This is a genomic window from Enterococcus sp. DIV0800, assembly GCF_050559735.1.
Lineage (GTDB): Bacteria > Bacillota > Bacilli > Lactobacillales > Enterococcaceae > Enterococcus_A > Enterococcus_A devriesei.
Window position 1 is genome coordinate 57,672 of sequence record NZ_CP187899.1, and the last position, 230,686, is coordinate 288,357.

204 protein-coding genes, 4 pseudogenes, 2 riboswitches and 2 other annotated features (2 of these 212 only partly in view) are annotated in these 230,686 nt (G+C 40.7%); of the genes and pseudogenes, 111 read left to right on the forward strand and 97 right to left on the reverse strand.

All coding sequences use genetic code 11. From position 1 onward, the window contains the following. The 7 genes from IGI54_RS12250 to IGI54_RS12280 form a co-directional block, all read left to right on the forward strand. Positions 1 to 1,208, forward strand: the 3' portion of a protein-coding gene (locus IGI54_RS12250) for an MFS transporter (protein WP_430621780.1). Its footprint begins 175 nt before the window's first position; only the last 1,208 of its 1,383 coding nucleotides appear in the window; its start codon lies off the left edge, out of view; its stop codon occupies positions 1,206 to 1,208. 131 nt (positions 1,209 to 1,339) lie between these two features. Further along, positions 1,340 to 2,419 carry a GntR family transcriptional regulator gene (locus IGI54_RS12255; protein WP_430621781.1) on the forward strand — a complete coding sequence of 360 codons (1,080 nt, stop codon included), beginning with the start codon at positions 1,340 to 1,342 and terminating at the stop codon, positions 2,417 to 2,419. A 273-nt stretch (positions 2,420 to 2,692) separates the two neighbouring features. Further along, positions 2,693 to 4,285, forward strand: coding sequence for a xylulokinase (locus IGI54_RS12260; protein WP_430621984.1), 1,593 nt, complete (start codon positions 2,693 to 2,695; stop codon positions 4,283 to 4,285). 15 nt (positions 4,286 to 4,300) lie between these two features. After that, positions 4,301 to 4,999, forward strand: coding sequence for an L-ribulose-5-phosphate 4-epimerase (locus IGI54_RS12265; RefSeq protein WP_430621782.1), 699 nt, complete (start codon positions 4,301 to 4,303; stop codon positions 4,997 to 4,999). A gap of 40 nt (positions 5,000 to 5,039) precedes the next feature. Continuing rightward, the gene (gene araA / locus IGI54_RS12270) at positions 5,040 to 6,464 is read left to right on the forward strand and encodes an L-arabinose isomerase (RefSeq protein ID WP_430621783.1); all 1,425 of its coding nucleotides are present in this window, start codon (positions 5,040 to 5,042) and stop codon (positions 6,462 to 6,464) included. Between the two features lie 109 nt (positions 6,465 to 6,573). Further along, positions 6,574 to 8,958: a phosphoketolase family protein gene (locus IGI54_RS12275; RefSeq protein WP_430621784.1), complete on the forward strand. Its 2,385-nt coding sequence runs from the start codon at positions 6,574 to 6,576 to the stop codon at positions 8,956 to 8,958. A 24-nt stretch (positions 8,959 to 8,982) separates the two neighbouring features. Beyond that, entirely contained in the window at positions 8,983 to 10,029 is a 1,047-nt protein-coding gene (locus IGI54_RS12280; protein ID WP_430621785.1) for an aldose epimerase family protein, read from the forward strand. Positions 10,030 to 10,083: 54 nt separating this feature from the next. On the opposite strand, the gene IGI54_RS12285 is transcribed toward IGI54_RS12280, so the two are convergent. Both IGI54_RS12285 and IGI54_RS12290 read right to left on the reverse strand, forming a co-directional pair. Further along, complete coding sequence (locus IGI54_RS12285; RefSeq protein ID WP_430621786.1) at positions 10,084 to 11,445, reverse strand: glycoside-pentoside-hexuronide (GPH):cation symporter; 1,362 nt, start codon at positions 11,443 to 11,445, stop codon at positions 10,084 to 10,086. 363 nt (positions 11,446 to 11,808) lie between these two features. Continuing rightward, positions 11,809 to 12,765 carry a helix-turn-helix domain-containing protein gene (locus IGI54_RS12290; RefSeq protein ID WP_430621787.1) on the reverse strand — a complete coding sequence of 319 codons (957 nt, stop codon included), beginning with the start codon at positions 12,763 to 12,765 and terminating at the stop codon, positions 11,809 to 11,811. Between the two features lie 227 nt (positions 12,766 to 12,992). Between IGI54_RS12290 and IGI54_RS12295 the strand changes: the two genes are divergently transcribed. Then, positions 12,993 to 14,957, forward strand: a complete 1,965-nt coding sequence (locus tag IGI54_RS12295) for a glycoside hydrolase family 127 protein (RefSeq protein ID WP_430621788.1) — start codon at positions 12,993 to 12,995, stop codon at positions 14,955 to 14,957. A 74-nt stretch (positions 14,958 to 15,031) separates the two neighbouring features. Here IGI54_RS12295 and IGI54_RS12300 read toward each other — a convergent pair whose 3' ends face one another. From IGI54_RS12300 to IGI54_RS12310, 3 genes are read right to left on the reverse strand one after another with little or no spacing between them, the layout of a single operon-like run. Beyond that, the gene (locus IGI54_RS12300) at positions 15,032 to 16,567 is read right to left on the reverse strand and encodes a response regulator (protein WP_430621789.1); all 1,536 of its coding nucleotides are present in this window, start codon (positions 16,565 to 16,567) and stop codon (positions 15,032 to 15,034) included. Next, on the reverse strand, positions 16,560 to 18,005 hold the full coding sequence (locus tag IGI54_RS12305) for a sensor histidine kinase (protein ID WP_430621790.1): 1,446 nt from the start codon (positions 18,003 to 18,005) through the stop codon (positions 16,560 to 16,562). Before IGI54_RS12305 ends, IGI54_RS12300 begins: the two co-directional genes overlap by 8 nt. 9 nt (positions 18,006 to 18,014) lie before the next feature. Further along, complete coding sequence (locus tag IGI54_RS12310; protein ID WP_430621791.1) at positions 18,015 to 18,980, reverse strand: ABC transporter substrate-binding protein; 966 nt, start codon at positions 18,978 to 18,980, stop codon at positions 18,015 to 18,017. A gap of 221 nt (positions 18,981 to 19,201) precedes the next feature. Between IGI54_RS12310 and chvE the strand changes: the two genes are divergently transcribed. The 4 genes from chvE (at position 19,202) to IGI54_RS12330 (ending at position 23,447) form a co-directional block, all read left to right on the forward strand. Further along, entirely contained in the window at positions 19,202 to 20,290 is a 1,089-nt protein-coding gene (gene chvE / locus IGI54_RS12315; protein ID WP_216430243.1) for a multiple monosaccharide ABC transporter substrate-binding protein, read from the forward strand. A gap of 73 nt (positions 20,291 to 20,363) precedes the next feature. Continuing rightward, complete coding sequence (gene mmsA / locus IGI54_RS12320) at positions 20,364 to 21,896, forward strand: multiple monosaccharide ABC transporter ATP-binding protein (RefSeq protein WP_216430241.1); 1,533 nt, start codon at positions 20,364 to 20,366, stop codon at positions 21,894 to 21,896. Then, positions 21,896 to 23,101, forward strand: coding sequence for a multiple monosaccharide ABC transporter permease (gene mmsB / locus IGI54_RS12325; RefSeq protein ID WP_216430239.1), 1,206 nt, complete (start codon positions 21,896 to 21,898; stop codon positions 23,099 to 23,101). The genes mmsA and mmsB overlap by 1 nt, the downstream gene beginning before the upstream one ends. Before the next feature lie 16 nt (positions 23,102 to 23,117). Further along, positions 23,118 to 23,447, forward strand: coding sequence for a PTS sugar transporter subunit IIB (locus tag IGI54_RS12330; protein WP_430621792.1), 330 nt, complete (start codon positions 23,118 to 23,120; stop codon positions 23,445 to 23,447). Between the two features lie 312 nt (positions 23,448 to 23,759). Here the strand turns inward: IGI54_RS12330 and IGI54_RS12335 are convergent, their stop codons facing one another. Both IGI54_RS12335 and IGI54_RS12340 read right to left on the reverse strand, forming a co-directional pair. Further along, positions 23,760 to 24,731 carry a glycoside hydrolase family 43 protein gene (locus IGI54_RS12335; protein ID WP_430621793.1) on the reverse strand — a complete coding sequence of 324 codons (972 nt, stop codon included), beginning with the start codon at positions 24,729 to 24,731 and terminating at the stop codon, positions 23,760 to 23,762. A 32-nt stretch (positions 24,732 to 24,763) separates the two neighbouring features. Next, positions 24,764 to 26,023: pseudogene (locus IGI54_RS12340) on the reverse strand (oligosaccharide MFS transporter). Between the two features lie 255 nt (positions 26,024 to 26,278). On the opposite strand from IGI54_RS12340, the gene IGI54_RS12345 reads away from it, so the two are divergent. Then, the gene (locus tag IGI54_RS12345; RefSeq protein ID WP_430621794.1) at positions 26,279 to 27,172 is read left to right on the forward strand and encodes an ArsR/SmtB family transcription factor; all 894 of its coding nucleotides are present in this window, start codon (positions 26,279 to 26,281) and stop codon (positions 27,170 to 27,172) included. Positions 27,173 to 27,356: 184 nt separating this feature from the next. Here the strand turns inward: IGI54_RS12345 and IGI54_RS12350 are convergent, their stop codons facing one another. Next, positions 27,357 to 28,349: a helix-turn-helix transcriptional regulator gene (locus IGI54_RS12350; protein WP_430621795.1), complete on the reverse strand. Its 993-nt coding sequence runs from the start codon at positions 28,347 to 28,349 to the stop codon at positions 27,357 to 27,359. A 171-nt stretch (positions 28,350 to 28,520) separates the two neighbouring features. Here IGI54_RS12350 and IGI54_RS12355 point away from each other — a divergent pair, with 171 nt between their 5' ends. The 42 genes from IGI54_RS12355 to IGI54_RS12560 all read left to right on the forward strand — a co-directional run bounded on the left by IGI54_RS12355 (position 28,521) and on the right by IGI54_RS12560 (position 75,487). After that, a complete protein-coding gene (locus tag IGI54_RS12355) occupies positions 28,521 to 29,741 on the forward strand; it encodes a glycoside hydrolase family 28 protein (protein ID WP_430621796.1) in 1,221 nt (406 codons plus the stop codon). Between the two features lie 151 nt (positions 29,742 to 29,892). Further along, on the forward strand, positions 29,893 to 32,019 hold the full coding sequence (locus IGI54_RS12360) for a glycoside hydrolase family 36 protein (protein ID WP_430621797.1): 2,127 nt from the start codon (positions 29,893 to 29,895) through the stop codon (positions 32,017 to 32,019). A gap of 17 nt (positions 32,020 to 32,036) precedes the next feature. Continuing rightward, the gene (gene kduI / locus IGI54_RS12365) at positions 32,037 to 32,879 is read left to right on the forward strand and encodes a 5-dehydro-4-deoxy-D-glucuronate isomerase (protein ID WP_430621798.1); all 843 of its coding nucleotides are present in this window, start codon (positions 32,037 to 32,039) and stop codon (positions 32,877 to 32,879) included. A gap of 19 nt (positions 32,880 to 32,898) precedes the next feature. Then, positions 32,899 to 33,705, forward strand: a complete 807-nt coding sequence (locus tag IGI54_RS12370; RefSeq protein WP_430621799.1) for a gluconate 5-dehydrogenase — start codon at positions 32,899 to 32,901, stop codon at positions 33,703 to 33,705. Between the two features lie 153 nt (positions 33,706 to 33,858). After that, on the forward strand, positions 33,859 to 36,600 hold the full coding sequence (locus IGI54_RS12375) for a sigma 54-interacting transcriptional regulator (protein ID WP_430621800.1): 2,742 nt from the start codon (positions 33,859 to 33,861) through the stop codon (positions 36,598 to 36,600). A gap of 21 nt (positions 36,601 to 36,621) precedes the next feature. Then, a complete protein-coding gene (locus IGI54_RS12380; protein ID WP_430621801.1) occupies positions 36,622 to 37,428 on the forward strand; it encodes a Cof-type HAD-IIB family hydrolase in 807 nt (268 codons plus the stop codon). Positions 37,429 to 37,664: 236 nt separating this feature from the next. After that, entirely contained in the window at positions 37,665 to 38,153 is a 489-nt protein-coding gene (locus IGI54_RS12385; RefSeq protein ID WP_216430220.1) for a PTS system mannose/fructose/N-acetylgalactosamine-transporter subunit IIB, read from the forward strand. A 3-nt stretch (positions 38,154 to 38,156) separates the two neighbouring features. Beyond that, positions 38,157 to 39,017, forward strand: coding sequence for a PTS mannose/fructose/sorbose/N-acetylgalactosamine transporter subunit IIC (locus tag IGI54_RS12390; protein WP_216430218.1), 861 nt, complete (start codon positions 38,157 to 38,159; stop codon positions 39,015 to 39,017). Beyond that, on the forward strand, positions 39,010 to 39,852 hold the full coding sequence (locus IGI54_RS12395) for a PTS system mannose/fructose/sorbose family transporter subunit IID (protein ID WP_216430216.1): 843 nt from the start codon (positions 39,010 to 39,012) through the stop codon (positions 39,850 to 39,852). The genes IGI54_RS12390 and IGI54_RS12395 overlap by 8 nt, the downstream gene beginning before the upstream one ends. A 133-nt stretch (positions 39,853 to 39,985) precedes the next feature. Continuing rightward, entirely contained in the window at positions 39,986 to 40,396 is a 411-nt protein-coding gene (locus tag IGI54_RS12400; protein ID WP_430621802.1) for a PTS sugar transporter subunit IIA, read from the forward strand. 1 nt (position 40,397) lies between these two features. Then, positions 40,398 to 42,173, forward strand: a complete 1,776-nt coding sequence (locus IGI54_RS12405; protein WP_430621803.1) for a DUF2264 domain-containing protein — start codon at positions 40,398 to 40,400, stop codon at positions 42,171 to 42,173. Further along, positions 42,170 to 43,303, forward strand: a complete 1,134-nt coding sequence (locus IGI54_RS12410) for a glycoside hydrolase family 88 protein (protein WP_430621804.1) — start codon at positions 42,170 to 42,172, stop codon at positions 43,301 to 43,303. The genes IGI54_RS12405 and IGI54_RS12410 overlap by 4 nt, the downstream gene beginning before the upstream one ends. Before the next feature lie 301 nt (positions 43,304 to 43,604). Continuing rightward, a complete protein-coding gene (locus tag IGI54_RS12415) occupies positions 43,605 to 45,785 on the forward strand; it encodes an alpha-galactosidase (RefSeq protein ID WP_430621805.1) in 2,181 nt (726 codons plus the stop codon). After that, a complete protein-coding gene (locus IGI54_RS12420) occupies positions 45,779 to 46,576 on the forward strand; it encodes a hypothetical protein (protein ID WP_430621806.1) in 798 nt (265 codons plus the stop codon). The genes IGI54_RS12415 and IGI54_RS12420 overlap by 7 nt, the downstream gene beginning before the upstream one ends. After that, the gene (locus IGI54_RS12425) at positions 46,554 to 47,519 is read left to right on the forward strand and encodes a glycoside hydrolase family 43 protein (protein ID WP_430621807.1); all 966 of its coding nucleotides are present in this window, start codon (positions 46,554 to 46,556) and stop codon (positions 47,517 to 47,519) included. The genes IGI54_RS12420 and IGI54_RS12425 overlap by 23 nt, the downstream gene beginning before the upstream one ends. After that, on the forward strand, positions 47,512 to 49,113 hold the full coding sequence (locus IGI54_RS12430; RefSeq protein WP_430621808.1) for a glycoside hydrolase family 43 protein: 1,602 nt from the start codon (positions 47,512 to 47,514) through the stop codon (positions 49,111 to 49,113). Before IGI54_RS12425 ends, IGI54_RS12430 begins: the two co-directional genes overlap by 8 nt. Position 49,114: 1 nt before the next feature. Next, positions 49,115 to 49,762 (forward strand): bifunctional 2-keto-4-hydroxyglutarate aldolase/2-keto-3-deoxy-6-phosphogluconate aldolase, encoded by a 648-nt coding sequence (locus tag IGI54_RS12435; protein WP_216430207.1) that lies wholly within the window; start codon positions 49,115 to 49,117, stop codon positions 49,760 to 49,762. Between the two features lie 3 nt (positions 49,763 to 49,765). Then, complete coding sequence (locus IGI54_RS12440) at positions 49,766 to 50,761, forward strand: PfkB family carbohydrate kinase (RefSeq protein ID WP_430621809.1); 996 nt, start codon at positions 49,766 to 49,768, stop codon at positions 50,759 to 50,761. A 33-nt stretch (positions 50,762 to 50,794) separates the two neighbouring features. Beyond that, positions 50,795 to 53,335 (forward strand): sigma 54-interacting transcriptional regulator, encoded by a 2,541-nt coding sequence (locus IGI54_RS12445; RefSeq protein WP_430621810.1) that lies wholly within the window; start codon positions 50,795 to 50,797, stop codon positions 53,333 to 53,335. Between the two features lie 145 nt (positions 53,336 to 53,480). After that, a complete protein-coding gene (locus tag IGI54_RS12450) occupies positions 53,481 to 53,963 on the forward strand; it encodes a PTS system mannose/fructose/N-acetylgalactosamine-transporter subunit IIB (protein WP_430621811.1) in 483 nt (160 codons plus the stop codon). Positions 53,964 to 53,979: 16 nt separating this feature from the next. Beyond that, entirely contained in the window at positions 53,980 to 54,795 is an 816-nt protein-coding gene (locus IGI54_RS12455; RefSeq protein ID WP_311900835.1) for a PTS mannose/fructose/sorbose/N-acetylgalactosamine transporter subunit IIC, read from the forward strand. Further along, positions 54,792 to 55,619, forward strand: a complete 828-nt coding sequence (locus tag IGI54_RS12460; protein ID WP_430621812.1) for a PTS system mannose/fructose/sorbose family transporter subunit IID — start codon at positions 54,792 to 54,794, stop codon at positions 55,617 to 55,619. Before IGI54_RS12455 ends, IGI54_RS12460 begins: the two co-directional genes overlap by 4 nt. Positions 55,620 to 55,669: 50 nt before the next feature. Then, the gene (locus IGI54_RS12465; RefSeq protein ID WP_430621813.1) at positions 55,670 to 56,389 is read left to right on the forward strand and encodes an alpha/beta hydrolase; all 720 of its coding nucleotides are present in this window, start codon (positions 55,670 to 55,672) and stop codon (positions 56,387 to 56,389) included. A gap of 274 nt (positions 56,390 to 56,663) precedes the next feature. Then, entirely contained in the window at positions 56,664 to 57,332 is a 669-nt protein-coding gene (locus tag IGI54_RS12470; protein WP_430621814.1) for an Asp23/Gls24 family envelope stress response protein, read from the forward strand. Between the two features lie 137 nt (positions 57,333 to 57,469). Then, complete coding sequence (locus IGI54_RS12475) at positions 57,470 to 57,748, forward strand: transposase (protein ID WP_430621815.1); 279 nt, start codon at positions 57,470 to 57,472, stop codon at positions 57,746 to 57,748. Next, positions 57,745 to 58,590, forward strand: a complete 846-nt coding sequence (locus IGI54_RS12480; RefSeq protein WP_430621985.1) for an IS3 family transposase — start codon at positions 57,745 to 57,747, stop codon at positions 58,588 to 58,590. Before IGI54_RS12475 ends, IGI54_RS12480 begins: the two co-directional genes overlap by 4 nt. Before the next feature lie 494 nt (positions 58,591 to 59,084). Continuing rightward, entirely contained in the window at positions 59,085 to 59,447 is a 363-nt protein-coding gene (locus tag IGI54_RS12485) for an iron-sulfur cluster biosynthesis family protein (RefSeq protein WP_430621816.1), read from the forward strand. Positions 59,448 to 59,559: 112 nt separating this feature from the next. Further along, the gene (locus IGI54_RS12490) at positions 59,560 to 60,081 is read left to right on the forward strand and encodes a TetR/AcrR family transcriptional regulator (RefSeq protein WP_430621817.1); all 522 of its coding nucleotides are present in this window, start codon (positions 59,560 to 59,562) and stop codon (positions 60,079 to 60,081) included. 87 nt (positions 60,082 to 60,168) lie between these two features. Further along, positions 60,169 to 61,068: a deoxyribonuclease IV gene (locus tag IGI54_RS12495; protein WP_430621818.1), complete on the forward strand. Its 900-nt coding sequence runs from the start codon at positions 60,169 to 60,171 to the stop codon at positions 61,066 to 61,068. Between the two features lie 195 nt (positions 61,069 to 61,263). Beyond that, positions 61,264 to 63,306, forward strand: coding sequence for a BglG family transcription antiterminator (locus tag IGI54_RS12500; RefSeq protein WP_430621819.1), 2,043 nt, complete (start codon positions 61,264 to 61,266; stop codon positions 63,304 to 63,306). Between the two features lie 17 nt (positions 63,307 to 63,323). Next, positions 63,324 to 63,956 carry a bifunctional 4-hydroxy-2-oxoglutarate aldolase/2-dehydro-3-deoxy-phosphogluconate aldolase gene (locus IGI54_RS12505; RefSeq protein ID WP_071861923.1) on the forward strand — a complete coding sequence of 211 codons (633 nt, stop codon included), beginning with the start codon at positions 63,324 to 63,326 and terminating at the stop codon, positions 63,954 to 63,956. Continuing rightward, positions 63,956 to 64,414, forward strand: a complete 459-nt coding sequence (locus IGI54_RS12510; RefSeq protein WP_071861922.1) for a PTS sugar transporter subunit IIA — start codon at positions 63,956 to 63,958, stop codon at positions 64,412 to 64,414. The genes IGI54_RS12505 and IGI54_RS12510 overlap by 1 nt, the downstream gene beginning before the upstream one ends. Positions 64,415 to 64,430: 16 nt before the next feature. Continuing rightward, the gene (locus IGI54_RS12515) at positions 64,431 to 64,709 is read left to right on the forward strand and encodes a PTS sugar transporter subunit IIB (protein WP_430621820.1); all 279 of its coding nucleotides are present in this window, start codon (positions 64,431 to 64,433) and stop codon (positions 64,707 to 64,709) included. Positions 64,710 to 64,733: 24 nt separating this feature from the next. After that, the gene (locus IGI54_RS12520; RefSeq protein ID WP_216430178.1) at positions 64,734 to 66,101 is read left to right on the forward strand and encodes a PTS galactitol transporter subunit IIC; all 1,368 of its coding nucleotides are present in this window, start codon (positions 64,734 to 64,736) and stop codon (positions 66,099 to 66,101) included. A 12-nt stretch (positions 66,102 to 66,113) separates the two neighbouring features. Continuing rightward, entirely contained in the window at positions 66,114 to 67,259 is a 1,146-nt protein-coding gene (gene dgoD / locus IGI54_RS12525; RefSeq protein ID WP_216430176.1) for a galactonate dehydratase, read from the forward strand. 16 nt (positions 67,260 to 67,275) lie between these two features. Then, complete coding sequence (locus tag IGI54_RS12530; RefSeq protein ID WP_430621821.1) at positions 67,276 to 67,731, forward strand: hypothetical protein; 456 nt, start codon at positions 67,276 to 67,278, stop codon at positions 67,729 to 67,731. A 283-nt stretch (positions 67,732 to 68,014) separates the two neighbouring features. Next, a complete protein-coding gene (locus tag IGI54_RS12535) occupies positions 68,015 to 68,734 on the forward strand; it encodes an alpha/beta hydrolase (RefSeq protein WP_430621986.1) in 720 nt (239 codons plus the stop codon). Between the two features lie 878 nt (positions 68,735 to 69,612). Further along, entirely contained in the window at positions 69,613 to 70,473 is an 861-nt protein-coding gene (locus IGI54_RS12540) for a CPBP family intramembrane glutamic endopeptidase (RefSeq protein WP_430621822.1), read from the forward strand. A gap of 232 nt (positions 70,474 to 70,705) precedes the next feature. Further along, positions 70,706 to 71,896 (forward strand): phosphoenolpyruvate hydrolase family protein, encoded by a 1,191-nt coding sequence (locus IGI54_RS12545; RefSeq protein WP_430621823.1) that lies wholly within the window; start codon positions 70,706 to 70,708, stop codon positions 71,894 to 71,896. Positions 71,897 to 71,969: 73 nt separating this feature from the next. After that, on the forward strand, positions 71,970 to 73,199 hold the full coding sequence (locus tag IGI54_RS12550; protein WP_430621824.1) for a Tm-1-like ATP-binding domain-containing protein: 1,230 nt from the start codon (positions 71,970 to 71,972) through the stop codon (positions 73,197 to 73,199). Further along, positions 73,183 to 74,013 carry a phosphoenolpyruvate hydrolase family protein gene (locus IGI54_RS12555; RefSeq protein WP_430621825.1) on the forward strand — a complete coding sequence of 277 codons (831 nt, stop codon included), beginning with the start codon at positions 73,183 to 73,185 and terminating at the stop codon, positions 74,011 to 74,013. The genes IGI54_RS12550 and IGI54_RS12555 overlap by 17 nt, the downstream gene beginning before the upstream one ends. A 478-nt stretch (positions 74,014 to 74,491) precedes the next feature. Continuing rightward, a complete protein-coding gene (locus tag IGI54_RS12560) occupies positions 74,492 to 75,487 on the forward strand; it encodes an aldo/keto reductase (protein WP_276516262.1) in 996 nt (331 codons plus the stop codon). Between the two features lie 55 nt (positions 75,488 to 75,542). On the opposite strand, the gene IGI54_RS12565 is transcribed toward IGI54_RS12560, so the two are convergent. From IGI54_RS12565 to IGI54_RS12590, 6 genes are all read right to left on the reverse strand, one after another. Next, positions 75,543 to 76,103 (reverse strand): hypothetical protein, encoded by a 561-nt coding sequence (locus IGI54_RS12565; RefSeq protein WP_430621826.1) that lies wholly within the window; start codon positions 76,101 to 76,103, stop codon positions 75,543 to 75,545. Between the two features lie 90 nt (positions 76,104 to 76,193). Next, positions 76,194 to 77,099 (reverse strand): LysR family transcriptional regulator, encoded by a 906-nt coding sequence (locus IGI54_RS12570; RefSeq protein WP_430621827.1) that lies wholly within the window; start codon positions 77,097 to 77,099, stop codon positions 76,194 to 76,196. 68 nt (positions 77,100 to 77,167) lie between these two features. After that, a complete protein-coding gene (locus IGI54_RS12575) occupies positions 77,168 to 78,925 on the reverse strand; it encodes a CocE/NonD family hydrolase (RefSeq protein ID WP_430621828.1) in 1,758 nt (585 codons plus the stop codon). 136 nt (positions 78,926 to 79,061) lie between these two features. Beyond that, a complete protein-coding gene (locus IGI54_RS12580; protein ID WP_430621829.1) occupies positions 79,062 to 79,991 on the reverse strand; it encodes a DUF2922 domain-containing protein in 930 nt (309 codons plus the stop codon). Between the two features lie 1,625 nt (positions 79,992 to 81,616). After that, positions 81,617 to 82,600 (reverse strand): LacI family DNA-binding transcriptional regulator, encoded by a 984-nt coding sequence (locus IGI54_RS12585; RefSeq protein ID WP_430621830.1) that lies wholly within the window; start codon positions 82,598 to 82,600, stop codon positions 81,617 to 81,619. An 11-nt stretch (positions 82,601 to 82,611) separates the two neighbouring features. Further along, a complete protein-coding gene (locus IGI54_RS12590) occupies positions 82,612 to 84,099 on the reverse strand; it encodes a sucrose-6-phosphate hydrolase (protein ID WP_430621831.1) in 1,488 nt (495 codons plus the stop codon). 215 nt (positions 84,100 to 84,314) lie between these two features. Between IGI54_RS12590 and IGI54_RS12595 the strand changes: the two genes are divergently transcribed. Continuing rightward, positions 84,315 to 86,273 carry a sucrose-specific PTS transporter subunit IIBC gene (locus tag IGI54_RS12595; protein ID WP_430621987.1) on the forward strand — a complete coding sequence of 653 codons (1,959 nt, stop codon included), beginning with the start codon at positions 84,315 to 84,317 and terminating at the stop codon, positions 86,271 to 86,273. Continuing rightward, the gene (locus IGI54_RS12600) at positions 86,263 to 87,879 is read left to right on the forward strand and encodes a glycoside hydrolase family 13 protein (RefSeq protein WP_430621832.1); all 1,617 of its coding nucleotides are present in this window, start codon (positions 86,263 to 86,265) and stop codon (positions 87,877 to 87,879) included. The genes IGI54_RS12595 and IGI54_RS12600 overlap by 11 nt, the downstream gene beginning before the upstream one ends. A 56-nt stretch (positions 87,880 to 87,935) precedes the next feature. On the opposite strand, the gene IGI54_RS12605 is transcribed toward IGI54_RS12600, so the two are convergent. Then, a complete protein-coding gene (locus IGI54_RS12605; protein ID WP_430621833.1) occupies positions 87,936 to 90,107 on the reverse strand; it encodes an alpha-galactosidase in 2,172 nt (723 codons plus the stop codon). A gap of 89 nt (positions 90,108 to 90,196) precedes the next feature. On the opposite strand from IGI54_RS12605, the gene IGI54_RS12610 reads away from it, so the two are divergent. The 7 genes and pseudogenes from IGI54_RS12610 (at position 90,197) to IGI54_RS12640 (ending at position 94,780) form a co-directional block, all read left to right on the forward strand. Next, positions 90,197 to 90,988: a helix-turn-helix domain-containing protein gene (locus IGI54_RS12610; RefSeq protein ID WP_430621834.1), complete on the forward strand. Its 792-nt coding sequence runs from the start codon at positions 90,197 to 90,199 to the stop codon at positions 90,986 to 90,988. Between the two features lie 247 nt (positions 90,989 to 91,235). Then, positions 91,236 to 92,215 (forward strand): annotated as a pseudogene (locus IGI54_RS12615) (aldo/keto reductase). A gap of 150 nt (positions 92,216 to 92,365) precedes the next feature. After that, on the forward strand, positions 92,366 to 92,773 hold the full coding sequence (locus IGI54_RS12620) for a MerR family transcriptional regulator (protein ID WP_430621835.1): 408 nt from the start codon (positions 92,366 to 92,368) through the stop codon (positions 92,771 to 92,773). A 17-nt stretch (positions 92,774 to 92,790) separates the two neighbouring features. Next, positions 92,791 to 92,901 (forward strand): annotated as a pseudogene (locus tag IGI54_RS12625) (MurR/RpiR family transcriptional regulator); the annotation flags it as partial. Next, a pseudogene (locus tag IGI54_RS12630) lies at positions 92,901 to 93,120 on the forward strand (family 1 glycosylhydrolase); the annotation flags it as partial. The pseudogenes IGI54_RS12625 and IGI54_RS12630, both read left to right, overlap by 1 nt. Before the next feature lie 118 nt (positions 93,121 to 93,238). Next, on the forward strand, positions 93,239 to 93,850 hold the full coding sequence (locus IGI54_RS12635) for a histidine phosphatase family protein (protein WP_430621836.1): 612 nt from the start codon (positions 93,239 to 93,241) through the stop codon (positions 93,848 to 93,850). Between the two features lie 51 nt (positions 93,851 to 93,901). Then, the gene (locus IGI54_RS12640) at positions 93,902 to 94,780 is read left to right on the forward strand and encodes a LysR family transcriptional regulator (RefSeq protein ID WP_216430115.1); all 879 of its coding nucleotides are present in this window, start codon (positions 93,902 to 93,904) and stop codon (positions 94,778 to 94,780) included. 306 nt (positions 94,781 to 95,086) lie between these two features. Here IGI54_RS12640 and IGI54_RS12645 read toward each other — a convergent pair whose 3' ends face one another. Next, on the reverse strand, positions 95,087 to 95,851 hold the full coding sequence (locus tag IGI54_RS12645; RefSeq protein WP_430621837.1) for a TraX family protein: 765 nt from the start codon (positions 95,849 to 95,851) through the stop codon (positions 95,087 to 95,089). Positions 95,852 to 96,056: 205 nt separating this feature from the next. Between IGI54_RS12645 and IGI54_RS12650 the strand changes: the two genes are divergently transcribed. The 4 genes from IGI54_RS12650 to IGI54_RS12665 all read left to right on the forward strand — a co-directional run bounded on the left by IGI54_RS12650 (position 96,057) and on the right by IGI54_RS12665 (position 100,435). Next, entirely contained in the window at positions 96,057 to 96,749 is a 693-nt protein-coding gene (locus IGI54_RS12650) for a response regulator transcription factor (protein ID WP_216430111.1), read from the forward strand. After that, positions 96,746 to 97,729: a sensor histidine kinase gene (locus IGI54_RS12655; RefSeq protein WP_430621838.1), complete on the forward strand. Its 984-nt coding sequence runs from the start codon at positions 96,746 to 96,748 to the stop codon at positions 97,727 to 97,729. The genes IGI54_RS12650 and IGI54_RS12655 overlap by 4 nt, the downstream gene beginning before the upstream one ends. 101 nt (positions 97,730 to 97,830) lie before the next feature. Beyond that, the gene (locus IGI54_RS12660; protein WP_430621839.1) at positions 97,831 to 98,595 is read left to right on the forward strand and encodes an ABC transporter ATP-binding protein; all 765 of its coding nucleotides are present in this window, start codon (positions 97,831 to 97,833) and stop codon (positions 98,593 to 98,595) included. Continuing rightward, positions 98,585 to 100,435, forward strand: a complete 1,851-nt coding sequence (locus tag IGI54_RS12665; RefSeq protein ID WP_430621840.1) for an ABC transporter permease — start codon at positions 98,585 to 98,587, stop codon at positions 100,433 to 100,435. Before IGI54_RS12660 ends, IGI54_RS12665 begins: the two co-directional genes overlap by 11 nt. Before the next feature lie 105 nt (positions 100,436 to 100,540). Here IGI54_RS12665 and IGI54_RS12670 read toward each other — a convergent pair whose 3' ends face one another. Then, a complete protein-coding gene (locus tag IGI54_RS12670; protein WP_430621841.1) occupies positions 100,541 to 101,557 on the reverse strand; it encodes a YdcF family protein in 1,017 nt (338 codons plus the stop codon). A 303-nt stretch (positions 101,558 to 101,860) separates the two neighbouring features. Between IGI54_RS12670 and IGI54_RS12675 the strand changes: the two genes are divergently transcribed. The 3 genes from IGI54_RS12675 to IGI54_RS12685 all read left to right on the forward strand — a co-directional run bounded on the left by IGI54_RS12675 (position 101,861) and on the right by IGI54_RS12685 (position 103,138). Next, positions 101,861 to 102,382, forward strand: a complete 522-nt coding sequence (locus IGI54_RS12675) for a flavodoxin (protein WP_430621842.1) — start codon at positions 101,861 to 101,863, stop codon at positions 102,380 to 102,382. A gap of 17 nt (positions 102,383 to 102,399) precedes the next feature. Continuing rightward, positions 102,400 to 102,813: a cupin domain-containing protein gene (locus IGI54_RS12680; protein WP_430621843.1), complete on the forward strand. Its 414-nt coding sequence runs from the start codon at positions 102,400 to 102,402 to the stop codon at positions 102,811 to 102,813. Positions 102,814 to 102,886: 73 nt separating this feature from the next. Then, the gene (locus IGI54_RS12685; protein WP_430621844.1) at positions 102,887 to 103,138 is read left to right on the forward strand and encodes a carboxymuconolactone decarboxylase family protein; all 252 of its coding nucleotides are present in this window, start codon (positions 102,887 to 102,889) and stop codon (positions 103,136 to 103,138) included. 67 nt (positions 103,139 to 103,205) lie between these two features. Here the strand turns inward: IGI54_RS12685 and xerS (IGI54_RS12690) are convergent, their stop codons facing one another. Then, positions 103,206 to 104,309: a tyrosine recombinase XerS gene (xerS, locus tag IGI54_RS12690; protein ID WP_430621845.1), complete on the reverse strand. Its 1,104-nt coding sequence runs from the start codon at positions 104,307 to 104,309 to the stop codon at positions 103,206 to 103,208. Positions 104,310 to 104,421: 112 nt separating this feature from the next. Here xerS (IGI54_RS12690) and IGI54_RS12695 point away from each other — a divergent pair, with 112 nt between their 5' ends. Next, on the forward strand, positions 104,422 to 105,486 hold the full coding sequence (locus IGI54_RS12695) for a bifunctional transcriptional activator/DNA repair enzyme AdaA (protein WP_430621846.1): 1,065 nt from the start codon (positions 104,422 to 104,424) through the stop codon (positions 105,484 to 105,486). A 29-nt stretch (positions 105,487 to 105,515) separates the two neighbouring features. Here the strand turns inward: IGI54_RS12695 and IGI54_RS12700 are convergent, their stop codons facing one another. From IGI54_RS12700 to IGI54_RS12710, 3 genes are all read right to left on the reverse strand, one after another. Then, positions 105,516 to 105,842 carry a hypothetical protein gene (locus tag IGI54_RS12700; protein ID WP_430621847.1) on the reverse strand — a complete coding sequence of 109 codons (327 nt, stop codon included), beginning with the start codon at positions 105,840 to 105,842 and terminating at the stop codon, positions 105,516 to 105,518. Between the two features lie 11 nt (positions 105,843 to 105,853). After that, positions 105,854 to 106,252 carry a helix-turn-helix domain-containing protein gene (locus IGI54_RS12705; RefSeq protein ID WP_071861896.1) on the reverse strand — a complete coding sequence of 133 codons (399 nt, stop codon included), beginning with the start codon at positions 106,250 to 106,252 and terminating at the stop codon, positions 105,854 to 105,856. 255 nt (positions 106,253 to 106,507) lie between these two features. Continuing rightward, entirely contained in the window at positions 106,508 to 106,708 is a 201-nt protein-coding gene (locus IGI54_RS12710; protein ID WP_313631201.1) for a DUF4177 domain-containing protein, read from the reverse strand. Between the two features lie 166 nt (positions 106,709 to 106,874). Between IGI54_RS12710 and IGI54_RS12715 the strand changes: the two genes are divergently transcribed. From IGI54_RS12715 to IGI54_RS12760, 10 genes are all read left to right on the forward strand, one after another. After that, positions 106,875 to 107,894, forward strand: coding sequence for a LacI family DNA-binding transcriptional regulator (locus IGI54_RS12715; RefSeq protein WP_430621848.1), 1,020 nt, complete (start codon positions 106,875 to 106,877; stop codon positions 107,892 to 107,894). Between the two features lie 101 nt (positions 107,895 to 107,995). Further along, entirely contained in the window at positions 107,996 to 110,200 is a 2,205-nt protein-coding gene (locus tag IGI54_RS12720) for an alpha-galactosidase (protein ID WP_430621849.1), read from the forward strand. Positions 110,201 to 110,212: 12 nt separating this feature from the next. Then, positions 110,213 to 111,409 carry an MFS transporter gene (locus IGI54_RS12725; RefSeq protein ID WP_430621850.1) on the forward strand — a complete coding sequence of 399 codons (1,197 nt, stop codon included), beginning with the start codon at positions 110,213 to 110,215 and terminating at the stop codon, positions 111,407 to 111,409. A 7-nt stretch (positions 111,410 to 111,416) separates the two neighbouring features. Next, positions 111,417 to 111,962 carry a sugar O-acetyltransferase gene (locus IGI54_RS12730; RefSeq protein WP_430621988.1) on the forward strand — a complete coding sequence of 182 codons (546 nt, stop codon included), beginning with the start codon at positions 111,417 to 111,419 and terminating at the stop codon, positions 111,960 to 111,962. A gap of 170 nt (positions 111,963 to 112,132) precedes the next feature. After that, complete coding sequence (locus IGI54_RS12735; RefSeq protein WP_430621851.1) at positions 112,133 to 112,780, forward strand: response regulator transcription factor; 648 nt, start codon at positions 112,133 to 112,135, stop codon at positions 112,778 to 112,780. Then, on the forward strand, positions 112,761 to 114,110 hold the full coding sequence (locus IGI54_RS12740; RefSeq protein WP_430621852.1) for an ATP-binding protein: 1,350 nt from the start codon (positions 112,761 to 112,763) through the stop codon (positions 114,108 to 114,110). The genes IGI54_RS12735 and IGI54_RS12740 overlap by 20 nt, the downstream gene beginning before the upstream one ends. A gap of 155 nt (positions 114,111 to 114,265) precedes the next feature. Next, complete coding sequence (locus IGI54_RS12745; RefSeq protein ID WP_169818932.1) at positions 114,266 to 114,418, forward strand: hypothetical protein; 153 nt, start codon at positions 114,266 to 114,268, stop codon at positions 114,416 to 114,418. Beyond that, on the forward strand, positions 114,415 to 115,224 hold the full coding sequence (locus tag IGI54_RS12750) for a metallophosphoesterase (RefSeq protein ID WP_430621853.1): 810 nt from the start codon (positions 114,415 to 114,417) through the stop codon (positions 115,222 to 115,224). Before IGI54_RS12745 ends, IGI54_RS12750 begins: the two co-directional genes overlap by 4 nt. A 56-nt stretch (positions 115,225 to 115,280) precedes the next feature. Continuing rightward, a riboswitch (Fluoride riboswitch) is annotated at positions 115,281 to 115,355 on the forward strand. A gap of 50 nt (positions 115,356 to 115,405) precedes the next feature. Continuing rightward, positions 115,406 to 116,701: a chloride channel protein gene (locus IGI54_RS12755; protein ID WP_430621854.1), complete on the forward strand. Its 1,296-nt coding sequence runs from the start codon at positions 115,406 to 115,408 to the stop codon at positions 116,699 to 116,701. Next, entirely contained in the window at positions 116,691 to 117,029 is a 339-nt protein-coding gene (locus IGI54_RS12760; RefSeq protein WP_430621855.1) for a hypothetical protein, read from the forward strand. Before IGI54_RS12755 ends, IGI54_RS12760 begins: the two co-directional genes overlap by 11 nt. 283 nt (positions 117,030 to 117,312) lie before the next feature. On the opposite strand, the gene IGI54_RS12765 is transcribed toward IGI54_RS12760, so the two are convergent. From IGI54_RS12765 to IGI54_RS12775, 3 genes are all read right to left on the reverse strand, one after another. Continuing rightward, positions 117,313 to 117,579, reverse strand: coding sequence for a hypothetical protein (locus IGI54_RS12765; protein ID WP_430621856.1), 267 nt, complete (start codon positions 117,577 to 117,579; stop codon positions 117,313 to 117,315). A 226-nt stretch (positions 117,580 to 117,805) separates the two neighbouring features. Beyond that, positions 117,806 to 118,906, reverse strand: a complete 1,101-nt coding sequence (locus IGI54_RS12770) for a glycerol dehydrogenase (protein ID WP_430621857.1) — start codon at positions 118,904 to 118,906, stop codon at positions 117,806 to 117,808. Between the two features lie 273 nt (positions 118,907 to 119,179). Then, positions 119,180 to 120,532 (reverse strand): MFS transporter, encoded by a 1,353-nt coding sequence (locus IGI54_RS12775; RefSeq protein WP_430621858.1) that lies wholly within the window; start codon positions 120,530 to 120,532, stop codon positions 119,180 to 119,182. Between the two features lie 115 nt (positions 120,533 to 120,647). Here IGI54_RS12775 and IGI54_RS12780 point away from each other — a divergent pair, with 115 nt between their 5' ends. The 5 genes from IGI54_RS12780 (at position 120,648) to IGI54_RS12800 (ending at position 123,999) form a co-directional block, all read left to right on the forward strand. Further along, positions 120,648 to 121,067, forward strand: a complete 420-nt coding sequence (locus IGI54_RS12780) for a MarR family winged helix-turn-helix transcriptional regulator (RefSeq protein WP_071862150.1) — start codon at positions 120,648 to 120,650, stop codon at positions 121,065 to 121,067. 16 nt (positions 121,068 to 121,083) lie between these two features. After that, positions 121,084 to 121,653 carry a hypothetical protein gene (locus IGI54_RS12785; protein ID WP_430621859.1) on the forward strand — a complete coding sequence of 190 codons (570 nt, stop codon included), beginning with the start codon at positions 121,084 to 121,086 and terminating at the stop codon, positions 121,651 to 121,653. Between the two features lie 18 nt (positions 121,654 to 121,671). Beyond that, a complete protein-coding gene (locus tag IGI54_RS12790) occupies positions 121,672 to 121,881 on the forward strand; it encodes a hypothetical protein (RefSeq protein WP_430621860.1) in 210 nt (69 codons plus the stop codon). Beyond that, positions 121,862 to 122,467 (forward strand): hypothetical protein, encoded by a 606-nt coding sequence (locus IGI54_RS12795; RefSeq protein ID WP_430621861.1) that lies wholly within the window; start codon positions 121,862 to 121,864, stop codon positions 122,465 to 122,467. Before IGI54_RS12790 ends, IGI54_RS12795 begins: the two co-directional genes overlap by 20 nt. A gap of 173 nt (positions 122,468 to 122,640) precedes the next feature. After that, a complete protein-coding gene (locus tag IGI54_RS12800; RefSeq protein ID WP_430621862.1) occupies positions 122,641 to 123,999 on the forward strand; it encodes an FAD-dependent oxidoreductase in 1,359 nt (452 codons plus the stop codon). 86 nt (positions 124,000 to 124,085) lie between these two features. Here the strand turns inward: IGI54_RS12800 and xerS (IGI54_RS12805) are convergent, their stop codons facing one another. The 3 genes from xerS (IGI54_RS12805) to IGI54_RS12815 all read right to left on the reverse strand — a co-directional run bounded on the left by xerS (IGI54_RS12805) (position 124,086) and on the right by IGI54_RS12815 (position 127,524). Further along, a complete protein-coding gene (xerS, locus tag IGI54_RS12805) occupies positions 124,086 to 125,228 on the reverse strand; it encodes a tyrosine recombinase XerS (protein ID WP_430621863.1) in 1,143 nt (380 codons plus the stop codon). A gap of 987 nt (positions 125,229 to 126,215) precedes the next feature. Further along, on the reverse strand, positions 126,216 to 126,632 hold the full coding sequence (locus IGI54_RS12810) for a DUF3788 family protein (RefSeq protein WP_430621864.1): 417 nt from the start codon (positions 126,630 to 126,632) through the stop codon (positions 126,216 to 126,218). A gap of 55 nt (positions 126,633 to 126,687) precedes the next feature. Beyond that, the gene (locus IGI54_RS12815; protein WP_430621865.1) at positions 126,688 to 127,524 is read right to left on the reverse strand and encodes a Rossmann-like and DUF2520 domain-containing protein; all 837 of its coding nucleotides are present in this window, start codon (positions 127,522 to 127,524) and stop codon (positions 126,688 to 126,690) included. A gap of 301 nt (positions 127,525 to 127,825) precedes the next feature. Here IGI54_RS12815 and IGI54_RS12820 point away from each other — a divergent pair, with 301 nt between their 5' ends. Beyond that, positions 127,826 to 129,379 carry a helix-turn-helix domain-containing protein gene (locus tag IGI54_RS12820; protein ID WP_071861881.1) on the forward strand — a complete coding sequence of 518 codons (1,554 nt, stop codon included), beginning with the start codon at positions 127,826 to 127,828 and terminating at the stop codon, positions 129,377 to 129,379. An 81-nt stretch (positions 129,380 to 129,460) separates the two neighbouring features. Here the strand turns inward: IGI54_RS12820 and IGI54_RS12825 are convergent, their stop codons facing one another. From IGI54_RS12825 to trpE, 20 genes are all read right to left on the reverse strand, one after another. Continuing rightward, the gene (locus tag IGI54_RS12825) at positions 129,461 to 130,324 is read right to left on the reverse strand and encodes a sortase domain-containing protein (protein WP_430621866.1); all 864 of its coding nucleotides are present in this window, start codon (positions 130,322 to 130,324) and stop codon (positions 129,461 to 129,463) included. A gap of 232 nt (positions 130,325 to 130,556) precedes the next feature. Then, complete coding sequence (locus IGI54_RS12830; RefSeq protein ID WP_430621867.1) at positions 130,557 to 131,744, reverse strand: DUF6179 domain-containing protein; 1,188 nt, start codon at positions 131,742 to 131,744, stop codon at positions 130,557 to 130,559. Further along, positions 131,741 to 132,193 (reverse strand): DUF6323 family protein, encoded by a 453-nt coding sequence (locus IGI54_RS12835; protein WP_430621868.1) that lies wholly within the window; start codon positions 132,191 to 132,193, stop codon positions 131,741 to 131,743. The genes IGI54_RS12830 and IGI54_RS12835 overlap by 4 nt, the downstream gene beginning before the upstream one ends. Before the next feature lie 172 nt (positions 132,194 to 132,365). After that, positions 132,366 to 133,013, reverse strand: a complete 648-nt coding sequence (locus IGI54_RS12840; RefSeq protein WP_430621869.1) for a peptidylprolyl isomerase — start codon at positions 133,011 to 133,013, stop codon at positions 132,366 to 132,368. Positions 133,014 to 133,090: 77 nt separating this feature from the next. After that, a complete protein-coding gene (locus tag IGI54_RS12845) occupies positions 133,091 to 133,354 on the reverse strand; it encodes a hypothetical protein (protein ID WP_430621870.1) in 264 nt (87 codons plus the stop codon). A gap of 197 nt (positions 133,355 to 133,551) precedes the next feature. After that, positions 133,552 to 135,300: a thiol reductant ABC exporter subunit CydC gene (cydC, locus tag IGI54_RS12850; RefSeq protein ID WP_430621871.1), complete on the reverse strand. Its 1,749-nt coding sequence runs from the start codon at positions 135,298 to 135,300 to the stop codon at positions 133,552 to 133,554. Continuing rightward, positions 135,297 to 137,009 (reverse strand): thiol reductant ABC exporter subunit CydD, encoded by a 1,713-nt coding sequence (gene cydD / locus IGI54_RS12855; RefSeq protein WP_430621872.1) that lies wholly within the window; start codon positions 137,007 to 137,009, stop codon positions 135,297 to 135,299. The genes cydC and cydD overlap by 4 nt, the downstream gene beginning before the upstream one ends. After that, positions 137,006 to 138,022: a cytochrome d ubiquinol oxidase subunit II gene (gene cydB, locus IGI54_RS12860; protein WP_071861874.1), complete on the reverse strand. Its 1,017-nt coding sequence runs from the start codon at positions 138,020 to 138,022 to the stop codon at positions 137,006 to 137,008. The genes cydD and cydB overlap by 4 nt, the downstream gene beginning before the upstream one ends. Next, the gene (locus tag IGI54_RS12865) at positions 138,015 to 139,433 is read right to left on the reverse strand and encodes a cytochrome ubiquinol oxidase subunit I (protein WP_071861873.1); all 1,419 of its coding nucleotides are present in this window, start codon (positions 139,431 to 139,433) and stop codon (positions 138,015 to 138,017) included. The genes cydB and IGI54_RS12865 overlap by 8 nt, the downstream gene beginning before the upstream one ends. A gap of 343 nt (positions 139,434 to 139,776) precedes the next feature. Continuing rightward, positions 139,777 to 140,673 (reverse strand): diacylglycerol/lipid kinase family protein, encoded by an 897-nt coding sequence (locus tag IGI54_RS12870; RefSeq protein ID WP_313631230.1) that lies wholly within the window; start codon positions 140,671 to 140,673, stop codon positions 139,777 to 139,779. A gap of 135 nt (positions 140,674 to 140,808) precedes the next feature. Next, positions 140,809 to 142,215, reverse strand: a complete 1,407-nt coding sequence (locus IGI54_RS12875) for a C69 family dipeptidase (protein WP_071861871.1) — start codon at positions 142,213 to 142,215, stop codon at positions 140,809 to 140,811. Between the two features lie 93 nt (positions 142,216 to 142,308). Further along, positions 142,309 to 142,530: a hypothetical protein gene (locus IGI54_RS12880; protein WP_430621873.1), complete on the reverse strand. Its 222-nt coding sequence runs from the start codon at positions 142,528 to 142,530 to the stop codon at positions 142,309 to 142,311. Positions 142,531 to 142,980: 450 nt separating this feature from the next. Beyond that, on the reverse strand, positions 142,981 to 143,793 hold the full coding sequence (locus tag IGI54_RS12885; protein ID WP_216430157.1) for a prohibitin family protein: 813 nt from the start codon (positions 143,791 to 143,793) through the stop codon (positions 142,981 to 142,983). Positions 143,794 to 144,002: 209 nt separating this feature from the next. Next, entirely contained in the window at positions 144,003 to 144,755 is a 753-nt protein-coding gene (gene trpA, locus IGI54_RS12890) for a tryptophan synthase subunit alpha (RefSeq protein WP_430621874.1), read from the reverse strand. Further along, complete coding sequence (gene trpB, locus IGI54_RS12895) at positions 144,752 to 145,945, reverse strand: tryptophan synthase subunit beta (protein WP_430621875.1); 1,194 nt, start codon at positions 145,943 to 145,945, stop codon at positions 144,752 to 144,754. Before trpB ends, trpA begins: the two co-directional genes overlap by 4 nt. Positions 145,946 to 146,092: 147 nt before the next feature. Beyond that, the gene (locus tag IGI54_RS12900; RefSeq protein ID WP_430621876.1) at positions 146,093 to 146,710 is read right to left on the reverse strand and encodes a phosphoribosylanthranilate isomerase; all 618 of its coding nucleotides are present in this window, start codon (positions 146,708 to 146,710) and stop codon (positions 146,093 to 146,095) included. Beyond that, positions 146,707 to 147,465, reverse strand: a complete 759-nt coding sequence (gene trpC / locus IGI54_RS12905) for an indole-3-glycerol phosphate synthase TrpC (RefSeq protein WP_430621877.1) — start codon at positions 147,463 to 147,465, stop codon at positions 146,707 to 146,709. Before trpC ends, IGI54_RS12900 begins: the two co-directional genes overlap by 4 nt. Beyond that, entirely contained in the window at positions 147,466 to 148,479 is a 1,014-nt protein-coding gene (gene trpD / locus IGI54_RS12910; RefSeq protein ID WP_430621878.1) for an anthranilate phosphoribosyltransferase, read from the reverse strand. It lies immediately after the preceding gene. Continuing rightward, on the reverse strand, positions 148,463 to 149,011 hold the full coding sequence (locus tag IGI54_RS12915) for an anthranilate synthase component II (protein WP_430621879.1): 549 nt from the start codon (positions 149,009 to 149,011) through the stop codon (positions 148,463 to 148,465). The genes trpD and IGI54_RS12915 overlap by 17 nt, the downstream gene beginning before the upstream one ends. Then, a complete protein-coding gene (trpE, locus tag IGI54_RS12920) occupies positions 149,008 to 150,354 on the reverse strand; it encodes an anthranilate synthase component I (RefSeq protein WP_430621880.1) in 1,347 nt (448 codons plus the stop codon). Before trpE ends, IGI54_RS12915 begins: the two co-directional genes overlap by 4 nt. A 71-nt stretch (positions 150,355 to 150,425) precedes the next feature. Next, positions 150,426 to 150,652: a binding site (T-box leader), on the reverse strand. 114 nt (positions 150,653 to 150,766) lie between these two features. Beyond that, positions 150,767 to 151,003: a binding site (T-box leader), on the reverse strand. A 129-nt stretch (positions 151,004 to 151,132) separates the two neighbouring features. On the opposite strand from trpE, the gene IGI54_RS12925 reads away from it, so the two are divergent. Then, positions 151,133 to 152,122, forward strand: coding sequence for a YncE family protein (locus IGI54_RS12925; RefSeq protein ID WP_430621881.1), 990 nt, complete (start codon positions 151,133 to 151,135; stop codon positions 152,120 to 152,122). A 24-nt stretch (positions 152,123 to 152,146) separates the two neighbouring features. Here the strand turns inward: IGI54_RS12925 and IGI54_RS12930 are convergent, their stop codons facing one another. Continuing rightward, positions 152,147 to 152,860 (reverse strand): nitroreductase family protein, encoded by a 714-nt coding sequence (locus tag IGI54_RS12930; protein ID WP_430621882.1) that lies wholly within the window; start codon positions 152,858 to 152,860, stop codon positions 152,147 to 152,149. Between the two features lie 530 nt (positions 152,861 to 153,390). Next, positions 153,391 to 154,248: a formate/nitrite transporter family protein gene (locus IGI54_RS12935; protein ID WP_430621883.1), complete on the reverse strand. Its 858-nt coding sequence runs from the start codon at positions 154,246 to 154,248 to the stop codon at positions 153,391 to 153,393. Positions 154,249 to 154,425: 177 nt separating this feature from the next. Here IGI54_RS12935 and IGI54_RS12940 point away from each other — a divergent pair, with 177 nt between their 5' ends. After that, positions 154,426 to 154,860 carry an OsmC family protein gene (locus IGI54_RS12940; RefSeq protein WP_216430042.1) on the forward strand — a complete coding sequence of 145 codons (435 nt, stop codon included), beginning with the start codon at positions 154,426 to 154,428 and terminating at the stop codon, positions 154,858 to 154,860. Positions 154,861 to 154,904: 44 nt separating this feature from the next. On the opposite strand, the gene IGI54_RS12945 is transcribed toward IGI54_RS12940, so the two are convergent. The 9 genes from IGI54_RS12945 to IGI54_RS12985 form a co-directional block, all read right to left on the reverse strand. Further along, the gene (locus IGI54_RS12945; protein ID WP_430621884.1) at positions 154,905 to 158,132 is read right to left on the reverse strand and encodes a SpaA isopeptide-forming pilin-related protein; all 3,228 of its coding nucleotides are present in this window, start codon (positions 158,130 to 158,132) and stop codon (positions 154,905 to 154,907) included. Positions 158,133 to 158,434: 302 nt separating this feature from the next. Further along, positions 158,435 to 159,106, reverse strand: a complete 672-nt coding sequence (locus IGI54_RS12950) for a hypothetical protein (protein ID WP_430621885.1) — start codon at positions 159,104 to 159,106, stop codon at positions 158,435 to 158,437. 15 nt (positions 159,107 to 159,121) lie between these two features. Then, a complete protein-coding gene (locus tag IGI54_RS12955; protein WP_430621886.1) occupies positions 159,122 to 160,240 on the reverse strand; it encodes an NAD(P)-dependent alcohol dehydrogenase in 1,119 nt (372 codons plus the stop codon). A gap of 21 nt (positions 160,241 to 160,261) precedes the next feature. After that, positions 160,262 to 161,323 carry a butyrate kinase gene (buk, locus tag IGI54_RS12960; RefSeq protein WP_430621887.1) on the reverse strand — a complete coding sequence of 354 codons (1,062 nt, stop codon included), beginning with the start codon at positions 161,321 to 161,323 and terminating at the stop codon, positions 160,262 to 160,264. 4 nt (positions 161,324 to 161,327) lie between these two features. After that, positions 161,328 to 162,221: a phosphate acyltransferase gene (locus IGI54_RS12965; protein ID WP_430621888.1), complete on the reverse strand. Its 894-nt coding sequence runs from the start codon at positions 162,219 to 162,221 to the stop codon at positions 161,328 to 161,330. 9 nt (positions 162,222 to 162,230) lie between these two features. Next, positions 162,231 to 163,571 (reverse strand): aldehyde dehydrogenase family protein, encoded by a 1,341-nt coding sequence (locus tag IGI54_RS12970; protein WP_430621889.1) that lies wholly within the window; start codon positions 163,569 to 163,571, stop codon positions 162,231 to 162,233. Positions 163,572 to 163,713: 142 nt separating this feature from the next. Further along, positions 163,714 to 164,292, reverse strand: a complete 579-nt coding sequence (locus tag IGI54_RS12975; RefSeq protein ID WP_430621890.1) for a TetR/AcrR family transcriptional regulator — start codon at positions 164,290 to 164,292, stop codon at positions 163,714 to 163,716. A 276-nt stretch (positions 164,293 to 164,568) separates the two neighbouring features. Next, the gene (locus tag IGI54_RS12980) at positions 164,569 to 166,524 is read right to left on the reverse strand and encodes a glucosaminidase domain-containing protein (protein ID WP_430621891.1); all 1,956 of its coding nucleotides are present in this window, start codon (positions 166,522 to 166,524) and stop codon (positions 164,569 to 164,571) included. Positions 166,525 to 167,006: 482 nt separating this feature from the next. Next, positions 167,007 to 167,345, reverse strand: a complete 339-nt coding sequence (locus IGI54_RS12985; RefSeq protein WP_216430034.1) for a hypothetical protein — start codon at positions 167,343 to 167,345, stop codon at positions 167,007 to 167,009. Positions 167,346 to 167,579: 234 nt separating this feature from the next. On the opposite strand from IGI54_RS12985, the gene IGI54_RS12990 reads away from it, so the two are divergent. Continuing rightward, on the forward strand, positions 167,580 to 168,740 hold the full coding sequence (locus IGI54_RS12990; RefSeq protein ID WP_313631250.1) for a cation diffusion facilitator family transporter: 1,161 nt from the start codon (positions 167,580 to 167,582) through the stop codon (positions 168,738 to 168,740). Positions 168,741 to 168,786: 46 nt separating this feature from the next. Here IGI54_RS12990 and IGI54_RS12995 read toward each other — a convergent pair whose 3' ends face one another. From IGI54_RS12995 to IGI54_RS13005, 3 genes are all read right to left on the reverse strand, one after another. Then, positions 168,787 to 169,620, reverse strand: coding sequence for a TIGR03943 family putative permease subunit (locus IGI54_RS12995; RefSeq protein WP_430621892.1), 834 nt, complete (start codon positions 169,618 to 169,620; stop codon positions 168,787 to 168,789). Positions 169,621 to 169,661: 41 nt separating this feature from the next. Next, on the reverse strand, positions 169,662 to 170,564 hold the full coding sequence (locus IGI54_RS13000) for a permease (RefSeq protein WP_379946965.1): 903 nt from the start codon (positions 170,562 to 170,564) through the stop codon (positions 169,662 to 169,664). A gap of 159 nt (positions 170,565 to 170,723) precedes the next feature. Beyond that, positions 170,724 to 170,999 (reverse strand): HU family DNA-binding protein, encoded by a 276-nt coding sequence (locus tag IGI54_RS13005; RefSeq protein ID WP_010779334.1) that lies wholly within the window; start codon positions 170,997 to 170,999, stop codon positions 170,724 to 170,726. Between the two features lie 326 nt (positions 171,000 to 171,325). Here IGI54_RS13005 and IGI54_RS13010 point away from each other — a divergent pair, with 326 nt between their 5' ends. Both IGI54_RS13010 and IGI54_RS13015 read left to right on the forward strand, forming a co-directional pair. Continuing rightward, the gene (locus IGI54_RS13010; protein ID WP_071861850.1) at positions 171,326 to 172,849 is read left to right on the forward strand and encodes a helix-turn-helix domain-containing protein; all 1,524 of its coding nucleotides are present in this window, start codon (positions 171,326 to 171,328) and stop codon (positions 172,847 to 172,849) included. Further along, entirely contained in the window at positions 172,827 to 174,356 is a 1,530-nt protein-coding gene (locus IGI54_RS13015) for a helix-turn-helix domain-containing protein (RefSeq protein WP_430621893.1), read from the forward strand. Before IGI54_RS13010 ends, IGI54_RS13015 begins: the two co-directional genes overlap by 23 nt. 34 nt (positions 174,357 to 174,390) lie before the next feature. Here IGI54_RS13015 and IGI54_RS13020 read toward each other — a convergent pair whose 3' ends face one another. Continuing rightward, positions 174,391 to 174,780: a hypothetical protein gene (locus IGI54_RS13020; RefSeq protein ID WP_071861848.1), complete on the reverse strand. Its 390-nt coding sequence runs from the start codon at positions 174,778 to 174,780 to the stop codon at positions 174,391 to 174,393. 295 nt (positions 174,781 to 175,075) lie between these two features. Between IGI54_RS13020 and ald the strand changes: the two genes are divergently transcribed. Together ald and IGI54_RS13030 are read left to right on the forward strand one after the other, a co-directional pair. Next, the gene (gene ald / locus IGI54_RS13025; RefSeq protein WP_430621894.1) at positions 175,076 to 176,212 is read left to right on the forward strand and encodes an alanine dehydrogenase; all 1,137 of its coding nucleotides are present in this window, start codon (positions 175,076 to 175,078) and stop codon (positions 176,210 to 176,212) included. Between the two features lie 77 nt (positions 176,213 to 176,289). Further along, positions 176,290 to 177,984 (forward strand): M3 family oligoendopeptidase, encoded by a 1,695-nt coding sequence (locus IGI54_RS13030; protein WP_430621895.1) that lies wholly within the window; start codon positions 176,290 to 176,292, stop codon positions 177,982 to 177,984. 131 nt (positions 177,985 to 178,115) lie between these two features. On the opposite strand, the gene IGI54_RS13035 is transcribed toward IGI54_RS13030, so the two are convergent. Continuing rightward, positions 178,116 to 178,895: an ABC transporter ATP-binding protein gene (locus tag IGI54_RS13035; protein WP_430621896.1), complete on the reverse strand. Its 780-nt coding sequence runs from the start codon at positions 178,893 to 178,895 to the stop codon at positions 178,116 to 178,118. A gap of 340 nt (positions 178,896 to 179,235) precedes the next feature. On the opposite strand from IGI54_RS13035, the gene IGI54_RS13040 reads away from it, so the two are divergent. Together IGI54_RS13040 and IGI54_RS13045 are read left to right on the forward strand one after the other, a co-directional pair. Next, complete coding sequence (locus IGI54_RS13040; RefSeq protein WP_430621989.1) at positions 179,236 to 180,873, forward strand: putative polysaccharide biosynthesis protein; 1,638 nt, start codon at positions 179,236 to 179,238, stop codon at positions 180,871 to 180,873. 71 nt (positions 180,874 to 180,944) lie between these two features. Further along, positions 180,945 to 181,376 carry a VOC family protein gene (locus tag IGI54_RS13045; protein ID WP_313631258.1) on the forward strand — a complete coding sequence of 144 codons (432 nt, stop codon included), beginning with the start codon at positions 180,945 to 180,947 and terminating at the stop codon, positions 181,374 to 181,376. A gap of 60 nt (positions 181,377 to 181,436) precedes the next feature. Here IGI54_RS13045 and IGI54_RS13050 read toward each other — a convergent pair whose 3' ends face one another. From IGI54_RS13050 to serC, 9 genes are all read right to left on the reverse strand, one after another. Continuing rightward, the gene (locus tag IGI54_RS13050) at positions 181,437 to 182,786 is read right to left on the reverse strand and encodes a threonine/serine ThrE exporter family protein (protein WP_430621897.1); all 1,350 of its coding nucleotides are present in this window, start codon (positions 182,784 to 182,786) and stop codon (positions 181,437 to 181,439) included. 158 nt (positions 182,787 to 182,944) lie between these two features. Beyond that, complete coding sequence (locus IGI54_RS13055; RefSeq protein WP_216430026.1) at positions 182,945 to 183,175, reverse strand: hypothetical protein; 231 nt, start codon at positions 183,173 to 183,175, stop codon at positions 182,945 to 182,947. A gap of 23 nt (positions 183,176 to 183,198) precedes the next feature. Beyond that, complete coding sequence (locus IGI54_RS13060) at positions 183,199 to 183,702, reverse strand: prolyl-tRNA synthetase associated domain-containing protein (protein ID WP_430621898.1); 504 nt, start codon at positions 183,700 to 183,702, stop codon at positions 183,199 to 183,201. A 21-nt stretch (positions 183,703 to 183,723) separates the two neighbouring features. Beyond that, the gene (locus tag IGI54_RS13065; protein WP_430621899.1) at positions 183,724 to 184,200 is read right to left on the reverse strand and encodes a hypothetical protein; all 477 of its coding nucleotides are present in this window, start codon (positions 184,198 to 184,200) and stop codon (positions 183,724 to 183,726) included. Between the two features lie 89 nt (positions 184,201 to 184,289). Next, complete coding sequence (locus IGI54_RS13070; RefSeq protein WP_313631261.1) at positions 184,290 to 185,441, reverse strand: trans-sulfuration enzyme family protein; 1,152 nt, start codon at positions 185,439 to 185,441, stop codon at positions 184,290 to 184,292. A 118-nt stretch (positions 185,442 to 185,559) separates the two neighbouring features. Beyond that, positions 185,560 to 186,660, reverse strand: a complete 1,101-nt coding sequence (locus IGI54_RS13075) for an SLC13 family permease (RefSeq protein ID WP_430621900.1) — start codon at positions 186,658 to 186,660, stop codon at positions 185,560 to 185,562. Between the two features lie 82 nt (positions 186,661 to 186,742). Further along, complete coding sequence (locus IGI54_RS13080) at positions 186,743 to 187,969, reverse strand: DUF1015 domain-containing protein (RefSeq protein ID WP_430621901.1); 1,227 nt, start codon at positions 187,967 to 187,969, stop codon at positions 186,743 to 186,745. After that, the gene (locus IGI54_RS13085; RefSeq protein ID WP_430621902.1) at positions 187,969 to 189,156 is read right to left on the reverse strand and encodes a 3-phosphoglycerate dehydrogenase family protein; all 1,188 of its coding nucleotides are present in this window, start codon (positions 189,154 to 189,156) and stop codon (positions 187,969 to 187,971) included. The genes IGI54_RS13080 and IGI54_RS13085 overlap by 1 nt, the downstream gene beginning before the upstream one ends. Next, positions 189,157 to 190,239 carry a 3-phosphoserine/phosphohydroxythreonine transaminase gene (gene serC, locus IGI54_RS13090; RefSeq protein ID WP_430621903.1) on the reverse strand — a complete coding sequence of 361 codons (1,083 nt, stop codon included), beginning with the start codon at positions 190,237 to 190,239 and terminating at the stop codon, positions 189,157 to 189,159. Positions 190,240 to 190,525: 286 nt separating this feature from the next. On the opposite strand from serC, the gene IGI54_RS13095 reads away from it, so the two are divergent. The 4 genes from IGI54_RS13095 to IGI54_RS13110 all read left to right on the forward strand — a co-directional run bounded on the left by IGI54_RS13095 (position 190,526) and on the right by IGI54_RS13110 (position 194,998). Continuing rightward, positions 190,526 to 190,825, forward strand: coding sequence for a DUF2316 family protein (locus tag IGI54_RS13095; protein WP_430621904.1), 300 nt, complete (start codon positions 190,526 to 190,528; stop codon positions 190,823 to 190,825). Between the two features lie 321 nt (positions 190,826 to 191,146). Beyond that, positions 191,147 to 192,772 (forward strand): malolactic enzyme, encoded by a 1,626-nt coding sequence (locus IGI54_RS13100; protein WP_430621905.1) that lies wholly within the window; start codon positions 191,147 to 191,149, stop codon positions 192,770 to 192,772. Between the two features lie 117 nt (positions 192,773 to 192,889). Next, positions 192,890 to 194,212 carry a 2-hydroxycarboxylate transporter family protein gene (locus IGI54_RS13105; protein ID WP_430621906.1) on the forward strand — a complete coding sequence of 441 codons (1,323 nt, stop codon included), beginning with the start codon at positions 192,890 to 192,892 and terminating at the stop codon, positions 194,210 to 194,212. Positions 194,213 to 194,392: 180 nt separating this feature from the next. Next, a complete protein-coding gene (locus tag IGI54_RS13110; RefSeq protein WP_430621907.1) occupies positions 194,393 to 194,998 on the forward strand; it encodes a TMEM175 family protein in 606 nt (201 codons plus the stop codon). A 33-nt stretch (positions 194,999 to 195,031) separates the two neighbouring features. Here IGI54_RS13110 and IGI54_RS13115 read toward each other — a convergent pair whose 3' ends face one another. The 6 genes from IGI54_RS13115 to IGI54_RS13140 form a co-directional block, all read right to left on the reverse strand. Beyond that, a complete protein-coding gene (locus IGI54_RS13115) occupies positions 195,032 to 195,604 on the reverse strand; it encodes a helix-turn-helix domain-containing protein (protein WP_430621908.1) in 573 nt (190 codons plus the stop codon). A gap of 251 nt (positions 195,605 to 195,855) precedes the next feature. Continuing rightward, the gene (gene yjeM, locus IGI54_RS13120; protein WP_430621909.1) at positions 195,856 to 197,343 is read right to left on the reverse strand and encodes a glutamate/gamma-aminobutyrate family transporter YjeM; all 1,488 of its coding nucleotides are present in this window, start codon (positions 197,341 to 197,343) and stop codon (positions 195,856 to 195,858) included. Between the two features lie 646 nt (positions 197,344 to 197,989). After that, positions 197,990 to 199,585, reverse strand: a complete 1,596-nt coding sequence (locus IGI54_RS13125) for an ABC transporter (protein ID WP_430621910.1) — start codon at positions 199,583 to 199,585, stop codon at positions 197,990 to 197,992. Further along, entirely contained in the window at positions 199,578 to 200,336 is a 759-nt protein-coding gene (locus IGI54_RS13130) for an ABC transporter ATP-binding protein (protein WP_071861828.1), read from the reverse strand. Before IGI54_RS13130 ends, IGI54_RS13125 begins: the two co-directional genes overlap by 8 nt. A gap of 206 nt (positions 200,337 to 200,542) precedes the next feature. Then, positions 200,543 to 201,394, reverse strand: coding sequence for an AraC family transcriptional regulator (locus tag IGI54_RS13135; protein WP_430621911.1), 852 nt, complete (start codon positions 201,392 to 201,394; stop codon positions 200,543 to 200,545). A 303-nt stretch (positions 201,395 to 201,697) separates the two neighbouring features. Further along, positions 201,698 to 201,823 carry a hypothetical protein gene (locus IGI54_RS13140; protein WP_276516260.1) on the reverse strand — a complete coding sequence of 42 codons (126 nt, stop codon included), beginning with the start codon at positions 201,821 to 201,823 and terminating at the stop codon, positions 201,698 to 201,700. Between the two features lie 198 nt (positions 201,824 to 202,021). On the opposite strand from IGI54_RS13140, the gene IGI54_RS13145 reads away from it, so the two are divergent. Beyond that, the gene (locus IGI54_RS13145; RefSeq protein WP_430621912.1) at positions 202,022 to 203,455 is read left to right on the forward strand and encodes a basic amino acid/polyamine antiporter; all 1,434 of its coding nucleotides are present in this window, start codon (positions 202,022 to 202,024) and stop codon (positions 203,453 to 203,455) included. Positions 203,456 to 203,490: 35 nt separating this feature from the next. Here the strand turns inward: IGI54_RS13145 and menA (IGI54_RS13150) are convergent, their stop codons facing one another. The 4 genes from menA (IGI54_RS13150) to pplA form a co-directional block, all read right to left on the reverse strand. Further along, positions 203,491 to 204,477 (reverse strand): 1,4-dihydroxy-2-naphthoate polyprenyltransferase, encoded by a 987-nt coding sequence (gene menA, locus IGI54_RS13150; protein WP_430621913.1) that lies wholly within the window; start codon positions 204,475 to 204,477, stop codon positions 203,491 to 203,493. A gap of 36 nt (positions 204,478 to 204,513) precedes the next feature. After that, positions 204,514 to 205,464 carry a 1,4-dihydroxy-2-naphthoate polyprenyltransferase gene (gene menA, locus IGI54_RS13155; protein WP_071862547.1) on the reverse strand — a complete coding sequence of 317 codons (951 nt, stop codon included), beginning with the start codon at positions 205,462 to 205,464 and terminating at the stop codon, positions 204,514 to 204,516. Between the two features lies 1 nt (position 205,465). Continuing rightward, complete coding sequence (locus IGI54_RS13160; RefSeq protein WP_430621990.1) at positions 205,466 to 206,512, reverse strand: FAD:protein FMN transferase; 1,047 nt, start codon at positions 206,510 to 206,512, stop codon at positions 205,466 to 205,468. A gap of 199 nt (positions 206,513 to 206,711) precedes the next feature. Beyond that, on the reverse strand, positions 206,712 to 207,611 hold the full coding sequence (pplA, locus tag IGI54_RS13165) for an extracellular electron transfer flavoprotein PplA (RefSeq protein WP_430621914.1): 900 nt from the start codon (positions 207,609 to 207,611) through the stop codon (positions 206,712 to 206,714). 261 nt (positions 207,612 to 207,872) lie between these two features. Between pplA and IGI54_RS13170 the strand changes: the two genes are divergently transcribed. The 4 genes from IGI54_RS13170 to IGI54_RS13185 all read left to right on the forward strand — a co-directional run bounded on the left by IGI54_RS13170 (position 207,873) and on the right by IGI54_RS13185 (position 211,924). After that, positions 207,873 to 209,828, forward strand: a complete 1,956-nt coding sequence (locus IGI54_RS13170; RefSeq protein WP_430621915.1) for an FAD-dependent oxidoreductase — start codon at positions 207,873 to 207,875, stop codon at positions 209,826 to 209,828. 118 nt (positions 209,829 to 209,946) lie between these two features. Continuing rightward, positions 209,947 to 210,363, forward strand: a complete 417-nt coding sequence (locus IGI54_RS13175; RefSeq protein ID WP_071862543.1) for a NusG domain II-containing protein — start codon at positions 209,947 to 209,949, stop codon at positions 210,361 to 210,363. An 11-nt stretch (positions 210,364 to 210,374) separates the two neighbouring features. Next, positions 210,375 to 210,941: a Gx transporter family protein gene (locus IGI54_RS13180; protein ID WP_430621916.1), complete on the forward strand. Its 567-nt coding sequence runs from the start codon at positions 210,375 to 210,377 to the stop codon at positions 210,939 to 210,941. Further along, complete coding sequence (locus IGI54_RS13185) at positions 210,938 to 211,924, forward strand: polyprenyl synthetase family protein (protein WP_430621917.1); 987 nt, start codon at positions 210,938 to 210,940, stop codon at positions 211,922 to 211,924. Before IGI54_RS13180 ends, IGI54_RS13185 begins: the two co-directional genes overlap by 4 nt. 43 nt (positions 211,925 to 211,967) lie before the next feature. On the opposite strand, the gene IGI54_RS13190 is transcribed toward IGI54_RS13185, so the two are convergent. The 8 genes from IGI54_RS13190 to IGI54_RS13225 all read right to left on the reverse strand — a co-directional run bounded on the left by IGI54_RS13190 (position 211,968) and on the right by IGI54_RS13225 (position 219,549). Beyond that, positions 211,968 to 212,501, reverse strand: coding sequence for an N-acetyltransferase family protein (locus tag IGI54_RS13190; RefSeq protein WP_430621991.1), 534 nt, complete (start codon positions 212,499 to 212,501; stop codon positions 211,968 to 211,970). A 68-nt stretch (positions 212,502 to 212,569) separates the two neighbouring features. After that, positions 212,570 to 212,923 (reverse strand): DUF1634 domain-containing protein, encoded by a 354-nt coding sequence (locus IGI54_RS13195; RefSeq protein ID WP_430621918.1) that lies wholly within the window; start codon positions 212,921 to 212,923, stop codon positions 212,570 to 212,572. Next, positions 212,923 to 213,771 carry a sulfite exporter TauE/SafE family protein gene (locus tag IGI54_RS13200; protein ID WP_430621919.1) on the reverse strand — a complete coding sequence of 283 codons (849 nt, stop codon included), beginning with the start codon at positions 213,769 to 213,771 and terminating at the stop codon, positions 212,923 to 212,925. The genes IGI54_RS13195 and IGI54_RS13200 overlap by 1 nt, the downstream gene beginning before the upstream one ends. A 125-nt stretch (positions 213,772 to 213,896) precedes the next feature. Continuing rightward, complete coding sequence (locus IGI54_RS13205; protein WP_430621920.1) at positions 213,897 to 215,462, reverse strand: phosphatase PAP2/LCP family protein; 1,566 nt, start codon at positions 215,460 to 215,462, stop codon at positions 213,897 to 213,899. A 16-nt stretch (positions 215,463 to 215,478) separates the two neighbouring features. Next, entirely contained in the window at positions 215,479 to 216,627 is a 1,149-nt protein-coding gene (locus IGI54_RS13210; protein ID WP_430621921.1) for an FtsW/RodA/SpoVE family cell cycle protein, read from the reverse strand. Then, on the reverse strand, positions 216,599 to 217,747 hold the full coding sequence (locus IGI54_RS13215) for an FtsW/RodA/SpoVE family cell cycle protein (RefSeq protein WP_430621922.1): 1,149 nt from the start codon (positions 217,745 to 217,747) through the stop codon (positions 216,599 to 216,601). Before IGI54_RS13215 ends, IGI54_RS13210 begins: the two co-directional genes overlap by 29 nt. A 110-nt stretch (positions 217,748 to 217,857) precedes the next feature. Next, a riboswitch (M-box (ykoK) riboswitch) is annotated at positions 217,858 to 218,025 on the reverse strand. Between the two features lie 195 nt (positions 218,026 to 218,220). Beyond that, positions 218,221 to 218,913, reverse strand: coding sequence for an alpha/beta hydrolase (locus IGI54_RS13220; protein WP_430621923.1), 693 nt, complete (start codon positions 218,911 to 218,913; stop codon positions 218,221 to 218,223). Then, the gene (locus IGI54_RS13225) at positions 218,914 to 219,549 is read right to left on the reverse strand and encodes a pentapeptide repeat-containing protein (protein WP_071862533.1); all 636 of its coding nucleotides are present in this window, start codon (positions 219,547 to 219,549) and stop codon (positions 218,914 to 218,916) included. A 154-nt stretch (positions 219,550 to 219,703) separates the two neighbouring features. Between IGI54_RS13225 and lepB the strand changes: the two genes are divergently transcribed. Beyond that, on the forward strand, positions 219,704 to 220,273 hold the full coding sequence (lepB, locus tag IGI54_RS13230; protein ID WP_071862532.1) for a signal peptidase I: 570 nt from the start codon (positions 219,704 to 219,706) through the stop codon (positions 220,271 to 220,273). 40 nt (positions 220,274 to 220,313) lie between these two features. Here lepB and IGI54_RS13235 read toward each other — a convergent pair whose 3' ends face one another. Together IGI54_RS13235 and IGI54_RS13240 are read right to left on the reverse strand one after the other, a co-directional pair. After that, positions 220,314 to 220,751, reverse strand: coding sequence for a hypothetical protein (locus tag IGI54_RS13235; RefSeq protein WP_430621924.1), 438 nt, complete (start codon positions 220,749 to 220,751; stop codon positions 220,314 to 220,316). Beyond that, a complete protein-coding gene (locus IGI54_RS13240) occupies positions 220,729 to 222,024 on the reverse strand; it encodes a Y-family DNA polymerase (RefSeq protein WP_430621925.1) in 1,296 nt (431 codons plus the stop codon). Before IGI54_RS13240 ends, IGI54_RS13235 begins: the two co-directional genes overlap by 23 nt. 203 nt (positions 222,025 to 222,227) lie before the next feature. Here IGI54_RS13240 and IGI54_RS13245 point away from each other — a divergent pair, with 203 nt between their 5' ends. Then, complete coding sequence (locus IGI54_RS13245) at positions 222,228 to 222,758, forward strand: ClbS/DfsB family four-helix bundle protein (RefSeq protein WP_216429994.1); 531 nt, start codon at positions 222,228 to 222,230, stop codon at positions 222,756 to 222,758. A 165-nt stretch (positions 222,759 to 222,923) separates the two neighbouring features. On the opposite strand, the gene IGI54_RS13250 is transcribed toward IGI54_RS13245, so the two are convergent. Both IGI54_RS13250 and IGI54_RS13255 read right to left on the reverse strand, forming a co-directional pair. Then, the gene (locus IGI54_RS13250) at positions 222,924 to 223,868 is read right to left on the reverse strand and encodes a permease prefix domain 1-containing protein (protein WP_430621926.1); all 945 of its coding nucleotides are present in this window, start codon (positions 223,866 to 223,868) and stop codon (positions 222,924 to 222,926) included. A gap of 3 nt (positions 223,869 to 223,871) precedes the next feature. Next, positions 223,872 to 224,198 carry a PadR family transcriptional regulator gene (locus IGI54_RS13255; RefSeq protein ID WP_071862528.1) on the reverse strand — a complete coding sequence of 109 codons (327 nt, stop codon included), beginning with the start codon at positions 224,196 to 224,198 and terminating at the stop codon, positions 223,872 to 223,874. 142 nt (positions 224,199 to 224,340) lie between these two features. On the opposite strand from IGI54_RS13255, the gene IGI54_RS13260 reads away from it, so the two are divergent. After that, complete coding sequence (locus tag IGI54_RS13260; protein WP_430621927.1) at positions 224,341 to 225,429, forward strand: NAD(P)/FAD-dependent oxidoreductase; 1,089 nt, start codon at positions 224,341 to 224,343, stop codon at positions 225,427 to 225,429. Between the two features lie 50 nt (positions 225,430 to 225,479). Here IGI54_RS13260 and IGI54_RS13265 read toward each other — a convergent pair whose 3' ends face one another. The 3 genes from IGI54_RS13265 to IGI54_RS13275 all read right to left on the reverse strand — a co-directional run bounded on the left by IGI54_RS13265 (position 225,480) and on the right by IGI54_RS13275 (position 227,723). Beyond that, on the reverse strand, positions 225,480 to 226,043 hold the full coding sequence (locus IGI54_RS13265) for a YdeI/OmpD-associated family protein (protein ID WP_430621928.1): 564 nt from the start codon (positions 226,041 to 226,043) through the stop codon (positions 225,480 to 225,482). 2 nt (positions 226,044 to 226,045) lie between these two features. Then, on the reverse strand, positions 226,046 to 226,747 hold the full coding sequence (gene deoC, locus IGI54_RS13270; RefSeq protein ID WP_430621929.1) for a deoxyribose-phosphate aldolase: 702 nt from the start codon (positions 226,745 to 226,747) through the stop codon (positions 226,046 to 226,048). 70 nt (positions 226,748 to 226,817) lie between these two features. Further along, positions 226,818 to 227,723, reverse strand: coding sequence for an AraC family ligand binding domain-containing protein (locus IGI54_RS13275; protein WP_430621930.1), 906 nt, complete (start codon positions 227,721 to 227,723; stop codon positions 226,818 to 226,820). 801 nt (positions 227,724 to 228,524) lie between these two features. Here IGI54_RS13275 and IGI54_RS13280 point away from each other — a divergent pair. Both IGI54_RS13280 and IGI54_RS13285 read left to right on the forward strand, forming a co-directional pair. Next, positions 228,525 to 229,556 (forward strand): aldose epimerase family protein, encoded by a 1,032-nt coding sequence (locus IGI54_RS13280; RefSeq protein WP_430621931.1) that lies wholly within the window; start codon positions 228,525 to 228,527, stop codon positions 229,554 to 229,556. 1 nt (position 229,557) lies between these two features. Next, positions 229,558 to 230,686, forward strand: partial view of a galactokinase gene (locus tag IGI54_RS13285; RefSeq protein WP_430621932.1) — the 5' portion only. 41 nt of this gene lie beyond the right edge of the window; the window shows 1,129 of its 1,170 coding nt (coding positions 1-1,129); its start codon is at positions 229,558 to 229,560; its stop codon lies off the right edge, out of view.

The following is a 230,686-nucleotide window of genomic DNA, read 5'->3' on the forward strand; positions in this document are numbered from 1 at the left end:
CCACAATCGCTTTGACCGTCCGAATCATTAATACGATCACGGTTCCTTTATGGGGACTTGCGATCGACAAGACCAAATCAAAATATGGTAAAGCCCGCCCGTGGTTCGCCCGCTTGGCAATTCCCTTTGGTGTCTTCATGGCATTGACATTCCTGACACCGGGATTGACTGGTTCTGCTAAAGTCGCCTATGCGGTTTTTACCTATTTAACAACTAGTATTTTATATACCGGAATTTCGACACCAATCACAGCAATTTTGCCAAACTTAAGCAATGATTCAATGGAGCGGACAAAGCTTAACTCATTTCGGATGATTGGTGGAAATGTGGGCTACTTTATTACAGCTACCTTCACATTGACTTTGGTTTCCATCTTAGGCAGTGGAAACCGCCAAAGAGGCTTTTTCTTAACGGTCGCTATTTACGCAGTGGTTTCGATTGCGATGTTTTTCTATGCCTTTAAAAATACCAAAGAAGTTAATTCTGAAGGCGCCGGAGAAAGCTTACCTGTACGAGAAAGCTTCAAGGCACTAAAAGGAAACTGGCCTTGGGTAATTATTGTCTTAGGTAGCGTCTGCTATTGGTTAGGCAATTCTACAAGGACTTCTTCACTAATTTATTATGCTCGTTACAATTTAGGAAATGAAAACTATGTTTCGGTCTTGAACGGTTTAGTTTTGACACAGATGATCGGTGTGATCTGCATTCCTTTCTTAGTCAAAAAGTTTTCCAAAACCCAAACCATGATGATCGGCTTGTGTACTGCTGCAGTTGGTCAAGTGATGCTGGGAATCGCAGGAAATAACTTTTCACTAGTCGCTGCGATGTGGGTCGTTACCAGTATTGGAACCGGGATTGCGGTCTCAATGCCATTTGCGATGCTGTCTGATACAGTGGATTATGGTGAATATAAAACCGGGATTCGCGCTAGCGGCTTCTTGACCGCAGTAGGAAGTGCCGTAGGCTTGCAAGTGGGAACCGGTTTTGGCGATTTCATTCCGTTGAAATTGATGCAGCACTTTGGTTATGTAGCGAATCAGACACAAACCGATTCCGCGTTGAGCGCGATTAAATTTGGCTTTTCCTATTTGCCAGCGATCTTTTTCGTAATCGGAGCTATAGTTATGATCAGCTATTTCAAATTTGAAAAGAACGAGCAAAAGGTGATTCATGAGTTAGAAGTAAGACGTCAGCAAAATGCAATTTAATAGTGCAAGAGGGTAGGTGAAAGAATCCTATTCTCTTTTTTTGATTGGAGGCTGTTCTTTGTTCTGAGAGATATGCTACAATAAGGTTAAAATTGTTCGGACAAATTATGAGCGAGAAAGGTCGATTTTTTATGAACCAATCAAAATATCAGATTATCGCGGATGAAATCCGCTCAAAAATAATTTCCGGAGAATATCCGGAAGATACGACGATCCCACCCGAGTTGAAGCTGCAAAAGGATTATGAAGTCAGCAGACACACAATTCGGCAAGCTATCGCGCTATTAGTCAACGAAGGCTTTTTGCGAAAAGAAAAAGGCTCGGGGACTTATGTCGATACAAAATACAAACAAGAAGGCAACAATCATTCGAATCATAAAACGATTGGAGTTATCACGACTTACTTGTCAGATTATATTTTCCCATCAATTATTCGCGGTATCGAAAGTACCCTTAGAGAAAAAGGGTACTCCCTCTTATTAGCCAGCACGAATAATGACTACCAGCAAGAGCGCGAATGCATCGAAAAGATGATCAGTCAAGGAGTTCAAGGCTTAATCGTTGAGCCGACGAAAAGCAACCAGTACAATCCAAACTTGGCGCTATACGTGAATCTGAAGGAGCAGGGGATTCCATTAGTCATGATCAATGCGGTGTATGAAGAAATTAGCGCACCATATATTTGTGTAGACGATACAGAAAGCGGCTTTATGGCGACGAAGCTCTTGATTAAAAATAAACATAAAAATTTGATGCTGATCACCAAAATTGATGATTTACAAGGAAAATATCGGATGAAAGGTTTCATTAAAGCCTGTGAAAATTCCGGTATTCAATTCACTTCAGATGATATTTTGACTTATACGACTGAAACTCGAAAACAAATCAATCAAACAGCTTTACACCATTTAGAAAAAAATCCGGCGATTACCGGGATCGTGTGTTATAACGACCAAGTCGCCAGCAATTTGGCGGATCAATTAGTTAAAGCGGGGATTAAGATCCCAGAGGATATTTCCATCGTCGGCAATGACAACTCCGCCTTAAGCAAAGTCGGCAGCGTGAAGTTAACCACGTTGAACCACCCTAAGGAGCAACTAGGTAAAGACTCTGCTGAATGGATCGTTAAAGCAATTGAAGAAGGTCAGGAACAGGAAAATATTCTTTACCAACCGACACTAATTGAGCGTGATTCAGTAAAATCCCTATAAAAAAGAATAGATAGTTAGAGACTCGTTTGAATAAACAAACGAGTCTTTTTGTCATTTTTTCTAATCGCGTTGCAGCGTGATTAGAAAATCATTTGATCGTATCTTTATTTGATTCTCGAAAAATTGTCTTTGATTAGATTCGATAAATATAGAAAATAACCGCTTAATTTGTACGAACAAAAATAAATAAACGTATTGACATGTACGTACATAAATTGTAAAATGACATTGTTAATAAAGACGAAGGAGGAGGTTCCCATTAAGACAGAAGAAATGATTGCAAAAACGAAACTGGACATTATGGATGGACATACGGCCTTAGGGATCGAATTTGGTTCTACGCGAATCAAAGCAGTCCTGATTGGCTCTGGAATGACACCGATTGCAGCTGGCAGTTTCGAATGGGAAAACAAGTTGGAAGAGGGTATTTGGACCTATTCACTAGAAGATATTTGGAAGGGCTTACGTGTTAGCTACCGCAAGATGGCAACTGAGGTTTTCGAGGAATATGGTGAGAATTTAACGACGATCGGGTCCATCGGTTTTAGTGCGATGATGCATGGTTATATGGCTTTTGATCAGCAAGATGAGTTATTGGTTCCTTTCCGAACGTGGAGAAATTCGATTACCGAAGAAGCTGAAAAAGAATTGACCGCAGCCTTCCAATACAATATTCCACAGCGTTGGAGTATCGCTCACTTGTATCAAGCGATTTTGAATCAAGAAGAGCATGTCAATCAGGTTCAATTTTTCACTACGTTAGCTGGCTATATTCATTGGCAGTTGACCGGACAAAAGGTCTTAGGTGTCGGTGATGCGTCAGGCATGTTCCCAATTGATATTGAAACGAAAAACTACGATCAGCAAATGATTACGACCTTTGCGGAACTAGCTAAAAAGAAAGGCTTCACGCAAAACTTAAATACGTTGCTACCTAAAGTTTTAGTCGCTGGTGAAGCTGCTGGAACGTTGACACAAGAAGGCGCGTATTTGCTAGATCCAACGGGAACGTTGCAGGCAGGTATTCCGCTTTGTCCGCCTGAAGGCGATGCAGGGACCGGGATGGTAGCCACCAACAGTATCCGGCAAAAAACTGGAAATGTTTCGGCTGGGACATCCGCTTTTGCCATGATCGTCTTAGAAGAAAAAATGAAGGCAGTCCACCCGGAAATTGATTTGGTGACTACACCGCTGGGCGACTTAGTAGCGATGGTTCACACCAATAATTGTTCTTCAGAGATCAATGCTTGGGTCAGCTTGTTTAAAGAGTTTTCAGAAACTTTGGGGTTAGATGTCAGTAGCGAAAAGCTTTACAATACGTTGTTTGAAAAGGCGTTAGAGGCTGATCCTGATTGTGGTGGGATGCTTTCTTATGGGTACTATTCTGGGGAAAATATCACTGGTATGAATGAAGGACGACCATTATTTGTCCGGACACCAGAAAGCAAGTTTAATTTAGCTAACTTTATGCGGCTACATTTGTCTAGTGCTTTTGGGGCAATGCGAATCGGGATGGAAATCCTGAAAGGCGAAGAGATCAAAATTGACAAATTAGTCGGACATGGCGGGATTTTTAAAACGCCAGAAGTTGGTCAGCGTGTCTTAGCCGCGGCGATGGAAGCGCCAGTGACCGTGATGGAAACAGCTGGCGAAGGCGGAGCGTGGGGCATTGCCTTGTTAGCGGCCTTTGCGGCAAATGATGCAGGAATGTCATTAGAAGATTTCCTAGATAAAAAAGTTTTCGCAGGCAGTGAAGGACAAACGATTGACCCTAGTCAAGAGGATTTGACCGGTTATGCTCAATTTATCACCCGTTATCAAAAAGGTCTTCCGATTGAGCAGGCAGCGATTGATGGATTGAAATAAAGGAGCGATTCTTACATGTTAGAACAATTGAAAGAAGAAGTATTCCAAGCGAACTTGGAATTACCGAAACAGGGCTTGATTAAATACACTTGGGGAAATGTTAGTGCCCTTGATCCAGAAACGGGCTATTTTGTCATTAAGCCAAGCGGTGTCAGCTATGAAGAAATGCAAGCGTCGGATATGGTCGTGGTGGACTTGGATAACAAGGTTATCGAGGGAGAGATGAATCCTTCATCGGATACACCGACTCACGCCGTTTTGTACAAAGCGTTTCCTGAAATCGGTGGCATTTGTCATACTCATTCAACATGGGCAACTATTTGGGCGCAGGCAGGACTTGATCTGCCAGCGATGGGCACGACTCATGCGGATACTTTTTACGGAACAGTTCCTTGCGCGCGCTTTTTAACTCAAAAGGAAATTGATGATGGTTATGAGCACGAAACAGGAAATGTCATTATCGAGACCTTTAAAGAAAGAGAGTTAGGGATTATGGAAGTGCCTGGCGTATTGCTGCATGGACATGGACCTTTTACTTGGGGCAAGGATGCGAAAAGTGCGGTCATGAATGCCGTCGTGTTAGATGAAGTGGCGAAGATGAATTTGTTTGCTCGTCAGTTAAACAGCTTTGCGGAGGAATTGCCACAACGTATTTTAGATAAGCATTATTTAAGAAAACATGGAAAAAATGCCTATTATGGGCAAGAAAAATAATAGAGTTTCTCAAACTTAAAACGGATAAGGAGCGAGTAAGATGTTAGAAATTAGTAAAAAAGAATTTTGGTTTGTCGTAGGTTCACAGCATTTATATGGAGAAGAAGCCTTAAAAAATGTACGAGAAGATGCTGAAGCGATTGTTAAAGGCCTAAATGACAGCGGCAAAATGCGCTATCCGATCGTGTTAAAAGAATTAGCAGTGACTGCTGACACGATCACCAATACTATGAAAGAAGTTAACTATCGCGATGAAGTAGCAGGAGTAATCACTTGGATGCACACTTTCTCACCAGCAAAAATGTGGATTCGCGGTACGAAGTTATTGCAAAAACCTTTGTTACACTTAGCCACTCAATTTAACGAAAGTATTCCTTGGGAAACGATTGATATGGATTTTATGAACTTAAACCAATCAGCTCATGGAGATCGTGAATATGGTTTTATCAACGCTCGCTTGAAAAAAGAAAATCAAATCGTAGTAGGTTACTGGCAAACCGAAAGTGTTCAAAAACAAATTGCTGACTGGATGGACGTGGCGGTTGCATTTAACGAAAGCTTTAATATCAAAGTTGCACGTTTCGGCGATAATATGCGAAATGTTGCCGTAACTGAAGGAGACAAAGTTGAAGCACAAATCCAATTTGGTTGGGTCGTTGATTATTTCGGCATCGGTGATTTAGTTCAATACGTAGATGCGGTAAAAGACGAGGAAGTTGACGCATTATTTGCTGAATACAAAGAATCGTATGACTTTGATTATGGCGATTATGATCACGAAACGTGGGAAGCGCACGTGAAAGTCCAAGCTAAACAAGAAATTGGAATCCGTCGTTTCTTAGAAGCAGGAAATTACAACGCCTTCACTTCAAATTTTGAAGACTTATACGGTATGCAACAACTGCCGGGATTAGCAGTTCAACGTTTAATGGCGGAAGGTTATGGCTTTGCTGGGGAAGGTGACTGGAAAACAGCGGCCTTAGACCGCCTAATGAAAGTCATGGCTCACAATCAAAACACTGGCTTCATGGAAGACTACACCTATGAATTAGCGGCTGGTAAGGAAGCTATTTTACAATCCCATATGATGGAGGTTGATCCAACTTTAGCGGTCAACAAACCAAAAATCGTGGTTTCACCGCTATCAATGGGTGATCGTGAAGACCCAGCACGTTTGGTCTTTGATGGTAAAGCTGGCGATGGTGTCGTCGTATCAATGGCAGACTTTGGGACTCACTATAAATTATTAATCAACGAAGTCGAAGCTTTTGAACCTACAGAAGAAGCACCAAACTTGCCAGTTGCACGCGTTCTTTGGAAAGTCAAACCGAACTTCCATGATGGTGTAGGTGCTTGGATTCGCACAGGCGGTGGGCATCATACGGTGGTATCATTGAACCTGACAACAGAACAAATCATTACGTGGGCAAAACTTGTTGATTTGGAATTTGTAACAATCAAGTAAAAGAATATTGGTTTGGAGCGATCCAAACCAATTTTTCTTAAGTTGATAAAGGTAAAAAGAACTGTTAACAAGAGCTTGGCTCTTAAAATAAAAAATGAGGAGTTTTAAAATGATAACCAAATTTGATTCAAAGGATTACTTAGCTAAAGTCGACGCTTGGTGGCGGGCAGCCAACTATATCTCAGTTGCGCAAATGTATTTGAAGGATAATCCACTATTAAGAAAGCCGCTTGAAAAAGAAGACGTGAAGACACATCCAATCGGGCACTGGGGAACCATCGCGGGACAAAATTTTTTATATGCTCACTTGAATCGGGTCATTAATAAGTATGACTTAAATATGTTTTATATTGAAGGGCCGGGGCATGGCGGTCAGGTAATGGTTTCAAATTCCTATATAGACGGCAGCTATACAGAGATTTATCCTGAGATCACTGAAGATGAATCGGGACTTAAACAATTATGCAAAATGTTCTCATTCCCAGGTGGAATCGCTTCTCACGCGGCACCAGAAACCCCCGGTTCGATTCATGAAGGCGGAGAATTAGGCTATGCTTTGTCACACGCGACAGGAGCGATCTTAGATAATCCCGAAGTCATCGCGGCGACAGTGGTCGGCGATGGTGAAGCGGAAACCGGACCTTTAGCTGGCGGCTGGTTCTCAAATGTGTTTATTAATCCGGTGAATGATGGAGCGGTTTTACCAATCGTATATTTAAACGGTGGTAAAATTTCAAACCCAACGATTCTATCACGTAAAAGTGATGAAGAGTTGAAAAAATATTTTGAAGGTCTAGGCTGGAAGCCCTACTTTGTAGAAGGCAACGATCCAGAAAAAGTTCATCCGATCATGTCGGAAACCCTTGATGCAGTCGTTGAAGAAATTAAAGCAATCCAAACAGAAGCGCGCAAGGGCAAAGCTGAAGATGCTGAAATGCCTCATTGGCCAGTGATTCTTTATCGTACACCAAAAGGCTGGACCGGTCCGCAAACTTGGGATGGTGAACAACTTGAAGGAACCTTCCGGGCTCACCAAGTACCAATCCCCGTTGGCTCTGAGGATATGGAGCATGCGGATAAGTTAGCGGAATGGTTGAAATCTTACCGTCCAGAAGAATTATTCGATGAAAACGGCAAAATCATTGAAGAATTAAAAGCAATCTCGCCAAAAGGGGATCGCCGGATGTCAACCAATCCAATCACCAACGGCGGGATCGATCCTAAGCCAATGAAGATGCCAAATTGGAAACAATATGCTATCGACACAACGACACCAGGGGCAGTAATGGCACAAGACATGATCGTTTTTGGTCAACAAGCCCGCGATATGATTACAGAAAACCCGACCAACTTCCGGATTTTTGGACCAGATGAAACCAAATCAAATCGTCTGAATAAAGTCTTTGAAGTAACGGATCGCCAATGGATGGAACCGAAAAACAGTACGGATGAATGGCAATCTTCGGTTGGGCGTGTGATTGATGGTCAATTATCAGAACACCAAGCAGAAGGCTTCTTAGAAGGTTATGTGTTGACTGGGCGCCACGGCTTCTTCGCCAGCTACGAATCATTCTTGCGGGTCGTGGATTCAATGCTGACACAACACTTCAAATGGATGCGTAAAGCCAGCGCTCATGCTTGGCATAAGGAATATCCAGCTTTGAACTTGATCGCGACCTCAACGGTTTTCCAACAAGACCATAATGGGTATACGCACCAAGATCCAGGCGTGTTGACCCATTTAGCGGAGAAAAAGCCAGAATTTATTCGGGAATATTTACCGGCGGATGCCAACAGTTTGATGGCGGTTATGGACAAAGCGATGCAAGACAAGCAAGTTATCAATTTGATCGTCTCAAGTAAGCACCCGCGCCCGCAGTTTTATTCAGCGGATGAAGCTGAAGAGCTCGTTGAAAAAGGCTTGAAAGTCATTGATTGGGCCAGCACCGATAATAGTACGGAGCCAGACTTAGTGATTGCGGCGGCAGGAACGGAGCCCAATTTAGAAGCATTAGCGGCTGTATCTATCTTAAATAGACAATTCCCTGATTTGAAGATTCGCTTTGTCAACGTAGTAGATATTTTAAAATTGCGTCATCCAGAGATTGATCCACGGGGACTGACTGATGCAGAATTTGACGCGATCTTTACGGCTGACAAACCAATCGTCTTTGCTTTCCACGGCTATGAAGGCATGGTTCGCGATATCTTCTTCAAACGTCACAACCATAACTTGATGATCCACGGCTACCGTGAAAATGGCGATATCACAACCCCATTTGATATGCGGGTCTTTAGCGAATTGGATCGCTTCCATTTAGCACAAGAAGCGGCGCTTGCGGTTTATGACGAACAAGCTGCTGAGTTCGCAGAAGAAATGGATCAAACGTTAGCGAAGCACCATGATTTTATTCGGACAGAAGGGCGCGATATTCCTGAAGTAGAGAACTGGAAATGGACAGAATTGCAACGGAAAGTTTGCCGGTTCAGTTAAGCTTCTGAAAGTTGAGGGAATCACATGAACAAAAGAGAATTTGGCATACTGCCAAATGGTCGGAAAGCCTATCTTTTTGATTTTGAAAACGAACAAGGCCTGAAAATGACAGTCAGCAATCTGGGCGCGACATTAATCAATCTCTGGGTGCCAGACAAAAATAATCAGCTGCAAGATGTTGTTTTAGGATACGATCAGCTTCAGCAGTATTTAAACAATACAAAGACTTTTTTTGGTGCAAGTATTTTACGCAATGCGAATCGAGTTGCGGGTGCGTCCTTTGAATTAGCCGGACAAGTTTATCAGTTAAACCAAAACGAAGGCGAAAACAACCTTCATAGCGGACCGGCTGGTTTTCAGCTGCGTCTGTGGGACGTCCAAGAAATCGATGAAAAAGCGAATAGAATTACGTTCCGATTGATGAGTCCAGCAGGTGATCAAGGGTTCCCTGGAGCCCTTGATTGCCAAACGACTTATCAATTAAAGTCAGATGGCACGGTAAGTATCGCCTATTCTGGTTTGTCTGATGCTACAACAATATTCAATCCGACGAATCACAGCTACTTTAATCTTAACGGTCATGCCAGCGGAACGATTGTAAATCATTCGTTGCAGATGAAGGCGGCGAAATATACACCGGTGAAAGATCGTCATTCGATTCCAACTGGGGATTACGTGAGTGTCACTGATACTCCTTTTGATTTTACGAAAGCTAAGACGATTGCCACGGATATCGAAGCAGCAGACGAACAGCTTCACTTTACTGGCGGCTATGATCATAATTTTGTTTTAGCCAAACCGATTGGAGCATTCGAAAAAATCGGGAGATTGGTTGGCGATATCAGTGGTATTTCAATGGAAGTCGCGACGAACTTGCCGGGAATCCAATTCTATTCTGGGAACTTTGTGGAAAATGAATTAGGGAAAGCCGGCGTTCGCTATCAGGCTAGAGCGGGACTATGCTTGGAAACACAATATTTTCCTAATGCAATCAACGAGACGCACTTTGATTCACCTGTGTTAAGAGCGGGGGAACAGGCTCGTTATCAAACTGATTTCAAATTTTCATAGAAAAAAGAACTGGCAAGTCTGAATCACAGACTTACCGGTTCTTTTTAGGTTGTGCTAATTTGCTTGCTCTCGTGTGGCCACTAGGTCCGCACGAATTTGCTCTTCTTGTTTTTCATATTTATAGTAACGGAACATGGGTAAAGCAGATAGGATAAACAAGATCGCTGGTAAGCCTAAGAAAACGAATTGGATACCAGCCAGTGCTTGGCTAGATTGTACGTGATTGGCGACATAGTCCGTTCTTGCCATAATAATAGAAAGAAAATAACTGCCTAAGCCCGCGCCGACTTTAATACAAAAGGAGCTGCCCATCGCGGATAGGAAGCCGCTAGAACGAATCCCGCTTTTCCATTCGCCAAAGTCGACGGCATCAGAAAGCATTGCAAAGGGCATTGAGCAAGCGATCCCTGAACCAATACAAGCGATCGCCCAAGAAATAATTAGAAAGACCATCGACGAACCGGCGAAAAATAGCAAGAGCTGACCAAGTACAGCCAAGCCTAAACCAAACAGCATCGTACCGGTTTTCTTTAAGCGTTTAGAGATCAATGGGATCGACATCATACCCGCGACTTGGATGATCGAGATTCCATTGATTAATGGGACAAGCTCCTTGCTGCCTAGATTGTATTCAAAATAATACAGCAGGGCAGAGGTTCTAACGGTTAAGGCCATCCAGAAAGCTAGATTTGCTAATACTAATAAGACCCATGGCCAGTTCCCTTTAACCGCTTTCAAACTATCTTTGAAGGGAATACTAACCGCTTTTTTCGTATTGATTTCTTCTAAATTAAAGAAGGCGAAGAATAATAGCGCAACAGCGATGATCCCGAAAAAGCCCACCATCAAACTAAAGCCTTTTTGATCATTGCCACCGCCAAACAAAGCAACTAACGGTAACGCGAAGGTGACGGCCGCAAAGTTGCCGACATTTCCGCCTACCATGCGGAAGGTATTCAGATGAATTCGTTCGTCAGGGTTATTCGTTAGATTTGGTAAGATCGCTGTGATCGGTGTTGCGATCCCGCTGTAAATGGTTCCCGCCACGACATATGTGATGCCGGCGTAAACGACTTTGGCAGTCCCAGACAAATTAGGGGTGGAAAAGGCTAGGAAAGTCGCGACGGCGAAAGGAATCGCCAGCCATAAAAACCACGGCCGACTTTGTCCGTACTTACTTTTCGTGTGGTCAACGATCGAACCCCAAAATGGCGCGTCGAATGAGTCCACGATCCTTGCGATTAACAATAATAGCCCCGCTGCTCCAACACTCAATCCATAAACATCGGTATAAAAATAAAGAATATAGCTGCTGATAATACAAAACAACAAGTTTCCAGCGCCATCTGTACTGGCGTAGGCTAGTTTTTTCACCAAAGGGTTGCTCTTTTTAGAGGTTGCCACGATTTCTTTCATTTCACTTACTCCTTTTTTAGATGCTCAAGCTCGCGAACATTCCACTAGTGTGGTTCAGCACTGAAGGTTATCTGCAGTTTTTTTCAGCCCAGTTGGGAAAGCTTGAATGGACATCCGGTTTGTGTTCATAGATATCTATGTTTGTATTGTAAGTGGTTACAATAAAGAAAAAAACGGTTAAAAACGTAGTAAAAGTGTCCATTTCCGTCTTTTAGAGAAAAGGGTAAAAAAAGAGGGTGGGAAAGAAGTGTTCGGCTTATTTTCGAAGAAGCTACTTCTGTCACACCGTTTATATGGGAATAGGAGCTGAGACAAATGAATGTCCCAGCTCCCTCTATTCGTGAATATCTGGCGTTCCTAAGATCATGGCCTCTTGTTTGGCTTTGGCTGTAATAGTTTTTCGACGCTTTGGGGGATCGGCAGTTTTGGATCAATATAGGGATTATTTTGATGTGTCCCGGAGTAAGCTTTACGATAGCGGCTAGGTGTGAGTCCCGTTCGCTTCTTAAACATTCGCGTAAAGTATTTTTCATCGACGTAATAGGCCAGCTCAGAAATGACTTTAATCGGCAAAGTTGTTTGAATCAAGAGGACTTTTGCGACTGATATTTTTAAATTAATCAGATAATCCCGCAAGTTCTGGCCAAATTCTTTTTTGAATTGCCGTGAAAGGTAATCCTGTGAGACTTCAAAATGGTCTGAGATTTCTTGGATCGTCAGCTCCGCACTCATATTGGCCCGAATCCAATCAGCGATTTGCTGAATTTTCGAATCGTGCTCTTCAGAATGAGTGGTCGAGGTCAAATATTGATTGCACAATTCAATCAGAATGGCTTGAGTCAGCGTATCGGCCATTTTACTGCTGTAATAATGACTGTTGGTAACATTCAAGAGTTGATTGATTAAAACGATAAAAAAGTTTGGTTCTTTAATAGCAAAGAGACGAGGCAGGAGGCATAGACTGCTGTCGTTCATTTCTTCGTGTTGCACAAAGGCCTTTTTCAATGCTTTTAGTTGGGCAGATTCGGGATCAATCGTCTGCCACTTTCCATAAAAATGTAGCCAATAAAAACGGACAGGAGAGGTAGAAAGCTGTGCGCCTTCAATCAGTGTTTCCGGAGGAAGGATGAGGCAATCGTTACATTTCAAATGGATAGGTTGACCGTCGATTAGCAGGGATAATTGATTTTCCAAACAAAAAATAATCTCAAAGTCTTCATCGTGGAACATCTTTTTGTGCTTCCAGCCAGCCTCAGCAGAGAACTCACCGGACTTGTAATAGAGAATCGGCTGTTTCAGATCAATTGCTAATACCGTCATATTCTCCTCCTCCATTTCTTAAAAAGCCTGGTTCTTCTCTTAATTATAACGAAAAAAACGGTCAATATTCGTATTTTTCGTCTAAGTCTACTTTTTTTACGGAAATCTCCAATAAAAGAAAGTTATACCGATAAAATCCACTTTTTCTACTGAAGTATACGCTTACAAAACGGTCTGGAAGGATTATATTTTTTATACAAGCAAAAATGCTGGAAAGGATGGATGACATGATTACTAGAGAAAAAAATCGCTTAAAAAAGATTGAGATCACTTCTCCGTTTTGGAAACAATATCGTGAGTTGATCGTAGACGAAGTTTTGCCTTACCAATGGGAAGTGATGAATGATTCGGCGGATATCAATATCACTCATGAGCCGGGAGGCAATGATGAACATCAGGAGCACAGTCACGCAATTCAAAACCTTGAGATCGCCGCAGGACTCAAAAAAGGGAGGCATAATGGCTATACCTTCCAAGATACGGATGTGTACAAATGGCTAGAAGCGGCGGCGTATTCATTACGTTATCAGCCAAATGAAGAACTGCAGACAATCACGGATCGCTTGATTGATTTGATTGAAGAAGCGCAGGAAGAAGACGGCTATCTCGTGACGTTCTTTCAGATCGAAGCACCTGAACGGAAATTTGCCCGTTTGAAGCAATCCCACGAGCTGTATACGATGGGGCACTATATGGAAGCAGCGGTAGCTTATTATGACGTTACACAAAATCAAAAAGCCTTGAGCATCGCGATCAAAATGGCGGATTGTTTAGTGGAACATTTCGGACCTGGAGCCGATCAAATCCCCGGCTATGACGGCCATCCTGAGATCGAATTGGCATTAGCGCGTCTATATGAAGTGACGGAGAAGCAGGCGTATTTGACGTTAGCAGAATTCTTTATTAATGAACGGGGACAGGATGACTTCTTCGATCGACAAATTCAAAAGGACGGCTTTGAACGTGATTTGATCGATGGCATGCGGAATTTTCCACTTTCGTATTATCAAGCAGCTGAACCGGTGCGGGAGCAAGCGACAGCCGAAGGCCATGCGGTTCGCGTTGTCTATCTATGTACCGGCATGGCGCAAGTAGCGCGATTGACGGGAGACAAAAGCTTATTAGCAACCTGCCAACGCTTTTGGAATAATATCGTCAAACAGAAAATGTATATCACTGGTGGAATCGGTTCGACCAATATTGGCGAAGCCTTCACCGGCAATTACGATCTGCCCAATGACACGATGTACGGTGAAACATGCGCCTCAGTTGGAATGGCCTTCTTCGCTCAAGAGATGCTGAAGCTTGAAACAAAAGGAGAGTACGGTGATGTGCTGGAAAAAGAATTGTTTAACGGCATTATCAGCGGTATTTCACTAGATGGGACTCACTTTTTCTATGTGAACCCTTTGCAAGCGGACCAAAAAATTTCAAGTCATAACCCTAGTCGTGAACATGTGCTGAATAAACGAGCGGAATGGTTTGGCTGCGCCTGCTGCCCAAGTAACGTCGCCCGTTTGATCGCCTCTGTTGATCGTTATATTTATACAGTGAAGGACGAAACGATTCTTTCACATCAGTTTATTTCAAATATGGCGACCTTTGAAAATGGTATCACGATCCAGCAAACAAGCAATTACCCGTGGGAAGGAATGGTTTCTTACACCATTGAAAATAATTCCGCCGAAGCGCAACAAATCGGTATCCGAATTCCAGAATGGTCTCAGAAAAAAGCCCAGCTGCTAATCGATGGTGTGGAAAAAAGACTGCAAGTAATCGACGGCTTTGTTTATCTAGAGATTCCAACAGGAACAACGACACTACAACTAACTTTAGATATGTCAGTCAAAAAATACCAAGCCAACGAAAAAGTCGTTTATAATTTCGGCAAAGTCGCAATTCAACGAGGGCCACTGGTGTATTGTGTAGAAGAAACCGATCAAACGACGGATATCTGGAAATATACCTTAACGAAAGAAGGGCAATTCCGCTATGCATTTGAAGCTGATTTGTTAGGCGGAGTCGGTGCGATCTATGCAGATGCTCAGCTTCCTGAAACAGCACATACAGACGCACTGTATCAAGAATATCGCACGCCCCAGTTCAAAGAGACACAAGTCAAGCTGATCCCTTATTACGCTTGGGCCAATCGAACATCAGAAAACATGGAAGTCTGGATCAACCAGCAATAGATCAAGTATAAACCAACAAGCAGCACCCGCTAGATAGTTTGCGAGTGCTGCTTGTTGGTTTTTTAAGGTAGAAATCAGTTTTTGTGGATTTTACGGTATTCTTTTGGTGCGATCGTTTCCTTACGTTTAAATATATAACTGAAATAATTAGGATCGTTATAACCAATTTCAGCTGCAATCGCTGATAGCTTCCAGTCAGTCTCTTTCAGCAAGCGCTTTGCTTCTCGCAACCGCTGTTCTGTTAGATATTCAATAAAGGTTTTTCCAAAGGCTTGTGAAAAGATCGTACTAAAATGAGAATTACTGAGGTTTACATGGGCGGCCACTTCGCTTAATGATAACTCGGCATTTGCGTAGTGTTGCTGGATAAAGTTAAGGGATTCCTCCAATAATTCACGGTATTGTATCATTGTTTCATTGATCACAGTTTCTTTCAAAAACGTCAGTAATTGATAAAAATAATTGCGTGATAAGGCTAGATCGGAAATAATCGCAGGAATATTTGCCGGCGTAGCAAGATTGAACTTGGTTTGAGTATGTTGATTCTTTTCCTGAGCCAATTGGTTTAGTTCATTGATTAGAAGTAGGCGATAGAGCAAAGGGCTATCACTTTTTTCAGTTTGTTCAATTAATCCTTCCGTGAATTTGGAGATTTTTGTTTTAGATAGGTGTTCGATCTTTTCCCGCAACTTAAAAGTTTGTTCAAATTCAGCGAATTGTTGATCAAAGTTTTGGTAGTGCAAGATTGGATGCTCTGTTTGAATGTTGGAATACTCCAACATATTATTCGCAGTGACATAACTTTTTTGAATATCACTGATCCGTTCCACCGGATGTCCAATAGCAATCACCAGCTTCGATTCCTTCGTTGTCAGAATCGAGTACAAGTCAGTCGCTGTTTGATCTGCTTTTTTTAATAGATCCTGTGGACTTGATTCAAAAAGTAATAATTTGATGAACCGTGACGAGAGGCAAGAAAAAAGAATTGCTGCATCTTGTTGGAAGCTGTCTGCCAGCTTGTCTCGGAAACGTTTATAATCAGCAAAATTTTTATTTTCATGATTAGCGATCAACATGACGATAAACTGTTTACCGGCGATCTGACGGTTCAAACGTCGGGCCTCTTCAATCGCTTCGGCGGTAGCAATTTGATTTTCAAATAAAGTATTTAAAAATAGATTTTTTTGTACATCTAATGAATAGGAGTCATCAAAGGTGGGCTGATTCTTCAGTTCTAGCTTGCTAATCACATTTTTTAAACTATCTTCCAGTTCATTAAATTTGATTGGTTTTAACAAATATTCAGCTACTTGCAGATGGATGGCTGCTTTCGCATAGTCAAATTCATCAAAACCACTGATAAAAATGATTTGAATATCCGGAAGAACTTTTTTGACTTCTTGCGAAAGTTCGATTCCATTCATGAAGGGCATGCGAATATCTGTCAGTAAAATATCTGGTTGTTCTTTTAAGATCATCGCTAGAGCAACTTCACCGTCACTAGCTTCACCAGCTAATTCTAAAGGTAGCTGCTTGGTTAATTGGAGAAGATTTCGCTTCAATGATTCACGAATCAAGTGTTCGTCTTCAACAATAAAAACTTTATACATATTCGGGGTTCCCTTCTAAAGTGGTTGGAATAATAATATGGACGGTTGTTCCTATTTCAGGAATGCTGGTAATCTCAATCTTAGCTTTTTTACCGTAATAAAGCAGAAGTCGTTTGTTCACATTGAATAGGCCGTAGCCTTCATGAAAATCGGTGTCTAGTCCGTCTTTCAACTCGGCATTTATTTCTGCTAATTTGTCGGGTAAGATGCCTTTTCCATTATCGATCACGAAGAAGTGAAGGTAATCTTCTTCATCTAAGTACGCTTGTAGAATAATCTTGCCTTCTCGTCTAACTAATTTTGTGCCATGATAAATGGCGTTTTCAATAATTGGTTGCAAAATCATTTTTAACATATAAAACTTTTCTATCTTCTGTTCGATCTCAATCGAGTAGGTGAGAGCATCTCCGTAGCGAATTTGTAAAATGACTAAGTAATCTGTTATGTGTTTTATTTCTTTTTCTACTGGAACCCAATCTTGACCTTGACTCAATGAGATCCGGAAAAAATCAGAAAGGGCGTAGGTCATTTCTTTGACTTTTTCGACGTCTCCTAGTTCTGCCAAGACTAAAATCGCATCGAGGCTATTGTAGATAAAATGAGGTGTGATCTGAGCTTGCAATACCCGAACTTCACTTTGTGCCAAGGTGTATTGTTTTAAGGCATTTTCTTCTAAAAGAACGACCAAATTATCCGCCATCTCATTGATACTTTTCGTGAGTTTTCGCAACTCATTATCTGGCAGCTGTTTGATTCGATAGTTGAGCTTTCCCTCAGAAAGAGCATCCGCCATTTGAATCAGTTCTTCCATCGGTTCCTGAATCTGAGAAGTCATCCGCTGATTGGTATTCCGAGTAAACCAGATGACGATACCAATTATGAATACCTCTATGACAGACAAAACGATGATTGCTTGTCGAACTTCTCTGCTATTGTTCGCGGCAGATTCGATTTCAACATTCACAAAATCTAAAAGGATTTCATGTACGAGCTTGGTGGCGGATTGGACATGAGTCATTAACGCTTGATTCTCATCGAAGGGCGCATTATTTTCGATATTCACCATGATCTTAGCTAAATAGCCATCCACATTATCAAGTGAGCGCAGTACGATATTGAGTGTGGCTCGTTCTTGAGCATTCTGGGTATTTTGTTTGATTCTACTAATTTTCTTTTTAATTTTATGAACATTGTTACTTTGTTTATATTCCTTTGGAGTAATTTGTCCATAGGTCAATCCCCAAGCTTCTTCCATAATCGTTTCTTCGACATTTTTAGCAATCTGATTGGCCTCCGAAATATTCTGTACGCTTTTTTCATAAGCAAACAAATAGCGTGTATAAATCAAAACACTGATTAGTAACGGAACAATTGCCAAGGCTAACATCAGCCAACTAACGCGTTTTAGGAGGGACTTGATGCTTGCTTGTTTTTTCATGGGTTCCTCCTAATAATTTCTTGGTGGGATAGTTTCAAGGTCATTTTGGTCTGAAAAGACGGTATCGGAAACGTAAATATCTTCAGGGATTGTCGCTTTTTCAAAATAGCGCTTGACAGTAGTCGCTACCAGATTTCCCATGAAAGGATTGCATTCCACCACGCAGTTAACTTGACCACTTTTTAATAGATCGATCATTTCTTTTTGGGCATCAATACTGACAATCACGAATTTATTTTCGATTTGATGATCCTTCAGAGCATCTAAAGCTCCCAAGGTCATTTCATCATTATGAGAAAAAAGGACATCGATGTCATTAAGCTGTCCTTCATCAATCGCTTTAGAGAACGCCTCTTTGGCCTTTAAACGAATAAAATCTCCGGTAATCGATTGCGTGATTTTTATTCTTGGATCACGTCCAACCGTTTCCGCAAAACCGTCATGCCGTAGACGAGTAGGTGAGGTATGTTCAGAGCCTTTTATTTCAAAAACGTTGATTGTATCTTGTTCTTTTTTCTGGTAATGGTTTGTTACATAGAGCCCCGCACGTCCGCCTTGAGCTTTAAAGCTAGAACCAATGTGAGTCAGATAAAGATCTTTTCTGTTCGTAGCGATGTTTCGATCGACGATAATTACCGGGATCTTTGCTTGCTTAGCTTCCTCTAGGATTGACTCCCAGCCATTTTCTTCGATTGGGGAGAGGACGATCAGATCCACTTGATAAGCGATGAAAGTCATCACATCCTGCATCTGCTGTTTTGGATCAGAAAAGCTATTGCGATACATTACTTGATAATTTTTTTTCTTTAATTCCTGATTGATCGATTTATTTTGTGCTTTGCGCCAATTGCTCTCGGTTCCCGCCTGAGAAAAGCCAATCGTGAGTTCTTGTTGCTTTTCCGCTGGATTGGATTTTCCACAGCCAGCGGTTAGAAAACAAATGATTACAAATAAAATAATAATTCTTTTTTTCAAAAGGTCACCTCTTTACTTCTATTATATAGCGCTTCCAGCTTAAATTTTATCATGGATGTCAATTCCGAAAAAAATCCAAGGTATGTCGAAAAAAATCCAAGAACTTAAATAAATAACTAAAATCTCAACGTTAATTCTAAGAAAGATAAAAATAATTTCAATGTAAGCGCTATCTGACAAATGTAAACTAGGCTTATCAAATAAGTTTTGGAGGGAAAATCATGAAGTTAGGATTCAAGAAACTAGTCGTTGCAGGAATGGCCGTGTTAACTCTTTCAACTTTAGCAGCATGCGGGAAAGGCAGTGCATCGGGAGGAGACAAAGGATATGTTGGTGTATCGATGCCGACAAAGTCAGCGGAGCGCTGGATCGCTGATGGAAATAATATTGTGAAGCAATTAGAGAAAAAAGGATATAAAACAGATTTGCAATATGGTGAAGATAAGGTAGAAAACCAAGTGGCGCAAATTGAAAATATGATTACTAAAGGGGTGGATACTTTAGTTATCGCTTCGATTGATGGTTCAGCTTTGACAGATGTACTAGAAAAAGCTCACCAACAAGATATTAAAGTGATTGCTTATGATCGCTTATTGATGAATTCGAAATATGTAGATTATTATGCGACCTTTGACAATTTTGGTGTTGGTGTCTTACAAGCTTCCTATATTGAAGATAAGTTAGGTTTGAAGGATGGTGAAGGTCCTTTTAATATCGAATTGTTTGGCGGCTCACCAGATGATAATAATGCCTTAATTAATTATAACGGGGTAATGTCTGTCTTTAAACCTTATTTTGACAGCAAGCAGTTGAACGTTCCATCTGGTCAGACGAAATTCAATCAGATAGCCACGTTACGCTGGGATGGTTCAACGGCGCAATCTCGAATGGATAATCTATTGAGCGCGAATTATACCGATAAAAAATTAGACGCTGTCTTATCACCTTATGACCCAATCAGCTTAGGAATCATTTCTTCATTGAAGGGTGTTGGCTATGGATCAAGTGATAAACCATTACCGGTTATTACGGGACAAGATGCGACTGTTGCTGGCGTTAAATCAATTATTGCTGGCGATCAAACTGAAACGATCTTTAAAGACACACGTGTATTAGCTGATAATACCGTAGAAATGATTGAAGCCATCCATGATGACAAGAAAGTACCAGTTAATGACAAAGAAACTTATGACAATGGCGAAAAAATCGTACCAACTTATTTAGCAAAACCTGTCTCAGTCGATAAAGAAAATTACAAACAGGAATTGATTGATACGAAATATTACACAGAAAAAGATTTGAATGAATAGTTAAGTGAGGAGAGAGAAAGGTATCGATTCGTTGATACTTTTCTCATCCATTCTAGTAAGGAAGTGAATGAATGTGGCTGACAATATTTTAGAAATGAAAAATATTATTAAAGAATTCTCTGGTGTTCGCGCTTTAGATGATGTAAATTTGCAAATTAAACGAGGAGAGATTCATGCACTTTGTGGCGAAAACGGCGCAGGTAAATCAACGTTGATGAATGTTCTAAGTGGGCTTTATCCCTATGGTACATATGCAGGAGATATTGTTTATGACGATGAAGTTTGTCATTTTAAAGGATTACGGGATAGTGAAGAAAAAGGCATCGTTATTATTCATCAAGAATTGGCGTTGAGTCCTTATCTTTCGATTAAAGAGAATATTTTTTTAGGCAACGAACAGACCAACCACGGTATTATTGATTGGAATTTGACAGAACGTAAAACGGAGAATTTATTAAAAACAGTGGGCTTGAAAATCGATCCCAACACTCAAGTATCGCAGATTGGCGTCGGACATCAGCAATTGGTAGAAATCGCGAAGGCTTTCTCGAAAAATGTTCGCTTGTTGATTTTGGATGAACCAACTGCTGCATTGAACGAAGAAGAAAGTGCAAATCTTTTAGAGTTAATCAAAGAGTTCAGTAATCAAGGTGTCACCTCAATCATAATTTCTCATAAGTTAAATGAGATTGTGGATGTCGCTGATCGAATCACGATTTTACGAGATGGACAGACGATTGAGACACTAGAAAACGAAGATATCAATGAGGAACGGATCATTAAAGGAATGGTAGGTCGTGATTTGACCAATCGTTATCCTGACCGTCATCCGAATATCGGGGAAGTTTTCTTTGAAGTCAAGGACTGGACGGTCCATCATTCTATTGATACGTCACGTGTGATGAATGATCAGATCAATTTTAACATTCGTCGCGGTGAGATCGTGGGCATTGCCGGCTTGATGGGAGCGGGCAGAACAGAATTTGCCATGAGTGTCTTTGGAAAGTCTTATGGAACCAATATCAGTGGGCAGATTTATAAGGAAGGTAAGGAAATTCAGATCAAGGATGTCTCCCAGGCAATTCAACACGGTTTAGCTTATGTTTCGGAAGATCGGAAAGCGTTGGGGTTGAATTTGTTGATGGATATTCGTGAAAATACGACGATCGCCAGTTTAAATAAAATCAGTAAAAGTGGTGTCTTAGATAAAGAAAAAGAAGTGACTGAAGCAGAAGAGTATCGCAAAAAAATGCGAACGAAGGCAAACAATGTATTTCAAAATGTTGGTAGTCTAAGTGGCGGGAATCAGCAAAAGGTCGTGTTAGCGAAATGGTTAATGACCGAGCCCGATGTTTTATTTCTAGATGAACCAACACGGGGAATCGATGTGGGCGCGAAATATGAAATCTATACAATTATCGAAGAAATGGCGGCACAAGGAAAGTGTGTTTGTATCATTTCATCAGAATTACCAGAGATCATTGGGATGTGTGACCGGATCTATACCATGAATGAAGGGAAAATGACGGGTGAGATCATGCATGCGGATGCCAATCAAGAAACACTAATGAACTTAATGACAATGGAAGAGGAGGCTGTATCCTAATGGAAAATACCTCAAAGGAAAGCAGAGAAAAGAATTCGATCAATATCAAAGAAAAAGTTTTAGATATTTTTAGCAAGTACAGTATGGTGATCATTTTGATCGCGTTGTTGATTGCCTTTCAATTAATGACCGGTGGAATCTTCTTACGGCCATTGAATATTACAAATATTGTATTGCAAAACAGTCATATTTTAGTATTAGCGGCGGGGATGTTGCTAGTAGTGTTGTTAGGATTTGTTGATCTGTCAGTCGGCTCAGTCATGGCTTTTGTCGGCGCAATTGCCGGTATGTTGATGGTAAACAATCACATGAGCCCATGGTTAGCTGTTCCGATTTGTTTATTGATGGGTGCCTTGATTGGTGCATGGCAAGGTTTTTGGGTAGCTTATGTTGGTATTCCGGCATTTATTGTGACGTTGGCCGGTTTGCTGATGTTTCGTGGCTTGACCCAAGTTGTTTTAGGAGGACAATCGTTAGCACCGTTTCCTCGCGTCTTCCAAAAAATTTCCACGGGTTATCTGCCTGAAGTATTAGTTTCTTCTTCAGGGATGCATCTGTTGACAATAGTTTTGGGAGTTGTGTTGGCGTTAGGTCTAGTTTTCTTCCAATGGAAAGCTAGAGAGAAACGCAAAAAAAATCTTTTCGAAGTACCTTCAATGAATGCGTTTATGTTTAAAGCAGCAGTGACTATAGTCATTGTTTTAGGTCTAAGCTATATTTTCGCCTCTTATCAAGGGTTTCCAATTATTTTGATTATCTTAGGTGTAATCGTTGGCGTCTATGGTTTCTTGACGAATAGTACAGTAGCAGGTCGGCAAATTTATGCGACCGGGGGTAATTTAAAAGCAGCCCAACTTTCTGGGATCAAAACGAAGAAGATTACTTTCTGGGTTTTCGTTAATATGGGTGTGATGGCAGCTCTAGCTGGGTTAATCTTAGCAGCTCGGTTAAATGCCGCAACGCCTCAAGCCGGAACGTCATTAGAGCTTGATGCAATGGCGTCGGTCTATTTTGGGGGTGCATCAACTTCTGGTGGGATTGGAACGATTACCGGTGCCATCGTCGGTGGTTTGGTAATGGGGGTCTTGAACAACGGCATGTCTATTCTCGGCGTCGGTGTCGATTGGCAGCAAGCGATCAAAGGCTTGATCTTGTTGTTAGCAGTTGTGCTTGATATTTATAATAAGAAACGCAAAATTTCTTAGAAGGGTTGAATGAAAAATGGCGCAAGATGAAAAAAGAATCTTACTTATTTGTACAGCAGGAATCACTTCTGGATTGTTGGTAAAAAATATCCAAAATGCCGCTGATCAGCAAAATATTCCGATCCATGTGTATTCAGCACCGGCTATTGTTGCGGAACAAGCCATTCAAAATCAAAAAATTGACGGTTTGATGATTGGACCGCAATCGGAATATGAAGTAAATCGTTTAAAAGACTTTTTAAATTACAAAGCCGTTGCCTACAAAATGATCAGAAAAGAAGATTACGAAACGCTAAACGGAGAAAAAGTATTAGAAGATATCCAGCAATATTTTCTTAAGGATTAATCCTTAACAGATACTCTTAGTTTTATTGGTTAGTGAAAGTCAGAATAGCTCAGCGTTTTTTGCTGGTGCTATCCTGACTTGTTTTAGAATTATCACGAAGACTAAGCTAGCTCGTCGTAGATAAGTTGTATCTAAGGAATAGTTTGTACTTAGGGAGGGGAGAGCTAAGTTTTTTTACTGAAGGCAAAGAACAGGAGTGAATTATTACCTAAGGTTTCTTACGAACTTGGTAACGGAGTCCACAAACAAGGTCTGGAACGTGAAATTGTTCCAGACCTTGTTTGTGTTTGAATTTAGCTGTAATGAGTTAACTTAAACCAGAGTAACGTTTCGATAAGGCATCGGTGTTCCAAAATCAGGAAAACCGTTTTTATCCCAATCAAATATCTGTGCATTGGCATGACGATTGGGATTATCCAACGGATCACCGACTTTATTCTTTTCGGGACGTGCATGGAAGATTAAAACATCTTCGGTGTCGTCTTCATTCCGCGTGAAGGAATTATGGCCGGGACCGAATTGCTTATTTTCTTCTGAGCTGGTAAAGACCGGTGTGGGGTTCTTGTGCCAAGAAAAACCATTTAATAAATCACTGTTCGCATCAGCCCAAAGCATTCCCATCGCGTAATTTTCATCTGTTGCGCTGCCGGAGTAAGTAATAAAGATTTTCCCATTGCGTTTGATGACGGCGGGGCCTTCATTTACCCAGAAACCAATCTTTTCCCAATCATATTCTGGAATTGTCAGTAAGGTTTGTTTGCCTTTTAGTGTCCACGGATTTTCCATTTCTGAAATATAGAGGTTTGAATTTCCTGGGATTCTAGGATCTAGCTGTGCCCAAACATAGTAAAGACATCCATTATGAGTAAAAGTCGTCGCGTCTAAGCTAAAGCTTTCAAATTGAGTTTTCACTTGTCCTCGTTCTACCCAAGTACCTTCTAAAGGATTGTCATTGCTATTTTCGATGACGAACATCCGATGGTGATGGCTCTGGTCTCTAATCTCACTGTGGTCACTAGCCGCGAAGTACACGTACCACTTATTATCAATAAAATGAATTTCTGGTGCCCAGATTAACTCACTTAAATTCCCTGTTTCATGAGCATGCCAGATCGTTACTTTTTCGGCCGTTTGAAGATCATTTAACGTTTTGGCACGACGCAATTCAATCGTTTGATACCCAGGGACAGAGCCCATGAAATAGTAATAGCCATCAGTGTGTTTATAGACCCATGGGTCCGCGCGTTCTAATACGATAGGATTGTTATAAAGTTGGTTTGTCATGATTTTTTTCTCCTTATGAATGAAAGATTTTTTTATTTTACAGGACTAGCTTGCTCTTTAAGAGCTTTTTCCGGCGCATCATTGGTCAAAAAGAAGACTCCGATTAACGTTACCGCAAAGACAAGCGCTCCTAAAAACAGATAAGTACTTTGGAAGCCGATTTTATCGTATAAGCTACCAGCTACAGTGGATAAGATAAAGACCGAAACTTGTTTGGCGAAACTAAAAGCTAAAATATAGACGGTCGCATATATTTTACGATCAAAGGTATTTGCCACATACTTCATGATAGAAACTAATAATAGCGGCATCTCAAGGCCAGCCAATAAGCGAAAGCCCATCAAAATTGCATAGTTTGGTGCGAGAGCGCTCATTAAAATGCGGATTGAAGTCAAAAAGCCGAACGCAATCAGGCCTTTTTTGGCACCAAGCTTATTAACGATATAAGGCATTGGGATCATCATTAGTAATTCCAAGCCAATTTGGGCTGAGGTCATATAGCCGAAAAAGATCGTTCCTTGATTTACACTAGTGAAAAAGCTTCGAAAATAAACGATAAATTGTTGATCAAAAACATCAAAGACCGCTGCAGCACCTACACAAAAGACGGCCAAAGCCCAAAAATTCTTGATTTTAAAAATTGAAAAAATCGTTTTTTTATCTAATTTTGTTTCTTCATCAGAATTGGTTTCTTTTTCTACTAGCTGTGCTTTATCCTCAGTATCAACTCTATCGAAGAAAACGATCAAGATGGTCAAAACGATAGCAGAGATAGAACAGGCCTAGAAGATCGCGTTAGGGTTCCAAATGAATAGGCGTCCGGCAATCAACGACGCACAGACTCCCGCTAAAGAACCACCCATCCGTGAGTGACCGTATTCAAAATGATTCAACCAACTCGCCCGTTCTACGTATTGTTCGATCACACCAACACCGCCATTTAAAACAAAACTTAGATATAAGCCAGTCAAAACTACTGCTAAGTAAGTGTTTACATTCAATAATGGTAAAAAGAGCCATTGAAAGAAAGGACCGATAAAAATAGCCGCAAAGGAAATGAGTACAATTAAGTTTTTCTTTAAACCTAAGCGGTCAGAAATGACACCAAAGAATGGTTGAAATAAAAGTGAGATCCCAGCCATTAGCGAGAAGATCACACCGGCTTCCGCTCCGCTTAATTTAGCGACCTGTTGCAGCCAGAGTGTCATGTAACCAAAAATTACTGCCCAAATAAAGAAATAAGAAAAGTGCGTGCCAGCGAAACTCCAGAAATCCTTAGAAACATCCATCATTTCATTACTTTTTTTCTTCAAAGTAAAAACTCCCTTAATGTTTTTGTTAATCGTCTAGAACAATTATTTATTATAGTAAGCGCTTTTCAAGACTGTATCCACATAGTAGCGTGAATATTTGGACAAGTCAATAAGGTATTTGTTAACTTTTTAGAATAATTTTGATACGATTAACAATATAGTTAATGTTAAATGGTTGTTTTTTCTAATGTAACCGGTATAATTAATATGTACATTAACGATAAGGAGTCTATTATGCAATTAGATATAAATAATGAGGCATTACCCGTTTATGAAGCACTGGCAAGTTCGGTGCGTATTCAGATTATTCAGCTTCTTTCGCGAAACACGTTGAATATTAAAGAATTGGCAACGGAAATAGGGTTGAGTAGCGCAATCACAACGATGCACGTAAAAAAATTGGAAGACGCTGGAATCATTAAAACCGAAAAACAAGGGCGTTCTAAAGTGTGCAGTTTAAAAATAGATACCATTAACATTCGTTTTCCCGAACGTATTTTTAGCGCCTATAACACCCTAGAAACTGAGATTCCGGTCGGCCATTATACCAATTTTTCAGTCGTGCCTCCAAGTGGCTTGGCGACTGCCCATGACTTTATTGGAATTAATGACCACCCAAAATATTTTACCGATCCACAACGAATGGATGCACAGATTTTATGGTTTACTGAGGGCTTCATGGAGTATCAGGCGCCTAATCTGTTGGAGGCGGATAACACCCTGGAAATGATGGAAATTTCGATGGAGCTAGGCTCTGAGTTTCCTTTCTCTAATAATAATTGGCCGTCAGATATTACCTTCTATTTGAATGGATTAGAGCTGGGGACTTGGACATCACCGGGAGATTTTTCTGATATACGAGGAAAGAATAATCCAAGCTGGTATCCAGATAATTTGAATCAATACGGACAGCTAAAGACGATTCGTATCATGGAGCACGGGACTTACATGGAAGGTGAACCGCTGTCGAATGTAACGATCAATGATTTTCGCCATCCGCAAAATGATATTTGGACATTGAAAGTCAGTGTGAAGCCGGAGGCGGAGCATGTAGGTGGCTGTACGATTTATGGGAAACGTTTCGGAAATTACGATCAGGATATTAAAATTAAGTTGTACTATTTATAATTGGGTTGCATCAAATGATGCTATTCTATCAGCAATCAAAAAAAGTAAGACAAGTTGATTATTTCAACCGTCTTACTTTTTTTGATTGGGATCAATTTTTGTGTACTATCTCGTAGGTAAATTTTACTTAATCGAGAGACCACGCTAGCTATTTATTTTTCTACAATCGAAAACAAAATGAATTCTAAACTATATCATCATCATTTTCCTTCACGAGCTCATACAGCATTTTTTTCAAAGCGTCATTGCCAAACTGTTTTGGTAACGGGGCAGAGGGGTCCATCATACTTGAATTAAGGGTAGTCTGGGAATTTTCTTCACGATATTGTGATGGTGTCAAACTGTTTTTTTGTTTGAATACACGCATAAAATGTTTTGCGTCATAAAAAAAAGCTTGTTCGGCAATTTCATTGATAGATAAGTTTGTCGTCGTCAAAAGTCTTTTTGCATAGTTCAGCTTGATGGTTAGAATATATTCTTTGATTCCTAAACCTTGTTCCTGTTTAAAGATTCGACTAAGATAATTGGGATTTATTCCAAAGTGATTGGCGATTGTCGCTAAGCTTAAATCATTGGAAATATTGACGCGAATCCATTCTGCGATTAAGGCTGTCTTTTTCACCTTGTTTGTTGAATTTCTTGCTAACCGCTTTAAAAAATCATCACTAATCGAAATTAGTAAGAGCGTTAAGTAGAAATCATTGCCTCTTTGAGTGTATTGATAAATTTTTTCATTATTAAGCAGCTGATTGATGAGTACGGCGATTTTTTCCGGTTGATCAAGCTGAAAACTGGTTGGCAAGATCACTGTATTATTTAAACTGGTTTGGGATTTTAAGGCTGAAAGATCGTTGATCCCGTCTATTAATGTTTGGTTTTCAGAAGAAATAAGCTGATAGGAAGCCATAAAGTGAAACCAGTAAAAGCTTAATTCATCGTTGGTTGGCGTACTAGAGCTAATAGTGGCATTAGGCGGCGCTAAATAGAAATGATTTTCTTTTATTACAATATTTTCACCGTTGATATTTAATGTTAAATCATTTTTAATTGGCATAATGGCTTCGAAGTTTACTGAATGTTCCGTCCGTTTATGTTTCCATGGATCGCCCTCATTTTTTGTAAAGAGACCACCCCACAGGAAAAAAATCGGACTCTTCAAATCAATTTCATAAATCATGTGCTAGCCTCTCCTCTAAAAAGGTAATTTTTTGACACTAATTATATCGTTTACTCAGTTACTTTTCAATAAGAGTACTAATAGAATAGTGTTGTGAACGCAAACCATCATTTTTTTTGATAAATCATGGTGGATAAATTTGCGTTTAAAATTATTTTGAGGAGCTGAAAAATGGAAATTAAAAAAGCAGTTTATCTTATTACCGATTTTGGTGCTATTCCAGATAGAGATGAAGTTCAGACAGCGACCATTCAAAAATGTATTGATCGTTGTCGAGATGCCGGCGGTGGAGAAGTCATCATCCCAGCGGGGACCTTTCTCGTGGGATCTTTGAGATTGTATTCAGATATCACTTTACGATTGCAGGCAGGGGCCGTTTTATTAGGTAGTAGAGATTTGATTGATTATTATGATTTTCAAGTTCCTTCGACGATTGGCTACCTACAAGATCCTTATTATAAAAAGCTCTGGAATTTACCAGATTATTATTTTTATGGGATCATCACGGCTTTTGAAGCCGAAAATATCAAGATTATTGGTGAGCCTGGCTCCGCAATCAATGGACAAGATACCTTTGATGAAAATGGTGAGGAAAAATTTCGGGGTCCAATGGGAATCCTTCTATCAAAAATAAACAATCTTCATTTAGAAGGCTATTGTTTTGAAAATAGTGCGAACTGGAGCCATACATTAGACGGCTGCAATGAAGTAGTGATTAGGAATGTCACGATAAGAGCGGGACATGATGGGTTCAATTTGCATCATTCAAAGGCAATCTCTATTTCAGATTGCCATCTTGAGTGTGGGGACGATTGTTTTGCTGGGTATGATATAAAGAATTTATTGGTTAAAAATTGCTATTTGAACACTTCTTGTAACGGGATGCGAATCGGAGGAACAGGACTGCTTTTTAAACAGTGCGTCTTTCATGGACCAGGAAAATATCCTCATTTATCAGAAGGAACCCATTATACTCACGCAATCTTTAAATATTATTCAATCGAATCGGATGTGATTCATGAGGATGCTGGAGACATTAAATTTAGTGACTGCATGATTCAAGATGCAGATAAATTTTTAGCTTATGAATTTGGAAATAAAGATTTGATCCAAAATAATCGACCGCTGAGAGACCTGTCATTTGAAAATGTATCCATCTCAGGAATTCGACAAACATCAATTTTTAAAGGAAGCGGGGAACGAGTAACACTATTTTTAAAAAATGTTCAGCTTGCTTTTGATCCTGAGATTCCTTTTTTGAGAATTGATGAAAGTGTTCGTTTAGATTTCCAACAAGTCACATTTTTACAACCAACAGTGATCGAAATGGGAAATGGAAAAACCTTGCAGTTTGAAGGAACGGTGACCGCAAAGCTAGATTCAAGATCGTAAACTAAGTCTTCTTGTGTACTATTTTATACGAAAGTAAACTATTTTCGCTAATTTCAAAAGGAAGGGTGAATGTAGTCTGTCACCCTTTTTTTTTCGACACATCTTGGAATAAGAATTGCATGTTATCAAAGTGGATGGAGGGAACGGTCAAATGAAAAGAATAAGCAGATTCATTTTTGGTGATATGACGATCGACTACTATCAAACAGCTGAATCAGTTGAATGGCTGATTATACCGACAAGTCTAAAGAAAGAAATTACGCTACCACAAAAGGAAAAATACGATTCATTGATTCAAGCAAAACTTGTTGGAGATGATTATCCTAAGGGCTTTAGCACGGGGAGTACCATGCGTAATAGTCAAACAGTAAAAAACCTTCAGTTTCTGGCGCAGAATCTGGTAGACAGTGACGCTGCACAAGAAGTTCACACACATTTGACTGATGAAAGAGGCAACCGCTATACACATGTTGTGATTTGGAAAAAAAGATCGGCAGTCTTGGAAACTTTTGTTACGTTTGAGAATCGTTCAATCGAGAGTTTGACATTAGAAATGCTGGCAAGTTTTTCTTTAAGTAATTTAAGTCCGTTTCATAAAGTCAACCCGATTGGAAACTTGGATTTGACGCGATATCAGAGTAAATGGAGCTTTGAAGGTCGCCGGACAACTCAATTGATTGAAGAGTTACAACTTGAGCCTTCGTGGAAGCCTTCTGGTGTTAGTCTGGAAAAATTTGGTCAGATTGGATCAATGCCAGTTAGGGGGTGGTTTCCGTATGTTGCTGTTCATGATCGACAAAAAAATGTGACTTGGGCAGCCTGTGTTGCTCATCCAGGTTCGTGGCAAATTGAAGCGTATCGTTTAGATGAGGATTTGTGTCTTTCAGGGGGGTTAGCTGATCGAGATTATGGTCATTGGAGTAAGCGACTTCAGCCGGGGGAATCATTCACTACGCCTAAAGCGTATTTGACAGTCGCTCAAGCGGATGAGGAACAAACTTCTCAACGATTATCAGAGGTTTTGATGGATACCGTCAATGAAAGGAAACATCCGAGTGAAAGCGAATTAGCTGTCCAATTTAATGAATTTTGTACTTCATGGGGAAGACCGACTGAATCATCTATTTTAGACAATTTAGCTGCTTTGAAAGGAAAAAATTTTCAATATTATGTTATCGACGCTGGCTGGTATGCGAATCAAGACGGTTGGGAAAGAAGCCACGGGGATTGGCAAGTGAATCGTACTCAATTTCCTAATGGATTGAAACCGGTGATTGAGGCAATTAAAGCAAATGACATGCTTCCCGGTATCTGGTTTGAAATTGAAACAGTCGGTGATGGGGCACTGGCTAGTAATTTCTTTGATCACTTGCTCGTAAAAGATGGCTATCCTCTTACTGCAGGGAGTCGGCGTTTTTGGGATATGCGAGACCCCTGGGTTCTTCAATACTTGCAAGACCGGGTCGTTGACTTTCTAAAGGAGCATCAATTCGGTTATTTGAAAATTGATTATAATGAAAATTTCGGGATTGGATTCGATGGAGAAGAATCCTTCGGGGAGATGGGTCGGCAGCAATTGTCCGCGAGCCAAGATTTTATTCTTCATTTGCAAAAACAACTACCCGATTTGATAATCGAAAACTGTTCGTCTGGCGGCCATCGACTTGAATACTCTATGATGCAACTGACCGATCTCTCAAGTTTTTCTGATGCGCATGAAGCTACTTGTATACCGATTATTGCCGCTAATCTTCATCATTTAATGCTTCCTAGTCAATGTCTGATCTGGGCAGTCATACGAAAACAAGATTTGATAGAACGCCTTTATTATTCAATGACCAGCACTTTTTTAGGCCGGATGTGTCTATCAGGGGACATCAATGAGCTATCACCTGATCAATGGGCGGTGATCAATGAATGCCGTGGGTTTTATGAAGAGTGCAAAGGATTGATTAAAGAGGGTAAGACCAAGGTTTTTCGTGAAGAGATTTTATCTTACCGCCAACCTAATGGGTGTCAATTTGTCGTGCGTTCACAAGGAAAAAGAGCGCTGATCGTTATTCATAATTTTGATCAACAGGAAGTGGAAGTCCCGTTCAAAATTGCTGCTATCATGAAAACTTGCGGCGTAGAACAGCAAAGCATTCTTTTGAAAAAAACAGCGGATATCTGTCGAATCGTCTTTCCTCAGCACCTGATGGGATGTGCGCTATTAGTGGAATTGGCTTCCTTCGACAGATTTTGGCACGAAAGTTGCTTTATTAAAAGTGACCAATAAAAAAGGAGTGTTGCAGCATGCAAACAATGGAGACTCGCTATACCCATAGTCCACTGGATATCAAACACTATTCGACAGAAGAATTGCGTCGCGAATTTTTAGTAGAGAAAATTTTTACGCCAGGTGAGATTGCCTTGACCTACACCCACAATGATCGAATGATCTTTGGTGGCGTAACACCAACAGAAGAACCATTAGAAATCGTTTTGAGCTCGGAACTAGGGGTCGATTACTTTTTAGAGCGCCGCGAACTTGGTGTGATCAATATTGGCGGACCAGGGATGATCGAGATTGATGGTGAGAAGGAACCGATGAAAAAGCAGGACGGCTATTATATTGGAAAAGAGACGCGACATGTGATCTTTTCGTCAGAAGACCCTGCGAATCCAGCAAAATTTTATATAAGCTGTGTACCAGCGCATAAAAAATACCCGAACGTCAAAATCAGTATCGATCAGATCAAACCAATGGAAACCGGTGATGGTGAAACATTGAATGAACGAAAAATCTATCAATACATCCATCCGAATGTCTGTGAAAGCTGCCAATTACAAATGGGTTATACAATGTTGGAACCTGGCAGTGCATGGAACACGATGCCGTGTCACACCCACGAACGACGGATGGAAGCCTATGTCTATTTTGACTTTGCAACGGATGATACACGCGTATTCCATATGATGGGGAAACCGGATGAAACGAAACATTTAGTAGTAGCTGAAGAGCAGGCAGTAATTTCACCTAGCTGGTCGATTCATTCAGGTATCGGTACAAGTAATTATTCCTTTATTTGGGCGATGTGCGGCGAAAATATCACTTACACGGACATGGATATGGTTGCAATGGAAGACTTGAAATAAAAAGAAAAGAGGAAAAGAAATGGATTTTAAGATGGATATGTTTCGTTTAGATGGCAAGGTTGCATTGATTACGGGAGCGGTTTACGGGATCGGGTTTGAGATCGCTCAATCATTAGCCGCAGCGGGTGCGACCATTGTTTTTAATAACTTGGATCAAGAATCGGTAGACAAAGGAATCAAAAATTATCAAGCCGCAGGTATTACTGCCCACGGTTATGTATGTGATGTAACTGATGAAGAAGCCGTAACTGAAATGGTCAAAAAAATCGAAGAAGAAGTTGGGATCGTTGACATCTTGGTTAACAATGCTGGTATCATCAAACGGATTCCGATGCTTGATATGTCGGCGAAAGATTTCCGCCAAGTAGTGGATGTGGACTTAAATGCTCCGTTCATCGTCTCAAAAGCGGTTTTACCTTCAATGATCAAAAAGGGACATGGAAAAATCATCAATATTTGTTCGATGATGAGTGAATTAGGCCGTGAAACAGTAGCTGGCTACGCGGCAGCTAAAGGTGGTCTGAAAATGTTGACGAAAAATATTTGTTCAGAATTTGGTGAAGCGAATATCCAGTGTAACGGGATTGGACCGGGTTATATCGCAACACCGCAAACAGCACCTTTAAGAGAACGTCAAGCAGATGGTTCGCGTCATCCATTCGATCAATTTATTGTGTCGAAAACACCGGCAGCTCGTTGGGGCGAAACAAGTGACTTGGCTGGTCCAGCAGTCTTTCTTGCCTCAGAAGCGTCAAACTTTGTCAATGGACACATTCTTTATGTGGACGGTGGGATCTTAGCTTATATTGGCAAGCAGCCCGAATAAACCTTTAAAGAGTGGCCACGGTAGTGATGGCCGCTCTTTTTTTAGAAAAGTTTCGACAGATCGGCTAACTGCGATAGAAGTGTCGAAAAGCTTTTATTATAATAATCAATAGAGACTGTTATCGATAGTTATAAAGGAAAGGATGTGAATGTTGTGTCAAAAAATAAAGTTCTCGCCGCTCTGATGGCGAATACTGAAGCTGTGGAGCAACTTCAGCCAGATTCAAGTCTAACAACAGAGGGTATTTCAGAAATCATTGGGATCTCACGGAATACAACTAGCCAGTATCTAAATGAGTTTGTCAAAGAAGGACTTGCGCTAAAAGTAAAAAGTCGGCCGGCATTGTTTTATCATAAAGGGATTTTTAAGGAACGCTTTTTTGAACCGAACCTGCCAATTTATGACAGCTTTGCCCAATTGTTGGATGAAAAACGTAGTAGCGATACGAAAAACAGTGAGGTATTTTCTTCGGTGATTGGTGCACAGTCAAGTCTGCAAATGGTGATTGATCAAATCAAAGCCTCCGTCTATTATCCCGGCACTGGTTTACCAATCATGTTCCATGGCGATACGGGGGTGGGAAAAAGTTTACTGGCTCGCAAGACTTATGATTTTTGTGTAGAACAGGGTCTGGTAACAGCGGATGCTCCGTTTTTGGAATTGAATTGTGCGCAGTATTATCATAACGAAGAACTGCTTAGCAGTATTTTGTTTGGATATAAAAAAGGGGCTTTCACCGGTGCGGAAGAAAGCCAAATCGGTTTACTAGAATCAGCCGATCAAGGGGTGCTTTTTTTAGATGAATGTCACCGCCTTTCACCGGAAAGTCAGGAGAAGCTCTTTACATTTATCGACAATCAAACATTTTCACGAATTGGAGAAAATACGAAGCAGCGAAAATCAAAAGTACGATTGATCTTCGCTACGACAGAGGACATCCAAAATAACTTTTTAAGGACGTTTGTCCGCCGGATTCCGATCACGATCAACATTCCTGCTTTGTATGAACGGACGAGTCAGGAAATATCGGAATATATCTATACCTTTTTAATTCGTGAAAGTCAAAAGTTCAACAAAGAAATCTTGATCACACCGTGGGTGATGAATCGGTTGATGTCTTTGAACTATCGCGACAATGTCGGCGAGCTGAAAAATTTGATCAAGATTATTTGCGCGTCTGCTTATAGTCGCCAGAATCAACAGGATCAGGTAGTTATCAACGCAGAATCATTGGAAGAGACGATTCTTTCGCGCTTTTTATCCCTGCAAGAAATTGACGACCTAGAGGAGCGAGACATCGTTGTCTCCCCCACCAATGAACTAAGTGATTTCATCCGAAAAGACAGTCCAGAGCGTTTGATGATCCATGGGATTTTTAAAGTCTTTGACAAATTGTTCCAGCAATATCAAACAGAAGCCATTACGGAAGATTATTTGGTGCAACAACTGTCCCGTGAAGCTACGACGGTGGTAGAGATGCTAGTCTATGACGACAGCGAGGAAAAAAACACTCTCAAATTATTCCGTAATACCGTGAAGGAATTGGTTAATTTCTTAGAATCAAATTTCTTCGTCAAATTGCGAGGAAATTCTATCGTGGCTTTGACCAGTTACTTGTATAAACGCAATAGTTTTATCTTTGATATTCCCAAGCTTGAGCAAAAGCGCTTAGAAGAGATCAAGGAATTTATTTCGATTAATTTATTGATGGAGCTGAAACTGCTGAACGCGCTTTTAGAATTAGTCGAATCAAAATTAGATGTGAAGTTGACTGATTCAGAAAAGGTGTTACTGACTTTCTATTTAAAGGGCTTAGATTTAGAAGTTAAAAAGCCTGAGGTGCGGGGAGTAATTTTAGCTCATGGGTTTTCAACGGCTAGCAGTATCGCAGATGTAGTCAACCGCTTCATGGATGAGCATCTGTTTGATGCCTTCGATATGCCCTTCAATGTTTCCTTAGAGAAGGTCAAGGAGTATATGAATCATTACATCAAAACGAACGACTGCTCCAAAGGATTGGTCATTTTAGCTGATATGGGTTCCTTAATGTTTTTATCTGACGGACTTGAACGCTTGACGGGCCCTTTGTTGATTATGAATAACGTTACCACTCAGCAAGCTTTGTTTGTAGGGGAAATGCTAAAAAAGAAGACAGATCTGGAAACAATCGGTGAAAAAATCACCAATAACATGCCTTTAGAATACAAACTTACGTATCCTGAGAAAGAAAAAGAACCGATGATTATCACAGTATGTCAAACAGGCTTAGGGGCCGCCCAGCAATTAAAGGAATTTTTACAAGCGAGCATTCCACAAGAAACAGGCTTCCACGTGGAGGCTGTGGATTTTCATTATTTAAAAAAATATGGTCTAGATAATTCTTTGTTCAAAATGTATGACGTGCAAGGGATTGTAGGGACCGCTGATCCAGCAATCGAAGGTATTCCGTATGTCGCTTTTGAAGAATTGATCTCAGGAAGAGGGCAGGAAATCATTGATAAAATTTTCAATGAGATCCAAGATGAGAAAATCCGAAAAGCGATCAATGACAACCTCGTCCGGAATTTATCCATCGAACGGTTGATTTCAGCAGTCTCGATATTGGATGTCAAACGGGTGATCGCCTATATCGATGAAGTAATTGAAGACTTTGAGCGGAGAACTAAACTTGCGTTGTCTAATAGTAAGAAAGCGATTTTGTATGTTCATATTGCGGGATTGGTGGAACGTTTGATAAGAAACCAAGAAGTTCCCGCCTATAATGGAGACGCTCAACCGAAAGATCGAGAAATCATGATTTTGGCAGAGTCTTTGGAAGTTCTAGAAGCGGCTTACAATATTGAAATCAGCGCCTATGAGCTCCGCTATTTGTACGATATTATTTTCGATCAATAAAAAAGCAAGTTGGAGGAAAAAATGAAATTAGCAGCGATTGATTTAGATGGAACCTTATTAAACAGCCAGCATCAATTAGTGCAAGAAAACACCGTAGCGTTACGTGCCGCGCAACAAGCGGGTGTGAAAATTGCAATCGCAACGGGTCGTAGTGTGACCTCAACGCTAGAAATGTTGACAGCGATGGAACTGGATGGCTATTTATTAGCGCTAAACGGCACGTTCATTGCTGAAAAACGGGGCAATGAAGTACGAGCATTAAGAAGTTCGTTCCTTGAAAAGGATATAATTGCTAAAGCCTTTGCGGTCGCTCAAGAAGAACAGGTCACCTTTATTGCCAGTAATCGGGGAGGAAGCGACCGAGTCGTGGTAGCAGATCAAAATGAGGTCGTCCAAGAATTTTTGGTTAAACGTAAAGACTTGAATTGCTTAACACCAGACGAAATGTTAGCCAGATTAACCGATGAGACAGTGCACTATATGAAGTTGGCTTTTACCAATCAAGATCGGCAAAAATTACTTCAGCTACGAAAACGATTGGAGCAAGCTGGAATACCAACGATCTTTTCAGATACCAATTATATCGAACACGTACCGGCAGGTGTGAATAAAGGGACAGCGCTAGCTTTTCTTTGCGATCAGTTAGGCATTTCTTTAGATGAGACAGTCGCTATTGGTGATCAGGAGAATGATATAGAGTTGCTGCAAATGAGCGGTATTGGTATTGCGATGGGTAATGCATTGGCTCCCATCAAAAAAGTAGCGGATCAAGTGACAACTACAAATGATCAAGCGGGAGTCGCTCAAGCCCTAGCGCGTTTTTTATAAACAAGAGATAAAAATCAGACGCTAGTCAAAAATGAGCCTCGACACTATCTATTTACCCGCTCGACAGAAGAGTGAGATCCAATTTTTTGTCAAAGGGTTAAAAAACACGTTTAGAAAACCCTTGTTAAATCAAGAAAACGTTTTAAATTTTAAGGGTTTAATGCAACGACAAAATATGGCACAGGATTTGCTTAATAAAAAGATGAAAAGAAAAATAAACAATGGAGGAATAAAAGATGATTTCTATGATTCGAATCGATGATCGCTTAGTCCATGGTCAAGTGGCTGTTAAGTGGTCTAAACAACTTAGTGTTAATCGTATCGTCGTTGTAAGTGATTCAATTGCTAAAAATGAGATCCAAATCAGCGCCTTGAAAATGGCGGGACCAGCAGGCGTGAAGGTAGCTGTACTGCCTTTAGAAAAAGCGGTGGGTATTTTAAATGATCCACGTTCTGCCAAACTAAATATTTTAGTGGTAACGAATGAACCGAAATACGTGGCCGAGCTTTTACCACGCTTGACGGAAAAACCGGTACTGAACATGGCGAACTATGGTCGAATTGGCGGGTCTTTATCAGAAAAAGAAAAGATTACCGAAACGGTGTACTTATCGCCAGAGGATAAAGAAACGATCCAGCAAGTGTTTGATCTAGGTTATGATTTCAATTATCAGCCGCTGCCAGATGATTCGCCTCAATCGCTTAAGTCATTAATTGGAGGATAGATTATGATAACGAATGCTTTAATTGTCGGTTTTGTTGTTGCGTTAGCAAAATTTGTGGATTGGTGGGGCTCGACACAATTAGCCCGTCCCATTTTTATTGTGGCATTATTAGGTGTTTTATTAGGCCATCCAACTGAAGGCGTGATTATGGGTGCCCAGCTTGAACTTATTTTCTTAGGAAACGTTAGTCTTGGTGGCGTAATGCCGTCAGATATTACATTAGGCTCGATTTTCGGAGCGGCTTTTGCAATGATCGTCGGCTCCGATTTGAATGTTGCAATCGCGTTGGCCGTACCGATCTCAATGTTGGGAACGCTGTTGTATTCTGTCATGAAAATGGTGGTAACGTCTTTAGTCCCACGTTTTGAAAAGCATATCCGCGAACATAATTATAGAGCCTTCAGCCGGTTGTGGCATCTACAATTTTGGGGCTTTGAGCTTTGCTATTTCTTACTAGGTTTTGTTGTGATTGTCGTTGGTGCTGACGCAGTCAAAGCTTTTGTTGACTGGTTGCCGGCATGGGTTCAAACGTCTATGACCGTTGCTTCAACGATGTTACCGGCGATTGGGCTGGCTTTGCTGTTAAAAATGTTATGGCAAAAATCCTTAGCGCCGTATTACTTCCTTGGCTTTGCTTTAGGTGCGTTCTTCTTTTATCAAAAGGCTGTTGAAGTGAAAGATGGAGCGATTACAACACAACCAAGTAGTATTCTATCGTTGGTTCAAATCGCCTTTGTCGGCTTTATCATTGCCGCCATTGTAGTAATGTCTGAACTAAAAGCCAATAAGCAAGCTACTAAAGTGGCCGCCAATGCTTCTGTTGCCAATGTAGAAGATGAAAGCGAGGATTTTTTCGATGACTAAAAATGAAATGCTAGTTTTAAATAAAGACGAACGTAAAAAAGTTTCCAAGATGTTTTGGCGCAATCAATATTTGATGTTTTGTACGAGTTATACGAAACAGCAAGGGATCACCTATGGTTGGTTGATGGCACCGTTCCTACAAAAAATCTACGGCAAAGATACTGACGCTTTTTATGAAGCGATGGGTCGTCAACTAGATTTCTTTAACACGGCACCTGCGATGAATGGTTTCATTGCGGCCTTGAATCTTTCAATGGAGGAAGAAAATAAAGAGTTGATGGATCAAGGTGAGCATTTTGATACTACCGCCATTTCTGCCTTAAAAACTTCTTTAATGGGTCCTTTAGCCGGAATTGGTGATGCGGTTTATCTGTCTGTTTTACGGGTTATTGCAACTGGGGTAGCACTCGGTCTTAGTGAGCAGGGAAATATTTTAGGACCGATCTTATTCCTATTGATCGTGAACGTACCAAACATGTTGATTCGCTGGTTCACAACTGTCGTTGGGTACAAAGCTGGTGGAAATTTCATTTCAGAGGCGATGCGTTCAGGGACCTTTGCGGCTATCACTAAAGGTTCAGCAGTACTAGGGCTAATTATGACTGGGGCGATGACGGCTCAGTTTGTAACATTCAAGACGACTTTCGAAGCGAAGTTATCTGGTACGGTCTTTAATCTGCAAAATGTTTTTGACTCCATCATGCCAGGATTATTACCGTTAGGCATCACGATGATTTGTTTTGCTTATCTGCGGAAATACAATCGTCCAGTGCGTGCATTAGTGGCGATGTTCGTCTTAGCCTTTGTGCTGACGATTTTAGGAATTGCTGGTTAATCAATGATTCATTTAAAAGACATCAAGCATTTGGCTTGGTGTCTTTTTTTTTTCGGAGAGAAGAAACTCGACAGATTGTTGGCACACAAATTGCATATTAATAAGTGAACAGACAAATAAAGGAGTGAAGAACGTGGAAAAAAAGTTTTTCCTGATTTCGCATAATGAATTTGCTCATGGCTTGAAAAAAGCGCTAGAGATGATTGTAGGCCCACAAGAAAATCTTTTTTCTTTTGGCTTAATGCCGGGAGGACACCCAGATGAGATCGCACAAAAAATCGATGCTCTGATCACAGAAGAGACTGAAGCCGTGATCTTAGGCGACATCGCTGGTGGCAGTGTTTGCAATTCAGCAATGCGGTTAACAACGAAGCAAAACGTGGTATTAGTAACAGGAATGAATCTGCCTTTAGCGATGGAGATCATCATTACACAAACGACTTCGCGAGAAGCGATTGAAGCGCTGATTACTAATGTAAAAGAAGGAATGAAAATTCTGACGATTGTTCCTGCCGCACAAGAAAGTGCCGAGGATTTTTTCTAATATGATACCTGAAAAGGAAGCATTGCTAGAGTATCTGCAGTTATTGCTGCCAGAAGATCAAAGCTATCTCAATCAAACAGGCAGTTCATATTTAGCAGAAATTCGTGAATTAGAAAGTCTTTTACGACCGTTGTGGGGCCTATTGCCAGCTTGTAGTGAGAACTTGGCTGAGTTAAAGAACTTCGACACATTTACGAAATTGCAAAAATGTGTCGAGGAACAAACGTTGCCAAAAATCTCAACAGCGAATCGGCAGATAGCAGTAGAGATCGGTGTCTTAAGCTATGGCATCGGTCAATTTGGGAAAGACTTTTTAGCGTTGTTTAGTTATTCTGGTCAGAACTATTTAATCAGTTGGCTTAACCAATTGAATCAAATCGAATTTCCTGCTGGGAATTGGTATTTCTTTTTGATTTTGTTGAATGGTGCACTAAAGGAACAGGGCCTCACTTATTCGGAGGAACGCTTGGATTTTGCGAAAGCGGGGATCGAGTCATTTTATTTAGGCGAAGGCTGGTACTCGGACGGAAAAAATAATCAGCGAGATTATTATGTCGCATTTGCTTTTCATTTTTATGGGCTGCTTTACAGTCGCTTTTCTAGTGATCCACAAGGTGAAGAATATCGTCAGCGAGCGATTGCCTTTGCCGAGGATTATTATTATTGGTTTGACGGTGAAGGGCGGTCACTTCCATTTGGTCGAAGCTTAACGTATCGATTTGCGCATTTAAGTTTTTGGAGCGCGTTGATTCTGAGTGATGCATACAAGGAAAGTGCCCTCAGCTTAGAAGCAATCAAAGGCATCATCGGCAGAAATTTGCGCTTTTGGCAAAAGCAGCCGATCACATTACCAAAGGAAAAAAATCTATCGATTGGCTACGGGTATCAAAATTTGTTGCTGTCTGAAGATTACAATGCGCCTGCTTCGCCTATGTGGGCCTTTAAAGCCTTTGTTTTGTTGGAATTGCCGGCAAATCACTTATTTTGGCAGCTGCCAGAAGAGGACTATCAAGAACAGGCGTTGGTTGTTCAACCACAGCCTGGCTTTCATCTGACACAAACAAAAGAGCAAACGATTGCTTTAAGTAACCTACAATATTGTCAAAATCAGCAGCTGTATCATCAAAGCGAAAAATATACTAAATTCGCTTACTCAAGTTATTTTGGCTTTAATTTGACCCGAGACAATCAGGAGATCGAGGCCTTCGCGATTGATTCGACGCTGGCTTTTTCTGTAAGAGGCCATCAGCAATACCAGACTCGACGAAAAAATATTGCCACTAAAACTTATCCAGAATACAGCGTCAGCCGCTGGTCTGTCTGGGAAGAATTGTTTGTCACGACCTATCTAATCCCAATCGATGGCAACAGCCATATCCGTATCCATCAGATTGCGACCCCTTTTGCCGTTGAGGCAATTGAAGGCGGCTTTGCCTTACACGAATGGAATAAAAAATATAATCAGCCCCAGCTTCAACAACGGACCGCTTTATTAGAAAACAATCATGGCTATAGTCTGATTAAAGAGCTGCAGGATCAGCGTCAGGCAGGGGTCGTAGCTCAAGGACCTAACTCTAATCTGTATTCAGCTGAAAAAAATACGATTCCAGTATTAACAGGGATGTTAACCGCTGGAAAGTATACGCTAGCGACCTTTGTTTCTGGGGCGCCTCACGTTTCCTCAATTCCAGAAGTCCGATTTAAAGAACAATCCGACAGCTACGAAATCGAAGTCGCAGCTAAAAAAATCAAAATAATGAAGGAGCGATTTTTATGATTAACGAAGAAACCAAACAATGGGCACAATCGATCTTAGAAAAAATCGATCAAAAATTAGTCATTGAAGCCAAACGGCAAGGAGGGAAAATCCCCTATATTCCTGATGAAAAAAGCGGACGTTACGAAGTCGATATGGCCGAGAGCGACCCTGTCTGGTGGACCAACGGATTTTGGTCAGGCATGATGTGGCAAATGTACCACGCGACGAACAAGGATATTTATAAAGAAACAGCTGAGCTGAATGAAGCCGCTCTAGATAAGGCCTTTGATATTTATACGGGCCTACATCATGATGTGGGCTTTATGTGGCTGCATACAGCCGTAGCTAATTATCGTTTAACCGAAAATGAACGCTCAAAAGCACGTGGCCTGCACGCGGCGCATTTGTTGGCGGGACGTTACAATCCACGGGGAAAATACTTGCGTTCGTGGAATCGTGATCGAGCTGGTTGGGTGATCATTGATTCAATGTTGAATATTCCGCTGCTTTATTGGGCAAAGGAAACGATTGGTGATCCTCGCTTTGGTTATGTGGCAGAAGATCACGCGGATAAAGTCATGAACCATATTGTTCGACCGGATGGCTCAGTGAATCATATCGGCGTTTTTGATCCGACGAATGGTGAATTACTTGAGACCCCAGCTGGACAAGGCTACGCTTCGGGCTCTGCTTGGTCGCGAGGACAGTCATGGGCGATCTATGGCTTTGCTTTAAGCTATCTCCATACCAATAAAACAGCCTATTTGGAAACAGCAAAAAAAGTGGCACATTATTTTATTTCAGAGGTTTCAAAAAACGATTGGATTCCTGTAGTCGATTTTCGTGCGCCGAAAGAGCCGGTTATGATCGATACGTCAGCCGGTATGTGCGCGGCTTGTGGCTTTTTAGAAATCGCGAAGCATGTGCCAGAGTATGAAAAAGGTCTCTACATCGATGCGGCGGTCAATCTGTTACAAGCTGTTGAAGCGAAATACGCGATTTGGGACCCAGAAAAGGACGGTCTGATTGATTATTCAACCGGCAGTTATCATGAGGATGCGTGGACTGAAGTACCGATCATCTATGGGGACTACTATTTTGTAGAAGCAATTTTGCGTCTATTGGAAAAAGATTTTTTGATTTGGTAAAAATCAGGAGCTGGGAAATTAATAGAATCCCAGCTCCTATTTATGGATAAACCGTGGTCCAGAAGTAGCATCTTCGGAAACAAGCCGAAATTTCACAAAAATTTGAGGAGCACCAAGTAGGAACACGCACCATCAACGCTAAAAATGTTGTGTTTCCTAGTCATTTTCGGAAATTTCGTCTTATTCTGTGAGATACAACGATTGCTTCAGCAGAGCTGATGTCAAACAGTTTCTACTTGGTTCTCGAAGTTGAGCACTTCTGTCCCACCCTCTTATTCCACAGAAAAGGAGAAGTGACTCGATGAATATTACAGGCAAAGAAACTATTACATTAACGACGAAGACGAGTCAGATCAGTTTAGTCGTTTTGACAAGCGGTCATGTTGCTTTAGGCTACTTTGGCGAAAAATTACCAGCGGCAGATTTGTCCTATGTCCTTTCTGACATTTCCCGAGCCAGCTATTTAGCGAATACAGACGACGTGGCGGATTTTAAGTTGGAACAGCTGCCGCTACTTTATCCAGCTTTCGGTAATCCAGATATGCGAACACCGGCGCATCAAGAAAGCTATCCCGATGGTTCGAGACTGGCCGATTTTCGTTATCACCAGCATATTTTTACGACTGAGAAAGAAGCGGTGAAGGGTCTACCATTTGCACAGCATCACGAACAAAAAGTTCTGAAGTTGATATTAAAAGATCCAGTGACGAAAAATCAATTGTTGATTCAACTGACAGCTTATCCAGAATACGATGTGTTCACACAATCGGTTACTTTTTGCAATAATCAAACCGAACCAATTACGCTACAGTCATTGATGTCTTTGAATCTGGATTTCTTGACCGACCGCTTTGATTTATTGACTTTAAGCGGTGCTTGGGGCCGTGAAAATCATTTGGAACGTCGTCGGATTCATCAAGGAACACAAGGGATCGACAGCAAGCGAGGAGCCAGTGGACATGGACAAAATCCTTTTATCGCATTAGTCGCTCCAGAGACAACTGAAGATCAAGGGAAGGTGATTGCCGCAAATTTACTGTATAGCGGAAATTTTAATGGGGAAGTTACCGTTGATATGCATCAAAATAGTCGGTTGCAGCTGGGATTGAATCCCTTTGAGTTTAGCTGGCAGTTAGTAGCTGGAGAAAAATTTCATGCGCCTGAAGCGGTATTTTTAACGAGTGAAGCCGGATTAAACGAGATGAGCCAGCGTTTTCATCATTTTTATCAGGATTGCGTGATTCGCAGCGATTATCGCTATCGGCCGCGTCCAGTCTTAATTAATAATTGGGAAGCGACTTATTTTGATTTTGACCGTACGAAGCTTTCAGCGATGATAGACAGCGCCAGTCAACTAGGCATGGAATTATTCGTCTTAGATGATGGTTGGTTTGGTCAACGCAACGATGACACCTCATCGTTAGGTGATTGGTTTCCAAATGAGGAAAAAATTGGCGGGACATTATCTTCTCTTGTCGAAGAAGTTCATGATAAAGGGTTGGATTTTGGATTATGGGTGGAACCGGAGATGGTTTCAAAAGACAGTCAGCTTTATCGCCAGCATCCTGAATGGGTGGTTCAAGTCCCTAATCGGACACCACAGCTCGTTCGTAATCAGTATGTTTTAGATTTAAGTAATCCAGCGGTGCAAGAGTATTTGATTGCGACGCTTAGCCGTCTTTTCCACTCAGCAAAAATCAACTATGTGAAATGGGACATGAATCGAAACATCACTGACAGCTATTCACCGACATTGCCACCTGAGCGTCAGCAGGAATTTTCTCACCGTTATATTTTAGGCTTATATCGAATTTTAGACAAAATCACGTCTAGTTTTCCTGATATTTTATTTGAAAGTTGCGCTGGCGGCGGCGGACGCTGTGATGGAGGAATGTTGTATTACATGCCGCAAACTTGGATCAGCGATGATACTGATGCGATCGCCCGTTTGGACATTCAAGCAGGTACATCATTGATCTATCCCCCGGTATCAATGGGCTGTCACGTTTCCGCGGTACCAAATCATCAAGTAGGTCGAGTGACTAGTCTGGCAACACGAGCTTTGATCGCTCAGCAAGGAAATTTTGGCTATGAGCTGGATCTCTTGGCACTTACTTTAGAGGAAAAGAAAATCGTCAAAGCGCAGATTCGGCAATATAAAAAAGACCGAGAAACCTTGCAGTTTGGCCGTCAGACTCGCTTAGCCGTTTACGATTCAAAAAATGAAACAGCTTGGCAAAAGGAAAATACCCAAACCGGAGAACTGATCGTGACCCACGCCACTATTTTGGCTAAACCTAACACGGTGCCGAAACGTTTGAAGCTGAAAGGGTTAAAACCAGCAAGCTGTTACCGATATGAAGATACGTTTCGCAGTGGTCAAGAATTGATGCAAATTGGCTTGCCGCTGCCAAAGCCGACAGAGGATTTTTATGTAACGAAGTGGATCTTAAAGAAAGTGGAGGATATTGATAGATGCTAACTTTAAAATTAGTCGATAAAGCAGGTACGATCATCGCACAACGCTCACATGAAGAAGAAACCTATTTAGCTTTCAAAACTAGAGAATACCAAGCAGGAGACAAAATAATCTTAGAATCCGATGCGATCAATCGATTTGTTTGGATTCAAGTCGATGAGGCCTTGCCCGTTAGTTTGATTTATTTAACGACTCATCAATGGGAATTTCCAGTGATTATGGATTCAGAGTTGCGCCGGGCCTATTCACCGAAAATTTTTTCTGGGGAACGTCACTATTTGCGGGCCTTTTTGCCGCAGAACTTTGAAGTGAACAACTATCGAAATCTGGCGTTGAATCCCCATGACCAAAAAAAGGAATCCGGGGCATATCCTCATGCCTATGCGAATGTCGAGACCCGTAATGATTCGACTTTCTTCGCCCGAAACGCGATCGACGGTATGATTGCCAATGAAAGCCATGGCTCCTTTCCTTTCCAATCGTGGGGGATCAATCAGCAAGCCGATGCTCAACTGACTATTGACTTTGGTCGTGAGATTATGACCGATCAGCTCGTTCTCGTTTTGCGCGGAGATTACCCGCATGACAGTTATTGGGAACAAATTACAGTCGAATTTTCTGATGGTCAAGAGCAACTGATTAAGCCAAATAATTCGTTATTTCGCCAAGCGTTTCCTTTTCCAACGAAAAAAACGCGGAGTATTACATTGAAGCAATTGATCAAGTATCAAGACGAGTCGCCATTTCCAGCATTAACAGAAGTAGAGGTCTATGGCTATGACAGTAAAAAATAAAAACGGTCAAATGTGGTTTGATTGTGAGGGGGCTCCGATTCAAGCACATGGCGGAATGATTCTAAAATATGGCGAACGCTATTACTGGTACGGTGAAAACAAGGCTGGGCCCAATGTTCGTTCTTCAACTGGTGGGCGAAAGGTAGATTTCATCGGGATTTCTTGTTATTCATCAGCCAACTTGATTGATTGGGAAAATGAAGGCCTAGTCTTAGCCGCTACCACTAAGCCAAATTCGCCTTTATCAAAGGAGCGGATCGTGGAACGGCCAAAAGTCATTTACAATCACAAAACAGCAACCTTCGTTTTATGGTTCCATTCTGATGACGATCATTATTTAACCGCGGCATGTGGTGTTGCAGTGGCAGATTCTCCATTAGGACCATTCACGTTAAAAAAAGTTTTTCAGCCAAATCGCAAGGATTCTCGTGATATGACGCTTTACCAAGAGGGCGAAAAAGCCTATTTGATCCACAGCTCGGATTTCAATAAAACACTTTATGTTGCTGAGTTGACTGATGATTATCAAGATGTCACGGGGCTTTACACCAAATTATTAATCGATCAAGAGCGCGAAGCACCGGCAGTTTTTTATGATCAGGGTCAGTACTTCATGATTACCTCAGGAACAACTGGTTGGGAGCCTAATGGAGCGCTGTATTCTAGATCCCCTTATTTATTCTCACCTAGCAAGCTGATCGATAATCCTTGTGAAGGCGAAAATTATCGCCAGACATTTTTCGGCCAATCCAGTTATGTCTTCAAGGTTGAGGAAAATTTTTATTTAATGCTAGATCATTGGCAACCAGACAACCTACAAGCTTCAGGTTATAGTATTTTACCAATTGAGATTATCGGCAAGAAAAAAAGAGATCTGAGTATTCCTTGGAGGGTGGAACCCTTTGGCGGAAGAATTGATGAAGGAGGAACACACATTGAATAAATTACGTAATCCAATTTTAAGCGGCTTTCATCCAGATGCAAGCATCGTAAAAGTCGGCGCTGATTATTATTTGGCGACGTCTACCTTTGAATGGATGCCCGGCGTTGAGATCTATCATTCTAAGGACTTGGTCAATTGGGAGCTAGTAGCTAATCCGCTTCAGTCAAGTGTCCAAGCCAATTTGATCGGTAATTATAATTCGGGAAGTATTTGGGCTCCCCATTTAAGCTATTCTGATGGTCGTTTTTGGTTATTGGTTACAGATGTCAAAACAGGCAATGCCTTCAAGGACACACTGAATTATGTTTTATCAGCAGAGGAGATTACAGGCCCATGGAGTGCGCCGGTCTTTGTGACGGCCAGCGGTTTTGATCCAGCTTTTTTCCATGATGATGACGGCCGGCATTATATTATGAGCATGCTCTTTGATCACCGCTTGGAGCAGCCGAATTTTACGGGACTGGTAATCCAAGAATTTGATCTTCAGCAGATGAAGCTAGTCGGCGAACGAACGCATTTTTATACTGGTACAGATTTAGGGGTCTGTGAAGGACCGCAAATCTTAAAGAAAGATGGCTGGTACTATTTATTGTGTGCCGCTGGTGGGACGGGCTATAGTCATGCGGCAACCGTTTGTCGCGCCAAAACTGTCTTAGGGCCATATGAATTATCGCCGTATCACCCATTTTTAACGACTAAACCAGCGCCAGAAAATCCATTGCAAAAAAGTGGACATGCTTCTTTTGTCGAAGTCACACCAGAGGAATGGTATATTCTTCATATTTGCGCCCGTCCTTTGACCCAACGTGGAAACTGTCCTTTAGGCAGAGAGACAGCATTGCAGAAGATCGAGTGGATCGATGGCTGGCCGCGTTTAAGTAATGGCACAATTTTTCCAGACTTGGACGTCGAACAACCAAGTATAGCAAGTGGGGCTCAACAGCAGCTTGACTTTAGTACCCGGTGTGATTTTTCGACAAATGAATTGCCGACGTATTTTAAAACACTGCGACAACCTTTAAAGGAAATGCAGACGGTTTCTTTGACAGAACGTCCCGGCTATTTACGATTATACGGGGAGCAGAGTATTACTAGCTTACATCGTCAAACCTTGATTGCTCGGCGTTGGCAGCATTTTGTTTTTCGAGTAGAAACAGAGATGGATTTTGCACCGAAAAGTTTCCAGCAAATGGCGGGACTGGTGTTGTTTTACGATACCGACAACTGGCATTATTTACAAGTGTCCTTTGATGAAGCAACACAAACAAGAACGATCCAAGTCGAAAGTGATTCGATTGGCCAATTCAGCTACCGTTCTGAAAGAATTTCGTTGCCGCAAGCGGGAGCCTTGCGCCTGGCCGTTGAGGTGGATCATGAAAAAGCACAATTTTATTACGGAATCGACTCAGGTGAATTGCAGCCAATTGGGGAAACGCTAGAGGCGGATCGACTTAGTGATGATTACATCAAAGCTCATGGCAAGCTGGCCTTTACGGGGGCAATGGTGGGAATCTGTGCCCAAGACATGGACGCCCATGCTTCTTATGCAGATTTTAAATACTTTGATTATATCGAAAATAGACAGGAGCATTAATATGAAAAAAAGCGAGATATTAAACAAGTTAGAAAACGCGGGAGTGATCGCAGTGGTTCGCGGTACTTCACGCCAACAAGGAAAAAAATCTTGCGAGGCTTTGATCGCTGGTGGTGTGAAGGGATTAGAAGTGACCTTTACACTGCCTCAGGCAGATCAAGTCATCGCTGACCTGGTAGCCGAAAAGCAAGACGAACAGCTAGTCATTGGTGCAGGTACCGTTCTGGATGTAACAACGGCTCGGTTGGCGATCATGGCGGGAGCCGAATTTATCGTCAGTCCGACCTTTGACCATGCGACAGCGGAGTTGTGCAACCTATACCAGATTCCTTATTTACCTGGCTGTATGACGATTACAGAAATCAAAGAAGCCATGAAAGCCGGCGCAGATATTGTCAAATTATTTCCTGGCTCGGCCTATGGCCCTTCAATTGTCTCAGCTTTTAAAGCGCCGTTGCCGCAAGTTAATATCATGCCCACTGGCGGTGTGAGTCTAGAAAATCTACGGGAATGGTTTGAAGTCGGAGTTGTAGCAGTCGGTGTCGGAGGCAATCTCTTAAAACCGGCGGAGCAAGAAGACTATGCTGGTGTGACCGAGATGGCGAAGGCTTATATGGCAGAGTTGAAAAAGGTAAAAGGAGCGGAGTAGCCGATGGGAAAAATCTTAGCCATAGGCGAGATCATGTTGCGTCTTTCTACTAGCCAGCAAGAGCGCTTGGCAGAAAGCGGTCAATTTAATAATCATTATGGTGGCGGCGAGGCCAACGTAGCGATCTCTTTAGCGAATTTTGGTCACAACGCGCGTTTTGCTTCGAAGGTTCCTGCCAATCCGTTAGGGACTGCAGTCAAACAGCATTTAAATAAATACGGTGTTGATACTGAGGAGCTGCTATTTGGCGGCGAACGTCTAGGAATCTATTTCTTAGAGACAGGCGCAGGCTTTCGACCTTCTAGTGTAATTTATGATCGTAGTTATTCTAGCTTTGCCCAAATGCAACATTTGGAATGGGATTTTGATACTCTGTTTGCGGAAGTGGAGCTGCTGCATCTTTCGGGAATTACGCCAGCTTTGTCCAGCGAGTGGCGAAAAATGATGCTACAATTAGTAAAGGAAGCAAAACGACGCGAGATTCTGGTGAATTTAGATATTAATTATCGTAGTAAGCTATGGTCAATCGCGGATTGTCGTGCTTTTGTGCAGGAGCTTGCACCGTATCTTGATTTTTGCTCGGCGGCGCGCTTAGACGCCCTGAATTTTTTTGAGATTCCGGAAACAGATCAGGCGCTAAGCGATTATTATGAAAAAATTCGCAAGCGTTACCCGAATATCAAAGTACTGTATTCTACGACGCGTGAAGTATTGAATGCTCAGCACAATCGTTTGCAAGGAAATCTTTATCTAAATGGAAAATTTTACCAGTCAAAGGTGTATAATATTCCTGCGATTGTCGATCGGGTCGGAGCAGGGGATGCGTTTACTGGTGGTGTTCTACATGGACTATTAGAGCATTCAGAACCTCAAAAACTGATCGATTTCGCCACAGTCGCCGCGGTTGCCAAACATACGGTCCACGGTGACTGCAACCAGTTTAGTAAAGAACAAATCGAAGAGTTCTTGCTTTCAGGAAGCAATGAAATCAAACGCTGACGACTAAAAGCAATCAGATAGGGGAAATAATCGATGTCGGTACAAGAAGAACTTTTAGCATATATTCAGAAAGATTATTCGGACGAACCTGTAACGGCATCCTTGATCGCCGAAAATCAAGGACTTAGCCGCAACACCGTCAGTCATTATTTGAATCGTTTGGCGGACGAAGGGCTCTTGCGAAAAATAAAAAGCAAGCCAACGACTTTTATTTATGAGACGCAACAGCGGTCGATCGATCCTTTTGATCAGCTGATTGGACATGAAGGCTCGCTGCGGTCGCTGGTGCGGCAATTTAAATCGGCGGTCATGTATCCTAATGGCTTGCCCCTGATTCTAAACGGCGCTAGCGGAACTGGGAAAAGCTTCATTGCCCGTTTGATCTATGAATACGCCAAACAAAAAGAGCAAATCTCAGCGGACGCACCCTTTGTCGTCTTAAACTGCGCGGACTATCGCAACAATCCCGAACTACTTTCTTCTGTCTTGTTCGGGTATGTTTCCGGCGCCTTTACTGGTGCGGATCGTGAGAAAAAAGGTTTGTTGGACGAAGCGGATGGCGGGTATCTATTTTTAGATGAAGTACATAATTTGACTGCCGAAAATCAGGAAAAATTATTTCTAATGATCGATTCCGGAAAATTTCGTCGTTTAGGAGAAAATGAAAAATGGCATACCGCCAAGGTTCGGCTAGTCATGGCAACGACAGAAAATACCCAGTCTGCTTTGCTAACGACTTTTAGACGACGAATTCCTTACGAAGTAGTCCTGCCGCAGTTTTCATCAAGACCCCAAAATGAACGACTGCAATTAGTCACGTTGTTTTTCCAACAGGAGGCCGAAAAAATAGCACGCTCTATCCAAGTCGCTCAACCGTTGATTGATCAGCTTTCAAGAGCTGGATTTGACGGAAACATCGGACAATTGAAAAATCGGATCAAAGTTTTAGTGGCCAATGAGCTGCCGGAGCAAACAACAGAGGTCATCACGCTCCCGCGAGATAATTATAGTCGCAGTGATCAGCCAGCGATGCGGTTTTCACCAAGTGAGTCAGAAACGGTAAAACTGCTGAACAATGCTGGCTTCACTCATTTGAAAAACGACTTAGCAACGATTGAATCCTTTAAACAATTGTTGGAAAAAATCAGAAGTCTAACCTTTATGATCGAAACGACCTTGCAAGAAGGTGATCCGCTTTTGACCCAGCATGTGAAGACCTATTTCGCTCCCTTTGGCTATGTCGACATTCAAGCAACGATCGGTCTGCAATTAAAACACTATGGCTTTTTAACGAATCAAACGCAACAACAGACACTTGCGTTGTTGCTCTATTTTTTCAATGACTACGGCTATCTGTTGGAGGATGGTCTAGTCGTGGAAAATGATGATCGCCGTGCGTATCGCAAGTATTTTGAAGTGGGCAAGCAACTGCTAGAAATGTACGAGGAACACCCGTTGTTCAGTCATTTTCAATGTTTGTTGACCGCTTATTTGGTCAATGAATTTGAGATTTCCTCGAAAATCAACGCGATCGTCGTGATGCATGGTAAAGACAATGCTAAAACTTTAGCGGGAACGGTCAATGAAATGTTAGGAGATTATGTCTTTGATTACTTTGGAATGCCTTCATTAGTCAGCACTCAAGAGATCATCAAAGAAATTGTCAGTTATACGAGCAAGGTGGATACGAGTCAAGGTCTAGTGATCTTAGTTGACATGGGTTCGTTGGAAAAAATTTACAGCAGTATCAAAGGGAACGTGACGGGTGACCTGATTGTCATGAACAATGTCTCCACCGCTTTAGGCTTAGAAGTGGGGATGAAGCTGCATCAGGGAGCCATTACCCGCCAGCTAGAGCAATTAAAATTAGAGACATTCAAAGTTGAGCGTCAGTATTTTGAAGGCGTCTCGCAAAAACCGAATATTTTGATCGCGTGCTTGTCTGGTCAAGGAATCTCTAGCAAAATCAAAGATATTTTTTCTAATTATTTAACGGATGAAGTAGAAATATTAACTTTCGACTATCAGCCCTTAGCGGAGAAGGCTCAAAATTATGACGAAGTCTTTTTCAAGAATACCATTGCGGTAATTACGACACCTAAAATCGAGAACAGCAAACAACCGGTCATTTCCGTAGAAGAGATTGTGAAGGACAATCAGACACTGAATGTCTTACAACCCTATCTAAATCATGCGGAAATTGTTGAATGCGGCAATGAGATCTTAAAATTATTTACGATCGAAGGCGCTTCTGCTCGTTTAAACTTTTTAAACCCAGAGCGGATCATCAACGAAGTCGGTGAAGTGATCGATGCTTATGAGGAATATTACCATATTGTTTTTCCAAACTTTGTACGAATCAATCTCTTTTTACATTTGTCTCTAATGATCGAACGGATCTTAACCGGTGGAGAAGAAAGCAGCGCTGATTTCGTTGTCAAAGAAACCAACGAATTTACCCAATTTCGTGACTTTTCGGATGTCATCTTTGAAAAAATCTGCCGCAAATACAATATCCGTATTCCGTTAGCGGAGTATGGAATGATCTATCAATTGGTGGATCAAATGCTGTAATAGCTAAAGAAAAGAAGTGTCGGATCGACTTCCGACACTTCTTTCTAGTAAAAAGGCTGAAAAATCAAGGTTTTTAAAATTGATAACTTGGCACGGAACTTGCTTTTATTAAAGTGAACACATCATCTAAAAAGGAGTGAAGAAAATGATCAAAATGGTTCGAATTGACGAGCGTCTGATTCACGGACAAGTCGCCTTGATCTGGAGTAAACAGCTAGGCGTAAATCGGATTATCGTCGTCAACGAGAAGGCGGCAGCCGATCCCATCTTGACCTCTACTTTGAAAATGGCAGCACCTGACTCTGTCAAAGTGATCGTCTTGAATGAAGAGAAGGCCAAAGTTTTATTGAATGACCCTCGCACAAATGACTTGAATATTTTAGTGGTGGTCAATTCGCCGAAGGACGCGCATTTCGTCGCGGAAAATGCACCTGAAGTTGGGAAGGTTAATATCGGCAATTATGGCAAAGCTAATAAAGACGGAGAAGAACGCCAGAAGTTAAATGATAACGTTTTTTTAGGCGAAAAGGACAAAGACGAGTTGAGAGAAATCATCGCATTAGGCGTGACGACTGAATATCAACTAGTGCCTGATCAGCCGATTACTGATATGCGAACAGTACTTTAAAAGGAGATGAACACAAATGATGAACGCAATTATGGTCGCGATTATTATGTACTTAGCGAAGTTCTTTGATTGGGGTTATTTGAACTTACAATTGCGCCCGATTATTCTTGGTCCAATGGTTGGTTTGGTTTTAGGGGATTTGACGCAAGGAATTCTGATTGGCGCTTCGATCGAGGCTGTGTTTATGGGAACCTTTTCAGTCGGCGGATCGGTTCCATCAGATATCGCGGCAGGAGCTGTTTTAGGAACGGCTTTTGGGATTTTGACCGGTAAAGGAGTTGCTACAGGAGTTGCTTTAGCTGTTCCAGTTGGATTGTTAACGACGCTATTATTTAACTTAGTTGTATTAGGCTTTAACTTTTTAGTTGATTTTGAAGACCGTTCAGTGGCAAAGCATAAGGATAGCCGCTTCAATCAAGCCCATATTTTCGCGATGGTCGTTTATCCGATCCCATTTGCGATCATGGCCTTTATCGCTATCTATGCTGGTGTTGGACCGATTGAAAGCTTCATGAATAATCTGCCAGCGCAGGTAATGCAAATGTTGAATGTCATGTCGCAAATGCTGCCGGCTTTGGGGATGGCTATTCTGACAAAATCAATGTGGGACAAAGAAGTGATCCCATTCTTCTTTATTGGCTTTACTTTGGCTGCCTACCTAGGATTGAATACGATGGCAATCGCGATCATCGGTGCTGCGATCGCCGTGTACTTCATCATGAATGATTTCAAACATCGGAAAGAAATGGCAAGCTTAAAAAGTCAACGGGTCGTTGCCACAGCTTCTGCGAACGAGGATATGAGTAATGAAATGGAGGACTTCTTATCATGATGAAATTATCTTTAACCAAGGAAGAAAGAAAAGACGTCAACACGATCTTTGGTCGCGGTTTAACCGTGATGGCAGAAATGACTTATGTGAGGATGCAAGGTCCTGGCTTTGGCTGGACGATGATGCCGCTTCTAAGAAAGATTTATCAAAATGATGAGGATTATTATGCGGCCTTAGAACGCAACATGATGTATTTCAATACAAATCCCGCGTTTCTGCCATTCATCCAAGGAATCGTTTATTCGATGGAAAAAGAAAACGCCAAACAGCCGATGGAAAATATCAACGAATCGGTCAATGGGATCAAAGTCGGTCTGATGGGACCATTGGCTGGTTTAGGAGATTCTTTTTTCACTGGCACACTGCGGGTAATCGCGGCTGGAGTAGGGATGAGCTTGGCCCAACAAGGAAATATTTTAGGTCCAATCTTGTTCTTCCTGTTGTATCACATCCCGTATTACTTTGTTCGTTATTATGGCGGTATGATCGGCTATAAGATCGGATCAAGCTATATCAGCGAAGCGCAAGAAAGCGGCTTGTTAAAATCCGTTACTAAAGGCTGTAGTATCTTAGGCTTGATGATGATCGGCGCGATGACTTTTATCAATGTTCCTTTTAAAGTCAATGTAACAGCGGTCTTTGCGAAACAAAAATTCGTTTTACAAGATGTTTTGGATCAAATTTTACCCGGCTTATTACCACTAGGCTTAGTTTGGTTATGCATCTATTTGTTAAAAAACAAAAAAGTCTCTGTTACAAAATTGTTGGTGGGTATTATCTTACTTTCAGTTGTCTTAGGCGGATTAGGGATCGCTGGAAAATAACGGAAGAAGCAGCAGAATTGCTGCTTTTTTCCGTTATCAAGGAGGAAAATATGTATTTACAAGGAAATTATTTTTCAAGTGTCTTGAATCGAACAAAAGCGTATACGGCGGTGCTGCCAGATCATCCTAATGACCAAACCAAGATTCTTTTTCTACTGCATGGCATCAGAGGGGATGAACGAGACTGGGTGTTAAATACCCCGCTGCTTCAGTATGCCGAAAAGTATAATACAGCGTTCTTTTGCCCAGCCGCTGAAAATAGTTTTTATACCGACCATGCGGATGGAGAAAATTATGGAGAAGCCATGGGAAAAGAGTTCTATGAGGTAGTTCAGAGACTATATAAATTAAATTTTCAACGTGAAAATGTTCAAATCGCCGGTTTTTCTATGGGAGGCTATGGTGCGGTGTTATTAGGGCTGCGGTACTCCAAACTTTATTCAAGGATCGGCGCATTTTCACCTGCCTTTGTTTTCTATAAAAAAGAAAGGCAAGAGCCGCATTACAAGCTAGTTTTTTCTAAAGGAGACTATGGCAGCGAAAACGATTGTCTTTTTCAATACCAAAAATGCTTAACCGCCAATGAAAAAATCCCGCCGATCCAATTTGCTTGTGGAGAAGACGATCCATTATATGAACAAACCGAAAAGATCATAGATCAACTGTTGGCGCTTGATCCAGCAGCAAAGTTGGAATTTTTTGGTCAAGCGGGCTTTCATGATTTCAGTTTATGGAATAAGGATCTCCTTCGCTTCTTAGAGTCTTGGTAAATGAAATCAGATTAACTATTGCGTTTCATTAAAATTGAACATGTCTTTCCGTTCGCCAAAAGGAAATTTTCTCTTTTTTTATTATTTATTTTCTGTATTTTAAGCATATTTTTTGCTTTAAAAAAAGATGCGTCCTATCCTTAATATATAGTAGGTTTGAAAAAGCTACTTTTTCTAATAAACAAGTCGCTTAAAAGTCAAATTTATTTAAGACGAACTTAACAGCTTTTTGGACCAATGAAGTGATTCTGTAAAAACAATAGGAGGCTCTATCATGGAAAATAACAATGACAAAAATAAAATGACTAAAAATGCACCAGTATCTGCACATCCCGATCCGGTTGTCCCAAATGCGGAGGAAAAAGTGCAAGCTGATCACCAGCATGATGCTAGTAAATCCGTACACGATGGTAAGCAAGAAATGAAGACCAATCCGCATTCAAATGAAGAAAATACGGATGGCGAAGTGACTTATGATGACAAAGTAATTCAAAAAATCATTGGGATCGCTTTGGAAGATGTTGATGGCTTACTGACGATCGATGGCGGCTTCTTCTCAAATACTGCTGAAAAACTAGTGAACACAGACAATGAAACAGCTGGTATCGAAACAGAAGTTGGAAAGAAACAAGTAGCCGTCGACATGAAAGTCGTTGTGGAATACGGCAAAGATATTGAAAAAATCTTTAGTCAAATCAAACAGATTGTCAGCAAAGAAGTCGCAACTATGACTCACTTAGATGTGATCGAAGTAAATGTTAAAGTCACCGATATCACAACTAAAGAACAATTTGAGAAAGATAGCGAGACAGTTCAGGACAAAGTAACAGACGCCGCTAAAACAACAGGAGAGTTTGCTTCTGAGCAGACCGACAAAGCAAAAGCTGCGATAAATAACCAAGCGGATAAAATGAAAGATGATTCAAAACCAGAAGTACAATAAAAAGTTTTTTAGAACTTTTTATTGCTTAATCTAAATAGTTAAAAAAGGACGATAGTTTCGGGACTGACACTATAATTAGATACAATTAAAAAAGAGCACCTCAAATTTAGTAAAATAAATTTGGAGGTGTTTTTCTAATGGCGAAGCATAATTATTATTCGGATACATTAAAAATTCAAATTGTTGAAAGATTTCTAACTGGTGAATCTGCTTCTTCTCTTCGAGAAGAATTTGGCATTCCAGGTCGCGGAACGATCTACACTTGGAAAAAATGGTATTTAAATGGTGATCTACAAAGGTTAAAGTCTTCTTCTGGTCGTCCCTCCGAAGAGGTGTTTTCTATTTCTGAGAAATTGAAAAACAAGGAAACAGAATTAGAATTATTAAAAAAATTCTTCTCGAAAGAAAGTTGGTGACAAAAGAGAGTATCATTCGATTTATTGAAAAACATAAAAAACAAGTATCAATCAAAAAACTAACAGAATTATTCGGACTATCGAGAAGTACGTTTTATAGGCATTGTACTATTGATCCGTCGAAATTATCAGATACAGAGAAACGGATTCACCAATTGGTTCAAGAAAACCATTTTCTATTGGGTTATCGAAAAATACATGCCCTGTTAAATCGAGAGATTCCAGTCGGTATCAATAAAGTCGCACGAATAATGAAAAAGAGAGGTTGGAATTGCGTGGCAAAAATCAAAAAATATCATCATACAGGACCAAATCATCCAGCATTTGATAGTATTATAAGTAAAAATTGGGATACAGATAGACCACTGCAAAAGCTCACAACAGATATCACTTATCTACCTTTTGGGAGCAGTATACTTTATTTATCTACGATTATGGACATGTTCAATAGCGAGATAGTGGCTTACAAAATATCGGATCACCCTGACACCAAATTAGTAATGGATACTTTTAATCAGCTCGGCGAGCTGCCTGAGCAAACTATTTTGCATAGTGACCAAGGAGCCACTTATACAGCAAAAAAATTCTGCGAGCGAGTAAAACAAAAAAACGTTATCCAAAGTATGTCCCGTAAGGGAACACCTTCAGATAACGCTCCAATAGAGTTGTTTCATGCCTCACTAAAGTCAGAAACGTTCTACATCTCAAAAGAGCCGATAGGCTCTAATACTAGAGTAATCGATATTGTAGAAAATTACATCTATTTTTGGAATCATAATAGAATTTTAGCTAAATTAGGCTATCTTTCACCTGTAGACTATCGTTTAAAAGTATCAAATTGAGTTGCTCTTTTTAATTTGTATCAAAAAGTAGTTGCACTTTCCTTCGACTATTGTCTTTTTTTAACTAATAGCGGAGTTGGAAATCCTTATCGAGTTTTTATAGAGTTAACCTTTACGAAGACTAACACTGATGGATAACACGATACACCAACGTCTGGTCACCATGTAAACAACGAAAGTGTTGAAGTGAATTATGGCGGCTATGAGAAGATGAGTTCTCACCCGATGCGGACATACACAGTTTTCAATTACTGAGTATACAAATATTCCGATCGGATTGATTGAGACGAATCTGCAAAAACAAACCGGTGGGATTTCTTCTAATGCTGCAGTTTTTGAATCTCACGTCTTGATGGATTATAGAACTGGTCCGGTTTAGAGAAAAGATGGAGATAGCAGTTCAAATCTTTGCGTAAACAGTCAAATTTTTATATACTCTTTTTGTACCAAACGGTAGGTTTTATTTTAAATTTAAAAAGAAGAAGGAATAGATGATGGAATTAGTTATTTCAGAAGAAGCGAAGGATTATATTGAAAAGAAAGTATCTAGTTATCAAAAAGTAGTGTTAGATTTTGAAGACGGTGACAGTCCATTTAAGATCAATGCCTCGAGTTGTGGTCTGGATGTTGGTTTTCGCTTGGTCTTACTGCAGGATGCAGATGAATCGAAATTGGATTTCTCAAACTATCAATCAACGGTCAATACGTCTATGGGTGAAATCTATTTGAAAGAAAGCTCAAAGCTTTATTTAGATGATAATACTCGTTTGGTTTTTGATCCTAAATATATGCGTCTGCAATTGAAAGGCGATAATTCTGGTACGATTGCCAATTCTGTAGAAATCTATGAAGCGTAATATTAGCCGATAGCAGCTTTTTTTTGAGGAATTCAGTTAGGAGGGGCTTGGCATCAAAGCAAAAGAAAAAATCATTTTAGGTGCGCGTGAGTTAATCTACCAGCACGGCTACATGAATACATCAATCTCAGACATTTTGGAGTTTACAAATACTGGCAAGGGGCAGCTATATTATTATTTTGATTCAAAAAAGGCGATCGGATTAGCAGTCATCCAGTCCCTGCTTGCAGAATGGCGGATAGATTTATTTGAACAGATTTTGTCGACAGACTTGTCAGCGGAACAATCGATTGAACAAATGATTGATTGGTTTTTTGCTTTCCATCAGAAAGCAGTGATTCATTATGGTTGTCCGGTAGGAAATCTGATAGCGGAATTGGCTTTAGCAGACGAACAGTTTCGTGAGCCGTTGAATAGCTTTATGAAGGAGTGGCAAGAGCTTGTGATGAAGCAAGTACTAGCTCTTGATGGGACTCAACTCACTGAGGAAGAAGCAGTGCAGGAAGCGAATCATATCATTGGCAGTCTGCAAGGAATCGCTTTGTTTTTGAAGCTCTCGCAAAATATTAATGAAGCGAGTCAATCGATTGATTTTTTGAAAAAGGAATTGAAATTAAAACAAAATCCCAAATAATTTTACCGGTGTTTTTTGAATTATTTGGGATAAAGGACGATCATGGTTATAAAAGATTAGAATAAATACTAAAGGAAGCTGGAGTAAATGATGCTATTAGGCTCACACGTCTCGCTTGGAGGAAAAGAAATGTTGCTACAGGCAGCAAAGGAAGCCGCTGTCTATCAGGCAAACGCGCTGCTTTGTTATACTGGAGCCCCGCAAAATTCTCACCGCAAGCCGATCGAGGATTATCACATCTCAGAAGCTTGGGACTACATGAAACTAAAAGGGATTCAGAATGTGACTATTCATGGGCCGTTCTTGATCAATTTAGCTAATTCCATTGATCCGCACGTTTTTTCATTTAGTATCGACTTTTTAAAAGAGGAATTGCAGCGAACCGAAGCAATTGGCGCAAAAACATTGGTCTTACATCCAGGTGCTCATCGGGGAGCGGGCTCTGAAAAAGGGATCGCACAATTGATTGAAGGATTGAACGAGGTGCTTGATCATTCAGCAGGACCTTCGATTGCATTAGAGACGATGGCAGGCAAAGGGACTGAAATAGGGAAAAATTTTGCAGAGCTGGCCGAGATAATTAGCGGAGTCACCTATAACGAGCGGTTATCAGTATGTGTCGATACTTGTCATATTTATGACGGCGGCTATGACATTGTTAATGATTTGGATAGCGTGTTGAAAGAATTTGATCAACTTATTGGTTTAGAACGAATTAGTACTTTCCATCTCAATGATTCTTTGTATGGCTTGGCCTCACATAAGGACCGACATCAAAATATTGGCCTGGGGAAGATTGGTCTTCCCACGTTAAAACGAATTGTTGACTTGCCGGAATTTGCGGAAGTTCCCAAGTTTTTAGAAACCCCCTCGAATGGAAAAGTAAAATATAAGAATCCGCCGTACAAAGAGGAAATCGCTCTGCTTCGTGGCGAGCTTTCCTTTGAAGAATACTTAAAGTCTCCGAAGCTTTACAGAGAGAGGTAAGAATTTGCAGAGTTAAAAGGAATAAAACTTGAGCTTTATTAAAAGCTCAAGTTTTATTCCTTTTATGATTATAGAGAACATAAAAATTTTTGACTATGACAATCGTTTTAATAGACTGTGACAAAATTAGGTTTAAAAGACAAACCAGATTGTTAACAACAGCCGTTATAATGAATATGTCAGGAGGGAAAGAAAATGAATGAACGGATCCGAAATATTCTGACCATACTTACAAAGAGACCAGAAATAAAAATGGCCGAACTGACAAAGGAGCTTGGACTGACTAGACGGCAAATTAATTACGCTATCAATCAGTTTAATTCTGAATTGATCACTCAGAAAATTCCGAACATTGAGCGGAATCACGCTGGAGACTTTATCGTCCCTTTGGAGGTGTTACAACTACTTTCGACACAAAGAGAACTAATAGAACAGGTAACAACGATTCCTACAGATGAGGAACGATTAGCATTAATTGTCATGTTTTTAATCACCCACATTGAATATGTGAGTGCTGAACACCTTAGTGAATTTCTGGATGTTGGGAAATCTACGGTAACTGATGATTTGAAAAAGGTTGATCCGTTTATTCAAAGGTACTATTTAACCTTCAAGTACGATCGAATACAAGGCTATCAACTTGAAGGTTCCGAACATCGAATCATGCAGCTTCTGTCTGATTTGGTGAAACGTTATCCAATTTTTAAGCGGATCGATGTAACCGGAAAACTAAGTCCACAGATATCCAAGGAAGAAGTAATCCACCTTATTCATAATATGGAACAAATGTTGCACTTAAGTTATTCAGATGAATCTTTGGAATATTTACGAACCGCTATACCCTTACTTTTAGCTCGAGCTGTAGTGAGAACGAAACTAAGAACGCAAGATTTTTTTGAAGGAGAAGTACAGTACACACCGGAGCACCGATTTCTTAGTGTTTTGATTCAAGAGACGAATTGGGAGATAGCTGATAGTTATTTAGACTGGCTGACCTTACTATTTTTGATTTCTAACATTTTTGAAAAGAAAACGACCCAAGAATTTGATTCTGATTTCCGGTTGAAAAAATTGATTCGAGAGATGGTATCTAATTTCGAACATCAGACGTTTATTACGATTGAGGATCGAGAAAATTTTGAACGGCGGATTCTAAATCATTTACGTCCGGCTTGCTTCCGTATTAAGTATAACTTGAGTCTAGGGATGTACTCTTTAGACAGTCTGATTCAAGACAGCAATCACGCAATTTTAAATGACTTGATGAAAGAATTAATTGTTCCAACAGAAAATTGGTTAAGGCGGGCGTTTCCCAATGATGAATTAGATCTGCTTTCCTACTATTTTGGTTTTCAGTTGAGCAATCAACCTGTAGTCAAACAACAAAAGCCTAAAGCAGTAGTGGTCTGCACCAATGGGGTCATGGTTTCGAAAGTGATTAGAGAAAGTTTGGAAAAGTTATTCACAGAGATCCATTTTTTAGCCTCGTTTTCGGTTAGAGATTTCTATCAATTTGAAGTGGATTATGATCTTGTATTTACGACTATTCCTTTGGAAACAAATTTACCACAGTTTATTATTGAGCCGATTATGACATATAAAGAACAAATCAGTCTTCGTTATCGTGTCTTGAATGAGCTTGGAATCAATGAAGTCGATCAATCCGTTGATCGTTTGTTGAGCATCATACAGAAGTACGCTACTGTCTCCAGTTCCAAGGAATTAAAGGAAGAACTACAATATTTTTTGTTACAGGAAAAGCAGGATTCGCCTCTAGAGAATACGAAAGTTTTGCCATCTTTAACTTATTATTTAAAGCCCAACTACATTACGATTGTTGATCAAGCAATTACTTGGGAAGAAGCAGTGGCTTTAGCCTGCAAGCCATTACTAGAGAACCAAATCATCAATCAAGACTTTTTAACCGACTGTCTTCAACAAATTGAACAACCAAATTATGCAGGATATTTTGGTGAGAAGACATGTATTCCACATACTACAATTGAACATGGTGTTTTAAGAGAAGGCGTTAGTTTATTAATCAGCAAAGAAAAGATCGCATTTCCAAATAGGGAAGATATTCAGATTATCCTTCCATTATCTTTCCTGGATTTAACTAAGCATTTGAAAGCGGTTAATCAAATTGCTGATCTTAGCACGAATCCAGCATTTTTAGCAGAGTTATTTACGAAACAAGAAACCACGTCGATATATCAATTAATTCGACAATTTACTTGAGAAAAGAGCGATTGAACATGAGGTTAAAAGATTATCCACGCTTTACCATTATTATGCGAGGCTATACTTTTCAGCAAGCAGATGCAATTTTGAAAGCTATGAAAGGATTAGAAAACGAGTTTGCGGTTGAAATGACGCTAAATACCCCGAACGCCTTGGAACAAATTAAAGAATTGACGATGACTTATGGCGATTCTATCTATATTGGAGCTGGAACAGTTCGAACAATTGACGACGTGAAGGCTGCCACCGCGGCTGGAGCCCAGTTTTTATTAGGGCCGCATATTTTCACGACAGAAATGTTAAATTACGCAAAGCAGCACAATGTACTTGCTGTACCAGCAGCCATGACACCATCAGAAATCAGCGATATGTTTGAGCAAGGAGCGGATATTGTTAAAGTTTTTCCAGCTTCGGTAGTATCGCCAAGATTTTTCAAAGACGTTCAAGCACCACTTGGAAAGCTACCTTTGATGGGTGTCGGAGGTATCTCAGTCGAAAATGCTCAGAAATTTCTATCAAATGGTGCCAGCTATTTAGGACTTGGTTCGGGAATGTTTAACCCAGAGGACTTGGAAAAACTGAACATTGAAAATTTGGCAGCAGCATTAAATAAATTAATTTCTAGTGTACAAGGGGTGATGGTTTGATGGAATTATTTTTACATGAAGAATTAGTGTTTAGAGAAGTATTCGCGAAAACGAAAGAAGAAGTATTAACCTTTTTGGCAGAAAAATTATTCGAAAAAGGGTACGTAAAACATGAATACATTCAAGCCATTCAAGATCGAGAACAAGAGTATCCGACCGGATTGCCTTCTTCAGAACCAGGCATAGCAATCCCCCATGCAAATTTTGAAATGGTGAATAAGACAACTTTGGCTATTGCCACTTTGAAACAGCCTGTGGAGTTTCACAATATGGAAAAGAAGCAAGCGGAATTGCCGATTCAAATCGTTATTATGATGGCTATCGGTGAACCACACGGACAAGTTGAGATGTTACAAAAAATTGTCACGATTATTCAAGATGAACCATTAAGAAAAGCAATGATTAATACAAAATCAAATCAAGAATTGCTGCAGCTTTTGAAACAAGCAGTAGCTTAAATTGGAGGAATTTATAATGAAAAGAATTTTAGTCGCATGTGGGAACGGAATCGCAACATCAACAGTAGTTGCAACAAAAGTGAGAGAGTATTTAATGGATAAAGGTGTTCAAGTAGAGACAACTCAGACAAAGCTTATGGAAGTACCGGGTAAGGTACAAGACTATGATTTATTAATTACGACTGGCGAATTTGAGGGACAAACAGGTGATGTTCCAGTTGTAAAAGGCATGCCGATATTAATTGGTATGGGAATGGAACAAACAATGGAAGACATTTTGAACTATGTTAAATAATTTATTTACTAAGGAGAGACAAAGATGAAAGTAATTATGAGTGTATTTAACTTTCTAATGGCCGCAGGACCGACAGTGATGCTCCCAGTAATAATCACGATTATTGGTTTAATTTTTGGATTAAAAATCACACGCGCATTTAAGTCTGGCCTGACCTTAGGAATTGGTTTTGCAGGTATCAAACTGATTCTTGATTTTATGACGACCAATGTTGGTCCGGCAGCCAAAGCAATGGTTGAAAGAACCGGTGTCCAGCTTGATGCATTGGATGTTGGCTGGGGGTCTATAGCAGCTGTAACTTGGGCCTCACCAATTATTGCATTGTTAGTGTTTGCGATTTTGATTGTAAATATTATTCTACTCATTTTAAAGCGCACCAATACATTAGACGTAGATATTTGGAATTATCATCATATGGCAATTGTGGGCGTCATGGTTTATTTCGTAACTAAGAATGTTTTATTGGGTGTGGGTGCATCAATCCTCATGGCAGTTATCACATTTAAGATGTCTGATTGGTCACAACCAATGGTAGAGGGCTTCTTCGGGATTCCTGGGGTGTCATTGCCTACAGTTTCTGCTTTGTCATCTTTAGTTATTGCCTGGCCGTTAAATTGGTTATTGGATCGTATTCCAATTTTCCGTAAATCAACGTTTACAATTAAAGATGCACAAAAATATCTAGGATTTTTTGGTGATTCGATGATTATGGGATTGGTGATTGGGTTAGTCATTGGTCTCCTTGCTGGCTTCGATATTACGCAAGTCTTCCAATTAGGTGTGAGCATGTCTGCGGTACTAGTCTTAATACCTAAAATGACTTCTTTATTCATGGAAGGATTAATGCCGATATCTGACGCTGCCCAAAAATGGTCGCAGAAGAAATTTAAAGGCCGTAAATTATTTATTGGTTTGGATGCAGCAGTGGTAGTAGGAAACCCAGATGTTATTACGACCGCATTAATCATTATTCCATTAACTATTGCGATGGCGTTAGTATTGCCAGGAAACCGTGTATTACCATTTGCTGATTTGGCGGTTGTTCCTTTCCGGGTTGCTATGGTCGTAGCTTTGACAAGAGGAAATCTGCTTAAGAATATCGTCATTGGGTTAGTTGTTACAGCATCATTATTATGGTGCGGAACGGCAACTGCACCAGTCTTAACCGCCATTGCAAAATCGGTAGGAATTAAATTAGGAGCAAATGCCATGCTAATTTCATCATTCGCTGCTACAGCAATGATCCAAAGCTATCTAGTCTTTCTCGCATTTACGTATAATCCAATCATCGGTATTCCGTTGTTATTAGCCGTATTTGCTGGAGCTTGGTACTACTTTGAAGGAATCAAAAAAGTCAATGCAAAAAATGTTGAAGAAATTCAACCAAACTAGGAGAGCATAATTGTGAAAATATCAAAGATTAAAGTATATAAAGTAAAACCACGATGGATATTTATCAAAATCAGTACGGATGATGGCATTGATGGCTGGGGTGAAATGATCTCCGGAACAAAAACAGAAACCGTTGTAGCTGGAGCATATGAAATTGGTAATCGTCTAATTGGAAGGAATCCATTTGAAATTGAACGACTGTTTCAAGAGATGCATCGCTCATTTTTCCGTGGTGGTCCAATTAATGGAACAATTGTCTCAGGAATTGAAATGGCTTTATGGGATATAAAAGGAAAAGCCTTTGGAGTGCCTGTCTATGAATTATTAGGGGGAGCTGCTCGGGAAAAAATTAAAGTCTATTCTTGGATCGGCGGTGATCGGCCAAGTGAAGTACTGGAACAAGCGCAAGACCGTTTTGATCGAGGGTTTACTGCCATAAAAATGAATGCGACATCAGAATTACATTATATTGACTCCTATGAAAAAGTGGAGGAAGTTGTTGAACGAGTAGCTTCTATACATGAACGTTTTGGCAGCAAGTTAGCGATTGGTGTTGATTTTCATGGACGAGTTCATAAACCGATGGCAAAAGTTTTGGCGAAAGCTCTCGAACCCTATCATCCAATGTTTTTAGAGGAAGTAGTTCTTCCGGAAAATGAAGAACATTTCAAGGAAGTTGCTGACTCAGTCGCAGTACCTTTGGCAACTGGTGAACGACTTTATACACGTTGGCAATTCAAAAATATCTTTAATCAAGGGGCCATTGACGTGATCCAACCAGATGTAGCTTTGTGTGGAGGAATTTTAGAAACCAAAAAAATCGCAGCTATGGCAGAAGCCTATGACATCGCAGTTGCTCCTCATGCTCCTTATGGTCCTATTGCTTTGGCGGCCACTTTACAAGTAGATTCGTGTACACCTAATGTTTTCATTCAAGAACAAAGTTTGGGGATTCATTACAATAAGGGGTTTGACTTATTGGATTTCGTTAAGAACAAAGATATTTTCCAATATAAAGATGGCTTTGTTGATTTACCAAGTAAACCAGGCTTAGGTTTAGAAATGGATGAAGCAAAAATCGAAGAAATCGCTCAAGAAGGATTGGTTTGGACAAACCCTCAATGGCGGAATTACGACGGTACAATCGCTGAATGGTAAAAGAAAGGTGAGAGAAATGGCAGAATCAATCATGATCAGTGGCTTCCTATTTTTATTAATCCTCATACAATATAGAGAACAAAGGAAAATCAAAATTGTGGCCAAAAGTAGTTGGGTTAAAAAAATTTTATCTGTTCTTTTATCCAGTATACTTCTTCTAGTTTTTTGGTCGAATAATGTTCCTGATCAAATAAAACTGATTGCCTTTTCTGTCCTCATCATCATTTTTGGTTTTATGAAAGAAGGATTGACTGAGCATAATTTAGTCAAGTTAGGCGTTTTAGAAGGCGATTTTCATGACTTCAAAAAAATCCAAATTGAAGAATTACCGAATCACAATCAATTTATTTCATTCTATAAGAATAAAAATAGCCGCCTATCAATGATTTTTGACATTTCCAAAGAAGAGTTATTAGATTATTTTAAAGAAAATAATCTGCAAGATCGTGTGATTATTGGTGATGAAGAATGAGTAAAAATGCTATAACAGAATTCCAAAGTCTCAACATGGGGCTTTGGAATTCTGTTTTTATAATTTTAAAATTGTTCTGTTGTTTTGATGTATGTTGGAGTTATTAGGGAGAGAGAAGAACGAGATATAACCAGTTAAGAAGACGAAAATAATTCTTTTTTTTAGTCACCCATGTGTATAAATAGACAAACGAACAACATTGCGCTATTTCTGTTTTTCTCAATCATTTCTATTTAAACTATCAAAAATGATATGATAAAAATAATAGAAAGGAACGATGGCATTGAAAAAGTGGAAAAAGCTTCTGCTAGCGATAATGATTGCGGTGGTATTGGTCATCTCTGGTGGAATAATCTATCTGAAAACCCAGACCCACTCACCAACTGATAACGCCCAACAAGTTACAAAAAAAGCAGAAAGCACCAGTGATTGGCTTTATTTTCCGTCGAATGACAAAAATAAACCAATGATTATTTTTTATCCCGGCGCTTTAGTTGATTCCGGCAGTTACAGCCTTTGGGCGGAGAAAATTTCTGAAGCTGGTTATCCGGTCTATATCGTGAAAATGCCTTTGGATTTGGCGCTCTTGGCACCGAACCGCGGCAGTCAAATTTTGGCGGATCATCCCGATCGGTCGTATGTGATTGGCGGGCATTCTTTAGGCGGTGTTATGGCTAGTCGTTTTGCCGAGGATCATCCGAAAAAATTAGCTGGGGTTTTCTTTTTAGCTAGTTATCCTGATGAGAAGGGCAGTTTGAAAGATACAAAAGTACCGGTCCTGTCAATGACTGCTGGAAACGATCAAGTGTTGAACCACGAAGCCTATCAAAAGGCGAAGCAGTATTTGCCAACAGATACTGAATATCAAGAAATTCGTGGAGGAAACCATGCTGGTTTTGGTTCTTACAATGCTCAAAAAGGCGATGGAAAATCGACGATCAATAATCAAAATGAGCAAGTGGCGGAACGTTTGGTGAAGTGGTTGGAAACGGAAGTACCATAGCTTTAAGCAATGAATCAATCCAATGATTCGTTGCTTTTTTTGTTTGATCGACCTTTTCCAATATAAACGTCTTCCCTCTCTTTTGGCGATTTTATCGTACCTTTTCAGCCCAAATACAAATCCGCCATCAGGAGATTGAAAAATAAAGATATAGTACATAGAATGAGTAAATTCCTTTTGGTACATTCATTGTCGGTCAGGGATATTTTTTATAAATCGCTGAGAGAAATTATTTTGGTCAAGTTATTCAAAAAAAGTGTTCCTGTTAAAAGGTAAAGTATATCAAGCCTGATTCAAAAGATTAAGAGATATCTAAATATGATAATTGCTTAAGATATCGAGTGAATTCTTCTACTTGTATTGATCAAGAATACCAGCTTTATTGGTTGAGCAATCAAAAAACGCCTTTTGTCAATTGGGATAGGTTATGCAAATTTTAAGAATCGTAATTTTGAGTAGCTCTTTCAGTCATCAGGACTAGTAAGGCTGAAATAATGAGTTCCCACTTGAGATAATCAGATTTATTTAATAGAAGTCAACACATTTTTGTTTTGAGGATTTTTTTATAGCAAGATCCATGGTGATAAAAAGTGTGAGGATGAGACTGCCTGGGTTTGCGCATTAAGTGTTTAAAGTACTCTAATTCATTCATCCAAAGAATGGACTACAAAATCTATTTTGTAGTTTTTACACGAGCTTACAATAATGTTCGTTCAATCGATAGCATACTATTAATATATTAATTATAATCAATCTATTAACTGATTGAATAATGGCTCACTTGGTATACCATTAAGAACGAGAGGTGGAGCATTATTAAAAAGGGGTTAAGAGTAGAACGGGAAAAATAAAAAAGCAGATAGAGGAGAAAATGGTTTATGAAGAAAGTTTTTAAAGATGAAAAAAATTTATTACGACCAGGATGGCAAGTTCTGTTATCAGCCATTTTAGGGGTATTAACAACCTTCATTGCGATGGCATTATTCACTGATTTTCAAATCAATACCAATTTATCAATGTTTCTAATTTGTTTTATTAGTTATTTTGCATATTTCAAACTTATTTATGGGAAAAAATTACCTCGAGATTTGGACATCTTTAATTCACCATTGAGTGGTCTGAGAAAATTTTTAATTGGAACATTTCTTGGTGTGCTTTTCTTTTCAGTTGTTATGTTGATAGCCAAACTATTTCACGCGTATGACTTTACAGTCTCGCCTAAAATACCAGTTACAGCAATTTTACTCGGTCTAGTTAGCCAATTTATCACAGGATTGTCAGAGGAACTGCTAGTTCGCGGTGGTTTCCAACATGCCTTTTTGAAATATGGTAAGTGGGTAGCCCTAATGGCGGCAAGTATTATTTTTTCTTTACTGCATGTGCTGAATAAAGGAGCTGCTTTAGGTTCGTTGATTGGCGTTTTTTTAGCTGCAATTTTTTTAGGAATGCTAATGTACGCAACTAACAGTATTTCTGCTTGCATTGGTTGGCATATGGCGTGGAACTGGACACAAGGATTTTTATTTGGAACTAATATCAGTGGAACTTCTGGCAGCAAAGCAATCTTACAAGCTCGGTCAACTAGTGACAATATTTGGTTGACGGGTGGCGACTTTGGTCCTGAGGCTTCAATCGCTTGTTTTATTGTATTGATTTTAGGAAGTCTTGCTTTGTTTATATATGGTCAACGGAAAAATAAGTTCAATGAATACGACCGTACGATCATCTTAACCAAATAGAAGAGCGAGAATGATTCCAAAATTCGAGATAGAGTAAGTAAAGAAAATCTAAATTGTCAATAATAAAAGGGTTATTTCGATTATTTTAGTTAGATTAATCGAAGTGGTCCTTTTTGGTATATTTCTTATCAATGAGAGCGTGTTAGAATACAAATTATGATCATTAAAATACTGGTTAAGGAGGTCACGTGGTGTCACGCTATTTTTATATCTAGAAGGGAAAAATTTTACAATGGCAGTTGAACAGTTTAGAAAGAAAAGTAACAATGATAGCCACCTATTAGGTATCGCAACGGCAACCGGAATGACAGCTCTATATGGAATAAAATCGGGTGCCGATTTTATTCTAGTTTTAAATTCAGGCAAATATAGACAAATGGGAAGAAGTTCTTTAGGTGGTTATTTACCTTTTAATAACAGTAATCTACTGACAATGATGATCGGCAAAAATGAAATTATGCCTGTTGTTCCGGACGAATCAATTTTCTTAGGGGTTAACGCGACCGATCCGTTGATGAACCAAGAAGAAATTTTTGCTTATTTAAAAAAATATCAATACAGTGGTGTCGTAAATTATCCAACAGTTTGTCTATTTGATGGACAATTCAGAGAAGCTTTGGAAGAAAATTCTTTTGGTTTCAAAGAAGAAATCGGTTTCTTAAAGGAAGCAAAAAAAAGAGGATTTGACATTATTGGATTTGTTTCCAACCAGGAAGAGGCCTTAGAAATGGCGGAAATCTCGCCAGAAGTTATTTGTGTTCACTTAGGCTTAACTGAAGGTGGGTTATTAGGTGCAAAACGCGTAAAAAGCTTCGAAGCGATGCTGAATAATTTATCTTCAATTTGTACTGAATTGAAAAATATAGAATCCAAAAGTTTGATAATGATTTATGGCGGAATTATCAATGAATTGACTGAAGTTCGATACGTTTACAATAAATTTCCTCAAATTTCGGGATATATTGGTGGTTCAACTTTTGAAAGAATCAATTCAGAGCAACGACTGATCGAACAAATAAAGTCATTTAAAAAAGCAGAAGTCACTAATAATGATAATTTAACAATACAAATATTAGAGGGAATACATAACTATTATGATTATGTTGATTTTGTAAAAAAATATATTGAAGAAAATTATTCTACACCTATTTATATATCTGAATTAGCGGAACTGGCTCATGTTAATTCAAGCTATTTGAGCAGCTTATTTAAAAAGAAAGTTGGAATGAATTTTACTGAATACTTGATCCGTTTCCGCATCAATAAGGCGATAGAATTGATGAATACAACGAAGCTAAGATTCAATGAAATTGCCTTAATGGTTGGTTATCCTAATTACGCCCAGTTCAATAAAATTTTTAGAAAACACATGGGTCATTCTCCAAAAACACACCGGGAATCTAATATAAACACTATTTTATAAAACAAGAAAGCCTTTTCTTTTTGCTTTATTTTGTTAAAGTTGAATTACAGACAAGGAAAGAGAGGGAAAAACAATGAAAACGATCGCATTGATCGGAACCTTTGACTCAAAAGGTGAAGAATATAAATATGTTCAACAATTATTAGAGTCAATGGGGAACAATGTGTTTACAATTAATACTGGTGTTTTTAAGTCAGCTTTTGAACCAGATGTAGATGTCGCGGTTATAGCGGAAATGGTTGGAGAGAATATCAATGATATTCGTAAAAAAAATGATCGCGCTTTTGCGACGGAAATTCTTTCCAGAGGCGTTGAAAAACTATTGCCAACGTTATTTAAAGAAGGAAAATTTGATGCGGTATTATCTTTTGGCGGAACCGGTGGCACCTCATTAGTAACACCAGGTATGCGTCAATTACCAATTGGAGTCCCCAAAGTTATGGTATCTACAGTAGCATCAGGAGATACTAGTACTTATGTTGGTACGAGTGACATTTTGATGATGCCCTCAATAGTGGATGTTTCAGGACTAAATAAAATATCAAAAGTGATTTTTCAAAATGCAGCGTCGGCTGTTTCAGGTATGGTCAATGCTCATTTTGAAAAGGAAGAATATCATCGTCCGTTAGTCGCAGCATCAATGTTTGGTGTAACAACGCCTGCAGTTGACTATGCACGAAAGTACTTGGAACGAGAAGGATATGAAGTGTTAGTCTTTCATGCTACGGGAGTCGGCGGTAAAACAATGGAGAAATTGATCCGAGAGGGCTATTTTGCCGGTGTTTTAGACTTGACTACCACAGAGCTTGCAGATGAATTAGTTGGAGGAATATTATCCGCGGGACCTAATCGAGTAGAGGCTGCCTCAGAAAAAGGCGTTCCTCAAATCATTTCTTTAGGTGCACTAGATATGGTGAATTTTGGTGCATATGAAACCGTTCCGCAAAAGTTTTCTGCTAGAAATTTTTATCGCCATAATCCGACTGTCACATTGATGAGAACTACAGAAAGTGAAAATGAGCAACTGGGAAAGATTTTGGCCAATAAACTGAGTAAAGCACATGAAAAGACAATTTTAATGATTCCTTCCGCAGGTGTTTCTTTAATAGATTCACCAGAAAATCCTTTTTATGGTCCAGAAGAAGATGCTTTGTTATTTAAGAATATAAAAAATCAGCTCAATAACTCAGCTGTTAAAGTGATTGAGCGAGAGAATAATATCAATGATCAAGAATTTGCTGAAGAAAGTGCAAAATTATTACTGCAATTAATGAAGGAGGATAACAATGAATACACAAAATAGAAAAGAAATTATGGAATCTTTTGTCCAAAGAACACAAAATGGAGAAATCTTAGTCGGTGTTGGTGCTGGGACTGGGATCACCGCTAAAAGCAGTGAGGCAGGTGGCGCGGATATGTTGATTATTTATAATTCTGGACGCTATCGTATGGCTGGACGGGGTTCTTTAGCCGGATTACTATCTTATGGAGATGCGAATGCCATTGTAGTAGAAATGGGTCGTGAAGTTCTTCCTGTAGTCAAAGATACACCGGTATTGGCAGGAGTCTGTGGGACAGATCCATTTCGAGTGATGCCTGTGTATTTAGCTGAACTGAAAGCTCAAGGGTTTAACGGGGTACAAAATTTTCCAACAGTCGGCCTGATTGATGGTGTTTTCCGCCAAAATCTCGAAGAAACTGGAATGGGTTATGATTTAGAAGTTGAGATGATCAAACAAGCACATGAATTAGATATGTTAACTACACCTTATGTTTTTGATGCCGAACAAGCTGCAAAAATGGCAGAAGCTGGTGCAGATATTTTAGTTGCGCACATGGGGTTAACAACAAAAGGAACAATTGGTGCAAAAACAGCTTTGACTTTAGATGACTGTGTAGAAAAAATTGGGGAAATAATTAAAGCTGGTCGAGCAGTAAATCCTGAAATTATGGTTATTTGTCACGGCGGGCCGATTGCTGAACCAGAAGATGCAGAATATGTTATTAAAAATACAACTGGGATCGATGGGTTCTTTGGTGCTTCAAGTATTGAACGTTTCGCTGCTGAGAAGGGTATTCGAGAACAAACAACAGCATTTAAAGACATTACAAAATAGTGAAGTGTATTTGATTGGCTATTTATCCATTCTCCACTCGTAGTCATGGAACAGATTGCCTTTGAAAAAAATTTTCAACATTCCTAGTTTAATTTTGACTGAATCCTCTATATGAAGCGCTGTAGTGGTAATGGGATGCTTATTATTTTGAAGTACTTTACAAGTTATGGTGATTAAAGAATCGATGGAATTTGCGACTGGTTTGTTTTTCCTCCTCTAGGTATTGTAGACCGCGATGAGGGACTCGCCTGAAACAGAATAATTGGGTGATAAGTTCTTCTTAGCAAATGTAATAGAAAAAGTAAAAAAAGCGTGATAAACCACTGTCTGAGAATTTTGTGGTTGTTTCATGCTTTTTTTAATGTATTGCAAACGATCTTCTTATAAGACTTGTTCTAAATTTGAATCGGTTGTAAACTTAAGAAAGAGTTCTCATTTCATCTTTTAAAGTAAAAACTGATAAGAGAGAAGGTTTATGATGTACGTAGCAGATGAAAAAAGATACGAAACAATGAAATACAATCGCGTAGGTAATTCTGGCTTGAAGCTGCCAGCGATCTCACTCGGATTGTGGAATAATTTTGGCGGATACGATAATTTTGAAAAACAACGGGAAATTGTTTTAGGGGCCTTTGATCGGGGGATCACTCATATTGATTTGGCGAATAATTATGGTCCGCCCGCCGGAGCCGCGGAAGAAAATTTTGGTCGGATCATGGCACAAGATCTGAAACCGTATCGCGATGAATTGATTATTTCCTCCAAAGCGGGGTATTATATGTGGCCAGGGCCTTATGGCGAATGGGGTTCAAAGAAAAATATCATCGCTAGTTGTGACCAAAGCCTGAAACGGATGGGCTTGGAATACGTGGATATTTTTTATCACCATCGTCCAGATTATGATACACCGTTGGAAGAAACGGCTGGAGCATTGGATTTGCTGGTGCGTCAAGGCAAAGCGTTATACATTGGGATTTCAAATTACGATGCACAGCGGACAGCGGAGATCACAAAAATCTTCAAGGAATTAAAAACACCGTTCATTATCCATCAGCCGCGTTATAATATGTTTGATCGTTGGATCGAAGACGGTTTGACTGATGTATTGGAAGAGGAAGGACTTGGTGCAATCGTTTTTAGTCCGTTGGCTCAAGGCTTATTGACAGATCGTTATTTAGACGGCATTCCAGAAGATTCTCGGGCACATCGTTCAGAGATTCAATTCTTGAATGAAGAAAATGTGGAAGGGACGTTGTCAATCGTCCGTGAATTAAATAAGATCGCACAAAAACGGGGCCAGTCTTTAGCTCAAATGGCGATTGCTTGGAATCAACAGCAAAAAGCTGTGATTAGTGTCTTAGTTGGTGCCTCTAAGTTAAGTCAGTTGGAAAATAATATCAAAGCACTGGACAACTTGGAATTTACTGCCGATGAATTAGCAGCCATCGATCGAATTTTAGCAAAGAAGAAATAATCAATAAAGAGAAAGCAGCTTGTCAGACGTCAATGGACGATTTCTGACAGCTGCTTTATTTTTGTCGTCTTTTTCGTTTTTGATGTAAGATTCCTTTTAGTTTGTCTTCCTTCTGTTCCAGACAATAGGTGAAGGTCATGCTGGAAACACCAGAAATCGCCCAGATATACCAACTATCTTGACTATTGAAGCGACTGAAAAGAGAGATATCCTTTAATAGTTCATGACCAAACTCAGAAAAAATATCACTGACCGTAATAGCCGAGTGATGAAGCCCATGCATCACGATCCCTAAAATGAAAATCGCCAGCCAGCCTAAAAGGTAAGGCATCCCCTTTTTAATCAGGACAATCGGGCGTTGATAGCGATCAAGTTCTTCTGTGACTTTGATCTCTGATTTTGACGCTTGAAACCAACCAATCAAGCCAGCGATTAAGATCAAAATAATCGCAGTAATAAGATTTTCTTGCGTCCAAGTCATGGTCACTAAGAACATGATCAGTGAGTAGACGGGGATACTTAATAATTCTAGGCGTGAGCTTTTTTTTAATTCAAAGGCATGCATCGATAAACGAAACGCTAAAAACAGCAATAATCCGTATACGATTAGTTTCATTTTTAAATCCTTCTTTCAAGCAGCGATCAATTCCCAGATTATAACGAAACACGAGTGATCTGTAAAGAAGCGATAACCTCATTGAGAAAATTATTCTATCAAACTTTCCTTTAAAAAAGACGAAAACTTCTGCAAGTACGTCTGATCGTTTTGATCTTGAATGGCGGCGACGAGATCTTGATCGTTATCAGCAGTTTCCAGATCAATGATCTTGATGGGATATTTTTGCTCCAAACTGCCGTCATTCATCCCGGAATATAAGAAAGCCAAGCCTTCTCCCAGTGAGACGCGAGCCAAACCTTCGTCGAGATCCTTTACATAAGAAGTCGCCTTTACGTTGAAGCCATATTGCAAGAATTGGTTCACAACATAATCCACGATGATCGGTGATTGTTTGCGTTCTAACAAAATAACGCTCTCTTGATTCAGATCCGCGAAAGTCAGGATTTTTTTTGTGCTTAACGGATGCTTGAGCGGCAAAGCGACTTGCAGGTGGTTTTTCATAAAGGTCAATTGTTGGATCGCGTTGTCTTGTTGAAAATAGGTCGCTAGATTAAAGACAAGATCATAGCGTCCACTTGTCAGACCGTCGACCAACTGCATCGGTGTGTCTTGTTTAACGAAAAAACGGACATTGGGATACTGAGCTTTGAATTGATCGATTAGTTGGTACATTTTACCTAGATTAAAATTCGGCAGGTAGCCGATTTTTATTAATTGCGAAAGTTGTGTTTGCTCTTTCTGCTGATCAAAAAGATGAGCCAAATGATCGACTCGTTTCAAAACCTGCATCGTCTCGGTCAGAAATTGTTCTCCTTCATTGGTCAACGAAAGGTTGTGGCTGTTACGCACAAACAGCTCCACCCCTAATTCATTTTCTAATTCTTGGATACGTCGGCTCAAGGTCGGTTGAGAGACATATAATTTTTGCGAAGCTTTAGTAAAACTGCCCTCTGTGGCAACTTCGACAAAATATTCTAAAGTAGTTAACTTCATAAAGACTCCATTCCATACTAAAGTAGCCTTAGTATAAAATGAAGTCAGCTATTTCACAATTTTTTCGATTAATTCATTAAAGGTAATTGAAGATAGGAAGCGTATTCGTCGCCTGTGTGAAGGATATGAGTACCATGATTATCTGGTGTACAGCCTGGTGTGCCTGGCATCACGGAACCTAATTCATCCTTTGTACTGATCATAACCCGCAACGTTTCACCGGCTTCGTAAGCTAACCCCATTGGACTTAAAACGATCTCCAATTCAACGATTTCACCTTTTGCAACTTTCTCAACTCGGTCAAAAGTATAGGCAGGGATCTCGTCCGTCGCGACTTGACGGTCTAAGTGACGAGACGCCGCCCGTAGTCTTCCCCAAGCCCCTTTATAACGCAAAGCCGAAGCACCTTCTTGGGTAAAATCTTGCAGTGCTGCGCCATGGTTTGGTACCACAAATTCGCTTAAAACATTTCCTAATCGATCCAATTTTTGAACCCAAACGAAGACATCTAAATCATCATAACTCTCTGCTTCCATGAATAATTTGGCTTTGGGATAACCGACAAATGTCGTTTTCTCGCTAAAAGTCATTTGGAAGGAGGTCCGTCCCGGCAAGGCTTCGGCACTGTATTGAACCGGAAAATCCGTTGCTTCAGGTGCTGTTTGCAAGGTTCGGAACATACCATTCAGATAGTAGCGAGTCGTCTCACTCGCGGCTGGTGGGAAACTTTCGGCTGAAATGTCCGTTTGATTGCCTCCTTGGAAATCTAAGATCGAATAACGAACCGTTGGTGTAGCAGGCCAATCATTGTCTTTTCCAAGTAAATAGTAATCAAAGAAACGACGCAATTCTTCAATATTTTTTTCGTCATAGTAATAAGGCCATTCTTGCCGATCATGGATTCGCAGCCATTTTTCCTGTGAGCCTAATGTGCGCCAAGAACGAAAAGTTCCCATCGTGTGCAAGGTGTTTGAATAACTGGCGATCACAAATGCTGGAACGGTGATCTTTCCGGCATCGGCTTTTTTATCTTGCCAAATTGGTGCATCAGCCAAAGGATAAGCGTCCATTTCTTTCGTCAGGTCTTCCCGTTTTGCGCCAGTTACACTGACATGATTGACCGCCAACCGTTCGATAAAATTCTTATCAGGAATCCCACCGATAAAAGCTAGATCACGATAGCCGTCTGCTAAGCCTTCCGTTGGATTGATACAAGTCAAATGAGGCGGCTGCTCAGCGGCGATGTACCATTGAGAGAAGGCCAAGTATGACGTGCCAGTCAGAGCGGTTTTTTCATTACTCCAACTTTGTGTAGCGATCCATTCGATCAAATCATAACCGTCCTGTGCTTCTTGCGAGCCGATCATCGTTGTATCGCCTTCGCTGTGAGCAATGCCACGCATATCAGGATTACAAACAGCATATCCGTGGCCGACCCAGTAATCAGGATCAGGCGCTTCAAATTTAGTCAAACCAGAATTCCAGTGATTGCCCATGCCAAGCATATTGAATAAATTCTTGTAACGAGGAGCAGTGCCGGCACTTTTGCCATAGGGGCTCCAAGCAATCAGTGTAGGAACTTTCTCATCTGTAATAGGTAAGTAGATGTCTGTGTAAATCGTTACGCCGTCACGTAATTTCACCGGAATATCTTTTAATAGACGAATATCATTTTTTAACGGTTTGAATCCTTCGGCGATGATCTCACCTTTTTTCAAAATCATATCTTTCGTTTCAAAGGGGCTAAGGACACCATGTTCGATGCCGTTATCAATATAATCAAAAGCTGGACTGAATTTCATGTCCTTCGTAATTTTTGCGGTCATTGTCATTTCCTCCTACTGTTTTGTTTTTACAAGTTGAATTATAGGAGGGGGGGAGACTAAAGTAAAATTGCAATTTTGTATATTCAGATGATTAATAGATGTGTTATGCAGAAAATGAATAACACGAATAAATGCGCTAGTATGCGTGAGAAAAACCTGATACCCTTAAGCTACAAAGATAAACGAAGTGATCCGCAGAGCAGTTGGCAAATTGAAGTGATGATTTATTTTTTAAAAGCAATATTTTTGATAGCGGTTTCTTAAAGTCGTTAAAATAAAAATAGTCCCTTTCTCTTAAAGAGTCGGAAAAAAGCATAACGGGCGTTGTAGACTTGTTTAGAATTTTTTTTTGATTTGTGGTACTTTGGCCATGAGAATCTTCAAAAGTTTCGACTTCTATGGTCGATATTTGTTCTTTTTTGATATTGTCAAAAAGTGGAGTCTCGATTGTTTCAACGTATTTCGCGCTAATAACTTCTGTAAATAGCTTTTCGTCATTTTTCTGGAAAATATCTAAGTGCGTCAATAGCTTTAAAGTCTCTTTGATCTCTTGGGGTGTATGATTGACAGCAGGATCATTAAAGGTGAAGGGGCAACTTTTACCAGAACTTGTCTTAAAGAGGACCACAAGTTTTCTTGAGTACTTCTTTCTACTCTTTCTGTTCATGCTAAATTGAAAAGCTTTCGGAAGAATTACTTGGTTTGAACGCAATGTCACCAATTGAGTTTGGAGGATCGTTAGTGCCTTTTGGGTATATAGGCGAATTGAAAAACAACGAAATAACAGATAAATCCATTCATAAGCTGTGAAATAATTTTTGAAATAGAAAAGTAACTCTTTCATATTTTTAGTCAAATTTTTTTGCATGAAGAGATGACGGACTAACTCTTGTAAGACTAACTCAAACTCATTAGCGCCCAGCCGCTGACGAATCATTAGCGCCATTAGATACTGAATGGTGGTCATACTGTCTCCAGTTTTTTTGTAATACGCGATGATACGTTTTTCCAGCGTGGATTTTTTCAAGCCAAAGAGCTGTTGATGAGTAAAAAGTTCTGTGTTCATGGAAAGTTCCTCCTCGATTTTAATAGGGTCGGACTGACGCCGAGCCATAAGTCTATTCTTTGCTAAATAGAGTCGCATCTAATGCTTCTAAATATTTTCCATCTTGATGCTAGTTTTGGATGCTCAAATAATTTTAAAATAAAGACTCGATCAAAAGATTGATTATTTCAATGAAAGGAAAATGACCGTGGGTTTATCTACTCGTAGCTGAGCTGATTTTCATCGCAATAATTTAATAAACAATAAGTTTGCGTGTTGAATTGCCACCCTTAAAAAAAATTGCAGTGTCATACCGCCCCAATAATCATCTATCAGTAAATATTCGTTCCAAAATTCTTCTAATTTTTTGAGAATCGTATCTTGGTTATCAAAGTTCCAAGTCTTAGCATAATAATCCTCTTAATTTCTCCGAGCTCAACAGTTACTGAAAAGTAATAGCCTTCTATTTTTTTCATTTCCAATGGGTGATGAATAGCTGGATTTCTTTAATCAATGAAAGAATCATTATCGTCGTTTCTAACTTTGTGTAACGCACATCTCTAAGACAGCTTTCTTCGTGTGCTAATTCGGTCATGACCTAGCCGAGTTTAGTCACTGTAATTTGTTATAATTCAACGGATCAATCAGTTCTTGTAATTTATTGCTCATATTTTGAATCATCTTCTATTCCTCTAAGTTACTTTTATTCTGGCCGGTAACTAAAGAATAAAGAAGTCGTGGTAAATTGACAATAGGCCAATTTTGCACATTCCCCTTGAATTTTGCAGAGAAAGAAAATAGAAATAGCGATATATAAGGTTGTTAATCATTGACTAAAATAAAAAGTTGCAAAATTGAGGGGTTAAAGTAATTTTGGCTTATTTAAAAATAGTTTCCTAGATCCAGCAAGAAGATAGGGTATTTTCAACTGATCATAGTCGATGAAGGCATTAATTTATAGAAAATCGTAGGATCAAAAAATAACTGATATTTACGAATATCACGCAGATGCTCTCATTATGGAGATGATTGGTTTGGAAAATTTGATTTTGTTAGCGATAATACAAATGTAAAAGTATTCTATTTGTCGAGAACACCAGGATATCTTCCTCAAAAATGAAAAAGAATTAAGTATGGAAAATAATTGATAAGTTAAATAAAAGATTCAGTTAGGCTTTGGATAATTGGTATTTTCCAACAGATATTATCGAATTTTCAGCCAAAGAGTTGATTGAAAGCTGAAACGATAAATTTTTTTTTTTCACTTCTTGGTCACGTGAAAAAAGAATTCTAGCTTTAGACGAAAGTAGAATAGAATCTTGCAAGTATGTAAAAGCTACTTATTTTGTATAATTGAAGAACATTAGATTAGTATTGTTAACATGCGTTTTTTGAGTTTTGCGATGGAATAAGAAAGAATGTTGTGAGCAGTGGATGGATAAATAGCTTTCTTTAGAAGGATAAATACAGTTCAGCACTATAGATAGAACGGATTTGGCGATTCATCTTTAAAATGATAAACAATCTACAGGCGATAAGAGGCTCAACAAAACCAAAGAAGAATTGAAGAAGGTAGTTTAAATAATTACTTAAAATAAAAACAAACCCACAAAATTCATTTGTTTTTTGTGAGTCTGTTTTTATTTTTAAGATGTTTTTCCTTGGATTAATTTTACCGGCAAAGCGTAATTCTTCTCTAATACTTTTTCTGGTGATTCTAGGCGCTGAAGTAACAGATCGACTAATAAATCAGCAAAGTCCGCCAAGGGTTGTGCAATTGTCGATAATTGCGGAAAGTAATTTTGAACAAACTTGGTTCCATCATACCCGATGATTTTGATATCTTCGGGTATTTTTATACCCATTTCTTGACAAAGGTTGTACACGAGGATGGCTGTTAGATCATCAGTACAAAAGATGCTGTCGAGCGTTGCGGTTTCTAAGATCCGTTTGATTTCCAAATTTTTTAGAGCCGTTGAACGGGCTTTTGTTTGAATGTTAAAAATCAAAGGATCTAAACTATTTTCTTTAAGGAACTGCAGATAACCGTTTAAGCGTTCATTCGTCGGAGAATCAGATTCTTGCGTACCAGTCAAAATGGCAATTTTTCGTGCGCCGTGAAGGTACAGATTTTCCGTGGCCAAGTACCCACCGCGAAAATTATCACTGCCAATGATCGGGATTCCGTCGGCTAAGTAGCGATCAAAGGATACAATCGGCAACTCGATATTTTCGTATTCTTTGATCCCTAGATTGTGGGCACCGGCTATGATCCCGTCAACTTTGTTGGCAGCTAACATATTGATATAGTTTCGTTCCTTTTCCATATTATTCGCACTGTCGCATAGGATCGTTTTATAGCCAAGTTCAAATAGTTTTGACTCTACGCGCTCCACTAATTCACCATAAAAGGGGTTAGCTACAGTAGGAAAGATCAAACCGATCAGTTTGGTATTTTTTCCTTGTAGTGAACGTGCCAATGAGTTCGGTTGATAATTTAATTCTTTCATCGCTTGATTGACTTTATCGATCGTTTTTTGGCTTAGTGAGCCGTAGTTATTGATGACGCGGGAAACGGTGGTAGGAGAGACTCCTGCCTTTTTCGCGACATCCGTTAGTTTAATTGTCATGCTGTTCTCCTCTATTTCATTGGGCGTAAAGTCCAATACTCTCCAGAGAAAATACCAGTAGTTCCTTCCAATAAGATCGCTGTTTGATCTTTCTTAGGAAATACGCGTGCAGAAGCTACTTTTTCCCCTTGATTGATGAAAACCTCAACTACTGAATGATCCACAAAAATTTGTAAGGAAAGGTCCTTTTGCGGGATTTTGAACGTTCGGCTAGTTCCAAATTCTTTGGCAAAAGGAGTCCCGGCATTTTCACGATTCATTGTCATTGTACCATTTTGGGTATCAAATGAAAGCGTTAATCCTAGGTTTGTGTCGTCATCAGCAAACAAAGTAAGCGTACCTTGTGCAGCGGCGTCTAAGTCCAGCTGTAACTCGTACCGATTTTCTTGAGGAGAATATATTTTCTGAACTGAGCTTAATGTACCATTAAACGAATGATGATCAAGGCGCAGCTTTTCTAGTTCTTTCACAGGGCGTTGAAGTAAGTTTCCATCTTTTAACGTAAGCTCTTTGACGAGACTGAGACAATGTGCCCAGCCTTCTTCATCGGTTGGATAGCCAACTTCTGGCAAGCCGATCCAACTAATTGCTAGCGCGCGGCCATCTGGAGCATTAAAGGCTTGAGTGGCATAGACGTCGAAACCTTCATCCAAATTTTTCAACGAGGAAGGGTTATTCAACGTATTGGTCTCACCATCAAAACCGTCTGCGACCACATACGTATTGGGATAAATATTTTGATAGGAAAGTTGTTTTTGATCTAAGCCTTGAGGACAAAAAAGTAAGACTGCTTGATTGTCGATAAAGATCAGGTTTGGACACTCCACCATGAATCCTAATAGGTCATCAGAAAAAGTCATTTCTCCTATACATTGCCAATTCACTAAATCTGAGCTTTTATAAGTAAGGATTTTCCCTTCTTCTTGTTCGTTTTGCGCACCAATGATCAGGTAATACTGCTGGTTAAAGAAAAAAATTTGCGGATCACGAATTTCTTGCGTGTAGCCTTTGGGTGGGTTGACAATCAGTGGCTCTGGCATTTTTTTGATCTGATTCTTATTATCTAGCCAAGCACCTAGTTGAAAAGAGTGGCGTTGCCAATCTTGATCACGGACATTGCCAGTGTAGGCTAAAAACAACCGATCGCTGACAGCCAGCGCGGAGCCTGAGTAAACACCATGGCTGTCATAAGGACTATCAGGTAGTATTGCTAGACCTTCATCTTGCCAATCAACTAAGTTTTCCGAGGTAAGATGATACCAAGACTTAATACCGTGAACAGGACCTAAAGGGTAGGATTGATAAAAGACATGCCACTTTCCATTAAAGTAAGAAAAGCCATTTGGATCATTTAGTAATCCTGTCACCGGCTGAATATGAAAGGCTAAGCGCCAAGTCGAATCATTCGTTGTTTGTTTTAGTTTTTCTAGATAGTCTGTCGGCCATTCATTGTAAGGCTGGTAGCGTAATTCGGTTGACCATTTTTGAACAAGACTCATAAAAGCAGCTCCTTCGAAAGCGTATTCTTTAAGAAGATAGTATAATGAATTAGAATAAATGTCAAACGTATAACAATAATAGAGTTTCTTATTAAACAAGTTTTTATCAGATGTATAAACTTTAAATAAAAAATATTTGATAAACGTTTGACATTTTATCAGAATGTTGTATGATAAAGATGAAAAAAGCGATTTCACAGAAAAGGGGTTATGACATGAACCATAAAAAAGTAGCAGAAGAAGTGAATCAGGCGTTAGGTGAAGGCAATATTCAAGCAGCAGCTCACTGTGCCACGAGGCTCCGCTTAGTGTTAAAAGATCCATCTTTGATTGATCATGCCGCTCTGGATAACAACGATGATGTGAAGGGAACCTTTGAAGCAAACGGTCAATTTCAGATCATTATCGGACCGGGTGATGTCAATAAGGTATACGCGGAGCTGATTCAAATAGCGAATGTAAAAGAGGCTTCCACCGAAGATTTAAAAGCGGTTGCAAATGCCAATGGTAAAAGTAATCCTGTTATGGCTCTAGTCAAAGTGCTTTCTGATATTTTTGTTCCGATTATTCCTGCGCTAGTAGCCGGCGGTTTACTGATGGCGATTAATAATGTACTGACCTCTCCAAATTTATTTGGCCCACAATCAGTGGTAGAAATGTTTCCAAGCGTAAAGGATTTTGCTAGTATCATTAATCTATTAGCTTCTGCACCGTTCGCATTTTTGCCGATTCTAGTTGGGTTTTCAGCAACGAAACGTTTTGGCGGCAATCAGTATCTAGGTGCTGCGATGGGAATGGCAATGGTAATGCCAGATCTGATCAATGGATATGGCGTAGCAAATGCGATCGCGGATGGCTCGATGCCTTATTGGAACATATTTGGTTTGCAAGTTGCGCAAGCGGGTTATCAGGGTTCTGTTCTACCGATCGTCGCAGTGGCTTGGATCTTGGCAAACTTGGAAAAATTCTTCCATAAACGTATTTCAAAGGCTCTTGATTTTACTTTTACACCGATGTTGGCCATTATCATTACGGGCTTTTTGACATTCATAATTGTAGGACCGGCGATGCGAGTCGTTTCAGATGGATTGACGAATGGCTTGGTTTGGCTTTATAACACCACTGGTGCGGTTGGCTTAGGGATCTTTGGACTCTTTTATTCCCCAATCGTTATTACCGGGTTGCATCAAACCTTTCCTGCGATTGAAACCACTTTACTAGCAGATATTGCGAAAACGGGCGGATCATTTATCTTTCCAGTCGCTTCTATGGCAAATATCGCTCAAGGAGCAGCTTGTTTAGCCGTTTTTGCTTTATCAAAAAATAAAAAACAGAAAGGTTTGGCTTCATCGGCCAGCTTATCAGCGATGTTGGGTATCACGGAACCTGCGATTTTCGGGATCAATTTGAAATTGAAGTTTCCCTTTATTTGCGGCATGATCGCTTCTGGCGTAGCTTGTGTATTGATCGGTTTGTTCCGCGTCTTATCCGTTGCGATGGGGCCTGCGAGTGTCATCGGCTTTATCTCTATCGCGCCTAAGTCAATTCCAATGTTTATGCTGTCTGGTGTGGTCAGCCTGATCTTAGGTTTTACCTTTACGTTCGTTTATGGTAAGCGAAAAATGGCTTTTGAAATCACAGATGAAAGTAGCACTCAAGAAGCAGTCGCTATCAATCAGTCGCCGACACAAGGTACAGAAGAGCCAAAGGACGAATTGATCGGTGCTGCTGTGGCTGGAACAGTCGTTCCTTTAAAAGATGTTGAAGATCAAGTTTTTGCAACTGAAGTGATGGGAAAAGGGGTTGCAATCGACCCGTCTAGTAATGAAATTTATGCTCCGGTTTCCGGCGTATTGACCGTTGCCTATGATTCAAAGCATGCGTATGGGATTCAATCCGCCGATGGGGCAGAAATCTTAGTCCATATCGGTATCGATACAGTGGAATTGAAGGGTGAGCACTTTATCAGCAATAAAAAAGTCGGGGAGTTGGTTACAAAGGGGGATTTATTAGGTTCCTTTGATCGCGACAAGATTAAAAGCGCCGGCTATGATGATAAGGTCATGATGATTGTCACCAACACCAAAGCTTATGGTGATGTTGCGGTATTAGATAAAGGTTCTGTTCAACCCGGTGAAGATTTGATTGCGGTTAGTGAAGCCTATGGAAACTAATTGGTGGAAAAAGGCAGTCATTTACCAAGTCTATCCCCGCAGCTTTCAAGATACAAATGCTGATGGGATAGGCGATCTGAAAGGAATCACTCAAAGGCTAGATTATCTAGCCTTTTTGGGCATAGATGCTCTTTGGCTCAGTCCGGTTTATGAATCACCTAATGACGATAATGGCTATGACATTAGCGATTATCAGAAAATTGGTGCCGACTTTGGCACGATGACTGACATGGATGAGTTGATTGCTGAAGCAAAGAAACGTGAAATTCGAATTATTATGGATCTAGTAGTCAACCATACTTCAGATGAGCATCCATGGTTCCAAGATATTTTGCAAAAAGGGAAGGCAAGTAATTTTTATGATTATTATGTCTGGCGTGAGGGTACTGAGTCGCAGCCGCCGAATGATTTGCAATCCAATTTCGGGGGTTCGGCGTGGACTTATTTACCGCAACTTGGTCAGTATTATTTCCATCTGCATTCTAAAAAACAGCCAGATTTGAATTGGGAGAATCCACAACTACGGCAAGCGATTTGGGGTATGATGAATTTCTGGCTGGAGAAGGGGATCGGTGGTTTTCGTCTAGATGTGATCGATCTGATCGGTAAAGTTCCTGATAAAAAGATCACGAAAAATGGTCCCAAATTGCATGAGTACTTGCAAGAAATGCAGCAAGCTACTTTTGGCAATTACGATGTCGTGACGGTGGGGGAAACTTGGGGTGCGACGCCTGAAGTGGCTAAGTTGTATTCTAAGCAAGAACGCCATGAATTATCGATGGTCTTTCAATTTGAACATATCAATTTAGATAAACAATTAGGGAAACGAAAGTGGGACTTAAAACCATTAGATCCACAAGAATTGCATCAGGTTTTCTCAAAATGGCAGCAAGAATTAGCCGGACAAGGCTGGAATTCACTGTTTTGGAACAATCATGATTTACCGCGAATCATCTCTCGTTGGGGCAATGACCAAGAATATCGCGTCAAAAGCGGCAAAATGCTGGCTATCTATCTGCATTTTATGCAAGGAACGCCTTATATCTATCAAGGGGAAGAGATCGGCATGATCAATTATCCCGTGTCAGATATTTCAGAGGTAGACGATATTGAAAGCCGCCGAATGTATCATGAACGGAGTCAACAAGGATATAGCAAAGAAGAGATGTTGCACTCGATCAATGCTAAAGGGCGAGATAATGCTCGCCACCCGATGCAATGGGATGCCACAAAAAAAGCTGGATTCACGACAGGAACGCCGTGGCTGCCGGTAGCAGATTCGAAAGAGGTCAATGTTGAAGCAGCTTTAGCTGATCACGATTCGTTGTTTTATACGTATCAAAAATTGGTTCGATTACGGAAAGAGCGGCCCATTATCATTGATGGCAGCTATGAGATCGTTGAAACCGGAAATCCTGTGGTTTTGGCTTATAAACGTCTGTTAGCAGGAGAAGAGTTGTATGTTGTAGTGAATTTTTCAGCTGAAACCCAAACTTATCAGTTAGCAACGGATTTAAGCTCAGGTGAGTGGTTGATTTCCAATTATCAGCAACAACTAAGTCAAAAGCTGTTACCTTATGAAGGATTCGCGATCATCAAACAATAAAACTAATATAAGCCCAGCATCAGGACGAACACCTGATGCTGGGCTTGCGTTTTTTTTTAGAGTTTTTTCCAATGATAAACGGCGGTTTCGAAATCTTGTTTTATTCGTGGAATCAGAATTCCCGCTTGATTTAATTCGGCACCGCTGTAACAGTTCTCTCTTTCAGTGTCTTGGTAGATAGCGTCTGAGTCTAGGTAGACCGTTTTTAAGTAATGAATCGGAACAGCAGGCTGGGCCAGGCCATTTGAATAAATCAGTAAGGCTTCTTGTTCGTTTTTGAAAAGCCAAGCACTGGCAAATTGAGTATCTGGGGCTTGCAAACGATAAAATTCACCGAATTGTAAGAGCTGACGATGCGCTTTGTAAAAATTGATTTGCTCTTGCATTAAGCGTAGATTGTCTGCTGATTGTTTCATTAAATCCAATTCATATCCAAAATTTCCGCTCATAGCAATCCAGCCTCTAGTAGAAAAGGGAGTCAGCCGCCCGACTTGATGATTCGGGACGTCAGATACATGGGCGCCCATCATAATTGGCGGATACAAATAGCTATAGCCATACTGAATCTTCGTTCGACATAAAGCGTCAGAGTTGTCGCTTGTCCAAGTTTGCGGCATATAAGCCATCATCCCAGGATCAAAGCGACCGCCGCCGCTGGAACAATTTTCAAATAAAACGGTCGGAAATTCAGCCGTCAGCGTCTTTATTACGCGGTACAAACCTAAAACATAACGATGATGGCTTTCTTTTTGCTGATCCGCAGGCAGTAAAGTGTTGCCGACCTCCGTCAAATGTCGATTCATATCCCATTTCACATAATCAATTTGACCGCTAGCTAGCTGTTTTCCTAGCTGATCAATCAAATAATCTTGAACTTCTTTTCGGCTAAGATCGAGGACGAGTTGTCTGCGGCCTTCAGTCATAGGGTAGTCGGAAACGTGAAGAGCCCAGTCGGGATGTTGCCGGAACAGTTCACTTTCTTTTGAAACCATTTCCGGTTCAAACCAAATTCCGAATTTCAAGCCCATTTGGCGGATTTCTCGTGCTAAGCTTGAGAGACCTTGCGGTAGCTTTTCTCGATTTTCTGACCAATCTCCAAGAGAAGAGGTATCATCATTTCGCTTGCCAAACCAGCCGTCGTCCAACACAAAAAGCTCGATGCCAAGCTCTTTAGCTTGTCGTGCTTGGGTTAGCAACGCTTCAGCCGAAAGGTCGAAATAATTGGCTTCCCAAGTGTTTAATAAAATCGGTCGTTCCTGTTGGCTGAATTGTTCAGGAATTAAACATGTCTGATACAAACGATGAAAAGTTTGGGACATTCCGTTGAAGCCATCCTCACTATAGTTCATGACAACTTCCGGTGTTTGAAAGGAGTGATCTTGTGTCAGTTTCCATTCGAAGGTTTCAGGTTGAATCCCGATTTGAACGCGGCTCGAACCATATTGTTCCACTTCGACTTGGGCGGTGAAATTTCCGCTATAAACAAAATGAAAAGCAAAAACTTCACCGGTAAATTCGTTTGTTTCTGGATTTGCTAAGGCTAAAAATGGTTGATGCTGCGGACTGCTGGTGCCTCGAGAACTTTCGATTTTCTGGATTCCCGGATGTAAAGCTTGCCGATGCAGCGTCGCTTCATTTGTGTGGGCGCCATTTAAAGTAATCAGATCAAAATTCCAACGAGGAAGATCCAGCATTAGTGATCCGGCATTTTCTAAATAAACGGGTGCATCTTTTAAGTTTCGATAGCGGGCACTTCGCGTAATCACAGGGAAGTCCTCATATAAGTTATAAACCAAAATCATTTCCAACTGTTGGATAGAATCAACTAGCCGAATTTCTAAGGTTGTTGTCTTGGCTGAACGGACACTAGGTAGACCAGCCAGTTCCTTTTTTCCGTTATAGATATCAAAATCTTGAAAATGGAAATCAGTTACATTGTGGCCTTTTTGATTATGGATCTGATAGTTCGCTATTCGATGATCTCCATTGCCTTGGGTACTTGTTTCCATCGGAAGAGCGTTCAAAGAAAAGGTTCGATCCGCTGGTATTGGATTAGTCGCAAAGCCACGATCAATTCGTTGCAATTCATTGCATCCATGATAGCTGGATAAAGTTTTTCCAAAATAGCGATGGGTAAGATATTTTCCTTTTTCGATTCCTATTACATAACTAATTTCGTGATTCTTCAAGTGAAAGAACTGTTGCTTTTGATCAAATGAAATAGGCATGGTTATTCATCCTCTCCTGTTTTATACTAAAAGCATAAGGGAATAGAAGAAGCGTCACAAGAGAAAATAATTTTCTGGAGGGTAAAAAATTGCAAGATTTCTTTCTTCGATTTTATTATTTGGATCATCAAAATCTGCCTTTTATCAAAGGCTTAGGGAAAGGCCAGGGTGGTGAGGAATATTACTGGAATAGTAGTAATCGAAAAGATCATCAAATCATTATGCAATACACTTTATCCGGGACTGGGTATTTTTTAAGTAGTGGAAAGAAGCAAACGTTACAAAAGGGCGATTTTTTTCTAGCTGAGACCCCTGGAAAATTTGCTTATTATGGCACGGATTGGTCCTTTTTATATCTTGAATTTTCACCAACTATTCGTCAATGGTTGCCGACACCAAGCCAGGTCTTTCAACAAAGCTCTGATAAATTCTATCAGCAGCTGCAAGAACTGTTTGAGCAATTTCAAGTTCAGCCAGACCTTTCTTTATTGGAAAATGCACGACTGACCTTTGATTTTTTCTTGGCTTTACAACAAGAGATGCAGCTGCTGAAGGTCGAGCAAAATCCGTTAGCCAAAGAGATCAAAAACTATTTAGAAAATCATTTTTCTGAAGATATAAGCTTAGAAATGTTGGCAGAGCCATTTAAACTTTCGACTTTTAAGTTAATCCGTGTGTTTGAAGAGGCCTATCACTATCCACCAATGGCTTACTTGCGAAAATATCGAATATCAAAGTCGTTAGAGCTTCTCTGGCAAGGAAAAAGTGTAGCGGAGACTGCCGCTGCTGTTGGCTTTAGTAATAGCAATTACTTTGCGAAAGTTTTTAAAGCGGAGATGGGAATGACACCTACTGAATATAAGGAGATAGAGCGGATATAATAATTTGTCAATGTTACAAATTATTAAACGAGTGTAACTAAAATTATAAAAACTTCGGATATCCATCTTGAATAAAAAAGAGAATGACGGTTACAAACAAACTAAAATAGACTTTTTAGACAGTTTATATAAAGGGTTAGCTTTTCTATTTGTAGATTGATAGTTAAAAAATGCTTGCCTTAAAGTGAACTTTAAGGTGTAAGCTATTAAGTAATGAAAACAGCTTCAAAAAGAAAGGATGATCGATTTGGAATATGCGAAACTAGGAAATACAGGACTGGATGTTTCAAGAATCTGTCTTGGCTCAATGAGTTTTGGTGATCCTAAAAATTGGATTCATAAATGGGTGCTTGAGGAAGAGGAAAGCCGTCCTTTAATAAAGAGGGCGCTTGAATTAGGAATCAATTTTTTTGATACCGCAAATGTTTATTCTTTAGGGCGGAGCGAAGAAATTTTAGGAAAAGCGTTGAAAGACTACGCTAAAGAGACGAAATAGTCCTAGCGACAAAGGTTCATCAAAAAATGTTTGATGGTCCTAATGGTCAAGGTCTATCGAGAAAAGCCATCATGTCACAGATCGATCAAAGTCTCCAACGGCTGCAGACGGATTATGTGGATCTATACATTATTCATCGCTGGGATTACGATACGCCTATCGAAGAAACGATGGAAGCATTGAATGATGTAGTGAAAGCGGGAAAAGCGCGCTATATCGGCGCTTCAGCGATATATGCGTATCAATTTCAAAAAGCGAATAACATTGCTGAAAAAAATGGTTGGACCAAATTTATCTCGATGCAGAATCATTTGAACCTGATCTACCGTGAAGATGAAAGAGAGATGCTGCCCTATTGTCGTTCCGAAAAAATTGCTTTAACGCCTTATAGTCCGATGGCTTCAGGAAGATTAATTCGTGATCGATCGGATACTACGAAACGCAGCACCACCGATGAAGCACAAAAAGCAAAATATGATGAAACGGCTGATCAGGACCAGCTCATCATTGATCGCGTGGCCGAATTAGCTGTAAAATACGACACGAATCGTGTAAATATCGCGTTAGGTTGGCTGCTGCAAAAGAATCCGGTTGTGGCACCCGTCATTGGAGCAACAAAAATGAGTCACATCGAGACAGCAGTAGGAGCCGTCGATTTCAAATTGACTCAAGAAGACGTCCTTTATTTAGAAGAACCTTATATTCCTCATAAAGTGATTGGTCATAATTAAAGGAGTAGAGCTATCCAACTTTCCCTTTTTTAGGAGAGAAGTATGCTGTTAATCCAACTGAAAGCTTGATAGAATTAAGTAAGTTTTTCATTTCAGTACATTCAGTTTAGAGACAATTAACTTCAAGAATTTGGAAAAGGAGGGAAATGTATGAACATCTCCGAAGTAGCTGAGAGGTTTCATCTGACTCCAGCGACAATTCGTTATTATGAAAAACAAGGCCTAATCCCACCAATCACTAGAAATGGTTCAGGGGTGCGGGATTTTCAAGATGAGGATGTGAAGTGGGTCGAATTTATCAAGTGTATGCGTGATTCTGGCCTGTCTATCGATTCTTTGGCGCGTTATTCAGAACTTTATCAAATCGGTGATGATACTTTAGTTGAACGAAAAAAGATATTGATTGAAGAATATCAAAAGCTGTTAGAAAAGCAACGATTAATTAATGGAACGGTAGCTCGGCTAGAAAAGAAGCTGGATAATTATGATCAGATGATCCAAGAATGCGAAGATAAATTTTTTTCTAACGCAAACGAAGTGATCGCTGAACGGGGTTAAGGAAGAGATGCCGAGAAATGTATTTGTTCCAACGGATTGAAGAGGCGGCATTTAAACAAAATGATGCACGACGAACAATCGGTGAGTTTATCCTTGAAAATCGTGACCAATTACCTGATTTACGTATGGGGTCGAGCTTTTAGGCTATACGACTTGGGCTGTTTTGATCTGATCGCCGCAAGTACGGGACAAATGAGTAAGCGCTATGCTTCATTTATGTGGATTTTGATGATCAAGGAAATGGAACAATGAAGCGAACGAAGAAAAAATCTTTTAATTGGTACAAAGAAGTCATCGCCTCAAATGGCGAAATCCTCAAAAAACAGTTGACTTCAAGTCCACTTTAACCTGTATTCTATAAGCAGTAAGACAAAAGAATGGATTTTTCCATTCTTTTTGCTGTCTTCTTGAACTGTTCAAAGAAGCACGGGACTAAATAAAAGAAAAAAGTTGGAGGAGAGTATATTGGAAAAAACACTTTATCTCGTTCGTCATGGAGAAACATTATTTAATGTACAAAAGAAGGTCCAAGGCTGGTGCGACTCGCCCTTGACCGATCTGGGAATCGAACAAGCGAAAACAACGCAAAAATACTTTCAAGGGCACTCAATCAATTTTGACCAGTGTTTCAGCTCCACCTCTGAAAGAACCAGTGATACGTTAGAGTTGATCACCGATCAACCTTATACCCGACTCAAGGGACTGAAGGAGTGGAATTTTGGCCGGTTGGAAGGAGAAAATGAGATCGTTAATCCGCCGCTTCCTTATCGAGATTTTTTCGTGACTTATGGAGGAGAAGCTGAGTTCAGCTTTCAAAAACGAGCCGTCGAGACCTGCAAAACACTTATCCAAAATCCAGGAGACATCTTTTTGGCTGTTTCGCACGGCGCTTTTTGCGGCCGATTTAGAGCTTATTGGGATGAACATAGTCAGCCTGAATGGAAATTAGAATCTGTAAAACAGGGAATTGGTAATTGTTGTATCTTCAAGTATATATACGATCAAGAAAAATTTCGGTTGGTTGACATTATTACTCAGGATCAGCAAAAAGCTTTCTTGAAACAAAGAGCAATTTAGTATTTGATCGTAAAAACTGCTATAGTAAAGAAAAAAGCAAAGAGGCACGCGATGGAAATCAGACTATTACGCTATTTCTGGGCGGTCGCACAAGAAGGCAATATTTCTCGGGCGGCCCGCATTTTAAATATTACCCAACCAACTTTGAGTCGTCAGATCAAAGAATTAGAAGAAAGAATCGGCGCGCCCTTGTTTCATCGTGAGAAAAATCAGCTGAGTTTGACTAAGGACGGGTATTTTCTCAAGGATCGAGCAGAAGAGATTTTAACGTTGGACGACAAGCTGGAGCAGGTATTTTCTGCAAAACGAAGAGAACAATTAGGTGGTACGATCTCAATTGGCTGCGTTGAGGCAGATAATTCGGACACCGTGGCGATGCTGCTGGAGGAGCTGATTGGTGATTATCCGCAGATCAAATTCAATTTAGTGACTGGAACCAGCGACGATATCTCGGATCGACTGGAAAAGGGGATTCTCGATCTAGCTGTGTTGATCGAACCGGTTGCTTTGAAAGAAGTCGAAACATTGGTTTTGCCTCGTGAAGAGAAATGGGGCTTCTTGGTTTCAAAAGAGTTATTTATCGCTAATCAAGCGACGATTCAACCAGCGGATATCAAAGGATTGCCGATCTTGTGTTCTGGGCGACCAGAGGTACAGCGCTTATTGGCAGAGTGGTCAAACAGTGCTTTCGACCAATTGAATATCGTGGGACATTACAACTTGATCTTCAATGTTTTACCGTTAGTAGAGCACAAAGTCGGTGCGGCATTGGCCATCGAAGGGGCGATCGCTGATCGTAAATTGGAGGAGTCGGTCTTTATTCCGTTGGAGCCCTCCGTCAAGACCCATTGCGTCTTAGTCTGGAAAAAACGTATCCAGACGCCCGCTGTTCAAGAGTTGATCAATCGTTTTAACCAAGCATTCAAATAATCGAGCTAGGGTTCTCAGCTGTAGCAGATGAGACGTATTTTGAAGCTTGTCAGGATACGTCTTTTTGTGTCCTGAAGGGCTTTTTTGAAAGTCAAAAAGTGTAACTTGAAAAAAGCCTAGTTTGATATTTACCGTTGAAGATGATCGTTACTGAAAGATAGGATTGAAATGTGAAAAAAATGGTGTATCACAAACTGTCGAAGAATGCAGTGATACACCATTTTTTATTTGTTGTTTTACTTAATCTTTTTAAACAGTGATCAGCTAGCGATAAGGTACAAATCTTATTATGTTAAAATTGAAAGCTTACAAAATAAAGTTAGCGACTAGAGAAATAAGCCACAAGTGGAGCGGATAGTAAAGATAAAAAAAGTGTTGTTGTTTCTTTGAGGTCTGAACTTTTTTTCCATCATATCTTTTCAGAATAGGTAAGACCAATAAGAACAGCCATGAAGAATTATAGCCTAGCATCAAGAGTAGGTCTCTAAAATCACGCGCTTGTAATAAAGGTTGAAAGTCTGAAAGGAAAAAGGTAACTAAAGAAAGAATTAGATAGCCATAAAGGCGAGCCTTTTTTTTGTTTTTTGTTAAAAAGGTAATCAAGATAAAGGGTAAGACAACGAGCCCGCCTTCTGAAAATAGACTTCCTGCTAAGAGCAGCAGAATGACTGCTAAAATGATTAAGCCTTTTGCGATAAGAGCTGATTGTTGTTTTATTCTGTCAGCTAAACATAGAATAGTGGCACCAATGGCTAATGTCAGAAAAATATTATTGTTAATTAGGTATAAAGTTTCTCGGGTAGAGCTAAAAAATAGACCAAAAATAAAGTTTAGTATCGTATTGCCCAACAACATAATCAAAGCAGAGATCCATAAGCGCAAGGTATAGTTATATTTATTTTTAGTATGGATCATTCCCTCTACCACCATGTAGCCAAAAAATACAGCCACGCAACGAGAAACTAAGTGAAAGAAAGTCGAGATTTCCACCGAGACAAACATTGGAATATGATCCAAGGTCATTAAAAATAGCATGAAAAGTTTTAATTGATTGCGGTTAAATGTTTTCATAAAATCCTCCTGTGCTTCAATAATTAAATTACTTAACTGCTATCCATGATAGGTGATTTGAAGATGACTTATTACTGGTAAGAATGACAGTTTACTTACAAATTTGTCATATCTGCTATTTGGGTTTCTCGCATAAAAGAATTTTTTTCCTTTATGTTACACTTTGTGTACTATATAAAAGATCGAATTAAGGAGGGTGAGAAATATGTACAAAATATTATTGATTGAAGATGAGAAAAAAATTTCTCAGCTCGTTCAGCAAAATTTAGAAAAGTATGGGTATCTTTGCTATGAAGTTGAGGACTTTTCGCTTGTAATGGAAACTTTCAATCAGGTAAAGCCTCATTTGGTAATTATGGACATCAATTTACCTGCATTCGATGGATATTATTGGTGCCGTAAAATCAGACAGCAGTCAACGTGCCCCATCATTATTTTATCTGCTCGAATGAGCGAAACGGATCAAGTCTTCGGAATTGAAAATGGAGCAGATGATTTTATTGTCAAACCCTTTAGCTTAGAGGTTTTATTGGCAAAAATAAAAAGCCAACTAAGACGAAACTATGGCGAATATGTAGATAATAAAGAACAAAAGATGAGTGTTTTTGGGAACACGACATTGGATGCTTCAAAAGCACAGATCAGCACCTTGGAAGGAGTAGAACATCTTTCACTACGGGAATTGGGTTTGGCCAAAGCAATGTTTGAACAGCCGGACAATGTTATTTCAAGACAAACGCTATTTACTTTATTATGGGATACGAATGATTTCGTTGAGGAGAACACCTTGACAGTCAATATCGGACGTTTACGAAAGAAATTGGCTAGAATCGAATCATCACTAGAAATTAAGGTAATCAGAGGGCTAGGTTATCAATTATCGGAGCAAAAAAAATGAGATTATTTATTCGGGATCACGTAAGCTTAATAGTCTTTTTTATTGTGACCATTCTGGGTCTTCCTTGGTTATTGGAATATTTAGATGGCTTTGAGAAGCATTATTTCTATTTTATTTTTTTGACTATGACAGCATTATTGGTTTACTTGGGTATTCGCTATTTGAGGCGAAGTGGTTTATATAATCATTTACAAAGGAGTCGTAAAAGCGACCAAGATTATGTGAGGCTGAGAAACACACAATCATTAATTGAAAAAAGATACAAACAAGAGATGGAAAAATACTTTTTGGATTTGGAAGACTTACGAGCAGAAGAAAAGAAGAATTTAGAAGTACAAAACTTGATTGTCTCGAATAGTGTACATCAAATCAAAACGCCGCTGGCTGTAATGAATCTTTTGTTGGAGAACGATTCCTTAGAAAATAAACCTTCTAGTTTTTCTGCCGATTTAAAGGCGGAAGTGTTGAAAATCGATTATAGCTTAAACCAATTATTATCATTAAATCGATCATCACAACTTTTGACCGATGTACTAATCCAACAAATCCAGCTGCATGAATTGGTAAAAGAAGTCGTCAATGAGTTAAAAACGTACTTTGTTCAAGCGGGAGTATTTCCAAAGGTGCAGATTGATCCGGCAACTTTTGTATACTCGGATCGAAAATGGCTGAAAGAGGTCCTTTATCAAGTTATTTCCAATTCGATTAAGTATGCTAATGCTTCAAGTACCGTGGAGATTACTTTCAGCAATATCGGGATCTTAGATATTTCCAATCAAGGCAGAACGATTCCAGAGAATGAAATAGAACGTATTTTTGAGCTTTTTTATACTGGAACGGTAGGACGTGAATTTGGTGAAGCCACAGGTATCGGCCTCTATATGGTAAAAAAGATTTTAACAACCTTGAATCATTCATATCGTATTTCCTCCCAAAATGGAAAAACAACTTTCTCAATTGACTTATCAACAAATAGCTAATCCCACAGTAAAGATGACAAAATAGTCACTTTACTGTCATTTTATAAACTAGTTCGGATTCATCGAGTCCTTTATATTTGTTAGGAAGGAGCGTGAATTAAATGTCAAACACAAATATATTAACCGTTTCAAATTTAAAAAAAGATTATTCTGGAGAGGTCAATTACTCTGCATTAAAAGGCATCAACTTTACCTTAAAAGAAAAAGAATTCGTAGCTGTGATGGGACCTTCGGGTAGTGGAAAAACGACTTTTTTAAATGCTATTTCAACGATTGACAAGCCCTCAGCTGGGAAAGTCTTGGTTTCAGGTAAAGACCCGTATCAGCTTGATGATCAAGGCTTGTCCGAATTTAGACGTCGGGAACTGGGATTTATTTTTCAAGATTTCAATCTAGTTAGCACCTTGACTGTTAAGGAAAATATCTTATTGCCTTTAACGTTGGACTATGTAAAGCAGTCGACAATGATCCAGCGCTTAAAAAGAGTTGCGAATTTTTTAAATATTTCGCCCTTACTAAATAAGCGAACGTATGAGATCTCTGGGGGACAAAAACAGCGAGTGGCCATCGCCAGAGCGATTATTCATCAACCTAGATTATTGTTGGCGGATGAACCAACGGGAAATTTAGATTCTAAAGCAGTCAACGATGTGATGGATTTGTTTACAGCAATCAATCAAAATATGTCGACGGCTATGTTAATGGTCACCCATGACCCCTATGTCGCCAGCTTTGCTCAAAGGGTGATCTTTATGAAAGATGGCGAACTTTTTAACGAGATCCATCAGCAAAATGATCGGAAAAAATTCTATCAAGAGATCATGGATACGATTACCTATTTAGGTGGTGGTCAACGTGACTTTTAATCAAATTATCAAAAGTAGTCTATTGCGAGATAAATGGACGTATCTGTCTTATTATTTAAGTAGTGTCTTTACCGTAACAATCTTTTTCTTATTTAGTGCGGTTACTTTCCATCCTAAATTGGCAGAAGTTGCCTCGGGGAGTACAGTCGGAATCGCAATGATGATCGCTAGTCTCTTTATCTACTTATTTTCTTTTCTCTTCATCACCTATTCGATCTTGGCTTTCATTAAGAAAAAATTGAAAACCTATGCGATTTATATGATTAATGGCGCTTCTCAGAAACAAATCAATCAAATCGTATTTCGTGAAAACTTTTATATTGGTATTTTTTCTGTCGTATCCGCACTTATTTTAGGGATGATTCTATTTCCTTTGTTTCTGCTGGTAATCAAAAAAATGCTGCAAGTAAGTTTATTTGAATTTTATTTTCCCATATTGCCAATCGGCCTGACTATTTTGGCTTTTACAGTATTGTTTTTAGTAGTATCAAAAGTAGTGACTCTTTTTGTTAGTAAGAAAGAGGCGATTACTTTGTTAAAATCACAAGATACGATCGAGCAGAATAGTAAACCTGCTCCTATTCGATTGATTCTTTCCGGCATATTGACTGTGATGATGCTTATTATTGGAAAAGTTAATTTTTCGTTCGTCGAAAAATTGGATATGCTTTATTATATTGTGACGCTTTTTTTGAGCTTGGTTTTCTTATACTTTTTGATTACACAAAGTTTACGGATCATCTGCAAGGGGAATAAGCGAGATTATTACCGTGGGACACAGATGCTTTTTATCTCGAATATGCGAGCGAGCATCCGATCCCATGGTAAAATCATATACTTATTGAGCGTTTTAATGTTAGGCGTCTTTTTATGTACGAGCATTTTATACGCCTCATACTACAATACTGAGCGGCAAACTGAGGCAGTTTATCCTTATACATTCCAATACAACTCTTTTAGCGAAAAAGATCAGGCTCAAAAAGCACAGGACCTTGCATTAATACAAACCACGTTTGCTAAGATTGGCCCGTATCATAGCGGCGAATTGTCCTACAAAACAGATGAGCAGACGGGCGTGTCTTTTGTACGAGTTTCTGAATACAACAGACTTTGGTTCACAAAAAAAATCAAACTAACGAATAATGAATTCGTGAGCGTTTCGGGTTCGCAAAAAGAACCAGTCGATAATACTTTGATTACGAAATTTTTTCCACAGCAGAAAATGAGCTTAAAAAAGCAAGTGGATCGCTTATTATTAGCGGATGGATTAAGCCAAGCCTATTTCATCGTATCGGATCAAAACTTCGAGAGCCTGACTTATCCAGCAAATCAGAGTATTTTTTATGAGGTCCAGGACTGGAAAAAACAATCAGCTGCTATCGAAAAATTATCCGCGGAGATTCCCACAGAACCAGGCATTCGTTCTCATATGTCCAAAACCTTGCTTTATGATATGGAATTGCAAAATCAATCATTCCTGGCTTTTATCGGTTCGATGCTGAGCATCATTTTCTTGAGTGCTGCGGTCAGTATCTTATATTTTTATCTTCAATCAACGATTGAGTTAGAAAAGCAAAAATACCGAGGACTGAGAAAAATAGGATTGTCTAAAAAAGAATTGAAACGCATTGTTCATCAAGAGTTAGGCTTGTTGATCTTTGTGCCAATGGGGCTGAGTATTGTGACACTCGGGGGTATTTTAGTCTCATTACGAAAAACACTGACACAATCATTTTTAATGAGTTCTTTAGTTGGGATCGCTATTCTAGCTAGCATTTTTACTCTAGGTTATCTGATATTGAGCCGTGAATACTTTAAAAAATTGTTAACAGACGAATAGTAGCATCTAAAGACCCTCTAAACATAGAGGGTCTTTTTTAAGATTATTAGGCAGAAAAAAGCTATGACATTGAGGCCATAGCTTCTCCAATACTATAAAAATCAATTAGAACGCCCAAAAGACGAGGAGTGCACATAGAAAAACTAAGAAAAGGGTTCCCCATTTGTATTGTACCAGTAATCCGATGAACTCTCTGATCAAGGCGCTAGGTAAAAAATATAAGGCAGTCGGGGCGCCAACACCTTCTGCTTTCAAATGAACTCTTTTGGCAAAGCCTGCCGCTCGTAATACATGGTAATTACTAGTAGAAAAGATAATTTTTTTCTCAGCTATGGCAGGATCGTGCTGTTTAATTAGTTCTTTAGAATAAAGCATATTTTGATAAGTATTGACTGAGCGGTCCTCCACGAGAATGTTGTTGGCCGCAACACCCTGACTTAGTAAATACTTTTTCATTGCTGCTGCTTCTGAAATGGGTTCATCGGGGCCTTGTCCGCCGCTTACGACCAAGATAGGCTGTTCATCCCATTGGTGATAGTAACTGAGGGCCTTATCAAGACGACTTTTCAGTAGGGGAGAGACTTCTTCCGAACGAATGCCAGAACCTAAAACGATAATGTAGTCGATGACTCCCTTGATTGGAATCGATTGATAAATCCAGCTGTAAACAAGATAAGAAGTAAAAAGTAAAACAAAAAGCAAATCAGTGATACACAAAAAGAATAAAATCCCGAGAATCCAAAATGGAATCTGACGAGTTGTCGAAAGCAAATACAAAGTAAAAGGGAAGACGATTAAAATATTTAACCCTAATCCAATCGACAATTTGGCCACAAGGCTCTTGCCTTCTTTGTGCCGCATTAAGCCACTGTTGAAGATTAATCCGACGCATATGGCTAAAACAACAATTGGAAGGACTAAATAGACAATAATCAAAGTAGTAAAACTATTGATTATGTTATGTTCCGATAAGATAAAAAGACTGGTGAAAAAAATGAAAAGAAGCGATAGCAGTAAGGTTACCCCTAAAAGAAGTCCCCCTAGAATACTCCTTCGATCCCTTTTTAACAGCAATAGACTGACTGCTAAAAGGATTAGCAAAATACTAAACAAATAAATCATATAAATTCCTTTCTGAACTCAAAGTGATTCTAATATATCATTTTAAATCATGGAAAGAGAAACTTTCTGCTTTGACCTTATCGTAAATCATCTTAAATAATCTAACAGTAAGCATTTCGATGATAGTCATTCATAAAGGTAAACGGAATCTTTTGTAAAGCAAGTTACTGAAAAAGGGGTGAACCCTGCTTTTCCTCTATAGCAGTATGATGGTAAAGGCATTAGACAAGGGGAAATGCGCGCTGTATTCTGAAGATATTCAGAAGGGAACGTATTCAAATAAAAGTGGCTAGGAGTGAGAAGATGACTACAGCAATCATTTACTTTTCAAGGGCAAATGAGAACTATATCAATGGGAAAAAGCAAATGCTACTGATTGGCAATACCGCAGTTTTAGCTCAAAAGCTTAGTAAGCGGTTGAAATTGTCTAGCCATCAGATAATGCCAAAAGTTCCTTATTCAATTGACTACGAAGAGACCGTTCAAAAAGCGAATCGGGAAAAGCAAAATGCGAGCCAAGTGGCCTATGAAGCAATTGAGATTGATTTAAAAGAGGTTGAGACTGTCTTTCTTGGCTTTCCAAATTGGTGGGGAACCTATCCTAGGATCATCGCAACGTTTTTAGCCAACCAAGATTGGGAAAATAAAACAATTTATCCTTTTTGTACTCATGAAGGCAGTGCTTTTGGCTCAAGTATCCAAGACTTAACAGAGGCGTGTTCTGGCGCAGAGATCAAAACCGGTTTGGCTGTGCGGGGATCGAAGGTGAATCATTCAGACACCGCCCTAGCAAACTGGCTGCTTGCATATGAAGAAGATCAATAATTATTGGAGGAATTTTTATGACAAAACATCAAGACGTTAAAAATGGTGTGATCTTTCCGATTGGGGAGAAAAATGATGCTTTCGCTCAGTATTTTATCGGACAGAGTTATCTGCAATCTCTCGTCGCTGATCCAGCAGTCAATGTGGCGGTTGCAAATGTAACTTTTGAACCGGGCTGCCGCAATAATTGGCATATCCATCATGACGGTTTTCAATTATTGCTAGTTACCGGTGGGGAAGGTTGGTATCAAGAGGACGGGAGCGTGCCCCAATTTTTACAAGCCGGCGATGTAATCGTAACTCATGATGGTGTGAAGCACTGGCATGGCGCCGCTAGGGATAGCTGGTTTGAACATCTCTCGATTACAGCAGGTACACCAGAATGGTTAGAGCCTGTAACTGATGAATGGTACAACAAATTAGAAAAGTAAGGATGATCAAAATGAAAAAAAACAAACAGCAGGAAGAGAACAACTTGGAGCATTCGCCCCACAATTTGCGGCTTTGAATGATGATGTATTATTTGGTGAAGTCTGGTCAAAAGAAGAGGAGCTCTCAGCACATGACCGTAGCCTGATTACTTGCTCGGCATTATTAGCAATGGGTGCACCGCAACTCGAGGCACATTTGAAGATCGCCAAAGAAAATGGTGTAACCAAAGAGGAGATCACAGCTTTGATCACCCATCTGGCTTTTTATGCAGGTTGGCCAAAAGCTTGGAGTGCCTTTGCCATGGCGAAGGAGATATTTGATTAAGACTACTATAAATCATAAAAGCGTAGAAACTACTAGGGTTTCTACGCTTTTATGATTATGAGAATATTCACGTCCACAAATCATTCATGGCATCACGTTTTTTCTTACCAGCGATATGGGTGTAAACCGTTGTGGCGGAAGTGCCTGATTGGCCTAATTGTTCAGCGACTTGGACCAAAGAATTGGTTTTCGTGTACAACTGGGTCGCAACCGAGTGCCGTAGTTTATGGGGCGAGATCTTGATTTTGAAGGCTTCGGAATATTTTCCCACCATGGCCTCGACAGCTCCGCCGGCGATCCGTTTGGCTTTGCCCCGATAACGGGTCAAAAATAAAGCAGGCTCATTTTCATCGGGCTGATAAAGAATATTACGCTGAGCTAGGTATTCTGTCAAAAACTCGATCGCAACTGAAGAGATCACAACCATGTCCCATTTTCCGCCTTTACGATAGACCCGAGCTTCCCCAGCGGCTAAATCTTGGACATTCATATTGACTAATTCAGATAGGCGCATACCCGTTCCTAAAAAGAGTCCGATGATCGCCAAATCACGGATTTGATTCTTTTTAAAAGCCGTAATCGCTTGACGACTTTCAAGAGTTTCCAGGTATCGATGTTCAACAAAATCAAGAAAATCCAGCGCTTCTTCGTCTAAAAAAAGTTTCTTCTCAATGGCCGCGCCTCGCTCGGCCATGGTTTTATTATCCTTGACATTTGCGACTTTTCGCATCATATTGTGTTCAAGATAAGGTTTGCCGGTGGTGCGATCAACTGCGTCAGCTAAGTAATTAAAAAGTGAGCGGACGGCGGTGATACCCCGTTGAACGGTGGCATTTTGCCGTAAGGGCAGAGACTGTTCACTTTCTTCTAAGCGTTTTTGGGTGGATTCTTTTAAAATTTTCGGAGCTTTAACTAAATGGGCTTTATAAAATTCCAAATCCTCCGGCCATAACGCCGCGAATTCAGCTAGCGTGACTTCTGACAATTTTGTGGCTGAAGAAAAGCCTTCTTGAATCAGCCAAGTTAAAAAGCGTCGATATTCTTTGGCATATTCATACAAAGTGATGGAAGAGTATTGGTCTCCGCTTTTTTTACGGAAATAGTTTTGGATGAACCAAGGGAAAAATTGAATTTCCTCCTCCATTCGGCGATTGGCTTCTTGTTGATTCATTTACGACAGCTCCTTTGTATGAAAAGTATAAATCAGAAAAAAATAGTTGTCCATTTTTCGAGAGAAATGAGGGGGAAATCAAGCTATACTAAGAATCTAAGGAGGGATGGGTATGATAACTGCGAAAGAAAAACAGCAGGAGTATTACCAAGCCTTGATCGAAAAGGATCGAAATTACGATGGCATCTTTTTTGCAGGGATCAAGACGACAGGAATCTTTTGTCATCCGACGTGTCGCGCACGAAAACCTAAAATGGAAAACTGTGAGTTTTATCAAACCGCGGAAGAAGCATTATTGGCGGGCTATCGCCCTTGCAAAATTTGTCAGCCGCTTTCTTTTCCCCAGGCGATTCCTGAGGAGGTTCAGCTATTAGTCAAGGCGGTTGAGGAACAGCCAGAAAAACGCTGGCGGGATTCGGATTTCGCGGCACTGGGCTTGAACTCGACGACTGCTCGCAGAAAGTTTAAGTCCATTTATAATATGACCTTTGTTCAATATGCTCGTGCTCGGCGGATGGGACTGGCCTTCAAGGAGATCAGTCATGGCAGTAAAGTGATTGACCAGCAATTGGACACAGGCTATGAGTCCTCCAGCGGTTTCAATGATGCTTTCACGAAAATCATGGGAAATTCTGCAAAGAAAACCGCGGTGCACACCTTGAATGCATCGTTCATCGCAACGCCGCTAGGAAGAATGCTGTGTCTGACCGATGATGCTTATTTATATTTATTGGAGTTTGAAGACCGGCGAGGACTGGAACGTGAAATCGAAAACTTGCGGAAGAAATACAATTTCCGCATTATCTATGGTCAAACAAAGTTAAACCAGCAAGTTGAGGAACAAATAGGTGAATACTTTAATGGAGAGCGGACCGAATTTTCATTACCGCTGTTTTATGATGGCTCACCATTTCAAAAAGAAGTCTGGAAAATTTTAGAGACGATTCCCATGGGAAAAACTTTGAGTTATCAAGATATCGCACTACGTTTAGGCGATAAAAATAAAGTTCGCGCGGTGGGGCGGGCCAACGGTTTGAACAAAATCGCTATCGTGATCCCTTGTCATCGGGTGATTGGTCGAGACGGCAATTTGACCGGTTATGCGGGCGGCTTGGAAAGAAAACACTATTTGCTTGAGTTGGAAAAAGCACAAGTAGTTTCTCACAACAAACAATAAAGGAGCTGGCTAAAAAAGCCAACTCCTTTTTAAGCGGATTGAAAGATCAGCAGGACAGCTAACAAAAAGAGAAAGAAAAAGACCGCCATTACGCAATATATTTTCCTTTTCAAGCCATCGACTTGCTCGATTTCTGCTGAAGACATACTACTGGTTGTTTTTCTACGGGAGAATAGATAGAGCAGAAGGCCTTCGCCTCTTTGTCCACCGGCTGCAATGAGTGACCAAAATTTGGGATTTTTGATCCCGCGACTTTTTGCGTCAATTAAAACCAATGAGTAGATGTAGTAACACATCAACACGGCTGCAAAGATAAAGCCGAGCATGAGAAAAATCATGATAGCCATTATATTCATACGATCAGCTCCTAAATTTTCTTAATGATCAAATAAAACAATGACAACGTATTTAGCCCAATCAGCGCAAAAATCATAAATAAAAAGGTCTCACTCATTGATTGAACTAGCATCAAGACCACCATCAACGCAACATTCACCAGCAACATGCCAATAAAGAGTTTGAGAAAGTGATTCACCACCGTATTTTCTTGTAAATGTCTAACCATCTTTTGATCTCCTTTCAATAATTCGTCCAATGACAAGGCATAAAGCTCTGATAAACGAATCACTCGCTCGATATCAGGATAGCTACGTCCATTTTCCCAATTAGACATGGTTTGACGCGTGATCCCCAACGACTCAGCCACTTGATCTTGCGTTAAATTTAATTCATTTCGTCGAGCTTTTAAGCGTTCACCGACTTCCATTTGGTACACCTCCATTTTCATCGAATATTACCTGAAAAGAAATCAAAAAGCGTTTCCGCTCACGTAAAAAAGGCTTCACTTAGGAGTAAAAAAGCTTTTACATCTGCATATTACAATAATTATAGCAGAAGGAGGGCGGAAAATTAAACAGATTTAAAGGGCTAAAAATATCGCACATGAAATTAATGGGCTTCATTTACAAATAAGTTTACCAGCAATAAAAAAACGGTCTCCAAAAATGGACACCGCCAGATCTTATTTTGCTTTCTTAAAGGTAATCAATGTTGCTCCTTTTACTTGCAGGGACGTTGCCATATACGAGTAGGTAACCAATTCCCAACCTTCTTGAGCACGTTCATTGATTAACGCATCTAGTTCCGCAAGATCGTTTTCACCTGCTTTGTCGGACAACCATTTAGTCTTGGTATATAACACTTCTGATTTGTATTCGTACATCGAATTCCCTCACTTTCTTAATATCTTCTCATTCTATTATAAATTTGTTGGGCTTTTCAAGTGAAGCTGCTGTTATCACAAAGCAAGACGAATTAATTAAACAGTAGTAGGTTGACGAATGAGTCCTTTCGATGTATTGTTTAGTAAACAATTGAGGTGAACAATTATGGTAGGAATTCGCGACGTGGCACGACGAGCAAGTGTTAGTCCTGGAACAGTTTCCAGAGTGTTAAATAATGATCCCACGCTATCTGTGGCGGAGACCACAAAAGACCGAATCTATGCTGCTATCAAAGAATTAAATTATGATATTGATAAACGAAAATACGTGAAGCGTAGGCTGCCTTCAATTGGTGTGATCACCACCACGAGTAAACAAAAGGAATTAGATGATCCTTATTTCAATGCGCTGCGGATTGGTTTAGAGCAAGAAGCTAGGCGACTTCATTTAGGTTTGAATCGTGTCTACAACTTGGAGGACAATCCGAAAACTTGGCAGGATTTCGATAAGCTAGGCGCCATTATTATAGTTGGGACTGTGCCTGAGACCGCAGTTAAACGCTTAAGTAAACAAAACAGCAATATCGTAGTAATCGATAACCCGGATATCAATCAGGAAGTAGATATGGTCTATGCGGACTTTGATCGAATGACTAAACGCGTATTGCAGCTTTTTTTAGAAAAGGGGCATCAACGGATCGGCTATATTGGTGGGTATAATATAGATATCGACGAGGATGGAGAAAAGATCTACAACGAAAATGAAAAACGTTTACGTGCTTATCAAGAATTTATGACAAGCAACGACTTGACTAGCCAAGTCAAGCTGGGACTGTGGGAACCTCTTGAAGGCAAGCGCATGATGGACGAGTGGCTAGCAGAAAATCAAGAGTTACCAACCGCGATCTTAGTGGGTAGTGATCCTTTATCTGTCGGGGTTTACCGTTCCTTACAGTCAGCCAATATTGCGATCGGGCAAGATATTGAGATCGCCAGCTTTGATGATATTGAAATCGCTGAATTTTTGACGCCTAGTTTAACAACCGTCCATATCAGCGCGGGCGAAATCGCTAAAGCAGCTGTCCGATTGGCTAAGGAACGAATCGAAGAAGAACGGCAAGAACCCGTCATCATGACATTTCCATCTAAATTAGTGGTAAGAGAAAGCTTTATTCCAAAGAGCTAGAGAATTTTCGCAAGAAAGTTCTCTTTTTTTTTAACTTTTGCTTGACAAAATTGTTTAGTAAACATTATAAGGTAAACAACAAGCAAGAGGAGGAATAAAGAATGACCAACCAATTAATTACGTTCGACAAACAGGAGCAGGTATTTCACTTAAAGAACAATGAAATCTCTTACATTTTAAAAATCGAAGAGGACGGCGTACTGAATCATTTGTATTTTGGAAAAAAGATCAATCACTATAGCGGCCATAAAGGCTACTTGAGACGTGATCGTGGTTTCTCAGGAAATGTGCCAGGGAACAATGAAAGAGCTTACTCAAAGGATACTTTACCACAGGAGTATTCCAGCAACGGCTCAATGGATTATCGGATTCCAGCAACGATCATTCGCAGAGAAAATGGCTCAGCTTTACACGATTTCCGCTATTTTGATTATCGAATTGAGAACGGCAAACCCGAATTGAAAGGGCTGCCACAAGCGTACATTCTCTCAGAGGACGAGGCGACTAGCTTAATTGTTGTCCTGAAGGACCGTGATCAAGAAATTTATCTGGAGCTGGCCTATACGATCTATCAGGATCGGCCAGTGATAGCTCGCGGAGTCAAAGCAATCAATCAAACAAAACAAGCAATAGTATTGGAAAAAATTGCCTCGATACAACTGGATCTAACCAACAGCGGTGAATTTGATGAAGTTATTTCATTACCAGGAGCCCATTTGCGGGAACGGCAAATCAATCGTGAAACGATCCAACTAGGGGTCAAAAGCTTTGAGAGTCGCCGTGGTGCTTCTAGTCATCATATGAATAGTTTTATTGCTTTAGTCAATCATGCTACGAATGAATTTGCGGGTCCGGCGATCGGGATTCATTTTGTTTACTCCGGCAATCATGCGTTTCAGCTAGAAAAGGATCAGATTGATCAAGTCAGAATCTTAGTCGGGATCAATGAGTACAATTTTTCTTGGGAATTGGCAGCAGGAGAGGCTTTTCAGACGCCAGAGGTGCTATTGACTTATTCTGATGCTGGCTTAAATCAAATGAGCAGTACCTTCCACCACTTATTACGGGAGCGGGTCGCTCGTGGGGAGCATCAATTCAAGGAACGTCCGATTTTAGTCAATAACTGGGAAGCTACTTATTTTGATTTCACTAGTGAGAAGATTGAAAAAATCGTTGATGAAGCGGCGGATTTGGGAATCGAGATGTTTGTGCTGGATGATGGCTGGTTTGGTCATCGGGATTCGGATAATTCTTCGTTGGGGGATTGGTTTGAATATGAAGGTAAGCTGAAACATGGGTTGAAGGGAATCGCCGATTATGTTCATGAGAAAGGTATGCAGTTTGGTGTCTGGTTCGAACCTGAAATGATCTCGATCGATTCGAAATTGTATCAAGAGCACCCAGATTATTTGATGCAGGAGCCTGATCGGACGCCTTCTTCTTCACGGGATCAGCATTTATTGGATATGGGGCGGAAAGAAATTCGTGAAAATATCGAAAAACAGTTGTGTGAGATCTTGGACGAGGTGCCAATCGACTATGTTAAATGGGATATGAATCGCAGCTTGTCAGATGTGTATTCCACTGCGCTTACTGAAAAGAACCAAGGTGAGGCAGCTCATCGCCATATTCTTGGCGTGTACGAATTGTTGGAACATTTGACTACACGTTATCCGAAGATTCTTTGGGAAGGCTGTTCTGGCGGAGGTGGACGCTTTGATGCTGGCTTCTTGTACTATATGCCGCAATCTTGGCCAACCGATAATACCGATGCAGTGGAGCGTTTGAAGATTCAATACGGAACCAGCTTGGCTTATCCGATTTCAGCTATGACGGCACATGTCTCGGCTGTACCCAATCATCAAACTGGCCGGACCACGTCGTTGAAAACTCGTGGCGACGTCGCTATGAGTGGCGTCTTCGGCTATGAATTAGATTTGACGGAAATGACGAAGGAAGAAAAACAGCAGGTAGCAACACAAATCCAACAATACCAACAGATTCGTCCGCTCGTACAATTTGGTGAATTTTATCGTTTGAATAGCCCCTTTGAAGGGAATCTGACCACATGGCTTTTTGTTAATGAAGACAAAAGTGAAGCACTGCTGATGAGCGCCCGGACGTTGGCTTCGGCTCAGCCGGTATTCCATGAAGTCTTTTTGACCGGATTGGATGAAAACGCGCAGTATCAAGCACAAGGAACGAATGAGACGTATTACGGCGACGAACTGATGCATTTAGGACTAAATGTCCCAGATTTCTTCGGTGACTTCCAAACACAGCTGATCCATTTGAAAAAGATTTAGGAGGAAAACATTATGATTAATCGTAACAGTGTCATGACTCGTTTAGCTATTCTATCGATCTCACTCTTATTAACTAGTGCTATGTCAATCAACGGTGCACTGCCGCAAATGCGGGCCGCTCTTTCTATGACCACGACTCAAGTTGAACTTGTCGCCACACTGCCAGCTTTGGCAGTGGTGGTCTTCGTCGTTTTGTCCAGCTTCGTCGCTAAAAGAATCGGAACGAAACGCACGGTCCAATTAGGACTATTACTCGTCGGGGTCGGTGGCGGGATTGCACCCTTATTTTTGACCAATTATTGGTTGATTTTAGCCAGTCGCTTTGTTTTAGGCGCGGGCTTTGGCTTGTTTAATTCTTTAGCCGTTTCGATTATCAATTTGCTTTTTCACGATGAACCGCAACAGCGGGCCAGTTTATTAGGCTATCGTGGGGCAGCGGAAAATATCGGTAATGCCGGTTTAACACTGATCGCGGGGGTCTTATTGGCCTTTGGCTGGCGTTTTTCCTTCGCTGTCTATTTGATTGCCTTTCCGATTTTGATTTTATTTACCTTGTTTGTACCAGAGATCAAAGAAGAACAAGTCGATGATACGCAAAAACAGGCTGGTGAAATGAAGCCTTCCGTTTATTTATTAGCACTCTTTGCTTTATTCTTAGTGATGACCTTTGTGGCGATCGGCGTGCGATTCCCTACAATGGTGACAGATATCAAAGGGGCGAACTATAATGCTTCGAACTTTTTAGCAGTGATGCCGATTATCGGAATTGTTACCGGTTCCTTATTTGGCTGGTTCAATCGTTTACTAGGAGAAAAATGTTTGTATCTCGGACTAGCCTTACTGGCTTTAGCCACCTTTTTGATCGCGGTCTCCGAAAATAACTTTGCTTTGCTGCTGATAGGCTACTTTATCAGCGGAATTCCCGGTAGTTTGATTTTTCCTTTTATTTATAACTCACTGAACCTCTATGCTTCACCGACAAAAATGACCGTTGCGACTTCCGTTATTTTGATTGGTTGCAACTTAGGAAATTTCATTGCACCCTTTGGCTTAAGTACGCTACAATTAATTTCGGGAACAGCCAATTTATTTGCGCCATTCAAGCTTTTGAGTATTTTATTGATCGTCATTTTATTAGGGATCTTTTTTCATAAAAGACGGACACCGATTCAAGGAAAGGTCCTAAACGGAGGGAAGAATCTTGACTAACCGTTTCATGCAAGAGCAAATGGATTCAGGAGAAAATTATTTTGAAACCAGCGAATTAAAAGAGGAACAGGCCTTTTATCGCGATTTATTATTCCAATTCAATCATACGCTGCCAAGTAAGCAAGAAGAAAAGGCAAAAATCTTAGCGGAATTGTTAGGCAGTTTTGGCGAGGGCTCCTATATCGAGCCGCCATTTCAAGCCAATTGGGGCAAGAATACGTATTTTGGTAAAAATGTCTACGCTAATTTTGGTTTGTCTTTAGTCGACGATACGAAGATTGAGATCCAAGATGAGGCTATGATTGGGCCTAATGTGACCCTTTGTACTGCAACCCATCCTTTGTCACCAGAGCTGCGTTTGAAGAAAGCCCAATCCAATTTACCAGTCACCATCGAGAAAAATGTCTGGTTAGGTGCTGGCACAATCGTTTTACCAGGGGTCACGATTGGTGAGAATTCCGTGATTGGGGCAGGGAGCCTTGTTACTAAGGATATTCCGCCTAATGTTCTGGCTTATGGTACGCCTTGTAGAGTTATCAAAGTACTTCCTTAAAGTAGAAATCGTAGTGAAGGTCGATCTAACGGGATCGGCCTTTTTTTGATGAAAGTTTGAGTTAAGTATAAGAATATAGAAAATAAATCGTAAATCCCGTCACTAAGCGTTGGTTTTCCCAATCCAAAATTTATAATAGGAAACGATAGTCAATGGAAAGGGATTTAACAATGAGAATTTTACTGTGTGAAGATGAAGATAAAATGCGGGAGTTGTTACGAAAGTTTTTTGAAAAGGCGGGCTATTTCATCACTGAAGCTCGAGATGGCGAAGAGGCGCTGGAGGCTTTTTATACTGAAAAATTTGATCTAGTCGTGCTGGACTGGATGATGCCAAAGTTCAGTGGAATTGAAGTGGCTCAGCAAATGAAACAGGAGCGTGCCGTCAAGATTTTGATGCTTACTGCGAAAAATTTACCGGAAGACGAAGTGCAAGCCTTGGTGACGGGCGTCGATGATTATTTAGCCAAACCTTTTCACGCGACCGTTCTGCTAGCACGAGTGGCAAAATTATTAGGAGTGATTCAACAAGATCTTAGTCAGCCGTTACTATTTATCCCGAACGAGCAACGCGTCTTACTAAATAGTGTGGCGTTAAGCTTGACCAAAAGAGAATATGAAATGCTGTATTATCTTTATCAAAATCAAAGCTTGGCGTTGACCCGTGAACAGATTCTTCTCTCTGTCTGGGGGGCTGATCACGAAAATGATGAAAGAACGGTCGACAGTTTTATCCGCATCTTACGAGACAAGATCGGCAAAGCTTATATCCAAACTGTCTACGGCACGGGGTATCGCTTTGAAATTCCGCAAAAATAGCTTGACCGGCTCCTTTATCCGAAGAACGGGAATCATTTTTATCCTGCTGGTTTTATTTGGGGCACTTTTTTATCGCTGGATCTTTCCGACTTATTATTATTGGAAAATGGAACAACCAGTCAAAGCAACCCAAAAATTGATTCAGCAAGGCAGTCATCATTATCCAAAAGATGTGGTGGTACTTACTGTTGACGAGCAAACAACCAGCTCCGAAGAATTGACAGATGAGCTTTCTTTTCGCTTGACCCGCGAAGGCATCTCCCTCAATCGTTTCTGGGTCGATCAGTCAACTCTTAAACAAGCACAGGCTGGTCGTGCAGTCCAGCGATTGTACAATCAAACAAAACAGAAAAGTGATTTTTATACGGTTTTTCTTACTCATGGGGATCACTTGTATTTAATCGGTACAAGTATTCCTGATTTCAAGGCCGCGATCCATACTCTGCTGCCGATCTTAATCGTGGCAACGCTGGTCTTTTTGATTTTGTTGTTTGGTTTAGTTATTTTATTGGTGCGGAATCAGATCATCAAGCCTATCACACGTTTGAAACAGGCGACGCGGCAAATATCGGCTTTGGATTTCACAGATTCTGATATTCAAGAAGAAAATGAGCTTAGCAGTTTGAGCCAATCTATCAGTCAGATGAAAGATTCGTTGCAGCAGCATGAGCTGGAGTTGTTAGAACAAAATGATCGCTTGAAGGCTTTTTCGGCCAACCTTGCCCATGAGCTGAAAACACCGTTGTCCGTTATTCAATTACTCGTTGATGGGGAAGAAATGGGACTGGAAAATCCTGATTTTCTAAGTGATATCAATCAACAGCTGATTGATATGAATGAGTTGGTCGCAAATATTTTAGCCTATAGCCGGCAGTTAAAAGAAGAGCTGACCTTTGAAACGATTGCTATTCAAGAACTAGTAACCAAGGAATTGCAGCAGCAACGGATCATTGATCCGAAATTTCAGATTGATTCGATCATAGAGCCCTATGAGCTTCAGACAAATGAACCTATGCTGCGCATGATCATCTTGAATTTAGTGACGAATGGGATGAAATACAGCTTGGATCAACACATGCAAATTACTGGAGAAAAAAAGCAGCAGTATTACCAGTTAATTTTCGAAAATTCGGCGTCAGAAATATCGCAACAGCAGCTTGCTCAATTAGCTGAGCCTTTTGTTGTCGGTGAAGCCTCGCGAAACAATCATTTGTCAGGCACCGGATTAGGGCTTTCCATCGTGGCGCAAAGCCTCCAACTCTTAGGCGGGAAGCTGATCTTACAATCTACTGATGGACGCTTTCGAGCGACAATTAATTTACCTATCTAAAAATAAATAGCGCAAAGGAGGTGTGGCAAAGGTATAGTCACACCTCCTTTTTTCCTAATAAATAGCGTTCCAGGCGTGGCTTCTGTAACAGCCTTTTCTTTTGCACAAGTTTTGCATAATTCTTAGTTATTCTTTGTTTCATGGAGGCGAAATAGATGAATAATAAGACAAAACGAAAAGTCATTATTGTCAGCTTGACAATCGCGTTACTGCTATCGGGCAGTGCACTAACTATCATGGCTGTCAAAGATAACCTGCGGGTAAATCGAACAGAATTTAAAATCAAACAGAAAGGAGCAGACGTATGATCAAGAAAATTGTGATTGGCGTGTTTTTACTGCTGGCGGCAGTTCCATTTTACGCCTTTAAGATCGAACCAAATTTGGCGATCGTTCATCGCTTGCAGTTGGGTGAATCCTCGCTACCAAAAGAATTGAAGGTGCTGCAATTATCAGATATTCAAGTTTCTGATAGTTACGCTACGAATCGTTTAGACAAGGTGATCCGTAAAGTCAATCATGAAAAACCGGATATAATTGTTTTCACTGGCGATCTTTTTGATAATTACGCTAAGTATCAACACGAACAAGAAATCATCGAGAAGCTTAAAGAAATGAAGGCAACCATTGGTAAATTTGCGGTTTGGGGCAACCACGATTATGGCGGTGGCGCTGCGACTGTTTATGAACGAGTCATGAACGCTGCGAACTTTGAGGTGTTGAAAAATGCCGGGGAAACGATCACACTGACCAACGGTAAAAAAGTTTTTATCGGTGGTCTGGATGATTCGTTGCTAGGGAATCCTTCGGTAACGGAAACATTGACTTATCGGGAGAAATACGATTATTCGATTCTTTTGACTCACGAACCCGATGTGGCAGATAAATTTGTCGGAACCAATACCCAATTAGTTTTAGCCGGGCACAGTCACGGCGGCCAAGTCCGCTTGCCTTTCTATCAAGTAAAAAATGTACTGGCTGAAAAATATGTTCGTGGATTATATGAATTAAGTGATCAGACAAAATTGTACGTCAATACAGGCCTAGGTACCACCTCAATCCATGCTCGTTTTTGTGTGCCACCGGAAATTTCGGTTTTTCAGTTACGGTTTTAATCTTCAATCAAAAAAACATTGACTTATGTCACTTTTTACTGTAAAAATATATAGGAATTAAATAAGGGAATGAATGTCTCCCTAAGAGTTTTTCTTAAACCGCTAATCAAGCTAATGACTTCTACAAATTTTATTTGTAGGGGATCATTGGCTTTTTTTATTTTATTCAGGAGGTCTTAGAATGGAAGAAAACAAGGAAAAAACACACTCAAACTCAAGAAAGGAGTTACATGATGTACTATTGCTATATGTATTGATTGCAATTATTAGTAGCATTACCGGCCTTATTTCGCATTATCTGCTAGCGGGGCTTCATTTTGTTACAAACTATCGCCAGTCTCACGAGTACTTTCTCTATTTCTTGCCGTTTATTGGTATGTTGACGGCGTTTACTTATCAAAAATTCGGTAAAGGAGCACAAAAAGGCAACAACTTAATCATTGAAAGTACTGAGAAGGAAACCGCTGTCCCTGGAAGAATGGCGATTTTCACTTTTATTTTCACAATTCTATCACATCTTTTCGGGGCTTCAGTAGGACGTGAAGGAAGTGCCGTGCAAATCGGTGGAGTTTTTGCTAATAAGGCAGCTGATTTACTTCATTTAGAAAAAAACTGTCGTAAACAACTGATTCATGCCGGAATCAGCGCTGGCTTTTCATCGATTTTTGGTACGCCATTGGCCGGTGGATTTTTCGGTATGGAAATGGCCTATGTAGGCAATATCGAACGTGAAGCGTTGATCCCGTGCTTCTTTTCATCTTATTTAGCCAATTACGTTTCAAAATTATTAGGCACCGTCCACGATAGCCATCAGATCGGTGTTCTTCCATCATTTACCTTAAAACTATTGATGATTGTTGTCTTTTCATCCGTTTTATTTGGGCTTTTTGGGCATTTTTTCGCTCTTCTGATGCATTCATTGAAGCATTTTTATAGCAATTTTTTCAAAAATTATTTAATTCGAGCATTTATTACTTCTGCAATAGTCGTTCTTGCCATCACTCTGATTCATGGACAAAAATTTATGGGCTTGAGTCTGCCACTCATCGATGATGCTTTTGTTGGAAAAACAACTTTGCTTGATCCCATTGTCAAATTAATCATGACCGGGTTAAGTTTAGGTGCTGGCTTGCAAGGAGGAGAGGTAACACCCTTATTTGCAGTGGGTTCATCACTAGGTGGAAGTCTCGGAAACCTTTTTGGAATCACGCCTTCATTCCTGGCAGCGCTAGGAATGATCGCCGTTTTCGGCTGTGCTGCCAACGCACCATTAACCACTATCATGTTGGGCATCGACTTATTCGGTACTAAAGCTTTATCATATTTCATCATCGCGGCCTTCGTCAGCTATTTTGTTTCAGGTCACCAAGGAATTTACACCTCTCAAACGATTGTCACGGCAAAAAGTGTTTTTCTAAAACATCATGAAGGATATCGGATTGGCACGATCAAGGAGGCCGTTAAAAATGGAAAATAAAAGTGAAAAAGTCGAATTGCACCATTTATTTTGGAAAAAACACTCCCATCAAATACCGATCGATTCCTTAGGTACCAAGAAATATCATATTAAAGTTGAAAAAGGCACAGTCAATATTAATCATTTTGCCTTTAGCCGAGATAGTGGTTGCTGGATTGATATTCCTAAAAGTACCAAGGAATATCCTCACCACCACCAAATAACCGCTGGTGAAGAGCGAATAATAGAGTTCAAGATTCATCATGTGTTGGATCGCGTGGACCGCGTATTTATTACCAACTATCATTTATTTAAAAAAGCTATTGTTCAAATTATTGAAGTCGAATAAGCATTAGAAAAAGCAGATACACGGGTATCTGCTTTTTGGTTCCGAAGGTAATGATCCATTAGAGAGAAGGAAAGTAGAATAGAGGGATTCAATCATCTAGTAGCCGTAACTTCTTTAGCTAAATTCTCTTCGATTCCTTGAAGTAACAGCAGGACTTTTTCTTCAGCAGCGTTTCCCATTTAGTTCAGCTCCTTCTTCTAATCTTACTCTGGAACATCGTTCACTGAGCTTGGTAAAAAGCCTCAACTCTTTGTTTTATACCAGCGATATCGGTCTTAGCAATTTATACATAACTGATTGGCAATGCCTTAGTTTGAATCACCTTAGGAATATACGGCGTATCCATTTCATTAAACACGATAACATCGGATTCAGGGACCGAATTAGTAAATGTATCTAGACTGATAAAGCTGACTTGCCAATCGGGAGCGAACGCTTTGATTAATTCGGTTTGAAAATTTTTTGCTCTATTCCAAAGCATACCAGACCCGCTGCTTTTCAAGATCGTTCCGCGCGCATTCACGGAATAAATATAAGTAATCGTTTTCATTTTAACTTCCTCGTTTCTGTCCTAACTTCTTTGAAGTGAGTATACCTCTTTGCTGTCATAGTTTAAACAGATAAAACGCTCAGCTTTCAATGCTAATTTACGGATAATTGCCTATTTTTAAGGAGGTAAGTAGTGGTTAGTAAATTTGATTTTTATCAGTGATATTATAGTCAAAAAAAGAGGACAAAGCCGACCATGAGACTTTGTCCTCTTCGTTGATTGTTTCTTATCTCGGAAAGTAGGTAGTGACATAAGCATCCACGGCTTTCATCGCCGCGGCGACATCTTCTGCTGTCACTTCGAAAGGCATTTCATGAATCGTTTCCCCTTCGATTGTTGCTTGCTCTCCGATTTTTAGTAAATCCACATAGGAAGCGTGAGCTAAATGCATTTCTTCTAAGGTCGTCGGCAAATCAAGCAATTGATAGAGCTCGATATAATCATCCAATTCATCAGAGTCCGCATTCTCCAACATAAGTTGGGTGAGGGTGCCGTACGCGACTTTTTGTCCGTGGGAAAGATGGTGGATATCACCACCCATGACGGTAAAGCCATTATGAATCGCATGAGCCGCGGCTAGACCAGCACTTTCAAAGCCTAATCCGCTTAATAATGTATTGGCTTCGACGATTTCTTCAAAAGCTTTGGTTACGACATGGGCTTTGTTGGCTTCAATCGCCTTTAAGGCATTTTCAAATAATATTTCTTCGGCTTTAACAGCGATTGCCATGCCAGCCGCTGTTTGAGAACCCCCCGCCATGGTTTGCCCATTTTTTTGTGCGACTGCCCGTGCTTCTACTAACGTGGCCAACGCATCAGCGATCCCATCTGCTAACAATTCTGCTGGTGCGTTGACAATCACTTCCGTATCGACTAAGACGAGATCGGGATTTTTATCGTAAAAACGATATTTTTCAAAATTACCTTCTGGTGAATAGATCACCGAAAGGGCCGAAGTCGGTGCGTCAGTTGAAGCGACTGTTGGCAGCACCGCCAAGGGCAACTTGAAATCATCCGCAATCGCTTTACCGGTATCAATGGCTTTGCCTCCACCGAGTGCGACAATCACTTCGATATCCTCATCTTTTGCCTTTTTACTGATCCGTTTGATTTCCTTTTCCGATGCCTCACCACCGAAAATTTCTTCGATCGGCTTCATCTCATTTTCTTTCATTCGCTCAAATAAATCTTTTCCGACAATTTCCCACACATCTTCATCGGTGATCAACAAGGCGGTTTTTCCGAGGGTCTTAATGTATTTGATCCCTTCTTTGAGCATTCCTTTGCCTTGAATATAACGCGACGGACTGGCAAAAATTCTTTCCATTTTATCGACCTCCATTGATTAATTACTATCTAGTGTGGCATAAAATGAAAGTGATTTCAAAAAATCTGACTTATAAATCAGCTTTTACAAACAAAATATTGTTAAAAAATGACCACTTTAGATAGGGTGCGATTACTTTTGGGTTGAATTCGCCACCCTAAAATCGCTTTTTTAGTCATTATAATCCTTTTATTGTCGTGTTTATTATAGAGAGACAAATGGATTGAAATACCAAAGGTTCTGAACCTTAATTGGTATTCCAATCCATTCTTTTTATTCTGTTTTTTGGCTTCGCTCCAAGCTAACAACTAGCAGTAGAAAAACAAAGATGATGCTGATAGCGAAGTACACTCCGTGATAACCGGCGATTCGCTGATGTTGGGCAGCGAAAATCCGTTGGTTGATCACCCCGAGAAAAGTCACCATAAAGCTTTGCCCCAACGTACGACACAGAGTAATGAATCCCGAAACAGTGCTGAGATTTTGTTGTGATGCATAACTTTGGGCAGAAATCACACTGATCGTCACACCGGTTCCAATGAAAAAGCCTAGAAAGCTTGAAAAGATCAGTAAAATTGGATAGCCAGTGCTGCTAGGCACTAGGCTTAAAAATAGAAACCCGATCAACGCGCCGCCAATTACTAGCTGCAACAGCTTCTTTTGACCAAAACGAGTCAACAGCTTGCCTGAATAGTAAGAACCTAAAATAAAGGCGATTGAAGAGGGCAGTAAAGCTAAACCGGCTAAAGTTGGTGAGAGTTGTAATTCTGTTTGAACCCACAACGGCAAATAAACTTGAAATCCAATCAACGCTCCGTTGATTAAAAAGATACAAATCGTTAATAACCGGAACGCGCTGATTTTAATCGTACCAATAGGAATAACCGGACTTGTCGCTTTTTTCTCTTTCTGATAGAAGAAGTACAGAGCAATCACGCCGGCGATCAAGACTAGCGCTCCGAATACTAATTGAAGATTAAATAATTGGATACCGCTCAGTAATACTAACAATCCGAAAATGAAATAGCTGTACTGTTGAAAGGCGCCCTTTTGAGGTGTTGCCGCTGTTTCTTTTTCTTGATAAAAGACTTGAACAATCGCCAGCACAACCAAGACAAAAGGAACATTGATAAAGAAAATCCAGTGCCAAGTAAGGCTCCGCAGAATCAAGCCACCTAATAATGGTGCAATTAATGAGGCGATTCCCCAAGCTGAATTATTTAGCCCCATCACTTTTGTCCGGGTCTTCAGATCAAAAAGCTCACCGATCAAGGCGAAAGTCATCGGCATAATGCCACCAGCACCAATCCCTTGAATGACCCGCGCACCAAAAAGCATACTGCCAGAAATCGATACGCCACAGAGAATCGTTCCGACTAAGAACAACAAAAGGCCGGCTTGAAAAATTTTCTTTTTACCATAATTATCGGCCATCCGTCCGAAAATCGGTGTCGCTAGGGCGCTTGAAAATAAGTAGGTAGAGAAGATGAGAGCCGTCAATTCCGAGCTGCCAAGGTCATTGACGATCGAACGGGTCGCTGTTACCACGATCGTCGATTCGATGGCGGTAACCAAAGTAGCTAGATAAATTGCGACGGTCATCCATTTAGTATTTGTTTTATGCAAAATTTATTCCTCCAAGTGAAACATTTTGTTTGACTAAAGCTATTATAGGGTTTATTATTTGCTTGCGCAAGTAATTAAATTGTTGCGACTTGAAAAAAGAGAGGGAGTGACTGTGTTGCAGCATTCTATAAGTGATATCGATACTTTGAAGCAATTGCCTACTGTCAGTCGTCGTTATGTCAAATTGATTGATCGTTATTTGGCGCCTTATCAATTAAATTCCAGTCTCTACTATTATATTTTGAAGCTCCACGATTTTGGAGATTTGCCTCAAGAAAAATTAGTTCAACTGACTGGCGTCAATGCTAGTAATGTGACGCGAGCCATCAAAAAATTAATGGATAGCGATTATATTTTGAGAAAAGAAAACCCCGATGATCGCCGAGGCTATCTCTTGTCGTTAACAAGTAAAGGGGCAGAAATCTACCAAGTGATTCCAGAGGCTTTACAAAAGGCCAACGAAGATTTTTTTGCACCGCTTGACCTCGAAGAACAAACGAGTTTTATCGAGATAATAAATAAATTAAGTGAATGAAAAGGAAGTCTGTAAAATGGAAAGAAAAGAATTGTTAAACAAAGTCGTGACTATCCCAGAAGGTTATCAATTAGTTGAAGAAAAAAGCGAACGCCGCAATAAACAAGACGTAACGATTTGGCACTTTCAAAATGATGGCGAATTTAAACTGAATGGTCCACGGATCATCGCGATTTTTGTCAAAGATACTTTAGTCAGCGTTAAAAATCTAACTTCAATTCCTAGTGGCAAGCTAGTATCAAGTGAGCGAGCAGAAGCCGTTGCCAAAGATATCTTCTCAAAAAGCAATCGCAGCTATGCGCGGGGCTTATCCTTTATTCGGATCGAACATCAACAACGAGAATTCGTCGATGAATCAGGAAAAACCAGCCAGTTTCCTGTTCTATGGATCAAATTCGGTCATTCCAACGGCAGCTATAATTGGGTCACTTTAGGTGCTGACAATCAATTGATTGAAATGGAGATTGATTCACGTTGGGATTACTTCCGGGGCCGCCGCAAAACGGAAATGTGGGACAACGATGATTGGGTCTTGGTTAGAGAAGGCAAAGGGCCACAATTAGCTAGCCCGAATGCTTTAGCCTAAACAAAAGGAGCGACAGCCATGAACGAACTACAATACGAAAACAACCTTGAGCTTTTAGGTCAGCTTAGAGATCGGTTGCAACGCCTAGAAGACAATGATTATATGACAGCCTACTATAAAGGCTACAGCACTAGTGGCGCCACCTTAGAAGAAATCAAAGAAGAGATTCAACTGCTACAAGAGCAAATTCGAGAGGTGGAAGAACAGCTTGACGATTTTGAATGGTAAGAAAGAAGGCAAAACAATGGATTACTTAGAAATGATCAACTACGCCGTGACAATTCCCGAGGACTACAAAATTGCTGAAGAAGACGATCAAGTACGAAATGGTGTCATGGTCCATATTGTCCGCCTACAACCAGCAGGCGAATTCGTCATTAATGGTCCCCGTATTATCGGCATTTTTGAAAATGATGCACTCGTTAGTTTAAAGGACCTGTCTGAAATCCCAAGCGGCGCGTTATTAGACGAAGATGTTGCCGTAGAAAAAGCCGAACAAGTTTTGGCCGCTATCAATCCTGAATATGGCAATGGCGAAATGTTCCTACGTGTTGATTATCAAGAACGAGAATTCTTTGATGAAGAAGGGGAGCTGCAATATTTCCCTGTTCAATGGATCAAGTTTGCCGGCTACTCTGGTAATTATGCTTGGGCCACCTTAGGCTCTGGCGGCAAACTGATCGAAGTAGAATACGAATCCGAATGGGATTATTTCCGCGGACGTCGTAAAACTGAAATGTGGGACAACGACGATTGGGTCCAAGCCTATTATGGCCAAGGACCACAGTTAGCCAGTCCAAATGCTTTGGCATAAGAAACAAACGATTTGCAAAAGGGTGCTTAGTCCATATAGGATTACGCATCTTTTTTTGATTCGTTTAAGATCGAATACAACTCGTTCTTCTGCCTCATGAGCCGATAGCTGTCTTTTTTCAATCAACCTACGCTACAATGAAAGCGTAACTAACAAATTAGGAGGGAATTTTTATGAAAGTTATTGTTTTAGGATCTTCACACGGCGGCTATGAAGCAGTCGAAGAACTACTGTTAACGCATCCTGATGCGGAAGTACAGTGGTATGAAAAAGGCGACTTTATCTCATTTATGGGTTGAGGCACGCAAATGTATCTCGAAGGAGTCGTGAAAAACGTTGATTCAATTCGTTACATGACTGCCGAAGAGATGGAACAACGCGGGGTTCGCGTTTTTACTAACACTGAAATCACCAAAGTAATACCTGACAAACATGAAGTTGAAGTCTTAGATCACGTCACTGAGCAAAGCCGAACGGAAACGTATGATAAATTGATTCTAAGTCCGGGAGCCAACCCATTTATCTTACCAGTTCCTGGTCACGATCTGAAAAATATTGAAACGATGCGTGGTCGTCAAGATACCGTTGAGCTGAAGATGGACACGGTTAATCCGAATATCAAAAATGTGGTCGTCGTTGGCGGCGGCTATATCGGGATCGAAGCAGCCGAAGCCTTTGCCAAAGCTGGCAAAAACGTGACGGTGGTAGACGTGATTACTCGTCCATTAGGCGTTTATCTTGATGAAGAATTCACAGATATTTTGGATAAAGAAATGACCGACAATGGCATGAACTTAGCCATGGAAGAAAAAGTCGTGGAATTCGTCGGTGAAAATGGAAAAGTCAGCAAGGTCATAACAGATAAAGGCGAATATCCAGCGGAACTAGTTGTGATGTCTGCCGGCATCCGACCAAATACCATGTGGTTGAAAGATGCGCTAGACTTACATCCAAATGGGATGATCAAGACCGATGAATATATGCGTACAAGTGCAGAAGATGTCTTTGCAGTCGGAGACGCGACCTTGATCCAATACAATCCTGGACAAACAGCTGTCAATATTGCACTAGCTACCAACGCGCGTCGTCAAGGACGGTATGCGGCCAAAAATCTAACCGAAGCCAATCATCCATTTCCTGGTGTCCAAGGCTCATCAGCTTTACGGGTGTTTGACTATAAATTTGCTTCCACCGGTTTAAACGACCAAATGGCCAGCCGCTTAGAGATCAAAACGAAGTCGGTCTTATTAGATCAAGATACTTTGATGGATTTTGTTCCGGCCAATATGAAAACTCGGATGCTGTTTAAATTAGTCTATGATCCAGATACGCTAGCCATCTTAGGAGCACAAGTCATGTCAAAAACCGATTTAACAGCCAATATCAATGCGATCTCAATCGCGATTCAGACAAAATTTACCATTGAACAATTAGCTTATGCCGATTTCTTCTTCCAGCCGGAATTTGATACGCCTTGGAATTTACTTAATATGGCGGGGCTAAAGGCACTTCAACAAGAAAACAAAGCATAGTTTTGCAGGTATTCTTTTAAATAGAAAGCAAAAAGACCATTGAAAAGATAAGGGATTATCTCTTCAATGGTTTTTTATTGATCTATTTACGTCCATAAATCATTGATCACCGAACGTTTCTCTTTTTTTACGATATGGGTATAGATTTCTGTCGCGGAAGTACCACGTTGACCTAGGATTTCACTGACGGTTTTCAAGTTTTTCGTTTTTCGAAAAGCCATCGTGCCAACGCTATGACGCAGTTTGTGGGGAGTCGTACGTTTCCCAAAGGCGGTGGAGTACTTATCGATCATCTTTTCAATCGAGCCGCCTTCCATGCGTTTCGCGACATTCTTGTGTTTAGTTAAGAACAGCGCGGGCACGGAATCATCCGCATTGTATAAACTTTCCCGCTGTTCTATATATTCTTGGAGATAGTCGATAAAGATCGGGGAGATCATCGCGTGGTCCAAGGTATCGCCTTTCCGCTGGACCTGAACGTAAAGGCCTTCATAGTTGAGGTCACTGACATTGGTATTGACGAGTTCAGACAGACGGATACCCGAACCTAGAAACAGGGCTAAGATCGCGGTGTCTCGAATCCTGTTTTTTTCGTAAGCCGTCTTGGCTTGGCGAGAAGTCAGCGTGTTGCCATATCCACTATAAACGTATTCAACAAAATCAATCGCCTCAGAATCTAAATAAAGCATCTTTTCAATTTTGTCTTTTCGGACTTCGCCGGAAGCATCGACACCACCATTTTCAATATTGACCATGATATTTCTTCTTAGCATCGGACGAATAATATAGTCGCCGATTTGTTCATCATATTCCTCGACTTCCTCATTTGCCAAGTATTTAAAGAGGGAGCGCAGCGCTGTAATACTGCGCTGGACCGTCACTTTCAAACGGTGGGTATTACGTTCACCTAAGGAAGCTTGTACCAAATCATTTTCATTTTTTTCTTCAAAGGTTCTTTTTGGTGATTGATTTAAAAAGGACTTGTATAAGACGATCTTATCTTTATTCAATCGCTCAAAATCAGCCAATCTAATTTCTGTAATGTCTTTTGCTTGCACAATTCCTTCGGCTAAAAGCCAGGTGAGGAAGCGGCGATATTCTTTTGAGTATTCGTATAGCGTATTGGTAGAACGGGGGATCGCTTCTAAATAGAGCAAATATTTTTGTACGAAGTCTGGTAATTTTTCAAATTCTTTTTCGTAACGTTCTCTTAATAGTTCACGACTCATTCGATTCAGTCCTTTCTTTTTTTGGTAGGAGAGGGAGTATCCCTCTAAAAACAGTATAATTGGTATATACCTTTTTGTCAATTATAAAATAACATATTTCAAAAAAAGATAGGAGAGAGGAATAAACAATAAAATCAACTATTATTGAAAAATGGTTCTTTCTATAAAGCTTTAAATAATCCGTTAGTATATTAAAATAACAATTATTGGCAGTTGGAGGGGGCAACTGCAAAAAATATTTTATACTTGCTAACAATTAAAAATTTCATCCTAAGTGCTGTTAAAGTTGAAATTCCATTGTAAATCGCTATAAATTAACACGAATTTGATGGTATGATGGCTTTTTATTTAAATGAATTCAACTTGATCGATCTAATTCAGCTTGAAAAGACCTTATAGCAAACCATAGGATCAGCCTACAAAAAAGTTAAAATCCATTCTTTTTTGTTTTAAGCAACGCAAAAAAATCATGCTTTCGGGAAAATGCATATTGTTACGAAAACATGATTTTACTTTCCCAACTTCCTCAACGGATCAATTAGTAGCTTACTGCTATAATAATCGACGAACGAAACAAACTTTTTAATAGCAACTCCCATAATTGAGTTTGAGCAAACTTAGCTTATTGATCCGTCCAAGTAAACTAACAAGCTCTTTAGGCATCTAATGATACCAATGAACATCGACTAAACGTTTGAATCTATTTTAAAATACTTCGTTTGGATTCTTTCTGTTAAACATTATCAGTCATTCACCAAAACAATTTTCTTAACTATCTGCTAATTATTTTGATTGTTCAATTACGTTTCAATAAAATCAGCTTTATTAAGGCTTGATAATGGTGTTGGCTGCTTTCCCAGCATGCTCTATTATGGTTTGAGAAAAACTAACATTATTCTAAAACCTTAAAAGCCCTTTCTCTAAGCTACTCGCCTGTTATCGCGAAAAAAGATTCGTATTCGTTTAAGACACGAATACGAATCTTTTTTATTTTGCTGCTTTTTTGAATTTGACAAGCGCGACTGCGTTTTGTAATGATGTCTCGTTTAGAATTGGCACTAAAACAGCGGTTAATTTCCCGGATTTATGAATCTCGACACCACTAGCTTCAAGTCGTTGGAATAACTCGTTCGTCCTCAATTGAGGCCAGATTCGTTCACCAAAATAAACGGTGATTTTAACGCCACTTTCCCAAATCGAGATCCAGCCGAGGTTTTTTTTCTTGTATAAGATCTTAGCCAGCCAATGCTTCCCATCATTATAGTAATTCCAATCTTCCTTGAAGGACTCCTTATGAAGCATCACTAAAAGCTGCTGATAAAGGGCTAAACCATCTGTACCCATGTGTTTCGCCAAATTTTCAATCGTGGGAAGCTCTTCAGGATCTTTTAATAAAGGTTTCATCGTTCATAGCTCCTCTACTCGTAATTATCTTTCTTGCAAACACAAGTTTATTTTCTTATTTATCAATTTTTTCCTCGATAAATTGATAATCTCGTTCAGGATATTTTTCAGCTGCTAGTTTGATTAGTTTCTTCGTTAATTCACAGTAAATTTTAGCATCTTCCGGTGATAAAACAGCTAAGTGTTCAATTATGCTGGTTAAATCATTTTCTTCGATCGGCCGGCTCAGTGACTCTTTTGGCCCGTTGAGCACTAGATTCATAGCATTTTGAGTGAATACTTGACGCCAAGCGCTCTTGGCAAAAGCTTCTGGCAAACCACAAGTTTGAAATATTTCTTGAGCGGTTGTTGCTAGTCCCACTACTAAGCTGCTAGCAAAAATACCGGCAGCATGATACAACGATTTGTCTTCTGCAGATATGACTGCCAACGGGTTTTCTAAGTTGGCAAAAGCGGCTTTTACTTGTGTTTGTTGCTGATCTCCTTCCAAGGTAAAGGCGACTTGAGCAAGTTGCTCCAGCGGTACTGATTTAGTAGCAAAGGCGGTCAAGGGATGTAAGGAGAAACAAGCAATCTGCGCTTTTTCTGTGGCAAAAATCGCCGAACTTTTAGATCCGCTGCAATGAAAAAGACAATACTCCCTTGTCAGCAACGGCTCTACTTCCTGCCAAACAGTTAATAGCTGATCATCTGGTACCGTAATAAAGAGCCAATCACTGGCCGCTACACACTCCGAAAGCTCGGAAAAAGCATGGCTGTTGGTTTGTCTAGCACTAAAAATAGCGTCTTCATAATGTTTGCTATAAAATCCTGAAAGCGGCCAACCTTTAGTATCGAAATAGCGACCTAGATTCGTTCCAACTTTTCCCGCCCCAATAAATCCAATTTTCACGATTTGTTCACTCCTTATCCTTCTCACCCTACTTTAATAAAACAATTATAGCATGATTTGTTTATTTTAATGGCAGAACACAAGATAATTCAGTCAATCAATTTATTATTTATAAGTAAGAGGGCTTTAAAACACTGATGTTTTTGAATAATACTGCGATTTATAACAACAATTAATACATTCTCTTTTTTTCAGCAATAAAAACAATAATTTTTCGATCATTAGTTAAATGACTCGCTTTTTTATTAAATAATCGGTAAAATTATGATAATAAATTCATTTTATTTGAAAGGAGAGCCGTATGAAAAAATTACTTAATTCTTCTACCTACCGTCGAATTCAATTTGTTGAATTCCTCGATCAGCTCCCCTCTTGGTGTGATGTCAAAGAAGCGGCCAAACACGCGGACTGCTCCGTGAAAACCTTATTATCTGACATTGATTTTATCAATGATTTTTGGGGCGACTTTATTTACATCGAATATTCTAAGTTTCAAGGCGTACGTTTAAATAATCTAACTTCAAATAAATTAGGGAATGTCTACGGGTTGATTTTTCATGAATCGTTAGAGTTTCAATTTGTTGAGAAGATGCTCTATGAAGCCAATCAAGATGCAGAATATTGGATCAATGAACTGTTTATGAGTGAGGCTTCCTTTTACAGAATGGTCAATGCATTAGAAGAATTTTTGGAACGCCGAGGTTTAAAGTTAGAACGAGCACCTTTTCGAATCACCGCAAAAGATGAACGTTGGGTCCGTTTTTTTTATCAAGAATATTTTACAGAAGCCTATGGCGTTAACCAGTGGCCCTTTACGGTAGACCATGAAGCCACTACCTGCTTTATTATGCGAACCTCAACCGATTTTGATGTGTCTCTCGACGATCGTGAGATTCAGGAGGCTGCTTATCTGCTTTTGGTGACGCTGAATCGGATGTATCAAGGCTTTTATTTGTCGGAAGAGATTTATCAAGAGGATGACGACACGATTGAAAAAGTCTTAGAGTATAGTCGCCCCTTCGCGGAACATTTGTTAGAAGAAACCCCCTTCACCCTACCTAAAAAATGGTATAAAGAGATTAGTCATACTGTTTTTCATGAATTCTATAACTGGGACAACCCGCAACAAATTGTGCGAATGGATACGAAGATCAATACTTTTTTGGACAAAGTGTCTGAGTCTATCGATTTTCCTTTGATTGAAGAGGATCGCCGGAAAATCGTTCAGGAGATGATGTCTTGGTATGTGGAATACAATTTCTATCCCTATCAGCAGAATTTACTGTTTGATAAGTATCAGAAATTTGCGCGGGAAATACAGCTAGTCTACCCGATTTTTTCTAGTATCGTAAAAAATCATTTAGAAGATATCGAGAAAAAGAATCAGGAGCTTTGGACCGATATTCGGCTAAACAATGTTCTCTTTTTATTAATGAAGGAATGGGCTCACCTGCCGATCCGTTTGGAGCATTTACGACGCAAGGTCTCGATTCTGATTATTAGTGATCTGGGTCGCAAGCATGCGGAAATGTTAAAAGACTTTTTAAGCACGAATTACCACGGACGGGTCACTCTTTCAATTTACAATGAGTCGGTCATTTCTTTAGGTGCTGAAGATCTCGCTGATTTTGCTCAATACGATATCGTTCTTAGTAATAACCCCATCAAAGGCTACGAAAACGAAAATAGCTTGATTGTAAACAACTTCTTTTCGGCCTCCGACCGTGAAAACCTATGGAACTTTATAGTAGCGACACAAAAAAGAGCCGCCCAAATACAACTAACGAAATTGGGTAATATCAAATCAAAATCGGCAAAAGAAATTTATTATTCCCAACTATCAGCACAACAATAACTTTAAAGGGCTAAGACATCGGTTCTTAGCTCTTTTTTCGCACAAAAAAAGCTCCACCAATAGAGGCAGAGCTTGGCTTAATTAAGCATTGGCAAAGACAATCAAGTTGTAATCATCGTTGATACAAGTTTGCAAGGTGATGCGCTCACCGCCGCCTGTACCAGTGATTTGGTCCCAATAATCCGTACCGTCTGCTGCATAACCACTATCGTCAACAGTGACGATTTGTGTGACATGATAGTTGCTGATAGCACCTGTCGTATCAGCTACACTAATGGTTGCATCTGGTTGTAGTGAAAAGAGTACATCGAAAATGCCAGGATTATGACCGATGAAATGTGTATTAGCATTGTCATTGCCTGATTGAGTGGGAACGCCACCCCAAGTTGCTACCTCATTTGGGTTTGCATCAATGATTGCTTGACCATTTCCTTGACCAGCATTTGTATAAGAGATTAACTGTCCGTTAATTTTTAATTGCATAGCTTGTTGTGTTGCCGCTTGAGGCGTGGCGACTGGTTCATTCACTGCCTGAGTCGTCGTTGTTGAAACAGCGGGTTCTTCCGAGATCGTTTCAGTTTCAGCTGCTGCTGTGACTTCTTCAGCTTCAGTAGCTACTTCTACTTGGGGAGTTGTTTCTTCGGGCTGACTGGTTATTTCGTTGGTTTCAGTACTACTGCTTGTTGGTTCGGTCTCCTGTGTTGCTTCTTCGATTGTAGGAGCTGATTCACTATGTAATACAGGTGATTCTGATGAAGTCGTTTTTTCCTGGGATGTTTGTGCTTCTTCATTTTTATGAGACTCGCTACTTTCCTCAATCGTTTGTTCAATTTTTGTTTGGCTAGTTTCACCTTTCGCACTTTGCTCTGATTGTCCAAAGACTGACGCTCCGCTAGATGTTAGAAATAAAGCGAAAACCACCAGTAATTTGTGAAAAATCCCCATTCCGTTTACCCCCTTAGGTATGTTTGCTTCCTCTTTCACCTATAGAATAAGGGGGAAAATAACTTTTAAGTCGGATACTGCTCATTAAACAACTAATGATATTTATTTTTTTAAATGAGAAGTTATAAAAATAAGGGTTAACAACCTTTTATCATAACTTTCTATTAGATAGACAAATCTGCGTGAGCAAATTGTTTGTGAAAACCGTCCAGTAAAATATGGTTACTTTTATCTAACTGAAGTCGAATTTACTTAACTGATACATGTTTATAGTCTGTAAAAGATCATGTAGGGCTGATCCACTTAGAGTTTTTAAATGATTTTTTAAAAGTGTTTGTATTTCGCCAGATTCTGTTAAATCAAGGATTTCACGGGGATTAGATAAATTATTTCCTTTAATAACCCAAAGACAAAGAGTTATTATAAAGTTTTTATTTAATCTTTTAAAAACTTCTTTGTGAAATTCCGAGTTTTCTTCGACGATTTCCAGTAGTTCAATGAAATCTTCTGGGGCCAAATTTTCGTCGGTCAATAACTTGATTCTTTCTGCTCTATTACTAATATAGTAGGCTTTTAGCCACTGATTGAATGAACTTTGCGGCATCGTCTGTATGAATGTCAGCCGCCTTTTAGAGGAAACACTGCGAATGAAAAAGTGAACAGCGTTCTCAGAAGGCGTCTCTCGACAGACTTTTTGAAGTTGTTGAAAAACTTGATGATAGTAATCTGCCTGATTGAATAGCGGTACTAATTCTACTGGTTTGCTCTCTATTCTCAATCGGTTAAAGGCATATTCTGCCTCTTCCCGACTTAATAAGAGAGAGTCATTTTGCTTTTTAGTTACTAGTAACCTACCGATTAACTGTCTAAAAATGATTTCAAATAAATTATTGATATCCTGGCGGTAATCAAAGCCCAACTTTTCTTGGTAAATCTCCAACAGCTCAGCAATCTGGTCTACTGGCAGATGCTTAACTAATAAAACTTCCGCTGCTAAACGTCGCAAGTAGCATTCATAAAAATCAATTCCCTTTAGGTGAGTAGGAGCCGAGATTGCAAGCTGGTAATCGATGAACGCTTGGTCGACTTCTGCCGCCCCGTAGTCTAGATCATAATGCTTAAAAAAATCCCCTATTTCTTCAATGGACCCATCAAGCGATTCGATTCCAAAACTTTGATAATTCGCTTGGATAAATTGATAAAGCTGCTGCAATTCCGTTAATTTTTTCTCTAGCTGTTTCTTTCCTTGTTCAAAGCGAATAGCTAAAGTCTCCCCCTCTCCGTGTTTAAGGACGTATTCAAGCGATTGTTGAATCGTTTCTGCTTGTTCAAGGGACATGACTGATGTCCCGCTTAGTCGTTCTTGCAACTTCTGAAAGTAAAAAGGATAAAACGTTGGATCAATCATTGGTTGACTCATATTTCACCCTCCAATGCTGGAAAATCCTCAAAGAAGCCTTGCAGCTGCTCCAAATCACCGTGATAAACCTCGTAGCTTTGCTGAATGGTCTCGATAATCTCTTGATCGGTTACTCCACTTGAATGGTAACTGCGCAAATAATAAAAAATGGATTGACAGACGTTGAGCTGTTCCACGTAATCTCTCCTATAATAAATCCTTTCTTTCGCTAAAAAATCTGCCAGTGCTTGGGTGTTTTGCCAACTAAAATCTACCAAATGATAGTCCTTAAACAATTGCTGCCGTTCTTGATTAAGTAGTTGAATGTCTCCAACCGACAGTTGAAAATTTTTATGGTTCGCTCGCAACAGACGATTGATTTCTACTCGCGGACTTTCTAAATTCTTCTGTAAAAACTCGTTAAATAACGCTGGATCAAACCGTCCCATTTCCTGATCCGCCCCTTTCATAGACTAAATAGCACAGGTCTAATGAAAAGACAATCTTGAATTTCCGCTAAAAATGTGTTATTATAGATTTAGTTAAGAGAGCGAGCTTAAGCCTTTCTTAACTATTTTTTTGCCTGACTTATCACGGTTGCTACTATTTGAAACTATAAAAATAACAAAAGGGGGCATCAGATTAACTCTGATGCCCCTTTTTAAAGCTGATTTGTATGATCTTGATTGATTGTCGAGGTGCATCCTGCTGATTGGTTGGTCGATTCGCTATTTGACGAAGAACAGTCAGACCCTCTACGACTTGACCAAAAACTGTGTAACGACCATCCAGTTCCGGAATGCCACCGACCGCTTCATAATGACTGCGAATTTGCTGCGGCAGACTCATGCGATACAATTGTTCCTGATCTACCCAGCTTCTTTGTACGATATAAAACTGATTGCCGTTCGTATTTGGTCCATGATTGCCTAAGCAAACAGCACCATCAAAATGATACAGTCCTTCATCCAGCTCATCTTCGAAATAGCCACCATAAATAGATTCTGATTCTTGTCCAGAACCATCTAAAGCCCCACCTTGGATCACGAAATCTTTGATTACTCGAGCAAAAATTGTATTGTTATAAAAGCCTTGCCGCGCTAATTTGCGCCAATTCTTGACGGCCTTTGGTGCCGCTTGCGGAAACAGGCGCAGTGTAATATCACCAGCATCCGTTTCAATCAGACACAACTCTTCCTGAGGTTTAAGCGGTGTCAGTTGTAGATAATTTTGCTTCAGAAATCGGATGCCATAATCTTGCGAGATCATCTTTTGAATATACCAGTCCACCCCATTTTGATCGCCTAAACGTGCTACTTGAAGGACAAACGTGTATTCTTTCTTGGTGGTTGCTACACGGTAGGAGATTAAGCCTCGTAAATTATTGACGTTGTCTCCCTTAACTTTGTAAAATCTTTTTTGCTTTTTCCTACAAAAAAAGATTCCAGTTCTTCTTCTGTTCCCTCTGCTAACGTATCAGTAAATAATTGAAATTGATGTTGGATCTCTGCTTGATCCCAGTGCCGGGGAATCAGCTGGTTGGTGACGGTTTCATTTTTTTGGTGCTTATGGATAGTTGCTGCTACACCACCAAGTAGAGCCGCGCTAAACAAAATCTTTTTCTTGTACATGGAAGACCTCCTTAGAAGTTTTCTAAATTGTACTATGTCAGCTTCGAGAAAGGAAAAACGATTACGCAGTACTTCCCTAGCTACGATAAGTTTTAGATACATTGATTTCATTTGCGATATTTTTAGTTCGTTAATTAAAGTTAATTTAGATAAATATAAAAAAACTTCCCTAATTTTTACTAGAGAAGTTTTCCTGTCTATACCGTTCCTTTGTCAATTTGCTGCAGTTTTCGATAGTGGCTATTGGTTTTTCTTAGCTCACTAGGACTGCCTTGCATCGTTAATTTGCCATCTTCAATAAAAATGACTTGGTCCATCGCATCGATCCCTTGCAAGTGATGGGTAATCCAAATAATCGTTTTATCTTGCAGCTGATTGAAAAAAGTATCGATCAATGCTTGTTCTGTCACTGGATCGAGGCCAACCGTAGGCTCATCCAATAAAATGATCGGCACTTCCTGTAACAGAATTCGTGCCAAGGCCATCCGTTGCCGCTCACCACCAGAAAATCGCAGACCAGCTTCATCTACCATCGTTTCTAATCCTGCTGGCAATTTTTCAACTAATTCTTTCAACCCAACCCGCTGAAGCACTTGCCAGACTTCCTCTTCCGTCGCCGTTTCTCGACCAATCCGAAGATTATTGATGATCGTTGTGTGAAAAAGATACGGCGTTTGATGGATGACGCCAAGGTAATTACTGATGTCATCTTGGAAGCGATAGGTCTCAACACCGTTTAGAGTAATTTTTCCTTTAGTTGTCCGTAAATCACCACGAATCAAATTAGCTAATGTGCTTTTCCCAGAGCCGCTACGGCCAAGAATCGCGATTTTTTCACCGGGTTCAAGGATCAAATCAATCCCCGCTAAAACTTCTTTCGGGCTAGCAGGATAGTGGTAAGAAACATTTTCGATTGTCAAGGTTAGCGGCCCTTCAAAAATAGGTGTTTCGCCTTGCGCTTTTTCAACCGTTGGCAACTGATTCAAGTTAACGATAGAATCTTGATAGCCATTCGTTTCTTGAGCTGCTGCTGGTAATGGCGCAAAGGCATCGATTAGGGGAAAGACTGACAAAACAAAGGCAGCGATCCAGTTGGCAGCCCCACCGTGATTGCCAGGAAATTGCTGACTTGTCCAAAGAATCAGCGCCAACGTAATCACGCCAAACATTAATTGCAGTAGAAAATTACGCTTTCGTTGAAAGCTTTGCAGTTTACGATTGATTTCCCGCAATGCTTCTTCAGATTCTTCGTGGTGGTTCACATAATCCTGCCCTCGTTGACTAAAGATCCAATCAGACACGCCTAAAACATTATCGGTCAAATCACTATACAACTGATTTTTCATCTGCTTCTGTTGTTCTTGACGCGCGCCGTTGACTAAGACGGACCACAAAGGCAATAAGAATACGACTACGCCTAAAAGCAGCAACATTCCTAAAGCAAAAAATGGTGAGAAATAACCGATGCCAAGAATGATCAAAACATACAATGACCAAGCAATGATCGTAGGAAAGATCGTTCGTAAATACAAATTTTGAATATGATTGATATCTTCTGACAATAACCCTAGAATATCACCCGTTCGGTGTTTCTGTTTAAAGAAAATCGCATCCTGCTCTAATGAATCATACAGCTTCACCCGCAGATTCGAGGTCATCTTCAGAACCCAATTATGACTGACTAAGCGTTCCACATAGCGAAAGACCGGGCGTCCGATCCCAAAGGCCCGTGTCAAAACAATGGGAATATAAATCAACAAAATGTTTTCTGGCAAAGATGCTGCCCGACTGATCAAATAGCCGGAATTAAACATTAACGCGCCGGCACAGAAGAAGGTAATGACTCCTAACGTCAGCGCTAAGATTAAGGATCTTTTGTATTGCTTGAAAAAGGGCTTGACCCATTCGTCATTTTTCAATGCAGCGAACAATCCGATTCGGTTCATTCCTTTTCACCTCGCAATGCGTGACTTAATTTCGTAAAAGCACCATTTTTTTGTTTCAATTCTTCCAACGTCCCTTGCTCAACTAATTGGCCGTGATCCATCACTAATAAATAATCCATCTCAGCCAACCAATGGAGACGATGGGTCGCGAAGAAGACTAAACGATTTTCCATCAATGGTAGCATCCGTTCCTTCAACTCGACCTCCGTCTCAATATCTAGATGAGCAGTCGGTTCGTCGAATAACAAAATTTTTCGGTCTTGATCAAGAAACGCCCGTGCCAAAGCAATTCGCTGTGCTTGTCCGCCGCTTAATGTCCGGGCGCCTTCTCCTAATTTTGTCTCTAAGCCTTCTGGTAATTCCGCTAACAGTTCCGTCAACCCGGTCACTGCCACCGCCTGCAAGATTTCTTCCTCGCTGGCATCGGGGTGATAAAAGGCAATATTTTCTCGCACGGAGCGCTGGAAAATATAGGGATTTTGCGGAATATAAATCAATTGTTCCTGCCACTTTGGTTGATCGAAGGCCTTCAACGATTGATCATCAAGCTGGATTTGGCTTTCATCCGGTCGTAAAAATCCACTAAGCAAATTGATCAAAGTGGATTTTCCCGAACCGCTCATGCCGATGATACCGATTTTCTGATAACCTTTTACCTTAAAATCAACCGCTGCACCTAATTTTTCCTCATAGTAATGAGTCAAATGCACCGCTAGCTGGCTATCGGCAGACCAGGTCGCTAAGTCTAACGCTTCATCTTGAGTTTCTTCTAAGTCTAGAATCTGCTGAACATCATCCATTGCATTTTTCCCATCCAAAGTCGCGTGATAATCACTAGAAAAATCGCGAATCGGTAAAAAATATTCTGGTGCCAAGATCAAAACAGTCAGCGCCGGGAACAAAAAGATCGCTTCGTTGATTAAACGTAGACCTAACAACACCGCTACCACTGCCACAGAAAGGGTAGTAAAGAAATCTAACGCAAAGGTGGAAAGGATCGCGACCTTCAGTGTACTCATCGTCGCTTTGCGGAAACGTTCACTGGTGGTGAAGATACTTTTGCTGTATTGTTTGCTGATACCAAAGAATTTCAGCGTATCGATGCCTCGTAAGGAATCAATAAAGTGATTCGACAGCAATTGAAAGGTTTTGTATTGCTTATCGGCTTTACTTTGGGCCGCATAGCCTAAGATGATCATAAAAATAATAATCAAAGGAAAAACAACTAACAGCACAACTCCTGACTTCCAATCTAAAATGAAGACTGCGACCAGTAAGATCCACGGAATGATCATCATATTTAACATCTTCGGTAAGATCAAATGGAGGTACTCCTCTACTTGATTGATTCCGTCTAAAGTCGTTGTGACCAGACTGCCAGTTCCTTGCTTTTGAACGACTTGTGGTCCTAGTCGAAAAATCTTTTGCAGTAGCTGACTACGTAACGCTTTTGCTTGTTGATAAGCATATTCTTCTAATACGCGTTCCCGTAAATAGGTCATTAAATGGCGCAAGGCAAAGGAAACAAAAAACAGCGTAATCCACGCCAATTGCCCCCCCAGTTTTGCACCATTCCATAAATGGGTAATGGTAAGTGCTAAACCGAATGCCTGTCCAATTATAAAGATTGCTTGCAGGACAGCAGATCCTGCAAGCAATCCAAGAATTTTTTTGATCCCGGGAAGTTGTAATAACTTCTTGTCGATCATTGTTCGACCCCCACAGCATGCGGGTGTTTGATCCGTTTGCGGAAGATGTAATAGGTCCAAGCCGTATAAGCCAACACAAACGGTAAGATCGTTAACGAGATATAAGACATGATCTTCAAGGTGTAAGGACTTGAAGAAGCATTCTCGATCAATAAATCATTTCCTGGGATCGAGCTGATTAAAACCCGTGGGAATAAACCGCTGAATAATAATGCCACTAAAGCGATTAAGGTGAAACCACTGGCGATCAGTGCAATAAGTTCTTTGTCTCTGAAGACCGACACATTGGCAATCACAGTCAATAGAACGATCACCGCTAACAAAGCTAACGTCACCGCAAAATTATTTTGGAAGAAATCCGTTTTGAAATACATTAAAATTGCGAAGATTACTAAACCTACGTACAATACGCCATACAAAAACTTCGCGTAATTTTTTGCCCGGTAACGAATTGCACCTTCCGTCCGCAAAGCGATATAGTTCAAACCATGCAAGTAACATAGCAAAGTCAGCGCTACGCCTCCGACGATCGAGTACAAATTAATGTAATCTGTAAAAGTAGCCATCATGTTGTGGTCCGCATCCATTGGCATTCCTTGAACCATGCTAATAAATAACACCCCAAAGAAAAATGGTACGATAAAACTGCCAATCGTTAAGGTCCAATTCCATAATTGTTTGCGTTCTTTTGGCATATGACTACGAAACTCAAAAGAGACTCCGCGGATAATCAAGCCAAACAAAATAATGAACAGAATCAAATAGAAACCACTGAACAATGAAGCATACCAGTACGGGAATGAAGCAAACATCGCGCCGCCGGCGGTTAATAGCCAGACTTCATTTCCGTCCCAAACCGGTCCGATCGTTTCGACGATCTGATCCCGCTCCCCTTCATCATGAGCCAAAGTACGAACGGACATCCCCACACCAAAGTCAAAGCCTTCAAAGAAGAAGAAGCCGGAAAATAAAACACCAATCAAGACAAACCATAATAATTGTAGATTACTCATGAGTGAACGCCTCCTTATCAAAAGGATCGACAGATTTTAGATCCATATTTTTTCCTTCGTCTAATTCCGGTCCTTTATTTAATTCACGCTTCACTAAATAAATCATCGTAATAGCCAGACCTGAGAACAACAGGAAGTAAATCGTATTTGAAATTAATAAAGAAGTCACCGAAACGTTTGGTGAAACACTGTCTTCGATGGTGAACAAGCCATAGACTGTCCACGGATAACGACCTAATTCAGTCACTAACCAACCCGCGGTATTTGCTAAGAAAGGAGCAAAAGTACAAAGTCCCACTACGCGCAGCATCCAACGTTTCTCATATAAGATTGGTTTCTTCTTACGTGTAAAGAATAAACCAAGAATCGCTACTAACAGCATCAGCATGCCAAAACCGGCCATGATCCGGAAATTCCAAAACAAGACATTTACCGGCGGATAATAATTCCGATCTCCGTATTTTTTGACTAGCTCTTTATTGATGGTATCCATCCCTTTGATTGATCCAGAGGGCTTGTTATAAGACAGAATACTTAACATATAAGGAATTTGAACACCGAAGACTTGTTTGTGCTCCCGCTCATTGTCCCAAGCAATCAAGGTCCAAGCAGCCGGATCCCCGGTATCCTCATAGGTCCCTTCCATTGCCGCAAACTTCATTGGCTGACCTTCAATCAAGGCCTTCATTTGCGCATCTCCTGCACCTAATACCATAACCGAACCAAATAACGTGATCACTAAACCGATGCGCATCGATTTCTTGAAAAACTCACGCATTTTTGGTTCTTTACGTTTTAACAATTGGAAAGCCGCAAGTCCTGCTGCGATCATCCCGCCCATTGTAATGGCTGCTGCGATAACATGACCAAATTCATACCAAACTTTTGGATTGGCAATTACCGCCGCAAAATCGGTCATTTCTGCTCGGCCGTTACGAAGTACGTAGCCCACCGGATGTTGCATGAAGCTGTTGGCGGCTAAGATCCAGAAAGCCGATAACATCGATGCGATCGTTACTAACCAAATAAAGACCAGATGCAGTCCCGGTTTCACCCGATCCCATGTAAAAATCCAGAGTCCTAAAAAAGTCGACTCCATAAAGAAGGCCAATAATGCCTCCACGGCTAATGGCGCGCCAAAAATATCCCCTACAAAACGAGAATAATCCGACCAGTTCATCCCAAATTGAAACTCTTGGATGATCCCGGTCACGACGCCCACCGCAAAACTTAATAGAAAAATATTGCCCCAAAATTTCGCCAATTGACGATATTTTTCATTTTTCGTTTTAACATATAACGTTTCCATAATGGCAACAACCAAGACCATTCCGATCGAGAACGGCACAAAGAAAAAGTGAAAAACCGTTGTCATGGCAAACTGAAAACGGGCCAACGTCACTATATCCATTTTAATTCCTCCCCTACTATTGTGAATAACAAAACTAGAATAATTTCAGTTCTACAATAACTATAATCCTTATGAAATAAATTGCCAAATGTTCAGCTTAAGCGCTTTTTCTTTTTAAATTTTGAAATATAACTAAATAACTAAATCACATCAAATTTCTTAGTGTATTCACAAGTTACACCGCGGGTGCCTAAGCACTTTTCGCTATTTTTCAATAAATAAAATAATTTATGCTTATTATTACCACCGCAAAAAAAGTTGCTTAGAATAATTTTTTTCCTTCAAAAAATTAATGGGCTGTACTAAAAAAATCCAGTTTCTAAACTGGATTTTCTGCTTAATTCTATTGCTCCGACCCATAATAGACTTCTAAATGCTGTGGCAAGACTTTGAAGCTCAACGGAAGCTCAGGGCCTTCATCACCGTCCACACTCGGATGCAGCTCCGCGTCTTCTTTCACGGTCAAACGCCCTGCAGTAAAAGGAGTATAGCCAATATTTTCAGTCGGCTGATCCACCCCTTTGACAATATCCGGTACACTCTTTAGCCGATCAGTAATGCTTTGATCTTTCAAATAGAGGAGATATAAATTTCCATCGTTAGCCTCGGCTTCAGGAACGATATGTTGAAAGCCGCCGATTGTTCGTGTTAACACTATGACGACGGCACTACTTTCGATTTCCGTCGTTTCGCCATCGATCTCTAGCGAAAAGTGATAGGTTTGATCGTTGAATACTTCTTTGACGCCAGAAATAAAGTAAGCTAATTTGCCAAACTTAGTCTTTTCTTCAACATCGACATTGCTGATAGCTTCAGGAATACTCCCCACCGAAACAATATTCATGAAATAATCGTCGTTGATTTTGCCAATATCCAGCGATGATTTACGATCCACATTAAAGGAGGAGATAGCTTCTTGTGGGTCCATTGAAATCTTTAACGAGCGTGCTAGATCATTCACCGTACCTAATGGAAAAAAACCGAACTTCGGTCGATATTCTTGCTCAGCCAAACCGCTGATGGCTTCATTGACGGTCCCATCGCCTCCCATCGCAAAAACACTATCCACTTTGTCTTCTGCTGCTTGGCGAGCAAATTTTGTCGCATCGCCTTCTGCTTCCGTTCGTAGAACTTCTACTTCATCAAAAAAAGTCGCGAGCTTTTTCTGTGCTTGGCTCTCGTATTTTTCAGCCTCTTCATTGCCTGAACTAGGGTTGACGATCAATACTGCTTTTTTCATACTTGCCCATCCTTCCTTGATGTTTCTTTCTTTAGTATATCAGGTTGGCGGAAAATTGAAGTTGGAAACGCTTGACGGAAAATTCCCTAAAAAAAAATGGAAGCCCACCTGAGGAGGACTTCCATTATCAAATTATTAGTCATTCATATTGTAACGTAATTTCATTCGTTCAGAACCTGAGATGACCATCTTGCCTAAGAGTCTTGTTTGACGTTCTAAGGATTCAGTAGCTAATTTTTCATTTGCGTCTTCCAAGAATTTTTGAACATCTTTTTGATCTTTAATTGCTTTATCTGTTTCGTTTTGGATCACGTGGTAAGCAGACATCGCTTCAAGTTCGAAGGTATTGCGGAAATCAACGAAGAAATCGTAATCCGTATCCCCTAATAATGCTGTTGTGCAGCTTAACCAGTACATATTGTTCAAATCAAATGTACCTGTGGCATCTTTATAGCAAGCAGGAGTGTCATTAACATTTGAATAGAAAGGCACCACGCTGTTAAAGGTATTGGCACCGTAAGCTAACCAATGAACACCGGCGATTTCATCAGGCACATTGTTACGGACTTGTAAAATGTGTACATTGTGGTTGCGGTTGATCCCGATAGGACGAATCAATTTCTTTTGATCTTCTGTTCCGTTACCGTAAGGATCGTATTCGGTATTTTCAAAGTGAGAGCTTAACACGAACTTCACGTCTTCAATCGAGATTTTACGGTTGGCACGACAGATAAATGGTAAATCTTGATCCATCATTTCTTGTTCTACATCGGGAGTGAAGTATTTTTGACCATACCAAGCCCGTGGATTGTTATAAACAGTATCTTTAATCGAAGAGCTGCCGAAAATATGACGCAAGTTGTAGCCTTCGAAGTCTGGATTCAAATGATTGTCTTCGATCAAGTCTTTCAAATCTTCTGAGCAAAGGGTATCTGCTGAATCAAAATCAAAATGATCGATATTCATCCGGTTTGGTGCGACTACATAGGCATCATCTGGGATACGAACTGCTGCCCAATGATGGCCGCCGATTGTTTCTAACCACCAAACTTCTTCTTTATCCGCAAAAGCGATGCCGTTTGGTTCGTAGGTACCGTATTCTTTAAGTAATGAGCCTAAACGTTCCACGCCTTCTTTCGCGCTGTGGATGTAAGGCAAGACCAAAGTCACGATATCTTCTTCGCCAATACCGCCTTCAACATAAGGATCGAGTCCTTGGATACGTGGATTCGTTGTGATTGTTTCGGTTGCTGACATCGCTATATTTTCGCTATTGATGCCGGCTGCTGGCCAGATTCCGTTGGTTAAAATTGAATTTGGCATCGAGGTATAACGTAGTGGATTGTCTGGCAATTCAACCTTCACGCCACTAATCACCGCTTGGTAATCTTTTGGCTGATCTTCCGGTTGAACCACTACAAAACGTTGTGGGTCTAATGCTTCGTGCCCATCATCGTTCCTTGAAATAATAGTTGAGCCATCGATTGATGCTTTCTTTCCGACTAGTACGGTGGTACATGAACCTTTTACTTTCTTTGTCATACTTGAAACACTCTCCCCTTTTCATGGTATCTCAAGTATAACGCTAATAAAATTAAATACCAAACGAAATCCTGAATGATTCCCGTCAGACACTTATTTTCTTTTTAAAGCTGTCCATATAAAGTGAATCGGTCTTCCTAGAATCAGGAAAATAATGACAACCATTCCTAGATTGATTAAAATCAATGATTCTGTTGAAAGCTCCAGCAAATCGATTCCTAAAATCGTTGGCGTCCAATACTGTGCGCTGACAGCTCCCAGAATGATAACTAATACAAGGTACATTCGCAGAGCCAAACTTATTTTTTCTGACATCCTAAATCTCTCCTTTAAATGGATCAACTACTTTGAGAAAGGCTTTCGCGAACTCGCTCAGCTTTTGAGCAATAAGACCAAACTATTGATACATGACTGAGAAACACAAAGTTTTAACTTTGATGTTGAACAGTTCCTACTTGGTGTTTCTCAAATTTCGAAATTGTTTTGCTTATTGCCGATAAAGCTAGTTTGTGAAGCCGGACATGAATATGCCTGCTGTAAAGCGATTTATTCATATGAAAATTTTATACTTTCTTCATAGTCAAAAAAAAACAGCTTCAGTTTGGCTAATGAACTGAAGCTGTTTTGGATTAAAATTCGTCCCAATCATCCTTTTTTCACGCATTTTTTTTAGATGTTGATTTCACTTTAAAAAGCGCGATACTAAGTCCAATCAGTAATAACAATAAGCCCAATATGATTAATTTTCCGATAAAGAAACCCATTTTAATTTCCTTTGTCCGTTACCACGGTATTCGCGCCGTTAACCGTAACCCAGCCGTGTTTTTCCCGCGCTTGCGCTTCCGTATAACGAATCAGCTCATCTGTCACGGAGTCGGCGACTTTTTTATTGGCTTCAGCTTCGGCTTCCGCAGCTTTTGTTTTTTTGTAGGCCTCACTGTCGGCTTTCGTTTTCGCTGTTTCCGCATCTAGTTTGGCTTTTTCATTTTCTTGTCCTGCTCGAATGATGGCATCGATGGATTTTTGCGTTTCAGCATCCACATCCGGAACACCTAATGTCACATCTTCCACTTCAAAGCCCTTAGCTTCAACTGATTTAGCGAAACTCGTCAGAACCTCGGCCTCGACTTTGGATGAATCCCCTGAGAGAACGTCTAATAAACTATACTTCGCATAAACTTCTCTCGAAACTTTTTGGAGCTTCGACTTCAACCAGCCTGATTCGATGTCTTCACTGGTAATGTTCCCAAATTCCTTATACATTTTGGCGGCTTTATTCGGATCGACTTTGTAATCATACTTGATGTCGATCGTGGTTTTCTTGCCATCGCTGGTGGATACCGATACTTTTTCCGCTTGGATGGTTTGCAGGCGAATCGGATATTGGATCACTTTATCGATCCCAACAAACTTCACGCCTTGAGTCAGCGCCTCGTCTTTGATCCCGCCATTCATCGAATAACGAACACCGACGTAACCATTATCAATTCTCTCAAAAAATTTGAAGGCCGCAACGACCGCGACCACCGCAATTAAAAGCACCGCAACAACTACCTTGATAAGTTTGGTGATTTTAATGTTTGTGTTTCTTTCCATTCTGTACCCCTTTAATCCTCTATTCTAATCACAAGAAACAATCTTATGTGATTGATCATTTTAAGAGATGGCGAAATGCTGACCATTTCTGTTATAGACAGATTTTAAAATAACGTGAAACAAAACACAATAGCAGTTCGCTTTTATTTTTCAAAACCCTTGAAAAAAAGAGACGACCTTCATTTTTCATGCTAAATAATTTGTGCAATCAACTCTCCCGTTTTCTTTGTCCCATTTTCTTGTAATGATTGAACAATCTTCGAACCAATCACGACACCGTCACAAACTTGCTGGAAGTTTTCGACGTGTTCTTTCGTTGAGATGCCGAATCCAGCCAAGACAGGAATTTTACTGACCGCCTTCACTTGCGCTAAATGATCCAATAAATCCTGTCTGAAGTTTTGATCAGTCCCGGTGATACCGTTAACTGTTACTGCATAAATGAAGCCCTCTGCCTCAGCCACTAGCTGCTGAATCCGTTCTTGCGGACTAGTTAAAGACACCAGTTGCAATAACGCGATATCTCCCAGCTCCGGCACCGCCAAATCTCGGTGTTCATAAGGCAGATCGGGAATAATCAAGCCTTGCACGTCGGTTCCTGCTAAATCTTTCACTAATTGCTTGATGCCATAATGGAAAAAGGAATTGCTGTAACCCATCAAGATCAAAGGAACCGCCGAATCAATTTCTTGTAGGACAGCGATCAGCTTTTTTAATGTAACCTGATGCTCAAACGCTCGTAATCCAGCCGCTTGGATCGTCGGCCCGTCTGCTACCGGATCAGAAAAAGGCACACCTAACTCAATAGCCGCCGCACCTTGTTCCGCCAACATCGCAATTTCTTCTGGCAATTTGTCCAAGCCTTGTGCTCCCGCCATGATATAAGGTACGAATAATTTTTCCGTCTGCGCTTTTTCAGTTAATCTTTTGGTCAAAGGTTTCATTTTTCTGCCTCCATTCGTTCTTTGATCTGTTGGACATCCTTGTCCCCACGGCCAGAAAGATTCATGACGATGATTTGGTCTTTAGTCATAGTTGGCGCGACTTTGATTACTTGTGCCAGCGCATGAGAACTTTCCAATGCTGGAATGATTCCTTCCATACGTGATAGAAAATGAAACGCTTCTACCGCTTCTTCATCATTGATCGCAGCATATTCCGCCCGCCCAATCTCATGTAAGAAAGAATGCTCCGGCCCGATCCCCGGATAATCCAAGCCAGCTGAGATGGAGAAGGCTTCTAAAACTTGTCCGTCATCATCTTGCAACAGATGCATCTTCGCCCCGTGTAAAATGCCGACACTCCCCTTGTTGATAGAAGCCGCGTGTTCCTCCGTGTCCAAGCCATGCCCAGATGCCTCCACACCCAGCAAACGAACATCCGCATCTTCAATAAACGGATAAAACATCCCCATCGCATTGCTTCCGCCGCCGACACACGCCATTACTAAATCAGGCAGCCGACCTTCCGCTGCAAGAATCTGTTTGCGGGTCTCGATCCCGATCACACTTTGATAATCCCGCACGATCTCTGGAAATGGATGTGGTCCTAAAACAGAGCCCATCACATAATGTGTATCTTCAACTGTTGCCACCCAGTAGCGTAACGCTTCATTTACGGCATCCTTCAACGTTTTACTACCGGAAGTCACGCTTTCCACCTTCGCCCCTAAAAGCTCCATACGAAAAACATTTAAAGCTTGTCGCTTCACATCGACTTCCCCCATAAAGACGATACATTCCATCCCGAAAAGGGCTGCGGCGGTGGCAGTTGCCACTCCATGCTGGCCAGCGCCGGTTTCCGCAACGACCTTGTTTTTGCCCATCTTTTTGGCTAGCAAGACTTGCCCTAACGCATTATTGATTTTATGAGCCCCTGTATGATTCAAATCCTCGCGTTTTAAATAGATTTTTGCCCCGCCAAGCTCGTTGGTCAAACGCTCCGCGAAATACAAAGGATTTTCCCGTCCCACATATTGTTTTAAATAGTAAGCCAATTCTCTTTGAAAAACCTCGTCTTGTTTTGAGGCTTCATAGGTTTCCTCTAACTCTTGGACAGCGTACATCAATGTTTCCGGGACAAACTTCCCGCCAAATTCACCATAAAAACCCGCCTCATTTGGTTGTTGGTACATGTGATCACTCCTCGTTCATATTTATGAAATATTTTTACTCCGTATATCATTCCTCTAAACTTTGCTTACTCTTGTTTGAATAAATTTTATTGATTTTCTCTCAGCATGCTGTGCTGCGAAAAGAGGAACTGAAATCCTTATTCGTTTCTATCGCTTGTTTTTCCTATCTTCATTATCTGCTGCTTTCACTGCCTGGCAGAAGGCTTTGATCTTTTCTGGGTCTTTTTCGCGGGCTGTTTCTACCCCGCTTGAGACATCGACGACTTGGGGCTGGAAAAATCGGATCGCTTTGGCGACATTCTCCGTATTTAATCCGCCAGCTAACCAAAGTTTTTCTTTTGGTAAATGACGTTGATCGACCTGCCGCCAATCAAAGGTTCGGCCATTTCCGCCCATTAATTTGGCCGGCGGCGCATCTAATAATAGATGTGGATACTGATAAAAATAGGAAGAATCCTGATCTTGGATACTGAAGGCCCGAATAATCGGATAAGCTAATTTAATTAAGTTTGTTTGGCCATGTATCTGAATCAGGTCTAAACCGGCAATTTCTGCGGTTTCCTCGACTTCGGCTTGAGTTGGTGAGACAAAAACACCTACCTTCTTTACTTCTTTAGGAATTCCGCTAGTTAAGCGTCGAACGTTTTCCGCCGTTACTTGCCTGGGGCTCTCAGCAAAAACAAATCCAAGATAGTTGGCGCCGGATTCAACAGCGGCCGCAATCGCTGAGGGATTTTTCAACCCGCAAATCTTGATTTGAGTCATTCCCGCTTCACCTGCAATTCGGCGATTTTGAGGGCTGGATCAGCAGCTGTCATCAAGGTTTCTCCCACCAGAATCCCTTGATAAGCTACTTTGATTTTTTCTACATCCTCAGCCGTCTTAAAACCGGATTCGCTAATATAAATCGTGTCACTTGCTGGCTGAGCCAAATCAAGGCTCGTTTGGATCGTGACCTCAAAGGTTTTCAAATTGCGATTATTGATACCGATGATCTTGGCGCCAGTTTTCTGAGCCTGCTTCAACTCCTGCGCGTCATGGACCTCAACTAAAACTTCCAAATCTAAAGCTTTAGCATAATGGTATAGTTCTGCTAAGCGTTTAGATGATAATGCCGCGACGATCAGTAAAACGATACTGGCTCCCGCCTGCTTGGCTCGATCTAACTGCCTCTCATCAATGATGAAATCTTTACACAGCAGCGGGACCTTCACAACTTGTGCGACTGCCGCCAAGTCACTGATTTGTCCTTTGAAAAAGACCGGATCAGTTAAGACTGAGATGGCGCTGACACTCGCTTGTTCATAGCTTTTCGCTTGCTGCAAAATATCGACTGCTTGATTGATGTCACCTTTAGAAGGAGAAGCTCTTTTGATTTCGCCAATCACATGCATTTTTTCAGGATGTTCTTTGACGGTTTGATGAAAAGAGGGTCGCATAATTTCTGGTACAGCTTGAACGGTCGCTAAATTTTCCACTTCCTGTTGTTTTTCCTGTAAAATCTTCGTTAAAAAATCCAATTAGGCAACCTCCTTTTGTTTCGCAATCAATTGTTGCAGCCGATCATAAGCGGCCCCTGATAAAATGGATTGCTCCGCCTCAGCGATGCCTGCTTTTAAATTAGACACGCGGCCGCTGGCTAAGAAGCCTAAGCCGGCATTCAATAGCACTGTTTCATAATAAGCTGACGGAACCCCTCGCATCACCGAAAGTAAGATATCTTTATTTTTTTCGACGGTACCACCGACGATAGCGGCCAACGGAACCTTTTTTAAGCCGACTTCCTCTGGATCAAAAGAAAATTCTTCGACGGAACCCTTTTGATAGATCGCACAACGGGTCGTGCCGGCTAAATTTGCCTCATCCATTCCGCCGTGCCCATGAACGACAATGGCGCGTTTTCGGCCAAGTTGCCCTAAAGTTTTCGCCGATTCGACTAGCGAATCGCCAGCGTAAGTGCCCATCAATTGATGCTCCAACGGATAAGGGTTGATGATTGGACCTAACAAATTAAAAATCGTTGGGGTCGCTAATTCCTTACGAATATGCATGACCGCTCCCATCGCTGGATGCAGCGTTGGGGCAAAAAGAAACGCAATCCCCGCTTCTTGCAATAGATAATCAATTTTTTTAGGAGTAGCAATCAACGAAATCCCCAATGCCTCCAGCACGTCCGCGCTGCCTGATTTACTGGAAATACTGCGATTGCCGTGCTTTGCCATTGGAATACCACCGCCGGCTAAAACAAAAGCCGCCGTCGTACTGATATTGAAGCTCATGGAATGATCGCCGCCGGTGCCGCAATTATCCATCACACCCGTGGGCGCCGTTAACATCGGTGTGCCTTTTCCTTGCATGACTTGCGCGAGACCTGTTAGTTCATCCGCGGCTACACCTTTTACTTTCAAACCCACCAGTAAAGCGCTGATCTGGCTATCGGTTAATTTTCCTTCAAAAATTCCTCGACCAACTTGTTGCATCTCTTCAATCGATAAATCATTTCCGCGATAAATTTTTTCAAATAATTGCTGCATCTTGCTTCCCTGCTTTCTGTAGAAATTCTTTAAGGTAACTGGCGCCATTGTCAGTACCAATTGATTCTGGATGAAATTGTAAGCCAAAGACTGGATAACGTTTGTGCCGGATCGACATGATCACACCATCTGCTTTGGCGGTTATTTCCAAATCAGCCGGAAAATCCTCCGCCGCAATCGCTAATGAATGATAGCGCATCACTGACTGCTTTGTTCCATTCTGCAAATAGGACTGCTTGCCATGCATGATTACCGGTGCCGAAACAATTTTCCCACCGAAGACTTCACCAATCGCTTGGTGTCCTAAGCAAATCCCTAAGATTGGTTTCTCACGATAGTAGCGGCGAATTAATAATTCTATCTTGCCCGCTTCCGCCGGTCTGCCTGGTCCCGGTGAAAGGACAATCGCCGTAGCTGCCTCCGCTGCTGAAAACAAAGCTGGATCATCATTTCTTAAAATTTGAACATTTGCCGGTAATAATTGCAGTAAATTGTAGGTAAAGGAATCATAATTATCGACTAATAAAATCATTGGCTCACCTCCATTAACGCTTTGGCTTTTTGTAACGTCTCAAAATATTCGCTAGTAGGATCAGAATCATAGACGATCCCCGCTCCCGCCTGTACATGAGCCTTGCCGCCTTGAATCACCATCGTTCGAATCGCGATTGCGAAATCGGCTTGGTCATCCTGGCCTAAAAAACCGATCGCTCCGGCATAAATCGAACGCTTCACGGGCTCCCATTGATAAATCCGTGTCATTGCTCGGATTTTCGGTGCACCGCTGACAGTTCCAGCAGGTAAGGTGGCTTTTAAAGCATCCATCGCCCGCTTGTCGGGTTGCAATTTCCCCCTTACTACCGAGACGAGATGCATCACAAAGCGATAACGTTCAATCGTTAAATAAGTTGGGACAGTCACCGAGCCTCTAACGGCGACTTTTCCCAGATCGTTGCGACCAAGATCGACCAGCATTCGATGCTCCGCCACTTCTTTCGGATCGTTTTGTAATTCTTCCGCCAACCGTTGATCTTCTGCTTGATCAGTCCCCCGTTTTCTTGTACCGGCAATCGGATTGGTCGTGACCAGTTCTCCCGCTACCGTAACTAAGCTTTCTGGCGAACTCCCGATCACTTGAACCTCGGGAAAGTCTAAGAAGTAACAATAAGCTGAAGGATTGCTTGTTCTTAATTGTCGATAATAATTAAACGAGTCACCTGAAAAGTCCGCCGATAAGCGTTGGGAAGGAACCACTTGAAAAACATCTCCAGCCACAATTTTCTCCTTCGCCCGATTGACTATCGCTTCATAACCTTGTTGAGAAAAATTGCTGGTAAAATTTAGCGGCTGGGGCTGAATTTCTGGCAAAAGAACCGGCCATTTCAGTTGTGCTTCTAATTTTTCCAACCGTTCCTCCAATTCCATTTCTGACGTTTGACTATAAGTATTTCCGACGACAAGAGTAATCGCCTTAGTTGGTGCTTCGTATACGACAAAGGTCTCGTATAAATAAAATTGCAGATCCGGTATTTCCAGTTCATCTTTTGGAATCGTGCCAATCTCCTCGTAACACGCCGCTACATCATAACCAACATAGCCCAAGGCACCGCCCTGAAAAGGTAGGGCCAATCCATCCTCTTCTTTTAACACATAGGATTCCAACTCCTTCAAAGGGTCGGAACAAGGATAGCTGCGCTCGCCAATTTGAAATTGATTGTCTTGAAAGCTTAGCCTTTCAACCGGAGCAAAAGCGATAATGCTGTAGTCGACAGACTCAGAATGACGTTCAAATAAACAGGTCCCGTGATCTTTCAACCGGTAATAAAGATCAATCGGTGTTAATTCTAACTCAGTAAATTGCTTTATTTTTTTCATAACTGGACTCCTCTTTCTCGAAATGACGACTTAAAAAAACAAAAAAAGCCCTCAAACCAAATAAACTTTGGTCTGAGGGCGCAAATAGCACGGTACCACCTCTTTTACTGTCACGCTGACAGCACTCTAATCGTCCAACAACGATCGTACTCTATAACGGGAGCTCCCGTCGTTCCCTACTATTGTTCAAGAACGCTCCAACAAGTCCATTCACTGGAGAAAAGAATGTTTCTTCTCATCAACCGAAACTTTCTGTAATTCCTTCGTTTCCAGCTACTTCTCTTGTTTATGATTTAAGTTGTGTTTAGTAATAAAAAATTTTTCATCTTCGTACGCATACGATTCCAGTTAGCATGTTGAAAACACGCAGTGGAACTCGCAAAAAAAGCCCTCAAACCAAAATAAGCTTTGGTTTGAGGGCGGATAATCCACGGTGCCACCTCAATGGTATGCCTGAATAAAAGGCATTTCTCTCTCAGTCGTCCAACAACGACTTTACTCTATAACGGGAGTTCCCGGAAGTTCCTACTAATTCTTCAAAACTTCTGTCCAAAAGTCCATTCGCATCGATCTCCCTACTGATTCACAGCACCATCAGCTCTCTGAAAAGGCTCATCCATGTTACTTCTCTTTTGTTCGACACTTATTTTTTTCGAATATTACTGGTTTTTTTTCGACTTGTCAATGGTTTTTTGCAAAAAAATCCATTATTTTGAAATCCTCTGACTGTCCCAAATCCGTAGAACTTGCTAAAATAAAGCTATTGGAGGCGAAACCGGTGAAAAAAATTCTTTCTAACTTAATGAGCTGGATGCGCCGTTTCCTATCGGGCTCTTTTTATAATCGTCACTCGCTTTGGCAGACTTATCCTACTCTTTTTGCTGCGACAGTTGAACCGAAATATACCGTTCCTGGACTGAAAAAGGCACAAACAATCAGCTTGGCAAACCTGCCTGACAGTTGCTTAGCCATGACCCCTCAAGGTTTAACGGTAACGGAAGATTTTTTACTAATCTCAGCCTACTGTCACCAGCATCAGCACCATTCAATTATTTATGTTTTAGACCGCGAGACCGGGGCTCATATAAAAACCGTCTTTTTACCTGACCTGCCTCATGTCGGCGGCCTCGCTTACGACCTAAATCATCAAAAGATTTGGGTCAGTAACAACGCAGGGAAAAATGCGGCCGTAGCAGCAATAACCTTAGCGGATATCGAGGCCTATGACCAAAGGGATGGAAAACCGATCGTTTACCAGCAGAAAATCGCGTTAAAGGAACTGCCTCGTGCCTCAGCTTTGACCTATGATCACGGCTATCTTGTCGTCGCCCTATTTTCCTTGAAGCAAACGGGACAAATCGTCTGTTATCCAATCGATGATTCAGGCAATTTAAAGGGGGCAACGAATCTTTTAGCCACTCCTAGAAATACAACACCTGCCTTGCTGGAGTCAGCTTCAGGAACGCTTGCCATTCCACAAAAAATTCAAGGCGTGACCTTTTACAAAAATTTCTTGCTGCTCTCACAGTCTTGGGGCAAGCAAGCCGGAAAAATTTTTGTTTTCGATATTCATAAAACAACTGATTTCTCTGATTTAAGACAAGCAAAACAAACCATTGCTACGCCGCCTTATTTGGAACAAATCATTGTCGAAGGCGATCAACTTTTCGCCCTTTTCGAAAGTGGCGCTGCTGCTTATCGTAAAAAGGCGCCTCTCGTAATGAAAGAAGTCCTGCAATTAGATTTGAATCAGCTATTAAATGATTAGCCCTCCAATTTTTTGGAGGCTTTTTTATTTCACCGTACCCAGATACAAAAATCCCCCAGGTGTTTTTGGAGCAGATTCAGTGATAGAAAAATGAAACGAGCGTCCCAGTTCTTTACTAGCAACCGCCAAATGACACAAGGCGATTCCAACATCAAGATCCATCATTTTATAAGCTAAACCAAACACTCCGCCAATTTTTTGCTTTTGATAGACATGAATCGATTCATTTTCAGCAATAAAATACCACGGCTGCCCATTCAAGCCTGATGGTGCCAAACGCGCAGCTTCGATCCGAGGATCATTTCCTTGAGCTATTTCTGTCAGCGGCTTACGATCAAATTCTTCGATCGTGCGGTGTTCTGGTTTTGCTGGCTCGCCAAAAGCCATCCCTATGACAAAATTCTTATCCTGTTCCTTGCTTTTCAACATTCCTAACCAACGAGTCGCATAGCCTTCAGCATATAGAAATAACTCGGCGTGCTGAAATAAAAAGCCCGCACAAGTATTGCGTAAAACCTGTGGCGGCGCCGAAATCAAAATATAATGAGGCGCTTTCGGTACGCCCATTCCTTTGACTCCCTCTGGCCCAACGATCTTGTAAGAAATCGCAGCATCTGGTAAAAGTGGGGGAACATTTTCAATAAAGGCACGTAGCTCGTCTATTTTTGACTCGCTCAAAGGTGTCGCCGTAAAATCACGAGTGGACTTTCGCGTAAAAATACTTTCGTAAAGATTCATAAATGTTACTCCTTTTTCGTTTTATTGTATTTATTTTTCTTTTAGAAAAATAAATTTGATTCTCAAGCCGTATACCATCCTACTAGGCTTTGCTTTCCTAGTTCCAATCGGACTTTTTATGATTTCGATCTTTATATGCTGCAAAAAGTAGGACTGGCATCCTTTTTCGTTTTATTGTATTTATTTTTCTTTCAGAAAAATAAGTTTGATTCTCAAGCCGTATACCATCCTACTAGATCTTGCTTTCCTAATTCCAATCGGACTTTTTATGATTTCGATCCTTGTATGCTGCAAAAAGTAGGACTGGCATCCTTTTTCGTTTTATTGTACTTATTTTTCTTTTAGAAAAATAAGTTTGATTCTCAAGCCGTATACCATCCTACTAGGTCTTGCTTTCCTAATTCCAATCGGACTTTTTATGATTTCGATCCTTATATGCTGTAAAAAGTAGGACTGACATCCTTTTTCGGTTTATTGTATTTATCTTCTAATATGCTACACCAAAAAACGTTAGGGATCGCTCCCTAACGCTAGTCAACATATTTTGATTCCGTATTATTTAACCAAGCGTAGCCTAAGCCCATAACCAAGCCACCGCCGATGAAGTTGCCGATCAAAGTAAAGAATAGATTATGGACGACATTTCCCGCAGTCATTTCTGCGATCGCTCCATGAGAAGAAAAGTAAGCAAGTGAGAATGCTGGGAAATTCGCAATCACGTGTTCGTAACCTAAAAAAGCGAAAATGAAGATAATGAAAATGATCGCCATCACTTTAGCCGCGTCATCTTTCATTCGTAAGCTTACTAAAACTGCAATATTCACGACAATATTTGCAAACATACCTTCAACCAAAATCTGTCCAGTGGATTTTGTTAATTTACTGGCGATACCTGAGAACATATAGTTTTCTGCTTCCAAGTGGCTAAAGGGGGTCGTCAAGGATAGCAAATACCCGCAAAGGACACCTGCAATCAAGTTAAACAAAATACAAGTTAACAACAATTTGAATGCAAAAGAAACAGTCATTTTTTTACGATAAACACCGATAGTCGTATAAAGCATATTCGAAGTTCCTAGTTCCGCGTTCATGAATAAGATCATGACTAATGACCAGCTAAACATAAAGGCGTACGCCATCTTTTCTAAACCAGGAATCGCTTCCTGCATCCGGATGGCAATATAAAAAGCAATAGCTGTTCCTAAAGCTAAAAATAAGCAAGCTAACATTGAGCGAACTGCGTAACGAGGCAAACTTGAGTTGAATAAATCAATTTTTTTACTGATTGAATATTCAATCTGTGTCATTAGATTTGATTTGTTTTTCACATGTTTCTCGTTTTCAGTCGTAGAATTTTCTTCAATTTCCATAAATAGGTCCGATTTCATGAGGTTCCTTCCTTCTTTGGCAAAGCCATAATGTACAGGTATCATACAAGATTTTGCTGGCGTTTTCAATGAAAAATTACTGAAAACAGAAATATTGGGAAAAATTGCACAAGTTATTTTAAATTTTAACTAGAAAACGTAGTATCATTAAGAAAACGATCTAGGGGGAATCTTCTGATGACAAAACAAATTTTAAAGGCCGAAGTCGCCTCTATTGGCGGGCTACAATTGAAATGCTCAGCGCGTGGGTTTGAATTTCTAATTGATGAGCCAGAAAATGTCGGTGGAACAAATCAAGCAATGAATCCTTTAGAAGCACTATTATGCTCTTTAGGTGCTTGCAAAATGATGGTTTGTCGCTTCTTTTATCAATCGAAGCAGATCAATTTGAAAGCAATGCGGGTGGAAGTTTTAGGTGAGATCGACTCAGATCGGTTAAAAGGCAACCCAGATATCAAAGTCGGCTTTTCAAAAATTACAACGAATTATTATATCGAAGCCGATAATACTGCCACAGAAATTCAAACTTTCGTTGATTTTATTGAAAAAACCTGTCCGGTAAAAGACACCATCGTAAATGCTCCTGAAATGGACATTCAAATCAATCCGTAAATAAATACCCCTTCAAAGATTTGAAGGGGTATTTATTTTTAGTCTTATGGTAGCCTCTTTCGATTGATATATCCATAGAAGATGGTTGTAACAATCCCTGTTAAGAAAAAGAATGCAGCGACTTGAAAAATTTTTCCTCTTCCCATGCTGCCTGTACTCGGCAAGATTGAAGGCTTCTGTTCCCGCTCATTCTTAAGCGTGACTTCGATGGTATTGTTAGTCACGACAGAATCGTATTCCACAATGTATGGTTTGGCCTCCATATTCACGAGATAGTCCTCACCTCGTCCTATGATCTCAATCATTAAAGGCTCGTCCATTCCCTGATAGCCTTTAGGAGTCTTCGTTTCAATTAACTTGTAACTGCCCTCTCTAAGATTTTTGAAGATAAAGTCTGAGCCATCAGATAGCGTCTGATTGTAGTCTGTTCCCATCAATTGAAATTCTGCACCAGTTAATGGGAGAAGGTCATCGGCTACTTTATGAAGAATCAAGGTAAAGTCTGCTATTTTTTTGTTCTCAACTACCTTTTCAGCCGTTGAACCGTCAACCATCGCAATCACCCGGTTTTCATTAATATCTTCCGTGACCTTTATCTCAAAATCAGTCATCTTCTGATAACCTGACGGTACATGAGTTTCCTCTACTTTATAGGTTCCAATTGCTAAGCCTGTCAAGGCGACTCTGCCATTTGCGTCAGGCTCAATATTTTTTTCAAACACTTGATTGCTTTCTTTATGAATAATAGTAAACCGCGGCTTGTCGTTTCCAGTAAAGGGCGCCTGATCCTCACTTTTTAGCTTCACAAAGCTGTAATTGGTCGTCAGTAATTTATTTGTGATTAGGATGCCCTCGGAAGATAATGTCTCCGCCGTAAAGGATTCTTGATTGTAGCTAGGTGGATGATAGCCCGTCACCTTCTTCTGAGTGGCTATCTGTTCAATGACGCGATAAGTCTGGCCGGGTGCTACCTCAACAAATTCAGCTTGCCACTGATTTTTTGCTGTTAATTCGACTTCTGCAACATCAGTCCAGCTATCGCCGCTTTGCTTTTGCAAAATAGCTTTGATGGTTGCTGGTCTCAGTTGAAAATAATTGTCACTTCCCTCAAAACGATCCGTCCACTGCTTCTTTACAGGTATCGTAAATGTTTGCTCTCTGGCTTTAACTGATGGAACGCCAAAATCAAGCTTATCTGTACTTTTTTGTGGCGTTGGTTCCAGAATAGTTTGGCCATTCGCCGGATACCAATAGTCAGGCTTAAAACTGGCGTCTTCTGTCTTCAAACGGACCGTATATTCCACTTCGATTTCCTGACCACCAGTCAAATTAATATTATTTACCTTTACTTGACGTGGATCGCTAATGTCTAGGGTAGCCATCGCGGCTGATGCAATCGGTGTACTGCTATTTCCCACTGAAGTAATCTTCGGAGTTTTATTAGGGACCAATTCTACCATATCACCTAAAGGGTCAGTAATTTTACCTTTATCAACGGTACGAGCAATCGTTTCGAACCAATCCTTAAAGGTACCTGTCAGATCACTTATATCTTTGACATTATGATAAAAGTAATCATTTTCGCTTTCCCCGTTAACATTATTGGAAGCATCTGCTTTTTTAGTCGCCAGCTTATAAAGTCCTTTCAGCAACTCTTCTTTTGTGTGCTTTTCCCTTAAATGAACGGAGATTGTTAAGGCAACAGTATGAATCTCAATACCGGCGTTTTTAAGATCCCAAGCAGTCGAATTGGTAGTAGTCATGTGACTGTTGACCTTCCCTCCGTAAGGCGGTTGGATCTTGGTCGTATTTCCGACTACTTCAGGGCTTCCCATTAAATTATTTCCAGTTAAGTAATTAGGCTTCGTTCCCATGTTAAACCCGCCTAATCGATATTTATCATAATACATTTCATCATTTTCTGAATAAACAGTCGGCTTCCAGCTTTCATTCGGTGCACCATCGGTTAATAAAAAGAGTACTCGTTTTCTGCCAGCCGAATTTGGTGCGGCATCAAACAGGTCCTTTGATTCCTGTAATCCTCGTTGAGTAAAGGTAGTCCCCATTTCATAGGCTCTTTTGTGTTCTGAAACAAACTTGTCCCAATCAGCAGGATTACTAGAGATCGGAAATTTATATTTTCCGCCACTAGAGCCGAAGCCCCATTCATTACCTCGAAAAGAAGAAAAAATTTCACCGCCGATTCGAATATTATCCGCAGAAGGCTGATGGATCGTCTTTAATTCTTTAATGATATTTGCAAAAACTTTCTCTGCCGCGTCCTTTCGCGTATCTTTCAATTCGTCTTGATAAACATCCATCGACGCCGAATTATCTATTAAAAATACGATGTCCAACCCAGGTTTATAGGTCGTTTCTCCCCGTACATTTAGTTTGACCTTAAACTCATTTGGGGTCTCCGTTTCAGTAATATACTTTCGCAAAGAAATATTCGGATTGTTTAGGTCGTCACCATAATGAATATAAGATTTTGTCCGATCGTCATTGCTAGTATCCCAACTTTTGACCCCATCCCAGCCTTCTGAGCCTTCAAACCCACCCTGATGGTTGATTACTGTCGTTTGCCCATCTGGCTGCCAAGAATGAGTCGGATATGTCCCTAAACTTGTACTATTAGTATATTGAGGCTCTTTATTATTATAAAGCTCAGGATATCCTTGCCTAACACTGCCCATTGGTTGAAATAGCAACGGGCTACTTTTAGGCAGAACTACAGTTTCTTGTGAGACGGTCTGCTCTTGACTTTCCTCATTTATGGTTGGTGATAGAAACTTCAAATTATAAGAATCCTTCACAGATAAAGTGTTTTCCTTAATTGTCTCCTCGCCAACCGCGCCTTTGGTCAGTGTATCCATTTGAATCGAAACGACCAGCTTTTTTTGATCCTTTGGTGTAGTCAATGTGACCTGACCGGTTGATCTTGCTGTAAAGCTTTTTTCAACTAACCAGCCAGCTCTTTCTTCCAATTCTTTTACTTGAGGATAGCTGATCGATTGATCTTGCTCATCTAACGCTTTAAACTTCAGCCGTTGGACTTTCTTTTCTGATCCTTGTTTTTCCCAAACTAACTGCCAGAAAATGTTGGCGCCTACTTCCTCTGTTTTATAAGTCACCGTAAGCTCTGGCTGATCAATGACTACTGCACTTTTATCGGTCGTTGTTTCTGCGATTGCTTGTATGCTGGATAAAAACAAATAATTATAAGTGGAACATAAAAGAACTGTTAACACGAACAGCTTCATTAATTTCATACTTACATAACTCCCCTTTAACTCATTAATAAGTCCTTTCTACTTATATATTATAATTAATTCTATTTTTTTATTTTTTCTATTTTTAAGTATGGGGTTGTTATATTAATATATGATGAGCATTTGTATTCATAGAAACTATAAGATAGTTTATCGTTTTTTTACTTTTTAAATTTATTATTTTGTAAAAGAATAAACACTAAATCTTTTTTATTTTTTAAAGCATCTTGAGTAAGTGATGAACCTGTCAGCAAAAAAAACGACATCACATAAATGATGTCGTATCGTTGATTTGATTTTAACTAAGCTATTTCTTCTGGCAACTTGCCAGAGCTGCTACCTTTTTTTGATGCGAAGGACAAGATGATCCCTAAAGCAATGGAACTGAATGCTGCCACTACCACCCGCACATTTTCTGGCAGTAAAAAGACAATTGTGTGAACGGGTATCCAAAAACAAATTCCTACTTTCAACCAGTTAAAAGTCACAAAAGCCGTCCAATCAATCTTTGCGATCAAGCCCTTCAAACTGACAGATTCTTTTGCACTAGCCGTTTCGATCCACAACTCCATCAAGCGATGAAAAGTATTCATAGCCGGCGCGAAGGTCAGATTCATGATGCTGCTGCCACAAAAGGCTTGAGCCAAAGCCACTCCAGCAAAGGGCAACAGCCCTTCTGCTTGAGCTAAGGCCGCGCCTCCCATAAAGACTGGAAAGACCAAAGTCACCATGCAACCAATGATTCCCCAAACCACCGCCCGTAGAAAGACTTGTGAAGAAAACTGATATTCGCCAGAAACGATTCGTTTGCCAAATAGGTCACCCATCGTAGCTAAGATGGCGAATTGGATAAATCCACCAAAGTAAGGATGGGTACTACTAGCAGCTAAAATGGTTTCTCTAATTGCTGGAATAACGAAAAGCCCTAACAAGCACAATAGCAAAATAACCCAGATAATGTCTCCTTTCTTCATGTCATTGACCTCCCATTAGTTTGGCGGCTGATAAGACTTGTCCATTACGACCACCGCTTTGATGACTTCACCGCTGATTGAATCTGCTTCAGCTTGATTAATATTTTCAAAATCATAGTATTTTACAAATTGATCGAAGGGAAATTCACCACGTTTATAAAACTCGATCAAATTCGGTAAATGATATTTTGCAATCGTATCGCCAATCAAGACCCCGCGAACTTTTTTATTTCCAAAGACTAAATCAAAGAAGGTGTTCACTTCAAAATTCTTTTGAGTAACTGCCAGCGGCACAAATGTTCCGGAATTACTAACCGAATGAAGTGCTTTGGTCATAACCGGTGGAACACCGGTAGAATCAATCACATAATCTAATCCTTTCCCGCCAGTTAACTCCGAGATAAATTCTGCTGGATCGGCTTCTTTACTATTAAAGACATGACTCGCCCCCAGTTCTTTGGCTTTAGCTAAGCGTTGATCATTGATATCAATGGCAACAATCGGATAACAACCGGCAATTTTGGCAGCCATGACTGCAGAAAAGCCAACTGCTCCTGTGCCAAAGACCGCGATTCCTTCACCAACTTTAGGCTGCAGCACACTTAAGACTGCTCCGCTGCCCGTCCCTAGTCCGCATCCTAATGGACCTAACAAACGTAAATCGACCTCTTTACCGACCTTCACGACATTCGATTCTTCCGTCAAACTATACGTTGAAAAAGAAGATTGATTAAAGAAGTTATTGACTGCCGTCCCTTCTTTAGTGTGTAAAACATATTCTCCTCGTGGATTTTTTCCAAGATTATTGACTGCAAGCCACTCTTCACAAGACGATGGATGACCTTCCACGCAGTGCTTACACTCGCCACAATAAGCATAAGAAAGAATCACATGGTCTCCTGGTTCCACAGATGTGACTGCATTACCGACCTTCTCAACCATGCCGGCGCCTTCATGTCCTAAAACATTGGGAAACTGAAGACTATTTCCATTGCGCTCGCCATAATCTGAACGACACAAGCCAGATGCGACGATCTTTACTAAGACGTCCTTTGAGCCGACTTCGGCCAATTCTAATTCAGTGATTTCATAAGGCGCGCCCTCTGTTTTTACTAACGCTGCTTGGATTTTCATTTGTGTTGCCCCTTCCCATTTTTAATAATGAAATTGTTTCAATTCTTCTTGTCCCAACACAACTCGCTCCGCCCCTTTAGATAGAGCGATCATTTCATGCTCGCCGGGAATCGCGATAATTGGTGCGATAAATCCGACCCGTTTCGTCAGTTTTGTTACCACGATCTCAGAATAGGCCACCCCGCCAGTCAATGCGATCACATCTATTAATCCATTGGTGACCGTCGCTAAGCCGCCGATTCCCTTCGCGATTTGATAAATATAGGCATCGTAGATTTTTTCCAACTCTACATCCCCGGCCGTAATTCGTGCTTCGATCTCACGAGCATCGCTGGTTCCAGCATAGGATTTTAGCCCACCTTCACGTTTATAGAGCCGTTGCATTTCCTTTAATGTATGTTCATAACACAAAGGCATTAAATATTTCAAAGGCAAACCACCCGTTCGTTCCGTTGAAAATGGCCCTTCGTCATCAGAAATCAAATCGATCATCTTCCCGTGATGATGGATACTAATAGTATTTCCTCCCCCCAAATGGGCTACGATCAACGTCGCCTTTTGATAGTCTAATCCTTGCTCCCCAGCAACCTTCATTGCCACCGCTCGCATATTCAGTGCATGTCCAATACTTTTACGCTCGATCCCTTTTAATCCAGAAATCCGAGCCACCTCTTCAAACTCGTCCACCGTGACGGGATCATAGATCACCGCGATGGTTTGCGGATTGCCTTGTTCTTTGATTTCATTTGCTAGAAGTGCTCCTAAATTTGATGGATGTTCAATTTTTGTGACATGCTTCAAGTATTCGATCATCTCATCATTGACTTCGTAAGCCCCGGCAGAGACCGGCGGCAGCAGTCCACCGCGACCGGCGACTGCATCTAAATCTTTCGGATTGATCCCTTCATTTTCCATAAATCGTAATAAAATGTCCCGTCGAAATTCCAGCTGCTCCATCACATGATGAAAGCCTTGCAGCTCTTCAGTCGTATGAGAAATCCCTTGTTCTTTTATAATCTCACCATCCAGATAGTAAGAAACTTTCGTAGAGGTTGAACCAGGATTAATCGCTAAAATTTTCATCTAGTCACACTCCCTTGCTGCAATACATGGCTATCAAGATGGAATAAGCCTTTTCTTCTTCCGTAGAGCCACGAGAAACCATTACAATCGGTACGCTAGCTCCCATGATCAGTCCCGCCATTTTTGCGCCCGCCAATATCGTCAAGCTCTTGCCTAAGACATTCATAGTAGTGATGTCCGGACCTACGACAATATCCGCGTCACCTGCAACTGGGCTTTCATAATGCTTGATTGCCGCTGTATCTGAACTTAGCGCCAAGTCCAGTGAGATTGGCCCATCGATCCAACAGCAGTCTGGTGTCTCGGCTTGGAGTTCCTTCATGATTTCTTCCGCTTCAACACTTGAAGCAATTTTCGGGTTGACCTTCTCCGCCGCCGCTAGTAGTCCAACTTTCGGTTTTTCGACACCGATCTTGTTCATCACTTCGATTCCGTGCTTGATCAGGACTTTCTTTTCTTCCTTCGTTGGGGCTGTCACCATCCCACCATCGGTCGTTAACAATAGCTTGTGATAGGCGGGGATTTCGTTTAGCGCAACGTGGCTTAATAGCCCATGGTTTGCGATTCCTTTTTCCCGATCTACCACTGCCTTTAAGAAGGTCCGCGTTTGGAGATGTCCTTTCATCAAGAAATCGATTTCTTCGTCTTGGACCATTGCGACCCCGATCGCTGCGCATTCCTCTTCGGTCATCGTAGGAATAATCGTCGCTGACCATTGATGACGCTGTAAAACAGCTGAGATCAACGCTTCATCTCCGATTAAAATCGGCGCTAAAAACGGTCGTACCATTGGATTAAACACAGCTTGGATAGAAACCTCGTCATTGGCACAAACCACACCAATCCGGATTTTTTGCTCACTGGAAAAATTTGCCAGTAAATCATCAAACTTTTTCATAATCGTCACCTAATCCCACGGTTTGCCATCATGTTTTGGTTGAATCGGCAATGCGACTCTTGAAATATTGATCAAATGGGTATAGGTTAAATTTTCTGAAATAATATTATTCCCCCACGAGCCACAGCCTAGTGATACCGTTGGGTTCAAGCCATTCGCCGGCGATCCGCCTGCATCGATCGTTGGTTGATTCACCACCACCCGACTGACTGGCAAAACTTCTCCGGCATAAATTTGATGTTCTTTGGTCTGACTGAATAAACCTGCTGAATGTCCAGCACCTTCTAACAACAGATTTTCTTTAGCAAATCCAACCGCCTCTTCAAAGGTGTCATAGGACTTCAAAGCTAAAACCGGCGCCATTTTTTCTTTACAAAAAAGTTCTGATTTGCCGACAGCATCGACTTTTACCGCGATGATTTGACTATCTGCTGGAATCTCAACTCCTGCCGCATCCGCAATAATTTTGGGATCTTGACCAATCATATCCGGGTTCGCTCGCCCATCAATGAATAGCGTGTTCCGCAATTTTGCTAAATCTTCTTTGTCCGTAATCACTGCCGCTTGTTTTTGGCTTAACGCTTCAAATACTTCCTTTTCCTTTTCCTGCGGATAAATCAAGCTTTGCTGACACGCGCAAACAATCCCGTTATCAAAAGAACGACCGATAACGGATAACTCAGCTGCCACCTCTACGTCAAAATCACGATCAAGAATTGCTTGAACATTACCTGGTCCTACGCCATAGGCTGGATGACCACTTGAATAAGCAGACTTCACTAAACCAGGTCCGCCGGTCGCTACAATCAAATCGACTGATTTCATCAATTCCTGAGACAATTCGATACTTGGTTCTTCAATCACTTGTAGCAGATCTCTCGGTGCGCCAACACTCACAAGCGCCTCACGCATCAACTCAATCGTTTCCTTCGTCGTTTTTTCCGAACGGGGATGGGGAGAAACAATCATGGCATTTTTACCCTTTAACGCCATCAAGCCATTTCCCAGCGGGGTAATGGTTGGATTTGTCGTCGGTGTAACTGACCCAATCACACCTACCGGATGCGCGATTTCAACTAGTCCTTCTTCCGGTATCTCCCTAATCACATCGACTGAAGCTTTGTCCTTCAAACTAGCGAAAATAATTGTTGCCATGCCCTGATTTTTACCAATCTTATGATCCAAACGACCCAGACGTGTTTCTTCAATCGCCAACTTCGCCAATGGTTCAGCTTGTTCAAAAACTGCCTTTGAAATCACATAAAGCATTTTGTCTACTTGTTCTTGATCATATCCACTGATTTCCTCCATTGCTACTCGTGCCTGTGTCACCATTTCCTTAATCGTCATTTTCCCAAGCTCCTTTCATTTTTACATACACTGATGTATGTATCTAACAATCTCACTATACAAAACTGTTGAAAGCGCTGTCAATTTCGTGAAAAAAAGAACTTGCTTGTAAAAGACTGCTACGAACAAGTTCCTCATTTTTTTAAGCATTTGTAAAAATAATCGAAATACTCCGTCTGATCGCTTCGGCGTTGTAGTTCCTTGCCACCTCCTCAGGTGTTCCCGAACCATACATTCCTTCAAAATAATTGTAAAACATACTGGCAACAGCCGCGGCATCATTCTCATTTAACCCCTTCATTCTCAGTCCCTCTAAAAAGAATTTGTATAAACGTGCCCGCGTTTCCCGAAACTTTTGTAATAGTTCCGAGAATTCCGAATGGATCTCTAATGTTTTCAATGACTGCTGCAGAAAATTAAAGCCCTCTTGTGCCCGTGACGGTACTAACAGTATTTCCACGACCTTTTCTTCAAAATCGAGTGTCTCATCCATCATGATCTGTCGTTTCTCATTTTGAATTTTTTCAATCGTCATCGTCACGACTTCGTTAAAAATCTCAGATTTATTTTTAAAGTGCCAGTAGGCGGCTCCTCGACTAACATTCGCATCTTTTGATATTTTTTCTAAAGAAGTATTCTCGAAACCAACGTCATAAAAATTTTCAAAAGCTGTCTCTAATAAACGCTGTTTGGTTAATAGACTGTCCTGTTTTCTTTTCAAGTTGCCACCCCTTAAATAAAAAAACAATTAATTGTTTTTTTTTTGCGCTTTTTTACTGTTTTTAAAAGTTTGGGAAATTTCACAAAAAGCTTACGCTTGTGAAAGACTATCACTTATTTTTTGCCTAAAGCTCCGCTTCCATTCTTTCATAATTGAAACTATTTGGGAAGAACATTTTACAAATCGTTTGTTTTAAAAATTTATGGACTACTCATTAGTCCCATAAAGACAAAAAAAGCGCACCAATTTCTCATTGGTACGCGATTAGTAACTATTTTAACGTAGTGGCGGTAAAATCGCTAGCAGCCCACTACTTAACGTAATGTACATCGAAGCCGCGGTTGGCAACGTTTCTGTTACGACTTTTTTAGTAGGCATAGCCGTTGAAGCTAATGCAATCAAGCTATCACCACGGAATAAGTTAATAAAATGCTTTGTTGTCATCACTTGTGGAATTCGCTTGTTATTCGCAATGCTTGCAAGTAATTTGGTTTGTAGCCGTTCATTGAAATCAAAAGTCATTTTCGTTGCTTTGATTTCTGGACCAGTCGTAATTTTTTTAACTTCTTTCGATTCTTTCGCTTGGTCAAACTGCGTTAAATCGTAAGCTTTGATGATCGCGTTCAATTTTTCTGCGTATTGTTTGTCTGTCGCATATCGTCCTTGTAAATGTTTGGTCGCATCTTGATAAGACTCTGTTTGGTCCTTCCAAGTATCCTTATAGAAATCAGCGTTGCCTGTGATGCCTTTTTTAAGCAAGTTGGCATAGTCTTCTAAGGACTCTTTATAAGAAGGATACTTTCTAAATTCAGAGCTGATTTGATAGCTCTTACCGTCTTTGTCTTGCTCCAACGTATTGAAGGTCACGCCTTGATCCTTAAATTTACCCTTGATACCGAACAAATTGTAATTTGGTTCGCTGGCTAAAGAACTATTTCCTGAGCCGCTTTCTAAAATTGCTTGAGCGATCATAACAGAAGAATAGATTCCATTCTTTTGTCCGATTTCCCGAGAGGTTTCACCGATTTTTTTGATGAATTGATCCGTCGTTTGGTTTTTGTTGAAAACAAACGGTTGGTTCGCACTGTATTCGCCAAAAGCATTTGATAATGAACTGCTGGCTTTTGGTAGACCCGCCATATTCACTCGAACTGCAAAGGTTGGAGCAAAATCGCTGATATTGCCGATCTTCACAACGTCTCCTGGTTGCGGTGCATGGATATATTGACCATTACCGATATAGATTGCTACGTGAGTTGTAACACTAGTTGGTGCTCCCCAAAATAGTAGATCTCCTGGTTGTGCTTCACTGACAGGAATTTGTGTACCAGCATATTGCTGATCTCCTGTCCAACCGCCGATGTAATGACCAGTGGCATTCGCGTAAACGACATAAGCTAACCCAGAACAGTCAAAAGCATTTGGTCCTTTTGCTCCCCACACGTACGGCATGCCAAGATAGCGATAAGCTTCTTGAACGATTGCATTTTGCACATCATTACTATAAGTCGGTGCTTTTTGGTTCGAAGGCACCCGAACATCTGCTGGTGCAGATTCTGGTTGACGTGCAGCTGCCTGATCTTGTTTAGGTGTTGTTGTATTACCAGCCGGTTTTTGTGTATTTCCATTATTTGTGTTTCCTGCCGGTTTATTGTTTGGCTCTGGTTTTGGCTTAGGGTCAGGCGTTGGTGCCGGCTCATCAGCTTTCTTTACAGCTTCGAATTGGATTGATACATCTGATTCCGGCATTGTGAATTGACCATTAATATTGCCACTAGACACAATTGGTGCTTGGGTTGTTTTATTCACTACATTAACAGCCTTTAATTCAAAGTCCTTAGCAAGTGAGACTGTATAATGAACCGTCGTATTGGCAACTAATCCATTATCAGACGCATATTGAAAAGTAAGTGAATTCCCATTAGTGTCAGTTAATGTATTATTTACTAGTGGTGTCTCATCGTTTGCAAGTAATCGATATTGCTTAACTGGCTCCGGTTCAGGGGTGGGCTCTGGTTCTGGCGTCGGTTCAGGATCAGGAGCTGGCGTTGGGTCTGGCACCGGTTGGGACTCAGAACTTGAACTTCCTGTGCTTGAACTTTCCGTCGCTTCTTGACTTGATGATGTCGGCACTGTACTGCTTTCCTCGGCCAAAACTTGTTGTGAAGATAAAAGTGTTGGACCGACCATCGTTCCAATCGCTAATAAACTCAAGATTTTATTGTACTTCAATATCCATACCTCATTTCTATTTCAAATTATTGAATAGATATAATTATTTTCCTTAATTACTTCTATATTATCATTAATTTAAAAATATGTCTAAAATCCCATCATAAATTCATAAAATCTTCAAAGCTAATATATTCAGACCCAAAAAGCTTCAACAATTTTCAAAAAAAAGGTGTTGTATTGCCTATTTTTATTGATGTTTCATTAAAATAACATAATTCATATTTTAGAAGCATTTCTACTATTTTTAATCCGTAATTCCACAAAATTAAAACTTATTTTTAGATTTGAATAATAAATAATAGCGAAAAATAATACTTTGTTTTACTTTAATATACGCAAAACAACAAAAAAACTAGGAATGCAAATAAAAATTTACATTCCTAGTTTTTTAGTCTGTTTGACTATCAACTTGGATTCTCACCGGGTATCCAAAGCAAATTCAGTAAAAAAATCTGAATGATATCATTCAGATTTTAACTCTACCTTGCTGCAATAATTTTTTGCATCAAATTAGAAATCGTTCGTTCATGAAAATGTGTCATACGGACACTTTCCCCAGCTTCTGTACACCAAATTTTATTTTCGTAAAAGCCAACGTTTTCCCGTTTGCCGTCCATTAGTTCTTTAGCATATTCCAAAACAAGTTGGATAGCCTCACGAGTTGGTTCATCACTTTTGAAGTACCCGGGATAACTACGCAAATATTCATGAAGATCACTATTTTTTGAAGCTTTCCAGTCTTCGATAAAATCTTCTAATGCGGTAACGACATTGCCTGTCTGAATATCCCATAATGATATATCTGTTTGATTGTCCATACGCTTCCCCTCCAATGAGTGAATCCCTTTTCAAGTTATTATAAAACAATTTCCTTTTAAACGGCTGAGATATGTGCGAATTTTTTATTAAAATTGATCAAAAATCAAACCCAATTTTAAAAGTAAACTTCAAAAAAATGAAGTTTACTTTTAATCGAATATAGTTATAGCTTCTTATTCCCTTTTCAATCGGGTATAATAAAGCTAATTGATTAATTTTTAAGGATGATTCTTATGCTAAACTTTCTAATAGATAAAATTACAAAACGTTCCAAAGCAAATAAGCGGACTGGGGTCGGGATTTTAGCCGGCTTATTGGGCCTGTTCTCTAATTTGGCCTTATTTATCGCCAAATTTTTCATTGGCTCGCTATCCGGCAGTGTTTCTATCATGGCCGATGCTATCAATAACTTATCGGATACGGCCTCCTCGGTAATCACATTGGCTGGTTTCAAAATCGCGGGCAAACCCGCAGACGAAGGGCATCCCTATGGTCACGAACGCTTTGAATATATCAGTGGTTTTGTTATTTCTATCCTAGTGACTTATGTAGGTGTGCGTTTTTTAGACAGTTCTTTTGTCAAAATCATTCACCCTAGCAGCGTCTTACTTTCACCGATCGTCTATATCGTGCTGGTACTTTCGATTTTACTGAAATTCTGGCAAGGCTTTATGTATCGCAAATTGAGTCGTGAAATTGATTCGGACACTTTAAAGGCTACTGCTCAAGATAGCATCAATGATGTCTACACGACCATTGCCGTTTTGATTTCTGCTATCATTGAATGGCTTAGCGGTTGGCGGATCGATGGCTACATCGGTTTTTTGATCGCTCTATACATTATCTATTCTGGCATAAAAATGTTATTAGGCTTCATTAATGATTTAATGGGGGTACGACCTCCGGAAGCCGAGGTCTTAGCAATTCGCAAGCATCTCGATAATTATCCAAATATTATTGGTTATCACGATTTACTGATTCACAGCTATGGTCCTAATAGTGTTTTTGCCTCCGTACACATTGAAGTCAATCAAGATTGGAGTTTGTCTCATGCCCATGAAGTAATCGATGCTATCGAATACGAGGTAAAAGAGGATGTCGGAGTCGATCTAGTTTGTCATTTAGACCCCTATCCGATTAATGACCCCGATTTCAAACGAATCGCCCCAGAGCTGAAAAAAACCTTGAAAGATATCCATCCCCATTTACGCTTTCATGATTTGCGGGTAGATAAAACGACGACCCCTGAGACGATTTATTTCGATTTAGTGGTACCGGAGGAATTAAAGAAGACTGAGAATTCTCACTTACAAGACATCATCAGTCAGCATTTTATTGCTCAAAACGAACCGGCAAAACTAAATATCACCTTTGATCGAACCTATTTGCTGTGATAAAAAAACCGCTTTGGCTTACTAAGCCGAAGCGGTTTTTTTCTGTTTAAAATGCACGATAAACGTATTGATTTTTCGGTGCAGTCACGGTCTGAGCTTTAGTAACATTTACTGCAGGAATCTGGCGTTGGAAAGGTTCGAAAAAGTCCAACGTAATCGTTCCTTCAACGTGTAGCCATTCGTTGTTCTTAACAGTCAGATTTGCCGGCAGCTTTGTCATGAGACCAAATACTCCAGAATCCGCGACGCAATGAATAATCCCAAAGCGGAACATAAAATCATATTTTTGCTGGTCCTTTTGGGTCTCATAGATAAATCCATTAAAGGAGATGTTCTTGCCCACAAAGGAATTGGGATAATTATAGATCAGTTCCATCACTTCTAAATAGTTCTCATCGGTGACTTCCAGTTTTTGATCCGTCTCATATTTTTTCATCAGCTTGGTCATTTGATCATTGTAATCACTTTTGTTGTAATAAATGCTAGTATCAGGTTTTAAATATTGGGTATTCATCTCTGGATCACCCACGGACTCCTTGCTAACTGGAAAACTAAAGCCCTTTGCCTCAACAATCGTTGTATCCAAATTAATAGTAGGAAATAACAGACCCACTACCAAAGGAATGACCAACAGCAAATAAGCGATCCAACGTTGATACGGTTTATTCAGTCCATGATCGTGATCATGATGAGAATGTTCTGCTTGCTTATCACTACCCGCCCAAATTTTTAATTGGACTAACGCTAAAATCAGCGATAGGCCCATTGTTAGAAAAACGAGATAGCGATAATGGACATTAATATATTGATCCAATCTGCCAGAAACCTGCAGATACATCATCAATTCGAAATAACCTGATAAAATCAAGAAACGAATCATTGGTCTCCTCCATTTTTATGTATTCTCTCTTATTCGATCCGCTAAATCACTAACGCGTAGACCGTAACGATCACGCTGATCAAAGCGATTAGCTGAACAATAAATTTCCCGTGAAAGCTGCGTTTCATCATCATTAGATTTTTGATATCCACCATTGGACCAAAAACTAAAAAGGCCACGATCGCATTGGTACCAAAAAGACTCAATAGAGATGAACCGACAAAAGCATCGGCCTCGGAACAAAGCGACATTGTAAAGGCCAAAACTAGCATCACTAAAACGCCGACAATTTTTGAAGAAGTTAGTTGCAACATGAATTGCGTAGGTAAATAAACTTGCATGCTGCTGGCGATCAACGCACCAATAATCAAATAGCGGCCGGTATCAAAGAATTCATCGATCCCATGAACCAAGACTGACCAAATATTTTGGCTGAAAGAATGCTTATGTGTTTCTCCGTGTTCATGGTGCTCCTCTGTGTGAGGTTGTAAATCAGCTTTTAAAATCGGTGAGTGATTGATATACGCGATCCATGAGCCAATGATTAAGGCCACGATAAAGCTGCCTAGCGCTCGTAAAAAAGCAAACTTCCAGCTATTACCAAAGGCGATAAAGGTCGAAAATAAGACAATTGGGTTAATAATCGGCGCAGTCACCATGAAGGCAAAGGCCGTATGTTCCGGCACACCTTTTTTAATGAATTGAGTGATGATTGGCACGATTCCACATTCACAAGAAGGAAAGAAAAATCCTAAAAATGAACCTACGAGAATCGCCAGTAATTTATTTTTAGGCAAAATCTTTTGAACCCGTTCAGGCGTTAAAAAAACCTGTAAAGCGCCAGAAATGATACAACCCAATAAAACAAAGGGAATCGCCTCGATTACGATTGAAAGAAAGATCGTACTCATTTGTAAAACGGAATGGGGCAGAAAATTAAACATAAAGTTCCTCCAGAATTTTCACTGTTCTAAGATATACGCTTTTTTAGCCAAAGACACAAGAAAATTTTGATTCACAAACTTTTTTTTAGATATTTTTTAGATTTGAGACGGATCCGAGCACAAAAAAGCCCGCTACTCAAAGTAGCGGGACTCATTTTTTTACTTCACTGCATCTTTTAATTGTTTACCGGCTTTGAATGCTGGTGATTTGCTAGCTGCGATAGTGATTTCTTCACCTGTTTGAGGGTTACGGCCTTTACGTGCAGCACGTTCCCGCACTTCAAAGTTACCAAAGCCAATGACTTGAACTTTTTCTCCAGCTTTCAATGATGATTGAATTCCTTCAAATAAAGCATCTACGGCAGATGTTGCATCTTTTTTTGTAAGACCTGTCTTTTCCGCTACTTGTTCAACTAAACTTTGTTTATTAATCATAATGTATAGCCTCCACTGTCTTTTTAATTGATTCCAAACATAATTCTATTCGTTCTTGCTGAGAAAGGCAACCGTTAACTCTCTTTTTCCTATTTTTTTCCGCCGGATTCTTTTTTTATTTTTTTAGAATTAAAAAATAAAAAATAAATTCGAAGTTTTTTTTAATTATTTGCGTTTATCCTTATAAAATTAGTATCCTAATTTATAATAATTCTTATTGGGAATTAGTTAAATAACAAAAATAAGCTTAATATAAGTTAATCTAACTTGTTTCCCCTCTTTTTTGCCATTATATTAAATAAAAAATTATTCGAGGGGTTATATATATGAATTTAAGAGGGTTAATGAAACAAGAAACGACGAGACGTTTATGTCTAATCGAACAATTATATTATGCCAAAGATTTGCTTTCTTCCGAACAATTAATGGAGGTACTAAACTGCTCACTACCTGCATTGATTAGTGATATTCGTTTTTTAAATGAAGAAACCTTACCGATCAAAATAAAGAAAAAGAAAGGGCTCTATTCAATTGAGTTCGATCAATTCGCAACGATCGACATTGTTTATGCCTATATTTTGCGGACTAGTCTAGAGTTTCAAGTGATTGAGTGCCTGTTTTTTGAGAAAAGTCGGGGGATTCAAATAGCAGCGGATCATTTAAATTGTAGTTTTTCTAACATGCAGCGTTATTTGAAAAACATCAAGCATAAGCTAGCTACTTGGGATATCTCTGTCCATCATCGCCCACTGCGAGTCGCTGGAGATGAAGCGATCTTACGACAATTCTATTATCTTTTTTTTAGAGAAGCTCGAATGGCCTTTGTTGATTATGGTTTCTCAAAGGAATTACTCAATTCAGTCGATTACTTGCTACGGCAACTCTTAAAAGAAAATCAAATCGATAATAATATGAATGTCCATTTTCAACTGATGCACAGCTTTTTGATTGGCTTACAGCGTTTAAAAAATGGTCATTCCATGAAAAAACTGTCCAATGAAAGTGGTTTGAAGCTCCCTGCTTTCGATCAGCTAGAGCGTTTAACCAAGCTGATCAAACGTGAGACTGGGATTGATTTTACTGAGAGCTCATTGAAGGAATGCTTGTGGCCGCTGTTTTCCCATCAATTGATCTTAAATCGTCAGCAGCAATTATTCGCGATCCAAAAAAATACTCGACTGGCGAATTTTTATGAATCTCATCATTTATTATTGAATCGTATTAGCGAACTACTAGACACGCCGCTTTCACAAGCTGAGATCGTTGAAAACCTGCGACTATTAGGCAACAGTCTGTTTTGCTATCAGCCTAATAAACGATCAGTCGAGATTTTACAGGAAACGCAAGCTACTATGCTGAAATTGATCGATAAAAAATATAGCCGTGAGTTGAGAAAAATCAGAACGGTCGTAGAGGATTTTTTACCAAGCCAGCAGCACAACTCCTTCACCGAGTTGTATATCAGCTTATTGGTTACTTCAATCAGTCACCTGCTGCAGCGCTTAGTAGCGGCGGATCAACCAATCAAGGTCTTGTTGCTCTCTGATACCTCCACCACCCACGAACGTTTCTGGCACTCGATTTTCCCGGCCTTTATTAAAGGCGCCGTGAACTACGATTATTTTAGCAGTCCGTTTATTCAACAGGAACAGTTGACTAATTTAACTAAAAGATATGATTTGATCGTAACCAATGTCACGATGACTGAACTTAAATCCGCGTGCCCATTGATTGCCATCAACGCCTATCCAACCGCTCAAGATTTTGAACGTATTCAGCAATTTGTGAATTGTTTCGAACCACTTCCATTACGAAAGGAATATTATAATGAACTTACGCCGACTTCTTAAACGAGATAGCCAGCGCCAATTAAATTTAATTGAAACCCTGTATTATTCCAAGCATCCGTGTTCCAGCGAGGAATTGTCCACCATCGCAGACTGCACCACACCTGCTTTATTAAATGACATTCGAACAATCAATACCCAAAGCAACTATTACAAAGTCGTGCGAGAAAACAGCCTGTATCGGCTAGAGCTGAAAGACAACGCCACCATCGATGTGCTTTTCTCCACTTTGCTAAATCATTCGATGGCTTTTAAAATTCTGGAAGCCATCTTCTTTGAGGAATGTTCCACCTTATTAGAGTTGTCCCAAAAATTATTTTGTAGCTTGACCACAGTCCAATCGGCCATGAAAGATCTGCAAGATGCTCTGGCACACTGGAAATTGACGATTCAGCGGCGGCCTTTTCGTTTGACCGGTGATGAGATCGCGATCCGCCATCTATTCTTTCTCTATTTTTCAGAGAAGAAAGTCATGCGGGAAAATACGCGCTTCAGTTCGGAATTCTTCCGATACGGTGACGAGATCGTTCGCTCCATGATCAATGAAAATGAATTATCGGTGTCTTTTGCCCAATACAACCGGCTAAGTCTTACTTTTTTTATCAGTCTCGTACGGATCTCTAACAACCATCGTTTTTCCTCCCGTACATTAAAATCGGAGAGCATTCTGCCACCAAAGCAAGCGACGATGAGTCGTTTTGGTCCGCACTTGCGGAAAGAGCTGCATATTCTCTACTCAGAAGATGTTATGAAAGATAGCTTTTGGTTGTTGTATTCGGATCTCTTTTTGCTAGGCGACAGACAAAAGAAAAAAGCCTTGGAAACAAATTATTCCTTGGCTTATCATTATGAAACGCATTATGAACTAGCGGAAAGACTCAGCACGATGCTCGTCGATCCTTTGACCGAAAAACAAAAAGATCAATTAACCACAATTTTGATCAATCAGCATTTGTTCCATGCCAAGACAAAAGAATTTATCAGTGTTCTACAAGACCGAAAAAAAGATTGCTTACATTTGCTAGAGACTTTTCATGCTCATTGTGTGCATCAGTTGCGGGAACTAGTGCTTGGATTCACCGAAGATTATCAGCTTTTCGCGACGGCGGAATTCATCGATAATTACATTTATCAAATCATCGCAACGGTTCCCAGCTGTCTGAATAATATGCAGCAATCTAATCAGCCAGTCACCTTGCTAGTCGTCTCGACAGACTCTAGTATGCAAGAGAGCTTGTTGTCTGAACTGCTACGCTTTTCAATCAGAGGCAATTACACGATCCAACATATCAATTTTAACAGCCTCCAAAATAAAAGCTATTTAGAAATCTTTGAAGAATATGATATCGTCATTAGCACCTCCACCTTTGATGTGCAAAGCTGTCGAACGCCGATCATTGCGGTGGAACTGTGTCCCAGCATCCATTCTTTAAACAAGATCCAATCGTTGGTAGATACGGTCCATCGTAAAAATTTCTCTTCAGAAAAGCGCGAAGCTATTCCCGTTTGATAAAAGTATTCCTTTATATGAAACTGGCCGAGGATTAGGTTCTCGGCTTGTTTTCTTTTAGCCGTATGACTTCCTTTTCCATTGAAGCTTTTTCTAACGTCAAACTGTCGATCATCTTCTGGTATTTTTCCGGCCCATTTTTCTTACGGATCAGATTTAGTTGAACTGCGGAAAAGAAAATCATGAATAATGACAAAATAACTATCACAGCAAAAACCAATCCCGGTGTGATGCGAAAGAATACATACAGTAAAATAATCAGCCCAATTAGAATCTCAGCGATACTTAGTTTCGCACGCCGTCCTCCGCCAAAGAGAATTCGTTTTAAAACCGATCCATGTAACAATTCTTCATAACGCGTCAAACGTGCTTCTAAAAAGCTGATTTGTTCTTTTAATATATCAATCCGTTGATTTTCCGGCATAATACAATCTCCCTTAAGTTTCTTTCTTTATTATTACCAGTAATTGGTTTTTTCGCAATAAATTCAGCAATCAAATAATAAATTTAAAATTATCACAAACTTTCAACCAATCAATTCTGACTGATTCTTCGAAAAAAACTAAGATGAGAAAATGAAAAGGGTTTCATTTGCTTACTTGTAGTAAAATGAATCGTATTTTTCACAAAATTTTATTTGATATTGTTTGAAACTCCTGTACAATTAGTTTGTAAGCGGTTGCGCTTATCTATGATTTGTTAGAAGGAGTGTGTGTCGAATGATTATTGGAATTCCAAAAGAAATTAAGAACAACGAAAATCGTGTTGCCCTTCCCCCTTCAGGTGTTTTTGATCTGAGTAAACATGGTCATAAAGTCCTCGTTGAGAAAAATGCTGGCGCAGGATCAGCCATCTCCGATGATGAATATCGTGAAGCCGGAGCCACTATCGTTGATGATGCAGCGACAGCTTGGTCTGCTGATATGGTCATGAAAGTGAAGGAACCCCTTCCCGAAGAATATCAGTACTTCCGCAAAGATTTGCTATTATTTACTTATTTGCATTTAGCTGCGAACAAACCATTGACCGAAGCTTTAATCGAAAGCGGCGTCAATGCCATCGCTTATGAAAATGTCCAACCTGCTGACAATACGCTGCCTTTGTTAGCTCCGATGAGTGAGATTGCTGGCCGTATGGCGGCTCAAATCGGTGCCAACTATTTAGAACGGATCAATGGCGGTAAAGGAATCTTGTTATCTGGCGTGCCTGGTGTTCGCCGCGGCAATGTCGTCGTTATCGGCGGCGGCGTGGTAGGACTGAACGCTGCGAAAATCGCAGTCGGCCTTGGAGCCAACGTGACGATCCTAGATGTCAGTGTCCCACGCTTAAAAGAATTAGATATCATTTTCGGCAACGACGTACAAACGTTGATGTCAAACAGCTTCAACATTCAAGAAGCATTGAAAACTGCTGACTTAGTGATTGGAGCGGTCTTGATTCCTGGTCACAAAGCACCAACCTTAGTCACTAAGGAAATGGTTGCCAATATTCCAGATCATTCCGTAGTAGTAGACGTTGCCATTGACCAAGGCGGGATCTTTGAAACAGAGGACCGCGTAACAACTCATGACGCACCGACTTATGTCAAAGAAGGTGTTGTCCACTATGCTGTTGCAAACATGCCAGGGGCTGTCCCACAAACCGCGACTCATGCTCTAAGCAACAGTACAATGACCTATGCGAATCTGCTAGCCAATAACTCGTTAGAAGACTTGCTGAAGAGCAATCTAGCCTTGCATCGCGGGGTCAACACCTACAAAGGAAAACTAACCATCGAAGCAGTAGCCAAAGATTTGAACTTAGACTACACATCCATCGATGAATTGTTGGACGAAGAACTACTAATGAATTCGTAAGCTTGTAAGAACCGTCAGCACAATGCTGGCGGTTTTTTTGTTATACTTACAAAAAAGTTATCTATTGGAGGTTCGTCATGTCCTTTTCAACTTATCCTTATCAACGTCCGGAACTGGAACAATACGAAAAAGCGTTTCGGCAAGCCTTGCAACTGTTTGCTACGACTTCTAATTATTCTGAGGCTAAAAAAGCCTTGAACCAGCTGAACCAATTACGTAGTGAGATTGCAACTAATGCTAAGCTGGCCTATATTCGTCATTCAATCAATACCAATGACTCTTTTTATCGGGCTGAAAATGATTTTTGGGATCATCACCAGCCCTTAATCGATCAACTCCACAACGAGTTTTATGAAAAATTATTAGACTCGGCTTTTGAAGTGGAACTAAAACAAGAATTTCCCGAGACTCTTTTTCTCTATGCCGAAGATCAGCTACGGCTGTTGAATGACGCGGTGGTTTCCTTGAAACAGCAAGAAAACGAAACCATTAGTCAATACACCCAGCTCATTGCTTCTGCTCAACTAGAATTTCAAGGCCAAACATTGACCTTGTCAGAATTAGCGGCTTTTTTCACCGCTACTGACCGCTCTGTCCGCAAAGCCGCTCATAAAGTCTACGAGGCCTTTTTTGTCGCCCACGAAAAAGAATTCGATGCTATTTTTGATCGACTAGTTCAGTTACGCCATCAACAAGCCCAACAATTAGGTTTTGAAAACTACGTGGAATATGGCGACCGCTTAATGAATCGCTGGAGCTATGATCGCAAGCAACTACAGTCCTTCCGTCAATTTATTATTGAGGTTGTCGTTCCCATCAATCAAAAATTGTATCAACGACAAAAAGATCGCTTGCAGCTAAAAGATTTTTATCACTATGATCTGCCGTTAGTGTTCCCTACTGGAAATGCCCAGCCTAAGGGAGACGACTTAGTTCAAAAGGCCCAGCAAATGTATCATGAATTATCACCTGAAACGGGAGACTTTTTCGAGCAAATGATCGATCAAGAACTGTTGGATTTGAGCAGTCGTCCCGGCAAGCAAAGTGGCGGTTATTGTGAATTTATTGACGGTCTGCAGATGCCCTTCATCTTTGCAAATTTCAACGGTACTTCCGATGATGTTGATGTCTTGACCCATGAGACCGGTCACGCCTTTCAAAGTTATCTATCCCGCTGGATCGAAGAAACGGAACTCGTTTTTCCTACTTCTGATACGGCGGAGATCCACTCCATGAGTATGGAATTTTTAACTTGGCCGTGGATGGAAAAATTTTTCCCTCACGAACGTGTAAAATATCAATTCGCACATTTAAGCGGTGCATTGCAGTTTCTGCCTTATGGCGCCTTAGTGGATCATTTCCAAGAAGAAGTCTATCTTCATCCAAGCTGGACACCGGAGGAACGTAAGCGGTGCTGGCGAAAATTAGAACAAAGCTATTGCCCAGAGCGCAACTATCAAGAATCTGACGCCTTGGCGCGCGGACTTTATTGGTATCGGCAAGGACATATTTTTGAAGTCCCCTTCTATTATATCGACTATACGCTGGCACAAGTCTGTGCCCTGCAATTTTGGCAACGACGGATCGTCACGGAAGACCCCACTGTTTGGGAAGATTACCTCGCCATTTGTCGTATTGGCGGAACGAAGACTTTTTTAGAGACCATAAGCTATGGCCATCTTGCTTCGCCTTTTGACTACGACAAAATGACGGAACTACTAAACATCGCAAGTGATTATTTGGCCGATATTTCCGAAGCTAAATTAAAATAAGCTAAAGTAAAAAAACATCGGTGATCGGCCGATGTTTTTTACTTTAGCAAGACCCCAAGAATCGCGAGTAGCCTCTGTCGTTGCCTTCACTTATAGTTGTCTCAACGACGTCTTCACCTTGAAAAACACCTTTATTTGGGTACCACCATCAAGCGGTCGGAACCCATGGAGTGAAGCGTGATCGGTCGGGAATAAAAGGTGTTTAAGACTGATTCGGTCAGTAATTCTTCCCGCTTTCCTTGTTTGAAAACCCTGCCATCGCGAATCATCAAGACTTGATTCAAAAGTGGCAAAATCTCTTCGGTGTGATGAGTGACATAAAGTAAACTTGGCGCGTCTGCAGCTTGCTTCAATTTTTCGATTCGTCGCAACAAATCTTCACGAGCAAATAGATCCAGACCGTTGCAAGGTTCATCCAAAATCAATAGTTCCGGTTTTCCCATTAATGCTCGGGCGATCAGGACCAACTGTTTCTCCCCTTGGGACAAAATTTGATAGACCTTGCCGATTAGTTTTTCACCCCCTAATGAAGCCAACAAGTCTTTCGCTTCCTGTACGTCTTCTTGAGAAAAATGCTGATAGATGCCAATACTAGCAAATTTTCCCGACAGCACGATCAGCTCCGCTAGTTCCTCCCTATGAATCCGTTCCTGCAAAGATTGACTGATCCAGCCGATTCGCTTCGTTAAATCAGGAATCGACGTGCGACCAAAAACTTCGCCTAAAACCGTCAGTCGGCCCTTTGTCGGCCATAGATTACCCGAAATCATTTGTAGCATCAAACTTTTCCCTGCTCCATTCAGTCCAAGAATGGCCCAATCTTCCCCTGCATTGATCCGCCAATTGATTGATTCTAATAAATATTTTTTTTGACGAATAAAATCAATTTGCTCAAAGGATAAAATTTCCATACGTCTACTCCCTCCCGCTCCCATTTTCATCATTTTATTAGAAAAATCACAGAAAAGCTATCTTATTTTTTGAATCACCACAGCGCTTGAAATTTTCGTCGATCAAAATGAGCAAAAGCCCCCGCTTTATACCGATTTCTTAAAGATTTTCTTACAGGATTGTAAGTCGCTGACAGAACAGGTAAAATATGGAGGACACTGTTGGAGAAAGCTGGTATATATGACAAATAATAGACAAGACAACGCCCTACCGAAAAACGAACCTCGTTCGCGAATGGCGCGTTATCATACAGAAACGGTCAAACCGACCAAAGAAAATATGGAACAACCAGAAAAACAAATGGAGGAAGTCTCTGCGCCTGTTAAAAAGCAAGCGACTGCCCAAGAAAAAATGGTCCAAAGTACCGCTTGGCTAACTGTGGGGAATATCTTCTCGCGCTTACTAGGTGCCGTATATGTGATCCCCTGGTACATGTGGATGCAGCCTCACGGAGAAGCAGCCAACTATCTTTATACCAAGGGCTACAATGTTTACGCGTTGTTTCTAATGATCTCCACCGCGGGAATCCCAGCGGCGGTAGCGAAGCAGACGGCCCGTTACAATTCCATGAATGAATATGGTCTTAGTAAAAAACTTTTATTTTATACCTTGCGGCTGATGACGATTGGCGGCGTGATTTGTGCGGGCATTATGTTCGTTGGCGCCCCCTTCCTGTCACAAGGAAATCCGGATCTCGTTCCGGTGATGCGTTCATTAAGCGTCGTCCTTTTGATTTTCCCTGCGATGAGTGTGATTCGCGGCTTCTTCCAAGGAAACAGCAATATGAAGCCATATGCCATTTCACAGATCATCGAGCAGATCGCTCGCGTATGTTATATGCTGGTCTCGGCTTATATCATTATGAAGATCAATAACGGCAGCTACAAAACCGCCGTCGTTCATTCCACCTTTGCGGCCTTTATTGGGGTAGCTTTCGCTATGGGTGTACTGATGTTCTCCTTATTAAAAGAACGTACCGCCTTTCGTCAGTTGGTTAAGGAAAGCAGTAATCAAATCAGCTTCTCTGGCCGCCAACTTGTAATGCAAATGATTGCGCAAGCCATTCCATTTATTATTGTCGGCAGCGGGATCAGTATTTTCAAATTAATCGATCAATACTCCTTTGAAAAAATTATGACGATCGTCACGAATTATTCTGCCGCCAAAAATGCGGATCTTTTCGCGTTGATCTCAGCCAATCCGGATAAATTGACGATGGTCGTTATTGCGTTAGGAACCGCGATGGCTACTGCTGGACTACCTTTGATCACCGAACGCTTCACGAAAAAAGATCAAGCCGGCTTGGCTAATTTAGTCACAAATAATTTTCAATTGCTATTCTTTGTGATGATGCCAGCTACCGTGGGTATGATCGTCCTAGCTTATCCTTTAAACACCTTGTTCTATCGTCCAAATCCATTGGGGGCGCAATTATTGGCAGCTTCCTGTGTTGTTGGTATCATGATGGGCCTCTTCATGGTCTGCTCAACGATGCTACAAGGATTAGACGGCAATATGCAAGCCGTTGGTTTTCTAGGAATCGGGATCGGGGTAAAAGTCGTTACCCAATTCCCGCTGATTTTCTTATTCAAAGCCTATGGCCCTTTGATCGCAACCTTTGTAGGTCTCTTAGTTGCAAATATGTTCTTATTAGACCGGATTCATGTCTTGTCTCGCTTCCCATTCCGAACAACGATCGAATCTTTCGCAAAAATCACTGGCATGTCACTAGTAATGGGTGTGGTTGCCGTGATTGTGAAGTTTGGCTGTGAATTGGTCTTGAGTCCCGATTCTAAAATCCAATCAATGATTATTATTTTGATCGTGGCAGCCTGCGGCGGTTTGGCGTATATTGTGCTGGCTTTGAAAACGCGCATGGCCGACAAATTACTCGGCCCTCGTGTTGATGGTATCCGCAGAAGACTGCATATCCGTTAATTGAATGATGTTATCAGGCACACAAAAGTTTGTGTGCCTAATTTATAATTTCAAAAAAAGGAGGCGCTTTTATGAAGTATCCGATCCATCACGTTCAAGTGACTGTGCCTGATGTTGAAAAGGCCGAAGCCTTTTATGATCAGTTGTTTGAACTATTAGGCTATGATATTAGCCAAAAATTTAAAGGCTATCTGGAACATGCCGATATGCAAGTCATCGAGTATTTAGGTGAAAACTTTGATTTCGGAATCTGTTCTCCCAAAAAAGAATATTTACAGGAGCAAGTAGATACCAGAAAACCTGGAGCTTTACAGCATCTTGCTTTTTTTGCGGAAAGTCGTGCAGCTGTTGATACTTTTTATCAGGGGCTAAAGCAGACTGAAGCGAAGATCTTACATGATGAGCCGCGAGAATACAAAGAAAAAATTGCCCCTCATTACTATGCGGTCTTTTTTGAATCCCCGGACGGGCTTCGCTTCGAAGTATTTCATTACCCAGAATAGTAAAACAGCTCGCCAATCTATCAGTTTAGAATGACGAGCTTTTATTCTCTCAAATCGTCTTTACGTGCAGTAGCGAAATTCTTTGTCCGTGATCATGCGAGCGATCGTTAATCCTAACGGTAAACATAATAGAATCAGCAACGCTTTCGTTGCCCAAGTCGCGCCTTGTCCAATCTGATAATCGCTCATATAATAGACCGCCGTATAAATATAGAAACCCGGCACCATGATCACGATCGAAGGTACCGTTAGAGCAATCCGCGGATAATGCTCTTCCTTATTGAAAAAAGTTGCGCAAAGACCTGCGACGATCGCTGCCACTAACGCTGCGGTAGCTATCGGAAAATTGAATACATCGATCAACTCCAACCGCAGTGTATTGGATACCGCTCCAATCAATCCAGCAGTGGCCGCCATTTTGTGCGGGCTGTTAAATAAAATTGAAAAACCATAGACGCCGCAAAAACTGGCGATGATCCGTAAAACGAACAACAGTAGCGGCGAAAGATCCTGTGGCACGAAGGGCTGAGGCTGCAAATTTAAAACTAGCGCTGCTACCCAATCACTAAGAGTCGCGATGGCAAGGATCAAAATAGAATAGGCCAGTCGTTCAATTCCCGAGCGCATGTATAGTTTAGCCAAGTCCAAGCAGCTGGTGATAAAGGGAAAGCCCTGCACAATAAAGAGCATCGCCCCGATATAGCCTGCTTGATGGCTCATCTTGATAGGCAAAAAATAAGCCAGCCCATAAAAACTAATCCCATAAAACAAGCATGCCGTGAAGACACTGACAATGATCCAAGCCGTCAACGTTAATTGTTTATCCAGCATTTTCTTCCGGAAAAATTGTCCGATGAAGGCTCCAATAAAAGTGCAAAAAAGTTCAATGATTCCGCCACCTAATAAAAAAATAAAAGCACCGCAAGCTACACCGGACGCCAAACAACTGACTAATGTGGAATGTAACCCCTTTTTTGCTTGAATCGCATCCAACTGATGATGAATCTCCTTGGCGTTTTCATTTAAATAATCGGCCTTAAAACGATCGACTAGTCGTTCCAAATCCGCCAACCGGTTCGTATTGACCCCTACGTTGGGGATCGAAAGAATCCGCGTCAAGCTTTCATTTCCCTGGTAGCAAGTATATTCAAGCGAGCGAATCCCCAGACTGACACTGCAAATCACATCAAGATTACGAGCAACCCGATTCATGGCTTCGCGAATCCGCCACGCCCCAGTTCCACAAGCCAGAAACATAATCCCAATTCGGCCGATGATTGCCGACTTGGTAGGCAGATCCGTCAGTAAGATCGGCACATCCTCCATTGGAATAAAATTTTCTTCGTACAAAGACATCGTGTGCTGAAAATTATGCTTTCCAGCTTCATGCGGCTGATTCGTTGAATTCATTCTGCCTCCTTCACGTCATTTCAGATCAACAACGTTTTTATACTTATTAATCTATTATCGCAAATTTTGAGAACCTTGAAAACTATTACCTCGATTTTCAAAAAAGCTTCACGAACGCCCTCAGATTTTGAGTGTTTTCGTGAAGCCTTTTTGATTTATTATAAGTGAAGAATGCCATAAATAATCAGTGCCAGACCTATTAATACATTCAAGCTAAAGCCAAATTTATTTTTCATATTGAGGTTATTCCCAAAATTACCGGCTTTCGCCACTAAAATTCTTTTATCGGCTGAAAAATAGAAGCCGTGGCTTTTTTTATTTTCAATTAAGGCCGGAACTGTCATCAGCGGCCAAACTAAAAGCAGACCACCAAAAATAATCAAAAACATCGAATTCCCTCTTCCATTAAGGATTAAGCCTTGGCTTGCTCTGGCAATACCAAATAGACTGGCTGGATCCCAAGCTTGGTTAAATAACGTTGAAAATCAGTAAAGGCCAGCACTAAAGTGGCCGTGTTGACATTGGGATGAAAGCCGATCTTGGCCGTTTGATCAATCGCCAGATCAATCACTAAAGTAATTTGCCGCTCCCTATCGTGAGGCAAGGCTAACGGCGTGACAGCTCCAGGGGTCAATCCCAGTAAACCAAAGAGCCGCTCCGCCGAAGCAAAGGATAAATGACTCTCACCGAGGATTTTTGCCAGAGCTTTTATATCCAACCGTTTCTCGCTAGGACAAATAATAAAATAATTTTGCTTGCTCTTCTTTCCCCGCATCAGCAAATTTTTGACCTCAGTCCCATCGATAGAAAAATCAATCTCCGCTACCGTATAAACGGCTTGATGCTCCACTCGTTCATAGGGAATTTGCCACTCTGATAACAGCTGATACACTTCTGTGTCGGTCGCTTTCGCCATTTCACTCCTCCTTGTCATTTCCTATTGATTCGAAAACTCCTTGATTAGCTTACGCCACGTGATGATGGTTTTGTTCACATGATTCGAGACTTCTAACTCTAGCTTTTTAGAATCCGTAACCTCTTGTTCCATAAATCGCTGAAGTTGAGCGATATTGTCTAACAATAGCGTTTGCGCTTTTTGATTCTCTCTAGCCTGCTCTGTAACCAAACTGTCCGCTTCGGCTTGCAGCTGCTGCAAAACAAAAGGGGTCGTTTCTTTGAAATAGGGATAGCCATATTGATTTAGATGCTGCTTATAGCTTTGTAAGATCGCCAATGACTGTTCAAAAACCGTCAACACATCTGTTGTTGGTTCCGGTGCTTTGATTGGTTCTGATTTTTCAGCGACCGTGGCATGTTTTTTTCGTTTCATTCCCCACCGTGTGATAAAAAAAGTGATCAAACAGGCGACCACGATTGTAATCAACACTTCGGGGCGTAATAGATTTTGGCTCATCTGGTTTTCCCCTCTTCAAAAAGATGCTTCCATTATAACCGAAAAAAACAAGAGCATGGAGAAAAATTCCACACTCTCGCTTCTTTTTATTAAAAAAGTGGCTTCAATTTACCTAAAGCCTGCTCCAAATCCGCCAGTAAATCTTCCGTGTCCTCGATTCCTACCGATAAACGTAACAGACCCTCAGTCACCCCTTGCTTTTCTCGTTCCTCTTTGGGTACACAAGCATGACTCATGGTAACTGGATAAGATAAAATCGATTCTACTCCCCCTAGGCTAACGGCGGCGATTGGTAGCTCTAAGGCTTCCGCAAAGCTGTAAACAGCCGCTTGATCGGCTAATTCAAAAGATAAGACTGCTCCGCCGGAAGTTGCTTGCTTTTGCTGAATCCTATAGCCAGGATGGCTTGCTAGTCCCGGATAATGAACTTTTTTGACCGCGGGATGATCTTCTAATAGCTGACTAATTTTTTCAGCACTACGGGCACTTTGTTCCATTCGCAATCCCATCGTCTTCATGCCCCGCATCGTCAGCCAGCAATCTTCAACTCCTAAGATGCCACCAAGAACCTTTTGCTGCAACTTGATCTGCTGACCCCATTTTTCATCATTAGTGACCACCAGACCTGCGACGACATCACTATGACCGTTGATAAACTTCGTAGCGCTGTGGATCACGACATCGACGCCTAAAGCCAACGGTTTTTGAAATTGCGGTGTCATAAAGGTATTGTCGATCATCGTCACCAATTGATGGGCTTTGGCTAAGGCAACCACACGTTGAATATCGGTGACTTGTAGCAATGGATTTGAAGGCGTTTCAAGATAGAGGCCTCGGGTGTTCGGCCGAATCGCTTTTTCCCAGGCCGTCAGATCCGTTTCATCCACAAAGGTGACTTCGATCCCAAAACGCTTCATCACTTCATTCACCAGCTGAAAAGTCCCGCCGTAGATGCTTTTACACATGACTAAATGATCGCCTTGATTAAAACTTAATAGCACCGCTGAGATCGCACTCATCCCTGAAGCAAAGGCGATTCCATAACGACCGCCTTCCATTGTCGCCACCGCTTGCTCTAATGCACTACGAGTCGGATTACCGAAGCGGGAATAGGTGTAGTCCTGCCCCTCCTTGATAGACGTTTGCTTGAAGGTGGAGCATTGATAAAGCGGTATCGAAGACGCCCCTGTCACTTCATCAAAGACATTGTACCCATGAATTAATTTTGTATTATCTCGCATCGTAAATCCCTCCTGTCATTTCTACAATGCAAGCTTAGCATTAAATAAAGCGGTTTCAGCATTTTTGCAAAAATTCCCATAAGAAACTTAGCGCTCTTTCAGGAATTCTTGGTGATTTCTAATGTATGAAAAAGAAAAAGATGCCGCCTAAGATCACTAATAAGCCAAAATTGACAAGGCTAAAGAGACTCAAAAAACGTTTTGTTTCATCGGGATAAAAGGAATGGAAAAGATTATAGCCGATTAAATTGGCTAAAGAGGCTAAGAGTGTTCCTAGTCCACCGATATTAACCCCTAAAATGACCGCCTGCTGATAATCGGTAAAAGGCGCGATCAAAAACGCCGCCGGGACATTGGAGATCACTTGACTCATTCCGATACTTGTTAGATAAACTTGCTTACTCGATAATGCATGCAGATTTTCTCGAATGAAATCCGCTTCACCGATATTTCCGACAATAATAAAGAAACAGACGAAGGTCGCCAATAAACCATAGTCCACTCGTCTAAATAAACTCCGGCGATAAAAGAAAACAACTAAGGCTACCAAAGGCACCGTCCATTGATAAGGAAAGAGGTTTAAAACGACTAAGATCATGATAGCCATTAAAGCTGCCAGTAAAAAACTTTCGTTCCGCGCAAAAGTCGCTTGTTTGAATTCGATCTCCTCCAATGAGTCCTTCGCTACCAATAAAGTCAACAGCCATAAAGCGATGACACTCACCACTAGGAACAAACCCATCCATAAGAGAAATTGACTAAAAGCCACGTGATAATAATCGTAAAGATATAAATTTTGTGGATTGCCAAAGGGAAAAAAGCTGCTGCCAAGATTTGCCGCAACAATAATCAAGACACTCCCAAGCAAACGTCCTTTAAACTTCGGCAACAGATTCAAGATCTTTAGATAGATCGGCAGCAAGGTCAAGATCGCTACGTCATTGGTCAAAAACATTGATCCGATCAACGACAGAAGTACCATTAACTGAACCAAACGTCGGCTGTCCTGCGAGTGATGCAATAATTTCTGTGCCACAAACCGTAAAAGTCCGACTTGTTCAAACCCTTGAATCAAGAGCATTAGCCCAAACAATGTCAGGATCACTTTATAATCAATGTCCCCCGCTGAAAAGCGTCCCACCAGACAGCTGATGATCGCCAAAAACAACGAGATACTCAATAATTTATTGGCTTGTATAAAATCCAAGACTCTTCTCATCTGTCTCGCCTCCACTTTTAGCATACCCTATGAAGGAAAATTCTGGCAAAAAAAAGCTCCCGATAGGCATCGGGAACTTCTGTTATTTGGTTTCTAAATCATGTAAGAACAAGCCGCTTAATAATTTGGGCTCGAACCAAGTTGATTTTGGTGGCATGATTTGTTTCGCGTCGGCCACCGCCAATAGATCCTTCATCTGCGTCGGATACATGGAAAAAGCTAATTTGAAGTCCCCTGAATCGACTAGTTTTTCCAATTCTGCTGTCCCACGAATTCCGCCAATAAAATCGATTCGTTTATCAGTACGAATGTCTTGAATATCAAAAATGGTTTCGAAAACATGCTTTTGCAGCAAAGCCACATCTAATTTTTCTACCGGATCATTTGGGATTTTGTCCGCCTTAATCGTCAAGGTATACCAAGCCTCGCCATCGTACAGCTGACAGTCACCGGCCTGTTTCGGTTTTTTGACGCCTGATTTCGTCACGGAATAATTTTCCTTTAATTGTTCCATGAAATCAGCTGGCGGAGCGACCTTCAAGACCCGATTGTATTCCCAGATCGCCAATTCGTCTTCTGGAAAAATAATCGACAAGAATTGCTCTGTCTCAGGATTCTGCTCACCATTTTCGCGTTTTTCAAGTCCGATTTTCACCGCCGATTCTGTCCGATGATGGCCATCGGCGATATAAAGCGCCTCAACTTCGGTAAATAATTTCGTCAACTTCTCAATCGTGTCACCTTGATCAATTACCCAAACGCGATGCGTCACCTCATGATAACTGGTGAAATCATAAACCGGCTGATGCTCCTGCTGCCAAGCTTTAATGATTTGTTGGATCTCAGTCTTTGGTCGATAGCTTAAAAAAATCGGGCTAGTATTGGCATCACAAGTCCGGATGTGATTCATTCGATCGATTTCTTTTTCATGACGAGTAAACTCATGCTTTTTGATTTTTTCGTCAATGTAATCTTCAATCGACGTACAAGCGACAATCCCGGTTTGGCTGCGCCCATTCATGACTAATTCATAAAGGTAGAAATAATTTTGCTCTTCCTTAAAGAGCCAGCCGACTTTTAAAAAGGCTGCTAAATTATCAGCGGCTTTTTGATAAACCTTTTCATCATAGGGGGAAATATCCTCAGGCAGATCGATCTCAGCTTTATCGATATGAAAGTAACTATAAGGATTTCCCGCCGCAAGTTCTTTCGCTTCTTGCGAATTTACGACATCGTAAGGCAAAGCCGCCACTTGCGTAGCTAACGCTGAAGTGGGACGAATCCCTTTAAATGGATGAACTTGAACCATTAAAATTCACTCTCCTCATCCCGTTTAATCGCTCGAACTCGGACAATCCCTTCGTTTTGGGCCAATTTTTCTGTGATCGCCGTGATTTTTTGTGGATCTGTCTCTGACACATCGACTAGTGTATAGGCGTAATCGTCTTTTCCGCGATTCACCATATTATCGATATTCACATCTAACGAAGCAATGTCAGAAGCAATCGAGCCTAGCATATTCGGCACATTTTTATTAATGATGGTAATTCGATAAGGAGAATCAAAGGCCATCTCGACATTAGGAAAATTGACTGAACGTTTAATGACCCCGGTTTCTAAAAACCGTTTCAATCCACGAGCCGCCATCTTCGCGCAATTTACTTCCGCTTCTTCGGTTGATGCGCCTAAGTGCGGCAAGACCGTGATCTTCTCATTATGCAACAATTTTTCATCGGCGAAATCAGTCGTAAACCCGCCAATCCGTTCTTCATTCACCGCTTTGACCACGGCCTCAGTATCGACGATCTCACCGCGAGCAAAGTTCATCAAGTGAGCGGTATTTTTCATTAAGACCAATTCATCCGGTCCAATCAAATGTTTCGTTTGATCAGTCAACGGCACATGAACCGTGATAAAATCACAATTCGTCAGCACTTCTTTAATATCTGTCGCCCGTCTTACCCGCCGAGAAATGCTCCAAGCCGTATCTACTGAGACATAAGGATCGTAGCCGGTAACTTCCATGCCTAAGCGATAGGCGTCATTCGCTACCATTGCGCCAATCGAACCAAGTCCGATAACGCCTAATTTTTTCCCTTCAAGCTCGGTTCCGGCAAATTGGTTCTTTTGTGCTTCGGCTTGCTCCTCGACATCGCTGCCTGATAACGTTTGGACCCATTCGATTCCTTGAACCATTGGCCGCACCGCAATCAATAGGCTGGCCACTACCAGCTCCTTAACTGCATTGGCATTCGCTCCCGGTGTATTGAAAACAACGATTCCCTGCTCCGTGCATTTTTTTACTGGAATATTATTGGTACCTGCTCCGGCCCGTGCGACAGCTACGACTGATTCTGGAAATTGATATTCATGAAGCTTCTGACTGCGTAAAATAATCCCATCCGGTTCTTCACTTTCATTGATGCGATAATTCTCTTGATCAAAACGCGCCATCCCTTCAGGAGCGATCGCGTTGAATGTTTTTATCTGAAACATTTAATTCCCTCCATTTTCTTGTTCAAATTTTTCCATGAACGCAATCAGTGCTTCTACGCCTTCTAATGGAAAGGCGTTATAAAGACTGGCTCGCATGCCGCCAACTGAGCGATGGCCTTTTAAGTTTTCAAAACCTTCTGCTAATGCCGCTTGATTAAAGGCTTTATCCAAAGCTTCATCACCAGTAACAAAGGGAATATTTGTTAATGAACGACTAGCTTTTTCTACTGGACTTTTGAACAAGTTTGATTTTTCGATGGCGTCATATAGTAATTGTGCTTTTTCCCGGTCTTTTGCGGTGATTCCGGCTACCCCGCCTTGCTCTTTGACCCATTCAAAAACCAATTTTGCGATATAAATCGCATAAGTTGGCGGTGTATTATAAAGGGAATTGTTTTTCGCCTGCAACGCGTAATCCAACATTGGAGCAAAAACTGCCTCTTGATTGAGAAGATCTTCACGAACGATTGCGACCGTTAATCCCGCGGGACCGATGTTTTTCTGCGCGCCGGCGTAAATCACACCGAAATCTTCTACTTTATAGTCATTGGCTAAGATATTTGATGACATGTCTGCCACCACCGGTACGTCTCCAAAGGAAGGAATCTTGGCATACGCCGTTCCCTCGATCGTATTATTGGTTGTAATATGCACATAGGCCGCCTTTTGATCCACGGTTGCGGGCAGCTCAGGGATAGAAGTAAAATTCTGTTCTTCGCTAGAGGCGATCACTTCAACTTCAATATTTTCTAAGGCTTTGGCGGCACTGATCGCTTTTTTCGACCATGAGCCGGTATTGACGTACAACGCTTTTTTCCCTTGCGCTAAATTCAAAGGAACCATTGAAAACTGTAAGCTGGCTCCGCCTTGTAAAAATAAAACTTTATAATTATCTGGAATCGCCATTAATTCTCGTAATAAACTTTCGGCGTCTTGAATGATCGCTTCAAATAAGGAGGAACGATGACTCAGCTCCATCACCGACATGCCGCTGCCCTTATAATCAAGCATTTCGGACTGTGCGATCTCCAGCACTGGTTTTGGCAGGACTGCAGGCCCCGCAGAAAAATTGTAAATCGTCATACATATTCGCTCCTTTTCGATTTGATAAAACAAGTAACATCTTTCAGATGTGATGCCAATTATAACAGAAGTATTTAAATGATAAAAGGCTAATTTTAAACTAATTTACTTTTCATTTCATTTTATCTGAAAAAGTTTCAGTTTGATTTGCAAAAAACACTTCGCAATTTTATCCTAAAAAAAATTTTTTAAAGACAACCTTTTGTTTGACAGTCGAATTTTAAAAGTGTATGCTGTCGATAGTTGAAAGTACAACTATTTATTTTTAAAGAAAGAAGCGAATGTTATGTCATTAAATCAACAACAAACGATCAATACAAAAAACGAATTCCAAGAAAATTTTGAACGCAGCGGCTTGAGTCTCGAACAAATCGCCGCCGACTTGAATACGACACCAGCTGTGATCGCCGATACTTTAGCATTGAATGTCTCCCGAATCGAAGATCCATGGGTCTTAAAAAATTATTTAGAAGACGCCCTTCAACAACAAGGCATTGCCAGCGTCCCTTTCACCGCTTTAGTTGGTGATTACCATCGCCACTGGTTTTTGAACAGTCGTCGGATCGATAAGAAAAAAATCGGTTAATCACTAAAGTGTGTTCTTTAAAGAGATAATAATGATTGATATAAACGATTCCCTTCCCTGCCTTTTGATTATCAGAACAAACTAAAAAATACCGAAGATCTCTTAACGGATCTTCGGTATTTTTTGCTTACTACTATATTGAGTCAAAAAGCTTAATCCTTTGAATAAAATCGGGAACGAATCTTCTTCACTTGTTTTACGGCATTTTTCGATTGAAACCTCCTGTCATATAAGCAGAATTTATCATAACTAACGTTTTTGACTATACCTTCGTTCCTTCATTATACTTCCCTAGCACTTAAAATTTAGGAGGATTTATTTATGCTTACAGGTTTAAACCTATTGAACAACCCATTCTTAAATAAAGGGACTGCGTTCACTAAAGAAGAACGCGCGAAATACGGAATCACAGGTATGCTACCAAGCACTGTACAAACACTTGAACAACAAGCCGTTCAAGCGTACGGACAATACTTAAGCAAACCATCTGATTTAGAAAAACGTATTTTCTTAATGAACATCTTTAATACAAATCGGACCTTATTTTTCAAATTGATGGGCCAACATTTAGTTGAATTCATGCCAATCGTTTATGATCCAGTCGTAGCAGATTCAATCGAACAATATAATGAAATTTTCGTTGAGCCACAAGACGCTGCTTTCCTTTCAATTGATGACCAAGCAAGCATTAAAGAGAGCTTGAAAAACGCTGCAGCTGGTCGCGACATTCGTTTGATTGTTGTAACTGATGCTGAAGGAATTCTTGGTATGGGCGACTGGGGTGTCAACGGTGTCGATATCGCAATCGGAAAATTAATGGTTTATACTGCCGCTGCTGGTATCAATCCTGCTCAAGTTCTGCCTGTTTCAATCGATGCTGGTACAAACAACGAAGAATTATTGAACAACCCGCTTTACTTAGGAAATCGCCACGCCCGTGTCGAAGGCAATACTTACTATGAATTTATCGATGAATTCGTTGAGTCAGCTACCGATTTATTCCCTGAATTGTTATTACACTGGGAAGACTTTGGCCGCGGTAACGCTGCAAATATCCTTGAAAAATATCAAGATAAGATCACTACCTTCAATGATGATATCCAAGGCACAGGGATTGTTGTGCTTGCTGGTGTCTTAGGCGGGTTAAATATCTCTGGCGAAGCGTTGAAAGATCAAAGAATTCTTACTTTCGGTGCTGGTACTGCTGGCGTCGGTATTGCGAATATTCTATTAAAAGAAATGGTCCGCCAAGGAACACCTGAAGAAGAAGCACGTAAACACTTCTACCAAGTCGACAAACAAGGTTTATTATTTGAAGACACTGAAGGCTTGACACCTGGCCAAATTCCATTTGCTAGAAAACGAGCTGAATTTACCAACAACACTGAGTTAACCAACTTAGAAGCTGTTGTAAAAGAAATCCAACCAACGATCATGATTGGTACTTCTACTCAACCAGGTGCGTTCTCAGAAACAATCGTCAAAGAAATGGCTACTCATACAACTCGTCCAATTATTATGCCTTTATCAAATCCAACAAAATTAGCTGAAGCAACGGCTGAAGACTTAATTAAATGGACGGATGGCAAAGCATTAATCGGAACGGGTATCCCAGCTGACGATGTTGAATACAAGGGTGTGACTTATCAAATTGGACAAGCAAACAATGCTTTGATGTACCCAGGCTTAGGCTTAGGGTTGATTGCTTCAACATCAACTCGAGTAAACGATGAAATCATCTCTCAAGCGAGTCGCGCACTAGGCGGAATCGTTGATGTCACAAAACCAGGTGCATCGATCTTACCTCCAGTCGCAAAAATCACTGAGTTTTCTCAAATCATTGCGGAAACTGTCGTGAAATCTGTCATGGATCAAAAATTGAACCGTGAAGACATTACTGATGTAAAAGCTGCTGTTGAAGCAGCCAAATGGCTTCCAGAATACTAAAAAGAATTATTTAGTCAAAATGAAAGCAATAAAACGCTCTTAAAAGAAGGAGTAGAACATTCTACTCCCTCTTTTTATGGCATTCATCCCTGTTTTATCAAAGAAAGGACGTCTCCAATGGCACAAAAAGAACCCTCAACTGCTACACCAGTTGAAGAAAAAAAGACCGGTTTTTGGTCAACCAAAATTACCGGCGTTAGCTTACCAATTTATTTGATTATGGTAGTTGTATTAATCATCGCAATCGCCTTGAAAAAATTACCGACGAATATGATCGGCCCAATCGCTATTTTAGTTATTTTCGGAAATTTATTCCACTTCGTCGGTAATAAAATTCCAATCGTCAAAAGTTATTTAGGTGGTGGCTCTGTTTTTGCGATCTTTGCTTCTGCAGCAATCGCAACATTTGGCATCTTACCTGATTATGTCGTTGAATCAACAAAGAATTTCGTAACCAATATGGGCTTCTTAGACTTTTATATTGCCGCTCTGATTACTGGTAGTATTCTAGGTATGAACCGCAAGCTACTAATGAAAGCTTCAGTTCGTTTTATTCCCGTGGCACTAATTTCTATGATTGTTTCTTTCTTCGCTGTCGGACTTGTCGGTATGTTGATCGGTAATGGCTTTGCCAATTCTGTTCTTTATATCTCATTACCTGCTATGGCTGGTGGTGTCGGTGCCGGCGCTGTGCCCCTATCAACCATTTATGCGCATGTTTTAGGAACAGACGCTTCTTCGATTATTTCCCGCTTGATTCCAGCAACCGCTATGACCAATGTTTTAGCAATCATCGGTGCCGCTTTAGTTGCTCGTGCAGGACAATCATTCCCTAAGATTAACGGTAACGGAAAATTAATGGAAAAAGGCGATCTTGGTGACGGTAAGCCTCGCGAAGTCAAACCAGATATTTTCCAATTAGGCGTGGGTATGATGGTGGCCTTGACCTTCTTCATCCTAGGTCAAATCTGTAATTTCTTTGTACCTAAAATCCACGCGTATGCCTTCATGATCATTATCGTGGTAATTTGTAAAATCACCAATGTATTACCTGAATATTATGAAGATGCAGCGATCATGTTCAATAATTTAATCGTTAAAAACTTAACAGCCGCTGTCTTAGCTGGTATCGGTATTGCCTTATTGAACTTAAATGTCTTAGCCTCTGCTTTGACATGGCAATTTGTCGTTTTATGTTTAACAAGTGTGATCGTTATCTCACTTGTTTCTGGCTTCGTCGGTCGCCTATTTGGCTTGTATCCGATCGAATCAACCATCACTGCCGGCTTATGTAACAACTCAATGGGCGGCACTGGGAATGTAGCTGTATTGTCTGCGGCAAATCGGATGGAATTGATTGCTTTTGCGCAAATGGGTAACCGTTTAGGCGGAGCCATCGTCTTAATCATTTCTGGTTTCCTGATGCAGTTATTCTCCTAAAAACTTTACTCTTGTTCCCTCCTTCTAAAAAAGCTTGTACGTGATCATTTTACGACTACGTACAAGCTTTTTTTCTGATCTGATCCAGTCAAAAGTACTATCAGTTGCTTGAAATTTATTATCATGCTAAAACTAAGCGTAAAAGTAACTCTCTTGAAACACTAGAAAGGATTATTCATTATGAATAAAGGCAGAGTTGAAGCATTTTCTGATGCGATCGTAGCGATTATTATGACCATCATGATCTTAGAATTTAAAACCCCTGAAGATTTTCATTGGCAAGCTATTTTAGAAAATTTGACCTATTTATTCGCCTATGCCGTCAGTTTCTTTTTTATCGCGGTGGCTTGGTACAATCATCATTATATGTTCAGCCTAACGAAACGTGTAACAAAGCGGATTTACTGGGTCAATAATATTTGGCTCTTTACAATGGCCTTGATTCCCGTCGCCACCGCCTGGGCTGGAAAATTTATGTCCAATCGCGGGCCAGAATACTTTTATCTTTTCATCTTTACCCTTTGGAACGTTGCCTATCTTTGGCTTAGCAAAAGCTTTGAACAGTTACACCAAGAAAAACACCCCATTATCAGTCAAAAAATTCGGAAGATGGGACCTAATCAATATATGAGCAGCCTCTATTTTCCTCTAACCGTGATCATTATCGGATTTGGGATCTATTTCTATCCTCCCATCAGTCTAATCGCAACCTTGATCGAACTGATCATTATGGCTTTTTGGACTAATGATGATAGTGATAAAATTTTTGATGAAACGATCGAATGAATGCTCCGCTCCTGATAAGACAGGAGCGGTTTTTTATAGCATTCCGCTGAACCACAAACTTAACAGCACAATTGCTACCACAACTATTGTAAAAATACTAACCGTTAATGTTTTAATCAAAATGTCTTTTTTAAAACTGCGTTCCTTTCGAATTTCGCTCACATCTTTGTCTTCCATATAAGCAACGATTTCTTTATAGGTTTTAACATCGTTGTCTTTTTTGATTTTCTCGATTTTGAAGGCTGCCCACATACAAATCAGCCACAAAATAAACGGAATCCATAACCCTTTGTTCCCCAAAATCTTCCATGCTGGTCCAAATACGACTGCCGCTGCACCAATCGTTCCCACCATGATCCAACTGTACTTATTCATTTCATCATTTCCAATTAATTTTTTCATTGTTTCCACGTCTCCTTTGACAAGTTCATCTAAAGTCACGTCAAAAAGAACACTCAGCAATAACAGATTATGGATATCAGGATAGCTTCGTTCATTCTCCCAATTAGAGATCGTTTGGCGAGAAACGTAGATTTTTTCAGCTAGCTCTTCTTGAGAAAATCCCGCCGTTTCTCTCAATCGTTTGATCTGTTTGCTTAAATTCATTTTATCCGCTCCTTTAGCCTTACTTTAGACTTTGCTAAACAGGATCACTAGCAAAGCTCTTTATCATCGGCTGTTTTCCCCTTGTCAAAAGTCTTTATCACACAGAAAACCTTCTATTAGTAGTCTTTCAGCATGATTGATGAATATTATTTGGTAATGTTCATCAATTAGTGTATCAGAAAATACTCGAGCGCATAGCCAGAACCGACAAAAAAACCTCAGCAATATTCGCTGAGGTTTTAATCGAAAAATTATTCGGCTTTTGAACGACGTACGTAGTTTTGATAAAGAATGATACCTACAATCGTAAACCCTACTGGTCCTGCGATCATCCAAAGAGTATCGCGCATTCCAGCACCTTCGATGATTGGTTGGAAGATCGTAAAGACATTCGCGCCCAATACTAATAAGAAGACAACAACACTAATAGCAAGTGTTATACCATGAGATTTGTAAACTTCAAATGGACGTTCCAAGCCCTCTTTTTTCTTGAATTTAGGGAACGCATAGATCAAGAACAAGTAAGGTAATGTCATTGATACGTTCGCCATCAACGTCAAGATATTGTAGAAAGCAGATGGGTCTGGTGTTGCAAATGAAGCGATCAAAATAATCGCAACAACGATCGCACATTGTGCCCACATTGCATAACTTGGCATGCCGTTTTCATTCAACTCAGTGAATTTCTTCGGCCATAATTTTTTCGGTGTACCCATAATCAACGTCTTCAATGGTGAATAGGTCAATGTAAAGAAGGCACCACTGTATGCTAAGAACATACCTAGACCAGTATAACGAGCAAACCAGTTACCCATACTGATAGCGGCTGCTTGGCTAAGACCGATGCCTTTACCAAACTCAATTCCTAAGTTATTCATCATAACATAAGAAATATTCCCTAAGTTAGTTGTATCGCCTGATAAAACGTCTTGCCAGTTTGTGCTGACACCCCATAGAAAGATTCCTAGAGCGTAACCAACCGAAATAATCAGAGCAGAAAGAACAACCGCTTTAGGGAATGTTTTTTCTGGGTTACGAGTTTTATCGACCATCCCACCAACAGCTTCCAAACCACCGTAAGCAAAGATCGCGAATACCGCGAAACCTAACAAACCGATTGGACTTTGGTAACTTGGATTTGGTGAGTGTAAGATATGGTCAAACGGTTGTGCTAAATGCCCGCCATTTGTCACCAAAATAATTCCTGAAATCACAATTAAGACAACGTTCAAGCTAGTAACGGCTAAGCCGCCTAAGCTTGTAATTTTGACGATCCCTTTGACCCCTTTGATTGAGATTAAAGTAACAACGATCATCCATACACAGGCTAATAACCCTACCATTTGAGTTGAGTTAAGACCGAACATGTGTAATTTTTGCGTTTGGTCACTTCCGGCAAAAGTTGTTGTAAATGGGATCCAAACCTTTGAAGATGTTGATACCATCCATACAACATAAGAAGCAAACCACATGAACGTTCCGATAAACGCGAAACGCGGTCCTACGCTGACTTCCAACCATTTATACATTCCACTGTTTTCACCTTTAATGGTAGAACCAAATTCTGCCATCATCAACGCGAAAGGAATGAAAAATAGAATCGCAGCCACAACGTAAAAGACGATTGAGCCATACCCCATCAAGTAAAAGGCTACCGGACCATTGGCAAACCCAAATACTGAGGTAAAGATCATCATGACCAGAGCGCCAAGCGTCATACCTTTTTCTGCTTTGGACATTAAAACCACTCCTATTCAATTATAATCTGGGAACTGCCGTAAAAATAAATTCAAAAAATTATCGCTAGTTATTAATTGAGCAAGAATATTTCAACAGTTAAAAATTCCCAAAGCTAACTTTACAATGAAAAAAGACAAAGCGCAAGAAAGCATAATTCACTAAAATTTCTAAACAACTTAAAAGTTTATTGGTGTCATTCAAGCAAAAAAGCTTTTCTCTAAAATAATAAAATAACAAAAAATCAAGTTTTTTAAATAAATATTTTTTATTTGTTTTTTTATCTTTTTTTCAACAATTGATTAAGCACTGTTATACCACTAAAATGCTAAGTTAAAAATAAGCTGAAATCGATGTCATTGTAGCCCTTGATTTTTATTTCAAATTAAAAAAAGACAAGAAAAATAGCTAGTTTCTTGTTTTAAAATACTGCTAAAATTAAAAAGAATGATCAAAACATTTTTTATCACTAGAAAGATGATAAAATGATTTGAAATATTTTAACGTATCACCATTTAAAACACATTTTCTAACAATCAAATTGCTTAGTTGAATTTAATTTTTATAATCAGTCAAATTTTATCAATCAAACCTCTAGAACAGAACATAAAAAAGGAACTCCTGTTAGGAATTCCTTTTAAAATAGTATTAATGGCCTAGCTTTTTCCAAAAATTATTATGATTGATCCACAACCAAGCCCCGGACAGAATAGCTAACCAAAGCATGACGCCACCGTTTAGCAAAACGGGATTCAATTCCATTAAAACCCCAACTACATACAAAGCAATTAAGATCGCCCCGATTAAGAAAGTCCCAAACAGCCATAGCATCAATCCGTAGTTGCCTACGCCGCGAGTAAAGAGCTGACTGACATTAGTCCAAGTCACATTTAACAAGCGATAGTCGCGACTGAAAAAATACAGCGACATGAGATAAGTCCCCCACAGCGTTCCGACAACGAAAGTGACTAGCAAGAAGAGCGGCAAATGAATAATAAGACCGATTATTATGCTTATGCCGCCAGCAAGTGCCATTTGGATCTTACACCCTACCCAAAATTTTTGACGTAAATATTTTCTTAATGATAAAGGTAGTGATTGAATAAAGGAAAAGTTCTCACGATCCAGTGAAATCAAATTACTGACAAAAGACGTTTGATTCAACATGACGCAAGCAAAAACAATTCCACTAACGAAGAACACTCCACCAAATTTCAGAGACAGTGTTCGAAGGTCTACCGGATTCGTCGTCACCATCGTCGCCAACAGAATGATCGGCATAATCAAAGATGAGGTCAAGACTTGCATGATCAAATTGGGATTTTTCAACAATTGAACATTATAGCTGCCTAATTGTTTTTTTAACGATCGATTCTCTTTCCGTTTACGTTTCGTTGCGACAGTATGAGAGCCCTCATCGCTGAATTGTTCGTATAAGCTTGGTACCACAAAGCCTCGCAATGCCAATAACAGCAGACCAGTCACCAACAATAAAGCCGCTAGTGGCAAGAGCCCCCCCACCGAAAACAAGTCATGCATGACATGGTAAAAAGGAAGAAAAATGGCGAAAGGATGACGATCGACTACGTTGGCTGATTGATCGACGGAATTTTGCGAAAAATTGATCGCTAACACGCCTCCAACAGAAACGACCATTGAAAAGCCCAGCATCAAGCTAGTAAATAATTTTTTATGCAGACGAAACAACTTGGTTTTAGTCATGCCAAACACAATCAAACTACAAAAACTAAACAGCAAAATAAAAAAGATCAAAAATAGCAAAATCGCCGCAATCACTGCGATTGGGATGAATTGACCGCTTCTAAAGGCGGTCAAAAAGAACAGAATCAACAATGGCAATAAAAAGGGAACGATGGTCATGCCCACCGCCAAAAATTTAGCGATAAAGACTTCGCCTTGTTTAATCGGTAATGCCAAATAATCTTGCAAGTCTTTACTTTCAAAGAAGACATTGAAGATCGCCGATAAAGATTGAGAGAAACCAATCAATGCAAACAGCGCCATATAATAGGTAAAGAACCCTGGCAGTTGCGAAAAATCGATCATCACCATCGTGGCACCATAGACAAAAAGAAAAATTAAACCAGACAGCACATATTGTTGCAGAATACTGCGAATCACTTTTTTGCCTTTGTGGCCTTTTTTCCGAATTTGATTGGTTGCAGAAGGATTGACATACAGCATATTCACTGCGATCAGACGCTTGATGATTCCACTATTCATGGGCGTCCCCCTCGATTTCTGCAACTAAATCTTCATCCGCTTTACGCCCAGCCATTTTCAAATAAACACTTTCTAAAGATTCATTAGGGTAATCCTGCAATAGATTTTCCACTGAACCATTATAAATCAACTCGCCTTGCTTCAAGATTGCCAATTCATCGCAAAGCTGTTGCGCCGTATCTAAAACGTGTGTTGAAAAAATGACGGTCTTCCCTTTTTCAGCATGCCCTTTGATCATTTGTTTCAAATCAAATGCCGCTTGAGGGTCTAATCCTTGTAAGGGTTCATCCAAAATCCAAATATCTGGGTCCGGCAGCAACGCTCCGATAATAATCGTTTTTTGTCGCATCCCATGAGAAAAACTTTCTAACGTCTCGTCTTCATGCCCTACTAAATCAAATAAACTGATCAGCTCTAGTCGCCGGCGCTCTTCTCCCTTTAACTCATAGGCCGCTTCGATTAAATCCCAATATTCATTGGCAGTTAATTGTAAAAACATATCCGGCGAATCCGGCACATAAGCGATTTTCCGCTTAATCGCCAGACGATCTTCCTTCAAGTTTTTCCCATCAAATAAAATCTCACCTTTTGTAGGTTCAATGATACTGACTAGGCTTTTGATCGTCGTTGATTTGCCCGCGCCATTGTGACCCAAAAAACCAAAAATCTCGCCTTCTTTGATCGTTAAATTTAAATTATCCAACGCTTTTTTCTCACCATAACTTTTTGTCACTTGTTTTAATTCAATCATACCTCTCACACCCCGCTTCTCTTGTACTTACTTCAATACTATACGAGAAAAAGGCTAGCCTGACAAGGAGCTACAACAGAGCTGGCGCTATTTAGCAGATTTGAATTTCATGACGCAGTTGATTAAACTAACCGGTTTCATCGTTACCTAGACCTTTATTGTTAAACGAAAAAAGCTGCCTGGATTATCCAGACAACTTTTCAGGCTTATTTAACCCGTACGGGAAACCAAATTTGAAAATGGGCATCTTCTGGATTCGCGTCTAAATACAGTTCAATATCCGGCAGTTCCGCATACTCAAATCCTGAAGTTGGCAGCCATTCCGTAAAGATCTGTGTCTGCATCTCTTGAATCGCTCCCGGCATCGGGCCGCTGCCAGAAAAGATCGCCCACTTCGCTGCTGGAACTTCGTATTGTTTAAAACCTGCAGGTATTTGGTCACTAGCTACACCAATGACATACTCCCAATTCTCTTGAATTTTCGAGGTCATCATGCTGATTCCCATGACACCAGTATTCGCTTGATCCATGATAGGAAATAATTTTTGCAATTCCCCGCTCGTGCTGACTTTGTTCCAAAATTCCGGGATCATCTTTTTATATTTTTCCATATCTTGATCCAACTCGATCCCCACACCCGCTACTTTGAAGGCTTCTTTTTCAACTAATTGATATTCCATTGCATGCACTCCCTTTACCGTAATTTTGAAGGTCAACATGGGATAGCTGGTTAATTTTACGCCAGCTTGCTTTGCTTCCTGTGGTGTAATGCCGTGAATTTCTTTAAATACCCGATTAAAAGATGTAGGGGAATCGTACCCATATTTTAGGGCGACATCAATCACTTTTTTACCTTTTTGCAAATCCACCCCTGCCAAACTCATTCGACGGCGGCGAATATAACCCGCAAAAGTCACCCCTGCAATATAAGAAAACATCCGCTGATAATGATAGCTGGAACATTGAGCCAGTCGCGCTGCTTCCTCTAGCTCAATTACTCCGTCTAAATTCTCCTCCACATAATCAATACTGTCATTAAAATGATCCAGCCAATCCATTCATCTTCCTCCTATAACTACTATAGTTGAGCCACTTCACAAAAACCTCTCAAAACCTGCCCTTTATTGCGAGCAAACACTCCATCAGTAAAAGCATACCTGGAAAAAGCCCGGCAATGCAAGCAGAAATAAAAGCCTATTCTAAAAAGCTCGGCGTAAAATAATTATAGTTATTTTAAAAATAATTTAGCTTTACTGATCGGCACTCAATCAGCATTTAATTATACACAGTAGTTATTTAAATTGGTCTACTCAAACAATTTTTAGTCAAAAAAAAAGACACTCACAAAGGAGCATCTCTTCTCAGAATAATTTTCCAGTTCTAATGGCATAAATAGTTAAGGAAATTAGAATGAACAACGCCAACATTTCTAATAGAAAGTCGGTGGTCTTTACTTCGTTTTTCGAAGCGTCCTTCTCTCGTTTCATTGCTCTATTTGGCCCTCCTTATTTCAACAAAATAAGGATAACAAAGCATTGGTATAGGCAAGTAAAAAAGACTATTGAATTTAATTAGAATCTGATGGCAAACCTTTCATTCAATTTCGTTTTAGTTTCATCCCTTCATAATGGCTATTTTTAAGTAAATATGCTTGAATAAAAGAAGTGTTTTTTAGGAGGAAGATTATGGAACAAAATCAAACGTCTGGCAACCACACCAAAGAAGTGAGTTTGCTGGGCTTAAGTATGATTGTTATTGGATCGATGTTAGGAGGCGGCGTATTCAATCTGCCTAGCAGTATCTCGCAATCCGCTGGCGTTATTGCTTCCCTGTTTGCCTGGGTCATTACTGGTGTCGGTGTTTTCTTTATCGCGAAGGTCTTTCAAACCCTTTCCAATGAAGAACCGGAGATCATCGGCGGAATTTATTATTATGCGAAGGACGGCTTCGGCGATTACGTCGGTTTTAATTCTGCCTGGGGCTACTGGCTCAGCAATATTATCGGTAATGTTTCCTTCGTGATTCTATTTTTAGATGCCTTGAGTAAATTCATTCCTACTATCGGCGGTTCTGGTGGACAAATCGGGCTTTTCTTAGGAACGTTTATGATCTGGGGCGTGGTCTTTTTAGTGGCTCGCGGGATTCGCACCGCCAGTATTTTAAACACGGTGGCGACTGCCGCCAAAGTAGTCCCGATTGCTCTGGCGATTTTGCTATTATTCATCCATTTTAAGTATCATATTTTTTCAATGGACGTTTTTGCCAAAAATGTACTTAGCGGCGGAAACCATCTTGGCAGTGTTCCGACACAAATTCGTCACGCGATGTTGCAAACGATGTGGGTTTTTGTCGGAATCGAAGGCGCTGTCGTTTTATCCGGTCGAGCAAAACGGGCAAAAGATGTTGGTCGGGCGACCTTGATTGGTTATTCAACGACGCTAGCAATTTATGTGTTGATCGTCATGTTAAGCTTCGGTACCTTGCCACAAGAACAATTAGCGGCCTTACCAAGTCCTTCGCTTAGCGGTGTACTTCGCGCTTCGACAGGCGTTTGGGCGGCTCGTATGATTGATATCGGAGTCATTATCTCCGTCTTAGGCGCATGGATTTCTTGGACAATTTTAGCGGCGGAAATTTCTTTTGACGCGGCACAAGACAAAATGTTCCCGGCTTTCTTAGGGAAAGCCAATAAACAAAATGCCCCGATTAATGCCTTGATTTTAAACGGCGTGATCATGCAAATCGTCTTTCTAATTTCTCGCTGGGCAATGGACGCCTTTCAAGCAGTGACCGATACGGCGACTACGATGGTGCTGGTTCCTTATATTTTATCGGCGGCCTTTTTATGGAAAGTCGCCAGCAAGAAACAACATGTTGGTCAAAAGTGGTTGGCTTTGGGGGGAATTATTTATGGCATCTATATGCTCTATTCCTCTGGCGGCTTGAATTTACTCTATTGTGTCGGCATCTATGCATTAGGCTTTGTCTTTTGGCTATGGAACAGTCATACTTACAAGCGCCCTGTTTTTGCGACAAAGCGGGACAAAGGATTATTTATAATCGTTACTCTTTTAGGTATCATAAGTTTGATCGTACTAGCCATTCAACTACACAAATAAAAAAGGTTGGTGAGTAAAAACTCACCAACCTTTTTTTAGACTTTTTGCAGAATCAACGTTGCTAACAGTCCCAACGCGTATAAGCTATTAAACACGATCAAGTTTTCTACTGCCATTGGAAATGTTTTGCTTTTGATCTGTTCTTTCGTAAAGATTTTTGTTTGTCCATGAACCTTCACCAGACTGATAAACGCCAATAAAATCGGCCATTGATAAATGCCCGCGAGCCAGCCAATCAAAATAACGAGATACGGGGCGTACGCCAACAAATTAAACAAACGTAGACTCCACTGACGACCGATATAAAAAGGCAATGTATAACGATGGTTTTCAACGTCTTGCTCCAAATCACTTATATTGTTTGCCAGCATGATATTGGCAATGGTCATCACCAGTGGCAAAGCCGCCCACACCAAGGCCAGAATAATTATTGGGTTTCCTGTCAGCGCGAAATGTTTGAAATCCAGCTCCATATAAAAAAGTCGTTGATCATAGGTATTAATATAAGTCGTGATGGCAAAGATACCTAAGCCCTCGGTCACACCACTGAAAATCTCCCCCAAAGGCATCCGCGACAAAGGAATCGGACCGTATGTGTAAAAAACACCCACAAAACAACATGCCAAACCCATTAATAGCAATAACCAGCCCGTTTGAATCGCTAAGGTGAAGCCGACGATCGCCGCAAAACCAATCAAGCCCAAAATTAATCGTTGGATCGTCTTCTCTGACAAATTTTCCCGTCCGATGACGTTCTCTTCGTATTTGTATTTTTCTGAATGAGCTTTTAAAAAATCCATATAATTATTGATCGCGGTAATCGCCAAATCAAATGCCAACAATCCGAAAAAGAAAAAAATCGTTTTTCCTGGATGGAATGAATGAAAATAGGCATTCGTAAATAAAACGGCAATCACAAAGGGAAAGACTCCCGCCATTTTTGTGCGAATCTGAACAAGTTCAAAGAAATGCTCTTTCGTCATTCGGTTGAATTCAGGCTTCAAGTTCTTACTATTTTCCATGTGTAACTCCTCTTCTTAATCCTTCACCTTTCAACTTTAGCTTAGCGCTTGCCAAAGCAGCGTCACTAACAGCCCTAACCCGTAACAGCTATTGAAAGCGACGAGGTTTTTAATAGACATCGCAAAAGTTTGACTTTTGATTTGTTTTTTCGTGAAAGCTTTGGTTTGCGGATAAACTTTTAAAAGACTGACGAACGTCAATAGGATTGGCCATTGATAAATCCCTGCGATCCAACCGACAATAATCGCCACATAAGAACAATACATCAATAAATTAAATAAAATCACACCGTTTTTGCGACCAAGATAAAACGGCAAGGTGTACCTATGGTTCTCAATGTCTTGTTCCAAATCAGAAAGATTGTTGGCCAACATGATGTTCGCGATCGTAGCGATCAACGGCAAAGATGCCCAAATCACAGCTAAAGCAGCGGTGGTACTGCCGGTTAAGGCAAAGTGCTTTAGATCCAGCTCTAAGAAAAAAAGCTTTTGATCGAAGGTGTTCAAATAGATCGTAATCGCAAAGATGCCCAAACCCATTGTTACACCGCTGAATAATTCCCCTAGCGGCATCCGCGATAGCGGAATCGGTCCATACGTGTAAAAGACCCCGATGAAACAACAAGCACAACCCATGACTAATAAAAGCCAACCGGTTTGGATCGCCAGCGTAATGCCGACGATCGCCGCAAACCCAATCAAGCCGAAAATAATCGCCACGACGGTCTGCTCCGATAGCTGATCTTTGCCAATCACGTTTTCTTGATACTTATATGTTTCAGAGTGGGCCTTGCGAAAATCCATATAATTATTGATCGCGGTCGTCGCCATATCAAACGCGACCATTCCCAAGAAGAAAAAGAGGGTTTTTCCTAAATGAAAGGAATGGAAGTAAGTATTGGTGAACAACACCGCAATCAGAAATGGAAACAAGCTCGCTAATTTCGTACGGATCTCTACTAAGTCAAAAAAACTTTTTAAGGTCATTTTATTTCAAATCCTTTTCATTTCCCATAGTATAACCAGCTTCTGGATTGATCTTGAAATCATCCTTGATTCCAGCTGTGACGTAAATTTTATCATCCCTTGTGACAAAGATTGCTTCCGTATCCTTTAGCGTATCAACATAAGCAATTCCTTTTTTGACACCCATTGAAAAGACTGCTGTAGATAGCCCATCCCCATCGATAGATTTTTTAGAGATGATCGTAACGCCGGCAATGTCGTTATCAAAGGGATAACCCGTCTTCGGATTGAATAAGTGATGATAAGTTTTACCATCAACTTCCAGATAGCGCTCATAGATACCAGACGTTACCAAAGATTTATTGCTTTCCGGAACACTTCCTAAAACAACATTTCTTGCTTGGTTCGGGTCTTGGATGCCGACCGTCCAGTCTTCTTTTTGGTCATTTCGCGGACTGTGGCCTAAAACGTACACGTTCCCGCCAAGGTCGACGATAGCGGTCGTTACATCATTTTCCTTTAGTACTTTGATCACTTCATCAGTAATGTAGCCTTTAGCAATCGCGCCAAGATCCAGCTTCATGCCCTTTTCTTTCAAGTAGACCGTTTTGTCCTCATCCTTGAATTCAACATCATGATAGTTGACTAATTTCAAGGCCTGATCGATTTCACTTTGCGCTGGTTTGCGAGCATCTGGAAATCCGATGCGCCACATCGAAGTGATCGGACCAATCGCCATATCAAAACCGCCTTGAGAATCTTTACTATATTTGTAAGCTTCCTTCAACAAATAATACATATCGTCGGTAACTTTTTCCGGTTTTTCTCCTGCCGCCGCATTGATGGCGTCAATCTCCGAACCTTTTTGATTCACCGTGATTTTATCCGCCAATTCCTTCACTCGATCAAAGGCCGGCTTCAAGGCTGCTTTTTTGCCATCATCATAAATTCTGATCTGGACATATGTACCCATTAAAAATTGTTTATCTTCATATGGTTTCTCATTTATTTTTGGTTTACTGCTGCCGCAAGCGGTCAGTAGAATCATCAATACTCCTAAAAATACCATTGCTAGTCGTTTCTTCACACAAATACTCCCCTTGTATATTGTAAAATTTTTTCACCTTATCATAGCTCTTTCGGGGCGATTTTCATAGCCTTTTTTGCTTAGCTCTAATTGTTAATCAAGAAAATAAGTGCTTAAAAAGTATTAAAAAAAGAGCCGGGAGATCCCAGCTCTTTTTCAGATTCCCTAAGGAGGTTAAAAATTATTTTTTAGTAACAATGTTGTCTACTTGGATTGTGTTTGTATTGCCTTTTTCAGCAGCGTTTACTAATTGTGCTGCATAAGTTTGGAAAGCGTGTGAAGAATGAGTCGCACCAGTTACAACTTCAACATCAGCAGGAGCGCCTTTTTCAACTAAACCTTTGTTTAATTGTTCGATGTATTCTTTTGGTCCAACACCGCTTTTAGCTTTCATGTTCTTTTCATAGTCAGCGTCATCTTTTTTAGATTTGCCATCTTTGTCAACCATGTCAAAGTTTGATTCAGTGATTTTTCCACCAGCAACAGTCATGCTGAAGATTGTACGGTAGCCATTAGAGTAGTTCTTTTCTTCTAATTTGTAAGTGCCGTCTTTCATTGCAGCGCCATTGTCGATTTCGATTGTTTTTGTGTCGCCAGCTTGAGCTGCTTGAACTAATTGTTGAGAGTAGTTCTTGAAGTTTTCGCTAGAATGAGTCGCACCAGTTACAACTTCAACTGCATCTGGGTTTTGTGTTTCTTCTAATGATTTATTTAAAGCTGGGATGTATTCTTTAGGACCAGTCTTTGTTTTTTCTTTCATGCTCTTTTCGTAGTCAGCATCTTTTTGTTTTGATTTGCCATCTTCGTTTAAGTAATCATAGTTTGATTTTGTAATTTTGCCATCTTTAACAGTCATGTCAAAAACAACGCGGTAATCATGATCATAATTTTTTTCTTCTAATTTATAGCTGCCATCTTTAAGATCGCCGCCAGCTTCTTTTTCTGCTGGTTTGGCTGCTTCTGAAGAACTTGTTGATGAGTTTGAAGCTGCTTCTTTATCGTTGCTTCCCCCGCAGGCTGCTAAAGCTAGTGTTGAAAATGCCACTACCGCAAACCCTGATACTATTTTTTTCATTTTCATGAATAAACTCCACCTTTTTTATTTTTTGTGATTCTTTAAACAAGAATCATTTTAATCTACTTGTTGAAATTTGTACACTATTTTTTGTCGATTGCATTATTTTTTTAATTTAATTATTAGAATGATGTTGATATCAGCTAAGAATAATTACAATAGACAAAAAAACAAAGTATATGTATAATAAGTTCGATTGTTCAGCAATTATCAATTATCATTCTATGTGCAGTCATTATCATACAAATATTAAGGAGCGGATTTTCAATGGCAAAAGAAAAGATTGTCGTTGTAGGCGCAGGCTATGCTGGTGTCGCGGCAGCGAAATTTTTATCTAAGAAGCTAAAAAAAGATGATGCTGAGATTACATTAATCGATCGTCATTCTTACCATACAATGATGACCGAGCTACACGAAGTAGCCGGCGGACGCGTAGAACCAGACGCAGTGCAATACGACTTGCAACGTTTGTTCGCACGTCAAAAAAATGTTTCATTAGTGACTGATACTGTAACCGGTATCGACAAGGATAAAAAGATTGTTACTACTAAATTAGGCAAGTACCCATTTGATCAATTAATCATCGGTATGGGTGGCGAACCGAACGACTTCGGTACGCCTGGGGTCAAAGAACACGGCTTCACCCTATGGTCAATGGAAGATGCCATCAAGATCAGAAAGCACATCGAAGATACCGTTGCAAAAGCTGCCTTGGAGCCTGACGAAGCAACTCGTCGCGCAATGTTGACCTTTGTTGTCTGTGGCTCTGGATTCACTGGGATCGAAATGATCGGTGAATTGATGGAATGGAAAAATGTTTTAGCAAAAGAATTCAAATTACGTCCTGAAGAATTTACTTTGATGGTTGTCGAAGCTCTTCCAACGATTTTGAACATGTTAGATCGTAAAGACGCTGAAAAAGCCGAACGCTTTATGATGAAAAAGGGCATTCAATTGAAAAAAGGTGCCCCAATCACTGAAGTCACTGCTGACCACATCGTCTTAAAAGATGGCTCACAAGTTCCGACCAATACCTTGATTTGGACTGCTGGTGTCAAAGGAACGTCTGATGCGGCGGACTTTGGACTTGAAGCAGCTCGCGGACAACGTTTGTATGCGAACGAATATATGCAAGCTAAAGGCTACGAAGACAAAGACATCTACATCGTTGGTGACTTGGTTCACTACGAAGAAAAAGGTGACGGCCGCCCAACTCCACAGATCGTTCAAGCTGCAGAACAAACAGCTCATACGGCTGCGGCGAATATCGTTGCCAAAGTTAAAAATACTGAAAAGCACGAATTCAAAAGCAATTACCAAGGCTTCATGGTTTCCATTGGTTCAAAATGGGGCGTTGCCAACTTAATGGACAAAGTCCACATGGCCGGCTTCATGGCGATTGTAATGAAACATATCGTCAACTTGAAATATTTCTTTGATATGCGTTCTGGCTACTACATGTTCCAATACATGATGCACGAATTCTTCCATATCAAAAACGATCGCAACGTGACTCGTGGACATTCTTCACGTTACGGCAATGTTTTGTGGAGTGTGCCACTACGCGTTTTCTACGGTTCTATGTGGTTGATCGAATCGTCTAAAAAAGTCGTTGGTGATGGTCATTACTTGAATCCTACTTCTTGGTTTGGCGATAGCTCTTGGTTTACTGACAAAGTGGTCTTCCCATTCCCTTGGTTGCAAGAACAAGTAACTACTGGCGCTTCTGCAGCTGGCTCTCATGCGGCTGAAGCAACTACTGCGGCAACTGGTGCTGCTGGCGGCGCGACAGATGCTGCCGCTGCGACAGCGACGCAAGCAACGCACTTTGGTTTCAGCTATGCCTTTGGGGAAAACCCAATGCCTGTCTTTGAAAAAATGCCTCATTGGTTCTCAAAAATCATGGAAGTCATGATGCCGAATCAAGACGTGGCGTTGTTCATGCAAAAATTCATGACCTTCGTTGAAATCGGAATCGCGTTAGCCTTGATCTTTGGATTATTCACTTGGTTAGCCAGCGCTGCCACAATTGGTTTGACGATTGTCTTCTGCCTATCTGGCATGTTCTATTGGGTCAACATCTGGTTCATCTTTGTTGCCTTCGCATTAATGAACGGTTCTGGTCGTGCATTAGGTCTTGACCGTTGGGTGATTCCTTGGATTCAACGGACCGTCGGCAAATGGTGGTATGGGACTCCTCGATCGATCTACGGCAAAAAATAAACTAAAAATTGAATTATTTATGAAAGAAAGTTCTAAAGGGCTTATTTCCCTCTTTAGGACTTTCTTTATGTTATGATTGGAACGATTCACTGTATGAAAAAACAAAGGGGTGTAACTCTTGAAGCTGAAGTATTTTGTAAAAAATAGTTTGTTGCGACCTTGGGATGGGATCATTGTTTTGCTATTGATCTTGCTTTCTTTTGCCCCCATCGTCGTCTTCAGTATCAATCGTGTGAATGAGGCCCCCACTCAACAAGCGGTTCTTTCCGTTGATGGAAAAGAAATTAAAAGCTTCGATCTCAACGACGAAAAGCAATCCTATACTTATCGCTACACCGATCCAGACGGTGATTACAATTTGATCGAAATCAAAGGTACTAAGATTCGGATCAAAGAAGCAAATTGCGGGGATCAAATTTGTGTCCGCCGAGGTTGGATTGATCAATCTGGGGAAACGATCGTCTGCCTGCCGCACAAATTATTAATCGAAGTAAAAGCCTCAGATGGAGGTGAAACCGGCAGTGTCATTTATTAGCTGTCTGTATCATGCATAAGACTCAAAAATTGATCTACATAGCGCTTTTAGTTGCCCAAGGAGTCATTTTAGGTTTAGTTGAAAATATGATTCCTTCGCTTTTTGCCTTTGCTCCTGGTGCGAAGCTTGGCTTGGCCAATCTAATCACGATTATCGCGATTTTTACCATGCCTAAGAGAGACAGTTTTCGGTTAGTTTGGATGCGCTTGATCTTGACGACTTTACTAGGCGGAACGATCTCGACCTTTTTATATAGTATGAGTGGTTCTATGCTAAGCTATTTCGGCATGCTGCTGGTCAAAAGTCTCGGTCCTAAACGCGTCAGCATCATCGGTATCAGTGCTGCCGGCGGCTTTCTTCACAACGTCGGACAATTACTAGTTGCAAGTTGGATTGCCCAATCCTGGACGGTCATGCTCTATCTTCCCGTCATGTCTTTATTTGGGATTCTCGCGGGGATCACGATTGGAATCGCAGGCAATTACTTACTCGTTCATGTGCAAGCTTTAAAAAAATTCCAGTTGAACTATGAGCTGGAAAAAAAGAATAAAAAAAGATCCGGAGGCTATCAAAAATGATCCTTCATCCAATGTGGCAAGACTATCCTGAGCTTGCAAAACAACTGACAACGACGCTTTATTTAATGGAAGATGTCGTTAAGTTAAAAAATAAAAAAGTCGAACACGCGGTGCTGGAAATGATCCACGCTGGCGGCAAATTATTACGCCCGGCTTATCAGTTACTCTTTGCCGAATTTGGTCCCGAACAGGATCAAAAAAAAGCTACCTCGCTAGCGGCAGCCATCGAAATGCTCCACACCGCCACTTTGATTCACGATGATATTGTCGATGATTCCACCTTGCGCCGGGGATTGCCGACGATTCGCTCGACTTTCGGAAATGACACGGCAGTCTATGCGGGGGATTTCTTATTTATTTGCTGTTTCAAATTATTGTCCGATTATGCTACCTCGTTAAGGAGCCTACAATTAAACTCCCGCAGTATGGAAAAGATTTTAGACGGTGAATTAGGCCAAATGGATGATCGTTATCGAACCGATCAAACCATTGAAGATTATTTAGAAAATATTTCCGGCAAGACAGCTGAATTATTTTCTTTAAGCTGTTTTGCCGGTGCTTTCGAAAGTGGCAGTAGTGAACGCTTTGCAAAAAAAGCCGGTGAGATTGGCCACAATATCGGGATTGCCTTCCAAATCATGGATGATCTGTTGGACTATCAAGCAGATGCCGCTACGTTAGGCAAACCGGTGTTAGAAGACGTGCGTCAAGGAGTCTACTCTCTGCCTTTGATCTATGCCCTAAAAAAAGACCCAGCACGCTTGCTACCTTATTTAGAAAAGAAAGACCAAATGTCTGATGCCGATACGGCGGCGGTGCAACAGCTCGTGATTGAATTAGGTGGCGCTGCCTTTACTCAGGACTTGGCGGCCGACTATACAAAAAAAGCTCTAAAAGACATTCGAAAATTACCCACCAACGAACGTGGTACGAAAGAAAAATTAGAGCGATTAACGAGCCAGATTTTAACGAGAAGTAGTTAACAAAAAGCCAGTCAGCGATGAACAATCGCTGACTGGCTTTTGTTTATAATTCAGAAAAAGGAATAAACGCTGGTAAAGCGCCTTCCGTCTTTCGTAAAAATTTCTGCAGCCAAATGACATCATGCCAGGCTTCAAACTTGTAACCAATTTTGGGAAAGAGGGCCGCCGATTGATAGCCTAGCCTCTCATGAAATTGCAGACTGCCTTGATTTCCACCGGTAATGCAGGCGGTCAAGATTGCTACATTTTGTTTTCTCAATGCCTCTTCCAACGCTTGGTAGAGACGTTTACCCGCTCCCTTACCCTGCTTTTGGCGATCCACATAAACACTGACCTCCACCGCCCAATCATAAGCAGCGCGTTCCTTATAGGCATGAGCATAGGCGTAGCCGATAATTTCTCCCTGATCCTCAGCGATTAAATACGGATACGTTACGATCGTTTCAGCGATCCGATTGGCAAAGGTCGCTTCACTAGGAACTTCGTAATCAAATGTAATGGTCGTCTCAGTCACATATGGTGCATAAATTTTGCGTAACGCGGCTGCATCTGCCGGCGTTGCTGTGCGAATAGTGATCATCGTAGTCCCCCTTTAGTTTTATCTATTTTAACACTGGAACTAACGGAAAAAAACGTCTATTCAAATTATTTTTCTACCAAGCCCAAGCTCATGCCAATCACTAAAATCACTAAAACAATCACAGTGATCCAAACGTATAGATAATCTTTTTCTTTGGCAAAGGCAAAAATCGAAACCACCACTCGTAGAACGGGTGTCAGAATTAAACAAAACAAGCCTAACATAATAAAGGCTTCCCCATTTAATTGGAGCAAACCGTGAATGATCATAGGTAAATTGTTGGGAACCGCCTGTGCACTTGGCTGGATGAACAATAAAATCATTCCGATAACAATGATTACCGCCGAAACAATGACACCGATCCGCAAAATATAACCGATCGAGCGTTCAATCGCCAAAATCTCTTCTTTGTCCTCCATTAGTTAATCACCCCGAATCCTCGCAATACCATTTGAATGCCCATGATCAATAGAATTGGAATAAAAATCATGCGAATCACAACTGGCTTCAATCGCTGCATGATGCGCGAGCCGATCGTCGCTCCGCCTAATACACCTAAAGCGAGTGGCGCCGCGATCTGCGGCAGGACCGCACCGCTGAAAAAGTAGACCATCGCAGAGGCTGCGGCGGTCACACCCATCATTAAATTACTCGTAGCGCTGGATGGTTTTAACGGCATTTTCATGATGGTATCCATCGCCGTCACCTTGAAGACACCACTGCCGATTCCTAAGAGTCCCGAGGCAATCCCGGCACCAAACATCATAGCAAAACCTCCCGGAATCTTTTCAACTTGATAATCAATTTGTTGGTCTAGCACCTTATCATAATACGAACCATTCAGCTTTAACTTTTCCGCCAATGAATTGCTGGCAGAGGACTGGATCTGTTCGGCTGATTTTCCCCGCAACTTTTGAATCATATTCACCACGGAAAACAATAAAAAACCACCGAATAAAATAAATAGAAACCCGGTTGGTACAATTCCGGAAAGCAGCGCTCCGACGATCGCACCGATAGTAGTAGCAATTTCCAAAAACATGGCCACCCGCAAATTTAGCATATCATCCTTTAAATAAGCAATCGTTGCTCCTGAACTGGTGGCGATCACACAGACGATACTAGCAGCAATCGCATATTTGATATCCAAACCCATAACTAACGTCAAAAATGGCGTTAAAATAATTCCGCCGCCGATCCCTAAGATCGAGCCTAAAATTCCGGCTAGAACACCGGTCACAAGTAATAATCCTATTTGACTAAGCATAATTTCCCGCCTTTCTTGTAGCTATTATAGCGCAATTTTTACTTAAAGCAGGAAATTTAACCGTGAGAGCTCTTTGCTTTTCGAAATGTTGTATGCTCTAACCGACTGGCTACTACTTGGCTTACTTATAGATTTAATTGTTTAAAGAGAATTTTTTTCACGCGTTCCACTTCTGCTTGTGGAATTTCCTGATAGGAAATCCCGGCTTCACCAGTGAACCCATCGCCAGTAAATCCCTCTCCTTGGACTTGCTGGCTATTGATTTTCTTTAGACTCGTGTGATAGCCTGTCAAAATTTTCTGCATTTGATTAAAGGTTAGGTCCGTCTTGCCATTTTCTCCGATCCCAGCTAAAATTTTTTGATAATTAAACAAGCTTTTGGTTGAGAGCAGCTGATTGATTAATAATTCCATCACCTCTCGTTGCCGGCCTTGTCGTCCGTAATCGCCCGTGGGGTCTTCGTAGCGCATCCGGGAATACTGTAATGCTTCCCAACCGTCCAAGTGCTGTTTGCCTTTTGGATAATCAATTCCCTCAGCTGAAAAAGCAAAAGCGTTATCTACCGTGACGCCACCGACTGCGTCCACCAATGTTTGTAAGCCATCCATATTTACCGCCATATAGTGATGGATCGGAATAGCTAAAAATTTTTCCACCGTATTGATCATCATTTCTGGTCCACCGATCGAATGGGCATGATTGATTTTATCTTGATAATCTGCACCAACGATCTCCACGAACGCATCACGAGGAATACTTACTAGCGTTGTTTCCTTCGTTTGGTTATTTAAGGTTGCCACCATAATCGTATTGGCGCGAAAATCCGTTTTTCTTTTGGCATCATTTGCGATTCCTAAAATTAAAATACTGATTGGCTCAGAAGCTTCCGGTGTTTTTACCTCCCCGGTTCGTTCAATCGGCGCATACATCGAATCCGCCGCATGTTGCGAACTATGATAAAACTTCAAGGCAAAGACGCTTAACCCAGTGATTAGGACCACTACACAAGCCAACATACTTAATAAAATCGTTTGCCATTTTACAAATTTGACGTCTTCCGCTTTTTTCAACCTTGAGTTTGCTGAATGCAAATAAGAGTAAAACAAGCTTCCACTGCCGAATGTAAGGCCTAGTCCTAAGCATAAGCCCGTGATGACATCACTGATAAAATGAACACCTAGATAAATTCGACCGCCGGCAATCACAAATACTAACAACCCCACCCCAACTTTGACAAGGGCTGGCATTTTTTTATTCATAAAAAAATAAATTAAGCAGATAGAGCCAATCAGTGTCATTACTAGCAGTGAATGCCCGCTGGGAAAACTATAAGATGAACGCGCGAGGTATTGCACTTGCTCGGGGCGCGTTCGTTGAAAGACTTGCTTTAATAAATAGCCGACTCCACTGACAAAAATCAGATTACCTAAACACCAAATGGCTAAAGCTCGCTGCTGTTTTCGCCACAAAAAGAACGCGAGAAAACTGAAAATAATCAGCATTGGGCCAATCGTTGCTACTTTTGCCACCACTCCTGTAAACACCGTCAAAAACGAGATATTCACTAGACGATTTTCCATAAAGAAATCATCCAAATGATTGAGCCATTGAGCGTTTATTGCTACTCCGATCATAAAAATTAGCGCTACAGAAAGCGCGCAAACACTTAGTAAAGTAAATTTTTTTCGCATAGATATCCCCTTTTCTTCAAACTGCATTCTTTTTTTTAAAGCCCAACATCATACCGAATCCGATCCCTAACACGATCAAGGAAGTCCCACCCTGGCTCAAGATCGGTAATGGAATCCCCGTCAATGGCAAAATGCCAATAGCGGCTCCAATATTTTCAAAAATTTGAAACAGCAAGCCAAAAACGAAGGCTACCGCTAGATACAGATTTGCTTTATTATTCGTTTTTATTGCATTGGAAAGGATTTGATAAAACAAATAAAAATAAAGAAAAATTACAAATGCACTGCCGATGAAACCAAAGCTCTCAGCGATTACGGTAAAGACCATGTCGGATTCGCGAACCGGGACATATACCGAAGCTTGCTCTGCCGCTCGCCCAAATAAACCACCACTGCCAATCGCGTAAAGGCTCTGGACTTGCTGATAGGCAATCGAATCTTTGTATTGGAAAGGATCAGCCCACGCTCGAACACGATCCAATTGATACGTCTTAAAATGCAGACCGTAAAGCAATCGATTTCCCCATTCGCTGAATACTAATACTAGTAAAGTGCTGCCGAGTGCCGTACCGATACCAGTGATCGTTGCCAAGATTTTCCAATGCACGCCGGAAATAATAAATAGCGCTCCTAAAATAGCGATAAATACTAAACTTGTCCCAAAATCCCGTTGCATAAACATCAATAGAAAGGTTGGCAAACTAAACAACAGAATTTTTTTCAAATAATGAAGATCGCTCTTTATCGTCCGCTGCTGTTCGCCTCTTTCCTCAGTCAGTGTGAGCCGAACCATCAAAAGAGTAAAACTTAATTTCATCAACTCGGATGGTTGAAAAGAAAAACGGCCGAGCCTCAACCAGCGCTTCGTATTCGTCAGATGATACATCGCCGGATCATAAAACCAATATAACAGTGCCATCACGCCGAGCGACAAGACATAAAAAAGCGGAGCATACCGTAATAAGCTAGCGGTTTTAATTTTACTGACGGCTACCATTACTAACAGCGACAGTAAACAAAAAATGATCTGTTTCACCACAACTCCTTTGACATTCACGTCGTCAAGTTCAGCCGCCAAAAATTGAACAGCGATGCTGATTAAATAAAACAAAAAAATCGGTAAAAAAAGTGAATAATTAAATTCGTTGCTCAAACGTCTCCTCATTGGATCGAACCTCCGAAGCAAATTTTAAACAAATCCCAAGCGCTACTGAAAGGATTAAATAGCTGGTACCACCATAGCTGATGAACGGCAAAGGAACTCCGGTCATGGGAATCAGTCCCAAAATACTGGCAACATTGATACTTGTTTGGAGTAGTATTAATGTTCCTACCCCAAAATAGATCAAACTTACATGCTGACACCGTTCCTTTGCCGCTAGCACGAATAAACGTAGCGCGATCAAAAAAATCAATGCCAATACAATCAATGCGACAATTACCCCTAATTCCTCCACCATGATTGAATAAATGAAGTCGGTCTCAGCAACGGGTAAGTACCCTTTTTTTGTAATGCTGTTTCCTAACCCCCGACCGAGAAATCCGCCATTATAAAGAGCGTAATAAGAATTACTCATTTGAAATCCTTGCCCGTAAGAATCTAAGAAGGGATCTCTGACCAGACGAATGCGTTCATACGTGTGGGCAAATAATTGTGGCAGCAACTCGTGACTACCCAAAAAAAGAATCATTCCAGCAACTAGCACGATACCGACAATCAATCCTAAAAAAAGTAAAAGCGAAAGCTGGTATGGAATTTCTGCAGTAGTAATGAGCACGAAGGCAATCCCCCAAATAATAATTGCTCCCGTCACTTTCGGCTGCAGTAAAATTAATAGACCACTAAGTAAAACCAACACACCAGGTCTCCACAATTGGTGTCTGGCCCGTTTTTTTCGGAAAAAGTAGGCTAAATACAAGATCAATGCGACGTTTGTTACCTCTGATGGCTGAAATTGAATACCAAATAAGGAAACCCATCTTTGTGCGCCATTGATTGTGACCCCGTTTATTTTGACTAACAATAAACTGACTAAGCCGATTGCCAACAAGCCTTTTGCCACTATACTTTTTAGTAAGACGTTGCTTTTTACATGATAAATAATTCCAATTAATAACCAACTTAACAGGATAAAAATCGCTTGCTTGCTAAACAACGATAGCGGATTTTTTCCTTCCGTTGTCAATCGATAAGAACTCGCGCTGAAGACCATTAAAAGACCGATTAGGCTTACCCCCAAATAAGGTAGTAACAACAGCCAATCGATCTTTCTTTTTTTTATCATATTCATCTCTCCCTCTCATCAAGTAATTGTTGCGGCGAGAGAGTTCAAAGCAAGAAAACAAAAAGACACCAAACGTTAGCGAAAAAACTAACAAGTTTGGTGGCTCACACAATCAATCTCATCGTCTGAGTTTTAGCACTAAACAACGTAAAGAATTACTCTTAGCTATTTTATGAAAAGCCTTAATCCGACAATTCCTGTTTTACACATTGGCGTCTTTCGACGTTTCTGCGCAATAGCCTATGTTTGTTTAGGAGCCTCACCTAACAAGTTTACTTATATTTACTTTCACAATCATCCTACTTTTTTTGTCATAAAATAGCAAAAATTTATATATAAAATCCGATTATCTTTAAATTTACTTATGAAATCTTTTACCAAAAATTTACTGGACAATCCTTTTTTCAACCATAAAGCTAGTTAAACCAGCCACGCACTAAAAAAACTCTCAGCCGATTAAGCTGAGAGTTTTTTTATAGATTAGATGTTAACCACTGCTGATAGAAAGACAGCTGTGTAGGCGTGTGAAAGAAATGCTCACCAGTTTCAAAGATCGTCAAATCGATCATTGACGGACGAGCAAATTTTTCAATGGTCTTTCGGCTCGTCAACTGATCCTTACCGCCATATAAAATTTTTGTTGAAACAGTCCATTGAATTGGATGCTCTACAACATAGCAATAATACTCCCACGCCAAGGTATTAAAAGGTGTTTTTATTCGTTTTTCACGTCGTAAATCGGCCGGCGTCAGTTGTGACCAATCCAATATATTTTCGATTAATTCCCGCATATCCACGATGGGCGATAAAAAAAGACTTTGCTGGATATTCTTGGCTTGTCCTGCCAGCATCGCAAAATAAGCTCCGATGCTACAGCCGAATAAAGTGATCTGCTGCGCTTGCTGGTGTTTAAAAAGGATTTTTTCGACATCCGCTACTACATTTGACGGATTCAAGGCGTAGGGTTGGCCTTTGCGCTCACCATGTTCCGGCAGATCAAAGCTCCACACTTGATAGCCTTTGGGGACAGCGGCTTCAGCCAACAATTGAATGACCGTGTCTTCTTTATGAGATTGATCGCCATGAAAAGCTAAAACTATTTTGTCACTCGTCTCACCCCACCGAAGAATTGGGATTCCTTCAATCATATCTTTTGTTGTTTCCATTTAGCCCTCCACGATCTCCAAGCCTAACCCTGCCGCAATCACCAGCGCTTGATAGGAATCGACTTTTAAGCCCTTCAACTGTTCCATTGAACAAGCGATTTTACTGAAAGAATTGCTGGTAAAGTCCAGACCAGCTAATTTGGTTCGCTGCCAATTACTATTTTCCAAATTATTTTTTTCTAAAAATAAATGTTTCCACGTCACTTCAAAAAACTCGCCATCAGACAGTTGACAGTTCTCAAACCAGACATTCTTCAAATTCGTTGCACTAAAGGAACCAAAATTGATTAATGAGTCTTTAAAATGACAATCTCTAAGATAGCTCTCGGCAAAATTGCAACCCGTTAATTTACAATTTTCAAATACCACTTGATGAAAGCTGCCACCAATCCATTCTAAATTGGAAAAATCACAATTCTTAAAGACGACGTTTCCCGCTTCAAAACGAATTAGTTTCGTCCGTTGCATCGTAACCTTTTCTAGAATTGAATGGCGGATGACTAGATTTTCGCAAGTCAAATAGCTGAAATCCATTTCAAGTCCATGAACGGCTTCAAAGCTTGCTTCATCCTCTAAATAAAAATCCGACGCAAATCGTTGCGGCAAGATAGGTGCTGCTGGATAATTCTTTTTCATTTCATTGCTCCTCTGATATTTGATTGTCTCTAGTGTCCCATAATTGAAAAAAATTCTCCAGCCCCCTATAATATAACTAATTTTTATTAAAGGAGAAGCTAAAAAGAGCTTTTTATTTAGAAGCATGATAAACTGTAACATTGTGAGGTGAACTATGAACAGCAAATTAAAAGAATGGCTTCCAGTCATTATTATTGTTCTCTTGATTTTTTTGGCGCGGGCGTTTGTTTTCTCGCCAGTTAAAGTCGAAGGACACTCAATGGACCCGACATTGCATGACGGGCAGCGCTTGATCTCATCGAAAGTATCCAGTATCGATAGACAAGACATCATTACTACCAAAGAACCTGATAATACCAATCTTTACGTCGTCAAGCGTGTGATTGGGTTACCCGGTGACAAGATTGAAATGCAAGATAATGTTTTAACGATTAATGGAAAAGAATACAAAGAATCCTATCTAACGGATTATCAAAAGAAATTTAAAGAAGATAAACTATTCGATACCTATTCTTATAATTCAGCTTTCCAAGAGCAAGCAGCCAATGCGGACAGCTTTACGAATAATTTTTCCGTGACGGTTCCTAAAAATAGTTATTTTGTTTTAGGGGATAATCGCTTGATTTCTAAAGACAGCCGCATCTTCGGCTTTGTCGATAAATCCTTAGTTCAAGGAAAAGTCGTGTTACGATTTTGGCCGTTAAATAAGATTCAGCTCTTCTAATTTTTAAAGCCTTGGCAGGTCTGCCAAGGCTTTATTTATTTTAATCTTTTGGTGTGAGAATTTTTTTAGGACCTAATAGTTCCGCATGATGGATTTGTTCTAACTCAAAGCGCAGGACTCCACGCTCTTCTTCATTTAAAAAAATCTGCTGCTCTTTCTGCCCGCTAATCTTTCCTACCAGATCAGGGAAAAATTGGCCTTCACTGTCTAACGCTTCTAGCTGGATCGCGACACGTTTATTTTGCAGATAGGCTGCTTGCAAAAGCTCACCAATGGCTTCCATACTCATTTGACCTTTATCAAAATAAAGCTGTTTTCGCTGCTTTGATTCCTTATTTAACACCGCTGTATGATCGGACAAATAAAAACCAATCCACTTCATCATTCCGCGATCTTGATACACACGTTTTGCCTCCATAAAAAGTTGTTTCGCGCTTTCATCGTCATAAGACATCTCAATCCATTCCTTCCATCCCACCCGCGTGTCCACCAACAAGACCGGCTCGTTTAATCGCTGTTGCCCCTTCACTCAAGGAATGGGCCCTGACAATCGAAGTAAACTTGTAGCGATTCCGAATTTGGGCGATCACGTCATCGATTTGATCTTCTTTGATCGTCTGCCGCGGATCTTCAAACAGATTCAACTGTAAACTGCCGGCTGACTTCAGTGACGAAACGGTGATGGAAATATTACGGACCTCTGATTGATCCCAATATTTTTCAAATAGTAAACTTGCGGTACGGGTCAATGCTCGTCCTTGATTGGTGGGCGGTATCTTTAACTGATGATGAAAACCGCCCTTTCCCTCGCCGCGAAAAGCATAGCCGATCCCTAAGTGCAATGTACCACCTAAAACGCCCGATTTTCTTAGTCGTTGCGCCACTTGTTCGCAGATCTCCGCAACCACTGTTAAGATTCCCCCTTTACGCGCGTAATTTTTCGGCAAGACTTGGGAATTGCCGATAGATTTTTCCTTGCTTGGATATAACTCTTTCTCCGCTAGAATCGAGCGATCAATGCCCCAAGCATGCATGTAATGCTGCATCCCCATCACACCAAAATGATTTTTCAACACAAAAGGATCATTATGGGCCAAATCCCCCATCGTTTGCATTCCCATCAATTGATAACGCCGCTCCATTCGACGACCGATCCCACAAAAATCACTAAGCTTGATTGGCCAAATTTTTTCCGGTACGTCTTGATAATGCCATTGGGCAAAACGATTTTTTTCATGCTTGGCTTCAATATCCATCGCGATTTTGGCCTGCAAGGGATTGTCCCCCATTCCCAAAGAAGTATAAATCCCCAGGTTCTCAATGACCTCTTTTTGGATCATCTGCCCGACTTCAGCTGAGCTATTGCCGAATAATTTCCAACTATGAGTTAGATCACCAAATTGTTCATCGATGCTATATGTATGAATATCTTCCTCCGCCATGTATTGCCGGAAAATCTCTTGGATGCGCATATGATACTGAATGTAAAGTGTCATTCGTGGCGGTACGATCTTCAAATCCGGATGATTGGGAATTTCAAATCCGCGGCTGACATTGCTGATCCCTAAAACTTTTTTTGCCATCGGACTGGCAGCTAACACTAAGCCCGCATTTTCACGATCACCGCTCATGACTACCAACAATGTTTTTAATGGATGCCAGCCATGCTCCACGCATTCAACGCTAGCGTAAAAACTTTTTGAGTCCATACAAAAAACATCTCTGACTGGCTCTCCTTCGTAAATATTCATCAAAATCACCTCTCTAAAAAGCAAACATATGTTCGTTTTTAGTTTAAGTTGCTTTCTATTTTTTGTCAATGATTTACGTATAAAGATTGCATGAGAAACGAGCCTCCGAGATTTCTTTACTAAACCAATGAGGTTCGCTAAAATAAAAGATAGAAAGACTGTCCGTCCCTTGTTTTTAACACAATCGATTAGGAGGATTTCTCATGGCTCGACCTAAAAACAAAAATGAACTCATGGATGCAAGCAACCAATCCTATACCAAAATGATGGATCTATTAAACACGATTCCAGCAGAAAAATTAAATCAGACCTTTACATTCGATGTTGAAAAAGAAAAGCAAGCCCACTGGAAGCGAGATAAAAATTTAAGAGACATATTGATCCATCTATACGAATGGCATCAATTACTGTTAGATTGGATCGAAGCAAATCAAGCAGGTACGCCTAAACAGTTTTTAAAAGAAGGCTATAATTGGAAAACTTACGGCGCGATGAATGTAGAATTCTGGGAAAAACATCAAACTACCAGCTATGACGAAGCCTTGAAACTTCTTCAAACGACCCATGAAAAAGTAATGGACTTAGCCCAACAATTTTCAAATGATGAATTGTTTTCTAAAGGTGCCTTTTCGTGGGTCGGCGGAAGCACACTAGGCAGCTACTTTGTGTCAGCCACTTCCAGCCACTATGAATGGGCCATAAAAAAGATCAAGAAGTTTAATAAGAGCTTATAAATACGCAAAAAAATTAGTTTTCTCCCTTCAAAACGTTAGTGGGAAAACTAATTTTTTTTTCGTAGCCGAATCCGAATATTAGTCAAAAAACTAAGTAACTTGCGAAAAGCATAACTGAAAAAAATCCCGCAGCTAGCTGCTGCGAGATCACGTGTATAGCCTATGCTACTTTTTTATGAAGATGGCCTCCACGACACTGTAAAAAATTCCAGCCATGACAAAAATTATCCAGCTATAGCCCCACGAATGAGTCAAAAAGGACCAGCCAAAATAAATCATCGTAATCAGCGGCCAATAAATTCGCTCAAGGACATGTTTGGTGCGAGCTGAATCGCCATACTTTTCATACATCGCGTTAGGACCTGGTTTGTCCTCATCAACGACAAAATATTTTGCTGTGATGAACTTGTCAAAACTGGTGTAATTGATACTGCCGTAAATGATCAAGAAGACACCGACTGCCAAAAAAAGAAACATCATCGGAATGCCGTATTCCGCATAGGTAAACATCTGGAAAAAAAGGACCGGGGCCACGCATAAAACACAGATACAAATACCAAAGACCAAACTAATTTGAAAACTTTTTTGATAGCCTTGCTTCATGCGATTGGCTTCTTCGTTTAACGACGCCGATACATAGCGATCACTTAACTGAGCGCCGATTTTTGCAAACTGCATCCCATTATAAATAATCACACCCACACTCGCAGCTAAAATAATGAAAAAGAGCAGTACACCAAAGACCTGTGCCCCAGTTACACTCAGTCCAATCAACGTTCCAACCGCCAACAAGCAGCCGCTGATCCCCAGACTCAGTCCCAAAGCGATTTTTTTGCGCTCCGTAAGGTAATAATACATTTCCTCTTCTTCAATCCCATTTTCCGGTTCCCGTTCTCGCGTAGTGAACTGTAGCTCTTCTCGCAGTTCATCTACCGATCCGAACTCACTGATCACTTGCCCAATCGCTTCATGTTCACTTTTTCCTTCGTCAAGCAACGCCAAATAATGGTCTTCCATAATAGATAGAATTTCCTGCTTCGCGCGCTGCACTTCTTGTGTATTGGGAAACTCAAGGAACAACGTCTCTATATAATTTCTAATCGTCTCCATTTTTTACCCTTCTTTCATAAATCGGTTCACAACTTTTTTAGTCTGCTGCCATTCCTCGCGCTTTTCCGCTAAAAAAGTCAGCCCTTTATCTGTGATTTGATAATACGTTCTCTTTTTCCCGTGGGTCACTTCTCCCGGATAGGAACGGATATAATCATTTTTTTCTAGCCGGTTGAAGGCGGAGTATAAAGTGGTTTCCTTAATGACGTAGATTGCTTGACTGATCTCGCGAATTTTTTGAGAGACCGCATACCCATAAGAATCCCCTTCCTTCAATACGGACAAAATGATTACATCATTGTAACCGCGAATACCATCGCTTGAAATCATTTTGCCACCTCCTAAAGATTACTTCATCTGTCGTTGTAATCATTGTACGTCAATTACTACGACAGGTAAAGTAAAACATGTCAGATTATTTGAAAAAATTTTTTTCTTATGGCAGAATCAACAGCAGAAAGAAGTGAAGTACGTGGAAAGAATCGCAATCATCGGAGGCGGCATCATCGGGATGACGCTGGCAAATTATTTAGACTTGAATAAATTTGACGTGACCTTATTTGACGAAGGTATTGGGCAAGCAACCTCTGCCAGTGCGGGGATTATTTCACCTTGGCTGTCTAAGCGCCGCAATCAAAAGTGGTATCAATTAGCTAAGGACGGAGCAGCATTTTTTCCAAAACTCCGGCAAGACTATCAACTAGATCAAACGATTTATCAGCAAGCCGGCACGCTGATTATCCGACCAGAAAAACAGGTAGAAGAATTATTGGCCTTAGCTGCTGAACGAAAAAAAGACGCGCCAGAAATCGGCACGATTGAAAAATTATTACCGGAACAAACCAAAGCGGCACTGCCACTATTAAAACCGGTACCAGCCATCAAAATCAGTGGCGGTGGTCGTCTAGACGGCAAGGCCTATTTGAAACGCTTGAAACAAACTGCCGAGGCAAAGGGCGTAAATTTTATCGCTAAACGAGTCACCCTAAGTGATTCTCAGACTATTTTGTTGGATAACCAATCAATCGCTTTCGATCAAATCATTATTACGGCAGGCCCCCACTTAAAAGAGCTACTAGCTCCTTTAGGCTACCAAGTGGATTTACGACCACAAAAAGGCCAGCTTCTAGTGTTTCAAACGACGATTGCTGACAGTGGGACTTTTCCTGTAGCAATGTTGGATGGTGAGGCGGATTTGATTCCCTTCATGGATGGCAAAATTTTACTTGGTGCAACCCATGAGAATGAGGCTGGCTGGGATTTAGCAGCAACACAGGAAGCTTTCCAACAGCTTACTTCCAGTGCCCATAAATTTTTGGCCGATCCACAGCAAATTTTTTCCGCACCAATGCAGTATCGCGTGGGAACTCGTGCTTATACATCAGACTTCGCACCCTTTTTTGGTCGGTTAAGTCCGGAGCTATTAGTCGCTAGCGGGCTTGGTTCTTCCGGTTTGACGACAGGACCTTATATTGGCTATTTATTGGCTCAGCAGCTAAATACCGGTAATGAAAATGGCACGATCTATCAAAAGCCGCTTCAGCATTATATCAGTCATTAATTGATCGAAGATAAAAATGGACAGTCCTAGCAAGGACTGTCCATTTGCATTTACATCGGTTTTAAGTTTTGCTCTGTTCGTTCCATGATCCAAGCCAACCGTTTTTCTTGGCCCGCGGCTGTTTTGGCATCAAAATAAGCCCGAGTATAGGTTTTTTGGATCGAAGGCGACATTTCTTGAAAATTTTTATAGGCCGCTTGATTGACTTCAAGTAATTTTGCCAGTTGGGCGATTTGGTCTGGCGTGATATCTGACGGTCTCGTCGCTTTATCCCATTGACCATTCTCCTTGGCTTCAACGATTTTTTCCCGACCCAACTCAGTCATCAATCCGGCTTTTTCCAGTTTTGCGACGAGGGTCTTATTTTTCTGGGACCATTTGCTATTTTTGCGACGCAGCGAAAAATACTTAAGATAAGAATCTTCATCAAATTTTTTCATCAAACCGTCGATCCAACCAAAGCAAAGTGCTTCTTCTAATGCTTCACTAGCTTTTAAAGTTTTAAGGCGTTTGGTCTTGCTAAAAGTCAGCCAAACCCCTTTACTGGTGGTCGCGTTTTTCCTCAACCACTTTCTAAAGGCCGCTCGTGTTTCAAAAATCAACGCTTCTTCCATTGCTATTGGTCCAATCCTAAGACAACAGGGGTTGATTTAAAGCCGATGCCCATCCGATCAATGCCTAAATCAATTAGTTCTAGAAAATGCTCTCGTGTGCGAATCCCACCGCTGCCTTTGATCTTGATCCGGCCTTGGCACTGATCCATCATCAGCTTGATGACTTCTGTCGTAGCCCCTTTGTTTTCATAGCCCGTAATAAAGCCGGTACTGGTTTTAACAAAGTCAGCCTCTGCCGCAATCGCGCATTCACAGGCTTGGCGAATTTGTTCTTCGTTTAACGTATCCGTTTCAAAAATAACCTTCACGGCAGTCCCATGAGCGTGGCACGCTTCCACTACGATCTTCAGCTCTCGCGTCACATCATCGTATTTTCCACTGCGTAGCCAACCAAAATTAGCCACGATATCTAATTCGTAAATATCTTCCCGCTGACAATACGTCTCCGCCTGCAACACTTTAGAAGCGGTCGTACTCGTACCAAACGGAAAATCACAGACGACACAAATCTTCGTATTTGTCCCTTTTAGCATTTCCGCGGCAATATCCAAAGAAGCGGGATTGATACACACCGTCGCGCAATGATAATCGATCCCTTCCTGGATATATTGGCGAATCTCTGCTTCCGTGAAATCTGGCTTCAACACCGACTGATCAATATAAGCCCCTAGTTCTTCGACCGTCATTTCGCTCGCTTTTTTCATGGGAGGTTCCTCCTAACTCATTCTAATTTAAGTATAGGGTATCCAAAAAACTTTGTAAACGCTCACTTTCCTAAGTAGCCCGGTTCACGAAGGCTTGTTGCTTTAATCGTTTTTTTAGCTCATTTAAGGAGACACTGGTGAACTCATCATTTTTCATTCGTTTACGATATGCCGTGGCGGTCTCGCCAGTCATCTTTTTAAACATACGGCTAAAGACCACCAGACTATTGAAGCCCACTTCCTCCGCGATCTGCTCCACCGATCTGTCTGTCTGGGACAATAAAAACGCCCCACGATTAATCCGTACACCCAGAATATATTCTTTCAAGCTAATCGCCATATGATTGCGAAAAACGCGTGACAAATGACTGCGATTGATTGCTAAGTGCTGGGCAATTCCTTCGACCGTTAAGGCCTCACCATAATGAGCATCAATGTATTCCACCGCTTCCACTGCCAGTGGTGAATAATTTTTTTGCTCGCCTACTTGAATTTTTCCACCATCTGCTAATAATACCCCTAGAAAACGGTAAGCCAGCTCGCTCAAATGCACCTCATTTTCAATCGTCTCAGCTGCATAAGGAAAACAAGCCAAAATCACCTCAATGTATTTTTGAATGTCGGAAGAAACCATCGTATACTGATCCTCTTTAAACAGCGAATGGGAAACAAGCTCTGCGGCATCTGCCCCACTAAAAGAAAGCCAGCAATACATCCACGGATCTTCTCCATCCGCTAAATAAAACGTCGAATCACCGGGACGAATCAAAAAGAGATCACCTTTTTTTAAGTGAAACTGCTGATTCTTGACTTGATAGGTCCCTTTACCCTCCATCACGATATGTAAGATGTACTGTTGCCGAATCGCCGGACCAAAAGAATGGAAGGGCAGTGATTTCGAGAATCCGCAAAAATTAAATTGCAGCCCATTTTTCAACTGATGCTGCTCCTTTTTTAAAAAAAGCGCCTGCTCCATTGGGACTCCCTCCTTTTATTTTCAACTTTTATTATACAATAACTTCATCATAATACCTCCGCTGAATCAAAGACAATTTACTCACGAGCCCAAATTTTTTTGCCGCTGGAAAATTTATTGATAAATCCAAAATTTCCTTTTTTTACATGCTATGCTTAGCTTATCAAACACAAAGGATGCGAGGAATCATGAAGAATCGGCTCAAGCAAGCTGTGCAAACACTTCTAATTTGTTTAATCGTTCCCAGTACCTTACTGCTCCAGGAAAAACTTCCTTACCTCGATTTAAAAATATCCAATCATATAATTTTTCAACAATTTTTTTTCATTACACTTTTGGTAGCGACAATCTGGGTGTTAAAAGAACTCTGGTTTTTCTTTCATAAAAAATAGCTTTATCAACAGAGAATCGAGACGCGACTTTGTCTCGATTCTCTTTTTTGCTATCCTATAACTGTCAATGATATTTTTAGAGGAGGCATCATACCTGATGGATCTTTATACGTTGCGACTGACCGGGTTTGCTGTTCTCCTATTTTGTTGCTTGATTATTTTGGACAACCACTTAATAAAATGCAACAAAAAGTTAAATAGTCGTCACAGAAATATATGTTCTCGAAAACGGTTTCTTGTTAGAGTAAGGATAGTGAAAATGTTCTTTAACAGGCGGTCGGTTTTTTTTTCGATTCCCAGCTGAAATGAAAGCGGTGAGCTTGTCACTTTGGTTATTAATCGATAAACTGATATCAGGTACTATCTTCAGAAAAACTGGTATAAAAGAACAATAAGAGAGGTTTTACACATGAAAATTAGCGAAAAAGATTTTGGCAAAGGGTATCACTTGATTACACTTGAAAATGAACACGGTTTCCGCCTATCTGTCTCTAACTTAGGTGCACGGATTGTTCGCCTAGGCAAGGATACTGAATTGATCCTAGGCTTTGATTCTGCTGAAGAATATTTGGAAAAAGATCCTTATATCGGCGCCTCAATCGGGCGGACAGCCGGCCGTATCCAGCATGGTCATTTCACACTTGCGGGGAAAAATTATCAAGTTGAGACGGACCCGGCGACTGGTCACACCTTACACGGCGGCCCAGCAAGTTTTGAAGCAAAGAATTGGGAATATACGATCGAAGACGGTGAAGAGGAAGCCTCAGTACTTTTCAAAACACTCAGTCCTGATGGTGAGCATGGCTTTCCTGGCAATTTGACCGTTGAAGTCCGTTATACCTTGACGAAGGACAATGTTTGGCGTTTAACAATCAAAGGCACGACTGATCAGCTGACGCTCTTCAACCCAACCAATCATGTCTATTTTAATCTAACTGGTGATCCAGCTCAGTCCATCGACGAGCATACCCTTTGGTTAAACAGCGATCACTTTGCCCCTGTTAGCACAGATGTTTTGCCGACAGGAGAAATCGCAAAGAGCACAGGAAGCGCTTTTGATTTTCAAACGCCGCGAAAATTAGGCGATGCTTTTGCTGCTTCTGATGAACAAAAAGATCAATTCGGCGGCTTCGACCATCCCTTCTTCTTGAAGGAGCATACCTTAGAAAATCCTGCCGCAAAACTTACCAGCCCCGACGGTTCAGTGGAGGTTGAAATGAGTACGGATGCCCCAAGCGTGGTTATTTTCTCCGCTAATTTTGGTGAAGACGGTCCTGAAATGCGTGGCTCTAAGCTCGTTAATCATGGCGGAATCACCTTTGAAACACAGGTCGCACCAGGGGCCGAGCAGTTTCCTGACTTTGGCTCAATCGCGATAGCGCCGATGCAGCCTTTTGAATCAACGACCGAATTTAAAATTAAATTGAAAGAAGCGAACTAAGATGGAAATCAAACAAGCGTTAAACACAAAATTTGCTGAAATTTTCGGCCCTAAAACAACGACTCATTATTTTTCTCCCGGCCGGATCAACTTGATCGGCGAACATACCGATTACAATGGTGGACACGTTTTCCCAGCCTCAATCACTTACGGAACATATGGCTTGGCAGCTCCTCGCGAAGACAACAAAGTCTTGGTTTATTCAACCAACTTCGATGAAATCGGCGTCATCACCTTTACACTGGATGACTTGACTTTCGATAAAAAAGACAACTGGGCCAACTACGTGAAAGGCATGGTTCTAAAATTAAAAGAAGCCGGTCATACGATCGACCACGGCTTTGAATTATTAGTCGAAGGAACGATTCCGAATGGAGCAGGGCTTTCCAGCAGTGCTTCGTTGGAATTATTAGTCGGCGTCATGCTTGAAGACATCTTCGCTTTAGATACTGATCGTCTCGAACTGGTGCAAACAGGAAAAAAAGTGGAAAACGAGTTTATCGGCGTCAATTCAGGCATTATGGATCAATTTGCCATCGGCTTTGGTGAAGTAGATAAAGCGATCTTATTAGATACCAATACATTGAAATATGAAATGGTACCAGTGAAATTAGGCGACTACGCAGTAGTGATCATGAATACTAACAAACGCCGTGAATTGGCTGATTCAAAATACAACGAACGCCGTAGCGAATGTGAAGAAGCCTTGGCTCGCTTGCAAAAGAAATTAGACATCCAAGCCTTAGGAGAATTGGATGAAGCAACCTTTGAAGCCAATACTGCTTTGATTGGTGATGATACTTTGACCCGTCGCGCTCGCCATGCCGTTACAGAAAATCAACGGACCTTGATCGCCAAAACAGAGTTAGAAAAAGGTAATTTAGCCGCCTTCGGAAAATTGCTGAACGCTTCTCATCATTCGCTACGACACGACTATGAAGTGACTGGCATCGAGTTAGATACACTGGTTGATGCTGCGCAAAAACAAGATGGCGTATTAGGCGCCCGAATGACTGGTGCCGGCTTTGGTGGATGTGCGATCGCCTTAGTCAAAGAAGAAACCATTCCAGCTTTCAAAAATAATGTTTACGATGAATACCTTAAAGTTGTAGGCTACGCGCCTGACTTTT

Excerpts from the sequence above, each read along its gene's own strand:
- IGI54_RS12620 (WP_430621835.1), top strand. The coding sequence starts at position 92,366 with ATGAACATCTCCGAAGTAGCTGAGAGGTTTCATCTGACTCCAGCGACA.
- xerS (WP_430621863.1), bottom strand. The coding sequence starts at position 125,228 with ATGAGTCGTGAACTATTAAGAGAACGTTACGAAAAAGAATTTGAAAAA.
- IGI54_RS12465 (WP_430621813.1), top strand. The coding sequence starts at position 55,670 with ATGTATTTACAAGGAAATTATTTTTCAAGTGTCTTGAATCGAACAAAA.
- IGI54_RS12540 (WP_430621822.1), top strand. The coding sequence starts at position 69,613 with ATGAAGAAAGTTTTTAAAGATGAAAAAAATTTATTACGACCAGGATGG.
- IGI54_RS12450 (WP_430621811.1), top strand. The coding sequence starts at position 53,481 with ATGATCAAAATGGTTCGAATTGACGAGCGTCTGATTCACGGACAAGTC.
- IGI54_RS12290 (WP_430621787.1), bottom strand. The coding sequence starts at position 12,765 with ATGACGGTATTAGCAATTGATCTGAAACAGCCGATTCTCTATTACAAG.
- IGI54_RS12565 (WP_430621826.1), bottom strand. The coding sequence starts at position 76,103 with ATGAAACTAATCGTATACGGATTATTGCTGTTTTTAGCGTTTCGTTTA.
- IGI54_RS12350 (WP_430621795.1), bottom strand. The coding sequence starts at position 28,349 with ATGATTTATGAAATTGATTTGAAGAGTCCGATTTTTTTCCTGTGGGGT.
- trpD (WP_430621878.1), bottom strand. The coding sequence starts at position 148,479 with ATGCAGCAATTATTTGAAAAAATTTATCGCGGAAATGATTTATCGATT.
- IGI54_RS13040 (WP_430621989.1), top strand. The coding sequence starts at position 179,236 with ATGGAGGAAGTCTCTGCGCCTGTTAAAAAGCAAGCGACTGCCCAAGAA.
- IGI54_RS12330 (WP_430621792.1), top strand. The coding sequence starts at position 23,118 with ATGGCGCAAGATGAAAAAAGAATCTTACTTATTTGTACAGCAGGAATC.
- IGI54_RS12555 (WP_430621825.1), top strand. The coding sequence starts at position 73,183 with ATGAATACACAAAATAGAAAAGAAATTATGGAATCTTTTGTCCAAAGA.
- IGI54_RS12675 (WP_430621842.1), top strand. The coding sequence starts at position 101,861 with ATGACTACAGCAATCATTTACTTTTCAAGGGCAAATGAGAACTATATC.
- IGI54_RS12875 (WP_071861871.1), bottom strand. The coding sequence starts at position 142,215 with ATGACAAAGAAAGTAAAAGGTTCATGTACCACCGTACTAGTCGGAAAG.
- IGI54_RS12415 (WP_430621805.1), top strand. The coding sequence starts at position 43,605 with ATGAATATTACAGGCAAAGAAACTATTACATTAACGACGAAGACGAGT.
- IGI54_RS12750 (WP_430621853.1), top strand. The coding sequence starts at position 114,415 with ATGATCAAGAAAATTGTGATTGGCGTGTTTTTACTGCTGGCGGCAGTT.
- IGI54_RS12370 (WP_430621799.1), top strand. The coding sequence starts at position 32,899 with ATGGATTTTAAGATGGATATGTTTCGTTTAGATGGCAAGGTTGCATTG.
- IGI54_RS13240 (WP_430621925.1), bottom strand. The coding sequence starts at position 222,024 with ATGAATATTTACGAAGGAGAGCCAGTCAGAGATGTTTTTTGTATGGAC.
- IGI54_RS13115 (WP_430621908.1), bottom strand. The coding sequence starts at position 195,604 with ATGAATTTAAGCAAACAGATCAAACGATTGAGAGAAACGGCGGGATTT.
- IGI54_RS12265 (WP_430621782.1), top strand. The coding sequence starts at position 4,301 with ATGTTAGAACAATTGAAAGAAGAAGTATTCCAAGCGAACTTGGAATTA.
- IGI54_RS12585 (WP_430621830.1), bottom strand. The coding sequence starts at position 82,600 with ATGACAATTAAACTAACGGATGTCGCGAAAAAGGCAGGAGTCTCTCCT.
- IGI54_RS13215 (WP_430621922.1), bottom strand. The coding sequence starts at position 217,747 with ATGATAAAAAAAAGAAAGATCGATTGGCTGTTGTTACTACCTTATTTG.
- IGI54_RS13020 (WP_071861848.1), bottom strand. The coding sequence starts at position 174,780 with ATGCCGGAAAATCAACGGATTGATATATTAAAAGAACAAATCAGCTTT.
- IGI54_RS12970 (WP_430621889.1), bottom strand. The coding sequence starts at position 163,571 with ATGACGATTAAGGAAATGGTGACACAGGCACGAGTAGCAATGGAGGAA.
- IGI54_RS12520 (WP_216430178.1), top strand. The coding sequence starts at position 64,734 with ATGAAAGTAATTATGAGTGTATTTAACTTTCTAATGGCCGCAGGACCG.
- pplA (WP_430621914.1), bottom strand. The coding sequence starts at position 207,611 with ATGAAAATGAAAAAAATAGTATCAGGGTTTGCGGTAGTGGCATTTTCA.
- IGI54_RS12835 (WP_430621868.1), bottom strand. The coding sequence starts at position 132,193 with ATGAAAGGGGCGGATCAGGAAATGGGACGGTTTGATCCAGCGTTATTT.
- cydB (WP_071861874.1), bottom strand. The coding sequence starts at position 138,022 with ATGAGTAATCTACAATTATTATGGTTTGTCTTGATTGGTGTTTTATTT.
- IGI54_RS12720 (WP_430621849.1), top strand. The coding sequence starts at position 107,996 with ATGACCAACCAATTAATTACGTTCGACAAACAGGAGCAGGTATTTCAC.
- IGI54_RS12560 (WP_276516262.1), top strand. The coding sequence starts at position 74,492 with ATGTACGTAGCAGATGAAAAAAGATACGAAACAATGAAATACAATCGC.
- IGI54_RS12985 (WP_216430034.1), bottom strand. The coding sequence starts at position 167,345 with ATGGACAATCAAACAGATATATCATTATGGGATATTCAGACAGGCAAT.
- IGI54_RS12645 (WP_430621837.1), bottom strand. The coding sequence starts at position 95,851 with ATGAAAACATTTAACCGCAATCAATTAAAACTTTTCATGCTATTTTTA.
- IGI54_RS12670 (WP_430621841.1), bottom strand. The coding sequence starts at position 101,557 with ATGATTTATTTGTTTAGTATTTTGCTAATCCTTTTAGCAGTCAGTCTA.
- cydC (WP_430621871.1), bottom strand. The coding sequence starts at position 135,300 with ATGAACCGAATCGGATTGTTCGCTGCATTGAAAAATGACGAATGGGTC.
- IGI54_RS12650 (WP_216430111.1), top strand. The coding sequence starts at position 96,057 with ATGTACAAAATATTATTGATTGAAGATGAGAAAAAAATTTCTCAGCTC.
- IGI54_RS12470 (WP_430621814.1), top strand. The coding sequence starts at position 56,664 with ATGGAAAATAACAATGACAAAAATAAAATGACTAAAAATGCACCAGTA.
- IGI54_RS12490 (WP_430621817.1), top strand. The coding sequence starts at position 59,560 with ATGAATACATCAATCTCAGACATTTTGGAGTTTACAAATACTGGCAAG.
- IGI54_RS13145 (WP_430621912.1), top strand. The coding sequence starts at position 202,022 with ATGGAACAAAATCAAACGTCTGGCAACCACACCAAAGAAGTGAGTTTG.
- IGI54_RS12505 (WP_071861923.1), top strand. The coding sequence starts at position 63,324 with ATGAGGTTAAAAGATTATCCACGCTTTACCATTATTATGCGAGGCTAT.
- IGI54_RS12515 (WP_430621820.1), top strand. The coding sequence starts at position 64,431 with ATGAAAAGAATTTTAGTCGCATGTGGGAACGGAATCGCAACATCAACA.
- trpB (WP_430621875.1), bottom strand. The coding sequence starts at position 145,945 with ATGTACCAACAACCAAATGAGGCGGGTTTTTATGGTGAATTTGGCGGG.
- IGI54_RS12360 (WP_430621797.1), top strand. The coding sequence starts at position 29,893 with ATGAAAAGAATAAGCAGATTCATTTTTGGTGATATGACGATCGACTAC.
- menA (WP_071862547.1), bottom strand. The coding sequence starts at position 205,464 with ATGACCTTAAAAAGTTTTTTTGACTTAGTAGAGATCCGTACGAAATTA.
- IGI54_RS12950 (WP_430621885.1), bottom strand. The coding sequence starts at position 159,106 with ATGAAGAAAGGAGACATTATCTGGGTTATTTTGCTATTGTGCTTGTTA.
- IGI54_RS12830 (WP_430621867.1), bottom strand. The coding sequence starts at position 131,744 with ATGAGTCAACCAATGATTGATCCAACGTTTTATCCTTTTTACTTTCAG.
- IGI54_RS12730 (WP_430621988.1), top strand. The coding sequence starts at position 111,417 with ATGCAAGAGCAAATGGATTCAGGAGAAAATTATTTTGAAACCAGCGAA.
- mmsB (WP_216430239.1), top strand. The coding sequence starts at position 21,896 with ATGGAAAATACCTCAAAGGAAAGCAGAGAAAAGAATTCGATCAATATC.
- lepB (WP_071862532.1), top strand. The coding sequence starts at position 219,704 with ATGAACAGCAAATTAAAAGAATGGCTTCCAGTCATTATTATTGTTCTC.
- IGI54_RS13085 (WP_430621902.1), bottom strand. The coding sequence starts at position 189,156 with ATGTTTCAGATAAAAACATTCAACGCGATCGCTCCTGAAGGGATGGCG.
- IGI54_RS13045 (WP_313631258.1), top strand. The coding sequence starts at position 180,945 with ATGAAGTATCCGATCCATCACGTTCAAGTGACTGTGCCTGATGTTGAA.
- IGI54_RS12485 (WP_430621816.1), top strand. The coding sequence starts at position 59,085 with ATGGAATTAGTTATTTCAGAAGAAGCGAAGGATTATATTGAAAAGAAA.
- chvE (WP_216430243.1), top strand. The coding sequence starts at position 19,202 with ATGAAGTTAGGATTCAAGAAACTAGTCGTTGCAGGAATGGCCGTGTTA.
- IGI54_RS12915 (WP_430621879.1), bottom strand. The coding sequence starts at position 149,011 with ATGATTTTATTAGTCGATAATTATGATTCCTTTACCTACAATTTACTG.
- IGI54_RS12640 (WP_216430115.1), top strand. The coding sequence starts at position 93,902 with ATGGAAATCAGACTATTACGCTATTTCTGGGCGGTCGCACAAGAAGGC.
- IGI54_RS13100 (WP_430621905.1), top strand. The coding sequence starts at position 191,147 with ATGCTTACAGGTTTAAACCTATTGAACAACCCATTCTTAAATAAAGGG.
- IGI54_RS12880 (WP_430621873.1), bottom strand. The coding sequence starts at position 142,530 with ATGTCAGAAAAAATAAGTTTGGCTCTGCGAATGTACCTTGTATTAGTT.
- IGI54_RS13000 (WP_379946965.1), bottom strand. The coding sequence starts at position 170,564 with ATGTTTAATTTTCTGCCCCATTCCGTTTTACAAATGAGTACGATCTTT.
- IGI54_RS12590 (WP_430621831.1), bottom strand. The coding sequence starts at position 84,099 with ATGAGTCTTGTTCAAAAATGGTCAACCGAATTACGCTACCAGCCTTAC.
- IGI54_RS13095 (WP_430621904.1), top strand. The coding sequence starts at position 190,526 with ATGTCATTAAATCAACAACAAACGATCAATACAAAAAACGAATTCCAA.
- IGI54_RS12425 (WP_430621807.1), top strand. The coding sequence starts at position 46,554 with ATGGCTATGACAGTAAAAAATAAAAACGGTCAAATGTGGTTTGATTGT.
- IGI54_RS13130 (WP_071861828.1), bottom strand. The coding sequence starts at position 200,336 with ATGATTGAATTAAAACAAGTGACAAAAAGTTATGGTGAGAAAAAAGCG.
- deoC (WP_430621929.1), bottom strand. The coding sequence starts at position 226,747 with ATGAAAAAAGCGAGCGAAATGACGGTCGAAGAACTAGGGGCTTATATT.
- IGI54_RS12595 (WP_430621987.1), top strand. The coding sequence starts at position 84,315 with ATGAACCATAAAAAAGTAGCAGAAGAAGTGAATCAGGCGTTAGGTGAA.
- IGI54_RS12530 (WP_430621821.1), top strand. The coding sequence starts at position 67,276 with ATGGCAGAATCAATCATGATCAGTGGCTTCCTATTTTTATTAATCCTC.
- IGI54_RS13015 (WP_430621893.1), top strand. The coding sequence starts at position 172,827 with ATGAACTTACGCCGACTTCTTAAACGAGATAGCCAGCGCCAATTAAAT.
- IGI54_RS12745 (WP_169818932.1), top strand. The coding sequence starts at position 114,266 with ATGAATAATAAGACAAAACGAAAAGTCATTATTGTCAGCTTGACAATC.
- IGI54_RS12940 (WP_216430042.1), top strand. The coding sequence starts at position 154,426 with ATGACAAAACAAATTTTAAAGGCCGAAGTCGCCTCTATTGGCGGGCTA.
- IGI54_RS13010 (WP_071861850.1), top strand. The coding sequence starts at position 171,326 with ATGAATTTAAGAGGGTTAATGAAACAAGAAACGACGAGACGTTTATGT.
- IGI54_RS12255 (WP_430621781.1), top strand. The coding sequence starts at position 1,340 with ATGAACCAATCAAAATATCAGATTATCGCGGATGAAATCCGCTCAAAA.
- IGI54_RS12605 (WP_430621833.1), bottom strand. The coding sequence starts at position 90,107 with ATGCCTATTTCATTTGATCAAAAGCAACAGTTCTTTCACTTGAAGAAT.
- IGI54_RS13005 (WP_010779334.1), bottom strand. The coding sequence starts at position 170,999 with ATGATTAATAAACAAAGTTTAGTTGAACAAGTAGCGGAAAAGACAGGT.
- IGI54_RS13185 (WP_430621917.1), top strand. The coding sequence starts at position 210,938 with ATGATCCTTCATCCAATGTGGCAAGACTATCCTGAGCTTGCAAAACAA.
- araA (WP_430621783.1), top strand. The coding sequence starts at position 5,040 with ATGTTAGAAATTAGTAAAAAAGAATTTTGGTTTGTCGTAGGTTCACAG.
- IGI54_RS12280 (WP_430621785.1), top strand. The coding sequence starts at position 8,983 with ATGAACAAAAGAGAATTTGGCATACTGCCAAATGGTCGGAAAGCCTAT.
- IGI54_RS13065 (WP_430621899.1), bottom strand. The coding sequence starts at position 184,200 with ATGAGCCAAAATCTATTACGCCCCGAAGTGTTGATTACAATCGTGGTC.
- IGI54_RS12550 (WP_430621824.1), top strand. The coding sequence starts at position 71,970 with ATGAAAACGATCGCATTGATCGGAACCTTTGACTCAAAAGGTGAAGAA.
- IGI54_RS13160 (WP_430621990.1), bottom strand. The coding sequence starts at position 206,512 with ATGGTATTTTTAGGAGTATTGATGATTCTACTGACCGCTTGCGGCAGC.
- IGI54_RS12275 (WP_430621784.1), top strand. The coding sequence starts at position 6,574 with ATGATAACCAAATTTGATTCAAAGGATTACTTAGCTAAAGTCGACGCT.
- IGI54_RS13195 (WP_430621918.1), bottom strand. The coding sequence starts at position 212,923 with ATGGAGGACAAAGAAGAGATTTTGGCGATTGAACGCTCGATCGGTTAT.
- trpA (WP_430621874.1), bottom strand. The coding sequence starts at position 144,755 with ATGAAACCTTTGACCAAAAGATTAACTGAAAAAGCGCAGACGGAAAAA.
- IGI54_RS13105 (WP_430621906.1), top strand. The coding sequence starts at position 192,890 with ATGGCACAAAAAGAACCCTCAACTGCTACACCAGTTGAAGAAAAAAAG.
- IGI54_RS13080 (WP_430621901.1), bottom strand. The coding sequence starts at position 187,969 with ATGGTTCAAGTTCATCCATTTAAAGGGATTCGTCCCACTTCAGCGTTA.
- IGI54_RS12570 (WP_430621827.1), bottom strand. The coding sequence starts at position 77,099 with ATGAAGTTAACTACTTTAGAATATTTTGTCGAAGTTGCCACAGAGGGC.
- IGI54_RS12770 (WP_430621857.1), bottom strand. The coding sequence starts at position 118,906 with ATGGAAAGAATTTTTGCCAGTCCGTCGCGTTATATTCAAGGCAAAGGA.
- IGI54_RS13265 (WP_430621928.1), bottom strand. The coding sequence starts at position 226,043 with ATGGAAGAAGCGTTGATTTTTGAAACACGAGCGGCCTTTAGAAAGTGG.
- IGI54_RS13055 (WP_216430026.1), bottom strand. The coding sequence starts at position 183,175 with ATGTTTTTGATTATTTTTGGTGGTCTGCTTTTAGTTTGGCCGCTGATG.
- IGI54_RS12495 (WP_430621818.1), top strand. The coding sequence starts at position 60,169 with ATGATGCTATTAGGCTCACACGTCTCGCTTGGAGGAAAAGAAATGTTG.
- IGI54_RS13210 (WP_430621921.1), bottom strand. The coding sequence starts at position 216,627 with ATGAGGAGACGTTTGAGCAACGAATTTAATTATTCACTTTTTTTACCG.
- kduI (WP_430621798.1), top strand. The coding sequence starts at position 32,037 with ATGCAAACAATGGAGACTCGCTATACCCATAGTCCACTGGATATCAAA.
- IGI54_RS12900 (WP_430621876.1), bottom strand. The coding sequence starts at position 146,710 with ATGACTCAAATCAAGATTTGCGGGTTGAAAAATCCCTCAGCGATTGCG.
- IGI54_RS12435 (WP_216430207.1), top strand. The coding sequence starts at position 49,115 with ATGAAAAAAAGCGAGATATTAAACAAGTTAGAAAACGCGGGAGTGATC.
- IGI54_RS13255 (WP_071862528.1), bottom strand. The coding sequence starts at position 224,198 with ATGATTTCAAGCGATGGTATTCGCGGTTACAATGATGTAATCATTTTG.
- IGI54_RS12760 (WP_430621855.1), top strand. The coding sequence starts at position 116,691 with ATGGAAAATAAAAGTGAAAAAGTCGAATTGCACCATTTATTTTGGAAA.
- IGI54_RS12380 (WP_430621801.1), top strand. The coding sequence starts at position 36,622 with ATGAAATTAGCAGCGATTGATTTAGATGGAACCTTATTAAACAGCCAG.
- IGI54_RS12755 (WP_430621854.1), top strand. The coding sequence starts at position 115,406 with ATGGAAGAAAACAAGGAAAAAACACACTCAAACTCAAGAAAGGAGTTA.
- IGI54_RS12300 (WP_430621789.1), bottom strand. The coding sequence starts at position 16,567 with ATGTATAAAGTTTTTATTGTTGAAGACGAACACTTGATTCGTGAATCA.
- IGI54_RS12705 (WP_071861896.1), bottom strand. The coding sequence starts at position 106,252 with ATGGAAGTCGGTGAACGCTTAAAAGCTCGACGAAATGAATTAAATTTA.
- cydD (WP_430621872.1), bottom strand. The coding sequence starts at position 137,009 with ATGATCGACAAGAAGTTATTACAACTTCCCGGGATCAAAAAAATTCTT.
- IGI54_RS12575 (WP_430621828.1), bottom strand. The coding sequence starts at position 78,925 with ATGACCGCAAAAATTACGAAGGACATGAAATTCAGTCCAGCTTTTGAT.
- IGI54_RS12335 (WP_430621793.1), bottom strand. The coding sequence starts at position 24,731 with ATGACAAACCAACTTTATAACAATCCTATCGTATTAGAACGCGCGGAC.
- IGI54_RS12825 (WP_430621866.1), bottom strand. The coding sequence starts at position 130,324 with ATGGGGATTTTTCACAAATTACTGGTGGTTTTCGCTTTATTTCTAACA.
- IGI54_RS12955 (WP_430621886.1), bottom strand. The coding sequence starts at position 160,240 with ATGAAAATCCAAGCAGCGTTAGTAAAAACAGAGGGCGCGCCTTATGAA.
- IGI54_RS12395 (WP_216430216.1), top strand. The coding sequence starts at position 39,010 with ATGACTAAAAATGAAATGCTAGTTTTAAATAAAGACGAACGTAAAAAA.
- IGI54_RS12845 (WP_430621870.1), bottom strand. The coding sequence starts at position 133,354 with ATGTACAAGAAAAAGATTTTGTTTAGCGCGGCTCTACTTGGTGGTGTA.
- IGI54_RS13225 (WP_071862533.1), bottom strand. The coding sequence starts at position 219,549 with ATGAAAAAGAATTATCCAGCAGCACCTATCTTGCCGCAACGATTTGCG.
- IGI54_RS12990 (WP_313631250.1), top strand. The coding sequence starts at position 167,580 with ATGCTAAACTTTCTAATAGATAAAATTACAAAACGTTCCAAAGCAAAT.
- IGI54_RS12600 (WP_430621832.1), top strand. The coding sequence starts at position 86,263 with ATGGAAACTAATTGGTGGAAAAAGGCAGTCATTTACCAAGTCTATCCC.
- IGI54_RS13035 (WP_430621896.1), bottom strand. The coding sequence starts at position 178,895 with ATGGAAATTTTATCCTTTGAGCAAATTGATTTTATTCGTCAAAAAAAA.
- IGI54_RS12445 (WP_430621810.1), top strand. The coding sequence starts at position 50,795 with ATGTCGGTACAAGAAGAACTTTTAGCATATATTCAGAAAGATTATTCG.
- IGI54_RS12455 (WP_311900835.1), top strand. The coding sequence starts at position 53,980 with ATGATGAACGCAATTATGGTCGCGATTATTATGTACTTAGCGAAGTTC.
- IGI54_RS13110 (WP_430621907.1), top strand. The coding sequence starts at position 194,393 with ATGAATAAAGGCAGAGTTGAAGCATTTTCTGATGCGATCGTAGCGATT.
- IGI54_RS13135 (WP_430621911.1), bottom strand. The coding sequence starts at position 201,394 with ATGGATTGGCTGGATCATTTTAATGACAGTATTGATTATGTGGAGGAG.
- buk (WP_430621887.1), bottom strand. The coding sequence starts at position 161,323 with ATGAAAATTTTAGCGATTAATCCTGGTTCAACCTCTACGAAAGTTTCT.
- IGI54_RS12660 (WP_430621839.1), top strand. The coding sequence starts at position 97,831 with ATGTCAAACACAAATATATTAACCGTTTCAAATTTAAAAAAAGATTAT.
- IGI54_RS12580 (WP_430621829.1), bottom strand. The coding sequence starts at position 79,991 with ATGAACACAGAACTTTTTACTCATCAACAGCTCTTTGGCTTGAAAAAA.
- menA (WP_430621913.1), bottom strand. The coding sequence starts at position 204,477 with ATGGAAAATAGTAAGAACTTGAAGCCTGAATTCAACCGAATGACGAAA.
- IGI54_RS12295 (WP_430621788.1), top strand. The coding sequence starts at position 12,993 with ATGATTACTAGAGAAAAAAATCGCTTAAAAAAGATTGAGATCACTTCT.
- IGI54_RS13050 (WP_430621897.1), bottom strand. The coding sequence starts at position 182,786 with ATGAATTCAACGAATCAGCCGCATGAAGCTGGAAAGCATAATTTTCAG.
- IGI54_RS12405 (WP_430621803.1), top strand. The coding sequence starts at position 40,398 with ATGATACCTGAAAAGGAAGCATTGCTAGAGTATCTGCAGTTATTGCTG.
- IGI54_RS13140 (WP_276516260.1), bottom strand. The coding sequence starts at position 201,823 with ATGAAACGAGAGAAGGACGCTTCGAAAAACGAAGTAAAGACCACCGAC.
- IGI54_RS12930 (WP_430621882.1), bottom strand. The coding sequence starts at position 152,860 with ATGAATCTTTACGAAAGTATTTTTACGCGAAAGTCCACTCGTGATTTT.
- IGI54_RS12995 (WP_430621892.1), bottom strand. The coding sequence starts at position 169,620 with ATGATTCGTTTCTTGATTTTATCAGGTTATTTCGAATTGATGATGTAT.
- IGI54_RS13250 (WP_430621926.1), bottom strand. The coding sequence starts at position 223,868 with ATGGAGACGATTAGAAATTATATAGAGACGTTGTTCCTTGAGTTTCCC.
- IGI54_RS12695 (WP_430621846.1), top strand. The coding sequence starts at position 104,422 with ATGATAACTGCGAAAGAAAAACAGCAGGAGTATTACCAAGCCTTGATC.
- IGI54_RS12410 (WP_430621804.1), top strand. The coding sequence starts at position 42,170 with ATGATTAACGAAGAAACCAAACAATGGGCACAATCGATCTTAGAAAAA.
- IGI54_RS12710 (WP_313631201.1), bottom strand. The coding sequence starts at position 106,708 with ATGTACGAATACAAATCAGAAGTGTTATATACCAAGACTAAATGGTTG.
- IGI54_RS12475 (WP_430621815.1), top strand. The coding sequence starts at position 57,470 with ATGGCGAAGCATAATTATTATTCGGATACATTAAAAATTCAAATTGTT.
- trpE (WP_430621880.1), bottom strand. The coding sequence starts at position 150,354 with ATGAAAAAAATAAAGCAATTTACTGAGTTAGAATTAACACCGATTGAT.
- IGI54_RS12680 (WP_430621843.1), top strand. The coding sequence starts at position 102,400 with ATGACAAAACATCAAGACGTTAAAAATGGTGTGATCTTTCCGATTGGG.
- IGI54_RS13275 (WP_430621930.1), bottom strand. The coding sequence starts at position 227,723 with ATGGAGCAGGCGCTTTTTTTAAAAAAGGAGCAGCATCAGTTGAAAAAT.
- IGI54_RS12715 (WP_430621848.1), top strand. The coding sequence starts at position 106,875 with ATGGTAGGAATTCGCGACGTGGCACGACGAGCAAGTGTTAGTCCTGGA.
- IGI54_RS12870 (WP_313631230.1), bottom strand. The coding sequence starts at position 140,673 with ATGAAAAAAGCAGTATTGATCGTCAACCCTAGTTCAGGCAATGAAGAG.
- IGI54_RS12945 (WP_430621884.1), bottom strand. The coding sequence starts at position 158,132 with ATGAAATTAATGAAGCTGTTCGTGTTAACAGTTCTTTTATGTTCCACT.
- IGI54_RS12655 (WP_430621838.1), top strand. The coding sequence starts at position 96,746 with ATGAGATTATTTATTCGGGATCACGTAAGCTTAATAGTCTTTTTTATT.
- IGI54_RS12790 (WP_430621860.1), top strand. The coding sequence starts at position 121,672 with ATGAACGAACTACAATACGAAAACAACCTTGAGCTTTTAGGTCAGCTT.
- xerS (WP_430621845.1), bottom strand. The coding sequence starts at position 104,309 with ATGAATCAACAAGAAGCCAATCGCCGAATGGAGGAGGAAATTCAATTT.
- IGI54_RS12545 (WP_430621823.1), top strand. The coding sequence starts at position 70,706 with ATGGCAGTTGAACAGTTTAGAAAGAAAAGTAACAATGATAGCCACCTA.
- ald (WP_430621894.1), top strand. The coding sequence starts at position 175,076 with ATGATTATTGGAATTCCAAAAGAAATTAAGAACAACGAAAATCGTGTT.
- IGI54_RS13205 (WP_430621920.1), bottom strand. The coding sequence starts at position 215,462 with ATGCGAAAAAAATTTACTTTACTAAGTGTTTGCGCGCTTTCTGTAGCG.
- IGI54_RS13070 (WP_313631261.1), bottom strand. The coding sequence starts at position 185,441 with ATGCGAGATAATACAAAATTAATTCATGGGTACAATGTCTTTGATGAA.
- IGI54_RS12500 (WP_430621819.1), top strand. The coding sequence starts at position 61,264 with ATGAATGAACGGATCCGAAATATTCTGACCATACTTACAAAGAGACCA.
- IGI54_RS13170 (WP_430621915.1), top strand. The coding sequence starts at position 207,873 with ATGGCAAAAGAAAAGATTGTCGTTGTAGGCGCAGGCTATGCTGGTGTC.
- IGI54_RS13245 (WP_216429994.1), top strand. The coding sequence starts at position 222,228 with ATGGCTCGACCTAAAAACAAAAATGAACTCATGGATGCAAGCAACCAA.
- IGI54_RS13060 (WP_430621898.1), bottom strand. The coding sequence starts at position 183,702 with ATGGCGAAAGCGACCGACACAGAAGTGTATCAGCTGTTATCAGAGTGG.
- IGI54_RS12390 (WP_216430218.1), top strand. The coding sequence starts at position 38,157 with ATGATAACGAATGCTTTAATTGTCGGTTTTGTTGTTGCGTTAGCAAAA.
- IGI54_RS12765 (WP_430621856.1), bottom strand. The coding sequence starts at position 117,579 with ATGAAAACGATTACTTATATTTATTCCGTGAATGCGCGCGGAACGATC.
- IGI54_RS12810 (WP_430621864.1), bottom strand. The coding sequence starts at position 126,632 with ATGAAACCTTTATTAAAAGATCCTGAAGAGCTTCCCACGATTGAAAAT.
- IGI54_RS13180 (WP_430621916.1), top strand. The coding sequence starts at position 210,375 with ATGCATAAGACTCAAAAATTGATCTACATAGCGCTTTTAGTTGCCCAA.
- IGI54_RS12785 (WP_430621859.1), top strand. The coding sequence starts at position 121,084 with ATGGAAAGAAAAGAATTGTTAAACAAAGTCGTGACTATCCCAGAAGGT.
- IGI54_RS12355 (WP_430621796.1), top strand. The coding sequence starts at position 28,521 with ATGGAAATTAAAAAAGCAGTTTATCTTATTACCGATTTTGGTGCTATT.
- IGI54_RS12420 (WP_430621806.1), top strand. The coding sequence starts at position 45,779 with ATGCTAACTTTAAAATTAGTCGATAAAGCAGGTACGATCATCGCACAA.
- IGI54_RS12305 (WP_430621790.1), bottom strand. The coding sequence starts at position 18,005 with ATGAAAAAACAAGCAAGCATCAAGTCCCTCCTAAAACGCGTTAGTTGG.
- IGI54_RS12510 (WP_071861922.1), top strand. The coding sequence starts at position 63,956 with ATGGAATTATTTTTACATGAAGAATTAGTGTTTAGAGAAGTATTCGCG.
- IGI54_RS12460 (WP_430621812.1), top strand. The coding sequence starts at position 54,792 with ATGATGAAATTATCTTTAACCAAGGAAGAAAGAAAAGACGTCAACACG.
- IGI54_RS12820 (WP_071861881.1), top strand. The coding sequence starts at position 127,826 with ATGAAAAAATTACTTAATTCTTCTACCTACCGTCGAATTCAATTTGTT.
- IGI54_RS12725 (WP_430621850.1), top strand. The coding sequence starts at position 110,213 with ATGATTAATCGTAACAGTGTCATGACTCGTTTAGCTATTCTATCGATC.
- IGI54_RS13075 (WP_430621900.1), bottom strand. The coding sequence starts at position 186,660 with ATGAGAAGAGTCTTGGATTTTATACAAGCCAATAAATTATTGAGTATC.
- yjeM (WP_430621909.1), bottom strand. The coding sequence starts at position 197,343 with ATGTCCAAAGCAGAAAAAGGTATGACGCTTGGCGCTCTGGTCATGATG.
- IGI54_RS12735 (WP_430621851.1), top strand. The coding sequence starts at position 112,133 with ATGAGAATTTTACTGTGTGAAGATGAAGATAAAATGCGGGAGTTGTTA.
- IGI54_RS12965 (WP_430621888.1), bottom strand. The coding sequence starts at position 162,221 with ATGAAAAAGTTTGATGATTTACTGGCAAATTTTTCCAGTGAGCAAAAA.
- IGI54_RS13200 (WP_430621919.1), bottom strand. The coding sequence starts at position 213,771 with ATGCTTAGTCAAATAGGATTATTACTTGTGACCGGTGTTCTAGCCGGA.
- IGI54_RS12700 (WP_430621847.1), bottom strand. The coding sequence starts at position 105,842 with ATGAATATAATGGCTATCATGATTTTTCTCATGCTCGGCTTTATCTTT.
- IGI54_RS13030 (WP_430621895.1), top strand. The coding sequence starts at position 176,290 with ATGTCCTTTTCAACTTATCCTTATCAACGTCCGGAACTGGAACAATAC.
- IGI54_RS12260 (WP_430621984.1), top strand. The coding sequence starts at position 2,693 with ATGATTGCAAAAACGAAACTGGACATTATGGATGGACATACGGCCTTA.
- IGI54_RS13280 (WP_430621931.1), top strand. The coding sequence starts at position 228,525 with ATGAAAATTAGCGAAAAAGATTTTGGCAAAGGGTATCACTTGATTACA.
- IGI54_RS12345 (WP_430621794.1), top strand. The coding sequence starts at position 26,279 with ATGCAATTAGATATAAATAATGAGGCATTACCCGTTTATGAAGCACTG.
- IGI54_RS12935 (WP_430621883.1), bottom strand. The coding sequence starts at position 154,248 with ATGAAATCGGACCTATTTATGGAAATTGAAGAAAATTCTACGACTGAA.
- serC (WP_430621903.1), bottom strand. The coding sequence starts at position 190,239 with ATGACGATTTACAATTTTTCTGCGGGGCCTGCAGTCCTGCCAAAACCA.
- IGI54_RS13220 (WP_430621923.1), bottom strand. The coding sequence starts at position 218,913 with ATGGAAACAACAAAAGATATGATTGAAGGAATCCCAATTCTTCGGTGG.
- IGI54_RS12285 (WP_430621786.1), bottom strand. The coding sequence starts at position 11,445 with ATGAAAGAAATCGTGGCAACCTCTAAAAAGAGCAACCCTTTGGTGAAA.
- IGI54_RS13125 (WP_430621910.1), bottom strand. The coding sequence starts at position 199,585 with ATGAATAGTGGAATCATCAAGCGTCTGATCGCAGTGAATATGCTGTAT.
- IGI54_RS12865 (WP_071861873.1), bottom strand. The coding sequence starts at position 139,433 with ATGGATATAGTGACGTTGGCCCGTTTTCAGTTTGCCATGACAACGGTT.
- IGI54_RS12385 (WP_216430220.1), top strand. The coding sequence starts at position 37,665 with ATGATTTCTATGATTCGAATCGATGATCGCTTAGTCCATGGTCAAGTG.
- IGI54_RS12440 (WP_430621809.1), top strand. The coding sequence starts at position 49,766 with ATGGGAAAAATCTTAGCCATAGGCGAGATCATGTTGCGTCTTTCTACT.